Origin of the sequence: Actinoplanes sp. NPDC049599, from assembly GCF_044465625.1 — a bacterium.
In the GTDB taxonomy this organism is placed as follows: Bacteria; Actinomycetota; Actinomycetes; order Mycobacteriales; family Micromonosporaceae; genus Actinoplanes.
In genome coordinates this window covers 1-230,686 of record NZ_JBITLX010000006.1, presented here as the reverse complement: position 1 = coordinate 230,686, position 230,686 = coordinate 1, and the positions used below count along the sequence as shown (strand labels likewise).

Annotated in this window: 188 protein-coding genes, 7 tRNA genes and 2 pseudogenes (1 of these 197 cut by a window edge); 73 read left to right on the top strand and 124 right to left on the bottom strand. The window is 73.3% G+C overall.

Going from position 1 to position 230,686, the window contains the following annotated elements; all coding sequences use genetic code 11:
• From ACIBQZ_RS13880 to ACIBQZ_RS13865, 4 genes are all read left to right on the top strand, one after another.
• Window positions 1-721, top strand: partial view of a CBS domain-containing protein gene (locus ACIBQZ_RS13880; RefSeq protein WP_396089136.1) — the 3' portion only. The gene continues 26 nt to the left of window position 1, outside the view; the window shows 721 of its 747 coding nt (coding positions 27-747); its start codon lies beyond the left edge, outside the window; the stop codon is at window positions 719-721.
• A 168-nt stretch (window positions 722-889) separates the two neighbouring features.
• A complete protein-coding gene (locus ACIBQZ_RS13875; protein WP_396088940.1) occupies window positions 890-1,219 on the top strand; it encodes a TraR/DksA family transcriptional regulator in 330 nt (109 codons plus the stop codon).
• Window positions 1,220-1,320: 101 nt separating this feature from the next.
• Window positions 1,321-1,587, top strand: coding sequence for a hypothetical protein (locus ACIBQZ_RS13870; RefSeq protein WP_396088939.1), 267 nt, complete (start codon window positions 1,321-1,323; stop codon window positions 1,585-1,587).
• Window positions 1,588-1,671: 84 nt separating this feature from the next.
• Window positions 1,672-2,466 carry an SAM-dependent methyltransferase gene (locus ACIBQZ_RS13865; RefSeq protein ID WP_396088938.1) on the top strand — a complete coding sequence of 265 codons (795 nt, stop codon included), beginning with the start codon at window positions 1,672-1,674 and terminating at the stop codon, window positions 2,464-2,466.
• A gap of 4 nt (window positions 2,467-2,470) precedes the next feature.
• Here the strand turns inward: ACIBQZ_RS13865 and ACIBQZ_RS13860 are convergent, their stop codons facing one another.
• From ACIBQZ_RS13860 to ACIBQZ_RS13845, 4 genes are all read right to left on the bottom strand, one after another.
• Window positions 2,471-3,727: an EAL and HDOD domain-containing protein gene (locus tag ACIBQZ_RS13860; RefSeq protein ID WP_396088937.1), complete on the bottom strand. Its 1,257-nt coding sequence runs from the start codon at window positions 3,725-3,727 to the stop codon at window positions 2,471-2,473.
• 9 nt (window positions 3,728-3,736) lie between these two features.
• Window positions 3,737-4,369, bottom strand: coding sequence for a DUF1062 domain-containing protein (locus ACIBQZ_RS13855; protein WP_396088936.1), 633 nt, complete (start codon window positions 4,367-4,369; stop codon window positions 3,737-3,739).
• A 265-nt stretch (window positions 4,370-4,634) separates the two neighbouring features.
• Window positions 4,635-5,405, bottom strand: coding sequence for an alpha/beta fold hydrolase (locus ACIBQZ_RS13850; protein WP_396089135.1), 771 nt, complete (start codon window positions 5,403-5,405; stop codon window positions 4,635-4,637).
• 96 nt (window positions 5,406-5,501) lie between these two features.
• Window positions 5,502-5,891 (bottom strand): VOC family protein, encoded by a 390-nt coding sequence (locus tag ACIBQZ_RS13845; protein WP_396089134.1) that lies wholly within the window; start codon window positions 5,889-5,891, stop codon window positions 5,502-5,504.
• An 11-nt stretch (window positions 5,892-5,902) separates the two neighbouring features.
• Between ACIBQZ_RS13845 and ACIBQZ_RS13840 the strand changes: the two genes are divergently transcribed.
• Both ACIBQZ_RS13840 and ACIBQZ_RS13835 read left to right on the top strand, forming a co-directional pair.
• Window positions 5,903-6,475 carry a TetR/AcrR family transcriptional regulator gene (locus ACIBQZ_RS13840; protein ID WP_396089133.1) on the top strand — a complete coding sequence of 191 codons (573 nt, stop codon included), beginning with the start codon at window positions 5,903-5,905 and terminating at the stop codon, window positions 6,473-6,475.
• Between the two features lie 9 nt (window positions 6,476-6,484).
• On the top strand, window positions 6,485-6,901 hold the full coding sequence (locus ACIBQZ_RS13835; protein ID WP_396088935.1) for an MmcQ/YjbR family DNA-binding protein: 417 nt from the start codon (window positions 6,485-6,487) through the stop codon (window positions 6,899-6,901).
• Window positions 6,902-6,928: 27 nt separating this feature from the next.
• Here the strand turns inward: ACIBQZ_RS13835 and ACIBQZ_RS13830 are convergent.
• The 7 genes from ACIBQZ_RS13830 to ACIBQZ_RS13800 all read right to left on the bottom strand — a co-directional run bounded on the left by ACIBQZ_RS13830 (window position 6,929) and on the right by ACIBQZ_RS13800 (window position 7,608).
• Window positions 6,929-7,002 (bottom strand) — tRNA-His (locus ACIBQZ_RS13830).
• Window positions 7,003-7,022: 20 nt separating this feature from the next.
• Window positions 7,023-7,094: transfer RNA gene (locus tag ACIBQZ_RS13825), tRNA-Val, on the bottom strand.
• A gap of 49 nt (window positions 7,095-7,143) precedes the next feature.
• Window positions 7,144-7,216: transfer RNA gene (locus tag ACIBQZ_RS13820), tRNA-Ala, on the bottom strand.
• Between the two features lie 17 nt (window positions 7,217-7,233).
• A tRNA-Thr gene (locus ACIBQZ_RS13815) sits at window positions 7,234-7,306 on the bottom strand.
• Window positions 7,307-7,316: 10 nt separating this feature from the next.
• A tRNA-Leu gene (locus tag ACIBQZ_RS13810) sits at window positions 7,317-7,389 on the bottom strand.
• 42 nt (window positions 7,390-7,431) lie between these two features.
• Window positions 7,432-7,504, bottom strand: a tRNA-Gly gene (locus ACIBQZ_RS13805).
• A 31-nt stretch (window positions 7,505-7,535) separates the two neighbouring features.
• Window positions 7,536-7,608: transfer RNA gene (locus ACIBQZ_RS13800), tRNA-Trp, on the bottom strand.
• A 280-nt stretch (window positions 7,609-7,888) separates the two neighbouring features.
• Here ACIBQZ_RS13800 and ACIBQZ_RS13795 point away from each other — a divergent pair.
• Window positions 7,889-8,767 (top strand): aminoglycoside adenylyltransferase domain-containing protein, encoded by an 879-nt coding sequence (locus tag ACIBQZ_RS13795; RefSeq protein WP_396088934.1) that lies wholly within the window; start codon window positions 7,889-7,891, stop codon window positions 8,765-8,767.
• Here the strand turns inward: ACIBQZ_RS13795 and ACIBQZ_RS13790 are convergent.
• The 3 genes and pseudogenes from ACIBQZ_RS13790 to ACIBQZ_RS13780 all read right to left on the bottom strand — a co-directional run bounded on the left by ACIBQZ_RS13790 (window position 8,654) and on the right by ACIBQZ_RS13780 (window position 12,355).
• Window positions 8,654-8,962: a hypothetical protein gene (locus ACIBQZ_RS13790; protein ID WP_396089142.1), complete on the bottom strand. Its 309-nt coding sequence runs from the start codon at window positions 8,960-8,962 to the stop codon at window positions 8,654-8,656. The two genes, ACIBQZ_RS13795 and ACIBQZ_RS13790, sit on opposite strands and share 114 nt — an antisense overlap.
• 369 nt (window positions 8,963-9,331) lie before the next feature.
• Window positions 9,332-9,445, bottom strand: a pseudogene (locus ACIBQZ_RS13785) (ABC transporter ATP-binding protein); the annotation flags it as partial.
• 126 nt (window positions 9,446-9,571) lie between these two features.
• Window positions 9,572-12,355, bottom strand: coding sequence for an FAD-binding and (Fe-S)-binding domain-containing protein (locus ACIBQZ_RS13780; protein ID WP_396088933.1), 2,784 nt, complete (start codon window positions 12,353-12,355; stop codon window positions 9,572-9,574).
• A 16-nt stretch (window positions 12,356-12,371) separates the two neighbouring features.
• Here ACIBQZ_RS13780 and ACIBQZ_RS13775 point away from each other — a divergent pair, with 16 nt between their 5' ends.
• Window positions 12,372-13,244 carry a GntR family transcriptional regulator gene (locus ACIBQZ_RS13775; RefSeq protein ID WP_396088932.1) on the top strand — a complete coding sequence of 291 codons (873 nt, stop codon included), beginning with the start codon at window positions 12,372-12,374 and terminating at the stop codon, window positions 13,242-13,244.
• 665 nt (window positions 13,245-13,909) lie between these two features.
• On the opposite strand, the gene ACIBQZ_RS13770 is transcribed toward ACIBQZ_RS13775, so the two are convergent.
• Both ACIBQZ_RS13770 and ACIBQZ_RS13765 read right to left on the bottom strand, forming a co-directional pair.
• Entirely contained in the window at window positions 13,910-14,974 is a 1,065-nt protein-coding gene (locus ACIBQZ_RS13770) for a YncE family protein (protein WP_396088931.1), read from the bottom strand.
• A 93-nt stretch (window positions 14,975-15,067) separates the two neighbouring features.
• Window positions 15,068-15,310 (bottom strand): hypothetical protein, encoded by a 243-nt coding sequence (locus tag ACIBQZ_RS13765; RefSeq protein WP_396088930.1) that lies wholly within the window; start codon window positions 15,308-15,310, stop codon window positions 15,068-15,070.
• 1,788 nt (window positions 15,311-17,098) lie between these two features.
• Here ACIBQZ_RS13765 and ACIBQZ_RS13760 point away from each other — a divergent pair.
• Both ACIBQZ_RS13760 and ACIBQZ_RS13755 read left to right on the top strand, forming a co-directional pair.
• A complete protein-coding gene (locus ACIBQZ_RS13760) occupies window positions 17,099-17,494 on the top strand; it encodes a hypothetical protein (protein ID WP_396088929.1) in 396 nt (131 codons plus the stop codon).
• A complete protein-coding gene (locus ACIBQZ_RS13755) occupies window positions 17,491-17,691 on the top strand; it encodes a hypothetical protein (RefSeq protein ID WP_396088928.1) in 201 nt (66 codons plus the stop codon). Before ACIBQZ_RS13760 ends, ACIBQZ_RS13755 begins: the two co-directional genes overlap by 4 nt.
• 286 nt (window positions 17,692-17,977) lie before the next feature.
• Here ACIBQZ_RS13755 and ACIBQZ_RS13750 read toward each other — a convergent pair whose 3' ends face one another.
• A complete protein-coding gene (locus ACIBQZ_RS13750) occupies window positions 17,978-18,169 on the bottom strand; it encodes a hypothetical protein (RefSeq protein WP_396088927.1) in 192 nt (63 codons plus the stop codon).
• 114 nt (window positions 18,170-18,283) lie between these two features.
• Here ACIBQZ_RS13750 and ACIBQZ_RS13745 point away from each other — a divergent pair, with 114 nt between their 5' ends.
• Entirely contained in the window at window positions 18,284-19,099 is an 816-nt protein-coding gene (locus ACIBQZ_RS13745) for an SAM-dependent methyltransferase (RefSeq protein ID WP_396088926.1), read from the top strand.
• 4 nt (window positions 19,100-19,103) lie between these two features.
• Here the strand turns inward: ACIBQZ_RS13745 and ACIBQZ_RS13740 are convergent, their stop codons facing one another.
• The 18 genes from ACIBQZ_RS13740 to ACIBQZ_RS13655 all read right to left on the bottom strand — a co-directional run bounded on the left by ACIBQZ_RS13740 (window position 19,104) and on the right by ACIBQZ_RS13655 (window position 44,011).
• A complete protein-coding gene (locus ACIBQZ_RS13740; RefSeq protein WP_396088925.1) occupies window positions 19,104-20,147 on the bottom strand; it encodes a hypothetical protein in 1,044 nt (347 codons plus the stop codon).
• A gap of 58 nt (window positions 20,148-20,205) precedes the next feature.
• Window positions 20,206-21,333, bottom strand: coding sequence for a glycosyltransferase (locus ACIBQZ_RS13735; RefSeq protein ID WP_396088924.1), 1,128 nt, complete (start codon window positions 21,331-21,333; stop codon window positions 20,206-20,208).
• Window positions 21,334-21,347: 14 nt separating this feature from the next.
• On the bottom strand, window positions 21,348-21,545 hold the full coding sequence (locus tag ACIBQZ_RS13730; RefSeq protein ID WP_396088923.1) for a hypothetical protein: 198 nt from the start codon (window positions 21,543-21,545) through the stop codon (window positions 21,348-21,350).
• 69 nt (window positions 21,546-21,614) lie between these two features.
• Window positions 21,615-24,419: a BTAD domain-containing putative transcriptional regulator gene (locus tag ACIBQZ_RS13725; RefSeq protein WP_396088922.1), complete on the bottom strand. Its 2,805-nt coding sequence runs from the start codon at window positions 24,417-24,419 to the stop codon at window positions 21,615-21,617.
• Window positions 24,420-24,630: 211 nt separating this feature from the next.
• Window positions 24,631-25,653, bottom strand: coding sequence for a glycoside hydrolase family 11 protein (locus tag ACIBQZ_RS13720; RefSeq protein WP_396088921.1), 1,023 nt, complete (start codon window positions 25,651-25,653; stop codon window positions 24,631-24,633).
• Between the two features lie 521 nt (window positions 25,654-26,174).
• Complete coding sequence (locus ACIBQZ_RS13715; RefSeq protein WP_396088920.1) at window positions 26,175-28,202, bottom strand: amino acid transporter; 2,028 nt, start codon at window positions 28,200-28,202, stop codon at window positions 26,175-26,177.
• Between the two features lie 91 nt (window positions 28,203-28,293).
• A complete protein-coding gene (locus ACIBQZ_RS13710; protein ID WP_396088919.1) occupies window positions 28,294-30,828 on the bottom strand; it encodes a hypothetical protein in 2,535 nt (844 codons plus the stop codon).
• 119 nt (window positions 30,829-30,947) lie between these two features.
• The gene (locus ACIBQZ_RS13705; RefSeq protein ID WP_396088918.1) at window positions 30,948-32,204 is read right to left on the bottom strand and encodes a hypothetical protein; all 1,257 of its coding nucleotides are present in this window, start codon (window positions 32,202-32,204) and stop codon (window positions 30,948-30,950) included.
• Window positions 32,204-33,730, bottom strand: a complete 1,527-nt coding sequence (locus ACIBQZ_RS13700) for an alkaline phosphatase D family protein (RefSeq protein ID WP_396088917.1) — start codon at window positions 33,728-33,730, stop codon at window positions 32,204-32,206. The genes ACIBQZ_RS13705 and ACIBQZ_RS13700 overlap by 1 nt, the downstream gene beginning before the upstream one ends.
• Before the next feature lie 97 nt (window positions 33,731-33,827).
• Window positions 33,828-34,961: a tetratricopeptide repeat protein gene (locus ACIBQZ_RS13695; protein WP_396088916.1), complete on the bottom strand. Its 1,134-nt coding sequence runs from the start codon at window positions 34,959-34,961 to the stop codon at window positions 33,828-33,830.
• Entirely contained in the window at window positions 34,958-36,232 is a 1,275-nt protein-coding gene (locus ACIBQZ_RS13690; protein ID WP_396088915.1) for an AAA family ATPase, read from the bottom strand. Before ACIBQZ_RS13690 ends, ACIBQZ_RS13695 begins: the two co-directional genes overlap by 4 nt.
• Window positions 36,233-36,302: 70 nt before the next feature.
• Complete coding sequence (locus ACIBQZ_RS13685; RefSeq protein WP_396088914.1) at window positions 36,303-38,840, bottom strand: family 78 glycoside hydrolase catalytic domain; 2,538 nt, start codon at window positions 38,838-38,840, stop codon at window positions 36,303-36,305.
• Window positions 38,837-39,694 carry a flavodoxin family protein gene (locus tag ACIBQZ_RS13680; RefSeq protein ID WP_396088913.1) on the bottom strand — a complete coding sequence of 286 codons (858 nt, stop codon included), beginning with the start codon at window positions 39,692-39,694 and terminating at the stop codon, window positions 38,837-38,839. The genes ACIBQZ_RS13685 and ACIBQZ_RS13680 overlap by 4 nt, the downstream gene beginning before the upstream one ends.
• Complete coding sequence (locus ACIBQZ_RS13675) at window positions 39,691-40,113, bottom strand: VOC family protein (RefSeq protein ID WP_396088912.1); 423 nt, start codon at window positions 40,111-40,113, stop codon at window positions 39,691-39,693. The genes ACIBQZ_RS13680 and ACIBQZ_RS13675 overlap by 4 nt, the downstream gene beginning before the upstream one ends.
• Window positions 40,106-41,428 carry an FAD-binding protein gene (locus ACIBQZ_RS13670; protein ID WP_396088911.1) on the bottom strand — a complete coding sequence of 441 codons (1,323 nt, stop codon included), beginning with the start codon at window positions 41,426-41,428 and terminating at the stop codon, window positions 40,106-40,108. The genes ACIBQZ_RS13675 and ACIBQZ_RS13670 overlap by 8 nt, the downstream gene beginning before the upstream one ends.
• Window positions 41,425-42,195 carry an SDR family NAD(P)-dependent oxidoreductase gene (locus ACIBQZ_RS13665; protein ID WP_396088910.1) on the bottom strand — a complete coding sequence of 257 codons (771 nt, stop codon included), beginning with the start codon at window positions 42,193-42,195 and terminating at the stop codon, window positions 41,425-41,427. Before ACIBQZ_RS13665 ends, ACIBQZ_RS13670 begins: the two co-directional genes overlap by 4 nt.
• Entirely contained in the window at window positions 42,192-43,421 is a 1,230-nt protein-coding gene (locus tag ACIBQZ_RS13660; protein ID WP_396088909.1) for an FAD-dependent oxidoreductase, read from the bottom strand. The genes ACIBQZ_RS13665 and ACIBQZ_RS13660 overlap by 4 nt, the downstream gene beginning before the upstream one ends.
• Before the next feature lie 80 nt (window positions 43,422-43,501).
• Window positions 43,502-44,011, bottom strand: a complete 510-nt coding sequence (locus ACIBQZ_RS13655) for a VOC family protein (RefSeq protein WP_396088908.1) — start codon at window positions 44,009-44,011, stop codon at window positions 43,502-43,504.
• Between the two features lie 62 nt (window positions 44,012-44,073).
• On the opposite strand from ACIBQZ_RS13655, the gene ACIBQZ_RS13650 reads away from it, so the two are divergent.
• Window positions 44,074-44,700, top strand: a complete 627-nt coding sequence (locus tag ACIBQZ_RS13650) for an MBL fold metallo-hydrolase (RefSeq protein WP_396088907.1) — start codon at window positions 44,074-44,076, stop codon at window positions 44,698-44,700.
• Window positions 44,701-45,020: 320 nt separating this feature from the next.
• On the opposite strand, the gene ACIBQZ_RS13645 is transcribed toward ACIBQZ_RS13650, so the two are convergent.
• The 8 genes from ACIBQZ_RS13645 to ACIBQZ_RS13610 all read right to left on the bottom strand — a co-directional run bounded on the left by ACIBQZ_RS13645 (window position 45,021) and on the right by ACIBQZ_RS13610 (window position 52,716).
• Window positions 45,021-46,250 (bottom strand): glycoside hydrolase family 1 protein, encoded by a 1,230-nt coding sequence (locus tag ACIBQZ_RS13645; RefSeq protein WP_396088906.1) that lies wholly within the window; start codon window positions 46,248-46,250, stop codon window positions 45,021-45,023.
• Complete coding sequence (locus tag ACIBQZ_RS13640) at window positions 46,247-47,038, bottom strand: ATP-binding cassette domain-containing protein (protein WP_396088905.1); 792 nt, start codon at window positions 47,036-47,038, stop codon at window positions 46,247-46,249. The genes ACIBQZ_RS13645 and ACIBQZ_RS13640 overlap by 4 nt, the downstream gene beginning before the upstream one ends.
• Window positions 47,039-47,042: 4 nt before the next feature.
• A complete protein-coding gene (locus ACIBQZ_RS13635; RefSeq protein WP_396088904.1) occupies window positions 47,043-48,083 on the bottom strand; it encodes an ABC transporter permease in 1,041 nt (346 codons plus the stop codon).
• Between the two features lie 26 nt (window positions 48,084-48,109).
• Window positions 48,110-49,090, bottom strand: coding sequence for a sugar ABC transporter substrate-binding protein (locus ACIBQZ_RS13630; RefSeq protein WP_396088903.1), 981 nt, complete (start codon window positions 49,088-49,090; stop codon window positions 48,110-48,112).
• 143 nt (window positions 49,091-49,233) lie between these two features.
• Entirely contained in the window at window positions 49,234-50,151 is a 918-nt protein-coding gene (locus ACIBQZ_RS13625; protein ID WP_396088902.1) for a ketopantoate reductase family protein, read from the bottom strand.
• Window positions 50,148-51,095, bottom strand: coding sequence for a heme-binding protein (locus ACIBQZ_RS13620; protein WP_396088901.1), 948 nt, complete (start codon window positions 51,093-51,095; stop codon window positions 50,148-50,150). The genes ACIBQZ_RS13625 and ACIBQZ_RS13620 overlap by 4 nt, the downstream gene beginning before the upstream one ends.
• Complete coding sequence (locus ACIBQZ_RS13615; protein WP_396088900.1) at window positions 51,095-51,889, bottom strand: SDR family NAD(P)-dependent oxidoreductase; 795 nt, start codon at window positions 51,887-51,889, stop codon at window positions 51,095-51,097. The genes ACIBQZ_RS13620 and ACIBQZ_RS13615 overlap by 1 nt, the downstream gene beginning before the upstream one ends.
• Before the next feature lie 41 nt (window positions 51,890-51,930).
• Window positions 51,931-52,716, bottom strand: a complete 786-nt coding sequence (locus ACIBQZ_RS13610; RefSeq protein ID WP_396088899.1) for an SDR family NAD(P)-dependent oxidoreductase — start codon at window positions 52,714-52,716, stop codon at window positions 51,931-51,933.
• A 112-nt stretch (window positions 52,717-52,828) separates the two neighbouring features.
• Between ACIBQZ_RS13610 and ACIBQZ_RS13605 the strand changes: the two genes are divergently transcribed.
• The 4 genes from ACIBQZ_RS13605 (at window position 52,829) to ACIBQZ_RS13590 (ending at window position 56,494) form a co-directional block, all read left to right on the top strand.
• A complete protein-coding gene (locus tag ACIBQZ_RS13605; RefSeq protein ID WP_396088898.1) occupies window positions 52,829-53,680 on the top strand; it encodes an IclR family transcriptional regulator in 852 nt (283 codons plus the stop codon).
• A 409-nt stretch (window positions 53,681-54,089) separates the two neighbouring features.
• Window positions 54,090-54,686 carry a carboxymuconolactone decarboxylase family protein gene (locus ACIBQZ_RS13600; protein WP_396088897.1) on the top strand — a complete coding sequence of 199 codons (597 nt, stop codon included), beginning with the start codon at window positions 54,090-54,092 and terminating at the stop codon, window positions 54,684-54,686.
• Window positions 54,687-54,761: 75 nt separating this feature from the next.
• On the top strand, window positions 54,762-55,646 hold the full coding sequence (locus ACIBQZ_RS13595) for a fumarylacetoacetate hydrolase family protein (protein ID WP_396088896.1): 885 nt from the start codon (window positions 54,762-54,764) through the stop codon (window positions 55,644-55,646).
• A complete protein-coding gene (locus tag ACIBQZ_RS13590; protein WP_396088895.1) occupies window positions 55,646-56,494 on the top strand; it encodes a fumarylacetoacetate hydrolase family protein in 849 nt (282 codons plus the stop codon). Before ACIBQZ_RS13595 ends, ACIBQZ_RS13590 begins: the two co-directional genes overlap by 1 nt.
• Before the next feature lie 387 nt (window positions 56,495-56,881).
• On the opposite strand, the gene ACIBQZ_RS13585 is transcribed toward ACIBQZ_RS13590, so the two are convergent.
• The 5 genes from ACIBQZ_RS13585 to ACIBQZ_RS13565 all read right to left on the bottom strand — a co-directional run bounded on the left by ACIBQZ_RS13585 (window position 56,882) and on the right by ACIBQZ_RS13565 (window position 63,316).
• On the bottom strand, window positions 56,882-57,361 hold the full coding sequence (locus ACIBQZ_RS13585; protein ID WP_396088894.1) for a hypothetical protein: 480 nt from the start codon (window positions 57,359-57,361) through the stop codon (window positions 56,882-56,884).
• A 19-nt stretch (window positions 57,362-57,380) separates the two neighbouring features.
• Window positions 57,381-58,142, bottom strand: coding sequence for a hypothetical protein (locus tag ACIBQZ_RS13580; protein ID WP_396088893.1), 762 nt, complete (start codon window positions 58,140-58,142; stop codon window positions 57,381-57,383).
• A 2-nt stretch (window positions 58,143-58,144) separates the two neighbouring features.
• Window positions 58,145-59,554 (bottom strand): protein kinase, encoded by a 1,410-nt coding sequence (locus ACIBQZ_RS13575; protein ID WP_396088892.1) that lies wholly within the window; start codon window positions 59,552-59,554, stop codon window positions 58,145-58,147.
• A 265-nt stretch (window positions 59,555-59,819) separates the two neighbouring features.
• Window positions 59,820-62,870: a putative bifunctional diguanylate cyclase/phosphodiesterase gene (locus ACIBQZ_RS13570; RefSeq protein ID WP_396088891.1), complete on the bottom strand. Its 3,051-nt coding sequence runs from the start codon at window positions 62,868-62,870 to the stop codon at window positions 59,820-59,822.
• 143 nt (window positions 62,871-63,013) lie between these two features.
• On the bottom strand, window positions 63,014-63,316 hold the full coding sequence (locus tag ACIBQZ_RS13565; RefSeq protein WP_396088890.1) for a 2TM domain-containing protein: 303 nt from the start codon (window positions 63,314-63,316) through the stop codon (window positions 63,014-63,016).
• A gap of 176 nt (window positions 63,317-63,492) precedes the next feature.
• Between ACIBQZ_RS13565 and ACIBQZ_RS13560 the strand changes: the two genes are divergently transcribed.
• Window positions 63,493-64,005: a flavodoxin domain-containing protein gene (locus ACIBQZ_RS13560; protein ID WP_396088889.1), complete on the top strand. Its 513-nt coding sequence runs from the start codon at window positions 63,493-63,495 to the stop codon at window positions 64,003-64,005.
• 5 nt (window positions 64,006-64,010) lie between these two features.
• Here the strand turns inward: ACIBQZ_RS13560 and ACIBQZ_RS13555 are convergent, their stop codons facing one another.
• Both ACIBQZ_RS13555 and ACIBQZ_RS13550 read right to left on the bottom strand, forming a co-directional pair.
• Window positions 64,011-65,459, bottom strand: a complete 1,449-nt coding sequence (locus tag ACIBQZ_RS13555; protein WP_396088888.1) for an alpha-amylase family glycosyl hydrolase — start codon at window positions 65,457-65,459, stop codon at window positions 64,011-64,013.
• A gap of 26 nt (window positions 65,460-65,485) precedes the next feature.
• Complete coding sequence (locus ACIBQZ_RS13550; protein ID WP_396088887.1) at window positions 65,486-67,597, bottom strand: alpha-galactosidase; 2,112 nt, start codon at window positions 67,595-67,597, stop codon at window positions 65,486-65,488.
• Between the two features lie 104 nt (window positions 67,598-67,701).
• Between ACIBQZ_RS13550 and ACIBQZ_RS13545 the strand changes: the two genes are divergently transcribed.
• The 6 genes from ACIBQZ_RS13545 (at window position 67,702) to ACIBQZ_RS13520 (ending at window position 75,618) form a co-directional block, all read left to right on the top strand.
• Window positions 67,702-70,071, top strand: coding sequence for a glycoside hydrolase family 65 protein (locus ACIBQZ_RS13545; RefSeq protein ID WP_396089132.1), 2,370 nt, complete (start codon window positions 67,702-67,704; stop codon window positions 70,069-70,071).
• A 128-nt stretch (window positions 70,072-70,199) separates the two neighbouring features.
• Window positions 70,200-71,975 (top strand): acetate--CoA ligase, encoded by a 1,776-nt coding sequence (acsA, locus tag ACIBQZ_RS13540; RefSeq protein WP_396088886.1) that lies wholly within the window; start codon window positions 70,200-70,202, stop codon window positions 71,973-71,975.
• On the top strand, window positions 71,972-72,979 hold the full coding sequence (gene pdhA, locus ACIBQZ_RS13535; RefSeq protein WP_396088885.1) for a pyruvate dehydrogenase (acetyl-transferring) E1 component subunit alpha: 1,008 nt from the start codon (window positions 71,972-71,974) through the stop codon (window positions 72,977-72,979). The genes acsA and pdhA overlap by 4 nt, the downstream gene beginning before the upstream one ends.
• Window positions 72,976-73,956 (top strand): alpha-ketoacid dehydrogenase subunit beta, encoded by a 981-nt coding sequence (locus tag ACIBQZ_RS13530; protein WP_396088884.1) that lies wholly within the window; start codon window positions 72,976-72,978, stop codon window positions 73,954-73,956. The genes pdhA and ACIBQZ_RS13530 overlap by 4 nt, the downstream gene beginning before the upstream one ends.
• Complete coding sequence (locus ACIBQZ_RS13525; protein WP_396088883.1) at window positions 73,949-75,379, top strand: dihydrolipoamide acetyltransferase family protein; 1,431 nt, start codon at window positions 73,949-73,951, stop codon at window positions 75,377-75,379. Before ACIBQZ_RS13530 ends, ACIBQZ_RS13525 begins: the two co-directional genes overlap by 8 nt.
• A complete protein-coding gene (locus ACIBQZ_RS13520; protein WP_396088882.1) occupies window positions 75,376-75,618 on the top strand; it encodes an acyl carrier protein in 243 nt (80 codons plus the stop codon). Before ACIBQZ_RS13525 ends, ACIBQZ_RS13520 begins: the two co-directional genes overlap by 4 nt.
• 36 nt (window positions 75,619-75,654) lie before the next feature.
• Here ACIBQZ_RS13520 and ACIBQZ_RS13515 read toward each other — a convergent pair whose 3' ends face one another.
• The 3 genes from ACIBQZ_RS13515 to ACIBQZ_RS13505 all read right to left on the bottom strand — a co-directional run bounded on the left by ACIBQZ_RS13515 (window position 75,655) and on the right by ACIBQZ_RS13505 (window position 78,013).
• Window positions 75,655-77,091: a bifunctional DedA family/phosphatase PAP2 family protein gene (locus tag ACIBQZ_RS13515; RefSeq protein WP_396088881.1), complete on the bottom strand. Its 1,437-nt coding sequence runs from the start codon at window positions 77,089-77,091 to the stop codon at window positions 75,655-75,657.
• Between the two features lie 297 nt (window positions 77,092-77,388).
• Window positions 77,389-77,586, bottom strand: coding sequence for a hypothetical protein (locus tag ACIBQZ_RS13510; protein ID WP_396088880.1), 198 nt, complete (start codon window positions 77,584-77,586; stop codon window positions 77,389-77,391).
• Between the two features lie 40 nt (window positions 77,587-77,626).
• Window positions 77,627-78,013, bottom strand: coding sequence for a hypothetical protein (locus ACIBQZ_RS13505; protein WP_396088879.1), 387 nt, complete (start codon window positions 78,011-78,013; stop codon window positions 77,627-77,629).
• A gap of 143 nt (window positions 78,014-78,156) precedes the next feature.
• On the opposite strand from ACIBQZ_RS13505, the gene ACIBQZ_RS13500 reads away from it, so the two are divergent.
• Window positions 78,157-78,642: a methyltransferase family protein gene (locus ACIBQZ_RS13500; protein ID WP_396088878.1), complete on the top strand. Its 486-nt coding sequence runs from the start codon at window positions 78,157-78,159 to the stop codon at window positions 78,640-78,642.
• On the opposite strand, the gene ACIBQZ_RS13495 is transcribed toward ACIBQZ_RS13500, so the two are convergent.
• Entirely contained in the window at window positions 78,539-79,810 is a 1,272-nt protein-coding gene (locus tag ACIBQZ_RS13495; RefSeq protein WP_396088877.1) for an acyltransferase family protein, read from the bottom strand. The genes ACIBQZ_RS13500 and ACIBQZ_RS13495 overlap by 104 nt on opposite strands.
• Window positions 79,811-79,966: 156 nt before the next feature.
• Between ACIBQZ_RS13495 and ACIBQZ_RS13490 the strand changes: the two genes are divergently transcribed.
• Complete coding sequence (locus ACIBQZ_RS13490; RefSeq protein ID WP_396088876.1) at window positions 79,967-81,454, top strand: alpha/beta fold hydrolase; 1,488 nt, start codon at window positions 79,967-79,969, stop codon at window positions 81,452-81,454.
• 5 nt (window positions 81,455-81,459) lie between these two features.
• Here the strand turns inward: ACIBQZ_RS13490 and ACIBQZ_RS13485 are convergent, their stop codons facing one another.
• The gene (locus ACIBQZ_RS13485) at window positions 81,460-84,501 is read right to left on the bottom strand and encodes an AfsR/SARP family transcriptional regulator (RefSeq protein ID WP_396088875.1); all 3,042 of its coding nucleotides are present in this window, start codon (window positions 84,499-84,501) and stop codon (window positions 81,460-81,462) included.
• A gap of 177 nt (window positions 84,502-84,678) precedes the next feature.
• On the opposite strand from ACIBQZ_RS13485, the gene ACIBQZ_RS13480 reads away from it, so the two are divergent.
• Complete coding sequence (locus ACIBQZ_RS13480; protein WP_396088874.1) at window positions 84,679-85,077, top strand: cellulose binding domain-containing protein; 399 nt, start codon at window positions 84,679-84,681, stop codon at window positions 85,075-85,077.
• A gap of 10 nt (window positions 85,078-85,087) precedes the next feature.
• On the opposite strand, the gene ACIBQZ_RS13475 is transcribed toward ACIBQZ_RS13480, so the two are convergent.
• From ACIBQZ_RS13475 to ACIBQZ_RS13455, 5 genes are all read right to left on the bottom strand, one after another.
• A complete protein-coding gene (locus ACIBQZ_RS13475) occupies window positions 85,088-86,305 on the bottom strand; it encodes a cellulose binding domain-containing protein (RefSeq protein WP_396088873.1) in 1,218 nt (405 codons plus the stop codon).
• Window positions 86,302-87,732 carry a cellulose binding domain-containing protein gene (locus ACIBQZ_RS13470; RefSeq protein WP_396088872.1) on the bottom strand — a complete coding sequence of 477 codons (1,431 nt, stop codon included), beginning with the start codon at window positions 87,730-87,732 and terminating at the stop codon, window positions 86,302-86,304. The genes ACIBQZ_RS13475 and ACIBQZ_RS13470 overlap by 4 nt, the downstream gene beginning before the upstream one ends.
• Before the next feature lie 83 nt (window positions 87,733-87,815).
• Complete coding sequence (locus tag ACIBQZ_RS13465; RefSeq protein WP_396088871.1) at window positions 87,816-88,139, bottom strand: hypothetical protein; 324 nt, start codon at window positions 88,137-88,139, stop codon at window positions 87,816-87,818.
• Window positions 88,140-88,162: 23 nt separating this feature from the next.
• Window positions 88,163-89,770 carry an acyl-CoA synthetase gene (locus tag ACIBQZ_RS13460; protein WP_396088870.1) on the bottom strand — a complete coding sequence of 536 codons (1,608 nt, stop codon included), beginning with the start codon at window positions 89,768-89,770 and terminating at the stop codon, window positions 88,163-88,165.
• Complete coding sequence (locus ACIBQZ_RS13455) at window positions 89,767-91,959, bottom strand: SRPBCC family protein (protein WP_396088869.1); 2,193 nt, start codon at window positions 91,957-91,959, stop codon at window positions 89,767-89,769. Before ACIBQZ_RS13455 ends, ACIBQZ_RS13460 begins: the two co-directional genes overlap by 4 nt.
• A gap of 112 nt (window positions 91,960-92,071) precedes the next feature.
• On the opposite strand from ACIBQZ_RS13455, the gene ACIBQZ_RS13450 reads away from it, so the two are divergent.
• The 3 genes from ACIBQZ_RS13450 (at window position 92,072) to ACIBQZ_RS13440 (ending at window position 94,694) form a co-directional block, all read left to right on the top strand.
• Window positions 92,072-92,734, top strand: a complete 663-nt coding sequence (locus ACIBQZ_RS13450) for a TetR/AcrR family transcriptional regulator (RefSeq protein ID WP_396088868.1) — start codon at window positions 92,072-92,074, stop codon at window positions 92,732-92,734.
• A gap of 1 nt (window position 92,735) precedes the next feature.
• Complete coding sequence (locus ACIBQZ_RS13445; RefSeq protein ID WP_396088867.1) at window positions 92,736-93,887, top strand: acyl-CoA dehydrogenase family protein; 1,152 nt, start codon at window positions 92,736-92,738, stop codon at window positions 93,885-93,887.
• Window positions 93,888-94,022: 135 nt separating this feature from the next.
• Window positions 94,023-94,694, top strand: a complete 672-nt coding sequence (locus ACIBQZ_RS13440; RefSeq protein ID WP_396088866.1) for a lytic polysaccharide monooxygenase — start codon at window positions 94,023-94,025, stop codon at window positions 94,692-94,694.
• A gap of 70 nt (window positions 94,695-94,764) precedes the next feature.
• On the opposite strand, the gene ACIBQZ_RS13435 is transcribed toward ACIBQZ_RS13440, so the two are convergent.
• Window positions 94,765-95,721, bottom strand: a complete 957-nt coding sequence (locus tag ACIBQZ_RS13435; protein WP_396088865.1) for a nucleoside hydrolase — start codon at window positions 95,719-95,721, stop codon at window positions 94,765-94,767.
• Window positions 95,722-96,168: 447 nt separating this feature from the next.
• On the opposite strand from ACIBQZ_RS13435, the pseudogene ACIBQZ_RS13430 reads away from it, so the two are divergent.
• Window positions 96,169-96,273: pseudogene (locus ACIBQZ_RS13430) on the top strand (hypothetical protein); the annotation flags it as partial.
• 247 nt (window positions 96,274-96,520) lie between these two features.
• Here ACIBQZ_RS13430 and ACIBQZ_RS13425 read toward each other — a convergent pair.
• The 6 genes from ACIBQZ_RS13425 to ACIBQZ_RS13400 all read right to left on the bottom strand — a co-directional run bounded on the left by ACIBQZ_RS13425 (window position 96,521) and on the right by ACIBQZ_RS13400 (window position 101,816).
• The gene (locus ACIBQZ_RS13425) at window positions 96,521-97,126 is read right to left on the bottom strand and encodes a hypothetical protein (RefSeq protein WP_396088864.1); all 606 of its coding nucleotides are present in this window, start codon (window positions 97,124-97,126) and stop codon (window positions 96,521-96,523) included.
• Window positions 97,123-98,445, bottom strand: coding sequence for a hypothetical protein (locus ACIBQZ_RS13420; RefSeq protein ID WP_396088863.1), 1,323 nt, complete (start codon window positions 98,443-98,445; stop codon window positions 97,123-97,125). The genes ACIBQZ_RS13425 and ACIBQZ_RS13420 overlap by 4 nt, the downstream gene beginning before the upstream one ends.
• A complete protein-coding gene (locus ACIBQZ_RS13415) occupies window positions 98,442-99,242 on the bottom strand; it encodes an ABC transporter ATP-binding protein (RefSeq protein ID WP_396088862.1) in 801 nt (266 codons plus the stop codon). The genes ACIBQZ_RS13420 and ACIBQZ_RS13415 overlap by 4 nt, the downstream gene beginning before the upstream one ends.
• A gap of 11 nt (window positions 99,243-99,253) precedes the next feature.
• Window positions 99,254-100,054: a hypothetical protein gene (locus tag ACIBQZ_RS13410; RefSeq protein ID WP_396088861.1), complete on the bottom strand. Its 801-nt coding sequence runs from the start codon at window positions 100,052-100,054 to the stop codon at window positions 99,254-99,256.
• Window positions 100,051-100,602 carry an RNA polymerase sigma factor gene (locus tag ACIBQZ_RS13405; protein WP_396088860.1) on the bottom strand — a complete coding sequence of 184 codons (552 nt, stop codon included), beginning with the start codon at window positions 100,600-100,602 and terminating at the stop codon, window positions 100,051-100,053. The genes ACIBQZ_RS13410 and ACIBQZ_RS13405 overlap by 4 nt, the downstream gene beginning before the upstream one ends.
• A gap of 167 nt (window positions 100,603-100,769) precedes the next feature.
• Window positions 100,770-101,816: a LacI family DNA-binding transcriptional regulator gene (locus tag ACIBQZ_RS13400; RefSeq protein ID WP_396088859.1), complete on the bottom strand. Its 1,047-nt coding sequence runs from the start codon at window positions 101,814-101,816 to the stop codon at window positions 100,770-100,772.
• Window positions 101,817-101,959: 143 nt separating this feature from the next.
• Here ACIBQZ_RS13400 and ACIBQZ_RS13395 point away from each other — a divergent pair, with 143 nt between their 5' ends.
• The 3 genes from ACIBQZ_RS13395 to ACIBQZ_RS13385 are packed head-to-tail and all read left to right on the top strand — an operon-like array spanning window position 101,960 to window position 105,643.
• On the top strand, window positions 101,960-103,264 hold the full coding sequence (locus tag ACIBQZ_RS13395) for an extracellular solute-binding protein (protein WP_396088858.1): 1,305 nt from the start codon (window positions 101,960-101,962) through the stop codon (window positions 103,262-103,264).
• Window positions 103,261-104,793, top strand: a complete 1,533-nt coding sequence (locus tag ACIBQZ_RS13390) for an ABC transporter permease subunit (protein WP_396088857.1) — start codon at window positions 103,261-103,263, stop codon at window positions 104,791-104,793. Before ACIBQZ_RS13395 ends, ACIBQZ_RS13390 begins: the two co-directional genes overlap by 4 nt.
• A gap of 1 nt (window position 104,794) precedes the next feature.
• Window positions 104,795-105,643 (top strand): sugar ABC transporter permease, encoded by an 849-nt coding sequence (locus tag ACIBQZ_RS13385; RefSeq protein ID WP_396088856.1) that lies wholly within the window; start codon window positions 104,795-104,797, stop codon window positions 105,641-105,643.
• A 57-nt stretch (window positions 105,644-105,700) separates the two neighbouring features.
• Here ACIBQZ_RS13385 and ACIBQZ_RS13380 read toward each other — a convergent pair whose 3' ends face one another.
• Both ACIBQZ_RS13380 and ACIBQZ_RS13375 read right to left on the bottom strand, forming a co-directional pair.
• On the bottom strand, window positions 105,701-106,429 hold the full coding sequence (locus ACIBQZ_RS13380) for a CHAP domain-containing protein (RefSeq protein WP_396088855.1): 729 nt from the start codon (window positions 106,427-106,429) through the stop codon (window positions 105,701-105,703).
• 9 nt (window positions 106,430-106,438) lie between these two features.
• On the bottom strand, window positions 106,439-106,864 hold the full coding sequence (locus ACIBQZ_RS13375) for a hypothetical protein (protein WP_396088854.1): 426 nt from the start codon (window positions 106,862-106,864) through the stop codon (window positions 106,439-106,441).
• A 169-nt stretch (window positions 106,865-107,033) separates the two neighbouring features.
• On the opposite strand from ACIBQZ_RS13375, the gene ACIBQZ_RS13370 reads away from it, so the two are divergent.
• Window positions 107,034-108,143: a globin domain-containing protein gene (locus tag ACIBQZ_RS13370; RefSeq protein ID WP_396088853.1), complete on the top strand. Its 1,110-nt coding sequence runs from the start codon at window positions 107,034-107,036 to the stop codon at window positions 108,141-108,143.
• Window positions 108,144-108,153: 10 nt separating this feature from the next.
• On the opposite strand, the gene ACIBQZ_RS13365 is transcribed toward ACIBQZ_RS13370, so the two are convergent.
• The 3 genes from ACIBQZ_RS13365 to ACIBQZ_RS13355 all read right to left on the bottom strand — a co-directional run bounded on the left by ACIBQZ_RS13365 (window position 108,154) and on the right by ACIBQZ_RS13355 (window position 111,555).
• The gene (locus ACIBQZ_RS13365; RefSeq protein ID WP_396088852.1) at window positions 108,154-110,355 is read right to left on the bottom strand and encodes an ATP-binding protein; all 2,202 of its coding nucleotides are present in this window, start codon (window positions 110,353-110,355) and stop codon (window positions 108,154-108,156) included.
• Window positions 110,356-110,541: 186 nt separating this feature from the next.
• Entirely contained in the window at window positions 110,542-110,913 is a 372-nt protein-coding gene (locus tag ACIBQZ_RS13360) for an ANTAR domain-containing protein (RefSeq protein WP_396088851.1), read from the bottom strand.
• Window positions 110,914-111,156: 243 nt separating this feature from the next.
• Window positions 111,157-111,555 (bottom strand): STAS domain-containing protein, encoded by a 399-nt coding sequence (locus ACIBQZ_RS13355; RefSeq protein WP_396088850.1) that lies wholly within the window; start codon window positions 111,553-111,555, stop codon window positions 111,157-111,159.
• 240 nt (window positions 111,556-111,795) lie between these two features.
• On the opposite strand from ACIBQZ_RS13355, the gene ACIBQZ_RS13350 reads away from it, so the two are divergent.
• Window positions 111,796-112,614, top strand: a complete 819-nt coding sequence (locus ACIBQZ_RS13350; protein WP_396088849.1) for an ATP-binding protein — start codon at window positions 111,796-111,798, stop codon at window positions 112,612-112,614.
• Window positions 112,615-112,624: 10 nt separating this feature from the next.
• The gene (locus ACIBQZ_RS13345; RefSeq protein WP_396088848.1) at window positions 112,625-113,608 is read left to right on the top strand and encodes a DUF1152 domain-containing protein; all 984 of its coding nucleotides are present in this window, start codon (window positions 112,625-112,627) and stop codon (window positions 113,606-113,608) included.
• Window positions 113,609-113,619: 11 nt separating this feature from the next.
• On the opposite strand, the gene ACIBQZ_RS13340 is transcribed toward ACIBQZ_RS13345, so the two are convergent.
• The 3 genes from ACIBQZ_RS13340 to ACIBQZ_RS13330 are packed head-to-tail and all read right to left on the bottom strand — an operon-like array spanning window position 113,620 to window position 116,406.
• Window positions 113,620-114,348, bottom strand: coding sequence for a sulfite exporter TauE/SafE family protein (locus tag ACIBQZ_RS13340; protein WP_396088847.1), 729 nt, complete (start codon window positions 114,346-114,348; stop codon window positions 113,620-113,622).
• A 15-nt stretch (window positions 114,349-114,363) separates the two neighbouring features.
• Window positions 114,364-114,741 carry a VOC family protein gene (locus ACIBQZ_RS13335; RefSeq protein ID WP_396088846.1) on the bottom strand — a complete coding sequence of 126 codons (378 nt, stop codon included), beginning with the start codon at window positions 114,739-114,741 and terminating at the stop codon, window positions 114,364-114,366.
• A gap of 51 nt (window positions 114,742-114,792) precedes the next feature.
• Window positions 114,793-116,406: a sigma-70 family RNA polymerase sigma factor gene (locus ACIBQZ_RS13330; RefSeq protein WP_396088845.1), complete on the bottom strand. Its 1,614-nt coding sequence runs from the start codon at window positions 116,404-116,406 to the stop codon at window positions 114,793-114,795.
• A 263-nt stretch (window positions 116,407-116,669) separates the two neighbouring features.
• On the opposite strand from ACIBQZ_RS13330, the gene ACIBQZ_RS13325 reads away from it, so the two are divergent.
• From ACIBQZ_RS13325 to ACIBQZ_RS13315, 3 genes are all read left to right on the top strand, one after another.
• Window positions 116,670-118,103, top strand: a complete 1,434-nt coding sequence (locus ACIBQZ_RS13325; RefSeq protein ID WP_396088844.1) for a non-reducing end alpha-L-arabinofuranosidase family hydrolase — start codon at window positions 116,670-116,672, stop codon at window positions 118,101-118,103.
• 28 nt (window positions 118,104-118,131) lie between these two features.
• Window positions 118,132-119,505: an endo-1,4-beta-xylanase gene (locus ACIBQZ_RS13320; protein WP_396088843.1), complete on the top strand. Its 1,374-nt coding sequence runs from the start codon at window positions 118,132-118,134 to the stop codon at window positions 119,503-119,505.
• Window positions 119,506-119,662: 157 nt separating this feature from the next.
• Window positions 119,663-119,899, top strand: coding sequence for a three-helix bundle dimerization domain-containing protein (locus tag ACIBQZ_RS13315; protein WP_396088842.1), 237 nt, complete (start codon window positions 119,663-119,665; stop codon window positions 119,897-119,899).
• 113 nt (window positions 119,900-120,012) lie between these two features.
• Here ACIBQZ_RS13315 and ACIBQZ_RS13310 read toward each other — a convergent pair whose 3' ends face one another.
• Complete coding sequence (locus tag ACIBQZ_RS13310) at window positions 120,013-120,558, bottom strand: NUDIX hydrolase (protein ID WP_396088841.1); 546 nt, start codon at window positions 120,556-120,558, stop codon at window positions 120,013-120,015.
• A gap of 29 nt (window positions 120,559-120,587) precedes the next feature.
• A complete protein-coding gene (locus ACIBQZ_RS13305; RefSeq protein WP_396089140.1) occupies window positions 120,588-121,430 on the bottom strand; it encodes a hypothetical protein in 843 nt (280 codons plus the stop codon).
• Between the two features lie 139 nt (window positions 121,431-121,569).
• On the opposite strand from ACIBQZ_RS13305, the gene ACIBQZ_RS13300 reads away from it, so the two are divergent.
• Window positions 121,570-121,710 (top strand): hypothetical protein, encoded by a 141-nt coding sequence (locus ACIBQZ_RS13300; protein WP_396088840.1) that lies wholly within the window; start codon window positions 121,570-121,572, stop codon window positions 121,708-121,710.
• A gap of 114 nt (window positions 121,711-121,824) precedes the next feature.
• Here the strand turns inward: ACIBQZ_RS13300 and rph are convergent, their stop codons facing one another.
• Both rph and ACIBQZ_RS13290 read right to left on the bottom strand, forming a co-directional pair.
• Complete coding sequence (rph, locus tag ACIBQZ_RS13295) at window positions 121,825-124,422, bottom strand: rifamycin-inactivating phosphotransferase (RefSeq protein WP_396088839.1); 2,598 nt, start codon at window positions 124,420-124,422, stop codon at window positions 121,825-121,827.
• Window positions 124,423-124,625: 203 nt separating this feature from the next.
• Window positions 124,626-125,495, bottom strand: coding sequence for a helix-turn-helix transcriptional regulator (locus tag ACIBQZ_RS13290; RefSeq protein ID WP_396088838.1), 870 nt, complete (start codon window positions 125,493-125,495; stop codon window positions 124,626-124,628).
• A gap of 129 nt (window positions 125,496-125,624) precedes the next feature.
• Here ACIBQZ_RS13290 and ACIBQZ_RS13285 point away from each other — a divergent pair, with 129 nt between their 5' ends.
• Window positions 125,625-126,530, top strand: a complete 906-nt coding sequence (locus ACIBQZ_RS13285) for an oxidoreductase (RefSeq protein WP_396088837.1) — start codon at window positions 125,625-125,627, stop codon at window positions 126,528-126,530.
• Here ACIBQZ_RS13285 and ACIBQZ_RS13280 read toward each other — a convergent pair.
• The 6 genes from ACIBQZ_RS13280 to ACIBQZ_RS13255 form a co-directional block, all read right to left on the bottom strand.
• The gene (locus ACIBQZ_RS13280; RefSeq protein ID WP_396088836.1) at window positions 126,521-127,762 is read right to left on the bottom strand and encodes an alpha/beta fold hydrolase; all 1,242 of its coding nucleotides are present in this window, start codon (window positions 127,760-127,762) and stop codon (window positions 126,521-126,523) included. The genes ACIBQZ_RS13285 and ACIBQZ_RS13280 overlap by 10 nt on opposite strands.
• Window positions 127,763-127,813: 51 nt before the next feature.
• Window positions 127,814-128,257 carry a PspC domain-containing protein gene (locus ACIBQZ_RS13275; protein WP_396088835.1) on the bottom strand — a complete coding sequence of 148 codons (444 nt, stop codon included), beginning with the start codon at window positions 128,255-128,257 and terminating at the stop codon, window positions 127,814-127,816.
• A 111-nt stretch (window positions 128,258-128,368) separates the two neighbouring features.
• Window positions 128,369-128,806, bottom strand: coding sequence for an SRPBCC family protein (locus ACIBQZ_RS13270; RefSeq protein WP_396088834.1), 438 nt, complete (start codon window positions 128,804-128,806; stop codon window positions 128,369-128,371).
• Window positions 128,806-131,214 (bottom strand): FtsX-like permease family protein, encoded by a 2,409-nt coding sequence (locus tag ACIBQZ_RS13265; protein ID WP_396088833.1) that lies wholly within the window; start codon window positions 131,212-131,214, stop codon window positions 128,806-128,808. The genes ACIBQZ_RS13270 and ACIBQZ_RS13265 overlap by 1 nt, the downstream gene beginning before the upstream one ends.
• A gap of 31 nt (window positions 131,215-131,245) precedes the next feature.
• Window positions 131,246-132,004 carry an ABC transporter ATP-binding protein gene (locus ACIBQZ_RS13260; protein WP_396088832.1) on the bottom strand — a complete coding sequence of 253 codons (759 nt, stop codon included), beginning with the start codon at window positions 132,002-132,004 and terminating at the stop codon, window positions 131,246-131,248.
• A 31-nt stretch (window positions 132,005-132,035) separates the two neighbouring features.
• Window positions 132,036-132,968 (bottom strand): alpha/beta hydrolase, encoded by a 933-nt coding sequence (locus ACIBQZ_RS13255; protein WP_396088831.1) that lies wholly within the window; start codon window positions 132,966-132,968, stop codon window positions 132,036-132,038.
• A 329-nt stretch (window positions 132,969-133,297) separates the two neighbouring features.
• On the opposite strand from ACIBQZ_RS13255, the gene ACIBQZ_RS13250 reads away from it, so the two are divergent.
• From ACIBQZ_RS13250 to ACIBQZ_RS13225, 6 genes are all read left to right on the top strand, one after another.
• Window positions 133,298-133,924, top strand: coding sequence for a YesL family protein (locus ACIBQZ_RS13250; protein WP_396088830.1), 627 nt, complete (start codon window positions 133,298-133,300; stop codon window positions 133,922-133,924).
• Window positions 133,921-135,462 (top strand): extracellular solute-binding protein, encoded by a 1,542-nt coding sequence (locus tag ACIBQZ_RS13245; protein WP_396088829.1) that lies wholly within the window; start codon window positions 133,921-133,923, stop codon window positions 135,460-135,462. The genes ACIBQZ_RS13250 and ACIBQZ_RS13245 overlap by 4 nt, the downstream gene beginning before the upstream one ends.
• Before the next feature lie 2 nt (window positions 135,463-135,464).
• Window positions 135,465-136,457, top strand: coding sequence for an ABC transporter permease (locus ACIBQZ_RS13240; RefSeq protein WP_396088828.1), 993 nt, complete (start codon window positions 135,465-135,467; stop codon window positions 136,455-136,457).
• A gap of 10 nt (window positions 136,458-136,467) precedes the next feature.
• Window positions 136,468-137,367: a carbohydrate ABC transporter permease gene (locus ACIBQZ_RS13235; RefSeq protein WP_396088827.1), complete on the top strand. Its 900-nt coding sequence runs from the start codon at window positions 136,468-136,470 to the stop codon at window positions 137,365-137,367.
• Window positions 137,368-137,398: 31 nt separating this feature from the next.
• Window positions 137,399-140,113, top strand: a complete 2,715-nt coding sequence (locus tag ACIBQZ_RS13230) for a hypothetical protein (protein ID WP_396088826.1) — start codon at window positions 137,399-137,401, stop codon at window positions 140,111-140,113.
• A gap of 90 nt (window positions 140,114-140,203) precedes the next feature.
• A complete protein-coding gene (locus tag ACIBQZ_RS13225) occupies window positions 140,204-141,865 on the top strand; it encodes a diguanylate cyclase domain-containing protein (RefSeq protein ID WP_396088825.1) in 1,662 nt (553 codons plus the stop codon).
• A gap of 22 nt (window positions 141,866-141,887) precedes the next feature.
• Here the strand turns inward: ACIBQZ_RS13225 and ACIBQZ_RS13220 are convergent, their stop codons facing one another.
• A complete protein-coding gene (locus ACIBQZ_RS13220) occupies window positions 141,888-143,459 on the bottom strand; it encodes a methyl-accepting chemotaxis protein (RefSeq protein ID WP_396088824.1) in 1,572 nt (523 codons plus the stop codon).
• Window positions 143,460-143,519: 60 nt separating this feature from the next.
• Window positions 143,520-143,894 (bottom strand): response regulator transcription factor, encoded by a 375-nt coding sequence (locus ACIBQZ_RS13215; protein WP_396088823.1) that lies wholly within the window; start codon window positions 143,892-143,894, stop codon window positions 143,520-143,522.
• 3 nt (window positions 143,895-143,897) lie between these two features.
• Here ACIBQZ_RS13215 and ACIBQZ_RS13210 point away from each other — a divergent pair, with 3 nt between their 5' ends.
• Window positions 143,898-144,071: a hypothetical protein gene (locus ACIBQZ_RS13210; RefSeq protein WP_396088822.1), complete on the top strand. Its 174-nt coding sequence runs from the start codon at window positions 143,898-143,900 to the stop codon at window positions 144,069-144,071.
• Between the two features lie 195 nt (window positions 144,072-144,266).
• Entirely contained in the window at window positions 144,267-144,584 is a 318-nt protein-coding gene (locus ACIBQZ_RS13205; protein ID WP_396088821.1) for a hypothetical protein, read from the top strand.
• A gap of 10 nt (window positions 144,585-144,594) precedes the next feature.
• On the opposite strand, the gene ACIBQZ_RS13200 is transcribed toward ACIBQZ_RS13205, so the two are convergent.
• Window positions 144,595-147,960 carry a family 16 glycoside hydrolase gene (locus ACIBQZ_RS13200; protein WP_396088820.1) on the bottom strand — a complete coding sequence of 1,122 codons (3,366 nt, stop codon included), beginning with the start codon at window positions 147,958-147,960 and terminating at the stop codon, window positions 144,595-144,597.
• A 369-nt stretch (window positions 147,961-148,329) separates the two neighbouring features.
• Between ACIBQZ_RS13200 and ACIBQZ_RS13195 the strand changes: the two genes are divergently transcribed.
• Window positions 148,330-150,318, top strand: coding sequence for a hypothetical protein (locus tag ACIBQZ_RS13195; RefSeq protein ID WP_396089131.1), 1,989 nt, complete (start codon window positions 148,330-148,332; stop codon window positions 150,316-150,318).
• 153 nt (window positions 150,319-150,471) lie between these two features.
• Here ACIBQZ_RS13195 and ACIBQZ_RS13190 read toward each other — a convergent pair whose 3' ends face one another.
• The 16 genes from ACIBQZ_RS13190 to ACIBQZ_RS13115 all read right to left on the bottom strand — a co-directional run bounded on the left by ACIBQZ_RS13190 (window position 150,472) and on the right by ACIBQZ_RS13115 (window position 163,019).
• Window positions 150,472-151,686, bottom strand: a complete 1,215-nt coding sequence (locus ACIBQZ_RS13190) for an MFS transporter (RefSeq protein ID WP_396088819.1) — start codon at window positions 151,684-151,686, stop codon at window positions 150,472-150,474.
• Window positions 151,683-153,005, bottom strand: coding sequence for a GH1 family beta-glucosidase (locus ACIBQZ_RS13185; protein ID WP_396088818.1), 1,323 nt, complete (start codon window positions 153,003-153,005; stop codon window positions 151,683-151,685). The genes ACIBQZ_RS13190 and ACIBQZ_RS13185 overlap by 4 nt, the downstream gene beginning before the upstream one ends.
• Window positions 153,006-153,174: 169 nt before the next feature.
• Window positions 153,175-153,570 carry a DUF2750 domain-containing protein gene (locus ACIBQZ_RS13180; protein WP_396088817.1) on the bottom strand — a complete coding sequence of 132 codons (396 nt, stop codon included), beginning with the start codon at window positions 153,568-153,570 and terminating at the stop codon, window positions 153,175-153,177.
• Window positions 153,571-153,630: 60 nt separating this feature from the next.
• Window positions 153,631-154,458, bottom strand: a complete 828-nt coding sequence (locus tag ACIBQZ_RS13175; RefSeq protein WP_396088816.1) for a ThuA domain-containing protein — start codon at window positions 154,456-154,458, stop codon at window positions 153,631-153,633.
• A 107-nt stretch (window positions 154,459-154,565) separates the two neighbouring features.
• Complete coding sequence (locus ACIBQZ_RS13170; protein ID WP_396088815.1) at window positions 154,566-155,024, bottom strand: hypothetical protein; 459 nt, start codon at window positions 155,022-155,024, stop codon at window positions 154,566-154,568.
• Between the two features lie 27 nt (window positions 155,025-155,051).
• Complete coding sequence (locus ACIBQZ_RS13165) at window positions 155,052-155,537, bottom strand: hypothetical protein (RefSeq protein WP_396088814.1); 486 nt, start codon at window positions 155,535-155,537, stop codon at window positions 155,052-155,054.
• Between the two features lie 35 nt (window positions 155,538-155,572).
• Window positions 155,573-156,694 carry a hypothetical protein gene (locus ACIBQZ_RS13160; RefSeq protein WP_396088813.1) on the bottom strand — a complete coding sequence of 374 codons (1,122 nt, stop codon included), beginning with the start codon at window positions 156,692-156,694 and terminating at the stop codon, window positions 155,573-155,575.
• Complete coding sequence (locus tag ACIBQZ_RS13155; RefSeq protein WP_396088812.1) at window positions 156,694-157,347, bottom strand: DUF6789 family protein; 654 nt, start codon at window positions 157,345-157,347, stop codon at window positions 156,694-156,696. Before ACIBQZ_RS13155 ends, ACIBQZ_RS13160 begins: the two co-directional genes overlap by 1 nt.
• Before the next feature lie 226 nt (window positions 157,348-157,573).
• Window positions 157,574-157,762 (bottom strand): hypothetical protein, encoded by a 189-nt coding sequence (locus ACIBQZ_RS13150; protein WP_396088811.1) that lies wholly within the window; start codon window positions 157,760-157,762, stop codon window positions 157,574-157,576.
• A 16-nt stretch (window positions 157,763-157,778) separates the two neighbouring features.
• Window positions 157,779-158,066 carry an SHOCT domain-containing protein gene (locus ACIBQZ_RS13145; protein ID WP_396088810.1) on the bottom strand — a complete coding sequence of 96 codons (288 nt, stop codon included), beginning with the start codon at window positions 158,064-158,066 and terminating at the stop codon, window positions 157,779-157,781.
• A 191-nt stretch (window positions 158,067-158,257) separates the two neighbouring features.
• Complete coding sequence (locus tag ACIBQZ_RS13140; RefSeq protein WP_396088809.1) at window positions 158,258-158,881, bottom strand: DUF305 domain-containing protein; 624 nt, start codon at window positions 158,879-158,881, stop codon at window positions 158,258-158,260.
• A gap of 50 nt (window positions 158,882-158,931) precedes the next feature.
• The gene (locus tag ACIBQZ_RS13135) at window positions 158,932-159,342 is read right to left on the bottom strand and encodes a DUF6153 family protein (protein WP_396088808.1); all 411 of its coding nucleotides are present in this window, start codon (window positions 159,340-159,342) and stop codon (window positions 158,932-158,934) included.
• 94 nt (window positions 159,343-159,436) lie between these two features.
• Complete coding sequence (locus ACIBQZ_RS13130) at window positions 159,437-160,198, bottom strand: alpha/beta fold hydrolase (protein ID WP_396088807.1); 762 nt, start codon at window positions 160,196-160,198, stop codon at window positions 159,437-159,439.
• On the bottom strand, window positions 160,195-160,422 hold the full coding sequence (locus ACIBQZ_RS13125; protein ID WP_396088806.1) for a heavy-metal-associated domain-containing protein: 228 nt from the start codon (window positions 160,420-160,422) through the stop codon (window positions 160,195-160,197). The genes ACIBQZ_RS13130 and ACIBQZ_RS13125 overlap by 4 nt, the downstream gene beginning before the upstream one ends.
• 153 nt (window positions 160,423-160,575) lie before the next feature.
• Window positions 160,576-160,974, bottom strand: a complete 399-nt coding sequence (locus tag ACIBQZ_RS13120) for a hypothetical protein (RefSeq protein WP_396088805.1) — start codon at window positions 160,972-160,974, stop codon at window positions 160,576-160,578.
• Window positions 160,975-161,048: 74 nt separating this feature from the next.
• The gene (locus tag ACIBQZ_RS13115; protein ID WP_396088804.1) at window positions 161,049-163,019 is read right to left on the bottom strand and encodes a heavy metal translocating P-type ATPase; all 1,971 of its coding nucleotides are present in this window, start codon (window positions 163,017-163,019) and stop codon (window positions 161,049-161,051) included.
• An 18-nt stretch (window positions 163,020-163,037) separates the two neighbouring features.
• Here ACIBQZ_RS13115 and ACIBQZ_RS13110 point away from each other — a divergent pair, with 18 nt between their 5' ends.
• Complete coding sequence (locus ACIBQZ_RS13110; protein ID WP_396088803.1) at window positions 163,038-163,499, top strand: hypothetical protein; 462 nt, start codon at window positions 163,038-163,040, stop codon at window positions 163,497-163,499.
• Here the strand turns inward: ACIBQZ_RS13110 and ACIBQZ_RS13105 are convergent.
• On the bottom strand, window positions 163,492-164,217 hold the full coding sequence (locus tag ACIBQZ_RS13105; protein WP_396088802.1) for a hypothetical protein: 726 nt from the start codon (window positions 164,215-164,217) through the stop codon (window positions 163,492-163,494). The genes ACIBQZ_RS13110 and ACIBQZ_RS13105 overlap by 8 nt on opposite strands.
• Window positions 164,214-164,885 carry an ABC transporter ATP-binding protein gene (locus ACIBQZ_RS13100; RefSeq protein ID WP_396088801.1) on the bottom strand — a complete coding sequence of 224 codons (672 nt, stop codon included), beginning with the start codon at window positions 164,883-164,885 and terminating at the stop codon, window positions 164,214-164,216. The genes ACIBQZ_RS13105 and ACIBQZ_RS13100 overlap by 4 nt, the downstream gene beginning before the upstream one ends.
• A gap of 208 nt (window positions 164,886-165,093) precedes the next feature.
• Between ACIBQZ_RS13100 and ACIBQZ_RS13095 the strand changes: the two genes are divergently transcribed.
• A complete protein-coding gene (locus ACIBQZ_RS13095; RefSeq protein ID WP_396088800.1) occupies window positions 165,094-166,260 on the top strand; it encodes a sensor histidine kinase in 1,167 nt (388 codons plus the stop codon).
• Window positions 166,257-166,937 (top strand): response regulator, encoded by a 681-nt coding sequence (locus ACIBQZ_RS13090; RefSeq protein WP_396088799.1) that lies wholly within the window; start codon window positions 166,257-166,259, stop codon window positions 166,935-166,937. The genes ACIBQZ_RS13095 and ACIBQZ_RS13090 overlap by 4 nt, the downstream gene beginning before the upstream one ends.
• Before the next feature lie 20 nt (window positions 166,938-166,957).
• On the opposite strand, the gene ACIBQZ_RS13085 is transcribed toward ACIBQZ_RS13090, so the two are convergent.
• Entirely contained in the window at window positions 166,958-170,293 is a 3,336-nt protein-coding gene (locus tag ACIBQZ_RS13085; protein WP_396088798.1) for a TIR domain-containing protein, read from the bottom strand.
• A 220-nt stretch (window positions 170,294-170,513) separates the two neighbouring features.
• Complete coding sequence (locus tag ACIBQZ_RS13080; protein WP_396088797.1) at window positions 170,514-171,758, bottom strand: alpha/beta hydrolase family protein; 1,245 nt, start codon at window positions 171,756-171,758, stop codon at window positions 170,514-170,516.
• Between the two features lie 168 nt (window positions 171,759-171,926).
• On the opposite strand from ACIBQZ_RS13080, the gene ACIBQZ_RS13075 reads away from it, so the two are divergent.
• The 5 genes from ACIBQZ_RS13075 to ACIBQZ_RS13055 all read left to right on the top strand — a co-directional run bounded on the left by ACIBQZ_RS13075 (window position 171,927) and on the right by ACIBQZ_RS13055 (window position 177,296).
• Window positions 171,927-173,180, top strand: coding sequence for a sensor histidine kinase (locus ACIBQZ_RS13075; RefSeq protein ID WP_396088796.1), 1,254 nt, complete (start codon window positions 171,927-171,929; stop codon window positions 173,178-173,180).
• Window positions 173,168-173,809 carry a response regulator gene (locus tag ACIBQZ_RS13070; protein WP_396088795.1) on the top strand — a complete coding sequence of 214 codons (642 nt, stop codon included), beginning with the start codon at window positions 173,168-173,170 and terminating at the stop codon, window positions 173,807-173,809. Before ACIBQZ_RS13075 ends, ACIBQZ_RS13070 begins: the two co-directional genes overlap by 13 nt.
• Window positions 173,810-173,968: 159 nt before the next feature.
• Entirely contained in the window at window positions 173,969-174,196 is a 228-nt protein-coding gene (locus ACIBQZ_RS13065; RefSeq protein ID WP_396088794.1) for a hypothetical protein, read from the top strand.
• Window positions 174,197-174,285: 89 nt separating this feature from the next.
• Window positions 174,286-175,653, top strand: coding sequence for a glycoside hydrolase family 43 protein (locus ACIBQZ_RS13060; RefSeq protein ID WP_396088793.1), 1,368 nt, complete (start codon window positions 174,286-174,288; stop codon window positions 175,651-175,653).
• Between the two features lie 17 nt (window positions 175,654-175,670).
• Window positions 175,671-177,296 carry a glycoside hydrolase family 27 protein gene (locus ACIBQZ_RS13055; protein ID WP_396088792.1) on the top strand — a complete coding sequence of 542 codons (1,626 nt, stop codon included), beginning with the start codon at window positions 175,671-175,673 and terminating at the stop codon, window positions 177,294-177,296.
• A 25-nt stretch (window positions 177,297-177,321) separates the two neighbouring features.
• On the opposite strand, the gene ACIBQZ_RS13050 is transcribed toward ACIBQZ_RS13055, so the two are convergent.
• A complete protein-coding gene (locus tag ACIBQZ_RS13050; RefSeq protein WP_396088791.1) occupies window positions 177,322-178,269 on the bottom strand; it encodes a PaaX family transcriptional regulator C-terminal domain-containing protein in 948 nt (315 codons plus the stop codon).
• Window positions 178,270-178,547: 278 nt separating this feature from the next.
• Here ACIBQZ_RS13050 and ACIBQZ_RS13045 point away from each other — a divergent pair, with 278 nt between their 5' ends.
• Both ACIBQZ_RS13045 and ACIBQZ_RS13040 read left to right on the top strand, forming a co-directional pair.
• Entirely contained in the window at window positions 178,548-179,885 is a 1,338-nt protein-coding gene (locus ACIBQZ_RS13045) for a PHB depolymerase family esterase (protein ID WP_396088790.1), read from the top strand.
• A gap of 26 nt (window positions 179,886-179,911) precedes the next feature.
• Window positions 179,912-181,192, top strand: coding sequence for a cellulose binding domain-containing protein (locus tag ACIBQZ_RS13040; RefSeq protein WP_396088789.1), 1,281 nt, complete (start codon window positions 179,912-179,914; stop codon window positions 181,190-181,192).
• 79 nt (window positions 181,193-181,271) lie between these two features.
• Here the strand turns inward: ACIBQZ_RS13040 and ACIBQZ_RS13035 are convergent, their stop codons facing one another.
• The 6 genes from ACIBQZ_RS13035 to ACIBQZ_RS13010 form a co-directional block, all read right to left on the bottom strand.
• Entirely contained in the window at window positions 181,272-181,790 is a 519-nt protein-coding gene (locus ACIBQZ_RS13035) for a hypothetical protein (protein WP_396088788.1), read from the bottom strand.
• A gap of 6 nt (window positions 181,791-181,796) precedes the next feature.
• Complete coding sequence (locus tag ACIBQZ_RS13030; RefSeq protein WP_396088787.1) at window positions 181,797-182,807, bottom strand: LysR family transcriptional regulator; 1,011 nt, start codon at window positions 182,805-182,807, stop codon at window positions 181,797-181,799.
• 13 nt (window positions 182,808-182,820) lie between these two features.
• On the bottom strand, window positions 182,821-183,711 hold the full coding sequence (locus ACIBQZ_RS13025) for an AbfB domain-containing protein (RefSeq protein WP_396089130.1): 891 nt from the start codon (window positions 183,709-183,711) through the stop codon (window positions 182,821-182,823).
• 130 nt (window positions 183,712-183,841) lie between these two features.
• Window positions 183,842-184,942 (bottom strand): ricin-type beta-trefoil lectin domain protein, encoded by a 1,101-nt coding sequence (locus ACIBQZ_RS13020; RefSeq protein WP_396088786.1) that lies wholly within the window; start codon window positions 184,940-184,942, stop codon window positions 183,842-183,844.
• Between the two features lie 95 nt (window positions 184,943-185,037).
• A complete protein-coding gene (locus tag ACIBQZ_RS13015; protein ID WP_396088785.1) occupies window positions 185,038-186,495 on the bottom strand; it encodes a non-reducing end alpha-L-arabinofuranosidase family hydrolase in 1,458 nt (485 codons plus the stop codon).
• Window positions 186,496-186,814: 319 nt separating this feature from the next.
• Window positions 186,815-188,836, bottom strand: coding sequence for a family 43 glycosylhydrolase (locus ACIBQZ_RS13010; RefSeq protein ID WP_396088784.1), 2,022 nt, complete (start codon window positions 188,834-188,836; stop codon window positions 186,815-186,817).
• A 459-nt stretch (window positions 188,837-189,295) separates the two neighbouring features.
• On the opposite strand from ACIBQZ_RS13010, the gene ACIBQZ_RS13005 reads away from it, so the two are divergent.
• Entirely contained in the window at window positions 189,296-190,015 is a 720-nt protein-coding gene (locus tag ACIBQZ_RS13005; protein ID WP_396088783.1) for a lysophospholipid acyltransferase family protein, read from the top strand.
• Between the two features lie 40 nt (window positions 190,016-190,055).
• Here ACIBQZ_RS13005 and ACIBQZ_RS13000 read toward each other — a convergent pair whose 3' ends face one another.
• The gene (locus ACIBQZ_RS13000; protein WP_396088782.1) at window positions 190,056-190,721 is read right to left on the bottom strand and encodes a class I SAM-dependent methyltransferase; all 666 of its coding nucleotides are present in this window, start codon (window positions 190,719-190,721) and stop codon (window positions 190,056-190,058) included.
• Window positions 190,722-190,790: 69 nt separating this feature from the next.
• On the bottom strand, window positions 190,791-191,792 hold the full coding sequence (locus ACIBQZ_RS12995; protein ID WP_396088781.1) for an alpha/beta fold hydrolase: 1,002 nt from the start codon (window positions 191,790-191,792) through the stop codon (window positions 190,791-190,793).
• Between the two features lie 192 nt (window positions 191,793-191,984).
• Here ACIBQZ_RS12995 and ACIBQZ_RS12990 point away from each other — a divergent pair, with 192 nt between their 5' ends.
• From ACIBQZ_RS12990 to ACIBQZ_RS12940, 11 genes are all read left to right on the top strand, one after another.
• Window positions 191,985-193,619, top strand: coding sequence for an NAD(P)-binding protein (locus tag ACIBQZ_RS12990; RefSeq protein ID WP_396088780.1), 1,635 nt, complete (start codon window positions 191,985-191,987; stop codon window positions 193,617-193,619).
• Window positions 193,616-197,173 carry a pyruvate:ferredoxin (flavodoxin) oxidoreductase gene (nifJ, locus tag ACIBQZ_RS12985; protein WP_396088779.1) on the top strand — a complete coding sequence of 1,186 codons (3,558 nt, stop codon included), beginning with the start codon at window positions 193,616-193,618 and terminating at the stop codon, window positions 197,171-197,173. Before ACIBQZ_RS12990 ends, nifJ begins: the two co-directional genes overlap by 4 nt.
• A gap of 121 nt (window positions 197,174-197,294) precedes the next feature.
• Entirely contained in the window at window positions 197,295-198,455 is a 1,161-nt protein-coding gene (locus tag ACIBQZ_RS12980; protein ID WP_396088778.1) for an NAD(P) transhydrogenase subunit alpha, read from the top strand.
• Window positions 198,452-198,745, top strand: coding sequence for an NAD(P) transhydrogenase subunit alpha (locus ACIBQZ_RS12975; protein WP_396088777.1), 294 nt, complete (start codon window positions 198,452-198,454; stop codon window positions 198,743-198,745). Before ACIBQZ_RS12980 ends, ACIBQZ_RS12975 begins: the two co-directional genes overlap by 4 nt.
• Window positions 198,745-200,160: an NAD(P)(+) transhydrogenase (Re/Si-specific) subunit beta gene (locus tag ACIBQZ_RS12970; protein ID WP_396088776.1), complete on the top strand. Its 1,416-nt coding sequence runs from the start codon at window positions 198,745-198,747 to the stop codon at window positions 200,158-200,160. Before ACIBQZ_RS12975 ends, ACIBQZ_RS12970 begins: the two co-directional genes overlap by 1 nt.
• A 133-nt stretch (window positions 200,161-200,293) precedes the next feature.
• Window positions 200,294-202,189 (top strand): lysophospholipid acyltransferase, encoded by a 1,896-nt coding sequence (locus ACIBQZ_RS12965; protein WP_396088775.1) that lies wholly within the window; start codon window positions 200,294-200,296, stop codon window positions 202,187-202,189.
• A complete protein-coding gene (locus tag ACIBQZ_RS12960) occupies window positions 202,186-203,634 on the top strand; it encodes an HAD-IB family hydrolase (protein ID WP_396088774.1) in 1,449 nt (482 codons plus the stop codon). The genes ACIBQZ_RS12965 and ACIBQZ_RS12960 overlap by 4 nt, the downstream gene beginning before the upstream one ends.
• Window positions 203,631-204,647 (top strand): NAD(P)H-dependent glycerol-3-phosphate dehydrogenase, encoded by a 1,017-nt coding sequence (locus ACIBQZ_RS12955; RefSeq protein WP_396088773.1) that lies wholly within the window; start codon window positions 203,631-203,633, stop codon window positions 204,645-204,647. Before ACIBQZ_RS12960 ends, ACIBQZ_RS12955 begins: the two co-directional genes overlap by 4 nt.
• Window positions 204,644-206,116, top strand: coding sequence for a wax ester/triacylglycerol synthase domain-containing protein (locus ACIBQZ_RS12950; protein WP_396088772.1), 1,473 nt, complete (start codon window positions 204,644-204,646; stop codon window positions 206,114-206,116). Before ACIBQZ_RS12955 ends, ACIBQZ_RS12950 begins: the two co-directional genes overlap by 4 nt.
• A 29-nt stretch (window positions 206,117-206,145) precedes the next feature.
• Window positions 206,146-207,399 carry an esterase/lipase family protein gene (locus ACIBQZ_RS12945; protein ID WP_396088771.1) on the top strand — a complete coding sequence of 418 codons (1,254 nt, stop codon included), beginning with the start codon at window positions 206,146-206,148 and terminating at the stop codon, window positions 207,397-207,399.
• Window positions 207,396-208,136: a 4'-phosphopantetheinyl transferase family protein gene (locus tag ACIBQZ_RS12940; protein WP_396088770.1), complete on the top strand. Its 741-nt coding sequence runs from the start codon at window positions 207,396-207,398 to the stop codon at window positions 208,134-208,136. Before ACIBQZ_RS12945 ends, ACIBQZ_RS12940 begins: the two co-directional genes overlap by 4 nt.
• On the opposite strand, the gene ACIBQZ_RS12935 is transcribed toward ACIBQZ_RS12940, so the two are convergent.
• Genes ACIBQZ_RS12935 through ACIBQZ_RS12910 form a run of 6 tightly spaced genes read right to left on the bottom strand, consistent with a single transcriptional unit; the run spans window position 208,125 to window position 227,374 of the window.
• Complete coding sequence (locus ACIBQZ_RS12935) at window positions 208,125-213,662, bottom strand: carboxyl transferase domain-containing protein (RefSeq protein WP_396088769.1); 5,538 nt, start codon at window positions 213,660-213,662, stop codon at window positions 208,125-208,127. The two genes, ACIBQZ_RS12940 and ACIBQZ_RS12935, sit on opposite strands and share 12 nt — an antisense overlap.
• A gap of 15 nt (window positions 213,663-213,677) precedes the next feature.
• A complete protein-coding gene (locus ACIBQZ_RS12930; protein WP_396088768.1) occupies window positions 213,678-221,822 on the bottom strand; it encodes an SDR family NAD(P)-dependent oxidoreductase in 8,145 nt (2,714 codons plus the stop codon).
• A complete protein-coding gene (locus tag ACIBQZ_RS12925; RefSeq protein ID WP_396088767.1) occupies window positions 221,819-223,489 on the bottom strand; it encodes an acyl-CoA dehydrogenase family protein in 1,671 nt (556 codons plus the stop codon). The genes ACIBQZ_RS12930 and ACIBQZ_RS12925 overlap by 4 nt, the downstream gene beginning before the upstream one ends.
• Window positions 223,486-225,597 carry a (Fe-S)-binding protein gene (locus tag ACIBQZ_RS12920; protein ID WP_396088766.1) on the bottom strand — a complete coding sequence of 704 codons (2,112 nt, stop codon included), beginning with the start codon at window positions 225,595-225,597 and terminating at the stop codon, window positions 223,486-223,488. Before ACIBQZ_RS12920 ends, ACIBQZ_RS12925 begins: the two co-directional genes overlap by 4 nt.
• A gap of 5 nt (window positions 225,598-225,602) precedes the next feature.
• Window positions 225,603-226,571, bottom strand: coding sequence for an electron transfer flavoprotein subunit alpha/FixB family protein (locus ACIBQZ_RS12915; RefSeq protein ID WP_396088765.1), 969 nt, complete (start codon window positions 226,569-226,571; stop codon window positions 225,603-225,605).
• Window positions 226,572-226,594: 23 nt separating this feature from the next.
• On the bottom strand, window positions 226,595-227,374 hold the full coding sequence (locus tag ACIBQZ_RS12910; RefSeq protein ID WP_396088764.1) for an electron transfer flavoprotein subunit beta/FixA family protein: 780 nt from the start codon (window positions 227,372-227,374) through the stop codon (window positions 226,595-226,597).
• Between the two features lie 282 nt (window positions 227,375-227,656).
• Between ACIBQZ_RS12910 and ACIBQZ_RS12905 the strand changes: the two genes are divergently transcribed.
• Window positions 227,657-229,075 carry a nitronate monooxygenase gene (locus ACIBQZ_RS12905; protein ID WP_396088763.1) on the top strand — a complete coding sequence of 473 codons (1,419 nt, stop codon included), beginning with the start codon at window positions 227,657-227,659 and terminating at the stop codon, window positions 229,073-229,075.
• Here the strand turns inward: ACIBQZ_RS12905 and ACIBQZ_RS12900 are convergent.
• Window positions 229,042-230,514 (bottom strand): glycosyltransferase, encoded by a 1,473-nt coding sequence (locus ACIBQZ_RS12900; RefSeq protein ID WP_396088762.1) that lies wholly within the window; start codon window positions 230,512-230,514, stop codon window positions 229,042-229,044. The two genes, ACIBQZ_RS12905 and ACIBQZ_RS12900, sit on opposite strands and share 34 nt — an antisense overlap.
• Window positions 230,515-230,686: the final 172 nt, after the last annotated feature.

Genomic DNA, 230,686 nt, shown 5'->3' with positions numbered 1-230,686 from the left:
GACGCGAGAAGTGATCACCGTGGGTGCCGACACCCCGGTCGGTCAGGTCGCGAGCCTGCTCGACCGCGAGGGCATCAGCGCCGTACCGGTCACCGCCGAGGCCGGCCGGGTGCTGGGGGTCGTCTCCCAGGCCGATCTGCTCGACGACGTCGCGCACGGCGCGCGGCAGCCGCGCAGCGACCAGCGGGCCGCCCCGGCCGCCCGGGCCGGAGACGTGATGACCGCCCCCGCTCTGTGGATCAACCCCGACGCTTCGCTGTCGCAGGCCGCCCGCACCATGCAGGACCGCAACGTCCGCCGGCTGCTCGTCACCGGGCCGCACGGGCGCCTGCTGGGCGTGGTGTCCCGCGGCGACCTGCTGCGCCCGTACGCGCGGTACGACGCGGCGATCCGCCGCGAGGTCGAGGCAGTGCTGCGCCGCCGGCTGTGGATCCGCCCGGAACAGGTCGGTGTGCGGGTGCACAAGGGCACCGCGACGCTGACCGGCGCGGTGGGCCGGCGCTCCACCGCCGACATCGTCACCCGGCTGGCCCGGGCCGTGCCGGGGGTCTCCGAGGTCGACAACCGCATCCGCTACGACTTCGACGACGCCGACCTGGCCCGCTCCAAGGTCAGCCGCACCCACCCGTTCAGCGCGGAACCGTTCCGCCCGGACGCCCCGCAGCGGCGGCGCCTCCGGCTGGGCGGCAGCCAGCGGCACCGGCAGGCCCAGGGTGTCTGACCCGATGGCGCACTCTCGCCGGGCCGTGGCCTCCCGGGGCCCGGCGCGTCCGGCCGCGCCCGGTCGCGGTCCGCCGGCGGTCCGGTGTTCCTCCGACGACCGCCAGGGCGAAGCAGATCAGCTTCGGCCCTTTTTTGCTGCCCGGCTTCCCCGAATCACAGGTTGGACATGAGCCTCGACATGCACGTCACCGACCCGAACCGTTTCGCCGCCGTGCGGGCCTCGCTGAGTGAGGAGTTCGCGCTGCAGACGGCGCGGCTGAAGGAGTTCACCGAGATCAACGCCGACACCGGCGACCCCGGCGAGGCGCACAACCGGGCGGCGCTGCTGGCCGCCACCCGGCAGGCGCTGGAGCAGATCACCGGCGCGCTGCGCCGGATCGCCGAGGGCACGTACGGCCACTGCGAGAAGTGCGGCGCCGCGATCCCGGCCGAGCGGCTGGAGGCGTTGCCGCGCGCCCGGTTCTGCGTGCCGTGCCAGCAGAAGCACCACGGCTGAGACAGCCGCAGACGTGCCAAGAAGGAGCGTGGATCGTGCCCGGAAGGCGGCGCACCGCGGCACGGTCACCGGCTCCTGGGGTGACGCGGGCGGATCCGCCGGTGCGCCGGGGCCGCGTCGTCGACATCACCGGCTGCGTCGGCGGGCTCGCGCACCTGATCCGCCGGTACCGGCAGCCCGTGCCCGCCGGCGGTGTAGTGGTGGCCTGCCGGCCGCTGCCGTCCGCCGCAGCCGACCAGAAGGTGACCCGCCGGTGCTGTTCATCAACACCGTACGCGCCGCTGCCGTCGGCGCCGGCGCGGCTGCGGGCACCCTGCTGGTCGTCGACGGCACTCCGCATCCCGCGCTGGCGTGTCGGGGGCGCATAGGGCACAGCGCCTGGAGCATCCTAGGAACCTAGCTGCTTGGTGATGACCCTTGCGTGTCCGATGTGGTTTCTGTAAGACGTGAGCATGGCGCCCACGGATGACGAGATCTCCGCCCAGCTTCAGCCGGACATACCGCACGCGGCCCGCATCTGGAACTACTGGATGGGCGGCAAGGACAACTTCGCCGCCGACCGGGCCGCCGGTGACGCGGTCGCCCAGGTCTATCCCGAGATCGTGCTGATGGCACAGCACTCCCGCCGGTTCCTGATCCGGGTCGTGCACTACCTGGCCGCCGAGGCCGGCATCCGGCAGTTCCTCGACATCGGCACGGGTCTGCCGACGATGCAGAACACCCACGAGGTCGCCCAGGCGGTCGCGCCCGGGTCGCGGATCGTCTACGTGGACAACGACCCGCTGGTGCTGGTGCACGCCCGCGCCCTGCTGACGCAGTCCGGCGGCGAGGGCCGCACCACGCACGTGGCCGCCGACTACCACGACCCCGGCCTGATCCTGGCCGAGGCGGGCAAGGTGCTCGACTTCTCCGAGCCGATCGGCGTGATGTTCATGGGGGTCATGGGCTACGAGCCGGACCTGACGGTGGTGTCGTCCATCGTGAACCGGGTGATGGAGGCGACCCCGTCCGGCAGCTATCTGGTGCTGTGGGACGGCACGAACACCACTCCGGCCGTGGTGGAGGGTGCGGCGCGGCTGGCGCAGAGCGGCGGGGTGCCGTACATCCTGCGCAGCCCGGCGGAGATCGGCGGGCTGTTCGACGGGCTGGAGCTGGTGGAGCCGGGCCTGGTGCAGATCACCGGCTGGCGCCCGGAGGGCGAGCCGGAGTGGCTGGACGCGTACGGGGCGGTGGCGCGGAAACCCTGAGGTGTCAGGCGGAGGCCGGGGACGGGCGGGACTGGCCGACCGGGCCGGCGGTGCTCATGACCTCGTGGCACCACTTCATCGCGGTGAGGTAGGCGTTGACCGCGCCGTCGGAGTCGAGCAGCCCGGCAAGCCCGGCCGCGTCGCCGTTCTCGTAGTCCCGGACGGCCGTCAGGATGTGCCCCAGCCCGCCCGCCCGCTCGGCGAGGGCGGCGCTGGTCTCCTCCGACAGCGGCAGCTGCCGCACGACCTCCGCCGGGGACTGGCCGATCAGCTCGGCAACCCCGGAGAGCAGCCCCACGCTGAACGCCGCGTCGCCGGAGAGCCCGATCCGCTGGGCCACCGTCTGGCACATCCGGGCCCGGGTCAGCGTCACCGCCAGCTGGTTCTCGGCGCCCTCGGTCAGGCCGCCGAGCACCATGAGGGTGACCCACTGACGGATGGTCGGCAGCCCGAGCAGGACCGCGGCCTCGTGCACCGACGACACCCGGGTCCGCACGCCCGACGCCGCCGAGTTGGTGGCCTGCAGCAGCCGGTACGTCAGGGCGGGGTCGCTGGCGACGAGCGAGACGACCTCGTCGAAGTCGACCTCGGCGGCGGCGAGGGCGGCGACCAGCCGCACCCGTCCCAGCCGGGCCGGCGAGAGCTCGACCATGCTGACCACGTGCGGGCGGCCGAGCACGTGCCCCTGGAAGAGGTGGAAGCCGAGGTCGAACGCCCGGTGCAGCTGCTCCTCGGTCTCCAGCCGCTCGGCGATCAGCTGCACGTTGGGGAAGTCCTCCTGGCAGCGCCGCACGATGCCGTCGATGACGTCCGCCTCGGCCCGGAGCACGTCGACCTTCACGTACGTGGCCAGCGGCAGCAGCCGGTCGTGCGCCCCGGGCAGATAGTCGTCGAGCGCGATCGTGAAGCCCCGGCCCACCAGCTCCTTGACGCCCTCGACAACCGCATCGTCCACGTCGACCGTCTCGATGACCTCCAGCACGGTCTGGTCGGAGTCGAACGGGATCGGCAACTCCCCGACCAGGAACTCCCGCGTGACGTTGATGAAGCACGCCCGGCCGCCGACCAGCTCCTCGAGCCCGAAATCGGTGAACGCGGCGACGATGACCCGGCTGGTCGCGTCCGCGGAGCGCCGGGAGGCCTGGGTGGCCTCCACGGCGTCACGGAACAGCAACTCATAGGCGACGACATCGCCAGACCGGTCGTAGATCGGCTGCCGCCCCACGTGCACCAGGGGTAGCTCCGCATCGCCTCGTTCCACTCGATCAGGCTAGCCACGCCCCGTGCGAAGCGTGGCGAAACGGAAAAGGGCGGTGACGACGAAGAGGGTGAAATCGTCGCGGACCTTCGCGTCGACGGACACCGGCAGCCGGATCCGCCCGGCCTCGACCATCCCCCGTACGGCGGGACGGCTCAGCCCGAAACCGGCCGTGAGCAGCTTCGCGACCCGGATCGGCGCGGGCAGCTCGAAGCGGACGATCACCTCGAGCGGCGCCGGATCGTCACCGCCGAGATCGTAGAACGGCAGGTCGGTCTCCAGCTCCCAGGTGCCGGTCCAGTCGAGCCGGTGGGCGGACCGGCGGGCGAAGGCCGCGTCCATCGTCAGCCGGCGCACCAGCGCCGCGTCGTTGTTCTCGAACCTCCGCAGCTGCTCACCCGGCAGGGCCCGCACGTTCACGCGCTCGTGGACGGGAATCTTCGACGTGCGGCCGCACAGCTCGCAGCAGATCAGCATCCAGACGTCGAGCAGCTTGGCGTTCGCGTTCACCCGGAACTTGCCGGTGGGCCGGTGCCGGCTGGACCGGCACGACACGCAGGCCTTGACGACGGCGGGCAGCCCGAGCTCCCGGACCACCCACAGCGCCTTGCGGTCGACGTCCGGGCCGGCACCGGAAAAGGGCAAAGAGGTATGACGGTGACTACTCATGGTTCGGCGACTCCCAGTTCACGGAGGAGGCGCGGCGTCACACCCGACGCCGCGTGAAGGAAGCCCGCACGGCTGAGCCGGTGCGGGCTTCCAGCGACATGCCGAACCGAGGCGGGGAGTTCCTCGACCCGCCGTCAACCCGCGCATGCGCCACTGGTTACCGATCCATGGCTGCCATGGTGGGCGACCGGCGGGCGGCGAGCAACGGAGTTTCCGTGCGGGAGTGCCGGAGACCTGCTCGTCACCGCCGGCGAGCGGGACTCCGCTCTGCGGCTGTGGCAGCTCGGGTGAACTCCGCGACGAGCCTGCCGAGCTCCGCCGGGGCGGTGACGGGCATCAGGTGGCCGGCGTCGGCGACGGTGACGACCGTGGATTCCGGCAGCCGGCCGGCGAGGCGGGCGATCAGGCGGTGCACCGGCGGCGGGCTGTCGGCACCTTGGATCAGCAGCACCGGCCGGTCGACCGCCGGGTCGAAGCTCCACCCGGCGACCGCAGGGGTCTCGCTGGTGAAGAAGTCCCCGCTGTGCCTCGCCGCGTGGTCGACGAGTCCGGCGCCGAGCACGTCGTCCAGGACGCCGCGGTAGCCCGGTCCACACACGAGGGTCATGAAGGTGCCGAAGGCCGCCCCGTGGTCACCCCGGGCGATCGCCGCCGTCACCGACCCCATCGCCCGGCCGAAGGCCGCGTGCAGCTCGTCCGCGTCGGCGGGATCGATCAGGGCGTCCACCAGCGGTGGTTCACAGAGCGCGACCGTACGGACGGACGAGGGGTGATCGACCGCGAGCTGGAGGGCGATCGTGGAGCCCGACGAGTGCGCGACGACGTGGGCGGGAGCGGCGTCCAGCCGCCGCAGCAGGGTGGCGGCGTGGCGGGCGTGGTCGGCCACGGTCAGCCCGGCCGGCACGGGGTGTCCGGTGTAGCCGGCCCGGACCATCCGGATCACCCGGTGGTGCCGCAGCTCGGGCGTGGCGGCCAGCGGCGTGAGCCAGTCGGCGAGGCCGCCGCCGTGGATCAGCAGCAGCGGCTCGCCGGCGCCGCCGGAGTCGGTGTGGGCGACCTCGGCGCCGTCGATGCGCGACCATTAGGGCAGTGTGCAGGTCGGTCATGATCAGTCCTTCGGGGCCATGCGGCGTAGAGCCGGATCTCGATGCCGTCCGGGTCGTGCAGCCCGACCAGGACGGAGCCCACCCTGGTGCCCGGTGACGATGCCGCCGTGCGGCTGGCCCAGGTCGTCCAGCCGGCCCCGCCAGGCGTCGACGTCCTCGCGCCTGGGGACCTCGATGGCGACCGGGTCGAGGCCGGCCAGGGCGGCCGCCCGTACCGGATCGAGGCGCAGGGCCAGGCGCAGCCGGCCGCTCGCGTCCGCCAGCGCGAGGCCGTGCAGCTCCCCGTCCTCGACGAATTCGATCTCGACCCGCAGGCCGAGCACCGCGGTGTACCAGTCCCGGCTGCGGCCGAGGTCGGCCACCGGGAGCTTGACGTGGTGGAAGCCGGACAGGCCGCCGGCGCATCGTCGCGGCCGCCGCGGCGCAGTTCGTCGCGCACGGCTACGGGGCGACGCTGCTCGACCAGGTGGCCGAGCAGGCCGGCGTCGCGGTGCAGACGGTGTACTTCCACTTCGGCAACAAGCGCACGCTGCTCAAGGAGGCCCTGGACGTCGCGGCGGTCGGCGACGACGAGCCCGTGCCGCTGATGGAACGGCCGTGGGTGCGGCAGATCCAGCAGGAGCCCGATCCGGTGCGGATCATCACGCTGTGGCTGGCGACCGGCCGGACCATCCTCGACCGGATCGCCCCGCTCATGCGGGTCATGCGCGGCGCCACCGGCACCGACCCCGAAGTGGCCGCGCAGTGGGACACCAACCAGGCCCAGACGCGGGCGGCGCACGGCTTCCTGGCGGACCTGCTCGCCGCCCGCGGCGCCCTCAAGCCGGGAATGGGGGTCGAGCAGGCACGCGACATCGCCTTCGTGCTCGGCAACGTCGAGACCTACCTGCAGTTCAGCGACGTCTGCGGGTGGACCCCCGACGAGTGGCAGGAACGGGCCGCCGCCGTGCTCACCGCCGCGCTGCTGGCGGCCTAGGCTGGCAGGGTGACCGACCCGGCCGACCGCCCCGCGCGACTCGAGGACGTGCACGAGCTCGCCCTCGCCATGCCGCACGTCACCGTCTACGACCCCGAGGCCGACAACCCGGTCTACCAGGTGGGCGGCAAGTCCTTCGTGTTCTTCCGCACGCCCCGGCCGGACGCGGTGGACCCGGAGACCGGCGAGCGCTACCCCGACGTGATCGTCTTCTGGGTGGAGTCCGACGCGGACAAGCAGGCGCTGGTCCAGGACGAGTCCAACCCGTTCTTCACCACGCCGCACTTCGACGGCCACCGCTCGGTGCTGATCCGGGCGAGCCGGCTGGGCGAGATCACCCGCACCGAGCTGGCCGAGGTGGTCCAGGACGCGTGGCTGTCCCGGGCGTCGGCGCGCCGACGGGACGCGTGGCTCCACAGCGGATGACAGGACTCGAACCGGCGCATTGGTGAGGGTGGCCGGCCGGATTTGAACCGGCGGCCTCCGGGGCCACGACCCGGCGCTCTCGGCCGCTGAGCTACAGCCACCATCTCGGCCCGCAGGCCGGTGCCCGAACCAGGGATCGAACCTGGGACATCCGCCGTGTGAAGGCGGCGCTCTCCCGCTGAGCTATCCGGGCGTCACGCGGAGGAGGTGGGCTCAGGGCTCCTCCCCCGCGTTTCCTGCTGTGGACCCGGCCGGAGTCGAACCGGCCACCTCCCGCTTGCGACACGGGCGCTCTACCAGATGAGCTACGAGCCCTTGACCTTCCCTGCCAGAGCCAGCGGCGGGACTCGAACCCGCTACCTCCCGATTACGAAACGGGTGCACGACCTGTCATGCTCCACTGGCCGGAACTGCGTGCCCTCGGCGCGATTCGAACGCGCACCACCGACGTCCTCAACGTCGGGCCTCTGCCGTTGGGCTACGAGGGCGTTTGTTGCGGGCGGGCTGCCGGATCGCAACGGCCCGCACCGAGCGGCTACCGGGACTTGAACCCGGGACCTCGACGTTGGCAACGTCGCGCTCTACCCGCTGAGCTACAGCCGCATATTGTCATCCACTGTGGAGTTGTCAGGAGCACGGGCGGCAGGAGTCGAACCCGCAACACACGGCTTTGGAAACCGCTGCTCTACCGGTTGAGCTACACCCGTCTGTCCGGCTGCCGGGATACGAAAAGGCCGCCCGACCCGGCAGGGTGGGCGGCGGCTGTGCCGAGGTGCGCTGTCCGCGCCGCCTACCCGTTTCCCTCAAGAACCTCGCCGAGCCCGGTCAGGCTCAGCACAGCCGCGCCGACCGGCGTGAGCCGGAGCGCGGTGTTCGGGGCCTGCCACGACATCTCGTTCTCCTGACCGTCTCGGTGCGTTCGGTGTGATCACTACGGTACGGCCGCGCCGATCGGGCCGACAAGCCAATTACTGGTAGAACGGAGGGGTGGTCAGCGCCGGGGAACGCCGCGCCCGATCCACCGCCGAGCTGCTCGCCGGTTCCTGTGCCGAGATCACCGGCGGCGCGCTGCGGTCGGTGGTGCTGCACGGGTCGCTGGCGGCCGGCGGGTTCCGTCCCGGGCGCAGCGACATCGATGTGCTCGCCGTTGTCGCCGGTGGCCTCGCCGACGATCAGGCGGCCGCCCTGGAACGCGCGGTTCGTCAGGCGGACCTCGGCGGCGCGGCCGGCCTCGACGTGCACGTCGTGACCGCCGAGGTCGCCGGGGCGCCGACCCGGCAGCCCGCCCTGGAGCTCCACGTCGGCCGCTCCGCCGGGCCGGCCGCCGAGTGCGAGGTCGAGCGCCGGACACCTGCGGCTCCGGACCTGCTCACCGAGCTGTCCATGGCGCGGGCGCACGGGATCGCCCTCCGTGGCGCCGATTCCCGCGAGGTGATCGCGCCCGTCCCGGACGCGTGGGTCGTCGACCGGGGCAGGCACTGGCTGCTGACCTGGCGGTCGCTCACCGGCGACACCCGCCACGCCGCCTTCATGGTGCTCACCGCCTGCCGGATCTGGCGGTTCGCCGTCGAGCACGTGCACTGCGCCAAGGCGCAGGCCGCGGCCTGGGCCCTCGACCGGGACCCCTCGCTGTCGGCAGTCCGGCAGGCACTCCAGCAGTACGAGCACGAGCCGGCGAGCCCGATCGACGAGCGAGCCCTGGCCGACCTGCTCGACACCGTGCTCGACGCCACCACGCCGGCGACGCCGTCCTCACCTCGCGCCGGTGACGAGCCGTTCGCGATCCAAGAGCGCCGACGCCAGCGCCCAGCCGATCCGGTCGAGCAGCAGCAGGGCCGCGGCGGCGGCGACACCGGTCAGCAGTGACGTCACCGCGATCGACGGCAGGCTCGCCAGCACCGCGAACTGCTGGGCCACCCGCATGTCGGTCGCGCGCGTGGAGATCACCATGGCGATCCAGATCGACCAGCCGGTGAGCAGCGGCGTGAGGACCAGCTGCGCCAGCAGGTCCGGCGGGCGGATGAGCGCGGACGCCACGGCCCGGGCGGCGAACAGCTCCACGCAGGCCGTACACCAGGTAGGCGACCGCGAGCGAGGGCAGCAGCGCGCCCAGCGCCGTGCCCAGCAGCAGCTCCTCGCGGCGGATCGGCGTCGTGAGCACCGGTTCCGGCCGTCCCGGTGCCAGCCGGTGACGGCCGGCAGCCCGCCGAGGACCCCGGCCGGTCGTCGAGCGGGGCCAGGGTGCGGACCGTGAGCGTGCGGTCGAAAGGCGCGTCGCGCAGTTCGGCGGGCCGGCCGATCGTGCGCAGCGTCGTGTTCAGGACGGCCACCGGTCGCAGAGGCGCGCAGCCTCGGCCAGCCCGGTGGGTGGTGAGGAAGATCGTCACCCCGCCGCGGCTGAGCGTGGCGATCAGCTCGTGCACGTCCCGGGCCGGCGCCGTTCGGGCCGAGGAAGCCGAAGACCTCGCCGTAGCCGATCTCGAAGGAGACGTCGCGGAAGGCGATCCGGTCGCCGAACCGCTTGCTCAGCGCGGTGGTGGACACCGCCGGGCCGCCGGGCGGCGCGGCGGCGGCGGGCTCGACCGGCCGCCGGGGCCGGCCCTCACGGCCGAACAGCCCTACGCCGCCCACGATACGGCCCGGCGGATGCCGCCGCCTTGCCCGCCGCGGTCACCGCGCCGGGCGGTCCAGCAGCTGAGCCAGGTGCACGGCGGGGCGGTCGCGCAGGTCCGCCACCTGGGTACGGCAGGAGAACCCGTCGGCCAGCACCACGGCATCAGGGTCGGCGTCCAGGGCCGGCAGCAGGTTCTGCCCCGCGACGGCCACGGACACCTCGTAGTGGCCGATCTCGACGCCGAAGTTACCGGCCAGACCGCAGCAGCCGGCCAGCCGCCGCACCTGGGCGCCGCCGGCGGCGAGCAGGTCGGCGTCGGCCTGCCAGCCCAGCACGGCGTGGTGGTGGCAGTGTGGCTGGGCGATGACGTCCACGCCGGACAGGTCGGGTGGGTGCCAGCCCGGGGTGTCGGCCAGCAGCTCGGCCAGGGTGCGGACCGCGCCGGCCACCGCCCGGGCGTCGGCGTCGCCGGGGAGCAGCTCGTGCACGTCGGAGCGCAGCACGGCCGTGCAGGAGGGCTCGATGCCGACGATCGGTACGCCGGCGCGGGCGTCGGCGGCGAGCGCGGCGACCGTCCGGGTGAGGATCTTCTTCGCCGCGTCGAGCTGGCCGGTGGTGATCCAGGTCAGCCCGCAGCACACCGCACCGGACGGCAGCCGCGGCTCGTATCCGGCGGCGCGCAGCACCCGTACCGTGGCATCGGCCACCTCGGGTGAGAAGGCGTCGGAGAAGGAGTCGGCGAAGAGCACGACGGGTTTGCGGCCGTCGGCCGCCTGCGGCACGAACGTGCGCCGGAACGGGCGCCGGGCGAAGGCCGGCACCGACCGCCGTTTGTCCACACCGGCCAGCCACAGCAGGGCCGGGCCGAGCCCGGGCAGCCGCATCGCGCGGTTCGCCAGCCGCGGGGTCCAGCCGGCCAGGCGGCCCCAGAGCGGGAGCTTGCCCAGCGTGTAGTGCGAGCGGGGCCGCAGCCTGCCCCGGTAGGTCTGGTGCAGCACCTCGGACTTGTAGGTGGCCATGTCGATGCCGGTCGGGCAGTCGGAGGCGCAGCCCTTGCAGGACAGGCACAGGTCCATCGCGTCGTGCACCGCCGGGTCCGACCACGCGAGCTCGCCGCGGACGACCTCCTGGAGCACCCGGGCGCGCCCGCGGGTGGAGTCCTGCTCCTCGCGGGTGGCCAGATAGGACGGGCACATGACGCCGCCGGCCGCGGAGTTGTCGGCGCGGCACTTGCCGACGCCGGTGCAGCGGTGCACGGCCTGGCCCAGGTCGCCGTCGTCGTGCGGGTATGCCAGGGCCAGCTGCTTGAGCGGGAAGCGCCCCGCGGGCCGCAGGTCGGCGTCGATCGGGTCCGGGTCGACCAGCACGCCGGGGTTGAGCAGGTTGCCCGGGTCGAAGGCGTGCTTGATGCCGGCGAACAGGGCGATCGCGTCCGGGGAGTACATGTGCGGCAGCAGCTCCGAGCGGGCCCGGCCGTCACCGTGCTCGCCCGACAGCGAGCCGCCGAACTCGCCGACCAGCCGGGCCGCGTCGGTGAGGAACTCGCGCATGATCTTCGTGCCGCCGGGCTGGTCCAGCGGCAGGTCGAGCCGCACGTGCATGCACCCGTCGCCGAAGTGCCCGAACGGCGCGGAGGTCAGGTCGTACGAGGCGACCAGCTCGTCGAAGCGCGCGAGGTAGGCGCCGAGCTTCTCCGGCGGGACGGCGGCGTCCTCCCAGCCGGGCCAGGCGGGCTTGTCGGACGGCGCCCGGCCGGCCAGGCCCGCGCCGTCCTCCCGGATGCGCCACAGCCGGGCCTGGACGCGGGGATCGGTCACCACCAGGCTGTCGTCGGCGAGGCCGGCGCCGGCCAGCCGCCGGGCCCGCACAACCACCTCGCCGGCCTCGTCGCCGGCCAGCTCGACGAAGAGCCAGGCGCCGCCGCGCGGCAGGTCGGGGACGGCGTCCGGGCCGCGCCGGGCGCGCAGCACGTCGAGCAGCCGCGAGTCGAGCCCCTCGCAGGAGGTCGGGCCGTGCGCCACCACGGCCGGGGCCGCCTCGCCGGCCGCGACGATGTCGCGGAACCCGAGCACGACGACAACCCGGACCGGGGCGTCCACCACCAGCTTGACGGTCGCCCGGGTGATGACCGCGAGCGTGCCCTCCGAGCCGACCAGCGCCCGGGTCAGGTCGAAGCGCTCGGGCAGCAGGTGCTGCACGGCGTAGCCGGAGACCTGGCGGCCGAACCGGTCGAACTCGGTGCGGGCGGTGGCCAGGTGCCGGCCGACGACCGCGCGCAACTCGTCGAGGACCGACTCGGCGCCGTGCACGCCCGCCGGCCCGGTGCTGAGCGTCTCGCCCGCGGCGGTCAGCAGCTCCAGCGCGACCACGTTGTCGGAGGTGCGCCCGTAGGCCAGCGACCGCGAGCCGCAGGCGTTGTTGCCGATCATCCCGCCGATCGTGCAGCGCGGATGGGTCGACGGGTCCGGCCCGAAGCGGACCCCGTGCGGCAGCACGGCCCGCTGCAGGACGGCGTGCACGGTGCCGGGCTCCACCACCGCCGTGCGGGCCTGCGGGTCGACCTCCAGCACCCGGTTGAGGTGGCGGGAGAAGTCCAGCACGATGCCGCGCCCGACGGCGTTGCCCGCCACCGAGGTGCCCGCGCCCCGCGACGTCAGCGGCACCCCGGCCTGCCGGGCGACAGCCAGCGCGGCGGCCACCTCGTCGACGAGCCGGGGCCGCACCACGGCCAGCGGCGGGATCCGGTACAGCGAGGCGTCGGAGGCGTACATGCCGCGGGTGCCGGCGTCGGCCCGCACCTCAAGACCGGCCCGCTCCAGCGCCGCCACCACGTCATCCATAGGTAACATGTTACTCATGCCAGCGTTGAACCTTCCGCCGGAGGCGCCCTCCCTCGCCGACGCCGTCGTGCAGTCGGTCCGCGACGGCGTAGCCGCCGGTGAGCTCGTACCGGAGCAGACCTATTCGGTCTATCAGCTTGCCGATCTGCTCGGGGTGTCCCGCAGCCCGGTCCGCGAGGCGCTGCTGCGCCTCGCGGCGGCGGGCCTGGTGGAGATCATCCGCAACCGCGGCTTCCGGGTGCTGCCGCCGCGGGCGCACGACATCGAGGAGATCATCGGCATCCGCCTCGCCCTCGAACCGCCCGCCGCCCGGCTGGCGGCCGAGCAGGCCACCGACGCCCAGCACGCCACCCTCCGCTCGGCGCTGGAGACCATGGCCGCCGCGGCGGCCCGGGACGACGCCGCGGCCTTCTGGCCGGCCGACCGCGCCCTGCACGACCTGCTGCTGCGCGCCTCGGGCAAGACCCGGACGGCGGCCATCGTCGAGCAGCTGCGCACGACGACCGCCCTGCTCGGCCCGCCGACCACGGCCAGCGGCCGCACCCTGACCGAGATCCACGCCGAGCACAAGCCGGTGGTCATCGCGGTGCTGGCCCGCGACGGAGCCGCCGCCGAGGCCGCGATGCGCAGCCACCTGGAGGCCACCCGGAGCCTGCTGATGGCGAACCTGGCTCAGGTGCGGCCGCTCGCCAGCCGGCGGCTGCGCTCGCCCGAGCGGACGACCAGCGCCCAGCCGCTGGCCGTCGACACCAGCCGCAGCGAGTTGATCTTCGAGCCCGGCGCCGCGCCGGGCACCGGGCACGGCCGGCCGACGGCCGGCGCCACCGAGGTGCCCGAGATGCCGGAACGCGCGCCGGTGAGCCGGAAGCCGGTGACGCCGGCGCCGTAGCCGGTGACGCCGGCGCCGTAGCCGGTGACGCCGGCGCCGTAGCCGGTGGCGGAGCGCGGCCGGTCCCGGCGGATCACGGTGTCGGCCAGCTCGTAACGCCCGTAGACCCGGTGGTGCACGACGGGGTGCCGGCGCTTCCCGCAGCCGACCGAGTAGGTGTCGTCGGTCCAGAAGTCGTGGTCGAAGGTGATGCCGCCGGCCCGCGCGGCCAGCTTCGCGGCGGTCCAGCCGAAGGCGCGCCGGACGTCCGCCGCGCCGACGGAGCCGGTCTGCGTCGCGGGCTGGTAGGTCACCGCCGCGGATGCCGGGGCGGCGACCGCGATCCCGGTCCCGACAATCACAGCGGCGACGGCAAGCCGGGCGCAGCGCCCATCCATGTCTGGCTCCTGGTTCGTGGCGGCGGGACCGCGGACCTGCGGTCACCTGTCCCCGACCAACGATTATGCACGGCATATGTTGCGGTTTGCCCCGATCTCCGAACGGGACGTTTGGACCGCCCGGAACGGGGAATGCCCGACGTTCGCCCCGAGAGACGGGCAGCAGCGCCACACGTGGCTGCACTGGCTGACGGGCGCCCGGCACAGCACTGCCGGGGGTGCACGGGGGCACCCCCGGTGATCCCGCCGATCACCGGGGGTCGGCCGGGACCGCGACGCGTGGCCCCGTCAGGCGGCCGGCGCCGGGATGACGTGCAGTTCGGCCGTGGTGCTGGGCTCGTAGTCGCGATCGGTGCTGACCGCGTACGCCCTCCTGCCGTTCGGCGCCCAGGCGAGCGCGCCGTTCAGCAGGTGGTAGCCCTGTCCGACCTCGTACGTCGCCAGCGGGGCCGGGTTGCCGATCGTGTAGAAGTACACGTCCGGCTCGTAGATGCCGTTGATGCCGCCGGCCAGCTTGCCACCCTCCCGCGACACCTCGACCGCGACCGGGTACGGCTGCGCCTGGTAGTTGAGCCCGGGCGCGTTCAGGTCGCCGGCCGGGACCGACGGGAAGTGGTACGGCGCGCCACTGGCCGTGAAAGCCGTGCTGCCGGCCGGGTCCAGGGCCAGGTCACCGAGGTTGCTGCCGAGCTCGCGGGTGGAGCTCACCTCGGTCAGCCGGCCGCCGGCCACCGTGAAGCTGTGGATCTCGGCGGGGCTGCTGCCGGTCTCGCCGGCCAGCAGCACCCCCGGGTTGCGCAGCGCGGAGGCGACCGCCGGCGCGTCGTAGAAGTACGTCGCGCCGGCCAGGCCCAGCGTCGTCCGGGCCGGCTGGCGGCGCAGGTCGACGTGGCCGATGTCGCCGGTGCCGGGCGTGCAGCCGTACCCGAACCACAGGTAGCGGCCGGCCGGCGCGAGATGCGCCGGGCAGCCGCCCTCGGCGCCGGTGTCGTAGCGGGCCGTCTCCGCCAGCGAGCCGGTGTCGAAGGCGGCGATGGCGTTCGCGGCCGGCAGGGCCACGAACAGCGTCCGCCGATCGTTGCTCAGGGCCAGGTCGGTCGGGCCGGGCAGGCCGTCGATGGTGGCGACGATCGCGCCGGCCGCGTCGGCCACCGCGATCTGGCTGGTGCCGTAGCCGCCGCTGATGAACTCGCGGTCGCCGGCCGCGACCACGTCGGCGCCGACGGCCACCGGGATCGGCAGGCGGACGACGACCGCAGCGGCCGCGTGAGCCGCGCCGGGCGCCACCGCGACGGCCGGCAGTGAGGCGGCAAGAGCCGCGGTGAGCAGGGTGAACTTCCTCCGGATACGCATGACTCCCCCGAGGTCTCGTAGCGTTTCGGACGAGTTTTCTGTGTAGCACAGTGGACCCACTTTTTTCCGCCCCGGACATCGTCACCCGGCCGGTCACGCTCCGGGTGAGCGCCGACCGAGGTACGCGGCCAGCCGCGTCCCGGCATCGGCGCCGGCGGGCAGTGCGACCGGCGGCCCGAAGGCGTGACCGGCGCGCAGATCCGGCGGCACCAGCCGGCCCGCGATCGTCAGGGCGGCCGTGGCGAGCTCCTCATCGATCGGCGTCCGGTCCCCGAGCGCGGTGGCAAGATCCCCGGCGTGCGCGGCGAGCTCCAGCACCAGCCCGGACAGCGCCACCGGCGCGGGAACGAGGCCCCAGGGCCCGGCGGTGCTGCCGACCGCCTCCTCGGTACGGCCCCAGGCGGCGCGGGCCCGGGCGAGGGAGTCCGGGCGGCGCGGACCCGGGCGGCGCGGACCCGAGCGGCGCGGACCCGAGCGGCGCGGACCCGAGCGGCGCGGACCCGAGCGGCGCGGACCCGAGCGGCGCGGACCCGAGCGGCGCGGACCCGGGCGGCGGCGACCTCGAAGTCCCGGCGTACGGTGGCCGGCTCGGCCCGCCCGACCACGGTGAGGATGCGACCGAGCAGATCCTGGACATTCCACGACGGACAGGGCGTGGGCGCCGCGAACTGCCCGGGATGCATCATGTTGATCAGGCGGCTGTCAAGGCCCACCACGACGCTCGGCCACCATCGACACATTCCCGCCACGGCCGTCGCGGCCCGCTTGGTGGACCGGCCGACCAGCCGGCTTCACAGTGTCGGCGGCAATTGCAGCCACAGCGACGGCCACCATTCCGGCAGAGCCTGATTTTGGTCACTGTTCGGCGCACGGTTGCGGCAGCCCCGACGGGCCGGAATGGCATGTCGGAGCGCCTGCCGGAAATGACCGCCGGGACAATTGAGCGCTGCTTCCTCGTTTTCTTCCCGTCCTGTTCTCGTTTGTGGTGTGCCGCCTGCGGACCCTCCTGCCATCGCCCGCCGGAACAGCCCCGCCGTCGTGGGCAGCCAGCGAACCGCGGCGAGGATCGCCCGCGGCCACATGGGTCATTCATCCGAAACCAGACGCGTCACCGCCCGAACCCGACCGGAAAGCGGACGTCTCGCCGAGCCGATCCCGGCGCGGCTTGCCGCCCGGCAAGCATCGACCCGGCAAGCATCGACCCGGCAAGCATCGACCCGGCGAGGATCGGCCCCGATGTGGACCGGTCGCCGGCGGACCTCGCCGTCCACCCGGACCCGCGACCGGTGGGCGTCGGCCGAGGCCGCACGGGGGAATCGCGATTGCATGCGGCGGTCCCGGCGGACGGGGCCGTGGTGCGGGCGGGCCATCTCGCGCGGACTGCTGGCGGCAGGATGGCGGCGGATCCCGGTTGGCCCTTGATTCGCATTGAGGCGTCGGCGATGCCGCCCTCAGGGCACGGCGAGTCTGCCAATACCGGGAGTGCGGGGCCGGCCGAGGAGGCCGAGCACGCCGGGACCGAGGGTGCGGGCGGACCGGGCCCTCCAGCGCCGAGAATGCCCGGTCCACCGGGCCTGAGGATGGCGGCGGGACCGGGTCCTCCAGCGCCGAGAATGCCCGTTCCGCCGGGACCGAGGATGAGGGCGGGACCGGGACCGCCGGGATCAAGGGCGCCGGGCCCGCCGGGATCAAGGGCGCCGGGACCGCCGGGACCGCCGAGGCGGGCGGTTCCGGGTCCTCCAGGATTTGAGGGTGCCGGGCCCGCGGAGGCCGAGCATTCCGGCTTACCGAGACCGAGGATGCCGGTCCGACCGGGCCCGCCGGGACCGAGCTCGGTGACGGCACCGAGCCCGCCGGGACTGAGCGCGGTGACGGCACCGAGCCCGCCGGGACCGAGCGCCCTGACGGCACCGGACCCGGCGGGCCCGGGATTGACGGGCCCGGGATTGACGGGCCCGCCGAGGCCGAGGATGCCGGTCCGACCGGGGCCGCCGGGACCGGCGGTGGCAGGCATGCCGGGTGTGGCGCCCGCCTTGGCGGGGGTGGCAGGCACCTCCGGGACGATGGTGGAGGCGACGGCGGTTGTCCGTCGGGGCGCCCTGGCCGGGGCTCGCTGGGTCTGTCGTGGACGCGCCGCAGGCGTTCGGCGTGGCGGCGAGCCAGGCCCCAGTCGCGGTGCCGCTGATGAGTGCGCCGGAATTCCTCGCGCTCGGGCGAGTAATTGCGGGATCTGGTCCGGTCGCGCATCCCGGCCAGTTCCGCGGACGTGAACAACTGGAGCTGCCGCATGGACCAATCGTCCCGCGCCCCACCGACAATTTCCGGTCCTCACCGGCGCTCGATCATGCCGATGTTGTCGACGCCACAGATTCGCCGAACAGCCCCGCGAGAATGCATTCCTGGGTCCCGCCTCAGCACGATCAGAGATCCATCGGAGTGTCCGGGTCGGGGAAAAAACAGAGCATCCCGTTTCCTGAGCCGTCGGCACCGGACGGCTTGCCGTCCCCCACGACGACGTGAGCAGCGCCGCTGACCGCTCCGGCGTCGCCGCTCGCGCGGTCGAGCCGTTGGTGGCCATGCCCGTGTCCTGGCGTCGCATCCCTGGATCGCCTGCATCCTCAGCCGGCGAGCTGTTCTCCGTCACCGGGAAGCAGGCCGACGACGATTGGGTGACGGTTGAGGAAGCGCTGTGGACCCGCCGCGGCGTGGTGCGGTGAGCAGGGCAGCGTGCACCTGCGGGTGCAGCGCGCCGATGGTGGCCGGCGGTCACCCTGCGCAACCCGGCCGGCAACCCCGTCGCAGGCACATCACGGTGATGTCACCGCGCCGCACGCAGCCCGGCACGACCATCGGACCGGGCGAAGAACCGGGCCGAAGAACCGGGCCCCCTCCTCGGCTGTCTCGCCGCGTTTTCCCAGCTCCGGGCCCCGGGGGAGCACCGGGACGCCGGCCGCCCCGCCGAGCTGCTGCCGAGCGCATCCGCGACCTCCCCGGGGTGGCCGCTCAACCCCACTCGCGGCGCACCATCGGCTGACCCGGCTCCTCGTGCGCCACGTCCGCGTCCTCGGTCTCGACCAGGTCCTCCGGCCGCACCCGGGCGGGCAGGTGACCGAACCTCGTCTGCCGCTGGCGCTCCAGCTCCTCGTCGGTGCGGGAGTCGGGGTCGGGCTCGGCCCGCTCGCGATCGTCACTCATCGTCGACCTCCTCGTCGCGTCCGCCCGGACGGTGACTTCCATTGTCCGCCACCCGGGCCATCGCTTGTGGACCACCGGCGCGGGCACCGGACCCGGCGGCGATATTGTTCAGCTGTGGACGACACGAGCGCAGCCACCCCAGGCATCGACCCGACCAAGGCGCACCCCGCGCGGCGGTACAACTACTGGCTCGGCGGCAAGGACAACTTCGCCGCCGACCGGGCCTCCGGCGATGAGCTCGAACGGCTGTTCCCGAAGGTGCGCCTCGGCGCGCTGGCCAACCGGGCGCTGCTGCAGCGGGCCACCCGGTTCCTCGCCGCGGAGGCCGGGATCCGGCAGTTCCTCGACATCGGCACCGGCCTGCCGACCGCGGACAACACCCACGAGGTGGCCCAGCGGCACGCCCCGGAGAGCCGCATCGTCTACGTGGACAACGACCCGCTGGTCATGGTGCACGCCCGGGCCCTGCTCGACAGCAGCCCCGGCGGCCGGACGGCCTACCTGCAGGCCGACCTCAACGACCCGGAGTCGATCCTGGCCGACCCGGTGCTGCACGACACGCTCGACCTGAAGCAGCCGGTCGGCCTGATGCTGATCGCCGTCCTGCACTTCATCCACGGCCACGGCGCGGCCGAGCCGATCGTGCGCCGGCTGCTCGACGCGCTGCCGCCGGGCAGCTACCTGGTCGCCACGCACGCCACGTCCGACTTCGGCACCCCCGAGCAGCAGGCGCTCTATCAGCAGCTCATCGCGCAGGGCAAGTCCGACGTGTGGACCCGCGGCCGGGAGGAGTTCGCCGGCCTCTTCGCCGGACTGGAGCTGGTCGAGCCGGGCGTGGTGCCGGCCAGCGAGTGGCGCCCGGCGGCGCACGCGGAGATTCCCGCGCGCTCGGACATCAACATCTGGAGCGCGGTGGGCCGCAAGCCCTGAGGGGTCAGCTCGTCTGGGTGAGCACGTCGTTGATGGTCTTCTGGATGTCGGCCCTGGTGGCGGGCGGGGTGAAGGCCCCGACCCCGACCTGCCAGGTCTGCGTGCCGCCGTCGGCCCGGAAGAAGTGGCTCATGTCGAGGGTGTAGCGGCCCTTGGCGTCCTTGACCGTCTCGACGTACGAGGTGCTCTCGTCGTAGGTCTTCGCCTTGGCGCCGGGGTCGAACCACTCGGTGCTCAGGCGGGCCCGGTCGGCCGGCCCGCACGGCGCCGGGCAGGGCCGCAGCATGATCTGCAGCCGCTGGCCGCTGCCCGGGTTGCCCTCGTTGATGCACACCCAGGCCTTGGCGTCCGGCAGGTCGAGGCGGCCCGCCACGCAACCCCAGGTGCCGGGCGTCCGGAACGCGAACGGCCAGCCGGTGAAGCCCATCGTGTAGGTCTTGTCCCCGGCGGCGTACCCGGGCCCGACCAGGGTGCGGGCCGGCACCGGCCGCAGGGTGGGCTTGCTGCCGGACGGGACCGCCGCGGTGGGCTCCGTGGTGCGCGGCACGACCGGGTCCGGCCGCACCGCGGTGGGCGCCGCCACCGGGTCGGAGTTGTCGACCAGCGCGGCGATGCCCAGCCCGCCGCACACGCACAGCAGCAGGAGCAGCGGCACGACCACCAGCGCGATCGCCGCGGGCAGGCCACGGTACTTCTGCGGGGCCGGCCCGATCGCGCCGCCCAGCAGGGCGATCGCCGGGGCCCGGTACTCCAGCTCGACCACCTGGCCCGGGTGCACCCCGACGACCGTCTCGGCGGTGCCGATCCGGGACGGCAGCAGGTACGGCACATGCACGTGCACGTGGTACTGGCCGGGCGGCACCGGCACGACCGTACGTCCCCAGCCCGCCTGCACCGGCTGCCCGTTGAGCGCCAGGTACGGCTTGAACAGGCCGAGCATGAAGGTCAACCAGGAGTAGCGGGTGGTCACCGCCACGGCGGTCGTCCCCTGCGGCCCGTACCCGGGCGGGGGTGTCGGGCTCCACGGCGGCTGCTGTTGTTCGTACACGGGTGTCCTTTCCGAGCGGGCCGCGGAAGCATACGTGGCCCGCGGTCGCGGGCCGTCCTCAGCTGGACAGTTCCGCATTTCGGAGCCCGTCGGTCCGCATCATCGAAGCGAGGAAGAACGAGTCCGTCCACGGCGGCGTCGCCCGCCGGTAGCGGGCGGCACGGTCGCGGTCGCCCCGGGCCGCCAGCAGGAACGCGATCAGGGCGTCGAGATGCCGCCCGTCGGGACACAGCGTGCTCCTCGGGACGGCGGCCGCGTCCTGCCGCGCCTTGATCACCTCCCGCAGCAGGTGGTCGCTCGCCTCGCCCGTCACAACCCGCACCATCGTGCCCAGGTACGCGGCGTCCACGTCACCGGCCGGGCCCTCCTCCGCCAGCACCCGGGTCAGGTCGAGGGCGGCCGCCGGGTCCCCGACGATGATCAGGTGGGTGATCGCCTCGATCAGGCCGCGCCGGACGTAGTACGCCGCGGGGTACGGATCGGCGGGATCGTCCACGGCCGCCCGGAGCGCCCCGACCAGCCCGGCGAGGTCCCGCTCGCCGGGCTGGTCGAGGCCGTCCACCAGCGCGAAGTACCGGGCCCGGGCGGCGCCCCCGGTGCGGGCCAGCTCCTTGCCGATCAGCCCGGCGTTCCGGGTGACCTTGCGGGCCCGCGTCGCCGCGCCCAGGCTGTAGCCGTCGTGCCGGACGGTGAGGCCGAGCTTGCCGATCCGGGCCCGTCCGGTGCGCACGGCCGGGTATTCGTGCACCAGCCCGCGGAAGGAGACCGCACCGGCGTCGAGCACGATCCGGGTGACGCCGTGGCAGATCTCGCCGGTGCCGGCCTCCTGGATCAGCGGCGCGAGCGCGTCGTACCCGCCGAGGTCACGGACCCGGCAGACCTCCGGGACCAGGCGGGTCGCCTCCGCCGGGTCCAGCCACTCGTCGGCGTCCAGGAAGAACACCGTCGGGTTGCGGCTCGCGGCGAGCGCCTCGTTGCGCGCCTCGGCGAACGAGTCACGCCAGGTCGTCCGGAGGATGCGCAGCCGGTCGGCGGCGAGGCCGGCCGCCAACGGTACGGTCCGGTCGGCCGAGCCGGTGTCGAGCAGCACGACCTCGTCGACGCCCGACGCCAGCAGGCTCGTCAGGCACCGCCGGATGGACCGCTCCTCGTCCCGCGCGATGACGGCGGCGGTGATGCCTCCCATGACAGGTCAGCCGATCAGGCGTACGTGGTGGTCTCGAACTGGCCGGATGCGCAGGGCGCCTGGACGGTCACCAGCGACGTGCCTGCCAGGGCGACCGCGGTGCCGGCCATGGTCCGCAGCGGGCGACGGGGCGCCGCCTCCCCGATCTCACCCATGACCTCGGCGAGGATCTCGTCTCGCACGTCCACAGTGGTGCCTCCCGCGGGGTCCATCGCCGAATCGGAACGGCAGGACGCTAGCAACGCGGCCGTATCGCGCCCGCACATTGGGCGCACACCGGCTCAGTCGAGGCTGCTCAGCCGCTTCCGGGCCTGCTCGGCCGCGGGGTCGCCCAGGGCCTCGTAGATCCGCAACGCGCGGCGCCAGGCGTCGGCCGCGGCCCTCCCGTCGCCCGTCACCGCCCGGACGTCGCCCAGCCGGGTCAGCGTCTCGGCCTCGTGGTAGCGGTCGGCGGAGTCCCGGAACAGCGCGATCGATTGCTCGTACAGGTCGGCGGCCTTGCCGTGCTCGCCGAGCCGCTCGTGGGAGAAGCCGAGGCTGTCCAGCGTCGCCGCCTGGCCGTTCCGGTCGTCGATCCGCTGCTGGATGGTGAGGGCCTCGGTGCAGCTGGCGATCGCGCAGGGGTGGTCGCCGATGGTGGCCTGGATGTAGCCGATCGCGTTGAGCGTGCGCGCCTCACCGGCGGGCGTGCCGGCCAGCCGGTGCAGCCGCAGCGCCCGCCGGCCATACTCCAGCGCCTGCCGCGGGCGGCCGCGCTCGTAGGCGAGTTCGGTGTGGCTGTGCAGGGTCTGCGCCTGGCCGGTGAGGTCGCCGAGCCGCTCGTACAGGCGCAGGGCCGCGTCCAGCCGGCCGGCGGCGTCGTCGTGCCCGCCGAGCCGGAGCGCGGCGCGGGCCAGCAGCCGGTTGGCCATCGCCTGGCCGCCGCGGTCGCCGGCCCGTTCCGCCGCGGTGACCGCGATCTGCTGGACGGTGAGCTGGTCCTGCCACAGGCCCCGGGGCGCCAGGAACGCCGTGACGGCCCAGGCGAGCTGCCAGGCGTACGTCTCGAACCCGGTGTCGGCCGCCTGCCGGACGACCCGGATCAGCACCGCGCGCTCGGCGGTGAACCAGGCGAGCGCCGCGTCGCGGTCGGCGACCGGCACGGCGAAGCTGTCCGGCAGCTGCGGCGCCGGGGTGATCGCGGCCCACTGCGGCTGCAACAGGCGGGCCGCCGGGAAGGCGCTGTGCAGGTAGTAGTCGTAGAGCCGGTGCAGGGCCTCGCGCTGCGCGGCGGCCGGTTCGCCGGCGCGGACCAGCTCGGCCGCGTAGGTGCGGAGCAGGTCGTGCGGCACGTACCGGCCCGGCTGGTGCTCGCTCAGCAGGTGCAGCCGGGTCAGCTCGCGCAGCGACGAGCCGACGGCGGCCGGTTCCCGGCCGGTCAGCGCGGCCGCGGCCGGGGCGGTCAGATCCGGGCCGGGGTGCAGGCCGAGCAGGCGGAACAGGCGCGCGGCGGGTTCGCTCAGCGCCCGGTACGACCAGGAGAAGACCCGCCGTACGTCGCCGTCGGCCAGCGCGTCCAGCCGGGCCTCGCGCGGGCGCAGCTCGGCGGCGAACGCGGCGAGCGGGAACGCCGGCTTGGCCGCGATCCGGGCCGCGACGATGGACAGGGCCAGCGGGAGCCGGCCGGCCGCGTCGATGACGTCGGCGAACGCCTCGGGCTCCCGCGCGACCCGGTCGGCGCCGAGCCAGCCGCCGAGCAGGTCCCGGGACTCCGGGTCACTCAGCACGCCCAGCGTGAGCGGCCGGGCCCGTTCCGCCGCGACCAGGCCGCTGAGCTGGTCCCGGCTGGTGATCACCACGGTGCAGTGCCCGGCGCCCGGCAGCAGCGGGCGCACCTGGCCGGCGTCGCGCGCGTTGTCGAGCACGATCAACATCCGGCGGTCGGCCAGCAGGCTCCGGTACAGCCCGGCCCGGGCGTCGGTGGTGGCCGGTATCCGGCCGTCGGGCACGCCGAGCGCCTCGAGGAAGCTGCGCAGCGCCTCGGCCGGGCACACCGCCTCGACGTCGTCGTAGCCGCGCAGGTTCAGGTAGAGCTGGCCGTCGCGGAACCGGCCGGCCACCCGGTGCGCCCACTGCAGCGCCAGCGCCGTCTTGCCGACGCCGGCCATGCCGCTGATCGCCGAGATCACCACGGTGGTCGGCCCGCCCGCCGCCGCGGCCAGGTAGGTGTCGAGCCGGGTGAGCTCCGGCTCGCGCCCGACGAAGCCGCGGACGGCCAGCGGCAGTTGCGCGGGCCGGCTGCCCTGCTGCTGCTCCCGCCGCGGGTCGGCGCGGTGGTGCAGGATGTCGTCGTGCAGGCGGACCAGCTCCGGCCCCGGGTCCAGCCCGGTCTGCTCGGCCAGCGCCTGCCGGACCCGGTGGAACGCGTCCAGCGCGCCGGACACGTCGCCGGTGCGGTACAGGGCGGTCATCAGCTGGCCCCACGCCCGCTGCCGCAGCGGATGCTGCTCGACCAGGGCCCGGAGCCGCTGGATCACCTCGGCGTCCGCCGTGCCCGCGGCCAGCGCGGCCGCGGCGTGGTCCTCCTCGGCCAGCAACCGCCGCTCCTCCAGCCGCCGGACCCGGCTCTCCAGCAGCGCGCTCAGCGGCAGGTCGGCCAGCGCCGCCCCGCGCCACATGCCGACCGCCCGGGCCAGCTCGGCCGCCGCCCGCGCCGGCTCCCCGTCGGCGAGGGCGGCCCGGCCCCGGGCCACCGCGGCGTCGAACCGGTCCAGGTCCCGCTCGCCGGGCTCGACCCGCAGCAGGTAGCCGCCGGAGACCACGGGCATCCGCTCCGGTTCGCCCGCGCCGGCGCGCAGCGCCTGCCGCAGCCCCCGGACGTACGTGCGCAGGTTCGCCGCCGCGGACGCGGGCGGCTCGTCCGGCCACAGGATCGCCAGCAGCTCCCCGGCGCCGACCACCTCGTTGGGCCGCAGCAGCAGCCCGGCCAGCAGCAGCCGCTGCTTGACCGGCACGAGCGGGATCTCGACGCCGTGCCGCGCCACCCGCAACGGGCCGAGCAGCGCGAAGTCGAAGCCCAATGTGGATGGTTCGGGTGCGGCGGCCACCGGCGAAGCCTATCGACAGCTCGCCCGATGTACAGGCGATGTACGGACCTCGATGTAACGTCCGGCAGGTACCGATGCCACACCCGGTGAGCGGGTCGGACGGGGGTCCGCTGACCGGAACCGACGACGGGCGGGACAGCATTCCGCGCCTGCCGGGGTGCGGTGACCCCGGCAGGCGCGGAATCCGGCTGCGCCGGCCCCGGTGCCCGGGTCAGCCGGTACGGCAGGTGACCGTCGGCCAGGTCCAGTTGCCGTTGGCCATGATCGTCACCCCGAAGTTGTTGCCGTTGCCGTTCGGCCGGGCGGTGATCGACCCGCTGGTGCCGCTGACGGAGGCGTTCCAGCTGTTCTGCAGGCTCTGGCCGCCGTTCAGGTTGAGCGTGACCACCCAGTTGCTGGCGCCGCTGACCGCGACGTTGAGGTTGAACCGGTCGCCGTACTGCTGGCCGGCGGAGAGCACGGCGGTGCAGTTACCGCCTCCCGGGTTGGTCGGGCCGGTCGTCGGGGTGGTGGGGTTGCCGCCGCCGCCTTCCCGGACGGTGATGTCGGAGCTGCCGCTGCTCTGGTAACCCTCGGTGGCCATGATCTGGTAGGCGTGGTTGGTGCCGAGGTTCAGGCCGGCGCGCGCCCAGGCGTCGAAGTGGTTGGCGGTGGTGATGGTGCCGCTGCTGCGCTTCTGCTGGCGGACGCTCCAGAACTGGTAGAACGTGGCGGTGCCGTCGATCGACGGCTGGTTGACCCGCTGGCTGCGGTAGATGTCGTAGGTGCTGCCGTCGGTGGTGACGGAGCCCATCCGGGTGGCGCCGCTGCTGGGGTTGTAGGTGCCGAAGTTCTCCACCACGTAGTACTCGATGAGCGGGTTGCGCGTCCAGCCGTACAGGGCGAGGTAGCTGTTGCCGTTCGGGTTGTAGCTGCCCGAGTAGGTGACGGTCCGCCGGGTGCCGGTGGCCCAGCCCTTACCGCCGACCCAGTTGTTGGTGCTGTTGCTCCAGCTGCTGGAGTACCGGCCGTCGGCGCGCAGCGTCATGCTGGCGTTGCCGCTGTCCTTCCAGAACGAGAAGTAGTACCCGTTGTGGGTGCCGGTGGTGTTCTGGGAGACGGTGCGGTCGGCCTCGGCGTACGCGCTGGGCGCGGCGATCATCAGGCCGCCGGCGGCCAGCACGGCGGCGCACGCCGCGCCGAGGAGCAGCCGCACGCGGCCACGTCTCCTCGGCTTGGTGGGAGTGTCGGTCATGGGATTGCTTCCTCCTCGGGACGGCTGGCGGGAGGCCAGCAGCGCAACCCGGCCTGGCGGGCCGGCCGGGGCCGGGTGGACGGCCCGCGGACAACGGCGCCGGGTCACGCGGTGGGGATCCGGTCGTCCTGCACGACCGGGGGACGGGTCGCGGTTCCTGGCGGTGACGGTCATCGAGTGCCGTCGATGGCGACGGTAGGGTGCCGCGCGCCGCCTTGTCAAAAACTTTCGGAAATGTTCCGGAAATCTACGCGTGGGAAGGATTTGCCGCCGGGGCGCGGTTCACCCTGGCCAGTGGTCTGACCAGGAGATCCGCCATGTTGATCATGATTGGAGACGATCACGCCGAGGGCGCGTCGGGCGGCCGGATGATCACGCCGACGACTCCGAAAGATCCGGAGACCTTCCGGTCGGTGGGCCGGCGGGCCGGAACCACGAGCCGCTGCCCAGCGGGCCGGAACCGCGAGCCGGTGGCCCGGCGGCGGGCCGGAACCCGCGGGCCCGGTGGGGCGGGGTGGTGGTCAGGCGCCGACGTGGATGCCCGGGCGCAGCCGCGGGTCGGGTTCCTGCTCACGGATGATCTCGCGGGTCACCGGTGCGGTGTCTCCCCGGCCGAGCAGGAAGTACCGGACCATGTGCACCAGCGGGCTGCCCTCTGCCCAGGCGAAGTAGCAGTGCGGGCGGACCCCGGTGGAGTCCCGCAGGGCCAGCAGGATCGCCGCGATGGCGTTCGGGGCGGCGGGCGCCTCGGCGCGCAGCACCCGGTGGCCCTCGACCTCGACGCCGTGCACCGACAGCGTGTCGCTGAAGTCCGACGGGTCGACCACGTCGATCTCCAGGAAGATCACGTCGGCGCCGCCCGGCACCGGGTTGTCGCCGCGCTGTTCGCGTTCCTTGGCCGCGTACTCGCCGGCGTCGCCGGCCGTGCCGGTGCGGCGGCGCTTGGCGATGAGGTTGATCTCGCCGTCGAAGGCGAGGGAGTCGGTGATGAACCGGCGGGCGTTCTCGTCGAACTCGATGCGGTCCGCCCGCAGCTCGGTGGTGCGCGAGACCCGGGAGATCAGCGAGACGGCGACGATGCCGGCGATGAACAGCCCGGAGATGGCCAGGCCGTCCGGCTTGTCGATGACGTTCTCGGCCAGCGCGTAGGTCAGCACCGCGGTCAGCACGCCGAACCCGACCGCCGCCGGCCGGTTGCGCCGGCGGATCGTCGAGACGGTGACCGCGAACGCGCCGGAGACCATCATCGCCAGGATGCCCGTGGCGTAGGCGCCGGCCTGCGCGTCGACATCGGCGCCGAACGCGATCGTGAGGAGCACGCTGATCACGGTGTAGACCAGCACCACCGGCCGCACGGCGCGGCCCCACTCCGGCGCCATGCCGTAGCCGGGCAGGTAGCGCGGCACGATGTTGATCAGTCCGGCCATCGCGGACGCGCCGGCGAACCAGAGGATCAGCACGGTGCTGAGGTCGTACACGGTGCCGAACAACTCCCCCAGCTGGTCGTGGGCCAGCCAGGCCAGGGCGCGGCCGTTGGCCGCGCCGCCCTCGGCGAACTCCGCCGGCGGGATGAGCACGGTGGTGACGAAGCTGCTGGCCAGCAGGTAGACGCTCATGACGGCGGCGGCCGTGGTGAGCAGCTTGCGGGCGTTGCGGATGCGACTGGCCAGCCGCTGCTCGGCGTCCGCGCCGTCCGCGGCGATCAGGGGCATCATGCTCACCCCGGTCTCGAAGCCGGACAGGCCCAGCACCAGCAGCGGGAAGGCCAGGATGGCGGGCACCGCCAGATCGCCGAACCCGCCGCCGTCCGCGGTCAGCGCGGTGGTCCACGCCGAGAACGCCCCCGGCGAGGTGACGACCTCGACCAGGCCCACGACGATGACCACGGCGTTCAGCCCCAGGAACGCCACGACCAGCGGGATCGCCACGCTGACCGCCTCGCTGAAGCCGAGCAGGAACACCCCGCCCAGGATCAGCAGCAGGATCACCGTGACGATGACCGCGTGCCCGTCCAGGAAGCCGGGCGTGTGCGGGTTCTCCAGCAGGTGCAGGCTGGCGTCCGCCGCGGACAGGGTGATGGTGATGATCCACGAGGTGGCGACGAAGCCCAGCAGCACGAGCACGAACACCTTGCCCCGCCAGAACGGCAGCAGCTCCTCGAGCATGGCCACCGACCCGGCGCCGTGCGGGCTCTCCTTGGCGACCCGTCGGTACATCGGCAGCATCCCGAGCAGCGTCAGCGCCACGATCAGCAGGGTCGCCAGCGGCGAGACCGCACCGGCCGCGGTTGCCGCGATCGCCGGCACGTAGGCCAGGCTGGAGAAGTAGTCGACCCCGGTCAGGCTCATGACCTTCCACCAGGGGTGCTGCTCGGCATGCGCCTCGTCGGCCGCCGGGCCCACCGGATGCACCTGGTGCTTGAGCAGCCACCGGGACAGCCGGTGGGCGGGACGGTGCTGCTCGGCGGGCGTGTCGACCACCGCCGGGATCGCGTACGGGGTCTCCGGACGTTGCTCGCCGGGCGAATCCACGTCGTCGGTGGTTTCCATCTGTCTCGCTCCCCGTACCCGCACAGCGGTGCCCTACCGCCCCGGCCACGGTACGACCGTTCGCGCCGCCCTTCCACTCGGGGCCCCGCGATCAGCTCAGCGTCACCTCCAACGTGTGCCGGCCGCCCGTGCCCGCCGGGGTGAGCACCTCGTTGCCCCGGGCGGTGGTCCGCTGCCGGTACGCCGCGGGCCGCCCGTCCAGCCGTACCTGCGCCACAGCCGCGCCCGCCGGCAGCACCGCACCGAGGGTGAGCTGGGCTCGCACCCCCGCCCGCACCGAGACGGTGAGGGTGCGGGCGGACCGGGTCACCGTCACGTCGAGCGAGCCGCGGCCGAGCCGGATGTCGTGCCCGGCGATGCGGTCCTGGCCGGGCGGCAGGGCCGGCACCACGGCCAGCCGCCCGCGGCCGACTTCCGGGTCGACGCCGAGCTGCTGGTGCACCACCGGCCAGAGCACCCCGTAGGCGCCCCAGGCCTGCAGCACGCTGGACCGGCTGAGGAAGTCCCGCTCGATGTTGGCGACGAAGTCCGGCGACGGCGCCACCTCAGGCATCGCGCCGGGCATCTCCCAGACGGCCGGGTCGAGCTGGATGCGGGCGTTGCCGGTGGTGTAGCGGCGCTGCGGCCCGAGCCGGCCGTAGTTGCCCTCGGCGACGGCGGCCACCGCGGTGTTCAGCGAGAAGGTGGCCCGCTCGGCCGGCACGCCGGACACCACGCTGTCGCAGGACGGGCCGGTGTTGCCGGCCGGCGCGCCGGTCGGCCCGCTGCCGGTGTGGAACAGGCCGAACTCGCCGGTGTAGCAGTCCCGTTCCCGCTGGGCGAGCGCGACCTGCGCGTGGGCGGTGGTGGCGAGCGGCCCGCCGGGCAGCTCGGCCTCCATCGGGGTCAGGCCGGTCCAGTGCCGCTGGAACACCTTGACGTCGCCGGGGTCGCCCAGCGAGTCCGCGTACGCGTTCGCGTCGCCGCCGTACCACCAGGCCTGCTCGAAGGCGCGCTCGCGCCGCTGCGCCTGGGCGCTCGCCCAGCCGGCGGTGGCGCGGTCGCCGCGGGCGTCCGCCAGGTCGGCCAGGTCACGCAGCCCGCGGATGGTGTAGACCGCCACGTCGAGCTTCTCCCCGCCCATCCCGGGCCGCTCCACGTTGCCCAGCCCCTCGGGCCGGCCGTCGGCGTCGGCGTCGAGCGCGGTCACGTACCGCATGGCCCGCACCGCGGGTTGGTACATCTCGCCGAGGAACGCGTCGTCGCCGGTCCACCGCCAGATCAGCGCCACCGTGCTGGGGAACTTGGCGCTCTCGTCGGTGTTGCCCGGGTCCTCGTTCGCGCCGAAGTAGACCTGCCCGTCCGGGGTGACCTCGTGCACGATCTTGCCGGACCGGCCGTTGACGATCCCGCTGATGGCGCGCAGCGCCCGCAGGTGCGCCTTGATCGGCTCGAACTGCCCGGCCGCCACCGAGGCGAACGCGGTGTACTCGGCGTCGGTGGCGAAGATCCATGGATAGTCGGGCCAGCCCGCGCCGACCCACCGGGCGACCGGCACGGTGCCGGCCGGCGGCGGGAACCGGGTGCCCTCCCGGCTGGCGAAGACCCGCAGGTCACGGGCCTCCTGCACGGAGTCGGCCAGGTTCTGCTTGGACCACTCCACGCTGCGCTGCAGCAGCCGGTCACCGGGCAGGTCCACCCGGGTCCGCGCGGCCAGCGCCGCCCGGTCGGCCAGCTTGCCGAGCAGGGCCCGGTCCGGGGCGTGCAGGGCGCGCTGGGACTCAGCGGTGGCCGCCGCGACACCGTCGTCCGAGCCGGCCACCGCGAACCAGACCGTGCGCCCGCTGCGCGGCACGTCCAGCGTGTACGTGAGCCGGCCACCGGTCCCCCGGCCGTACGGGCCGTCGTCGCACCGTGGCGGCGCCGGATCGGCCACCGGGCACACCACGGCGGGGTCCTGCGGGCCGCGGTGGCCGGGGCCGAGCGCATGGCTGTCCGGGGTGAGGGCGCTGCCGACCACGGCGGCGTAGTCGTGCGGCCGCGCGCCGGTGGCGGTCTCCCGGAAGACCAGCCGGCGCCCGTCGAAGCCGCCGGTGTCGGGCAGGTTGACCGTCTCCTGGCTGGGCGTGGTCCAGCCCCACGGGTACGCGGAGAGCAGCTCGGAGTGCGCGTCCACGGCCAGCGTGATCCGCCGGGCGGGCCCGCCGAAGGTCAGCCCGACCAGCGCGGCCCGGGCGCCGTCCGGCAACACGTCGGTGCGCCGCACCGGCAGCCCGCCGGGCCCGGCCAGGTCGAGCTGGACGAACCCGGCGCCGCTGGTGAACCGCGTCGTGCTCAGCCACTGCCCGTCGACGGCGAACCACAGCCCGTCGAGCAGCTTGATCGGCGGGCTCCAGAAGCCGCCCATCTCGCCGCGGATGTGCCAGCCCGTCGCCGGGTAACGGCCGTCCGTGGCACCGACCTCGTAGGCCCGGTCGCCGCTCGCCACGAACCGCCGGTCGGCCAGCCGGCGCTCCTCGGCCAGCCCGCCGGGTGCGGCGGCCGCGGCCGCCGACGCCGGCGGCACGACGGCTCCGGCCGCCGCCACCAGGGCGACCAGCGGGACCAGGGCGAGTCCCGAGCGGGCATTCCATCGAAGTCGGCGCATGCGGGCCTCCCTGCGGATCGACAATGATCGCTGGTCCCACAGTCTCGCCGGCCATCCATGAGCGCAAGTGCAGGCGGCACGACACGCCTTTCGCCGGCACGAGCGAGGACGCCCGCCGGTTACGACCGCGCCTCCCGCAGGGCCGCCAGCCGGCGCAGCCAGTCACCGTCGTTGTTCGACGCCCCGACGCCGAGCAGCACCTGGTCGAAGGCGTTGCCGTCGCTGTCGTCGGTGTAGCAGACCGCCACCTCCGCCCACGGTGACACCGCGAGGGAGAACTGGTCCTGCCGGCCGGTGACGGTCTGGGTCAGCCGCTGGGCGCCGAGCCTGCCGTCGGTGGTGCCGTCGGGGTTCAGCCCGCGCAGCCAGCCGTCCAGGCCGCCGGTGGTCCAGCCGACCACCGCGAAGCCCTGGTCGTCGACCCCGACCGCCGGCGCCGTCCCGCCGGCCGCGACCTGGACCTCGGCGTGCCGCCCGGTTCCCGCCGGGGTGAACGAGCGGGCCCAGACGCCGGCGGTGCCGGAGTGGTCGGACTCCCAGGACACGGCGACGTCGCCGACCAGGTCCGTGGCGACCGCCGGGCGGCGCTGCTGCCCGGTGGCGGTCGCGTTCGCGAGCCGCGGCGCCAGCAGGACCGCCCCGGTCGCCCGGGCCAGCCGGGTGAGCCCGACATCCAGCGACCCGGTGCCGGCGGCATCCCGCTCCCAGACGATCGTGGCGTCGCCGCCGGCCGCCACGGCGACGTCCGGACGCTGGTTCCTGCCGGTGCTCCGGCTCGCCACCTTCTCGTACGCCTTGACGGCCGTACCGGTGAACCCGGCGGCCTTGACCGTGACGGCCGCGCCCTGGACGTCCTCCCAGACCACGGTGAACGCCACCGCGGCCGGGCTGCCCGGGACGCCGTCCGGGTCGGCCGCGACCCTGGGCCGGATCTGGTCGCCGGCCGCGCTCGCGTTGGCCTGCCCCGAGGCGAGCACCGCGCCGGCCGGCGAGACGACCCGGTACGGCACGTTGAACACGCCGTTGCCGTCGGGATCGTCGGCCCACACCACCACGGCGTTGCCCCGGTCGTCGAGCCCCACGTCCGGCGTGAGGTGCTTCCAGTTCTTCCCGCCGGCGCCGCCGGCGGAGAGCTTCCGCTCGTAGACCGGGGCGCCGTTGCGGAACAGCCGCAGAAAGACCTCGGAGTGGCTGTTGTCCGCGGGGTTGGTGGCGTCCCGGTCGTCCTCCCACACCACGGCGACCTCGCCGTTGCGGTTGGCGGCGACGGCCGGGCCGTCCTGGTCGCCGGCGGCGACGCTGTTGGCGGCGGAGAAGGTCACCGACGCGGCGGCGACGGCGACCGTGGTGGTGAGGGCGGCGAGAACGGTGGTCATCAGAGCTCCTGCAGTCCGGGCCGGCCGTCGAGCACGACGAACGACTTGAGGGTGGTGGCCGCGGCGCCGTGCTCGGTGACCACGGGCACCGCCCGGAAGTCGGCACGCAGCTCGGTACGCCCGATCGTGGTGAGCGTGTAGCCCCGGCGGTCCGAGAAGAACCGCAGGTGCGGGTTCGCCGCCTGGTACGGGACGGCGGTGTCGGCGGTGCCGTCGCCGCCGGAGGAGATGGAGGTGCAGACCAGTTCGGTGCCGACGACCGCCGACGAGGCGCCGGCGTAGTCGGCCTTGAGGTCGTTGGCCCACGCCGAATGGATGTCGCCGGTGAGCACCACCGGATTGCGGACGTTGCGGTCGCGCCAGCCCTGCTGGATCCGGCCCCGGGCGGCCCGGTAGCCGTCCCACGCGTCCATGTTCGCGGTGCCGCCGGTGCGCAGCTGCTGGGCGAAGAAGACCTGCTGGCCCAGGATGTCCCAGGTGGCGTCCTGCCGGGCGAGGCCGTCGAGCAGCCAGGTCTCCTGGGCGGTGCCGGTCATGGTCCGGCCGGCGGTGCCGGCGGCGGCGCAGACCTTCCAGCCGTCACCGCAGGCCTGGTCGTCGCGGAACTGGCGGGTGTCGAGCAGGTGGAAGGTGGCCAGGGTGCCCCACGGCACCCGCCGGTGCAGCGGGATGCCGGCGCCCACCGGCGCCTGGGCGGGGCGCAGCGGCATGTTCTCGTAGTAGGCGCGGTAGGCGGCGGTGCGGCGGGCCGTCCACTGGGCCGCGGTCAGCGCCGGGGTGCTGTCCGCGCGGACCAGGGTGGCGTAGTTGTTCTCGACCTCGTGGTCGTCCGGCACGACCAGCCAGGGCGCGACGGCGTGCGCGGCCTGCAGGTCGGGATCCGTCTTGTACTGGGCGTGCCGGCGCCGGTAGTCGGCCAGCGTGACGGTCTCGGCGCCGACGTGCCGGCGGACCAGGCCCGCCTTGGGGCCGTACTCGTAGAGGTAGTCGCCGAGGTGCAGGACGAGGTCCGGCCGGTCCTCGGCCATCCGCCGGTACGCGGTGAAGTAGCCCTGCTCGTAGTGGGCGCAGGAGGCGAACGCCATGGTGAGCTCCCGCCCCGGAGTGCCGGCCGCCGGCGCGGTGCGGGTACGCCCCACCGCCGAGAGCTGCCCCTGGGCGCGGAAGCGGTAGTAGTACTCCGCGTCCGGGGCGAGCCCACCGGCGACCACGTGCACCGAGTGCGCGTCGGCGTACCGGGCGGTGACCGTGCCGGAGGCGACCAGCGACCCGAACCGCTGGTCGGTGGCGACCTGCCAGTCCACCGCCACGTCGGCGTCGGGCATGCCGCCGTGCCCGTCGGCGTTCAGCGGGCTCGGCGCCAGCCGGGTCCACAGCACCACGCTGGTGGCTGCCGGCTCGCCGGAGGCCACCCCGAGCTTGAACGGGAACGGGGTCGCGGCCCCGGCGGCACGCCCGGTCAGCGCCAGCGCGCCGGCGCCGGCCACGCCGCCGAGGATGAACGTGCGTCGATGCAGCATCGTCATAGTCGCTCACCCTCGCGGCGGCGCGTGAACGACGAGGGCAGCGCCGGGGACGACCCGGTGTCCGGCGGCTCAATCCATCGACATCAGTGAGTGAACGCTACGGGCGGTCGGTGCGTACCGCGCGGGCCACGCCGAACCAGCCGCGCCGCACCAGCCAGCTGACCTCGCGGGCGAACCAGTTCCGGGCCCGCAGCACCAGCAGGATGAACGGCACCGACGTCGCCGGCATGGCGAACGCCTTGAGGCCGCCGGACCCGTCGGGATCCGGGTCGACGGCGAACAGCAGCGCGGCGACCGCCGTTGCGATCAGCCGCAGCACCGCCAGGGCGAAGGTGGGCCGGCGCAGGTGCTGCCGGATCAGCATCCGGGTCGCACCGGACAGCGCCCGCAGCCGCCACCGGAACAGCGCCGCGGCGCACCCGATGCCGACGGCCGCGATCACCAGGCCGGCCGCCACACCGGCGGGGCCGTCGACCCGCAACCGCAGCATGCTGGTGGCCACCGACGCGACCACCAGCAGCAGGCTCACCAGGTCGGTGACCAGCCAGAGCGCCCCGCGCGCGCTGCGGGTCGCGACCTGGACGACGGTGGTGTCGGCCGGCGCGGCGCTCAGGACCGCGCCCAGGGCCGGCGACGCGCGCACCGCCCGGCCCCGGCCGGCGTCCATCTCCGCCAGCGAGTACAGCGCGACGGGGTCGTCCGGGGCCAGCGCCAGGGCCCGCTCGTACGAGGCCCGGGCCGCGTCGAACCGGGCCATCCGGCGCAGGGCGTCACCCTCGGCCACGTACCCGGCGGGGTCGTCCGGGGCGAGGTCCCGGGCCCGCGCGGCGGCTTCCAGGGCCGCCACGATGTTGGCCGTGCCGCCGTCCTCCAGCAGGGTGTAGACCAGCATCAGCTCGCCGTGCGGGTCGTGCGGGTCGAGGTCCCGGGCGGTGCGCGCGGCCTGCACGGCCTCCCGGGTCTGCCCGGTCATCAGCAGCGTCGCCGCGGCCTGCCGGTGCGCGACGGCGAGGTCCGGCGCGAGGGCGAGGGCGCGGTTGGTGGCCGCCAGTGCCTCGTCGTAGCGGCCCGCGGCGCGCCGGCCGGCGGCGAGCAGCACCAGCGCGGCCACGTCGTCCGGGTCGTCCGCCAGCTGCCGTTCGACCAGCTCGGCCGCGTCGTCCGGCCGGCCCGCGGCCAGCAGGTGGTGGGCCCGGGCGTGCAGGTCGCCGGGCGGCGTGGCCGCGGTCACCGCAGCAGCTTCCGCTTCTTCAGGTACGCGACCAGGTCGTCGTAGGCGCCGCCCTCGTTGGCGAACATGGCCACGTTGCGGGCGGTGGCGAACCAGGGGCCGGTGGACGGCTTGACCTGGCTCAGCGCCCGGACGAAGTCGCGCTGCTCGATCATCCGGATCGTGCCGCTGCGGATCGAGTCGGCCATCGCGTACTCGGCCGCGGACTCGCACAGGTGGGCCAGGTCGGCGCCGGAGAAGTCCTCGGTCGCCGCGACGATCTTCGGCAGGTCGATCCCGGCGATCGGGCGGTTGCGCAGGTCCAGCTCGATGATCGCCTGGCGGGCCGGCGCGTCGGGCGGCAGCACCAGCACCATCCGGTCGAGCCGGCCCGGGCGGCGCAGCGCCGGGTCGACCTGCCAGGGCGTGTTCGTCGCGGCGAGCACGAACACCCCCTCGTTGTCGGTGTCCACGCCGTCCAGCTCGGCGAGCAGCTGGTTGGCGACGGTGCGCATCGAGGTGTTGTGCATGTTCGAGCGCTTCTGGCCGAGCGCGTCGATCTCGTCGAGGAACAGCACGCACGGGGCGTTGCGGCGGGCGGTCTCGAACAGCTCGTGCAGGTTGCGCTCGGAGTTGCCGAGCCACATGTCGAGCACGTCGACGATCGACAGGGACATGAACTTGGCGCCCAGCTCGCCGGCCACCGCCCGGGCCAGGTAGGTCTTGCCGCAGCCCGGGGGGCCGTAGAGCATGAGGCCGCCGCGCAGGCTCTTGCCGTACAGCTTGCGCAGCTCGGGGTTGCGCATCGGGCCCAGGAACGCCAGCTCGAGGCGCTCCTTGACCTCGGTCATGCCGCCGACGTCGGCCAGCCGGATGCCCGACGACTCGACGTCGAACTTGCGGTCGTCGTGGCCCCGGGCCGGCTCCGGCGGGCCGCCGGTCGGCAGCGGGTCGGCCGGGCCCTCGGACGCCAGGTAGCGGGGCGGCACGACCGGGGAGAGCTCCTGCTCGTACGCGGCCAGCGGATCACCCTCGTCCGCCGGACCCGGCTCTGCCTCAGTCGGGGCGGAGGACTCGGCGGGGGGCGCGGCCGCGGTGAGCGCCCGCTGCATCAGGGCCTGGGCGCCGGCGTTGCCCGGGTCCCGGGCCAGCACCTGCCCGGCCTGCGCGACCGCCTCGACCGCCCGGCCGGCGTCCACCAGCAGGCCGCCCAGGTGCAGGCGCAGCGTCAGATCGTCGGGCCGGGCCTCGATGGCGCCGGTGAGGCTGGTGATCAGAATGTCGTCGCTCATGGCAAGGGCAGGATAGAGGGCCGCCGCCGCCCCGGCCAAAGCCGTCCGCCCGGGCGGCTGCTCTGCGTGGTCAGGCCGGTGAGCTGCGGGTGTGCCGGCCCGGGCCGAGGCTGAGCGTGGTCCCGTCCGGCAGGATCGTCTCGGCGGTGCAGCCCGGCGGCACGGTCACGGTCAGGACGAACTCGGCGGCCAGCTCCCACCGCACCTCGATCCGGCCGTACGGCGACTCGTGGGTGGCCTCGGCCCGGGTGATGCCGCCGCCCGGGTGCGGGTGCACCCGGAAGCGGCGGTAGGCCGGGTCGATGCGGCGGAGCCCCGCGACGTAGCGGTGCAGGAACGAGACGACCGCGCCCTTGGCGTAGTGGTTCAGCGAGTCGTGGGCCACACCGTCGGCGTCGACGCCGTTCCAGTGTTCCCACATCGTGGTCGCGCCACGGTTGATCATCGTCAGCCAGGACGGCTCGGTGTCCTGGAACAGCAGCTCGAAGGCCACGTCGGCGTGCCCGTTGTCGGCCAGCACGGGCAGCAGACAGGGCGTCGCCAGCAAGCCGGTGGCCAGGTGGGTGCCGGCCGCGCGGATCAGCGCGACCAGGCGGTCCGCCACGGCCGGTCGCAGCGCCTCGGGCACCAGGCCGAAGGCCAGCGCCCGGACCAGGTTGGCCTGGTTGGCCGGGGTGACCCGGCCCGCCGGGTCGAGGAACTCGCGGCGCCACGCGTCGGCCGCCCGCTCGCTCAGCGTCGCGTACCGTCCGGGATCGCGGCCGAGCACCGTCGCGACGCGCGCCATCAGCCCCGCGGAGTGGGCGAGATAGGCGGTCGCCACGTCACTGCGGTCGGCGGTCAGGAAGGCGTCGAAGGGCAGCGGCTCCTCCCCCGGCACCAGCCACTCTCCCCAGTGGAATCCGCTGTCCCACAGGTACCGCTCGTGCGGCGCGGGCGTGGGCCGGGCCGCCGCACGGTCGGGATGCCGGTGCGTGCGCGCCATCCGCTCGGCCCGGTCCAGCCAGGCCACCATCGCGGGCCACATCTCGGCGAGGACGCGCTCGTCGGCGTACTGGCGGTAGAGCTCCCACGGCACGATGACCACCGCGTCGCCCCAGCCGGCCGAGCCGTGCAGCCGGGCCATCGGCGAGGCCGGGCCCTCGGCGGGCGGGCACGGGCTCATGTTCGCCACGGTCCCGTCGGCCCACTGGTCGGCGGCCACGTCCCGCAGCCACTTGGTGCTGAAGCCGGCCACGTCGTAGAGGAACGCCGCGGCCGGCACGAACACCTGCCAGTCGCCGGTCCAGCCCGCGCGTTCCCGCTGCGGGCAGTCGGTGGGGATGTCACAGACGTTGCCCCGTACGCCCCGGAGCGCCGCCTCGTGCAGCCGGTTGATCCGGGGGTCGCTGCACGAGAACCAGCCGGTGCGGCGCATGTCGGTGTGCACGACCACGCCCCGCACATCGTCGGTCGTCAGCGCCTCGGGATGCCCGTCCACCTGCACGTACCGGAAGCCGTGCGTGGTGTGCCGGGGCTCGAACGCCTCGCCCGCCCGGCCCGCCGACACCACCTCGTCGACCATGCCGGCCGGCAGCGGCGCGGGCAGGAACGGGAACGCCGGCCGCAGGTGCTCGGTGGACAGCTCGCCCGCGGCGGTCAGGTGCTCGCCGTGGGTCAGCGTGATCCGGGTGCCGGCCGGTCCCAGCCGGCCCAGCCTGATCCAGCCGTTGATGTTCTGCCCGAGGTCGACGAGCTGCCGTCCGGGGCCCGGCCGGGTCACCGCGACCGGCACGATCTCCTCGACCCGGCGCACCGGCGGCGCCGGCGAGTCCACCAGCGTGGCGTAGCCGTGGCCGGCCACCGCCGCGCCCTGCCAGCCCGTGTCGTCGAAGCCGGGCTCGGTCCAGCCCACCGGCAGTGCGCGCAGGTCAACGCGCTGACCGGCGATGAGGTCGGCGCTGATGAGGTGCCCGCGCGCGCACTTCCACGGCCCGGTCACGCCGTCGTCGAGCTGGGCCAGCACGGCGACCCGGGTCCCCCACTGCCCGGTCGAGCGCAGCGCACCGGTCTGCCCGCGCCACCAGCCGTCGGACAGCACGACGGCGAGCACGTTCTCGCCGTCGCGGACCAGCCCGCCGATGTCGTAGGTCTGCACCTGGAGCCGGGTCGTGTACTGGGTGAAGCCGGGCGTCAGCTCGGCGTCGCCGACCCGGACCCCGTTGACGAACGCCTCGTAGACGCCGTGCGCGGTGAGGTGGAGCCGGGTCGGGTGGCCGGTGAACGTGGTGCGCGCCAGCGGCAGCTCGGGCTCGATCCAGTCCGCCGTCCAGTCCGATGCGGACAGCAGCCCCATCTCGAACCAGCCCGGCGCCGACCAGTCGCCCTCCCCCCGTTCGGTCCACACCTTGACCTGCCAGGTGACACGCTCGGCGGAGCGCAGCGCCGGACCCTCGTACGGGATCAGCAGGCTCTGCTCGCCGGCGACCCGCCCGGTGTCCCAGCCGTTGTCCGTCCGGATCCGGTACGCCAGCTGCCGCGCGGGCAGCCGCCACGACAGGCGCGGTGCGCGGGTGTGGATCCCCAGTGGATGATCGAGGTGCTCGACCCGCAGCCCGTACGGGCTCACGGGCGCACCACGGCCGCGAAGGTGCCGAAGTCCGCGGCCCGCGCGTCGATCTCGGCGCGCGCCTCGGCGTGCGCGGCGGCGGTCTTCTGGATCTCGCGCGCGTGCGCCCGCTTCTCGGCCATCGAGATCACCGACGTCGTCAGGTCCGTCCACCGGATCGCGCCGCCCGCCGCCAGTTCCCCCGTGCTGCCGCAGGTCGCGCACGTGACGGCGGTGCCGGTCAGCTCCACGACGTTGAGGTGGCACATCGGGCACAGCCCCGGTTCGCCCAGGTAGCGCGACTCCTCGAACGCCATGCCGAGCTGCGACGCGACGTGGGCGCCGAGCCGGGCCGCGCGCTCCAGCGCCGCGTCGTCCAGCAGGATCGACCGCGGCGTGCCGGCGCCGCCGAAGACGGCCTGGTCGACCACGGCCATGTGCATGGAGAACGCGACGGTGTGCAGCAAGGGCAGGGCGAGTGTCTTCCACTGTGGGGTGAGCGAGCCGCCGACCGCGAGGAAGCCGGCCACCCGCGGCTTGAGCACCCGCTCGTCGACCCGGAACGGGACGGCCGGCTCGGTGCCGCCGCGGCGCACCGCGACGAGGTGCTCGACGATGGCCGCGTCGGCGTTCGGCCCGAGCAGGCGGTCGATCACCGCCTTGAGCGGGGCGGCGATGGTCCGGGTCATGATCGGTGTGCTGACGACCAGGCCGTCGCACTCGACCAGCCGTTCCCACAGCCACCACAGGTCGTCGTCGGTGCGCAGGTCGGTCAGCCGCACCAGCTGCGCGTCGCCGGCCGCGCGCAGCGCCGCGGTCAGCAGGATCTCGGCGCTGCCGCCGGGCTGACCACAGCCGAGGCCCAGGACTCTCATCGGCCCGCTCCCCGGCACAGCAGCTCGACCAGGTTGCCCTCGGGGTCGGCGACGAACGCCATCCGCACGCCCGCTTCCGGCGACGGCCGCGGCGTCAGCACCGGCCGGGCGCCCAGGCCGACCACCCGCGCGAAGGTCGCGTCGAGGTCGGCCACGTCGAAGGCCACGTGCCCGAACCCCTGCGACAGCGCGGCCGCGGCGGGGTCGGCGGCGCGCAGCCCGGGCGCGGAACCGGTGCGGTGCAACAGTTCCAGCCGGTCGCCGTGGCTCCGGTGGATCAGCATCACGATGTCCAGGTCGATCGGGTCGACCCGCAGGTCCAGCTCGCGGGTGTAGCCGAACGCGGCGCAGTACCAGTCCGCCGCGACGCCGAGATCCCGCACCGAGAGCCCGGCGTGGTCCAGCCGTGTGTCACTCATGGACGTTCAGCCCCTCCGGATCGGCGGTCAGGTACGAGGCGAAGACACCGGACGGGTCGCGCCGCGCCCGGATCTCCGCCAGCCGGCAGTAGTTCGCCGCGGACAGGAAACGGTCCTGCCGCCGGGTGAAGTCGGTGTCGCCGAGGTAGACGCCGGTGCCGTGCCGCGCGACGGCCGCGGTCCGCTCGTGCACCCAGTTCCGGTACTTCTCGTCGTCCGCGGCGTCGGGGTAGATCGCGTACGTGGCGATGTAGACGTTGCCCTGCACCGAGAACGCCATATCGGGCAGCTCGCGCTGCGGCGCCCAGCCGTACCAGATGGAGAACGAGTGCGGGGTGTCCAGCTCGCGCCACAGCCGGCTGAGCAACGGTTCGAGCACGTCGGCGGGCGCGTCGGTCCAGGTGCAGTCGACGGCGTACCGGTAGCCCTCCGGGTTCTGGGCGGCCTGCGCCACGCACTCCTCGGCCAGGCTCGTCGGCCCGGTGACGTGGCTGAGCTCCTTGCCGGCCAGCGGTCCGTCGGCGAAGACCCGCAACAGGTCCGGCGAGTCGGCCAGCACGGTCGTGTGCAGCAGCAGCACCAGCTCGCCGGACAGCCGGGTGGCGGCCACCACCGGCTCCAACCGCCGGTCCAGCGTCGGCAGCAGCTCGTGCAGCCAGCCCAGCAGGACGGCGGCGTCCCGCGGGCGGAACGACCAGGTGTCGTGCCACATCCCCGCGGGCGCCGGATAGGTCCGCAGGTGGAACGCGGTGACGATGCCCGGGAAGCCGGGGCCGGCGCCGCGGGCGGCCCAGTACAGGTCGCTGTGCTCGTCGGCGTCGGCGCGGACCAGCTCACCGTCGGCGGTGACCACGTCGACGGCCACCACGCTCTCGCAGGCCCAGCCCATCCGGCGGCCGTTCCAGCCCTGGCCACCCTGCAACAGGTAGCCGCCCAGGCCCACGCCGGGGCAGTGCCCGACCGGGAACGCCCGGCCGCGCTCGTCCAGGAACGGCACCAGATCCAGCCCGCCGCGCGCCGCCGGGCCGGCCGTGACCACCCCGGTCGCCGCGTCGTAGTCCAGACCGTTCAGGTTACCGAGATCGATCAGCAGGGCGTCGTCGCGCAGGCTCCAGGCGGCCCACGAGTGCCCGCCCGATCGGACGCACACCGTACGGTTCTCGGCGCGGGCCAGGCGCACCCCGGCCGCGACGTCGGCCGCGTCGTCGGCCAGCAGGACGGCGGCCGGGAAGCGGTCCGGGCGGCGGGCGTTGAAGATCCGGCCGACCCGGGCCTGCTCGTAGCCGGCCTCGCCCCGGCGCAGCAGCGTGCTCATCCGACGGCCGCCGCGCCGCCGTCGACCGGGATGTTGGCCCCGGTCACGTGGGAGGCCTCCGCGCTCGCCAGGAACAGGATGGCGTTGGCGACGTCCTCGGGCTGACCCCACTTGCGCAGCGGCACGGCCGACCGGATCGCCTCGGCCGGGCCGTGCGGGTCGGTCAGCGTCGGCAGGGTCTGCGGCGTCTCGGTCATCGCCGGGCTGACCGCGTTGACCCGGATGCCCCGCGGGCCACCCTCCACGGCGAGCTGGTAGGTCAGCGCGAGCACCCCGCCCTTGGCCGCGCCATGTGCGTTCTGCGGCATGAAGAACGCGCCGCGCGAGCCGGAGATCGAGCCGACGTTGACGATCGCGCCACCGCCGCGCCGGATCAGGTGCGGCCACGCGCACCGGGTGACCAGGAAGACGATGTCCAGCTCGTGGCGGATGGTGAAGGACCAGTCGGCGTACGACAGCTCGTCGATCGCGCCGAACCGGATCGCCGAGGCGTTGTTCACCAGCACGTCGATGCCGCCGGCCAGCTCGGCCGCGGTGTCGACGAAGTGCCGCGCGCCCTCCTCGGTGGCGAGGTCGACCGGCGCGACGGTGTCCGCCCGCCCGCCGTTCCCGCGGATCAGCTCGGCGGTCTCCGCGGCCGCGGGCCCGTTCAGGTCGCCGCCGATCACGTGGGCGCCCTCCCGCGCGCAGACCAGCGCGGTGGCCCGGCCGATGCCGCCGGCGGTCCCGGTGACCAGGACGGCCAGGCCGGCCAGCCGGCCGGTCATCCGGCGTCGGACGCCTTCGCGAGCGCGCCGCCCCCGAAGTTCTTGTCGTGGTCGAGCGTCATCGCGTGGAACGGGTATGCCACCTCGCGCATGTCCTGCTCGTAGGCGCCGATGGCGGCGACCAGGCCGGCCTCGCCGCGGCCGGCCCGGGCGAGCTGGCCGACCAGGTGCTCGGCGTCGCGCAGGGCCAGGTTGGCGCCCATGCCGATGGTCGGCAGCATGGCGTGCGCGGCGTCGCCGACCAGCGTGACCCGCGAGGGCGCCCAGGTCTCGGCCGGGATGAGGTAGCCGAACGGGATCATGAAGATCGACTCGAGGTCCATCCGGCGGACGATCTCGGCGGCGGCCGGGTGCCAGCCGGCGACCGCCCGGCCCATCGACTCCCGCAGCAGCGCCGGCGTCTCGGCGGTCCACTCGGCCGACGGCGGCACCTCGGTGCCGGGCGCGACACTGCAGGACACCATCATGTACGGCCCCACCGGGTCGAGCGTGACGTCCGGCGCGATCTCCCTCGGCGCCTCGTGCACCGGCTGCCGCGGGTCGAAGACGCCGACCAGCATCCGGCTGCCGGCCCGGTCCACGGCGATCACCACGCCGTCCATCAGGGCGGTGGGCACGATCTCCCGCAGCTCCGGGGTCAGCGGCACCCGGCCGTAGACGCCGATGCCGCGCACGCCGGTGGGGATGACCGGCACCTCCGGCAGCCGCTGGGCGCGCACCGCGGAGCGGATGCCGTCGGCGCCCACCAGCACGTCGCCGCGGGAGGTGCTGCCGTCGGCCAGCGTGACGGTCACGCCGTCGGCGTCCTCGGTGTAGCCGGTGACCGCGGCGCCGACCCGCAGGGCGTCGCCGAGCCGCGCGCTGAGGATCTGCCGCAGCGTCCGGCGGTGCACGCCGGTGTGCGGGACCTCGCCCCGGTTCGGCGGGCCGAGGTGCGGCTGCGAGCTGAGCTCACCGAAGTGGTCGTGCAGGACGATCGACTCCTGCCGGTCGTACGTGACGCGGGAGGTCGCCTGGTAGAGCGCGAACAGGTCGGCCGGCAGCACGCTGCGCAGGGCCTCGCCGCCGAACGCGTTCATGTGCAGGTAATAGCCCTGCTTGCGGTTGAGGTCGCGGTCCCGTTCGAAGACCTCGACGGTGTGCCCGTGGCGCACCAGCCCCTGAGCCACCGCGAGGCCGGACAGGCCGCCGCCGGCGATCAACACGTGCAGCGGTCGAGATTCCATCGCGGCGCCCACTCTCGTCTAGCGATAATGTGTTTCAGCTCCATGACGACTGTAATGAGAATCGCATCCCAGGTCCAGGGTCAGATCGGTCTGAGCAGGTCTTTGCCGTCCCAGTCGCGGGCCGCGGCGGCCAGCCGGCCGGGCATGCCCAGGATCGGCGGGCCGGCCAGGTGCAGCTCGATCGGGTGCGGGAACAGCGAGCCGCCGTCGTACCAGGCCACGTGCACGGCGCCGGTGACCGCCTCGTGGATGAACCGGCAGCCGGCGGCTGCCAGCCGGGCGCCCTCGGCCGCCAGGTCGTCGGTCACCCAGGAGACGTGCCCGACCCGGTCGAAGCCGATCCCGTACGCCGCGGCCAGGCCGTCGTCGATCGAGTGCACCTCGGCCAGCTCGAGCACGACCGGGCCCCAGGCGGCGAAGGCGGCGGTGTGGTCGAAGAACGCCGGATCGGTGATCTCGGTGCCGTCGGCCATCCGGAACGTGTCGAAGGCGACGTGCCGGTGCACCAGGAACGGCCCGATCCCCAGCGTGCGCGCGGCCCGCTCGGCGGCCGCGGCCAGGTCCGGCACCCAGTAACCGACGTGATGCATGCCGGTCATCCCCTTTCACTCCAGACAACCGATGTTCCGTAAGCGAGAGTAAGGTGGCGGCCATGAAGCTGACGCACCTCGGGCACGCGTGCCTGCTCGTGGAGACCGACGTCCGCCTGCTCGTGGATCCGGGCACCATGTCGGACTTCACCGGGCTCACCGACCTCGACGCCGTGCTGGTCACCCACCAGCACCCCGACCACGTCGACGCCGGGCGGGTGGCCGCGCTGCTGGCCGCCAACCCCGGCGCGCGCCTGGTGGTGGACCCGGACTCGGTGGACCCGCTCGAGGGCCTGCCGGGGCTCACGTTGGCCCGCCCGGGCGACCGGCTGACCTTCGGCGGCACGACGGTCGACGTGCACGGCGGCATCCACGCGGCGGTGTACGGCCCCGTGCCGGGCTGCGCCAACAACGCCTACCTGGTGGACGACGGCGCCTTCTTCCACCCCGGCGACTCGTTCACCCGGCCGCCCGGCGAGGTGGACGTGCTCGCGGTGGCCGTCGACGCCCCATGGCTGAAACTGGCCGAGGCGATCGACTACGTGCGCGCCGCCGGCCCCCGGGTGGCGGTGCCGATCCACGAGGGCGAGACGACCGACCCGGCCAAGTACGCGGGGATGCTGGACGCGTTCACCCCGGAGACCACCACGGTCCGGCGCCTGAGCCGCGGCGAGGCCACCGGCCTCTGAGCCCACCCCGGCCGCGCGACCGACGCGACCCGGACGGCCACGATCCCGGGCCGCGCGACCGCGGCGAGTCGAACGTCGGCGGCCGGGCTCCCCGATCACGCCACCACGACAAACCGGGCGCAGGCAGCCAGGCTCCCGGGTCACAAAGCCGCGACAGACCGGGCGCAGGCTGCCAGGCTCCCGGACCACGAGGCCGCGACAAACCGGGCGCAAGCAGCCGAGTTCCCCCGCCGCACCACCGCGGCGGACCGGGCGTGGGCAGCCGGGCTCCCGGGCCGCGCGACCGCAGCGAACCGGGTGCAAGCGGGCGGGCTTGCCGGTCACGGGGACGCGGCGGCCCGGACGATCCGGGCGTAGGCCGTCGCGCTCGGCTTCGGCTTGCGGGCGAAGGTTGTCCGGTCCACCTCGACCAGGCCCAGCCGCACGTCGTAGCCGAAGATCCACTCGAAGTTGTCGAGCAGGGTCCAGTGCAGGTAGCCGAGCACCGGCACGCCCTCCGCGATCGCGTCGCTCAGCTCGGACAGCGCCGGCTCCAGGAACGCCGCGCGCAGGGAGTCGTCGTCGGTGGCCATGCCGTGCTCGGTGACGAAGACCGGGACGCCGGTCTCGCCGTGCACGTAGCGGACCGCGTTCGCCAGCGAGGGCGGGTAGATGTCCGAGCCCATCTGGTTGAGCGGGGCGCCCACCGGCGGTGGCAGCGGCCCGGCGCCGTCGTAGCGGGCGCGTTCGTAGTTCTGCACCCCGACGAAGTCGTCGTCCCGGGCCAGGCGCAGCCAGCGCTCGTACACCTCGGCGCGCTTGCGGTCCCGGACCGTGGGGTCACCGACCGCCTGGTCGTCCACCACCGCCAGGCTGAGCCCCACCGGCAGATCCGGGCGCCGGGCCTTGATAACCGCTTTCGCCGCCACGTGCGCGGCGGCCCGGCCGTCCTCCATGGCGCCGAGGTCCTCGGCCAGCACCACGTTGTCGAGCCGGTAGCGATCCACGCCGGCCGCCTTGCCCGCCGCCGCCAGAGTGGCCCGCTCCAGGTCGTGCACGGCCTCGGGGATGGGGAGCCAGGACAGCAGGCGCGGCAGGTTCGGCTCGTTGAGCGTCACCGCGTACGCGATCGACCCCCCGATCCGGTCCATCAGCACCCCGCAGTAGCGGGCGAACACCCGCGCCGAGCCCGGATCGAGCCAGCCGCCGCGCATCGCGAACCAGTGCGGGTTGGTCATGTGGTTGAACGTCACCACCGGCGCCAGGCCCAGCTCGACGCACCGGTCCACGATCGCCGCGTAGTGGTCCAGCGCCGCCGCGGAGAACTCCCCCTCGACCGGCTCGACCCGCGCCCACTCCACCGAGAACCGGTACGCCGTCAGCCCCATCCCGGCCACCAGCGCCAGGTCCTCCCGCCACCGGTGCAGGCCGTCGCAGGCCGGCCCCGAGGGCTCCCGGAACACGGTCGGCGACACGTGCTCGGCGAACCAGGTGTCGCTGGCGGTGTTGCCGCCCTCGGTCTGGTGCCCCGAGGTCGCGACGCCCCAGCGGAAGCCGGCCGGGAACCTCATCGGGTCCCCGGCCCGAACATCGATTCCCGGGCCCCGGTGATCCAGCCGACCAGCTGGTCGTTGCCGGTCTCGGCCGCGGCCACGTCGGCGACCTTGCGGCCCCGGTTGAGCACCACGATCCGGTCGCACACGTCCGCGGCGAGCGGCAGGTTGTGGGTGACCAGCACGCACGCGACGCCCTGCTCGGCCATCCGCCGGATCAGCGCCTGCACCTGCCGGGTCTGCTCGTAGCCCAGCGCGGCGGTCGGCTCGTCGAGCAGCAGCACGCCGTTGCGGTCCCCGGTGACCCGGGTCGCCGCGCGGGCCAGCGCGACCACCTGCCGCTGCCCGCCGGAGAGCATCTCCACCGGCCGGGTCACCGCCGCGGTCCGGACGCCCAGCCGGTCCAGCTCGGCGGTGGCCCGCTTGCGCTGCGCCTTGTGGTCGACGAAGCCGAGCCAGCCGAGCGGGCCCCGGCGCAGGATCTCGCGGCCGATGTTCAGGTTGGTCGCGATGTCCTGCGCGTCGACCAGCGCCAGGTCCTGGTAGACCATCTGGACGCCGGCCGCGGTGGACCGGCTCGGCGAGTGGAAGACGGTGGGCTCGCCGTGCACCAGGATCGTGCCGCTGGTCGGCTGGTGCGCGCCGGACATCACCTTGAGCAGGCTCGACTTGCCGGCGCCGTTGTCGCCCAGCAGCCCCACCACCTCGCCCTGCTGCACCGCGATGTCGATGCTGTCCAGCGCGCGGACGTAGCCGTAGTGCATGTCGATGCCGCGCAGTTCCAGCACCGGCGGGTTGTCGGTCATGAGGTCACCTCGTCCCGGTGTGCGCGGAGGCCTGGGCGGTGGCGACCAGCCGCCGGGAGACCGTGGTGGAAACCCACTTCTCCAGGCCGAGCGAGGCCAGCAGCAGCACGCCGGTCACCGCCGTCGCCCAGTACGGCTGAATGCCCTTGATGGTCAGCCCGTTCGAGATGGTGCCGAGGATGAGCGCGCCGACCAGCACCCGGGGCAGCGACCCGCGGCCGCCGCTGAGCGAGACGCCGGCCAGCGCCACCGCGGTCAGCGCGTTGAAGATGATGCCGGGGTTGGCGGCCGGGTTCGCCTCGGTCACCAGGCCGGCCGTCACCAGCCCGCCCAGCGCCGCGCAGAACCCGCTCACCACGAAGCCCAGCACCTTGTAGCGGTCGGCGTGGATGCCGGAGCGCCGGACGGCCTCGGCGTTGCCGCCCACCGCCATCAGGCGGATGCCGTCCCGGGTCCGGGTGAGGAAGACGGTGCCGACCAGGAACAGCACGGCCACCACCCACACCGGCGCCGGGATCCCGGCGAAGCGGTCGGTGCCCAGGAACATCAGCCCGGTCAGGCCCGGGATGGTGTAGCCGCCGGCCAGCGCGGCGGCCAGCCCGGACAGCACCGACAGCGAGCCGATCGTGACGATGATGGGGTTGAAGCCGCGCAGCGCGATCAGCCCGTTCACCACCCCGACCAGCACGCCGACGGCGAGCCCGGCGAGGATGCCGAGCCACACCGGGATCCCGTGGGTCATCAGCCAGCCGCAGGCGCACCCGGCCATCGCGGCGGTACCCGGGATGGAGAGGTCCAGCGCGCCGCAGATGATGCCGACCGCGATGCCGGCCGCGAAGATGGCGGTCAGCGCCGCCGCGTTGGCGATCAGCAGCGCGTTGTCCAGGCTGGCGAAGTACGGGCTGGCCCACAGGCTGAAGCAGAGCAGCAGCAGGATCCAGAGGACGAAGATGCCACGGTCGCGGGCGAAGATGAGCCAGCGGACGCCCGCCGGGTCACTCTCGTGCCCGGCGGACGCGACCTCGGTGCCGGTTGCGGCGGTCACTGTCATTCCTCAGCGCTCTCTGTCCATCAGCCTTTGGCCGTGACGACCTTCTGCGGCACGACCAGGACCTGACCGTTCGCCTTGGGGTCGGCCTGCATCGCCACCAGGGTGTCGAAGGACTGGGTCATGTCGGCCTGGAACTGCAGCGCGACCGAGGCGTAGATCTTGCCGTCCGCGACGCTCTTGAGCACCTCGTCGTTGCCGCCGAAGTCGGTGACGCACTGCGCCGTCCGGCCGGCCGCGGCGAAGGCGCCGATCGCGCCGAGCGCGCCCTCGTCGTTGGACGCCAGCACGGCGGCCAGGCCGGGCTTGCCCTGCAGGACGTTGCCGATGTCGGTCTGCGCGCCGGCCCGGTCCTTGGCGACCACGGTCTGCACGATGGTCGCGCCGGGCGCGGCGGCCTTGAGCGCGGCCGCGGCGGCCTGCTCGAACTCCTTCTTGCCGGCCTGGCCCTCGGCGCTCTGCGCGGCGAGCACCTCGGCCTTGCCGCCCATCTTCTCGGTGATGCAGGCGCCGAGCTGCTCGCCGAGGGCCTTGCCGCCGGCCGCGTAGTCGATGTAGTCGAAGGTGATGCCCGGCTGCGGGCCGGTGAAGCCGTACTCGTCCGGGCGGCCGTTGACCAGCAGCGGGATGCCCTTCGCCTGGGCCGTCTTGATGATCGGCACCAGCGACGGCGGCGCCACCGCGATGATCCACGCGGCCCCGGCGCGGCCGGCGCTGAGCACCTCGTTGAGCTGCTGGGTCTGCTTGCTGGGGTCGAAGTTGGGGTCCTGGACGATGACCTCCCAGCCCTTGCTGCCCGCGTAGCCCTTCACGCCCTCGGACAGACCCTTCAACGCGGGCGGTGCGAGCGAGAGCGGGGAGAAGACCAGGGTCTTGGGCAGGGCCGCGGCGGCGCCGGCGGTGGAGCCGCCGGAATCCGAGGCGTGACTGCAGGACGCCAGCATCAGCAGCGCGGCGCCGAAAGCGACTATGGCGCGCTGCGGGCGCGCGTGGTGAGAACTCACGGCCGAACTCCTCGCTGAGACTTGGCTATGTCCTGACTTTCATCTGATGAAAACTACTTTCGATATTGCCTGGGTGAAACGTAAACGACGCCCGGAAAGATGTCCATGGCTTCTCCGGACCATTTCCGGCCGGTGACCGGGCCCTACCGCCAGGAGGTCTCCAGGCCGTGTACCAGCGCGACCATCGCGTCGTGCCCGGGCGTGGCGACGCCGACCCGCCGACCCTCCGCCGCGATGCCGCCGTTGAGCACGTCGATCTCGGTGGGCCGCCGCGCCAGCACGTCCTGCAGCATCGACGGCCTGTGCCCGAACGCCTCCCGGATCGCCTCCTCGACCGCCTCGGCAGGGTCGCGGGTCAGCTCGATGCCGGCCGCCACACAGACCGCCCGCGCCTCGGCGATCAGGATCCCCACCTGGGTACGCAGGCCGGGGTCCGTGCACACCTGCCCGACCGTGAGCCCGGTGAGCGCGGCCAGCGGGCTGGTCGCCGCGTTGAAGACCACTTTTGTCCACTGTGGACCGCGGGCGTCCGCGACCGCGTGGGTCTTCAGGCCGCCCTCGTTGAGCAGCCCGGCCAGCAGCTCGATCTCGGCGGTGGACGCGGGCCTCGGCTCGAACGGCCCGAGCCACGAGTCGCCGGGCGCGTCGTAGCGGACGGTGCCGGGTGCGGTGACCGCGCCGGCCGTGACGATGGTGCCGCGGATGACCCGGGGCAGGAACTCGGCGATCAGCTCCTCGTTGCCGACGCCGTTCTGCACGCTGACCACCGCCGCGTCGGCGAGCACGTCCCGCGCGGCCGCCACGGCGTCGCCGGTGTGCGACGACTTGGTGGCCACGATGCCGAACCGGCAGGGCGGCAGCTCCCCCGCGCTCGTCCGGGCGTGCACCGGCGCGGTGAAGGCGGCCTGGCCGGTCACCGTCAGGCCGCCCGCCTCGATGGCCTCGACGTGCTCGCGCCACGGGTCGACGGCCCAGACCTCCACCCCGGGCACGCGGGCGAGGTGGGCGGCGTAGAGGCTGCCGATGGCCCCGCAGCCCAGCACGGCGATCCGGGTGCTCACAGCGCCTTCAGCAGGGCCGCGCACTGCGCCGGGTCCGCGCCGCCGACGCCGATGCCCGCCACCACCCGCCCGCCGTCCAGCAGGGGCGTCCCGCCCGGTACGCCGAGGACGGTCACCGGGTTCAGGTGGGTGACCGCGTCGCCGTACCACGGGGTGAGCTGCTCGCTGGGGACGCCGAAGCGGGCTGCCGCGGCCGCGGTGCCGAGCGCCACGTCGACGCCGCCGGTCACCGCGTCGTCCATCCGGTCCTGCTGGATCGGGTCGCCGCCGGGATCCACCACCGCGACGCTGATCCTGAGATTCTGCCTGCCCGCCTCCGCACGGACGCGCTCGCACAACTCCCGCGCCCAGGCCAGCTCACGCTGCCCGGCCGCGCGCGGCGCGGGCTTCATGCCGAGGCTGTCCGCCGGGGAGACCACCAGGTCGCCGAAGCGCTGCTTCCAGCGGGCCGCGTCGTCCCCGTGCTGCCCCACGTACGGGACGCCGAGCGCGTACGCGATCAGCAGGTCCTCCGGGTTGGCGGGCTGCCCCTCCGCGCTGACCACCTCGGGCGCCACCCCCTCGGGCAGGAACGGGCTGACCGTGGCACCGGAGGCCGCGATGCCGGCGACCACCACGCCGTTGCTGTCCCGTACCGGGATCCCGCCCGCGCCCGGGAACATCGACTCCGGGCTGACCCGCACGAAGCCGGCCGAGATCGGGGCCGGCAGCGTGGTCATCCGGTGCAGGTGCTCGGTGCTGGTGATCTGCTGGGTGGCGGCGATCCAGGCCTTCGACCGGGCCCGCGCCATGCCGCCGGGCCCGCCGTGGTCCAGCCGCGACGCGGTGATCAGGGCGCCGCTCGCGCCCACCACCGCGATCCCGCCGCGCAGCCCGAGCTGCTCGGCCTTGTCGACGGCCCGCTGCACCAGCGCCCGGGCGGCGCGCAACGACAGGTCGGCCATCAGGCGCCGACCATGTTGTAGCCGCCGTCGGCCACCAGGTAGCCGCCGGTCATGTGGCTCGCGTCGTCGGTGGCCAGGAACAGCGCCGTGCCGGCCAGCTCGGCCGGGCCCGGGATGCGGCCCATCGGCGTCAGCTTGCGCAGCTGGTCGCCGCGGCCCGACTTCCAGTCCTCGCGGCCCAGCGTCGCCTCGGTCTCGATGAAGCCGGGCGCGAAGATGTTGACCCGCACCGTCGGCGCGAACGCGTGCGCGTACGACTTGGTGGCGCCGAGCAGGCCGTACTTCGCGGCGGCGTACTGCGGGGCGCGGGCGCTGCCGCGCACGATGACGGTGGAACCGATGTTCACGATGGCGCCGTGGCCCTGGTCGAGCATCCGCTTGCCGAACTCGTGGATGCACGCCATCGTGCCCTTGATGTCGACCGCGAGCACGTGGTCGATCGACTCCTCGGTGATGTCCCGCCAGGACATCTGCTCGCGCGCCACGTCGCCGACGTTGTTGACCAGCACGTCGACGCCGCCGAGCCGGGTGAACGCGGCGTCGGCCAGCGCCGCCACCTGCGCCCACTCGACGATGTCGGCCTGCAGCAGCACCGGCTCGGCGCCGGCCTCGCGGACCCGTTCGGCGGTGGCCTCGGCACCGGCCTTCGAGGAGCGGTAGTGCACGCCGACGGCCCGGGCGCCCTCCTGCGCGGCGCGGACCGCGAGCTCCGCGCCGAAGCCGGTGCCGGCGCCGGTGACGACCACGGACCGGCCGGCGAACCGGCGGGGAATGGGCAGGGGTGTGAGTGGCACGGGAGACCCTCCGTCGTATCCAATTTGTCGGTTTTACTCTTTCAGACCAGGACCCGGCCGCCGTCGACATAAAGAACCTGGCCGGTGATGAAGCGGGCCCGGTCCGAGGACAGGAAGGTGACCGCGTCGGCGACCTCCTCCGGTACGCCGAGCCGGCGGGCGGGCACCATGCTCGCCAGCGCCTCCCGGTTGCCGTCCTTGTCGAGGTGGTCCCGGGTCAGGCCGGTCTCGATGTAGCCCGGCGCCACCGCGTTGACGGTCACGCCGTGGATCGCCCACTCCCGGGCCATCACCCGGATGAGCTGGTTGAGGCCGCCCTTGGTGGCGGCGTACGGGGCGTGGTCGGCGTGCGCCAGCAGCCCCGAGACCGAGGACACGAAGGTCATCCGCCCGTACCCGGCACCGACCATCAGCCCGCCCACCGCCTGCCCCAGCCAGTACGCCGTGGACAGGTTGAGCTCGACGATCCGCGCCCAGTCCTCGTCGCCCAGCTCGAGCACCGGGCGCCGGACGTTGCGCCCGACCGCGTGCACGAAGACCTGCGGCACGCCCACCAGACCGGCCGCCTCGGCCACCACCTCCCGGCAGCGGTCCGCCGAGCGCAGGTCGGCGACGATGGTCCGCACGCTGCCGCCGGCCTCCTTGGCCGTCCGGGCCACCGCCTCGAGCCGCTCGGCGTCCACGTCGACGAGCACGACCGAGGCCCCCTGGGCGGCGAGGCCCACCGCGCTGGCGCCTCCCAGGCCACCGGCGCCGGCCACGAGCGCCGGCCGGTCGGAGAGCGTCAACCAGTCCATGGGCACCTCACGCTTGTATTCTCGGTCCATGAAAGTCACTATCCGATAAGCTAGACCAGCCGCCGGGGAGTGTCCAGGCGGGCCGCCGCCCGACCCCTAAGCTGGGCGTCTTCGATGAACGCCGCTTTCGAGAAGGTGATCCATGGCCGCCAGTCGGCGTAATCCGGTGTCCCTCACCGCGGGCAAGGTCGGCGCGCACGCGGGGGGCGACAAGCCCGAATACCGCGTGGAGGCGCTCGCCAAGGGCCTGCGGCTGCTCAGCCTCTTCGACGAGCAGCGGCCGACCTGGCGGGTGAGCGACCTGGCCGCCGCGTCCGGGCTGCCGATGCCGACGGTCTACCGCGTGGTGATGACGCTGACCGCCGAGGGCTACCTCGATCACCTGCCGGGCGGCGAGTACCGGCCCGGCGTGCGGACCCTGACGCTCGGCGGGGCGGCGCTGCGCAGCCTCGACCTGGTGGCGCTGGCCACGCCCAAGCTGCAGCGGCTCGGCGAGGCCACCGGCGAGACGGTCAACCTGGCGGTGCTCACCGGCGACCGGGTGCTCTACCTGGTCCGGCTGCGCAACTCCGACCTGGTCACGGCCAACATCCAGGTCGGCTCGACGCTGCCCGCGGTGCACACCTCGATCGGCAAGCTGATGCTGGCGGACCTGGACGAGGAGGAGCTGGAGCAGCGGATCACCGAAAGCTCGTTCCCGGGCCAGCACGGCCCGAACGCCAAGCTGTCGCTGGACGAGCTCCGCCAGGAGCTGGCCCAGATCCAGGAGCAGGGCTGGGCGCTGCAGGACGAGGAACTGGCACACGGGCTGCGCTCGGTGGCCGGGCCGATCACCGGCGCCGACGGGCGGGTGGTCGCCGGGGTGAACCTCGCGGTCCAGGCCCGGGACTGGTCGACGCAACGGATCGTCCGGGAACTCAAGCCCAAGCTGATGGCGACATGCGCGGAGATCTCCCAGCTCGCCTCGGCCGGCAGCGCAGGCACCCGCAAATGACCAACCCCGCCGAACAGCGCCACGCGCGCACACGAACAACCGCCCACGCCGAACAGCACAGCGCGTGCACACGGACGACCGCTCACGCCGAGCAGCACAGCGAGCACACGCGGACGACCAACCACGCCGAACAGCACAGCGCGTTCGCGCGGACGATCGCTCACACCGGACAGCACCGCGAGCGCGCGTGGAAGATCGACCACGCCGAACGGTGCCGCCGGGCCGGGCGCCGGTCACCTCAGTGGCTGGCGTCGCGCGTGGCGGGACACTCGGACCCCCTCCTTCTCGCCGCTGCTCCCCTCCTGCCGCACCCGGCACTACCAGCGATTTTCCGGCCGGAAGCCGGGGAAGAGCGGCACTTCGGGCAGGCTCCGCGACCGCGTTCCGGCGGTCGGCGACGACGGCATGCGTGCCTCCGGACATCCGGCCGGGCGACGGCATGACGGGCGAGCCCCGGCTCCGGAGGCTCTCCCCCACCGAGCTGGACGACGGTCAGCGCGCGGTCTACGACGCCGTCGCCGGTGGGCGCCGCGCCCGGGGGCCACAGGTGTTCCCGCTGGTCGACGACGACGGCGGGCTGGTGGGGCCGTTCAACGCCTTTCTGCTCCAGCCCCGGCTCGGCTTCGCGCTCCAGGCGCTCGGCGCGGCGGTGCGCTACGAGACCGCGCTGACCGATCGGGCCCGCGAGATCGCCATCCTGGTCACCGCCGTGGCCGCGGACGCCGCCTTCGAGTGGTACGCCCACGAGGCGCTGGGCCGGCACGTCGGGCTGACCGCCGACGAGCTGACGGCCCTGCGCACCGGCAGCTTCGACGCTCTCGCCGACGAGACCGAGCGGGTGGTCGCGGCGACGGTGCACGCGCTCTGCGTCCGGGGTGACCTGGACGACGACGAGTACCGGCGGGCGACCGGCGCGCTCGGTGAGCCGGGGGTCTTCGAGCTGCTCACGCTTGCCGGCTACTACCTCACGCTCGCCCTGCAGCTCCGGGTGTTCCGGGTTTCTTGACAGGCCGGACGGCTCGGGGCAGGCTTCCGTTTGACGTAACCCACTTTCACAATACGAGAGTTGCAGGTGGTGGCGATGAAGCTGGTCACGTTCGACGCCGGCCGGGTCGGCCGCCTGGACGGCGACACGGTCGTCGTGCTGGCCTGCGCCTCGACGCGGGAGTTCTTCGAGCGCGGCGGCCAGGTGGCCGAGACCGGCGAGCGGCTGGAGCTGTCCGCGGTGCGGCTGCGCGCCCCGATCGTGCCGAAGAAGTTCTTCCACACGGCCGGCAACTTCACCGAGCACCACACCGAGCTCCAGGCCGTGAACTGGTCGCACCCCGTACACAAGGGCATCGTGTTCTTCCAGAACGTGGACGCGATCATCGGGCCGGAGGACGCGATCGTCTATCCGGAGGGGCTCACCAAGGAGCTGGACTACGAGCTGGAGCTCGGGATCGTCATCGGCCGCAGCGGAAAGTTCTTCTCGCCCGAGGAGGCCGAGGACTACATCGCGGGGTATCTGATCTTCAACGACATCACCGCCCGCGACATCCAGCGGCGCGAGATGCAGTCCGGGGTGTTCTCGTTCTCCAAGGGCATCGACACGTTCTGCCCGATCGGGCCGTGGATCGTCACCAAGGACGAGCTGCCGGACCCGCAGCAGCTGGCGATGCAGCTGCGGGTCAACGGCGAGGTGCGCCAGCAGGGCAACACGGCGCAGATGGTCATCTCGATCCCGCACCTCGTCGCGCACCATTCGGCGCAGGGGTACAGCGCCGGCGACATCATCACCACCGGCACCATCTCCGGGGTCGCCGCGGTGCAGCCCGACCCGTTCGCGTTCTACCTGCGGCCGGGCGACGTGGTCGAGGCCGAGATCGAGGGCATCGGCGTGCTGCGCAACCGGGTGGTGCCGTGGAGCGCGGCGCACGACACGCCGCCGTACACGACGGACCTGTACTCGGAGACGGCCGGCTGATGCGGTTCGGCACGCTGAAAGGCCGTTTCGTCCTGGTGGCCGACGGCCGCGCGCTCGACGTGGCGGCGGCCTCGGGCGGCGCGCTGCCCGCGGACGCCCGGGCCGCGCTGGCCCGGTGGGACGACGTGCTGACGTGGTCGGCAACCGCCGACTGGGCCTCGGCGGTGGCGGTCGCCGACGCCGACCTGGGCCCGCCGGTGCCGGACCCGCGCCAGGTCTTCGCGGTGGCGCTCAACTACCGTCCGCACGCGGCGGAGGCCGGGTTCACCGCGCCGGACGCGCCGCTGGTGTTCACGAAGTTCCCGAGCTGCATCACCGGCCCGGTCACCACCGTCACCCTGCCACCGGGCAACGTGGACTGGGAGATCGAGGTGGTGGCGGTGATCGGCGCCGGCGGCTACCGCATCCCCCGCCCGGCGGCATGGGCCGCGGTGGCCGGCCTGACCTGCGGGCAGGACCTCTCCGAGCGGCTGACCCAGACGCAGGGCAAGCCTGCGCAGTTCTCGCTGGGCAAGTCGTTCCCCGGCTTCGGCCCGACCGGGCCGGTGGCGGTCACCCCGGACTCGTTCCCGGACCGCGACGACATCGGGTTCGCGTCCACCCTGCTGACCGGGTCGGGCGACGAGCCGCTGCAGTCCGGCCGTACCGGAGAAATGATCTTCCCGATCGACGACCTGGTGGCCCGCCTCTCGGCGATCTGCCCGCTGCTGCCCGGCGATCTGATCTTCACCGGCACCCCGGGCGGCGTGGGGAACAGGCGCACCCCGCCGCGCTTCCTGCGGCCGGGCGAGACCCTGATCAGCCGCCTCGACGGGGTGGGCGAGCTCCGCCAGACCTTCGCCGGCTGATCCGAACGGCACCCCGAACGGCCCGGTGGGTGCCCGGGCGGAGTCGCGAGGTGGCCCGGGCGGAACCGCAAAGACCGCCCACGCGAGTGCAGGCAGAACCCCACAAACGCCGCCCGCACAAACGCCAGGCGAAACCACAAAGGCCGCCCGGACGAAACCACAACGCGAGCCGGGCGGTACCGCAAACGCCACCCACACGAACGCCCGGACACATCCACAAGGTTGCCCGGGCAGACCCGCAAGGCAGGCCGGAACACTCGCACGGGCGGAACCGCAAAAGACCCGCCCGCGCGAGCGCCCGGACGGCACCGCAACGCCGCCCGCGCGAGTGCCCGGACGGCACCGCAACGCGGCCCGGGCGGGTGCCCGGGCCGCGTCAGCGCAGGATCAGCAGGGGTAGGCCCACACCGCGTACGAGGTGGTGGCGCCGATCAGGTGCACACCCGGCCCCAGGTCGTCCTGCGACCGCCAGGTCACCCCGTGGTCGTCCGAGCGCAACTGGGCCGAGCAGTAGCCCGGGCCGTTGTACCAGCCACCCGTCGTGTTCCAGCCGAACCGGCTGTACGACATCATGTCCACCGGCAGCACGTAGTCGTACTTGCCCGGCACGTTGTACACGCCGTCCTTCTTGCCGATCACGCCGATGCCGATGTCGCTGACGTTGAACACCGTGTTCGTGACGTAGGACGGGAGGTTGATGTCGATGACCTCCGCGGCCAGCGCGGCCTGGGCCGCCGCACGAACACTCGGCGCCGGCGCCGCCTGAGCGGGCGCCGACGCGACGGACAGGCCGAGGGCCAGGGGCACGGCCATCAGGGTGAGACGCTTGAGCAGGGTCACGAGAACCTCCGTTGTCGCGGTTTCCATGCCCAGCAGCCTGCGTGCCTCAGCGGGCCGCGTCTGCCTGTGACCGCACAGGGTGCCGTGCCGGCAGCAGCCGCAGATGCTGATCGGTGACCAGGTTGAAGCGCAGCGCCACGCTCACCACCGCTTCGCGGCGCGAGTCGCGGAGAGTGCCGCGGCGGCGGATGCGCAGTTTGTGATCGGCGAGGTAGTCGATGTGGAAGTTGACCGCGGTGCGCGTCAGATCCGCGCAGTCCGGGTGCCCGGCCAGCCGTTCGATGATCTCGGGCACCGACGGGATCGCCACCGACGTGCTGTCCCGCAGCCGGGGCTCGCAGAGCGCGAGCAGCACGAGGAAGTACTTGGCGGCCTCGTCCAGCGCGAACGCCGCCGCGGTGGCGTCGCCGCCCGGTTCCCCGCCGGCGCCCGGGTCGGCGTACGCGTGCTCGGGCGCGAAGACCAGCAAGCTCACCGTGCCGTCGTCGACCGGGATGACCACGCGGGCGAACTCGAAGGGCACCGGCGCGCCGAGCCGGCGTGGTGCGATCTTGAGGTGCTCGCCGCCGCCCTCCGGGTTGTCGATCACGTACGTCCGGTCCGCGCTCAGGTTGTCGATCAGCCAGTGGTCGGCGGTCGCGGTGATCCGCCCGGCCAGCCGGGAGACGCCCGGGTGCGGCAGCTCCACGTCGACCGGCAGCCCCGGGCGGCCCCGGCCGAACGTGACGCTCTGCCCCGGCCCCAGCCTGATCAGCGGCGGGGCGTCCGGGCCGGTCCCGGCCGGCAGCTGCACGAGAACGCTGGACACGGTCAGTACCCGTACTCGGCGAGCTTCTGCCGGACCACGGCCAGGTAGCCGGCGATCTCGGGCGGGACGCCGTTCGCGGCCCGTACCCGCTTGCCGCCGACCCGGTAGCCGGCGGCGGCCAGCAGCCGCGGATCGCCCGGCAGATAGCCGACGGTGTGCGCCAGGTGGCAGAGCAGCGCGCCCATCGCGGTGATCGCGTCGTCCGGGTCGAACACCGACGCCACCCGGTCCGGGTGTTTCGGCGCCCAGCCGACGAACACGCTGGGCGTCCACATCGCTATGCCGTACTCGTCGGTCTGCGGCGACCGCTTCGCCGGGTCGAAGCCGCTCTCCGCGTAGAGCATCGCGGCGATCAGCGCCGGCGTCACCGCCGTCTCCCCGCACCGGTGGGCGGTGGCGGTGATCGCGGCCCGGAACCGGGCCGGCACGGCGGCGTCCGGTCGCAGCTCACCCGGCGCCGGGGCCGGCGCGGCGGGCGTGCCGCCGCGCTGGCTGCCCGCGGCCGCCGAGCCGCCCAGCACCAGCAGCATCAGGACGGCGCCGACGGTCAGGATGCTCCGCCGGCTCCGGCGCGGGGAGGCCGCCGGGTGGGGCAGCCGGGCGGTCAGGTCCCGGGTGGCGGTCATCCGTTCCGGGTACGGCACGGTCAGGCAGTCCTGGATGATCGACTGCCATTCGGGGCTGATGCCGGGCGCCAGCCGCAGCCGGCCGGGGTGCGCGGCGTACTCCCGGACGGCGGCCGCCCGGGCCTGCGCGGCCGCACCCGGGAACGGGTGCAGCCCGCCGGTGAGCACCTCGTGGGCGATCACCCCGAACGCCCAGATGTCGGTCGCCGGGCGGGTCAGCACGCCCCGGCTGTCCAGGCCCTGGTCCCACCATTCCGGCGGCAGGTAGTCCTGGGTGCCGATCGCGTCGGTGTACGCGTGCGTGCCCTCCAGCTCGGCCGCCACCCCGAAGTCGGCGACGCGGACCGACCCGTCGTCGGCCAGCAGCACGTTCGCCGGCTTCAGATCGCCGTGCACCCAGCCCCGGTCGTGCATGTGCCGCAGGGCCTCCCACAGCTGCCCGAGGATCAGCTCGGCGGCGGGCAGCGGCTGCCCGGGCCGGGCGTCCAGGCGTTCCCGGACGCTGCTGCGGGCCCGCTCCATGACCAGCACCACCGTGCCGTCCGGCCGGGTCAGCACCTCGTATGTCCGGACCAGCCGCGGGTGCCGGGCCTCCCGGCTGAACGCCCGCTCCCGGGCGGCGACCGCACCCCGGGCGGCCGGCAGGAACTTCAGCGCGACCCGGCTGGGCACTCCGGCGGGCGCGTCCCGGCGCGGCCGGCCGGCGTAGACGCTGCCCCAGTGCCCGGAACCCAGATGCTCGCCGACCTCGTAGTCGCCGACCACAGTGCCCGGTGCCACCTCCATCGGCCGTCCCGCCACCGTAATCCTCCGAAGCTCGACCGCCGTCCCCTCGGGCCCGATGCTAGCAATCGGGATAGCCGGTCATCATTGCGTCGGCGGCCCGGCGGGCTCAGCCGCCGGTCGGCTCACAGCCGTGGCAGAACCGCCGGCGCCAGCCGGTCGCCGCCGGTTCCAGCAGGCCGGAGATCCGGTATCCGAAGTGGACACGTCAGCCGGCCTCGCGACGAGATATGACTTCCTTTCGGGTGGTGCCTCGGGGTGCGGCTCCTCAGACGACGACGGTGTCGGCGAGCAGGTCGAACAGGTCGGCGGGCTCCAGCGGCTTGCCGAACAGGTAGCCCTGGCCGTACGGGCAGCCCAGGCGGTGCAGCAGGTCGTGCTGCTGCTGGTACTCGATGCCCTCGGCGACGACCGCGAGCTTCAGCGTGCGGGCGAGGCTGACGATCGCCTCGACCAGCGCGAGCTGCTCCTCGCTGTGCATGGTGTCGTCGATGAACGACTTGTCGATCTTCAGGATGTCGACCGGCATCTGGCGCAGGTAGCTCAGCGAGCTGTAGCCGGTGCCGAAGTCGTCGATCGCGATCCGCACCCCCCAGGAGCGCAGCTCCCGCAGATCCGCCCAGACCTTGTCGGCGTCGCGCAGCACGAGGCTCTCGGTGATCTCCAGCACCAGCCACTCGGGGCGGGCGCCGGACTCGGCCAGCGCGTCGCGGACCTGGTCGACGAAGCCGGGGGTGCGGAACTGACGGGCGGACACGTTGACGCTGACGTACCGCAGCGATTGCCCGGCCGGGGTGGTGCGCCAGCCGGCGAAGGTGCGCAGGGCCTCCCGCAGCACCAAGTTGCCGATGGCCACGATGGCGCCGTTCTCCTCGGCGAGGTCGATGAACTGGTCCGGGCTGAGCAGGCCCCGGACCGGGTGCTGCCACCGGACCAGCGCCTCCGCGCCCACCAGCTCCGCGCCGGCCAGCTCGACCATCGGCTGGTAGCGCACCACGAACTGGCCCGCGGCCACGGCGTCGTGCAGCGCCGCGCGCAGTTCCAGCCGCTCGACCACCCCCGAGTGCAGGGCATTGCGGTAGCGGCGCCAGGCGTTCTTGCCGTCGCCCTTGGCCACGTACATGGCCAGATCCGCCTGGCGCTGCAGCTCGCCGGCGCCGGCCGCCTCCGCGCTGGTCGCGACGCCGACGCTGACCGTGGCGCTGACCATATGGCTGCCGCCGGTGCCGTCGCCGACCTCGATCGGCACGCTCAGGGCCGCCACGATGCGAGCGGCCACGTCGTCCACCTCGGACGGGGTGTCCGCCTGCTCGACCAGGACGGCGAACTCGTCGCCACCGGTGCGCGCCACGGTGTACATCGGGCCCAGCGTCCGGGTGATGTGCTGCCCCGCAGCGATCAGCAGCTGGTCGCCGACGGCGTGCCCCAGCGTGTCGTTCACCTCTTTGAAGTCGTCCAGGTCGATGAAGAGCACACCGATGACAGAGCCGTCGTTCTCGGCACGCATCGCGGCGTGCTCCAGCCGGTTCTGGAACAGCACCCGGTTGGCGAGCCCGGTCAGGCCGTCGTGGAAGGCCTGGTGGGTCAGGTCGTTCTCGAGCTTGCGGCGCTCGGTGACGTCGCGCAGGGTCAGCACGAGCCCGTTGACGGTCGGGTCGTCGCGCAGGTCGCGACAGCCGCACTCGACCTGCAGCAGCCGGCCGTCCGCGCGTACGGCGGTCAGGTCGACGCCGTCGTGCCGGCCCCGGCCCTGCCCCGCGCGGGTCAGCAGGTCCTGCAGCTCGGCGTGCTCGGTGCCGGCGAACAGGCCGGTCAGCGGCGTACCGACCGGCGGCGCCGCGCCGAAGACGTGCTCGGCCGACGGGCTGAAGTAACGGATCCGCTGCTCGTCGTCGACGATCAGGATCACGTCCGAGGCGCTCTGCACGAGCGTACGGAAATAGTCCTCGCTGCTGCGCCGGCTGATCTGGTCGGTCAGGTCCATCCGGCCGACCGCCAGGGCGCCCTGCGCCATGAGCGCGTCGAACGACGGCCGCAACGTGTGCAGGCATTCCGGCGAAGCCGCCAGGTACGCGTGCTTGCCGATGGCCGGACCGGCCGGGTCCTTGCCGGCGCCGAGCACCACGGCGTGCAGGGCGCACTCGAAGCCGGCCAGCTCGGCGGCGACACCGGCCGGCAGGTCCGCGACCCGGACCAATTCGGCGAGGTGTCCGGGGGCGGTGTCACCGGTGAACGTCTCACCGACGAAGTACAGGTGGTGCGGCTCGCCCTGCGGCACGAGGTCGGCGACGGCCCGGCTCAAGGCGTCGGCCGCGTCCCGCTCGCTGGCGGCGGCGACCAGCGTCGAGCCCGCCTCGCGCAGCGCCCGCTCGCGGGCACCGGCCTCGCGCTGGGCCCGCAGCAGGTCGACGACCCGGCCGATGACCAGCAGGAACATCGTGGCGCAGGCGACGGCGATCACCGTGCCGTCGTGCAGCCGATCGCTGACGTCCTCGATGACCAGCAGCACCGGGGCGATCAGCGCGGCGACCGACATCAGCAGGATCCGCCGCCCGCCGACCTGCGGCTGCAGGTCGGACTGCCGATCGACGGTCAGCTGGGTCATCGACGGGTGCAGGGCGCAGACGCCGATGGCGGTGTAGAAGAAGACCCAGCCCGCGTCGGTCGGGCCACCGGTGGCCCAGGTGCCGGCGAGCTGGCGCAGCCCGTACAGGACGTCGGTGACGAGCAGCCCGGTGACACCCACGCCGAGGATGATGACGGCGCGGGGCCGGCGGCCCGGCACGATGAACAGCCGCAGCAGCATGGCGAGCGCGAGCACGTCGCCCAGCGGGTAGGCCACCGAGATGAGCTTCTCCAGCACGCTGAGGTCGGCGTCCCGGATGTACGGCGCGATCAGGAAGACCCAGGACAGCAGGCCGAGGCCGAGAGTGGGCAGCAGCGCGTCGAGCAGCGCCGCCCGGTTGCCGCTGCCGGACCGGGCCCGGATGAAGATCAGCAGGGCGGCCGCCAGCATCGGGTAGACGGCCAGGTAGGGCACGTCCGCCAGGGACGGGAACGGGTTGTCCCGGTGCAGGTGGTCGACCAGCACGTTGTAGGTGCTGTCCCCGGCGGTGAAGCTGACCAGCACCCCGGCCAGCAGCCACCACGGCAGCCGGCGGGAAGGCCGGTGCAGCCGGATGCCGATCAGCACCGCGGCCGCCGCGGAGAGCCCGATCGCCGCCCAGATATACGTGCTGAACTGGGGAAACGCGTAGAATGCCGTAGCGAGCACCAGCATCCAGACGAGGAAGCGGCCAGGCGCCGTGCGTGCCAGCATGTCGCTCCGATCGGTCGGGCGGCAGGTGTCTGCCGTGCCCCATCAATCGGCGTGCCGCGGTCCGGCATGAAGGATCTGTGTCCGATACAACCAAGCGGAGCGCGGGCGCCGCACCGGACGTCCGCGCCGCACCGCCGGATCGATCAACGCTGACGCAGCCGGTCCACCTCCCGCGCGATCTTGTCCTCCGCCGGCGTCTCCGGCGAGTACACGTCCCAGATGTGGAACGCGACGCCGATACCCCAGCCGAACAGCGGGAAGACCGGCCAGTAGAACCCGCCCGGGTTCGTCACCAGCCAGATGCCGTTGAGAAAGAGGTTCACCATCACGTACGCCAGGACGTGCGCCTGCAGGTCGCGCTTCTTGCGCAGTCCGGTGATCGCCTGTTCCCGGAGATCCGTCGGGCCGGCCACGCCGGTGACGTCCGGGACCTCGCGCAGGGTCATCGTCGTCTCCCTTCTCCCGGGCCCAGTGTCGGTCGCCGCGGTCCAGCCCCACCACGGCCGGAGGTCACCGCGGGCCGGACTTCCGGCACGCACCCGGGCCGCTCCCGCGCACCTGCCGATCGGCCCTTGTCCACCGAGCCGGTACGCCCGAGGCTGGCGGGAAAGGAGGTGCAGCCATGACTGTGCTGGTCGCTTACGGAACTACCGGCGGATCCACCGCCGAGATCGCCGGCTGGATCGCCGAGGAGCTCACCGCCGCCGGGCTCGGCGTGCGGCTGCTGCCGGCCGCCGAGGTGGACGACGTGGCCGGTTACGAGGCCCTCGTGCTGGGCGCCGCGATGTACGCGGCCGGCTGGCACGCCGACGCCCGCCACTTCGCCAAGCGGTTCGCCGGCCGGTTCGCCGACCGGCCGGCCTGGCTGTTCAGCAGCGGTCCGCTCGACCACACGGCCGACGACACCGACCTGCCGCCGAACCACCAGGCCGAGGTGGCGATGGGGTTGCTGCCGGCCCGCGCGCACGTGACGTTCGGCGGCCGGCTGACCGCCGAGGCGCACGGCTGGCTCGGCTTCGTGGCCCGCCGGATGGAGCACGAGGGCCACGCCGGCGACTTCCGCAACCCGGAACGGATCCGGGCCTGGGCGCGCGGCGTCGCCACCGACATCGTCGCGGCCCGCCAGCAGGCCTGACCGCGTCACGCCTCGGTGCGGACCTCGGTGCCGCCGGCGCCGGTCAGGGTCAGCCGGTGGGCGGCGGTGCCGAAGTTGACCCACAGGTCGGCGTGCGCACCCTCGGCCTGCCACGCCATGCGCAGCTCGCCGGTCGGGGCGGCACCCAGCCGGAAGGCGCCGCCGAACGCCGGGTGCGTGGTGCGGAGCCGGATCAGCCGGATCAGGGCCCGGACGACCGGCCGGCGCAGTTCCTCGATCACCTCGGCCTCGGTGTAGGACCGCCGGTTGAGCTCGCGGGGGTCCCCGGCCCGGGCGGCCCCGGCGACGTTGCGGCCGGCCAGCAGGCCGACGTAGTACACCTGCGGTATGCCGGGCAGGAACAGCTGCACCAGACGGGCCAGCAGGTACCGCCGGTCGTCACCGCCGAGCGCGTCGTAGGCGGTGCAGCTGACCTGGTACGGCCCGCCGCCCGGCCCGGCACTGGCCCGGCTCGCGCCCGCGCTGTTCCGGTCGATCGTGCGGACCAGCTCCGCCACCTGCGGCGCCGACAGCAGCCCCGGTTCCGCGTCGCCCGGTCCGGGGCCGGCATCGATCAGGCTGATGCCGTCGTGGGTGTCGATCACCGTGACGCAGTTGCCGGGCCGCCGGACCAGCCAATCACGCAGCGGGCCGCTGTCGCCGGTGAACAGCGCGTGCAGCAGCAGCGGGGCCGACACGAAGTCGTAGACATGATCCACCCGGCGCGCGGTCGCCAGCGCGAAGCGGCGGTGGGCGTGCACCTCGGCCAGCACCTCGAGGCCCAGGCGGCGGGCCTGACCGGTGAGGTCGTCGATGAAGGCCATGGTCCCGGGGGTCAGGAAGCAGGAGGAACCGGCCGTCTTGACCGCGTACCCGACCGCGTCCAGCCGGACCATCGCGACGCCGTTGCCGGCCAGCCGCCGCAGGACCTCGCCGAGGTAGCGCCGGGCGGCGGGCTGCCCGACGTCCAGGTCGACCTGATGGCTGGTGAACGTGGTCCACACCAGCCGGCGGCGCCCGCCGAGCACCATCGGGGTGAACGGCAGCCCGGGCCGGGGCCGGGTGATGCGGACCAGCTCCTCCTCGGTCGCCCCGCCGGGGAACACCCGGTCGTAGGTCAGGAACATCGGGGCGTACGGGGACCGGTCACCCCGCTCGACCACGTCCCGGAACGGGCGGGCCCGGTCGGACACGTGGTTGACGATGAGGTCGGCCACCACGTCCCGCCCCCGGCCGAGGCGCCGCACGTCCGCCCAGTCCCCCAGCCGCGGGTCCACCGCCAGATGGTCGACGGGGTCGAACCCGGCGTCCGCCCCGTCGTACGGGTCGAAGAACGGCAGCACGTGCACGCCGCCGAACAAGCCGGCGAGCGGCCCGTCCAGCAGGCGGCCGAGCGCCGGCAGCGAACCACCGAGGCGATCGGCGTACGCGATCAGCTGCACCTGCCGGCGCACCCGTCCCTCCCTCCCGCCGGAGCGGATCAGCGGGCCGTGACCCGGCGCAGGTGCCACAGCACGCTGGCCTGGTCGCCGGCGGGCAGCGCGAGGTTCAGCCCGGCGTGCGTCAGGACCGCACCGTCGAAGAGCTCGCCCCGTTCCACGTCGCGGTACCGCGCCGACGGGTCGAGCCCGCGCAGGCGGACGAGCGGGACGTCGATCTCACGGGGACGGGTGATCGCCCGCCACGCCAGCACGACGGTCTCCGCGGCGTCCGCCGACACGTACTGCACCACCGTCGCGCGGTCCAGCGCGGCCGGGCGCAGCCGGTACAGGTCGCCGTGCTGGACGACGGGGCGGATCCGGCGGTACGCGGCCACCAGGGCGGCCGCCTCGCGCCGCTCGGATTCCGGCCACTGACGCAGGTCGCCGCTGAGGCCCAGGGCGCCGGCCATCGCCACGTGCAGCCGGAAACGCAGCGGGGCGGCCCGGCCGGTGACCGCGTTCGGGCTGTCACCGGCCCCGGCGCCCATGGTCACGGCCGGATAGAGCTGCCCGTACCCCTCCTGGATGGCGATGCGGTCGACCGGGTCGGTGTTGTCGGACGGCCAGGTCAGCTCCGCGTGACCGAGCATGCCCAGGTCGACACGTCCGCCGCCGCTCGCGCACGCCTCGATCCGCAGTCCCGGATGGCCGGCGCGGAGCCGGTCGATGATCGCGTACAGGTTGCGGGTGTGCTCGGTGAACAGCCGGCCGGGATCGGCCGCTCCCGGCCACCCGGCCTCGGTGAAGGCCCGGTTCGAGTCCCACTTGAGGTGGTCGATCGGGTTGTCGGTGAGCAGCCGGTCCAGCCAGGCGTACGTCCACTCGGCCACGTCCGGGCGGGCGAGGTTCAGGACCAGCTGGTGCCGGATCTCGGTGCGGCGGCGGTGCGCCATGTGCAGCACCCAGTCGGGATGCCGGCGGTACAGCTCGCTGTCCGGGTTGACCATCTCCGGTTCCACCCACAGCCCGAACCGCATGCCGAGCCGGTGCACCTCGGCGATCAGCGGGCCGAGCCCGTCCGGGAACCGGGCCGGGGCCGGCCACCAGTCGCCCAGCCCGGCCCGGTCGTCGGTCCGGGCGCCGAACCAGCCGTCGTCCAGCACGTACAGCTCCACGCCGAGCCGGGCGGCGAGGCCGGCCAGCGCGCGCTGGCCCGCCTCGTCGACGTCGAAGCCGCAGGCCTCCCAGGAGTTGTAGAACACCGGCCGGTCCTCGCCGGCCGCGGGCAGCACGTGCCGCCGGACGTACGCGTGCCACTGCCGGCTGGCGGCGCCGAACCCGCCGTCGCTGACCAGGCCCGCGAAGACCGGGGTCTGCCAGGTCTCGCCGGGCCGCAGCAGCCAGGCCGGGCCGCCGTGGCCGGGGCCGCCGCTGATCGTCACCTGACCCGCCAGCGTCCGGCGGGTGGTGATCCGCCAGCTGCCGCTCCACGCCAGCGCGACCGACCAGACCCGGCCGTGCTCCTCGGTGGCGTCGCCGTGATCCACCATCAGCCACGGGTTGACCTCGTGCCGGGTGACCCCGCGCCGGCTGGTCAGGGTGAACTCGCCGGTCCGCAGGGTGGTGCGGCACAGCTGGAACTCCACCTTTGTCTCGCCGCCGACGTGGCTGAGCCGATGGTGGTGGTGGGCCGGCAGCGTCCAGCTCGCGGAGTCCAGAGTGGTCACCGCGACCGGGGCCGCGGCGCCGGTGTGCCGCACCCGCGTCCAGCGCTCGATCACGTCCGTGTCCGGGCGCACCCGGTAGTGCAGCTCCAGCCGCAGCGGGTAGTGGCGGTCGGCCAGGGCCACGCAGAGGTGACCGCCGTCGATGTGATGGCCGGCGGGCACCCACTCGACGGCCCGGGTGCCGTCGGCGAAGGCCACCTGCACCGACGGCGGGCCGAACCGTTCCCCGCCCTCGCCGGGCAGCTCCTCGCCGAGCACGTCGTCGTGGTCGCGCGGCGGGAGCGGCAGCGCCGCCACCTGACCCGGGGTCAGCGCCGGGCCCCACCAGACGTGCCAGACGCTGCCGGCGGCCAGGCGCAGGCCGTACGCCGTGCTGTGGCCGTACAGGACCCAGGTGCCCGTGCCGGCGTCGTGCCGGACGGTCCCCGGCCGGGTGCCCGTCATGAGGTGATCGTAGGCGGAGGCCGGTCGGGAGTCGTGCTCCTGCCCGGCCGGGTGCAGGATGGGTGGATGAGGCTGAGGCTGTCGTCCGGGTGCGGTGGGCAGTGGTGAGCCGGCGGCCGGTGTACCCCGTCGAGCCCTGGCAGGTGCGGGAGACCGCCCTCGACGCCGAGCTGCTGGCCCGGTCGGAGTCGATCTTCGCACTGTCCAACGGGCACCTCGGGCTGCGCGGCAACCTCGACGAGGGCGATCCGCACGCCCAGCCGGGCACCTACCTCAACTCGTTCTACGAGCTGCGGCCGCTGCCGTACGCCGAGGCCGGGTACGGCTATCCCGAGTCCGGTCAGACGATCGTCAACGTCACCGACGGCAAGGTGATCCGCCTGCTGGTGGACGACGAGCCGTTCGACGTGCGGGACGGCCGGCTGCTCCGGCACGAGCGGGTGCTCGACCTGCGGGACGGGGTGCTGCGCCGCGAGCTGGAGTGGCGGTCGGGCGCCGGGCGGGTGGTGCGGGTGCGCTCGACGCGCCTGGTCTCGTTCACCCAGCGTTCGATCGTGGCGATCCGGTACGAGGTGGAGCCCCTCTACGAGCCGGTCCGGGTGATCGTCCAGTCCGAGCTGGTGGCGAACGAGGCGCTGCCGGGCCCGCTCAAGGATCCCCGGGTGTCGGCGGTGCTGCGGGCGCCGCTCGTGGCCGAGGCGAGCCACGCGGGCGGCACCGGTGGGTTGCTGGTGCACGTCACCCGGGAGAGCGGTCTGCGGCTGGGCGCCGCGATGGAGCATCTCGTGGCGGGGCCGCCGGGGCTGCGGTGCACCAGCGACGCCGACACCGACCTGGCCCGCACCACCATCGCCTGCCACCTGTCGCCCGGCCAGCGGCTGAGCGTGGTCAAGCTGGTGGCGTACGGCTGGTCCAGCCGGCGGTCCCTGCCGGCGATCCGCGACCAGGTCGCCGCCGCGATCGAGGGCGCCCGGCTCGAGGGCTGGGCCGGCCTGTGCCGCGCGCAGCGAGCCTACCTGGACACCTTCTGGGACGGCGCCGACGTCGAGCTGGACGGCGACGCGGAGGTGCAGCAGGCGGTCCGGTTCGCCATGTTCCACGTGCTGCAGGCGGGGGCTCGGGCCGAGAAGCGGCCCATCGCGGCCAAGGGGCTGACCGGCCCCGGCTACGACGGGCACGTGTTCTGGGACACCGAACGTTTTGTGCTGCCGGTGCTGACCTACATCCAGCCGGCCGCGGCGGCCGAGGCGCTGCGCTGGCGGCACGCCACGCTCGACCTGGCCCGGGAGCGGGCGGCCACGCTGGGCTGGGCCGGCGCGGCGTTCCCGTGGCGGACGATCCGCGGGCACGAGTGTTCCGGCTACTGGCCGGCCGGCACCGCGGCGGTGCACATCGCGGCGGACATCGCCGACGCGGTGGTCCGGTACGTGAACGCGACCGGTGACCGGGCCTTCGAGCGCGACATCGGTGTCGAGCTGCTGGTGCAGACCGCCCGGCTGTGGGTCTCGTTCGGCCACCACGACCGGCACGGTGACTTCCACCTCGACGGCGTGACGGGCCCGGACGAGTACACCGCCGTCGCCGACGACAACGTCTACACCAACCTGATGGCCCGGCGGAACCTGGTGGCGGCCGCCGACGCCGTGGCGCGCCACCCCGACCGGGGCCGCGCGCTCGCCGTCGGCGACCAGGAGATCGCGGCCTGGCGCGCCGCGGCGGCGGCCATGAGCATCCCGTACGACGATGAGCTGGGCGTGCATCCGCAGGTCCGCCGGTTCACCCTCATGAAGGAGTGGGACTTCGAGGCCACCGGTCCGGAGGACTACCCGCTGCTGCTGCACTTCCCGTACCTGGATCTGTACCGCACCCAGGTGGTCAAGCAGGCGGATCTCGTGCTCGCGATGCACTGGTGCGGCGACGCGTTCAGCGCCGAGGACAAGGCCCGCAACTTCGCCTACTACGAGCCGCGCACCGTCCGGGACTCCTCGCTGTCCGCCTGCTCGCAGGCGATCATCGCCGCCGAGGTGGGACACCTGGAACTGGCGCACGACTACATCGGCGAGGCGGTGCTGATGGACCTGTACGACATGCACCGCAACACCCGCGACGGGGTCCACATCGCCTCCCTGGCCGGCGCCTGGCTGTCCCTGGTCGCCGGGCTGGGCGGGATGCGCGACCACGACGGCCGGCTGTCGTTCGCGCCCCGCCTGCCCCGGCGCATCGGGAAGCTCACCTTCTCGCTGCTCTGGCGCGGGTTGCGGCTGCAGGTGACCATCCGCCCGGAAGCGGCCGTCTACTCACTGCGCGACGGCGACGGCGACGGCGAGCTGACGCTGTGGCACCACGGCGAGCCGCTGGTCCTGACCACCGCCGCCCCGGTCACCCGCCCGATCCCGGCCGCGGTCCCGCTGACCGAAGAGCCCCGCCAGCCGCCGGGCCGCCGGCCGGTGCGCCGCCGGGACCTCGTCGACTGATCCCCGGGGGCGGACGGCCCCCGCGGCGTGGACCTGTTCCTCTACCGGGCACGACGCCGCGGTGACATGGTCCGGACAGGACGTCCGGGCGTCGCGCCCGTCCGGGCGTTGACGAAGGGACAGCGATCATGTCCGGCTGGGATCCCATTCGCAAGACCGCCGCGGAACGTGCCGCGGCCAACCTCTCCGACTACCGGCGGACCCGGGAGACGTTCTCGTGGGACCGGGCCCGCGTCGCAGACCTGCGCGGGCTCCCCGGCGGCGGGCTCAACATCGCCTACGAGGCGGTGGACCGGCACCTGGACGGCCCGCGGCGGGACAAGGTCGCGCTGCGCTGCCTCGATCGCCACGGCGAGGTGACGGACCTGACCTACGCCGCCTTCAGCCGCCGGACGAACCGCTTCGCCAACCTGCTCGGTGAGCTCGGCGTCACCCGCGGCGACCGGGTCTTCGTGCTGCTCAACCGGGGCCTCGACCTGTACGTCGCGGCACTGGGCACGCTCAAGTCCGGCGCGGTGCTCTCCCCGCTCTTCCCGGCGTTCGGCCCGGAGCCGGTCCGCGAACGACTGGACCGCGGCGACGGCGTCGTCCTGGTGACCAGCCCGCAGCTGTACGAGCGCCGGGTCGCCCCGGTCCGCGACCGGCTCCCGAACCTGCGCCACGTGCTGGTGACCGGCGACGACCCGCCCCCGCCCGGCACCCGGAGCCTGGCCGCCGGCCTCGCCCGGGCCCCGGAGAGCTTCACCCCGGCCGCCACCGCCCCGGACGACCTCGCCCTGCTGCACTTCACCAGCGGCACGACCGGCCGGCCCAAGGGCGCCATGCACGTGCACGGCGCCGTCCTCGCCCACTACGTCACCGCCGGGTACGCGCTCGACCTGCGACCCGACGACGTGTTCTGGTGCACCGCCGACCCGGGCTGGGTGACCGGCACCTCGTACGGGATCATCGCCCCGCTGGTGCACGGCCTCACCGTCGTGGTCGACGCCGGCGATTTCGACGCCAAGCGCTGGTACCGCACGCTGGAGCAGCAGCGGGTGTCGGTCTGGTACACCGCGCCCACCGCCCTGCGCATGCTGATGCGCCACGGCAGCGAGCTCGCCCGCGGTTACGACCTGTCCGCGTTGCGCTTCGTCGCCTCGGTCGGTGAGCCGCTGAACCCGGAGGTCGTGGTCTGGGGGCGGGACGCCCTCGGCCACCCGGTGCACGACAACTGGTGGCAGACCGAGACCGGCGCCATCATGATCGCCAATTTCGCCGGTACCGACATCAAGCCGGGATCGATGGGACTGCCCATGCCCGGCGTCGACGTGGGCCTGCTCGAACGCGGCGAGGACGGGCGCGCCCGGGTCACCGACGGCCGGGTCCGCACCGTCGAGGGGTCCGACGTCGTCGGTGAGCTCGCGCTGCGGCCCGGCTGGCCGTCGATGTTCCGCGGTTACCTGCACGAGCCGGAACGGTCCGCCCGGTGCTTCGCCGGCGGCTGGTACCTCTCCGGCGACCTGGCCCGGCGCGATGCCGACGGCTACCTCTGGTTCGTCGGCCGGGCCGACGACGTGATCAAGTCGGCGGGCCACCTGATCGGGCCGTTCGAGGTGGAGAGCGCCCTGATGGAGCATCCGGCGGTGGCCGAGGCCGGCGTCATCGGCATGCCGGACCCGGTGGCCGGCGAGGTGGTCAAGGCCTTCGTGACGCTGCGGCCCGGCATCGCCGAGACCGATGAGCTGCGCCTGGAGCTGCTCGGGTTCGGCCGCCGGCGGCTCGGCGCGGTCGCCCCCAAGGAGATCGCCTTCGACCAGCAGCTGCCACACACCCGCAGCGGCAAGGTGATGCGCCGCCTGCTCAAGGCCCGCGAGCTGGGGCTGCCCGAGGGTGACCTGTCGACCCTGGAGGAATCCCGATGACCAGAACGCGGGTCGCGCCCGCACCCACCGCCGCCGCCGCCCGCCGGCGTGCCGATCTGCTGCGCACGATGGTGCTCGTCCGCCGCTTCGAGGAGCGTTGTGTCGAGCTCTACAGCGCCGCGAAGATCCGCGGCTTCATGCACCTCTACATCGGCGAGGAGGCGATCGCCGCCGGCGTCATGCCGGCGCTGACCCCGGCCGACGCCGTGGTGTCGACCTACCGGGAACACGGGCACGCGCTGGCCCGCGGGGTCCCGGCCGACACGATCATGGCCGAGATGTTCGGGCGGGTCACCGGCTGCAGCCGCGGCCGCGGCGGTTCCATGCACCTGTTCGACGCGGCCACGCGGTTCTACGGCGGCAACGCCATCGTGGGCGGCGGGCTGCCGATCGCGGTCGGCCTGGCCCTCGCCGACGCCATGCGGCACCGGCCGGTGGTGACCGCGTGCTTCTTCGGCGACGGCGCCGTCGCCGAGGGCGAGTTCCACGAATGCCTCAACCTCGCCGCGCTGTGGCGGCTGCCGGTGCTGTTCTGCTGCGAGAACAACCGGTACGCGATGGGCACGGCACTGGAACGCAGCCACGCCGCCACCGACCTGGCGAAGCGGGCCGCCTCGTACGGGATGACCGCCGACGCGGTGGACGGCATGGACGTCGAGGCGGTGGCCCGGGCCGCGCACACGGCCGTGCACGCCGTCCGGTCCGGCGCCGGGCCGCGCTTCCTGGAGCTGCGCACGTACCGCTTCCGGGCGCACTCGATGTACGACTCCGACCGCTACCGGGACAAGGCCGAGGTCGCCGAGTGGCGCAAGCGCGATCCGATCGAGCTGCTGGTGGCCCGGATGCGGGAGGCCGGGCAGCTCGACGACGACGGGCTGGCGACGGTGGAACGGGAGGTGGCCGGCACGGTCGACGCCGCCGTGGCGTTCGCCGAGGCGGGCGCGCAGGAGCCGGTCGAGGAGCTGACCCGGTTCGTCCACGCGGAGGGGAGCGTCCAGCCATGACCACCATGACCTACCGGGAGGCGATGCGCGAGGCCATCCGTACCGCCATGCGCACCGACGAGCGGGTCTTCCTCATGGGCGAGGACGTCGGCCGCTACGGCGGCTGCTTCGGCGTCAGCCTGGGCCTGCTGGAGGAGTTCGGGCCGGACCGCGTCCGCGACACCCCGCTGTCGGAGGCCGCCTTCGTCGGCGCGGGCATCGGGGCGGCGCTCGGCGGGCTGCGGCCGATCGTGGAGATCATGACGGTGAACTTCAGCCTGCTCGCGCTCGATCAGATCCTCAACAACGCGGCGACGCTGCGGCACATGTCGGGCGGGCAGTTCGGGGTGCCCCTGGTGGTGCGCATGACCACCGGCGGCGGCCGCCAGCTCGCCGCGCAGCACTCCCACAGCCTGGAGGGCTGGTACGCGCACATACCCGGCCTGCGGGTGCTGGCCCCGGCGACGGTGGCCGACGCGCGCGGAATGCTCGCGGTCGCCCTGGCCGACCCCGACCCGGTGCTGATCTTCGAACACGGCGGGCTCTACGGCACCTCCGGCGAGGTGCCGGACGAGCCGTCGACCGACATCGGGCACGCTGCGATCCGCCGGTCCGGCGACGACGTGACGCTGATCGGGTACGGGGGCACGGTGGGCACCGCGCTGACCGCCGCGGACCTGCTCGCCGCCGACGGGGTGCACGCCGAGGTGCTGGACCTGCGCAGCCTGCGGCCGCTGGACGACGCCACGATCATGGCATCGGTGGCCCGTACCCACCGGGTCGTGATCGTGGACGAGGGCTGGCGCTCGGGCAGTCTCGCCGCCGAGGTCAGCGCCCGCGTCGTCGAGCAGGCGTTCTACGAACTGGACGCCCCGGTCGCGCGGGTCTGCTCGGCCGAGGTGCCGATGCCGTACGCCGCCCAGCTGGAGCAGGCCGCTCTGCCGCAGCCGGCCGACGTCCGGGCGGCGGTCCGTGAGCTGGTGAGCGCCGATGGCTGAGTTCCGGATGCCGTCGCTGGGCGCCGACATGACCGACGGCGTGCTCCTCGAATGGCTGGTGCGGCCCGGCGCCGAGGTCGGCAAGGGCGACATCGTCGCGGTGGTGGACACCGACAAGGCCGCCATCGAGGTCGAGTGCTTCGACAGCGGCACGGTGCAGCAGTTGCTGGTGGAGCCCGGCACCCGGGTCCCGGTCGGCACGCCGCTCGCGATCATCGCCACCGGGCCACCCGCGGAGTCCGCGCCGTCGCCCGTGCTCTCCCCGCTCGTCCGCCGGGAGGCGCACGAGCGGCACGTCGACCTGCAGCACGTGCACGGCAGCGGACCCGGTGGGCGGATCACCCGCCGCGACGTCGAGCGCGCCGCCGAGGTCACCCCCGCGTCCCCGGCACCCGCGCCCGCCCCGGCGCCCGCGGTGCGGCTGCGCGTCTCGCCGCGTGCCCAGCGGCTGGCGCGGGACACCGACGTGGATCTGTCGGCGGTGACCGGCACCGGTCCGGGCGGCGCCATCCGCGCCGCGGACGTGCGGCTGGCGGCCGACCGGCACCGGACGGAGCCGGCTTCACCCGCCGCGCGGGCCGCGGAACCGGGCAGCACGGCGCAGTCCGCCACAACCGGCGCGGAGCCGGCTTCACCCGCCGCGCGGGCCGCGGAACCGGGCAGCACGGCGCAGTCCGCCACAACCCGCGCGGAGCCGGCCGCCCCGCCGGTCACCGAGCCCGGCGCCGCGGCCAGTGCCGGGGAGCAGGCGGCCCGGCGCGCGGCCGCCATGCGGGCGACCATTGCCGCGCTCATGGCCCGGTCCAAGCGCGAGATACCGCACTACTACCTGACCGAGACCATCGACCTCAGCGCCGCTCTCGCCTGGCTGCGGGACCGCAACCAGGCACTGCCGGTGCCACAGCGGATCGTGCCGGCGGCGCTGCTGCTCAAGGCGGCGGCCCGGGCGGCGCGCGAGGTCCCGGAGCTGAACGGGTTCTGGCTGGACGACCGCTTCCTGCCGGCGCCGGCGGTGCACCTGGGCGTGGCGGTGTCCCTGCGCGGCGGCGGGCTGGTCGCGCCGGCGATCATGGACGCCGACACCCTGCCGGTGGAGGAGTTGATGAGCCGGCTCAAGGACCTGGTGGCGCGTACCCGGTCGGGACGGTTGCGGGGCGCCGAGTTGTCGAGCCCCACGCTCACCGTCTCGAACCTCGGCGAGCAGGGCGTCGAGTCCATCATCGGGGTGATCTATCCGCCGCAGGTGGCGCTCGTCGGATTCGGCACGGTGGTCGAGCGGCCGTGGGCGGTGGACGGCCTGCTCGGCATCCGCCGGCTGGTGACCGCCAGCCTCGCCGCCGACCATCGCGCCACCGACGGCGCCACCGGAGCCCGCTACCTGCGAACCCTGTCCCGACTGCTGCACCGACCGGAGGAGCTGTGAAACCCACCGACCCCCTCGCCGTCGTCAGGGCGACGCTGCACGAGGTCGCACCGGAAGCCGACCTCGACCGGCTCGCCCCCACCACCGACATCCGGGAGGCCCTGGAGCTGGACTCGCTGGACTTCCTGCGCTTCGTGGAGCTGCTGAGCGAACGCACCGGCCGCCGCATCGACGAGGACGACTATCCGCGGCTGGCGACGATGGCCGAGGCGGGCGCGTTCCTGACCGCGGTGGCCTGACGTCGCGGTGGCGGCCGGTGGCCGCACGGACCGGCGTCACCGCCGGGGCCGCGCTTCCTCCGTCGGCGTCGTGACCGCCTCGGACGGCTCCGGCGCCGGTGCACCCGGGCGGGGCAGGTTGCCGCGCACCAGCACCCCGAAGGTGGTCACGACCAGGGCGGTCCACACCGCGGCCAGGGCGTAGCCACCGAGGACGTCGGTGAGCCAGTGCGCGCCCAGGTACAGCCGGGAGAACCCGACGAGCAGCATGAGCAGGACCGCCCCCGCCCACCCGCCGACCCGGTGCTCCCAGCGCCGGAGCCGGCCGGCGAGCAGATAGGCGACGAGCCCGTAGGTGGCCGCGGCCTGCGCGCTGTGCCCGGACGGGAAGGCGTACCCCGGCGCCGCCGTCAGCAGATCCGCGATGTCCGGGCGGGTCCTGGTGATCAGCAGTTTGATCGCGTCCACCAGCACGTTCGTGCCGGCCGCCACGGTGAGGACCATGGCGGCGGTGGACCAGCGGTACTCGTCGCGGGCCAGCACGAACCAGGCGAGCAGGAGCACGACGACCGTGATGCGGCTGCTGCCCATCATCGTGACGACCCGCATGACGGCGGTCAGCCAGCCGGTGCGGTGGCCGACCAGCCAGGCCGCGACCGGGCTGTCCTGGGTGGCCAGCTCGTCCTTGCCCACGACGCCGGCCAGGATGTCGCCGAAGGCCCAGCCGGCCAGCCCGATGACGATCAGGCCCAGGGTCAGCCACAGGCCCAGCGCCCCGCGCGGGGTGAACCGCCGGGCGACGAACGCCAGCTCCCGGCGGTAGCGCCGGCGCAGCGTGAGCACCCGGGGCCGGTCGAGCACCCGGCCGGCCGCGGACCGCAGCCGCTCCGGATGCCGGGCGATCCACCGGGCCGCCGCCGTCACGCCGCCGATCAGCACCAGCAGGACCACCAGCACCACCCCGGCGGGGCCGGTGACCGCGACGATCTGCTGATAGGAACCGCCGGCGAAATAGCCCAGCAGCACCGAACCCGGCCCCCAGATCAGGCCACCGACCGTGGCGTAGATGGCGAAGGTCCGCAGGCGCATCCGCGCCATCCCGGCCGCCATCGGCATCACGGCCCGCAGCACCCCGACCAGGCGGCCGAACAGGATCGCCCGCGCTCCCCGCTCGACCAGCGACTTCTCCACCGCCGCCCAGCGGGCCGGGCCGATCCGGCGCCCCAGCCGGCTGGTCCGCAACGCCGGCCCGTACCGCCGGCCGATCGCGTACGCGAGCAGGTAACCGCCGACCGACCCCAGCGCGGCCAGCACCAGCATCACGGTGAGGCTGGCCCGGCCGTGGTACGCGAGCAGCCCACCCAGCACCAGCACCAGCTCGCCGGGGAGCACCAGCCCGAGGAACAGCGACTCCGCCGTGGCCAGAACCCCGACCACGACGTACGCCAGCAGCGGCGGCACCGCCGCCATGGCATCGCTCAGCCAGCGTCCCATCACCGCCTCCACGTTCATCGTCCGGCCGCCCCGGCCGGGTGCCAGGGCCGGGCGGCGAGGTGAGCCGAACGGCCCTACCAGCCGGCCGCCGGACCCAGCAGGCTCGCCATGAGGACGGGTTCCCGGCCGTGAGGAGCAACTGATGCGATCCGAGTCGGCGTGTGTGGTTGACCCGTCGCGCCCGTGCGGGGCCTGCAGCGCGCCGGGCCCGAGCCAGTGCCCCTACCTCTACCTGCTCGACCCGGACGAGCTCGCCGCGACCCGGGCCTCGATCGCCGCCGGCCGGGCCGCGCCGGGTCAGCCGGCCAGGTGCCCCAGCAGGTCGTAGACGACGAAGGCGGGCCAGACGATCGCCTTGAGCACCCCGATCACCCCGGCGCCGAAGTTGTCGGCCTCCCGCAGGTAGTAGACGAGCGCACCGATCAGGCCGAGCCCGTACACGGCGTTGCCGCCGTGATTGACTGTCCGGCCCGAGCGGCGTTCCTTGTCAATCACGTCCCGCTCCTCCCCGCCGCATCGCTGCGGCCGTTGGTCCTCATCGCGACCCGCCCGCCGGGCCGAGGGCGGACTCGTCCTGCCACGGCCAGCGGGTCCCGCCGATCCGGGCGCAGCCGAGCACGATCTTCGCGTCCGGCTCCAGCCGCGAGCCGGGCTTCGCCGACTGCGTCCGCACGGTCCAGTTCTGCGGCAGCACGACGGCCCGCCGCCCGTCGACCGTGCCCAGGTCGACATCGGTGAAGCCGATCTTGTCGAGGCGGTCGAGCGCCACCGCGGCGTTGTCACCGACGACGTCCGGCACGGTCAGCAGGGTCGCGGCGCTGCTCGTCGGCGCCGGCGTGACCGGCGCGGCGGGCTGCCCGCCCGCGCATCCCGAGGCACTCAGCACCAGCACCAGACCCAGAAGGGCGATCACGCGACGCATCCGGACCACCTTCTTCGCCGCTGCGGCAGGAAGTCGTCCCTTCAGTCTTCCCCGTGCCGCCCACGATCGACAGGGACGGAAGGCCCGTCGCGGGATGCACGCCGGACCGGGTGGCGCCGCCGGCCGCTTCGTATGATCGGGGCATGCGGAACCGGAGTGAGCGACTGCTGGGGTACGCCTTCGTGGCCGCCCAGTCGGCGTTGTTCGTGGTGATCTTCGCGCCGCGCCGGCGGCGGCCGGGGGTGCAGCCGCCGGCCCGCCGGTCGGTGGCCCTCCGGGCGACGGCCGGGCTGGCCATCGGCACCGGCGCCGTGGTGGCCGTCGCCGGCGCCCGCGAGCTCGGCGCCGACCTCACCCCGATGCCGCTGCCCCGGGAGGGCAGCCGGTTGCGCACCGGCGGCGCGTACGCGGTGGTGCGGCACCCCGTCTACACCGGCGCGATGGCCGCCTCGGCCGTGCGCGGACTGACGGCCGGCGGCCGGGTCCGGCCGGCCGCGGCCGCCGCGCTCTGCGCCCTGCTGGTCGTCAAGGCAGGCTGGGAGGAGCGGCAGCTGCGGGCCCGGTTCCCGGACTATCCGGCGTACGCGCGACGCACGCCGAGGTTTGTCCCGAGGCTCCGCGCCCGGTGACGGCGGTGCCGAGCAGGCGGCGGACGCCCGGTACCCGGCGCGAGAGGTGGGCGGCGCCGAACGAGAGCGCGACCCCCAGCACGGCGACGATGCCGAACTTCACGAACGGCGAGAGAGCCGGGCCGGTGAGCGCGTACTGGATCGGCACCACGAGGTAGACGTGCAGGATGTAGGCCGCGTAGCTGGTGACCGCCAGGGCGGAGACCAGCCGCAGCGGCCGGCGCACCAGATCCCGGACGACCACCGGCACGCCGACCGCCAGCCCGACGCCGATGAACCCCTCCAGCGTGCTGCGCACCGATGACTGCCAGCCGGCGCCACCGTCCGCCAGCTCGTTGTACCGCCAGCCGGCGGGCGCGAGCGTCTGCACCGCGACCATGCCCGCCGCGGCGGCCAGGCCCACACCCAGCCACCATCGGCCGGTGCCGCTCGGCAGCGTGCGCAGCCAGTCGCCCCGGTAGGCCACCGCCCCGACGGCGAACAGGCCCAGGTACTGCGGGAGGCGGGCCGGCTCGACGGGGACGATCCACAGCAGCGGCACCCATTCGTCCACGGAGTACCACCAGCGGATCACCCAGGTGACCACGATCAGCCCGACGGCGAACGCCAGGATGGTCCGGTGCCCCGGCGCCGGCCAGGAGCGCGGCGGCCGGCCGGCGAGCCGCCGCCATGCCACGTAGAGGAGCGAGTACAGCAGCAGGTGACCCACGAACCACAGATGCAGATAGAGCGGTGACCACGCCTCGCGGTACAGGAAGCCCACGAACTCCCCGGCCGACCGCGGCTGCTCGCCGGCCAGCACCAGCGGCAGGTTCGCGACAAGAGCAAACACCACCAGGGGTACGCCCAGCCGGCTCCACCGCTCCCGGAGGAACCGCCGCGACCCCTTGCGATCGTGCGACGGCCCGCAGAGATACCCGGCGAGCAGGAACAACAACCCGAGCCCGACCGCGGCGTTCACCGAGTAGAACGGCCGGAACCAGTCGCTGCGCGCGGTGTCGGTCACCGGCCACTCGCCACCGGTCGGCCCGTACGGCTGCGCCGCGTGATGCACGATCACCATGACCACCACGGCAACCCGGATCACGTCGAGGGCGACCAGCCGCGCCGACCCCGGCCGTACGGCGGGCACACCACCGCCGGGCGCCGGAGCTTCGGGCACCGCCATGGCCCCAGCACCGCACACCGGGCTCCCCCGCGCCAGAGGCGAACGGCCCGGAGCCGCACGACCCGGCACGGCGCCCGCGCCGGGTCGTTGTCCTCTGCCGGGCGTCCGGGCCGCGGGCGGACGCTGAGGCGAGACGCTGGAAAAGGGTGATCACTCATGGCCACCACGCCGGTCCTGCCCGCCGCGTTCCCGGATACGCCCCCGTCACCCGCCGGCGGACGGTCCCGGTGGGTCCCGGCCGCGGTGGCCTCGCTGGTCGTGTTGTCCGGTGTGGTGTCGGCCGCGCTGATCCCGCGGGGTCCGGTGACCGGCACCCAGGTGGTCGTGCTGCTGATCGTGGCCACGCTTGTCGGCGGGCTGGCCGGGTGGGGCGTCCGCACCCGCTGGATGGTCGTCGCGGCGCCGGTGCTGCACCTGGCGGGGTGGGAGCTCGCCCGCGCCACGGTGTTCGGTCTGGACGGTCCCACGTTCGGCCGGCCGCGCTTCGACGTGACGCTGGGCGTCCTGGTGTTCCTCGCCGTCCACGTGATGTACGTCGTGGTGGCGTGCCTGCCCATGCTGCTCGGGGTGGTCGGCGGCCGGGTCTGGCGGCGCCGTCCGGCGCGCCGGGCCGGCATCTGGTCGGCCGTCGTGCTGCTCGTGGTGGGAACTCTCGGGCTGCTGCTGGTCCGGCCGGGCACAGCCGAGCCCGCGCCGGGCGGTGTCGCCACGATGACCAAGGTCCGGCTGGGCGGCGCCGACCAGTGGGTGTCGATCCGCGGGGACAGCGCCGGCAATCCGGTGCTGCTGCACCTGTCCGGTGGCCCCGGCAGCTCCGACGTCGGCTGGGTGCGCACCTTCAACCAGCCGCTCGAGGAGCACTTCACCGTGGTCGTCTGGGAGCAGCGCGGCGCCGGCAAGTCGTACCCGGCGGTGGATCCGACCGCCGCGCTGACCCTCGATCGGCTGGTGTCCGACGGCCTGGAGCTGACCGCGTGGCTGTCCCGCCGCTTCGCCGAGCCGAAGATCTACCTGACCGGCAACTCCTGGGGCAGCACGCTCGGGGTGCTGATGGCGCAGCGCCGGCCGGATCTCTTCCACGCCTTCGTCGGCACCGGCCAGATGGTCAGCCAGCGGGAGACGGACCTGCGGCTGTACCGGCAGCTGACCGCGTACGCGGACCGCACCGGGGACCGGGGGCTGCGGCAGCGGCTGGCGGCGCTCGGCGCGCCGCCGTACCGCGACGTGCTGGGGTACGCGCTGGTGATGGAGTACTACGACGCCGTCGAGCCCTACGAGCCGGTCCCGGCGTTCGCCGCGGCGCGGGGCCTGAGCGGCTTCTTCCCGGACGAGTACAGCGTGCTCGACACCTGGAACGAGCTGCGCGGCTTCGCGGACATGGGCGGGCTGCTCTACCCGCGGATCCAGGGCGTCGACTTCCGCCGGGACGTGCCGCGGCTCGACGTGCCGGTCTACTTCATGCAGGGCCGGCACGAGCTGACCGCCCGCAGCGCTCTGGCCGACGAGTGGATCGCGCAGCTGCGGGCGCCGGTCAAGCGGGTGTACGAGTTCGCGGACTCCGGGCACAACCCCGACGCCGAGGAGCCGGGCCGCTACAACGACCTGCTCGTCTCGACCGTGCTGGCCGAGACGTACCGCCGGTAACGACGTCAGCGGCGTGGCGTGCCGGACGCCTGCCGCCGGTCGATGATCAAGCGGATGTCCTCGGCCTCCGGCGCGCCGATCTCGGCGTACCGGCTCAGCGCCTGCGCCCAGTGCCGGCCGGCCGAGTCCGGGTCGCCGAGCATCTCGGCCACCCGGGCCAGGCCGGCGTGCGCCCGGCCGCCCTCGTATCGGTCGCCGATCTCGATCGCCAGGGTGAGCGCCGCCAGATGCTCCTCGCGGCCGTGCCCGGGCCGCCCGGTCGTGGTGAGGACCTCGCCGAGGCTGTTGGTGGCCCGGGTCTCGCCGGCCCGCTCGCCCAGCTGCTGGAAGATCTCCAGGGCCTCACGCAGGAACACGGTGTCGTGGGTGACCGCGCCGAGGCCGTCGAGCGCCAGCGCGGTGCCGGCCCGTTCGTTGGTGCGCCGGAAGATCTCCAGCGCCTCGCGGTGGCAGCGGGCCGCGCGCCGGGTGTCGCGCTGCCGTGCCGCCACGTCGCCGAGGCTGACCAGGGCGTACCCCTCGCCGACCGGATCGCCGATGCGGCGGCAGATCCGGACCGCCTCGCTCAGGTAGGCCGCCGCCTGCCCGTCGCGGCCCTGACGCCGGTACACCTGGCCGAGGTTGCCGAGCGCCCGCGCCTCCGCCGCCCGGTCGCCGGTGAGCCGGCACAGCGCCAGGGCCTCCTGGAGCCGTTCGGCGGCCTCGTCGTAGCGGCCCTGCCACTGGTCGACGTGGCCGAGGTTGCCCAGCGCCCGCGCCTCCGCCGCGTGGTCGCCGCACCCGCGGGCCAGCTCGACCGCCCGCCGCAGCAGCCCGTCGGCCTGCTCGTAGTGTCCTTGCTGGACGTCCATGACGGCCACATTGGTCAGCAGCTGCGCCTCGGCGGAGGCGTCGCGGGCGTGCCGGGCGGCGCGGATCGCGTGCTCGTGCATGGCGACGGCCTCCGGGTAGTGGCCGCCGCTCTCCAGGTAGCGCAGCAGCGTCAGGGTGAGCCGGACGGCGTGCGCGGGCCGGCCGTGGGTGGCCGCGTGCCCCACCAGGGCCACCAGGTTGGCGCGTTCGCGGTCCAGCCAGGCCTGGGCCGCCGCGCCGTCACCGACCGGTGGCACCGGCGACGCCGGCCGCTCCACCCGGGGCCGGCGGTGCTGCTCCGCCGGGTAGAGGGTGTCCATCGCCGCGGTCGCGGTGTACAGCGTCGCGTCGAAGAGCCGGTCCAGGGCGGCGGTTCCCTCGCCGTCGCCGATCTCCGCGGCCAGCCTGATCGCGTACGCCCGCAGCAGGTCGTGCAGCGTGCACCGGCCGGCGCCCGGCTGCTGGATCAGGTGGGCGCGGGCCAGCACCGCCAGCAGCTCGCCGGCCTCGGTGACGCCGGTGCCCAGCAGCGCCGCGGCCGCGTACCCCGACACGTCCGGACCGGGGGTCAGGCCGAGCAGCCGGAAGGCGCGCGCCGCCGCCGGCGGGAGCTGCCGGTAGGACCAGGAGAACACGGCGCGGACCCCGGTCTGCGGGTCGCCGCCGGCGTCGAGCAGCTCCAGCCGGCGGCCCTCGTCGGCCAGCTCGGCCACCAGCTCCCGCAACGGCGCCTCGGGTCGGCCGGCGGCCAGCTCGGCGGCGACCCGCAGGGCCAGCGGCAGCCGGGCGCAGCGGGTGATCAGGTCGGCGGCGGCCGCGGGCTCGGCACGCACCCGCTCGCCGATCAGCCGGGTGATCAGGACCAGCGCCTCCTCCCGGGACAGCAGCGGGACCACGAGCCGGCCCGCGCCGTGCCGGGCGACCAGGCCGGCCAGGGTGTCCCGGCTGGTGACGACCACCGCGCAGGTCGCCGTGCCGGGCAGCAGCGGCCGGATCTGCTCGACCGACGCGGCGTTGTCCAGCACGATCAGCAGCCGGCGGCCGTCCAGCAGGCTCCGGTATGCGGCGGCCCGTTCGTCCCGGGCGGCCGGGATGTCACCGCCGGCCATCCCCAGCGCCCGGAGGAAGCCGGCGAGCGCGTCCTCGGGGGTCATCGGCTGTTCGGTGTCGTAGCCGCGCAGGTTCACGTAGAGCTGGCCGTCGGGGAACCGGGCGCGGGCCCGATGCGCCCAGCGCACCGCCAGCGCCGTCTTGCCGACCCCCGCCATGCCCGACACGGCCGAGATGACCACGGCGGTGAGCTGGTCGTCATGGTCGGTGACGAGCAGGTCGAGGGCGGCCAGCTCCTCCTCGCGGCCGGTGAAGCCCGGCACGTCAGCCGGGAGCTGCGCGGGCGGCGGGCGTACCGGGGCCGGTGGCGGCGGCGCCGGGGCCGCGACGGGCTCGCCGGGGTCGCGCAGCACGGCCTCGTGCGCGGCGGACAGCGCCGGGCCGGGATCCACGCCCAGCTCGTCGGCGAGCCGGCGGCGGGCGTCGTGGAACGTCGCGAACGCCTTCGCCCGGCGGCCGGCAACGGCGTAGGCGCGGATCAGCCGGGCCTGCCCGGCCTCGTCCAGCGGCTGGGCCGCCGCGGCCTCCTCCAGGGCCGGCAGCGCCTCGGACACCTCCCCGAGCGTGATCATGAGTTCGCCGTAGCGGCCCAGGGCGGCGTGCCGCTCCTCGGCCACGGCGACGACCTTGGGATGCCCGGCCAGCAGCGGCACGTCCATCAGCGGCTCGCCCTGCCACAGCGCGAGCGCCGCGGCGTACAGCTCGGCCGCGCCCCGCGGGTCCCCGCCCTGCTGGGCCGTGGCCGCCTCGGCGAGCAGCCGCCGGAACCGCAGGAGGTCCAGGTTGCCGGGTGAGACCCGCAGGGCGTATCCGGCGCCGACCCGGGGCAGGCGGGCGCTGAGCGAGCGGGCCGGGCGTCCGGGCTCCAGCAGCCGGCGCAGATGCTTGACGTGGGTCTGGATGACGTTGGCCGCGCTCGGCGGCGGCCGCTCGCCCCAGAGCGCGTCGACCAGCTCGGCCTGGCTCAGCGGCTGCCCGCCGGCGAGGGCGAGCAGGCCGAGCACGGCGCGCCGGCCGGCCGAGGTCAGTTCCACCGGTTCGTCGCCGAGCCAGGCGCGGACGGGTCCGAGCACCTGAATCCGCACGCTCTCACCCCCGGGCCGTGCTGCTGCCGGCGCCTGGTCCGCCGGACGGCGCGCGGCGGGCGGCCGAGCGGCGCCGTCCAGTCACCGTCCAGTCAGGATCCAGTGCGGCGACGCACCCTGCTTCCGGAACCATAAATCGACCCGATCCGATATCACAAGCACGGGAGCACTCCAGCGATGCATCGATACTCAGCGATTGTCGCCGGCCTGGCGACGGCCCTGCTCACACCCGCTGTGCCGGCCGCGGCCGCCGACCCGGCGATCTGTCATGTCGACTATCGGACCTACGGCGACGCCTGGTCGTTCAACGGCCAGATCACCATCACCAACACCGGGACGGCCACCCTCTACGGCTGGACGCTGAAGTTCTCGCTGCCGGCCGGGCAGTTGCTCCGCACCGGCTGGGAGGCGGACTTCAAGGTGGACGGCCAGGACGTGACGGCGTACAGCCTCAGGTACAACGGCGAGGTCGACCCGAAGGAGTCGGTGTCGGTGGGCTTCCACGCCACCGGCGACGTCAAGGGGCCCCGGCCCGCCGAGTTCCGGGTCAACGACCACCTCTGCACGAGCGCCTGACCCCCGGCCCTCAGCGCAGATACGCGGCCAGCCCGATGCCCTGTTCGCGCAGCGCGGTGGCGACCAGCCCGGCGATCTGGCGCGCGCCGGCGGCCTCGAAGTGGGTGTGGTCGTTGCAGAAGAACGCGCCGACCGCGCCCGCGGTGTAGTCGCCGTTGTTCGGGCACAGCTTCAGCGAGTTGTACAGCGCCAGGCTGCGCTGGTGCAGGTCGATCACCGGCACGCCGTTGGCGGTGGCGGCGTTCCTGGTCTCGGTGAGGAAGCCGCGGTTGCCGACGGCGGTGCTGCCGCTGCAGGTGACGGCGGCGACCGGGGTCACCAGGATCGGCTTGGCGCCGCGGGCCTTGGCGGCCTGCGCCATGACGCCGAGCAGCTCCTGGTAGCGGGCCGCGCCGACGTGCCGGGGGCAGGCCGAGTCGCCGTCGTTGATGCCGAACTGGATGACCAGGTAGTCGCCGGCCCTCATCCCGGTGGTGGCGTCCAGCATGGCGGTCCACCGCGCGTGGTACGTGGCCGGGCTGACGACACACTCGCCGGCCGAGTTCCTGGTGCCGGTGACGTTGCCCTCGTACAGCCAGGTCTGCACGCTGCGGCCGCCGACGGCGCTGTTCTGCACGGTGACGTCGGTGGTGAGGTAGCCGGCGAACTGGCTGCCCCAGCCGATCGGGCAGGCGGCGGCGTTCATCATCGTGGAGTCGCCGGCCATCCACACCTTGACCTTCGGCGGCGCGGCCGTCGGCGACGGGGTGACCGGCGGCGTGCTCGGGCCGGTGCAGGGCGTCGGCGACGGGGCCGGCGGGCTCGTGGTGGCGGCCGGGCCGGTGCAGGTGGTGCCGTTGAACACGAACGTCGCCGGCACCGGGTTGGCGCCGGTGTGGCTGCCGGTGAAGCCGAAGCTGACGCTGCCGCCGGCGGGCACCGAGCTGTTGTAGCTCGCCGCGGTGGCGGTCACGGCCGAGCCGGCCACGGTGACGGTGGCGTTCCAGGCCTGGGTGATGCCCTGGCCGGCGGCCAGGGTCCAGCCCAGGGTCCAGCCGTTCACCGGGTCGCCGAGGTTGGTGACGGTGACGTCGGCGCCGAAGCCGGTGTTCCACTGGCTGGTGACCGTGTAGGTGACGCGGCACGCGGGCGCGGTCGCCGCCTCGGCGGTGGCGATGCCGAACCCGCCGGCCAGCACGACCAGGGCCGGGCCGGCCAGCAGCGCGAGGCGCCGTCGGGAGGTCTTCATGCGGCCGCTCCTCCGCTGCAGGCGGCGCCGTTGAGGGCGAACCCGGTCGCCCCGGTCAGGGTGCTGTCGGTGATGAACCCGAAGCCGACGGAGCCGCCCGCGGGGAGGCCGGCGTTCCAGCCGACGTTGACCGCCCTGGCCTGGGCGCCGGACTGGCTGGCGGTCGCGTTCCAGGACTGGGTGATCCGCTGGGTGCCGGGCAGGGTCCAGGTCAGCGCCCAGCCGTTGACGGCCGCCGCCGAGGTGTTGCGGACCGTGACGTCGAACTGCGCGCCGGTGCCCCACTCGCTGGTCCGGGTGTACGTGACCGCGCACCCGGAGCCGCCGGGCGCCGGGGACGTCACCGACGGCGCGGGCGAGGCCGGCGGGGTGGTCGGCGGGGTGGTGCCGGCCGGGCCGAGCTTCTCGGTGATGATCGGGGCGAGCCGGGTGGCGATCGCCGCGTGCCCGGTGTCGTTGGGGTGCACGCTGTCGCTCAGCCCGTCGGCGGGCAGCCAGCCGTCGGTGGCGACGAAGAACGTGTTGCGGTCGCCGGCGGCGGTGACGGTCTGCACCGCGGCCTGGGTCTGCGCGGCGTACCGCCTGGTGAAGGTCTGCAGCGCCAGGATCGCGGCCCGCGGATACTTGCTGCGGATGTCGCGCAGGAGCTGGGTGTAGACGGTCTGGAACGTGGTGCTGCTGACCCCGTGCCCGACGTCGTTGGTGCCGAGGTTGATGACCACGGCGTCGGCCTGGTAGCGGGAGAAGTCCCACAGCGGCGAGCCCGCGGCGGTGCTGGTGCGCAGGAACCGGTCCGCCATCCCGGTGCAGCCGTCGGCGGCGCTGACCAGGCAGGCCCCGCCCTCGGCGATTTGGGTGTGCGCGGCGCCGAGCCGTTCGCCGGTGAGCCACCCGTACGCGGTCAGCGCGTTCTTGCTGGAGGTGGTGCCGACGGTGATCGAGTCGCCGATGAACTCGAGCAGCCGGGCCGGCCGGGCCGCGGCGAACGTGGTGGCGCCGGCGTCGAGGGTGAGCCCCCGGAAGACGGCGTCGCCGTGGTACGAACCGGCGACCACCCGGTAGGACACCCGCAGGGTGTGGTTGCCGGCACGCAACGCGGTCGGCGTGAGGCTGACCGTGCCGCTCACGTTCTGCAGGTAGGCGTCGGCGCCGCCGTCGATGCTGTAGAAGAGGTCGATGGTGGACCGCTGCTTGAGCGCCACCCGGGTGCCGGTGAAGCCGGTGACGAAGTACGCGCCGGCGAACCGGGGCACGAGCGCCGCGGGGTCGGCGTTGTCCCACCGGCCGTAGAAGGCGATGTTGGGGTCACTCGGGGACCCGTCGCCGGTCGCGGCCCCGGCGGTGGGCGCGAGCAGCCAGCCCGTGAGCCCGAGCAGCAGCGCGGTGGCGACGACGATGAAGGCTCTCGGGCGCCGCCGCACAGGCATCTCCTCAGCAGTTGGGAGCGCTCCCAACGAACGCCCATGCATTGTTGTTCATCGATTTATTACCTGTCAACAAGGACGCCCGTCTACCCGGCGACCAGGCGCAGGTCCAGCCGGTGGAACTCGTCGGCGGGCACCCCGGCCGCCGCGGCGCGGATCGCCGCCACGTCGACAGCACCGGTGACGGTGACGCGCGCCGTCATGCCGAGGTCGATGAACGACAGGTCCCCGTGGCGCCAGATGCCGGAGATGACCAGCCCTGCCGCGATCGGCTCGTCCGCGGCCGGCGAGAGCAACCGCACCGGCGCACCGACCCGGATCACGCCGCCCAGGCATCGCACCGTGCAGGTCAGCGACCCGTACGACAGATGCGTGAACTCGTGGATCTGCAGCTGCGCTTCCTCAGCCATGCCCGGCCTCCGGTGGGCCGCGCTCACGTGCCGTCGGGCAGCGGGCCGGCGGGCAGCAGCCGGCGGACCAGCTTGCCGGTGGCGTTGCGCGGCAGTTCGTCGACGAACACCACGTCGCGGGGCACCTTGTAGCGGGCCAGGTTCGCGCGGACGAAGTCCCGGATCTCCCGCGGGTCCCGGGCCGCCCCGTCGGTGAGCACCACGAACGCGCGCAGCCGGGTGCCGTACTCCGCGTCGTCGACGCCGATGACCGCGGCCTCGACCACGTCGTCGCGCTTCGCGAGCAGGTGCTCCACCTCGAGCGGGTAGACGTTCTCGCCGCCCGAGATGATCATGTCGTCGTCCCGGCCGTCGATGAAGAGCAGGCCCTCGGCGTCGAAGTGGCCGCGGTCGCCGGTGGCCATGAACCCGTCGATGACCTGCTTGCGCTGGCCGTCGGTGTAGCCCTCGAACGGGATGCCGGTGCGCACGAACACCCGCCCGATCTCGCCCGGTGCGGTGACGCGCCGGCCGGCGGTGTCGAAGAGCGCGACATGGACGGTGACCGGGGGCCGCCCGACGGTGCCGGGCGCGCGCCGCGACTCGGCCGGCTGGGCCACCGTGGCGACGGCGACCTCGGTGGAGCCGTACACGTTGTGCACGACGTCGCCGAAGATGTCCTGGAACCGGGTGGTCAGCTCGGGCGCCAGCGGCGATCCGGCGACGAAGACGGTCCGCAGCGAGGTGGTGTCGTACCTGGCGATCACGTCCGGGCCCAGCGACAGGATGCGGGTGAGCATGGTGGGCACCGCGACCAGCATCTCGGCGCGGTGCCCGGCGATGGCCGCCAGCACGCTCTCGGCGTCGAAACGGCGCATCAGCACGGCGTGGTTGGCCAGCGACAGCCCGACGGTCCAGGCGCCGAACCCGGTGCTGTGGAACAGCGGCGAGGCGATCACCACGGCGCCCTGGCGGGGGAACGGGATCCGGTCCGCGATCAGCGCGCTGGCCAGCGGCGACACCTTGGTCCGCGGCGCACCCTTGGGCAGTCCCGTGGTGCCGCTGGTGAGGATGATGAACCCGCCCGGCTGCTTGGGCAGGGGCAGCGGCGTGGTGGGCCGCCCGGCGATCAGCTCGTCGATCGACGTGCCGGGGGAACCCCAGGTCAGGTAGCGGGTGACGGCGGCCGGCAGCCCGTCGACGACATCGGCGAACTCGCTGTCGTGCAGCACCACCCGGACCTGCTCCCGGGCGGCCACCTCGATCAGCTGCTGCTTGGCGAGCCCGGTGTTCATCAGCGCCAGCCGCAGCCGGGCCCGGGCGGTGGCGCTGATCGCGAGCAGCAGGCCGCGGTGGTCGCGGGCCAGCACCCCGACCACCGAGCGGTCCGGCAGGCCGAGCCCGTGCAGGGCGTGGGCGAGGGCGTTGGACTGCTCGTCGAGCTGCCGGTAGGTCAGGGTGCCGCGTTCGTCGGTGACCGCGGGGGCGTCGGGGTGCTCGGCGGCGGCCTTCATGATCAGGGCAGCCTGGGGGCCGAGCCGGGCGTTGTGGACGGCGGCGCGCAGCAGCGGGGCGGGGCGCAGCAGGTTGACGATGCCGATCTGGTGCATCCGGCGGACGGCCTGCAGGTGTTCGAGCGTGCTCCTGATCATGATCGGGACCTTCGTTCGGAGGGCGGGCCGGCGACGGTGAAACCGTCCGCCGTGACGGTGACGGGCCGGCCGAGCGGGTCCTCGGTGAGCAGCCGGTCGATCAACGCGCGATCGCGGGTACGGCGGATCACCCGCTCGCCCTCCGGGGTCAGGGCGGTGACGATGCCGGCCTCGGGCTCGCCGTCGCGGCCGTACGTGACGGTGCAGGCCTCGAGGACGGCAGTGCCGGTGCGGGCCGCGCTGACCTTGCGGGCGTCCGGGCGCGACAGCAGCAGGTCAGCGTTGATGTCGCGGTACCCGCGCCCCGGCGGACGGGCGGAGAACACGCCGATCGCGTGCTTGGTGAGGTACCACCCGACGGCGGTGGCCAGGCCGTAGGCGTCCGGGTCGGCGCGCAACAGGGGTACGAGGTTCGCCACGGCGTGGCCGGCGTAGTTGTTGCCGGGCCCGCCGGCGAAGGTGAGTCCCCCGGTGACGGTGAGCGGACGGGCCGGGTCGTCGATTGGCAGCCCGAGCTCGGCGGCGGCGATCTGCACCGCCGACGGGAAGCAGGCGTACAGGTCCACGTGGCGGATGTCGGTGATGGACAGTCCGGTGTGGTCGAGCACGGCCCGGCCGGCGGCGTGGATCGCGGGCGAGGCGGCCAGGTCGGCGCGTTCGGTGACGTACCACTCGTCGGTGGCGTGCGCTCCGGCGTGCGCGAACACCCACCGGTCCTGGGCGATGCCGGCCCGCCGCGCGGCCTCGGCGCTGCACACGATGATGCCGGTGGCCTGGTTGACCTGGAGGTGGGCGGTGAGCAGCTTCGGGTACGGCGCCGCGATCGGCCGGTTGCTGTGGTCCGGTGTGGCCAGTTCGGCCGCGGTGCGCCGGCCGGGCAGCCAGGCGTACGGATTGGCCGCGGCCACCTCGGAGAACCGGGACCAGAGCGCGGTGATCCGGGCGCGGTGCTGATCCGGCGACAGCCCGAGGCGGCCGCGGATCGCGGACTCGATGAGCGCGTACAGGTGGACGGGCGCGACCAGCCCGGCGGCGGTCTCGGCGTCGCTGTTCGGCGCGGTGTCGACGCCGACGGTGCGGGCCGGCGCCGTACCGTCCGGTTGGCCGGGCCAGGCCGGCTCGCGGCCCGCGCGTTCGGCGGCGGCCGCGGTGGCGGCGGCCTCGGCGCCGCCGAGCAGGGCGACCGAGACGTGCCCGGCGGCGATCGCGGCGGCCGCGTCGTTGAGCAGCCGCAGCGAGCCGTCGCCGCCGAAGATGCCGGTCTGCACGGTCTCCGCCGGCCGGGCGCCGACCGCCTCGGCGATCAGCGCGGCGCCGTCCGGGTACTGCCAGGAGACGCTGGCCACGTAGCCGACCGAGTCGGCGGTGGTGAGCAGGTCCTCCCCCGCGCCGGCGTCCGCGGCGGCCAGGCGCAGCGCGCGCACGGCCAGCGACACCGGGTCGCCGTCGCGTGGTTCGGTGCAGCGTTCGGACACCTGGCCGGCGCCGACGACGACCGGGGTCCACGGGTCGAGGTCCCGGCCGGTGCGCTCGTGGCGGATCGGGGCGGGTTTGGTGCGTGGCGGTCGCGGCGCGGCGGCAGGCCGGGCGGCGGGGCGCTGCGCCGGCGGCGGCTGCCCGGCGACCGTGGCGGCCAGCTTCGCCAGGGACTTCCGCAGGGCGTCGGCGAGGTTGCGGGCCAGCATCGCGCCGAGCGGCCCGTCGGCCGTGCCGCCCTCGACGCCGCCGTCGCAGCGCACCACCGTGCCGCCCGCGGTGGGCGTGAGGGACAGGTAGAAGCCCACGGCGATGCCCATCGGGGCGGTGCCGTCCAGCCAGAGCGTCTGCGCCGGCTCCCGGCCGGTGACCGTCCAGCGCACCTCGCTGGGCATGCCCATCAGCTTGACGCGCTGCGTCAGCCGGGTGCCGGGGAGCAGTTCCGCCGGCGGCGGCGCCGGCCAGCCGGCGTGCAGCACCAGCCAGTCGCCCATCCGGGCGGGGTCGGCGAGGACCGCGAAGACCCGGTCCGGGTCGGCGGCGAGCTCGGCCGTGGCGACACAGGGGTACGCGAAGACGCGCGGCGGAGCCACCGGGGGCGGCACGTCGGGCCCCGCCGCCCGCCGGACCAGCCGGGCCAGCGTGGTGGCGGCCACCGCCCGGCCCACGGCGAGGCCGGCACGGAACCGCGCGAACCGGCGCGAAGCTGGCATCGACCACTCCCTAACAGTCTGGCGTGACGGTATGTGAGTGACCTGGCTCACGGCAACCCCGGACAGATGCCGTCGGGGACAAAACTAACCGTCAAGGCGTACGGTAAGTGCCGTGACAGCGGAACCCACCCGGCGGACCCAGGCGCAGCGCAGCGGGACCACCCGGTCGAAGATCCTGGACGCCACCGTGCAGTCCCTGGTCGAACGCGGCTATGCGGAGACCACCACCGCCGAGGTGCTGGCCCTGGCCGACGTGCCCCGCGGCACCCTGCTGCACCACTTCCCCACCAAGGTCGACCTGCTCGTCGCGGCGGTGCAGCACCTCGCCCGGCGCCGGCTCGACGTGCTCTCCGCCGAGATCACCACCGTGCGGGCCACCGCACCCGAGGGCGCGGGCGACATCGACGCGCTGATCGACATCATGTGGCGGCACTTCTCCTCGCCGCTGTTCTGGGCCGCGCTGGAGCTGTGGACCGCCGCCCGCACCGACGCCGAGCTGCGCGCGGCGCTGATGCCGGTGGAGCAGGAGGTGTTCGGGGTGCTGCACGAGCGCGCCCGGCACCTGCTCGAGGAGTCCACGCCCGGCGACCCGCGGCTGGCCACCGTGGTGCAGTTCAGCTTCGAGGTGCTGACCGGCCTGGCGATGACCGGCATCGTCAGCGGCGACCTGGCCCACCGCGAGGTGCTCATCCGGCGCTGGAAGCGCGCCGCCGCCATCCTGCTCGGCCGGCGCGACCCGGAGACCCTGGTCGAACGCGGCGCAAAGGAGATCTGACATGGACCACGACCCCTTCGAGACCACCGAGCGGGCGGCGCTGCGCGAGGCGACCGCCCGGTTCGTCGCGCGCGAGATCACCCCGCACCTCGCCGACTGGGAACGGGCCGGCGAGATCCCCCGCGACCTGCACCGCCGCGCCGCCAAGGCCGGCCTGTACGGCATCGGCTTCGCCGAGGAGCACGGCGGCGACGGCGGCGACGCGGTCGACATGGTGGTCAGCACCGAGGCGTTCCTGGAGGCGGGTGGCTCGTCCGGCTGCCACGCCGCGCTGTTCACCCACGGCATCGCCCTGCCGCACATGATCGCCACCGGTGACCCCGCGCTGATCGACCGGTTCGTCCGGCCCGCCCTGGCCGGCGAGCTGGTGTGCGCGCTGGGCGTCACCGAGCCGGAGGCCGGGTCGGACGTCGGCGCGCTGCGCACCACCGCGGTCCGCGACGGCGACGACTACGTGGTCAACGGCGCCAAGATGTTCATCACCTCGGGCACCCGCGCGGACTTCGTCACCACCGCGGTACGCACCGGCGGCCCCGGCGCGTCCGGGATCAGCCTGCTGGTCATCGAGAAGGGCACGCCCGGCTTCACGGTCTCCCGCAGGCTCGACAAGATGGGCTGGCTCTGCTCGGACACCGCGGAGCTGTCGTTCGCCGGCTGCCGGGTGCCGGTCGGCAACCTGATCGGCGCCGAGAACGGCGGCTTCATGCTGATCGCCCAGGTGTTCGTGCCGGAACGGATCATCGCGGCGGTGCACGCCTACTCGGTGGCGCAGCGCTGCCTGGACCTCACCCTGGCGCACGCCCGCGCCCGCGAGACGTTCGGCAAGCCGCTGGTCGCCCGGCAGGTGGTGCGGCACAAGCTGGTCCAGATGCGGCAGCGCATCGAGCTGGCCCGCACCTACACCCGGCGGGTGGCGGCCCGGCACGCGGCCGGCGAGCTGGTCGCCGGCGAGGCCTGCCTGGCCAAGAACGCCGCGGTGGAGGCCTGCAAGCACGTGGTCGACGAGGCGGTCCAGCTGCACGGCGGGATGGGCTACATGCGCGAGACCGAGGTGGAGCGGCACTACCGCGACACCCGGATCCTCGGCATCGGCGGCGGCGCCAGCGAGGTGATGACCGACCTGGCCGCGAAGATCTTCGGGTACGACCGCTGAAACCCCGGTGAACTGCGGCAACTCAGCAATAACCAGGACCAAATCAGACTATTGTTGATATTTATGTTGGTCGATGCTTTACTCGTGGAAGCGCTCCCATACCGATCTACGACGCCGCAGAACGGAGGATGCTCCATGCGTTCCGACCAGTCCGGCCCCCCGTCCCGGTCAGCCTTCCACCGGCCCCTTCGCGCGCTCGTCCTGGTGCTCGCCCTGGTGATCGGGCTGCTGCCCGGCGCCGGCGCGGCCCAGGCCCACGGCACCATCGTCGGCCCCGCGTCCCGCGCCTACCACTGCTGGCAGGCCTGGGGCAACAACCACACCAACCCGGCCATGCAGCAGCAGGACCCGATGTGCTGGCAGGCCTTCCAGGCCAACGCCGACACCATGTGGAACTGGATGAGCGCGCTGCGCGACGGCCTCGGCGGCAACTACCAGGCGGCGACGCCCGACGGGCAGCTGTGCAGCAACGGCCTCGCCAGGAACAACAGCCTGAACCAGCCCGGCGCGTGGAAGACCACCACCGTCGGCAACAACTTCTCCGTCCACCTCTACGACCAGGCCAGCCACGGCGCCGACTTCCTGCGGGTCTACGTCAGCAAGAACGGGTACAACCCCGCGACCCAGCGCCTGGGCTGGGGCAACCTCGACTTCATCACGCAGACCGGCCGGTACGCCCCGGCGCAGAACATCACGTTCAACGTCTCGACCTCCGGCTACACCGGGCACCACATCGTCTTCGTCATCTGGCAGGCCTCGCACCTCGACCAGGCCTACATGTGGTGCAGCGACGTGACCTTCGCCTGATCGGCACGACCGGCGCCCACGGCGCCGCTCCGGCCCGGGACAGTGCGGTCCCGGGCCGGAGTTCCACCGGTCAGCGGGCCGCGCCGCCCGCCGTGCGGACCGCGGCCATGAGCAGCCGCCAGAAGGCGTCCACCTCCAGCCCCACCGCGACGTCCACGGCCGCCTCCCGCCCGGTGCGGCCGTGCAGGTCCACCACGGTCGCCCCACGGGTGTACGTCCCGGCCAGCTCGACGGCGACCGGGGCCGCGACGGTGCGGACCAGGGCCGGGTCGATGACCGCGGCGACCGCGATCGGATCGTGCACCGGCGGATGTGCGAAGCCGAACACCCGCCGATAGGTGCCCGCGAAGTACGTCATCAGCTCCGCGCAGACGGCGCCCAGCGGGGTGCCCAGCCCGCGGAACTCCGCGATGATCTCCGTGGTGGCCAGGGCCCGGTGCGTGACGTTCAGCCCGATCATCGTGGTCGGCAGCCCCGACCGCAGCACGATGTCGGCCGCCTCCGGATCGGTGACGATGTTGAACTCGCCGTACGGCGTCGTGTTGCCCCGATCGGTCGAGCCACCCATGAAGACGACGCGGCGCACGCCCGGCACCACCTCGGGATGACGGCGCAGGAGCAGTCCGACGTTGGTCAGCGGCCCGGTGGCGATCAGCGTGACCGGCTCGGCCGCGCCCACGATCAGCCGCCGCATCAGCTCGACCCCGTGCACGTCCGCGACCTCGGCGACCGGCACGTCGAGGTCGGGCCCGTCGAGCCCGGACGCGCCGTGGATGTCCGCGGCCACGGTCAACTCCCCGACCAGCGGCCGGTCGCAACCGGCCGCCACCGGGACGTCGGTGACGCCGGCCAGCGCGAGGATCCGCAGCGCGTTCCTGGTCGTCTTGTCCAGCGTCTGATTGCCGGCGACGGTGCTGACCCCGAGCAGCCGCACCCCGGGGTCACCGGCGGCCAGCACCAGCGCCAGCGCGTCGTCGTGCCCGGGATCGCAGTCGATGATCACCGGCCGAGCAGCGGATCGCCTCATCAGCACGACGATATGGCAGAGCGCGGTCTCCCCTTTCCGCGGGCCGCGGAGGACACTGTGGAGGGTAGGGAGCCGGCCACCCCGGCCGAGCTGGCCGGGCGGTGCGGCATCCCGGACGCAGCGCGCGGGCGATGGCCGACCTGCTGGCCGACGCCGGCCTGCTGGAACGCGAGGGGGCCGCCTTCCGCACCGCGCCGGACGCCGAGGCGTTCCTGAACGGGCGGGGGCCGGCCGATCTGCGGCCGCTGGCCCGGTACTGGGCCACGGTGAGCTATCCGGCCTGGGGCAACGCCGTCGAGGCGTTCCGCACCCGGCGCGGCGTCCGGCCGGTGCTCGACAAGGGCGCAGACCGAGGCGTACGAGTCGACGGTCGCGCTCGTCACCGCCGAGACCGCGGCCGACCTGGCCCGCACCTACGACTTCGGCCGGCACCGGCGGCTGCTGGACGTGGGCGGCGGCTACGGCACCTTCGCCCGGCCGATCCTGGCCGCGTACGAGCAGCTGACCGCCACCCTGATCGACCTGCCCGAGGCGGCCGCGACGGTGGCCGGGCAGGCCGTCCCCCGGCTCACCGCGGTCGGCGCCGACGTGTTCGAGGCGCCGTTGCCGACCGGGCGCCGCACCCGTCGGCGCGGTTCGGCGCCGGCGCGTTCCTCATCATCAGCGGCGGCGACCTGTACCAGGTGGACGAGGTGGCCGGCTGGCCGGCCGGGACCGGCTGGCGCTTCGCCGGCCTGACCCCGCTGCCGCCGCCGTCCGGCGTGATCGAGGCCACGCCGGCCTGACCACCCCGCCCGGGTCACTGCTGGGCGGCCTCGGCGGGTGCGCGCCGGGCCGGACCCGCCATCGCGTACGCGAGGAGCCCGCCCAGCGCGAGCAACCCGGCCGTCACCGTCGCGGCGGTGCTGGACGGCGGTTGCGCCTGCCAGGTCAGGATCTGCCCGGCGACCGGTTCCGAGCGCGGGAACAGGATCGCGCCCAGCGTCCAGCCCAGCGGCAGGAACCAGGCCCGGGGGGTGCCGATCGTCGCCGCGCTCAGGGCGGTCAGCCCCAGCAGCCCGCCCGCGTCGCGCACCACCATCCAGGCCGGGCCGAAGCGGGCCCCGGTCGCCAGCGTGACCAGCAGCAGCACCACGACGACCAGGAACGCCGCCAGCAGGTGCGCGACCCGGCGTCGCGGCCAGCGCAGCCCGGCCGTGCCCTCCAGGGCGTCGTCGGGGCCGCCGAGGGTGGCCGTCAGGGAGGCGACCAGCAGCAGGACCGTCAGCACGACCATCTGCATGCCCACCGCGCGGGTGTCGGAGAACACCGACCACAGGGACCACATCAGCGTCGCACAGCTGCCGGCCGCCAGCAGCGCCGTCGGGGCACGCCGGGAGCGCAGGTAGAGCGTCAGCCACCTCACGGCGTGCTCCGCGACAACGGGGCGTCGCCGACCGCGCAGTCCGCGGCTGCCCGGCGCAGCGCCACCACGCGGGCCTGGGCCTCGTCGCCGGGCAGCTGCCGCAGGCTCTGCCACACCTGCTCCGCCGAGGTGACCAGCTCCGGGTCGTAGATCCGGCCGGGTGCCGGCGCCCGGCCGGTCAGCCAGGACGCGGCCGCGAGGCTCTCCACCACGCCGACGGACCTCTCGCAGCCGGGCGGGCTGGCGAACGCCCCGGACACCACCTCGGTCAGCACGGCGGACTTCTCCTCGAGGTGGCCGTCCTGGCCGGCCTCGACCCGCAGCAGCACGACGTCCTCGCGCCACGCGGGATAGCGGTCGGGGAAGTAGGTGGTGGTGTCCTCGTGCACCTCCGCCGGCGCGCCCGGCAGCTTCGCCAGGACCGCCAGGCCCTCCCGGGCCCGCGGGGTCACCTCGCCGAGCAGTCCGGAGTGGACCCGGCTGACGCACACCCGGGGCAGGTCGTCGGTGCACACCAGCTGCTGCGCCACGGGGTCGACCGCATCGGTGACGTACCGCTGCTGATGGGGCATGACCGCGATCGCCAGCGCGGCGCCCGCCACCACCGGCAGCAGCGACGCGACCCGCAGCCGCCAGCCGCCGGAAACGGCCAGCAGCACGGCGGTGCCGGCCAGGGCGGCCAGCCAGATCGCCTGGGCGGCGCTGGCCCGGCCGGGCACGGTCGCGTAGGCGCCCGGCATGTTCATCTCGTAGATCGGCGAGAACACCAGCGCCAGCCAGCCGCGGGGACGCGTCGCACCGGGCAGGACCAGCAGCAGCCCGAGGCCCGCCACCCCCAACGCCGGGGCGGTCAGCCGCGACGGCACCAGCCGGCCGATCGCCAGGCCGAGCCAGGCCCCCGCGATCAGCGCCAGCAGGCCGACGGCCGTGACGGCGAGGACCGGCACCGGCAGGTACTCGGCGGTGTCGACGATCCACGCCCCGCCCGCCAGGCCCATCGCCAGGTATCCGGACACCACCGCGAGAGCCATCGCCGCGAGCGTCGGCGCCGCCCGTTGCGCCCTCGGGCGGGGCGTGCTGGCGAACAGCTCCGACACGTTCGACCGGTGCTCGCGGCGGGCCTGCCAGGCGCCGGCGGCCAGCGCCAGCGGCCACAGCACGGCCAGGTAGAGCCGCTGCGCCATGGCCAGCTGCATCCATCCGTCGGCGAACTCGATGCCCTCGGCGAAGTAGAGCACCACCACGCCGATCACCAGCAGCAGCAGGGCGGTCCCGAGCGCCGCGGAACGGCGCAGCTCGATGCCGAACACGCGGCTCATCGGGCGGCCTCCGCCCGGTGCCGGCGCAGCAGCGCGGAGTAGCCCCGCTCGGCCGGGCTGTCGCCGGCGTCGCCCGGCCCGCCCTGGGTGACCAGGTCGTCCGGGGTGCCCTGGTAGACCAGCCGGCCCTCGTTCATGATGACCACGTCGGTGCACGCGGCCACCACGTCCTCGACCAGGTGGGTGGAGACCAGCACGCAACTGTCCACGCCGAGGTCGCGCAGCAGCTCGCGGAAGTCGAGGCGCTGCTCGGGGTCGAGCCCGACGGTGGGCTCGTCGAGCAGCAGCACCGCCGGGTCGTTGACGATCGCCTGGGCGATCCCGGCCCGGCGCAGCATGCCGCCGGACAGCGTCTTCATCCGGGCGTCGGCCTTGGCCGTGAGCCCGACCCGGTCGACGGCGCGCTGCACCGCGGCCGGCACCATCGTCTTCGGCATCTCCTTGAGCCACGCCATGTACTCGACGAACTCCCGGACCGTGAACCGCGGGTAGAAACCGAACTGCTGCGGCAGGTAGCCCAGTCCCCGGCGGACCCGGCGCAGGTCGGCGCGGCCGTCGACGGGCTCCCCCAGCAGGGTCAGCCGGCCGTCGGCCGGCTGCACGACCGTGGCCAGCCCGCGCATCAGCGTGGTCTTGCCGGCGCCGTTCGGGCCCAGCAGGCCGTGCACGCCGGTGCCGAGGGCGAGGTCGAGCCCGTCGACGGCCAGGTGTCGGCCGGCGCGCACCCGCAGCCCCTCGGCGTGGACCGCCCAGGGATAGGTGGTGGGGGCCGTCTCGGCCGCGCTCACCGTTCGCATCGTGGTTCCTCTCAGTTGTGGCTGGACAGCCGGCGGAAGCTGGCGGCCCGGGAAGCGGCGAGTCCGGACAGGGCCAGGGTGAGCAGCACCCATCCGGGGAAACTGCCCGGTTGCAGCACCGCGGGCAGGTCGGCGGAGACGACGCCCGGCACGACCACGGCCAGCGACCAGGCGGCGCCGAGCCCGAGGGCGGCCCGGCGGACGCCGACGAAGGCGCCCAGCGCGATGGTGGCGACCGTGAAGGCCAGGCACGGCAGCAGCGTCAGGGCCAGCGACCCCCCGGTACGGGCACTCGCCAGCGCCAGCGCCGGGACGATCACGGCCAGCACCGCGGCCGTGCGCCGCACCAGCATCGCCAGCCCGGCCGCCGGCGTGCCGGCGATGAGTTCCCAGGCCGGATCGTGGCGCCGGCTCCAGGCGATCGCCACCCCGGGCAGCGGCGCCACCGGAGCCAGCAGCGCCACCAGCGACGGCATCCCGGGCGTCAGCGCCTGCAGCAGGACCGCGCAGCCCAGCACCGCCACCGTCATGACGAGCCACGGCACCAGGTGCCAGACGGCCCAGCGGTGCAGCGGCGCCGACCAGCGCCGGCGGCGGACCGGCGCCGGGCCGCCGGCGATGCCGTGGGCCACGTCGGCGGCGACCCGGTCGAGCAGGTCCCGGACGTCGTCCGGCGCGCCGCCGGCCACCAGCGCCCGGCAGTCCGCGCAGGCCTCCAGATGCACCTCGACCGACCACATCGTGGCCTCGTCGAGCACCGCCTCCCGGTCGGCGTAGCGGGCGATCACCGCGGGACTCGGATGCGGGGTCATGACAGCGCCTCCCGAAGAGCGATCCGGGCCCGCCGGGCCCGGGACTTGACCGTGCTTTCCGGCACACCGAGCAGCAGCGACGTCTCCCGCACCGAGAGCCCGTCGAGCACCATCGCGCGCAGCACCTGCCGCGCCTCCGGCGGCAGGTCGAGCAGGGCCTGTTCCAGTTCGTGCCCGACCCGCCCGGCCATGACCTCGTCCTCGGCGGCGGGCGCGAGCGTCTCGGCGAAGGCCACCGCCGGCACCTGGCTGTGCCGGGCCCGCCGCCGGAACGCGTCGACGAGGCGGTGCGCGGCGATGGTCCACAACCAGCCGACCGCGCTGCCCGACGTGGCCGGCCCGGCGAAGCTGCCCGCGGCCCGCCAGACGGCCAGGTAGGTCTCCTGCATCACGTCGGCGACCACGTCGTCGTCGGCACACCGCCGGCGCAACCGGGCGAGCAGCCACGGCGACGTCCGCCGGTACAGCTCATCAAAGGCGCGCCGGTCACCGGTCGCGGTGCGGCGTACGAGCTCGTCCTCGTCGGCCGCCTGCAGGCTTCGTCTCACAACCACCAAGACGACGGCCCGGCCGCCCACGGTTCGCCACCGGCAGTGACATAGGTCACTAGTTACCGGCGGCGGCGCAGCGTGGGGGGCGGAGACGCGCAGCGCTTCTCCCTCACCGGCCGGCTGCGGGCCACGGCCCGGGACCACCTGGCGGCCCGCTGACCGCGTCAGCGTCCGGGGCGCCGGACGGACGGCTCCGGCGGCGGTCCGGTGGTGCCGCGGGCGACGACGTGGGTCGGCAGCGTGACGTGCGGTGACGTGAGGTCGCCCTGGTGCAGGATGCGGTCGACCAGCTGACCGGCCACCAGCCCCTGCCGCGTCACGGGCTGGTGCACCGTGGTCAGGTCGAACATGTCGGCCAGATGGTGGTCGTCGATGCCCACCACGGAGATCGCGTACGGCACCGGCACCCCGGCGCGGCGCAGCGTGCGCAGCGCGCCGAAGGCGACCTCGTCGGAGAACGCCACCACCGCGGTCGGCGGCTCGGGGAGGCTGAGCAGCTCGTTCATGCCCTCGACGCCGCCGTGGCTGCCCCAGCGGCGGTGCACGACCAGGTCGGGGCGCACCTCGATGCCGGCGTCCTCCAGCGCGCCGGTGAACCCGCGCAGCCGCGCGCCGGGCGCGGCGTACTCCAGGCTCCAGGTGCCCGTGGAGTTGATCATCGCGATCCGCTCGTGGCCGGCCCGGATCAGCTGGGCGGTGGCCTGCCGCCCGGCCGCCACGTCGTCGATGCGGACGTGCGGGTGGTCGCCGAGCGTGCCGCCGGCCATGACCACGGTGACGCCCATCAGGTCCAGGCGCCGCCGCTCGTCGTCGCTGATCGGCAGGGCGACCAGGACCAGCGCGTCCACCTGCCGGCGGGCGGGCAGCTCCGCGAAGAAGCGCCGGCGCTCCCGCTCCTCCTTGACCTCGTAGAGCAGCACGTCGAGGTCGGTGCCGTGCAGGCCGGTCACGATGCCGTCGAGCATGGCGGCGTAGAACCAGTGCGCCACGTCGGGCGTGACCACCGCGACCCGCCCGGTGGCCCCACGCGCCAGCCGGGCCGCGTCCGGGGACACCGCGTAGGACAGGTCGGCGGCCAGCTCCTTGATCCGCCGCCGGGTCTCCTCGGAGACGCCGGGGGCGCCGCTCAGTGCCCGGGAGACGGTCGCGATGGAGACGCCGGCGCGCTCGGCGAGGTCAGCCATGTTCAAGGTCACCGCTCGCTTGGGCACGGTGCCACCGTATATGCGTAAGCGGTTACGGGAAAGAGCAACTCGCGTTGAACAGCAAATATAGGACGAGGTCAGTAAAACATTGACAGTAATGGTGGGCTGTATCACTGTGACTTCGTAAACGCTTACGGACGGGAGTCACCATGAAGCCGACGCGCAGAGCACTCACCCCGTACCGGATCCTCGCCGTGGTGGCGGCCGCCGCCCTGGTCTGCGCCGGAGGGTGCTCCGGGGACTCACCGTCCCCGGCGCCCGGGGGCGCCGCCTCGACGGCGGCCGCGGCGAGCGGCGCGCCGGCCCGCGGCGATGCCGACCTGGTCATCTGGACCTCGGACGTGGCCGGCCGGGCCGTGACGCCGATCGCCCAGGAATTCGGCCGGCGGAACGGGATCAAGGTCGCGGTCCAGGTGATCGCCGCCGACACGGCCGCCACCGCGATCACCGCCAACGCCGCCGGCAACGGACCGGACATCCTGACGCTGCCCAACGACTTCCTCGGCGGTGCGCTGCAGAACGGGGCGATCAAGCCGTTGTCGCTCACCGCCGGCGACCTGTCCGCGTACGAGAAATCCGCCGTGGCCTCGGTCAGCCGGAACGGGCAGGTCTGGGCGCTGCCGTACGCGATGGAGAACCTGGTCCTCTACCGCAACACCGACGCCGCCCCGGCCGCGCCGGCCACCGTGGAGGAGCTGGTCTCGACCGGGCAGGCGGCGGTCAAGAAGGGCACCGTCGATCGGGCGCTCGCCCTGCCGGTCGGGCAGGAGGGCGACGCCTACCACATGCACCCGTTCTTCACCTCCGCCGGCGGCTGGCTGTTCGCCACCGACGCGCAGGGCCAGTACGACACCGGCAAGGTCGGCATCGGCACCCCCGAGTCGATCGCGGCCGCCCGGAAGATCGCGGCGCTGGGCAAGGCGGGATCCGGCGTGCTGTCCCAGTCGGTCGACGGGACCAACGCGATCGCCCAGTTCACCGCGGGCAACGCCGCGTACCTGGTCTCCGGGCCGTGGGCGCTGGCGGACATCCGCAAGTCCGGCGTGCCGTACGACATCACCCCGATCCCGCCCTTCAAGGGCGGCCGGCCGGCGGCGCCGTTCCTGGGCGTCCAGGCGTTCTGGATCATGTCGAACGCCAAGAACCAGGGTTTCGCGGAGGAGTTCGTCAGCAGGACCATGAACACCCCGGCGGCGATGACCTCCATGTACGAGCAGGACCCGCGGCCGCCGGTGCGGGCGGACGTGCTGACGGCGGTGTCGGCCAAGGACGCCGACATGGCCAAGCTCGCCGCCGGCGCGAAGAACGCGACCCTGCTGCCGGACTTCCCGTTCATGGCCGGCGTCTGGCCGCCGCTCGGCCAGGCGTACGCGACGATCGTCGGCGGCGCCGACCCCGCGGCGACGATGCGCAAGACCGGCAGGACCATCCAGAGCGTCGTAGCGGCCCGATGACCGCTGCCGTCGTGGTCAGGGTGCTCTGCCTGGGCACCCTGACCGGCACCGCCGCGGCGCTGACCCCGGCCCTGGTCGCCGAGCGGCGCTACGTGTTCCTGGGTGTCGCCTGGGCCGCCATCGCGGTGCTGCTGGCGACCTACGCCACCCGCCGCGCGGTGCCGGCCAAGTACCTCGTGCCGGGCACGCTGCTGCTGGTGCTGTTCATCGTCACCCCGGTCCTGGCCACCCTGCAGCTGTCCACGACCAACTACGGCGACGGCACCCGGACCAGCAAGGAGCAGACCATCGCCCGGATCCTCGGCAACGCGGTCGTGCGGACCGAGAGCTCGCCGCGGTTCAACCTGTCGGTGGCCAGCACCGGCCCGCCGGCGACCGGGCCGTTCACGTTCTTCCTGGTGGACCAGGCGAGCGGCGCGGCGTACGCCGGCACCGAGGACGGCCTGCGACCGCTGGAGCCCGGCGCGGTGACGCGCACCGACGGCTTCGTCACCGCGGCGCCGGGATACACCTTCCTCACCCCCCGGCAGGTCAACGACGCGACGCCGCTGCTGCGCGAGTTCACCGTGCCCACCGCCGGCGGCGCGATCCGCCAGCAGGGGGTGCGCGAGGCCTTCGAGGGCCGGGCCTTCCTCCGGTACGACGACGTCGGCGACACGATCACCGACACCCGCACCGGGGTACGGTTCACCCCCCAGCGGCAGGGCGACCGGGAGTACTTCGTGGACCCGGCCGGCAACCGGCTGGCGGACCAGTCCTGGCGCGCCGGCGTCGGCCTGGACAACTATCGGCGCGCCTTCACCGACACCCGGATCCTGGGCGGCTTCCTGCGCATCTTCGCCTGGACCCTGGCCTTCGCCACCGGCTCGGTCGTGCTGACCTTCGCCCTCGGGCTCGGCCTGGCGGTGATGCTGAACGACCCACGCGTGCGCGGGCAGAAGCTGTACCGCTCGCTGCTGCTGGTGCCGTACGCCGTGCCGGGATTCATCAGCATCCTGGTCTGGTCCGGCTTCTACAACCAGGAGTACGGCCTGATCAACGCCTCCACCGGGCTGACCGTCAACTGGCTCGGCGATCCACTGTGGGCCAAGGTGGCGCTGCTGCTGACGAACCTGTGGCTCGGGTTCCCGTACATGTTCCTGGTCGCCACCGGGGCGCTGCAGGCCGTGCCGGCCGAGCTGAAGGAGGCCGCGACCATCGACGGGGCCGGCGGGTTCACCGGCTTCCGCCGGATCACCTTCCCGCTGCTGCTGGTCGCCGTGGCGCCGATCCTGGTGGCGACGTTCGCCTTCAACTTCAACAACTACAACGTCATCGAGCTGCTCACCCACGGCGGGCCGTTCACCCCGGACAACCCGGACGCCGGGGCGACGGACATCCTGATCAGCTACACCGTCCGGCTCGCCTTCGGCGCCGGCGGGGCGCAGTTCGGCTTCGCGTCCGCGATCGCCACCCTGCTGTTCGTCATCACCGGCGTGCTGGCGGCCGCGCAGTTCCGCACCACCCGCCGCCTCGAGGAGGTGGGCTGAGGTGCGCCGCTGGTGGCGGGAGGTCGGCTGGCGCCACGCCGGTGGCGTGGTGGCGGTCGCCTTCGCCGTGATCCCGGTGCTCTACGTCGTGTCGGCGTCGGTCAACCCGCTGGGCACGGTGGTCTCGACCGGCGTGATCCCCACCAGCTTCAGCCTCGTGCACTTCCAGTCGCTGTTCGGCGAGCCGTCGCGGCCGTTCCCCCGGTGGCTGCTCAACACCACGGTGGTGTGCGTCGTGGTGACCGCCGGGCAGGTGTTCTGCAGCGCGCTCGCCGCGTACGCGTTCTCCCGCTTGAAGTTCCGCGGCCGCCGCGGCGGGCTGCTGAGCCTGCTGCTGATCCAGATGTTCCCGCAGTTCCTCGCGGTCGTGGCGCTGTTCACCATGTTCACCGAGATCGGCGAGGTGGCGCCGGCGCTCGGGCTGAACACGCTGCTGGGCTACAGCCTGGTGCTGATGGGCGGGGCGCTGGGCCAGGTGTGGCTGATCAAGGGCTTCTTCGACACCATCCCCCGGCAGCTCGACGAGGCGGCGATGATGGACGGCGCGGGCCACGCGACCATCTACTTCCGGATCGTGCTGCCGCTGGCCCGGCCGATCCTCGCGGTCACCGGACTGCTGGCGTTCGTCAGCGTGATCGGCGAGTTTCTGATGGCCTCCATCTTCCTCACCGACACCCAGGTCAAGACCCTCGCCGTCGGCCTCTACGGCATCATCGAGTCGGACCGGTCCAACAATCTGGGCGTGTTCGCGGCGGGGGCCCTGATGACGGCCCTGCCGGTGGTGCTGCTGTTCCAGTACCTGCAGCGCTACATCGTCGGCGGGCTCACCGCCGGCTCGGTGAAAGACTGACCGCGCGCGGCGGGCCACCCGTTCCCGGGTGACCCGCCGTGCCGTTCGCCGGGCGGGTCAGGCCACCGGAGTGGTGAAGCCGTAGACGTACGCGCCGTTGTTGTCCTGGTTGGTCAGGTGGACGAGCTTGCCGTTTCCGCCGCCCCGGTTGCCCTCGACCGAGCCGTACGTGCCGTCGGTGTTGTCCGCGTACCAGGACGTGATGATCCCGACGTGGTCGATGTCGCCGTCGAGGTCCCAGTCGTACATCACCGCGTCGCCCCGGCGCGGGATGTAGGAGCCCGCGCGGTGCCAGGTGCCCATCGCCGTGCCGTAGGTCTTGAAGCTGGCCGCCAGGCCGTTCAGGTGCTCGGTGTTCGCGCCGCCCCAGTGGAAGGCGAACTTCGCGAAGTCGGCGCACCAGTTGCGGCCCACCCAGTCGATCGAGGTCCAGACCTGCGCCGAGTTGTGCATCACGTATCCCGACGTCGCGTGGTCACAGGCGCTCGCCGAGGTGTTGTAGCCGCCGGCGGTGCTCCGCCAGTCGTTGGTGCTGTCGAACCAGAAACCGGTGTAGTAGTTGCACAGCCCGGACCGGGCCACCCGCCGGGCGACCACGCTCGCACTGTCCGAGGTGACGCCCTGCTCGTACGCGAGCTTGCCGACCGCGGCGCCCATGCCGGTGTCGACCACCGCGCTGGCCGGGTTCGTGAAGACGGCACCGGAGGTGACCGTCATCGCCAGGCTCAGGCCGAGCGCGACGAGCACCCGCCGGGCCCGCGAGCCGGGGAGGTTTCTGGATGTCATGCGTCGCTCCTACTTGCAGGTGATGCTGCCGGAGTACGCGATCGCGCCCCAGCTGCCGTTGTTCTCCTTGACGCGGATCGCCGCCCGGACGCCCTTGCCCTTGGTGCAGCCGAACGCCCAGTTCTCGTAGCTGGCGTTGCCGGTGTTGATGGGCACGGTCCGGGCGGAACCCCAGTCGACCGAGCCACCGGCGATCGACGGTCCGACCTGGTAGGTGATCGAGACCCGGCTGCCGTGGTTGTTCTGGAAGTGATAGGTCACGTCCATGGCGTCCTGGGCCGAGCCGGTGGCGCACGCCCAGTAGTAGATGCTGACCCGGGCGTTCTTGTGGGCGCCGCAGGACTCAGCGGCCGCGGCGGGGCCGGCGACGCCGAGCACTCCGGCCGACGCGAGTAGCGCTCCTGCCACGATGCCGCGGGAAACGGTGCCGATCATGTCACCTCATTGGGGTAGGGGTGCCGGAAGCATGTCCGCCACCCCTTGGCAGAAGGTTGCCAAAACCTTGCCCACCGCCGCGCCCACGTCGCACCGGGAGTGCGACGGCCGCCGGTGAGCTCGGCGACGCTGGTCCTACCGTCGGAGGAGCACGAGTCGGAGGAGCACGATGACCAGCCTGTCGAGCATCCTCAAGGAGAGCTGGGCCCTGGTCGAGGAGCGTCAGGACCGGGTCGCCTCGCACTTCTACGCCCGGATGTTCCTGTCGGATCCGCAGCTGCGCGACCTGTTCCCGGTCCAGATGGACGTCCAGCGCGGCCGGCTGCTCGGCGCCATCGTCTCGGCCATCCAGACCTTCGACAGCCCCGAGGAGAGCGACAGCTATCTGCGCGCCCTCGGCCGGGACCACCGCAAGTTCCACGTCACGCCGGAGCACTACACCCAGGTCAAGGCCGCGCTGCTGGACGCGATCCGGACCTACGCCGGCGAGCACTGGAACGCGCTGTACGAGCAGGCCTGGAACGACGTCTACGACCACATCGCCGCGAAGATGATCGCCGGCGCCGCCGCGGACACGAACCCGCCGTACTGGCACGCCGAGGTCGTCAACCACGAGCGGCGCGGCGCCGACATCGCGGTGTTCACCTGCCGGCCGCTGCAGCCGCTGACGTTCCGCGCCGGCCAGTACGTCAGCATCGAGTGCGGCTACCAGCCCCGGTTGTGGCGCACGTACTCCATCGCCAACGCTCCCCGCGCGGACGGCACCCTGGAGTTCCACGTCCGCGCCGCCGGCGGTGGCTGGGTGTCCAGCGCGCTGGTGCGCCGGCTCCGGGTGGGTGACATGCTGCGCATCGCCGCCCCGATGGGCTCGATGACGCTGGACCCGCAGTCGCGCCGCGACATCGTCTTCGTCACCGGCGGCACCGGCCTCGCCCCGATCAAGGCGCTGCTGGACGAGCTCACCCGCTACAACCGCACCCGGTGGATCCACCTGTTCCGCGGCGAGCGGCAACGCGACGACTTCTACGACCGCCACCACCTCGACGAGATCGCCGAGAAGTTCCCGTGGCTCACCATCGTCCGCTCGGTCAGCGACGAGCAGGGCTACGGCGGCCAGTGCGGCGCCATCCCGGACGTGGTCTCCCGGCACGGGCCGTGGCGCGACCACGACTTCTACGTCGCCGGGTCCGCGAGCATGGTCAACGCCACCCTGCGCCGGCTCACCGAGATGCAGATCCCGTCCACCCGGATCAAGTACGACGCCTTCACCGACGCCTGAGCAGCCCGGCTCAGCCGATCGCCACCGGACCGGAGTGCGGGTCGTCGGGGGTATGGCAGCAGGGCAGGCGCACGACGATCCGGGTGCCGGGTTGGTGCTCCGGGTCCAGGGCCACGGTGCCGCCGAGGGCGTGCACCAGCGTCTGGACCAGGACCAGGCCCAGCCCGGTGCCGGCCACTGTGGAGTGCCGGGCGTTGCTGGCCCGGAAGAAGCGGGTGAACAGCGCGGGCCGTTCGGCGACCGGCACGCCGATGCCGCGGTCGGCGACCACGATCTCGACGACGCCCTCCTCGGGGATCCGCACGCCCAGGTCCACCTCGGCGCGGTCCGCGCTGTACTTGATCGCGTTGGAGATCAGCTCGTCGAAGATCTGGCGGAGCCGCAGCGGATCGGCGTCGACCATCACCCTGGCCGGCAGCTCGGTGCGGACCGGGACGGCGGCCCGGCTCCGGGCGGCGGCGACGGCCGCGGTGGCGACCTCGCACAGGTCGACGGGGCGCCGGTCGACGGGCAGATGACCCGACTCCAGGCCGGCCAGCTCCAGCAGGTCCCCGATGATCAGTTGCATGGTCTCGGCGTTGCGGTTGATGGCGGTGACCATCTGGCGTACGTCGTCGGTGAGCGGCTCCTCGGCCAGCAGGGTGCCGTAGCTGACGATCGAGGTCAGCGGCGTGCGCATCTCGTGGCCGACCAGGCCGAGGAAGTCGTCCTTGGCCCGGTCCAGCTGGAGCCCGAGCTCGACGGTGCTGAGCCGGTCCAGGAAGTGCCCGAGCTGCCCGGTGACGCCGGTCAGCAGCCCCAGCACCGGCGCCAGGTCCGGTGCGCCGTCGGCGGACAGGCAGACCAGGACGCCGCGCACCGCATCGGCGGTGTGCACCGGTACGGCGAGCAACCCGCGCACCGGAACCTCGCCGTACCCCGTCGAGGTGCCGAGCTGCCACACGGGCTCGCCGCCCTGCCAGGCCCGGGTGACCGGGTTGTGGTCGTCGTCGCCGATCGGCCGGCGGAACCGGTCGGCGGCCGGCGCGCCGGCGGCGTTCCAGGTCGCGGTCGGACGCAGCAGGTCGGCCACGTCGTCGTGCAGCCACAGCGTCACCTGGATCCAGCCCAGGGTCTCCCCCACCCGCTGGACCACGTCGGGTGCGGCCTGGTCGATGGTGGTGCAGGCGTTGAGCCGGCGTGCCACGGCGAGCTCGCAGTCGCGGAACTGCTCGGCGCGGCGCCGTTCGGTGACGTCCAGGACGGTGGAGACCGCACCCAGCTGGCCGCCGTCGGCGCCGCGGATCGGCTGGCCGTTGGTGAGCAGCCAGCGGTTCGGCAGCCTGGGGTCGTACAGCACACCCTCGGCGTCGCGGACGGTCTCGCCGCGCAGCGCCCGCGCCACCACCAGCTCGTCGGGGCGCACCGGGGTGCCGTCGACGTGGTGCAGCTGGCGGCAGGCGTCGGCGAAGGCCTGGGCGATGGGGGTGTCGTCCGGCAACCCGTACAGCCGGCGCAGCGTCCGGTTGAACAGCACCAGCCGCCGGTCGTTGTCGAACGCGACCACGCCGACCTGGAGGCTGTCCAGCAGGGCGGTGATGAAGCCCCGCCGCACCTCCGCCTCCGCGGCCGGGCTGATCGGGACGACCGGCCCGCCGCCGGCGACCGTGAGCGCGGCGGCGGTGCTGCCGTCGCGTCCGGGGGCCAGCGCGGCCACGACCGCTTCCCGCGCGTCCTCCTCCACCGGTATCCGGTCGAGCATCTCGGCGATGTGGCCCAGCGCCGCGTGGGCCGCCGGGGTCCAGGACCGCGGCTCGACGTCGAAGACCGTCACCGCGGCGACGAGCTGGTTCGCGGCGTCGCGCAGCGGCACGCCGGCGAACGCGCGGATGCCGTACTCCACTGCGGCCGGGTGGTTCCACAGGTCGTCGTCGGCGAGCATGTCACCGACCGCCACCGGCTCGTCGGCGCTGACCACGTACGCGCACAGCGAGTACTCCAGCGGCACGCTCCGCATCGTGGCGAAGGGCTCGGGCATCCCGTACATGCCGAGGAACTGGTCCTCGTCCCAGCCGACCAGCGTCACGGCCGCCATCGGCGTGCCGAGCAGCTTGGCCGCCATCCGGGCGATCGCGTCCAGCCGCAGCGGCGTCACCGGCAGCACTTTCCGGGCCTGGTCCACCGCCCGCAGCCGGATCTCCGAGCCGAGCGTCTCCAGGTCGAGCGTCAGCATGACCGGCTCCGTTCCGCGTGCCACTCCCGGGCACTGCCAACTCTGGTCTCCCGCATCTTCCCCAGCCCCCATACACCACGCGAGCACCTACGGAACCGCCACGCGCGCGAGGTCTGGGCAACGCGAGAACCGGCCCGATTTTACGGCATTTGGTCCGTTTTGTATATATGCGGGGGACCCGGCGCGTCAGGCCGTGAGTCCGGGTAGCTCGGACGGCTTGGTCACCACGAGCGCGGCCACGTCGCCGAGCCGGCGGTTGGTCTGCCGGGCGTAGGCGCGCATCAGCCCGAAGGCTTCGTCGACGCCGACGCCGCGGACCTGCGCGAGCGCACCCTTGGCCTGCTCGATGATCACGCGGCTGGTCAACGCGCACTGCAGCTGCGCGGTCACGGTGTCGCCGTGCCGGATCATCCGTTCCTGCAGCAGGGCGATGGCGGCGACGTCGCCCAGCGCCTGCACGATCTGCACGTCCGAGGTCTCCAGATCACCGATCGTGGTGCCGAGCACGCCCAGCGCGCCGATCACCTGGTCGCGCAGCCGCAGCGGGAAGGCGTGCACGGAGGCGAACCCGGCGGTGGTCGCCCGGGGTGCGAACCGCGGCCAGCGCGCGCCCGCCGTCCGCAGGTCCGGGTCTCCCGGCGACCAGGCCCGCGACCCGATCGGCCAGCATCTGCATGAACTCGATGAGATCGAACTCGGCGACCAACGTGTCGGCCACCTCGACGAACATCGTGGCGAGGCGTCCGGCGGAAACGGTCGGCATCGTTGACTCCCAGGCGTTGAGGTGGTGGCAGGCCCCGCTCACACCGTCGCCGCGCAGACCACGGCGCCCGTTGCCGGGGAATCACCGCGTACCGTGGCGACCTTTCGGAGATCCGTCAGCCGCAGCACCGCGTCGATCGGCGGCGCGGCCCGGCCCAGGACCACGTCCGCGTCCCGGGGCAGCCGCCCGCGGAGCCGGACGACGAAGTCGGCCAGCTCCGACGTGGCGAACCCGAGACCTTCGAGATCGATCACGACCCGGGCCGGGGCCGACGCGGCCACCCGGGTGATGATCTCGGCCAGCGGCGGCCGGGCGGCGTAGTCGATCTCCCCGACCAGTCGCAGCCGGGCGCGTGGTGGACAGCCCGCACCGGCACATGCCCGGATCGTCAGATCAGCACGGAACACGGTGGACGCCCAGATGGAACGCGAGTACATCGTCTTTTCCTCGACATGGTTCGATCCACGCCGGGGTCCGGGGCAGCAGCCCTTGACGAACCGCACGCCGAGTTTAGGCCGCCGCCCGGCTTTCGCTCACCAGCCACACGGACAACCACAGACGGGTGATAGCCGGGCGTGGCGACCCGGGCTAACGTGAGGCCCGGGTTCTTGATGACCCCTGCTGCTCAAACAGTCGGGTGGCGCACCTTTCTTTGGGCTGCACCGCCGGGAGTAGTTGTGCACGGAGAAATCAAGCCGCCGTACCTCATCGACCGCGTCCCCGCCGGGGCCGGCAGCTCCGTCGTGGTCACCGCCGACGTGAGCGCCGGGATCATCGAGGTCGCGGTCCACGGCCGCTGGAGTCCCGGGCTGCGCATGCAGGCCTGGGCCGCCGTGACGAAGTGCTTCGCCGAGTATCCCGAGACGGTCCTCGTCGACCTGCACGACCTGGCCGACCCGCTGGCCGCCAGCGCCCCCGCCTGGTGGACGATGGGCATGACCGGGGCACGGATGAGCCCGCCCATCGTGGTGGTGGTGTCCCTGCCCCCCGCCACCCCGCTGGCCGCCCGTCTCAACCGGCTGGGCGCCAAGCGCTACCTGCCGGTGTACGCGACGACGCCCGAGGCCCGGGCGGCGGCGATGAACCGGCCACCCCTGACCGAGCGCATCCAGCTGACCCTGTCGCCGCACCCGGGCGCGCCGAAGCTGGCCTGCGAGCTGATCGCCGGCGCCTGTCAGGCCTGGCGCCTGCCCCGGCTGCTGCACCCCGCCGGTCTGATCATCGCGGAGCTGGTCGGCAACGCGGTCAAGCACGCCAACACCGAGATCGTGGTGACCGTCTCGCGCCGCGGCACGGGCATCCACCTGACCGTCACCGACGGCGACCCGCGGCTGCCCGTGCCGACGGACCCGCCGGACCACCGCCGGGGGCTGCGCCGCGTCCACGACACCGCCACCATCTGGGGCGCCCTGCCCACGGAGACCGGCAAGGTCGTCTGGGCCCTGGTCCGCCCGGGGCAAGGCACCTCGGTTCGGGACTCCCCCGGCGATAGCTGATCATTGAGCGGTGCCCAGCCCTGCCGACACACCCGCCGAGCCCGGCCTGACCACCCCACCGCTGTTCGCCGCTCTCGCGCCGGCCCGCAACGTCCTGATCGCCGGCGCGGGCGGCGGGTTCGACGTGTACGCCGGCCTGCCGCTGGCCCTGGCGCTGTGGCGCGGCGGCGTCCAGGTGCACCTGGCCAACCTGTCCTTCTCCGAGCTGGTGCTGCTGGACCAGCAGAGCTGGGTGGCGGAGAACGTCGCGGCGGTGACCCCCGACTCGACCAGCACGGACTGGTACTTCCCCGAGCGCACGCTCGCCCGGTGGCTGGCGGCGCAGGACCTGCCGTCCACCGTGTACGCCTTCCCGCCGCTCGGTGTCGAGCGGCTGCGGGCCGCGTACCGGCACCTGCTGGACCGCCTGGACATCGACGCGGTGGTGCTGGTCGACGGCGGCACCGACATCCTGCTGCGCGGCGACGAGAGCAACCTCGGCACGCCGGTCGAGGACATCACCAGCCTCGCCGCCGTGGCCGGGCTGGACGTGGCGGTCAAGCTGGTGACCTGCCTCGGCTTCGGCATCGACGCCCACGACGGCGTCAACCACGTGCAGGTGCTGGAGAACCTGGCCGCGCTCGACCGCGAGGGCGGCTACCTCGGCGCGCTGTCCATACCCGGCGCCAGCCGTGAGGCGCGGCTGTACCGCGACGCCGTCGCCGCCGCGGCAGCGGCCACACCGGAGCGGCCGAGCATCGTGCACGGCCAGATCGCCGCCGCCACCAGCGGCGCGTTCGGCGACGTCCAGTTCACCCGGCGCACCAGCGGCAGCACGCTGTTCGTCAACCCGCTGATGGCGATGTACTTCACCGTCGACCTCGACAAGCTCGCCGCCCGCTGCCTGTACCTCGACCGGATCGAGAACACCTGGGGCCGGCGGCAGGTGATCGGCCGCATCGCCGCGTTCCGCGATGAGATCTCCACCCGCATCCCGCAGGCCTATCCGCACTGAGCCCCGGCGGCTCAGGCGAGGCCGGCGAGGAAGAGCACGCCGGCGGCGACCAGGCCGGCTTCGACCAGGATGACGAAGAGGCGGTCGCCGACCCGGCCGACGATCTTCTTGCCCACCCAGGCGCCGGCCAGCGCCGCCGGGGTCAGGGCGGCGCCGTAGAGCAGCACGCGCCTGCTGAGCAGATCACCGGCGCCGTAGGCCGCGACCTTGGTCAGGTGCATGGTGAGCGCGGCAGCCGCCTCGGTGCCGATGTAGGCGGCGCGCGTCAGGCCGTACGCGAGGAAGAAGGGAGCGGTCAGCGGGCCGACCGAGCCCAGCAGCGCGGACCCGAAGCCCGAGGCCGCGCCGACGCCGGCGAAGGCCCGGTCGCGGGGCCGGCCGACCCGGGGGCGCAGCCGGCGCCACACCACCACCCCGATCAGGAACCCGCCGAGGACGCGTTTGAGCGGGCTCAGCGGGGCGTGCGCCACCAGCAGTCCACCGGCGACAGCCAGCGGGACGGCGCCGGCCGCGAACCAGCCCACCAGCGGCCAGCGCACTTCGCCGCGGTTGAGCCACGTCCGGCTGCCGTTGCTCGCCAGCTGGGTGAGGGTCAGCATCGGCACGGCGAAGCGCAGCCCGAACAGCGCGGTGAACACCGGCAGCAGCAGCACCCCACCGCCGAAGCCGGCGACCGCGGACACCACCGCCAGCAGGAACGTGGCCGCCGCCGCGAGCAGCAGCTGGCCCGTCGTCCCCACCGCCACGCTCGCCGGTCAGCCGTTGGGCCGGCGGTCGATGGCTTGCAGCGCCCACTTGTTGCCGTCCGGGTCCTGGAAGTGGACGAAGGTGCCCCACGGCTGCTCGTCGACCTCGCCGGCCTCGACGCCGGCGGTCAGCAGCTGCTCCCGGGCGGCCTTGGCGTCCGCGACCACCACCTGGATCTCCTGGGTGCCGGGCGCCATGGCGGTGATGCCGTCACCGACCATGATGGAGCACGCCGAGCCGGGCGGGGTGAGCTGCACGAACCGCGGGCCGCCCGGCACCCGGTGGTCATGGTCGGCGGTGAAGCCGAGCTGCTGGTAGAACGCCTTGGCCCGGTCGACGTCCGTCACCGGCACCGGTACGAGTTCGATCTTCCACGAAGCTGTCATGCCCCATCCTCCCCACCATTGCGGTCAGTTCCCGACCGTTGTGCCGGGCGATCAGCGGCTCAGCGGCGGCCGCACCCGGAAGGACCCGTCGGCCAGGAACGCCGCGCCGCCGTCGGACTGGTCGACCCACAGCTCGTCGCCGCGGTGCCGCAGGAACCAGCCAGGGTAGTTCGACGACTCCAGCGCCACCGACCCGGCCGCCACCCCGGTACGCGCACAGAACGTCGCGTCGCCACGGAACAGCGCGGTGCCCTCGTTGGGGCTCAGCCGCAGCCGCCACGAGGAGTGGCGCAGGAACCGGCCGTCGGCATAGCGGAACGAGTAGCAGCGGCTGTCGGCCAGCCCTTCGACCGCGGTGAACGTCGCCCGGCCCCGGGTGGCGGCATCGGCTCCCGCGGCGGCCGGGACCAGCACGCCGAGGCCGTTCGCGCTCGCGACGTACCGGCCGGCCGCGTTCTGCGACTCCAGCGACAGCGGGCCGAGGGCGACCGCGCCGGTGCCGGTCCCGGTCCCGGTGCCGGTCCCGGTGGCCCGCGGCGTCGCCGATGCCGGCGCGGCCGGCGCGGGCGCGGCGGCGCTCGGGGTGGTGGGACGCGCGCCCGGCACGGCGGTGGTGCGGGTCGGTGCCGCGATCACTCGCGCCGGGGGCGGCGGCGGGGTCGCCAGCTGTACGGTCGTGACGCCGGCGCCGGCCACCAGCGCCCCGGTCGCTACCGTGGACAGCACCGGGTGCAGCGCCGCGGCCTGGACGAGCTGGCCGAGCAGCCCCGCCTTGGCCCCCGCGCCGGCCGTGGACGCGGCGCCCGTTCCGGCGGAGCCCAGCAGGGCGGCCGGCACCGCGGCGCCGGCTGCCGCGCCGTCGAGCGTGAGCTTGCCCAGCAGCGCCAATCCCAGCCCCATCGGCACCGGCAGCAGCGCGAAGGTCGGGAACAGCCGCTCTGCGGCCACCAGGTCGCCGGAAGCCCGGCCGCAGTGCGGGCACGACCGGACGTGCCGGGTCAGGCGCTTGCGCCACAGCGGGCTCGGCGTGCCGTCCCAGGACCCGGCCACCGCCGCCAGCCCGGGGCACCGGGGCCGCTGGTCCAGGGCCGCCACCAGCGCCCGGCTCGCCTCGAGCTGGGTACGCATCCGTTGCAGGCGGACCCCCGCATGGGCGGTGCTCAGCCCAGCCGCGGCGGCGAGGTCGGCCCGGGACAGATGCTCGGCGACCTCCAGCCACCACAGCGACAGCAGCGCCCGGTCGTCGGGGTCGAGCCAGCGGCTCGCCCGGTCCACCTGCCGGCGCTGGCGGGACAGGTCGACCCGCAGCGCGGTGAGATCCTCGGTCGGGCCCCCGACGTCGGGCAGGCCGGCGGCCTCCTCGATCTCCGTGGTCCGCCCGGCGGCGCGGTCCCGGCGGCGCAGGTGCGTGCCGACCTGCCGGACCGCGATGGCCGCGAGCCAGGGGCGGAAGGTGGCCGGCGTGCGCAGCCTCGGCAGCTTGCGCAGCGCCCGGAGCATCACGTCCTGCACGACGTCGTCGACGTCCGGGTGCGCGCCGAGCCCGCGACGCACGATCGAGTAGACCAGCGGCAGGTAGGACTCGGCGAGTTCCTCCAGGGCGCGGCGGTTGCCGGCCTGCGCCGCGGCGACAACGGCGGCGTCATTCGTCCGTGTGGTTCGCATCTCCCCGTCACTGTCGTCGAGGTTCTGCGCATAGTAAGCCGAATCCCTTTCGGAAAGTCCAGCCCGGCGAGACCCGCACCCATTTTCAAAGAGTTACTGAAAAAGCGTTATGACGACGGGAGTGTCGGAGTCGCACTTTCCCGGACCGGGGTGACGGAACCACGCCCTTGAATACCCCGAAACATTCTGGATATATTACGGATCCTCGATGGGAGCGCTCCCATCAATAGTGAATGTCAGCGCTCAGAAACGGAAGTTTCCCCATGGAAAGAACCGGAGGAACCAGGGCCGCGGCGCTCGCGGTCGCAGCCGGGCTGCTCTTGACGGTGGCGGCGGTGACCCTGCCCGCCCAGGCAGCCGCATCCGGTTGCGCGGTGAACTACGCCGTGTCGTCACAGTGGCAGGGCGGCTTCGGCGCCGCCGTCACCGTCACCAACCTCGGCGACCCGGTCACCGGCTGGACGCTGACCTGGTCGTACACCGCGGGTCAGCAGATCACCCAGGCCTGGAACGCGACCGTCACGCAGAACGGCGCCCAGGTCACCGCCCGCAACGTCAGCTACAACGGCTCGGTCGCCACCAACGGCACCGTGTCGTTCGGCTTCAACGGCTCCTCGGGCGCCACCAACCCGGCGCCGACCGGTTTCGCGCTCAACGGTGTCGCCTGCACCGGCGGCACGACGCCGACCACCGGCCCGACGACACCGCCCACCAGCCCGCCCACCAGCCCGCCGACCGGCAGCCTGCCGAGCAGCTTCCGGTGGAGCTCGAGCGACATCCTGATGCAGCCCAAGCCGGACGGCAGCCACCCCGAGGTGGCCATCAAGGACCCGTCCGTCGTCTACTACGGCGGCAGATACCACGTGTTCGCCACCCAGGCGACCGGCACCGGCTGGGGACTGGAGTACCGCTCGTTCACGGACTGGTCCCAGGCCGCCGCGGCGACCCCGTACTTCCTCGACCGGACCCCGATCGGCGGCGGTTACCGCGCCGCGCCGATGGTCTTCTACTTCGCGCCGCAGCGGCTCTGGTATCTGATCTTCCAGAACGGCAACGCCGCGTATTCCACCAATCCCGACATCGCCAACCCGGCCGGGTGGAGCGCACCGCGGAACTTCTTCTCCGCCGTGCCGCCGATCGTCGAGGCGAACAAGGGCAACGGCTCCTGGCTCGATTTCACCATGGCCTGCGACGCGGCGAACTGTTACCTGTACTCCGCCGACGACAACGGCCACATCTACCGCTCACAGACCAGCATGGCGAACTTCCCGAACGGCATGGGCAACACCGTGATCATGCTGTCGGACGCCAATCCGTACGCGCTGTTCGAGGCCCCGCAGGTCTACAAGATCGCCGGGCGGAGCCAGTACCTGCTCATCGTCGAGGCCATCGGCGGCAGCGGCCGCTACTTCCGGTCCTGGACCGCCACCAGCCTCAACGGATCCTGGACCCCGCTGGCCGCCTCGGAGAGCAACTCCTTCGCCGGCAACAGCAACGTCACCTTCCCCAGCTCGGCGAAGTGGAGCCAGGGCGTCAGCCACGGCGAGCTCATCCGCACCGGCTACGACCAGAACCTCGAACTCAGCCCCTGCAACCTGCGGTTCCTCTACCAGGGCCTGGCCCCCGGCGCCGGCGGTGACTACGGCCGGCTGCCGTACAAGCTCGGCCTGCTCACCCAGACCAACTCCACCTGCTGACCCGCCGGCACAGAAAGGCACACCCCTCATGATTCCCCGATCCCTCCCTCGGCAGCGCCGCACGCTGCTGCTCTCGGCCGCGGCCGCCGGTGTTGTGCTCGCCGCCAGCGTCGCCGTTGTCGGCACCGCCGAGGCCGCCAGCGCCCTGGGCGCCTCCGCGGCGCAGACCGGCCGCTACTTCGGTGCGGCGATCGCGGCCGGCAAGCTCGGCGACGCGACCTACACCAGGATCCTGACCACCGAGTTCAACTCCGTGACCCCCGAGAACGAGATGAAGTGGGACGCCACCGAGCCCTCCCAGGGCCGGTTCACCTACACCAACGGCGACCGCATCCTCAACCAGGGCAGCTCCATGGGCGCCAAGGTCCGCGGCCACGCCCTGCTCTGGCACGCCCAGCAACCCGGCTGGGCCCAGGCGCTGTCCGGCACCGCCCTGCGCAACGCCGCCATCAACCACGTCACCCAGGTCGCCACCCACTACAAAGGCAAGATCTACGCCTGGGACGTGGTCAACGAGGCCTTCGCCGACGGCGGCTCCGGCGGCCGGCGTGACTCCAACCTGCAACGCACCGGCAACGACTGGATCGAGGCCGCGTTCCGCGCCGCCCGCGCCGCCGACCCGGCCGCGAAACTCTGCTACAACGACTACAACACCGACGGCATCAACGCGAAATCAACCGGCATCTACAACATGGTCCGCGACTTCAAGTCCCGCGGGGTGCCGATCGACTGCGTCGGCCTGCAATCACACCTGGGCACCACCATCGACTCCACCTACCAGGCCAACATCCAGCGCTTCGCCGACCTCGGCGTCGATGTCCAGATCACCGAGCTCGACATCGAACAGGGCGGCAACCAGGCGAACATCTACAGCACCGTCACCAAGGCCTGCATGGCCGTGTCCCGCTGCACCGGCATCACCGTCTGGGGCATCCGCGACACCGACTCCTGGCGCACCGGCGCCAACCCCCTGCTGTTCGACGGCTCCGGCAACAAGAAAGCCGCCTACACCTCGGTGCTCAACGCCCTCAACGCCGGCGGCACCACCAACCCGCCCACCACACCGCCGGTGACCCCGCCGGCCAGCTCGTCGACCCCGCCGCCGACCGGCTCCGGCTGCACCGCCGCCGTCTCGCTGAACAGCTGGACCGGCGGCTACGTCGCCACGGTGAAGGTCACGGCCGGATCGTCCGCGGTCAACGGCTGGACCGTCAGCGTGACACTGCCGTCCGGCAGCGCCATCACCGGCGCCTGGAGTGCGACCAACACCGGCACCACCGGCGCGGTCAGCTTCCGCAACGTCGGCTACAACGGCCAGATCGCCGCCGGGGCCAGCACCGAGTTCGGCTTCCAGGGCACCGGGACCGGCCCCACCGCCACCACCGGCTGCCGCGTCGGCTGAGCTGACGCCCGTACCGGAACCGCCGGCCCGGATGATCCGGGCCGGCGGTTCACCGTGGGGTTCACCGACCTGCGCCCGCGCCGGCCGGGTCTTTGGTCCGGGACGGACGAGCACCTTGCTCGATGCGCGGCGCGGTGATCGGGGCGAGCCTGGCGGTATGAGCGATCACGGCAGGACCGCGGCCACTCCCGACGACGCCAGGGCGCTGGCACAGCTGACGCGGTCGGTGCGGGCACGGTGCCCCGGCGTTCCCGACGAGGCGATCACCGAACGGGCGCACCACGTCTACCAGCGATACGCCCGGGCGAAGGTCAGGGAGTTCGTGCCGCTGCTGGTGGAGCGGGAACTGGTCGCCGAGTTCCGGGCCGCGCGAATCCCCCGGATCGCGCCGTAAGAACCGCTCTCATGACGCCGATCATCGACAAAGACGGGCCGCATCCGCGGCCACCGCCAGCAGCGCAAATCCCAATGGCGGGGGCGCCATCAGCGGCAGCGGGGCCCTCTGTGTCAGCGTACGAGCCGGTTGTGGAGAACCAGGAGGGCCGCGACTGCGTTCGCCGACCTGATTTCGCCAGCCGTCACCATGTCGGGAATCCGAGCAAGCGGAATCCACTCGCGTTTCTCTGATTCGAAGTAGTCCTCGGGCTCGCCCACCCACTGGGCGCCTCGCGACCAGTAAACATGGTGTTGCGCATCGGAAAGTCCGTTGGTCGGCTCCACGGTAATGAGGTGTTCCAGCTGGTTGGGGCGCCAACCGGTCTCCTCAACCATCTCACGGGCGGCAGCCTGTGCAACCGTCTCGTCGGCTTCAACGACGCCAGCTGGCAGCTCCCAACCCCAGGTGTCGGTGATGAACCGGTGCCGCCACAGCAGCAAGACTTCGTTGTGCGGGTTCACGGCGGCACACAGCGCGACAGGCCGCTGACGTATGAGGAAGTGGTCGAGATGCTTGCCGTTGGGCAGCTCCACGTCGGCAAGGTTCACCGTCAACCATCTGTTCTCGTAGACGGTGTGCTCTGTAAGGTTCTTCCACCGCATGTGCTGTTCAACCACCTGGATCTGCCGGTTCGGTCGTGGACAGGCTACAGCGGGATGGACAACATCTGGTCGATCCGGACTGCCGCTTCAATCGCGACCGCGTTGCCGGTGCGCAACAGACGATTCCGTAGGTTCTCAAATCGGTCACGAAGACGATGCGATTCCATGCCGGTGGCGAGGTCGACCATACGCATGGCCGTCGTCGCCGCCTGTTCGGCCTCTCCCCGATTGAGATCTACAGTTGTCAGTGTCGCCATCCGATGGATTCTGCCGCGGGCGTGGGCAGGCGTCCGCACGGCCTCCGCCGCATACTCCCTGGCCGGCGCGAGTTCACCCAGGCTGTTGAGGGCTTCCGCAAGTTGCGCTTGAACAAGGCCTGGCTGCATGTAGCCAGTTTCTGGTGGTTCATTTTCGCGACGAATGTCACTCGCAGCTTGTTCGGCCAGCACGATGCACCGGCGAGCGTCCGAGGTTGCCGCCATCCCGGCGTAGGCGTTGGCCCGCATTACGAACAGATCGGCCCTCAGCGCAGGAGAAATATGCGGTCCGGCCGTTCGCAGACCCGCTTCAGCGAACGCTATTGCTTGGCGGTGATGGTCTAGGAATATGGCCTGATTCACCAACAGCGCAATGACGTAACCACCAAAGCCGTGATCCCCGGATGCCTTCGCCATTCGGAGTGCCTGGTGAAAATACCTCTGCGCCAAGCCTTGCGCGTCGGAGTCGTAGGCGCAGATGCCTGCCACCGCCGCGAGTCCACCAGTGGCGCGGAAGAGGCTGCGGCCTACCTGGTCGCTGTATGAGCCGCGGAATAGCGGGGTGGTGTGCTCGTTGAGAAAGCCAACCACACGGGCCCAGGTGGCAACTCCGCCCACCTGACGGTACATCGCCTCGTACCGGGTTCGCTCAGGCCACGGCCGACAGCCGACGACGGTGGAACAGCCGGTGCACCGGCACCGCCACGCCGAGGAGCCATCCGGCTCGCACCGGCAGACAGAAAAGGCGCGGATCCCGGGTAGGCGTGCCATGACGTCGGCCGTCGACGGCACGTTCGGCAACGGCGGCAAGGCGACCGGCACCTTCACCCCGAAGCGGTTCGCCGCCCGGAACGGCGCGATCGTCGCCATCGGCACGCTGCACAGCGTGCTGACCGACGCGGCGGCCTGAACGCGCCGCTCGCGCAGATCGTCCTGCTGCTGAACGCCATCCTGGCGCTGCTGAGCGTGTGACCCCTACCGGCCGGCCGGTCCCTCGCTCGGGCGAGGGGCCGGCCGCCAGGGGTCAGGGCAGGATCTCGACGTACCCGTCGGTGCCGTGCACCCGGATGCGCTGCCCGTCCCGGATCAGCCGGGTCGCCTGCTCCACGCCCACCACCGCGGGCAACCCGTACTCCCGGGCGATCACCGCGCCGTGGGTCATCAGGCCGCCCACCTCGGTCACCAGGCCGGCGATTGCCACGAACAGCGGCGACCAGCTCGGATCGGTGAACGCCGTGACCAGGATGTCGCCCGCCGCCAGGTCGGCCCCCGCCAGGTCCAGGATCACCCGGGCCCGCCCCTCGACGGTCCCGGCGGAGACCGGCAGCCCGACCAGCGCGCCGGCCGGCACGTCGTCGCGCCGGTACGCCCCGTTGACAGCCTCGCCGTCCGAGGTGAGCACCCGGGGCGGGGTGAGCGCCTGGTACGACCTGAACTCGTCCTTGCGCCGCCGGATGAGCCGCTCGTCCGCCCGGTGCGTGCGCACGACCTCGTGGAGCTCCGGGAAGGTGAGGTAGAAGATGTCCTCCCGTTCGGCGAGCACACCGGCCCGCACCAGGCGCTCGGCCTCAGCCAGCATGGCCTGCTTGTAGACGAAGTAGCGGCTGACGATGTTGTACTTCGGGTACTCCCGGTACCCGATGAAGGTGCGGACCCGGTTGATCATCCGCTTGGCCTCGTCGGCCTTCGGCTGCCCGTCCGGCAGCGCACGCAGGCGGGACAGCACCTCCTGTTCCTTGCTCAGCGCCCGCTGCCGCCCCTGCTCGAAGCGCTGCGCGGCGGCGCCCGGCGCGAAGTTGCGGACGTTGTCGAGGATCACGGGTACGAGCGTGGTGGGGCGCTCACGCCAGCGGGGCCTCGTGATGTCGATCTCGCCGACGCAGCGCATGCCGTACCGGTCGAGGTAGGTCTCGATCGCCTCGCGCGCCTCGGCCCCGCCCGGGAGCTTCGGCAGGTCGTCCAGGAAGGTCTCGTCCTGGACGCCGCGCAGGAACGCCACCACCTCCGGATGCGGACGGATCACGTCGGCGACGTCGAGCAGCGCCAGCCCCATCTCCGACGTCACGTTGCCGGGGGCGGAGAGCGTGAGCGTGTCGGCCGCGTTCTTCTCGCCCAGCCACTCCCCCAGCTTGTCGTTGAGCCACCAGGTGGCCTCCATCCCCGCCATGATCACCGGCAGGTTCGCCGGGTCCCGCAGGACTCGCTTGTGCTCCTCGAAGGCCGCCAGCAGGAAGTCGAACAGCGCCGGTCCGGTCCGGGTCCGGATGTCGCGCTCCAGGGCGGCGAGGGACGCCCGGCTGCGCTCGATCAGCCCGGCGACGATGGCCGGATCGGTCTCGATCGGCGCGGGCGGCCCACCCGCCGGCGGACCGGCCGGGCCCGGGTCCGGCAGCGACGGGACAAAATCGCCGCGGTCGAGCACGGTCTGCAGCGCGTCCCTGAACAGCGGATCGCCGCGGCCCACCATCTCCAGGAAGCCGGCCCGGCTCGCGGGCGCGGCCAGAGCCCGGATCGCGTCGACGAACAGCCTGCCGCCGGCCGGGTGCATCGGCGCCATGGCCGTCAGCTGCCAGACGGAGATCCCCAGCGGCTTCATGGCGTCGGTCATCATCTGCTGATGGCCGACCGAGAGGTAAACGTGGTTCTCCCGGTCGCCGCTCTCCGGGACCGGGAACAGCGTGGTGATCGGCCGGCTCTGCACGATCTGGAAGCCGTCCTCGTCCAGGCACCACTCGATGTCCTGCGGCCGGCCGAAGTGCGCCTCGATCCGCCGCCCGAGCTCCACGAGCCGCAGCACCTCCGGATCCGTGAGGGCCGGCTGCCCCTGCCGCCGCGGTTCGACCGCCGCTTCCCGCGTGCCGCCGTCCGGGCGGGCCTGCACGGCCCGCCGCTTGACGGCGATCGTCCTGCCGACGATCTCGCCGTGCCGCACCCGGAAGACGTCCGGGTTCACCAGCCCGGAGACCAGGGCCTCGCCGAGGCCGAACCCCGCGTCCACTGTGGCCACCGTCCGGTTGCCCGTGACCGGGTCGGCGGTGAACAGCACGCCGGCCGCCCGCGGCAGGACCATCCGCTGCACCACGACGGCCATCCGCACCGTACGGTGATCGATGCCGTTACGCCGCCGGTAGATCACCGCCCGCTCGGTGAACAGCGAGGCCCAGCACCGGCTGACGTGCTCGATGATCGCCGCCGGCCCCACCACGTTCAGATAGCTGTCCTGCTGGCCGGCGAAGGAAGCCGTCGGCAGATCCTCGGCCGTCGCGCTGGACCGCACGGCGCAGGCACTGCCCGCGCCGAGCATCGCGACCGCCCGGGTGATCGAGGCCGCGAGATCGTCCGGCACGGCGACCCCCTCCACGGTACGGCGAACCGCCGCGCTGAGCGTGCGGATCCCCTCCCGGTCGTCCAACCCCTGACGAGCCAGCTGATCAAGCTGATCGTCGAGCGACGGCACCGCCGCCAGCACCCGCCGGAAGGCATCGGTCGTCACACAGAAGCCGGCCGGCACCCGCACGCCGTCGATCCGCATGAGCGCACCCAGCTGCGCACCCTTACCACCGACGAGCGCACCCTGCGTCCCATCGACCTGCCGAAGATCCACCACCTCCCGGCCGCTCACCGCGTCATCCCCGAGCCGGCCCTGATCCGGCGCTCTGCCCGCACGTCGTGCCCCCATATCCGCAGGTTATGGCCTCGGCCGACGATTCTGCGCCACCCACCGGGTCTTGCCGCAAGCCCCCCGGTGCGTTATACGTTAAGAGTGGCAGGGAGCTGACTCCTTGCCCTTCTTTGTCGGCGCCTTTTCGCTCTGTCGGCGGCGAGCTACCCGGTGGGCTTCGTGCGGGTGGCGTGCAGGGATGCCAGGAGTTGCAGCCGGTCCGCGTCGGTGGTTCCCGGTTCGGCCGTGAAGACCAGCAGCACCGGGCCCGGGTTGCCCGGCAGCGGGTACGTGTCCCAGTCCAGGACGATGTCGCCGACCTCGGGGATGCGGAAGGTCTTGGTGCCGCTGACCGATTCGCGGACGTCGTGGCGGGCCCACAGCCGGCGGAACTCGGCGCTGCGGATGGTCAGTTCGCCGACGATCGCGGTGGCGCGGGGGTGGGTGGGGTCGGTGGCAACCGCGGCGCGCATCATGCCGATGTAGTCCAGGGCCTGCCGCTCCCAGTCGGGGCAGCTGCGTTCGCCGGTCAGGGTGTCGTCGAACATCAGCAGGAGCATGTTGAGCCGGTCGGGCGGGTGGGCGCCCGGGTCGCCGAGCAGCGCCTCCGCCATCGGGTTCCAGTCGAGCAGGTCGAGGTGGCGGCCCAGGACGACCGCCGGGGTGTCCATCACCCGCAGCAGCCGCCGGGTGCTGTCCGGCGTCCGTTCCGGGTCGCGGTGCACCCGGGCGGGCATCGGCCGGCGGGCGGCGTGGGCCAGCGTGAACAGGTGGCGGCGTTCCTCGTCGTCGAGGCCGAGGGCGCCGGCGAGCGCGTCCAGGACGTCGTCGGACGGGCGCACCTCGCGGCCCTGCTCCATGCGCTGGTAGTAGTCGGTGCTCAGCCCGGCCAGCAGGGCCAGCTCCTCGCGGCGCAGCCCGGTGACCTTGCGGCGGCCACCCGGTTCCAGGCCCACGTCGTGCGGACGCAGCCGGTTGCGCCGGGCGCGCAGGAAATCGCCGAGCTCACGGGCGTACGGATGAGGGCTGCTCATGGCGCAAGTGTGCCGCGGCCCGGACCACCCCGGGTAGGTCTGCCGGACCTAGGCAACCGGGAACGACCGAGCCGGCCCGGATCGCGCCTAGCGTCAGCGGTCCACGCACCGACACCTCAGGAGCAGCAGATGACCGGATGGACCGCCGACCGCATCCCCGACCAGCGTGGCCGGGTGGCCGTCGTGACCGGCGCGAACTCGGGCCTCGGCCTGGTCACCGCCACCGAGCTGGCCCGCCACGGCGCCCACGTCGTGCTCGCCGTCCGCAACCCCGCCGCGGGCGCGGAGGCCGCCCACCGGATCGGCGGCGACGTCGAGGTGCGCGAGCTCGACCTGGCCTCGCTCGGCTCCGTGCGGGCCTTCGCGGCGAAGCTGGCCGCCGACCACCCGGCGCTCGACCTGCTGGTCAACAACGCCGGGGTGGTGCTGCTCGGCCCGCGCCGCACCTCCGCCGACGGTCACGAGCTGCAGCTCGCCACGAACCTGCTGGGCCACTTCGCGCTGACCGGGCTGCTGCTCGGCGCCCTCGCCGCGGCGCCCGCGGCCCGGGTGGTCAGCCTCAGCTCGATCACCCACAAGAACGCGCACCTGGACTTCGACGACCTGATGTTCGAACGTGACTACCGGGCGCCCGCCGCGTACGGCCGGTCCAAACTCGCCACCACGGTCTTCGGCGTCGAGCTGGACCGCCGCCTGCGCGCCGCCGGGTCGCCGGTCGTCAGCACGCTGGCCCACCCCGGCCTCACCCGCACCAACCTGACCCCGCGGGCCTGGGAGCACCGGGGCCGGGCCGGGCGGCTGATCGCCCGGCTGGGCCTGCTGGCCACCCAGCCGGTGGAGCAGGGCACGCTGCCGCAGTTGCGCGCCGCGACCGACCCCGGGGTGCGGGGCGGCCAGTTCTTCGGCCCGGCCGGGCTCTGGGAGACCCGGGGCCCGGTGACCGAGGCCCGGCTGAGCCGGGAGGCCACCGACCCGGCGGTGGGGCGGCGGCTGTGGTCGGCGGCCCAGGAACTGACCGGCGTCAGCTACCTCTGAGGCGTGGCCACCGCGTGGACCTGGAGGTAGTGCCTGATGCCCAGGCGCTGCCACACCCGGCGGCGGCTGCGGCGCACCAGCGGCAGCGCGTACCCGGCGTCGACCACCCGTGGGTCGTCGAGTGTGTACCGCCGGCCGTGGACCTCGATCGACGCCCGGCCGGCCGCGCGGATGTTGCGCAGCCAGTCCACGTCGTCGCCGTACGGCAGCGGGATCACGAAGCCGCCGCCGACCGGCTCCGCGACCACCGGTGTCGTGTACGGGCGGCCGGAGCGGCGCCCGACGTGGTGCAGGGCGGCGGCGTACCAGTACCGGCGCCCGGCCACCAGCAGCATCACCGGGTTGAGAAACCTCTTGTTGAAGCGCCGCACCGCGTCCCGGCGTTGCGGGACTTCTCGCCCCGGCTCGATGAAGTCCCGCACCGCCGTCATCACCGCGGCGGTCTGTTCGTCGTGCGGGTTGTGTCCCGCGTGCTCGATGATCTCGAGCCGGGCGCCGGGGATGCCGCTCGCGAGCTGGGCCTGGTGCTCGGGCGGGAACACGAAGTCGTCGCGCCCGGCCATGACCAGGGTCGGCACCGTGATCTCCTTGAGCCGGTCCATCACGGTCCAGTCCTTGGTGAGCCGCCGGAAGCCGAAGATGTGCGCCTGCGGGCGGGCCTTGAACCGGCGCTCCGCGAACGCCGTGCGCAGGGCCGCGAACCCGTTCGTGTGCGGGTCGTAGGCGCTGCCGAGCCGGATCAGGGTCGGGAAGAACTCCCACGGTGCGGTGCGCCCGCTGAACCAGCGCCGGGCCAGCTCGACCTTGCCGGCCGGGAACCCGCGCCGGGCCAGCAGCCGCGGCGCGTTCTCCCGCTCCCACCAACTGTCGCCGCCGGTGTCGAGCAGGATGAGGTGGGAGACGCTGTCCGGGTAGCGCAGCGCGTACTCCAGCGCCACCTTGCCCCCGAACGAGTGGCCGAGCACCGCCCACCGGGAGAACCCGAGCCGGGTCCGCAGCGCTTCGGCGTCGGCCGTCAGGTTGTCCCAGGTCATCGAGGTCACCGGAACGTCCGCCGACCGGCCGTTGCAGCGATGGTCGTAGAAGACCACGGTGAAGCTGTCGGACAACTGGCGGAACGGCAGCAGGGTCCAGTGATCCGCCCCGGGGCCGCCGTGCATCAGCAGGAGCGGATAACCGTCCCCGACGACCTCGACGAACAGCTCAACGTCCCGTACCGCGATTGTTGTCATCTCGGTGCCTCCTCTGCTGACCCGGGACGGCGTCCGGCGCGGGAACGGTGATCACCGCCGCCGGTCACGGGTGGCGGGAACCAGCACCAGGACCCCGGCCAGGATGATGACCAGCGGCCAGATCAGGGTCGCGTCGAACCACGGCACCAGCAGGCGCAGCAACAGCACGCCGCCGAGCGCGATCAGCAGCAGACCGAGGTACCAGGACAGCGGATCCGTCGCGGACCGGGGCGGCGCCGGCTCCGGCTCGCCGGTGCCGTCCGGGATCACGATCCAGGCGATCACGTACGCCAGCACGCCGGCCCCGCTCGCCAGCACGAGTGCGATCGCGGCGATCCGCAGCAGCACCGGGTCGACGTCGAAGTACCGGCCCAGCCCGCCGCAGACGCCACCGAGCACGCGGTCGCCGCGGCTGCGGCGCAGCCGTCGCACCGGGTGGTCCGGCGACGCCGGGTCCGTGGGCGGGTTCTGACCGGTGATGGATGGCGTTGACATGACAGACACCTCCCACCGTCAACGCTGCCCATCCACGGCGCGGCGGGCCAGGGTCCGAAGCCCTGGCCGTTGCGGGCCACCGGCCCGGTGTCACCGCGCAGCCCGCCGCCGCTATTCCTCCAGGATCATCTTCAGGTCGGCGAGGCGCCGGACCAGCCGCGGTCGCATTCCCCGAGCGAGGACAGGGCTCAGCCACCGCGCGAACAAGCGTGGCCGCACGGTCTCGCGGTGGTGCAGGACGCTGCCGTCCGCCGCCGCCTCGATGTCATACGTCAGGTGCCCGGTGAACCACCGGCTGCGGAAGTCCATCCCGAGCCGGTACGGCTCGTTCACCTCGGACACGACGCTCTCGACGTACAGCCGGCAATGCGGCGCGACCGCGACCCACTCGTGCCAGCGCGTGCCGACCGCCGTCGGCCCGAGCGGCTCCTTGACCATCCGAACCGTGGCGTTCCGCGGAATCGGCTCGCTGTCCTGGATGTCGGCGAGCACCGCGAACACCGCCGCCGGTGGGCGCCGAATCGACACCGACAGATCGAAGGTCGCCATCACTCCACGACCCGCAGGGTGGAGGGGATGTCCATCCGACGGGTGCGGCGCAGGGTGAACAGGGGCGCGATGGTGACAGTGAGGACACCGAGGGCGAGCGCTTCCAGCACGGTCCGCGCGGACAACGTCGCGCTGACGCCGATCTCCGGCAGCACCGACGGGATGGTGGTGGCGGTCATCCAGCGCAGGATCAGGTATCCGCCGAGCACGCCGATCGCGGTGCCGACCCCGCCGACCAGCACGGTCTCGACGGTTGTCATGCCGAGCACGGTGCGCGGCGGCAGCCCGAACGCGAGCATGGTCGCGTGCTCGCGGGCCCGTTCGTCCACGCTGATCGTGGCCGTGTTGAAGGCGATCAGCAGGGCCAGCAGCAGGGTGACCGCGGCGGCGACCTGGAGGATGCCGACGAACTCGTCGAGGCTGGCCTGCATGCCCTCGGTGGCGGCCCGGGCCGTCTGGGCGGAGGCGACGTGCGGCACGGCCAGCAGCGCCCGCCGTACCGTGGTCGGGTCGGTCCCGGCCGCGGGCGTGACGGTCAGCAGGTTGGTCGTGCCGGCGAGGCCGATGCCGGCCGCGGTGTCCTGGTCGAGGTACGCGAGCATCCGCAGCGGATTGGCGTGGATGCCGGCGACCCGCATCGGGGTCCGGACGGTACGCAGGCCGGTGCCGGCCGCCACGGGGTGCTCGACGGTGATGGTGTCACCGACCGTGACGCCGAGGTCCCGCGCGGCCTTGTCGGCCAGCATGATCCCGCCGGCGCCCGTGCCGTCGGTGAGCGTGGGCGTCCAGCGGGCCCGGCCGGCGAGGACCTCGACCAGGAGGTCGACGTGGCGCTGACCGGCGCGGGCCGCGCCGGTGGTGAGGAGTCCCGGGTCGACGGACGCCACCTGCGGCAGGCTCGCGACCCGGCGCAGGACGTCGCCGTCGAGCGGCTGGAAGGTGTCCAGGGTGACCGCGACCCGGTCCGGCGCGGCGTGCCCGAGTTCCCGTTCGGCCCGGTCGAGGGTGCCGCGGAAGGTGTCGAGGAAGCCGAACACGGTGACCAGCGTGGTGATCGCCGCGGCGATCCCGAACGCGGTCAGCATGCTGCGGCGCGGGGTCCGCAGCACGTTGCGCAGCGGGATCTGGTGGTAGCCCGGCCCCGGCAACCGCACCCGGCGCAGCAGCGGCACCGGGCCGCCACCGCGAGCGGCGAGATGGCCGACCCGGATCGCCGCCACGGGCTGGACCCGCAGGGCCCGCCAGATCGGCCAGGTCACCGCCACGAAGGGCAGGGCGAAGCCGAGCGCCGCCGCCTGGGCGAACACGTCCAGCTGCAGCGGGGTCCGCCAGATCGGCAGCGGGATCATGTCGGTGAACAGCGACCGCAGCGGGATGCCGATCGCCCAGCCGACGAGCACGCCCAGCCCCGCGCCCAGCAGCGCCACCTGGGCGCCGAACAGCAGCGGCCGGACCGCCAGCAGCCGCGACGGCACGCCGAGGGCCATGCCGATGCCGATCTCCCGCCGCTGGGCCTCCACGATCCGGGTGGTGAGGTTCAGCGCGGCCAGCGCGGCACCGAGCAGGACGAGCAGGGCGATCACCCGCCACAGCTTGGCGTCGCCGTTGATGTCCTCGTAGAGGATGCGATAGGAGTCGATGTCCTCGCGGGTGGTGACGGTGGCAGCGAGCGGGGGCCGCGCCGAGTCCAGGGCCTGACGCAGCTCGGCGGCGAGGGCGTCGCGGTCGGCGCCGGGTCGCAGCGTCAGCACCATGTCGTTGACCTGGCCCGGCGCGCCGGTCGCCCGCTGGACGGTGGGCAGGGAGGCGAACAGCACGCCGTACGACTTCTGGCTCAGGAAGGGGGTGCCGCCGCCCTGGGCCCCGGTGATCAGGAAGTACTCCGGGGACTGCCCCTGCCCCACCACGGTCAGCCGGGCGCCGCCGGAGACGGTCACCTCGGTCGGGAGCGGAAGGCGGTTCTTGCGGGCGAAGGCCGTCTCGGCCACGACCTGCGGCTCGCCGTCGTCGGCCGGGCCGAGGGCGCGACCCGCGGTGATCCACACGCCGTCCACCTCAGGCCCCGGCCGGAGGTCCGTGCCGACGAGCTCACCGGTCACCAGCAGGCCGGCCGGGCCGGCGATCTGGGTGGGGACCATGAGACGTTCCCGCACCGCCGCGACGTCGCCGGCCTGGTCGAGGCCACGCACCAGCGCGGCGAGCCGGCCCTGCCCGGTCCGGCTGCCCTGCGGCAGGGCCACGCGCAGGTCGTGAGTGTGCAGCACGGCGAAGCTGGCGTCGTTGGACTGGGTGCGCCACGCCGAGGTGCCCAGGAGCCCGCCGTACGTGCCGGTGCCCAGCGCGATGACGAGCGCGATCGCGGCGACCAGCGGCCAGCGGCGGCGCAGGTCCCGCCAGGACCACCGCATCCAAAACCTGAACCGGCCCACGGCACCCCACCTACCAGTGCAGCTCGGCCAGGGCGGCCCGGCCGCCCACCGGCGGCCCGTCCGCGACGATGTGCCCGCTGGACAGCTCGATCACCCGGTCGGCGACCCGGGAGATCTCCCGGTTGTGCGTCACCACCACGACGGTCCGGCCGGCTTCGGCCTGGGCCCGCAGCAACTCGAGAATCTGCACGCCGGTGCGGAAGTCCAGCTCGCCGGTCGGCTCGTCGGCCAGCAGGATGGGATTGCCGGTGGCCAGCGCCCGGGCGATCGCCACCCGCTGCTGCTCCCCACCGGACAGCTGGTGCGGGAAATGCCGGGCTCGTCCGCCGAGGCCGACCTGCTCCAGCACCTCCGCCGCCACCCGCTCGGGCCGTGCGCGCCCGGCCACGTCCGCGCCGAACTGGACGTTCTCCAGGGCGGTCAACCCGGGGAACAGGTTGAAGCTCTGGAACACGAAGCTGACCGTACGGCGGCGGATCCGGGCCCGCTCCGCGCGTGTGGACGCCGTGAGGTCGGTCCCGGCCAGGCGGATCGTTCCCGACGTCGGAGCGTCCAGCGCGCCGACGAGGTTCAGCAGCGTGGTCTTGCCCGACCCGGACGGCCCGAGCACGACCAGGAACGCCGCCTCGTCGACGTGCAGGTTCACCTCATCGAGCGCCCGCACCACGCCGCCGCCCACGGAGAAGTGCCGGCACACGTCATCGAGGTCGATCCGTCTTCCCTCGGCACCGGCACGCGCGTCCACGACAGGCCCGGACTGCTTCGGCATCGCGTTCATCGTCGGCATCCCCCAGCCGGTCCTATGTGGTCACTGTCGCCGGCGTGGCGGTCAGCAGGTGAGCGCGCAGGAAGGCCAGCTGCTCGTCGCTGATCCGGTCGAAGGCCGGCGGCAGGTAGACGTCGAAATGGCCGAGCGGGTAGTGCCGGATGTCAGCCGACGGCGCCCGGGCCGCCACCCGGGCAGCGAAGACACTGGACGCCTGCAGGTCGCGGTCGGCCAGGCACATCAGCAACGGCATCGTCAGCCGCTCGGCGGTGCCCGGGACGTACCTGGGCAGGGCGAAGACGAACCGCGGCGCGAGCGCGTTGCGCCAGCCGGTCGCCTCACCACCGAGCGCCTCGAACGTCGCCAGCGCGTCCGGCTCGGTGAAGACGGCCACCCGCCCGGGCGGGCCGACGACCGGGACCAGATACGGCGCCTCGCCACGCCGGGCCCGCCGGACGTCGCGCAGCGCCGCCGCAGTGAACTGCAGCGTTCGTGCGGTGACCTCGCGGTTCAGCCGTTGGCGCAGCGTCCGCCCGCGGTGCATCCCGTCGACCAGGGGCACCTGGGACACCACCGCGGCGATCGCCGGGTCGGCCGCACCGACCGCCAGCACGTGGCCGCCGCTCAACGACGTGCCCCACAGGGCGACTCGTCGCGGGTCCATCTCCGCGAGGCCGCGGACGTGGCGGATCGCGGCGTGGTAGTCGTCGCGTTGCGCCGCCACGTCGATGACCTGCCGGGGCTCGCCTTCGCTGCCGCCGAAACCGCGGTAGTCGAAGACCAGTGCGGCGATCCCACCCGCGGCGAACTTCTCGGCGTATCGCGGCAGGCCCAGCCGCTTCGTGCCGCTGCCGCCGTGACCCATCACCACGCACGGCGCCGGCCCGGTCCGCCCGGCGGGCAGGTAGAGGTCGGCGGCACAGCGCACCCCACCGGATGCGAAGAACGTCTCCCGCGAGGTGATCATGACCAGCTCCTTCGGCGCCTCGCCCGGGCCGCACGACGACGGCAGCCGACCGGCTCGCGCATCCGTCGCGGCCCCGATGCCCGCATCGTGCTGCCGTCACGAGGTGCTGGGCAAGGGGCGAAAGCCCTTACTCCGCCGGACCCGGCGGATGGATCCCCGCGGCGCCGGCACTTCTCGCCGACCAGCGGGAAAGCCTTTTCCTGTCATTGACTTTGAGACGATTCAAAGTTAGCTTCGTCAATGTCTTAACCGCATCGTCATGGGGCAGGTACTCCGGTGCAACGACCCGTTGATCCGCGCGCCACCGCCCCGCCGCACCCGGGCCGGCGATGACCGCACCGGCCTGGTCGAGCAGGGTGTACGAGGCGGCCGACGAGGTGTTCCGGGCGGCCGAGCTCACTCTGCTCTGGACGGTGTTCACCCTGGCGGGCGGTGTGCTCGCCGGGATCGGCCCGGCCACCCTCGCGGCGTACACCGTCGCCCGGCGGCACGCCTCCGGTGAGGCGTTCCGGGTCTGGCCCGCGTTCCTGGCCGCCTACCGGCGGGAGTTCGGCCGCGGCTCCGTGCTCGTCCTCCCGCTCACCGGGGCGGCAGTCCTGCTGGTCACCAACTACTTCTTCTTCGCCGCCATGGGATCGGCGGGCACGGTCCCCCGGTTGACCACCCTCGCCGCCCTGGCCGCGCTGGCCCTGATCGCGATCTATCTGCTGCCCATGGCGGTGCACTACGACCTGCGGAACCGTGCCTACCTTCCGAAGGCCTCGCTGTTCGCGCTGACCCGCCCGGCTCCGTCCGTCCTGCTGCTGTTCGTCCTGGCCGCGACCGCGTTCACCGTCGCGGCCTACCCCTTCCTGGCGGTGGCTGCCGTCGGCGGGTGGATCCAGCTCAACACGTGGCTCTGTCTGCGCCTGTTCGCCGAGAACGAGGCGCGTCTCCGAGCGAAAGGACTCCGATGAGGACACCGACCCGGCGCCGCCGGTTGCTGGCCGCCGTACTCGCTCTGACCACCGCCGTGACCGTCTCCGCCTGCGGTGACGACGCGGAGGAGGGCGCCCTCGACAAGATCAGGGTGATGTCGCGCCTGTTCGGCACCGCGCCGGACGCCAACGGCGAACTGCAGCAGGCCATCGAGAAGCTGATCGGCAAGAAGCTCGACATCAGCTGGGTGCCGAACGCGGACTACAACGACAAGCTCAACGTCACGCTCGCGTCGAACACCATCCCGGACGTCATGGTGGTGGACGAGAAGAGCCCGTCGTTCGTCCGGGCCGCCGAGGCCGGCGCCTTCTGGGACCTGACCGGCAAGCTGGACCAGTACCCGAACCTCAAGCCGCTCGACGAGCGGACCGCCCGCAACTCGTCGGTCAACGGCAAGACGTACGGCATCTACCGGATCCGGCCGACGCTGCGGTCGGCCGTGCTGATCCGCAAGGACTGGCTGGCAAAGGTCGGCCTGCCCCTGCCGGAATCGGTCGACGACCTGTACCGGATCGGCAAGGCGTTCGCCGATCAGGACCCCGACGGCAACGGCAAGAAGGACACGTACGGCCTGGTCATCCCGAAATGGCCCGGCAACTACGCCAGCTCCAGCCCGTACGACGCGGTCGAGACGTGGTTCGGCGCGCCCAACGGCTGGGGTGACCGCGACGGCAAGCTCGTGCCCGGCTTCGCCACCGAGGAGTTCTACCAGGCCAACCGGTGGCTCCGGCAGTGGGTCGACCAGGGCCTGGTGAACCGGGACTTCACCACGCTGGACAGCGCCAACTGGAACGACCCCTTCGTCCAGGGCAAGGGCGGCATCATCATCGACGTCAACGTCCGCGGCACCGAGCTGGCCGGCCGGTTCAAGCAGGCCGATCCGAAGGACTTCGACAAGGTGGCCATGGTCGGCAACCTCAAGCGCTCCGACGGCCGGAAGTTCTCCCTGCCGTTCACCGGATACAACAACGTGCTGGCCATCTCCAAGCAGCGCATCCGCACCGAGGAGCAACTGGCCGACGTCCTGCGGACCCTGGACAAGCTCCAGTCGCCGGAGGGCTCGGCGCTGCTGACCAACGGCGTCGCGGGCCGCAACTACCGGCTGGAGAACGGGTTCGCCGTCCTGATCAACCAGGACGACCCGGCGGTCAAGGTGCTGCAGAACGACGTGGACAAGGCGTTCATCCAGCTCGGCACCCGGGCCAGCATCGGCCTGGGCCAGTACCCGACGAAGTTCCCGGACCCGGTGCAGCAGAAGCTGTTCGACCAGCGGGAGCCGCTGATGCAGGAGGACCTCAAGACCGCGGTGTTCAACCCGGCGCTGCCGGTGATCGCGCCGACCGCCGTGGAGAAGGGCCAGACGCTCGACCTGATCATCCCGGACGCGCGGATCAAGTTCCTGTCCGGCCAGCTCACCGAGCAGCAGCTGCGCGCCGAGGTCAAACGCTGGTACGACAGCGGCGGCACCCAGGTGGCCCAGGAGGTCAACGACCTGGTCGCCAAGGTCGGCAAGTAACGGTGGCGACCGAGCTGGCGCCCGGCGTGGCACCGGACACTCCGAAGCCCACCCCGCCCCCGGCGCCCCGCCCCGCCCGGGGGCGTCCGGCCCGCCGCCTCGCACTGCTGCTGCGGCACCGCTGGCTGTACCTGATGCTGCTGCCGGGCCTGGTCTACTTCCTGGTCTTCCGCTACTGGCCGATGTACGGCCTGAGCATCGCCTTCCAGGACTACGTGCCGTTCCTCGGCTACTCCGGCAGCCCGTGGGTCGGGCTCAAGCACTTCGAGGCGCTGGTCACCGGCCCCGACCTCGGCCGGCTGCTGGCGAACACGCTGATCCTGGCGCTGCTCACCGTGGTGTTCGTCTTCCCGGCGCCGATCGTGGTGGCGTTGCTGCTCAACGAGCTGCGCGTCCGGGTGCTCCGGCGCTCGATCCAGTCGCTGATCTACATCCCGCACTTCCTGTCCTGGACGATCGTGGCGTCGCTGACCTACCTGCTGTTCTCGGCGGACTTCGGCGTGCTCGCCAACGCCCTGCACGCCATCGTCGGCGGGCAGCGCGCGGACTACGTGGCGCAGGAGCAGTGGTTCCGGCCGATCATCATTCTGCAGCTGCTGTGGAAGCAGACCGGCTGGGGCACGATCATCTACCTGGCCGCACTGGCCAGCGTGGACACCCAGCTGTACGAGGCGGCCCGGGTCGACGGCGCCGGGCGGGCGCGCCAGCTCTGGCACATCACGCTGCCGGCAATCCGGCCGGCCATCGTGGTGATGGCCATCCTGACCTCGGGCAACCTGCTGGATTCCGGGTTCGAGCAGATCTGGCTGATGACGACCTCGCTCAACCGCCCGGTGGCGGAGGTCTTCGACACGTACGTGTACTACATCGGCATCACCCAGGGTGCCTTCAGCTACTCCACCGCGCTCGGCCTGTTCAAGGGCGTGATCGGGGTGGTGCTGATCGTCGGCTCGAACTGGCTGGCCAAGCGCCTCGGCCAGCGCGGCCTGTACTGAGGGGACGGGGATGGCACTCCTGAGGACCCGCGCGGTGCGGCACTACGACTCGTTCGGCAGCCGGGTCTTCGACGTGCTGAACGTCGTGCTGTTGCTGGCGCTCGCGGCCGTGACCATCCTGCCGCTGCTCTACATCCTGGCGGGGTCGTTCGCCACCGAGTCCGAGATCGACACCCGGCCGTTCTTCCTCTGGCCGGAGCAGGTCGCCACCGACGCGTACGAGTTCATGTTCGCGACCGACACCTTCGTCCGCGCGCTGCTCACCACCGTGGGCGTGACCCTGGTCGGCACGCTGGTCCAGGTGGGGCTCACCCTCACCATGGCGTACCCGCTGGCGAAGCGGCAGCTGCCCGGCCGGGTGCTGATCCTCAACCTGATCATCTTCACGCTGGTGTTCAGCGGCGGCATGATCCCGACGTACCTGGTGGTGCGCAGCCTCGGCCTGCTGGACAGCTACTGGGCGCTGATCCTGCCGCTGGCCGTCAACCCGTTCTACCTGCTCATCGTCAAGAGCTTCTTCCAGGAGCTGCCGGAGGCGCTGGAGGAGGCGGCCCGGATCGACGGCTGCAACGAGCTGGGCGTGTTCCGGCGGATCGTGCTGCCGCTGTCGAAGCCGGTCATCGCGACGTTCTCGCTGTTCTACGCGGTCGGCATCTGGAACGACTACATGTCGCCGCTGCTCTACATCAACGACGAACGCAAGTGGACGCTGCAGGTGCTGGTCCGCCAGCTCACCGCGCCGAACGCCGACTCGGCGAACATGCTCGGCCAGCAGTCCACGGTGTTCTTCCCCGAGCAGGGCCTGAAGTTCGCGGTCATCGTGCTCGCGACGTTGCCGATCCTGCTGGTCTACCCCTTCCTGCAGAAACACTTCGCGAAGGGCGTGCTGATCGGATCGGTGAAGGAATGACCGTCTGCCGACTCCTTGGAGGTCACCGACCGTGGAACCGATAGCCCGACGCCGGGTGCTGGCCGGCCTCGCCGCCGCCCCGCTGTCCTCGCTCGTCCCGAACCTGGTCTCCCCGGCCGCCGCGGCCGCCGGGCGCCGTGCCGCGGTTCCCGAGGTGCGGCTGACCTGGCTGGAGGGCCGGCCCGGCGCGGCGGCCACGTCGACGTTGGGCACGCCGTGGCCGCAGGGCGCCGTACCGGGCGATCAGTCGTTCCAGCTCACCGCGGCGGACGGCAGCGCGGTGCCGGTGCAGAGCCGGCCGCTGGCGTACTGGCCCGACGGGACTCTCAAGTGGAGCGGACACGCCGTCGCCGCGGAGGAGCCCGCGGACTCGTACACGCTCACGGCCGGCGCTCCCGCCGTGCCGGCGAATCCGGTCGTGGTCACCGACCGGCAACGCCATATCGACATCAGCACCGGCGTTATCCGGGTCCGGATCCGCAAGAGCGGCCGGGAGCTGATCAGCCACATCTGGCGCGGGGACGTGGAGATCGCCCGGAACGGCGTGCTGGTCAATCTCCGGCAGGAACGCATCGAGGAGGACGAGGAGCGGTCCGCCCCGCGCGAGCGGTTCTCCAGCGACATCCGCAAGGTCACGATCGAGCAGACCGGACCGGTACGCGCCACCGTGCGGATCGAGGGCGCGCACACGAACCGGCACGGCAGGTCCTGGTTGCCGTTCACCGTCCGGCTCTCGTTCTTCGCCGGCGCCGAGAGCATCCGGATGACGCACACGTTCGTCCACGACCGCGACGGCACCCGGGACTACATCGCCGGCCTGGGGGTGCGGTTCCGGGTGCCGATGCGGGACGCGACCTACGACCGGCACATCCGGTTCGTCGGCGAGGGCGCCGGCATCCTCGGCGAAGCGGTCAAGGGCATCACGGGGCTCCGCCGGGACCCGGGTGCGGCCGTCCGCGCCGCCCAGGTGGCGGGCACGAAGCTGCCCGATCCGGCGACCTGGGACCAGCGGGTCACCACCCGGCTGCAATACCTCCCCGAGTGGGGCGACTACACCCTCAGCCAGTTGTCGTCCGAGGGTTTCACCCTCAAGAAGCGGACGAAGCGGGGCTACGGCTGGGTCCCGGTGGACCAGGGGCGCCGCGCCTGCGGCCTCGCCTACGTCGGCGGGGTCAGCGGCGGGCTCGCCCTGGGCCTGCGCGACTTCTGGCAGCGGCACCCGACCCAGCTCGACATCCGCCACGCCGGCACCGACGAGGCCGAGGTCACGCTCTGGCTGTGGGCGCCGGAGGCCGGGGCGATGGACACCCGCTTCTACCACGACGGCATGGGCCAGGACACGTACCCCGAACAGCTCGAGGGGCTCAACATCACCTACGAGGACTACGAGCCCGGCTTCGGCACCCCGTACGGGATCGCCCGCACCAGCGAGCTCACCCTCTGGGCGCTGCCGGCGACGCCGTCGGCGGCCCGGCTCGGGTCGCTGGCGGACCAGGTCCGCACGCCGCCGCAGCTGATCAACCCGGTCCCGCACCTGGTCGCCTGCCGCGTCTTCGGCGGGCTGTTCGCGCCCGTCGACCGCTCCCACCCGGTCAAGGCCGTGATCGAGGACCACCTGGACTTCCTGTTCGGGTTCTACCAGCGCCAGGTGGAGCAGCGGCACTGGTACGGGTTCTGGGACCACGGCGACATCATGCACACCTTCGACGAGGACCGCCGCGTCTGGCGGTACGACGTGGGCGGCTACGCCTGGGACAACTCGGAGCTCTCGCCGGACCTGTGGCTCTGGTACGCGTTCCTGCGCTCGGGCCGCGCCGACATCTTCCGCTTCGCCGAGACGATGACCCGGCACACCGGCGAGGTGGACGTCTACCACCTGGGCAAATGGGCCGGGCTCGGCACCCGGCACGGCGTGCAGCACTGGGCCGACAGCGCCAAGCAGCAACGCATCAGCACGGCTGCCTACCGGCGGATCTACTACTACCTGACCGGCGACGAACGGACCGGCGACCTGCTGTCGGAACTCGTCGACTCGGACCGTACCTTCCTGGTGCTGGACCCGATCCGCAAGATCCGCACCGAGCCGTACACCCCGGACCCGCACGCGCTGTCGATCGGCCTCGGCACCGACTGGAGCGGTCTGGCCGCCGCCTGGCTCAGCGAATGGGAACGGCGCGGGCCCAAGGCGGACCTGGCGCGGGCCAAGCTGATCGGCACGATGGAGACCATCGCCGCCATGCCGAACGGCTTCGTCACCGGCAGCGGCCGGTACGACCTGGACACCGGCCGGTTCGCGCCGGTCACCGGGAAGAAGGTCGAGGTGTCCCACCTCAGCGCGATGTTCGGCCTCGTCGAGATCTGCGCCGAGGTCATCGACCTGGTCGACCTGCCCGCGTTCGAGAGCGCCTGGCTGCAGTACTGCCGCCTGTTCAACGCCACCCGGGAGGAACAGACGGCCGAGTGCGGCGCGTCCTTCGGCAACCTGATCCTGCGGCAGGGCCACGCGCGGCTCACCGCGTACGCCGCCGCCCGGCTGCACCGCGACGACCTCGCCACGCGGGCATGGCGCGAGTTCTACACCGGCGACGGCTACGGCCCGGCCCTGCCCTGGCGCAGCGAACGGGTGACCTCGACGCTCAACCCGACCGAGGCCGCGACCTGGGTGTCCACCAACACGACGGCGCTGTACGGCCTGGCGGCCATCCAGAGCCTGGCGCTGATCGGCGACCGGATAACCGCCCCGTAGCGCCAGGCTCGTTCCACCGGCGGCGGAGTTGATCCGGATTAAGCTGTTCTGGTAGGTCAGGACGGGATGAACTTGGTCGATGATGGCGGGGTGACCGAGGGCCGGACCGACGCGAGCACCCGCGAGACCGCGATCAGCACCTGGCTGCGCCGGGCGCCCGACGCCGTGGCCATCGCGCTCGACCGGGCCAGCCTCCGGGTGCCGTTGCCCGCGGCGGAGTGCTTCCGGGGGGTGGCCACCCTGCCGGGCGCCGAGGCGACCTTCGTGGACAGTGTGGTGGCCGCCGACCGGATGAACGTGGTCGAGACCTGGGAGCACGCGCAGCGCAGGGGCATGGCCGAGGCCACGGTCCGGATGCTCAGCGAGCCGGGGCGGGCGAGGCGGCTGCGGTTCGTCGACGCGCGGGAGTTCTTCGGCGTCTGGATCGGGCTGCTCGCCGACCAGGGACCGTGGCAGGAGGACACGCCGGCCGTCCCGCCGGCCCCGGCGATGCTGGCGCCGCGCCGCCCGCGGACCGGCACGCTGCGCAAGAACCTCTATGCGGTGATCACCGAGGTGGACGACCGGTTCACCCAGATGCTGGGCTGGCCGGCCGCCGAGATGCTCGGGCGCCGTTCGCTGGAGTTCATGCACCCCGACGACCACGAGCGGGCCATCGCGCAGTGGCTGGAGGTGCGCAGCAGCCGGTCGACGCAGCGGGTCCGGGTGCGGCACCGGCACCGGGACGGCCGCTGGGTCTGGGTCGAGGTGGAGAACGTGTTCATCAGCCTGGACGACCCCGACGCCACCATGGTGAACACGCTGGTCACCGACATCTCCGACGAGATGGCCGCGCACGAGGCGGTCCGGCAGCAGAGCCGGCTGCTGCGCCGGGTGGCCGACTCGCTCCCGCTCGGGCTGATCGTCCTGAACCAGGACCGCACCACGGTCTTCGCCAACGCGGGCCTGCCGGCCGTGCTCGGCGCCGACGGCACGCCCGACCTCGCCACCGTCATGGGGCTCGTGCACGCCGACGACCGGCCCCGCCTGGCGGAGGCCGTGGCGGCCACCCTGGACCAGCGGGCCGACCGCGCCGTCGAGGTCGCCCTGGCGTCGGTCGCCGGCGAGACCCGGCGCTGCCTGTTCACGCTGGCCGCGCTCACCGACGACGAGGGCGTCCGCGGGGCCGTCGTCTCGATCACGGACGTCACCGCCAGCAGCCGGCTGCGCGAGGACCTGACCGTGCGGGCCACCCGCGACCCGCTGACCGGCTGCCGCAACCGGGCCTCGCTCCGAGCCGACCTGGAGCACGCGCTCAGCTCGGAGCAGGTGGGACAGACCGCCGTGCTGTTCATCGACCTGGACCGGTTCAAGGAGATCAACGACACGCACGGCCATCACGCCGGGGACCAGCTGCTGGTCGCGGTGACCACCCTGTTGCGGGACGCGCTGCGCGCGGACGACGTGCTCGGCCGCTGGGGCGGCGACGAGTTCCTCGTCATCTGCCGGCAGGTGCACACCCCACAGGAGGCGCTCGCCGTCGCCCGCCGGCTGGCCGCGACGCTCGCGGAGCCGATCCGGATCGCCGGTACGACGATGGAGGCGACCGGGAGCATCGGCGTGGCCATCGCCACCCCGGGCATCGCGGCCGACGAGCTCATCGCCCAGGCCGACGCCGCCATGTACGCCGCGAAGCAGTCGGCCCGGCACCGCATCGCCGTGCACCGCGGTCCCGCCGCCGCGTGCGGTGAGCCTACGGTGCGTAGCTCCTGACCGTCGCCGACCCGACCCGGGCTCAGCGGGCGGGCGCGGTGAGCTGGAACTGGTTGATCACCGAACGCAGGCTGGCCGCGGTCGCGGACAGGTCCTGGGCGGCCTGCTGGGTCTGTGAGGCGGACTCGGTGGCCTGCTGCGAGGTCCGGGTCACCGCGGTCACCCGGTCGGCGATGTCGCCGGTGCGGCCCGCGGCCCGGCTCACCCGGTGGCCGATCTCCTGGGTGGAGGCCGACTGCTGCTCCACCGCCGCGGCGATGCCCTGCTGGATGTCGGCGATCTCGTTGATGGTCGAGGAGATGCCGTTGATGGCGGCCGCCGCGTCGGTGCTGTCCGCCTGCAGGGCCGCGATCTGCCGGGCGATGTCCTCGGTGGCCTTCGCCGTCTCGCTGGCCAGGTCCTTGACCTCGCCCGCCACGACCGCGAACCCCTTGCCGAGTTCGCCGGCCCGGGCGGCCTCGATGGTGGCGTTCAGCGCCAGCAGGTTGGTCTGTTCGGCGATCGAGGCGATGACCTTGGCGACCTGACCGATCTGGGCGCTGGAACCGGACAGCTTCACCACGGTCTGGTTGGCGCCCTCGGCGGCGAGGACGGCGTTGGCGACGATGGTGGTCGCCGAGGTGGCGTTGCCGGCGATCTCGGAGATCGAGGCCCGCATCTCGTCCGTGCCGGTCGCGATGGCCTGCACGTCCTCGCTGACCTGGGTGGCGCTCTCCGCGGCGCCGGCGGCCTCGACCGACGCGCGCTCGGCGCCGGCGGAGACCTGCCGGCTCACGTCCGTCAGCGCCTGCGCCGAGTCGGCCAGGGTGGTGGCGTTCCGGGAGATGTCCACGATGGCCTCGCCGACCCGGTCGACGGTGCGGTTCAGCGCCGTACCCATCTCACCGAGATCGTCCTGGCTGCGTACGGCCAGCCGATGCCGGAAGTCGCCGGCGGCCACCCGCTCGAGCAGCGCCTTGGTCGCCGCGATCGGCGCCGAGATCAGCCGCGCGACGAACCAGACGGCGAGCCCGACCAGCAGCGCGGACACCACCGTCACGATGACCAGCACCAGCTTGGTCCGGGTGTCACCCGCCTCGGCCGCCGCCACGTCCGCGACCGCGGTGTCGATCAGGAGCGTCTTGAGGGCGTCGCTGCTCTCGTCGAGGGCGTCCCAGTTCTCCTGGACGGCGTCGAAGTCGGCCTGCGCGAGCACACCGGTGGTCTGCGCGAGCCGCGCCGCGTCGGCCAGCACGGGTGGGATGGTCGGCAGGTAGGCCGTCATCGCCGCCGAGAACTCGCCGCCCAGCTGCGACTCCTGCAGCATCGCCTGCTGCTCGGCAAGCTCACCGGCGTGCTCGGCCATCTGGTCGATGACCTCCGCGCGCCGGTCCGCCGGGACGTCCTGGGTCAGGATGGCCGCGTCGGCCAGCACGACGGAGGCGGTGTGCTGGGAGTCGATCGTCTTGGCGAGCGCATCCGCGACGCTGAAGGCCCGCTGGGCGCGGTCGCTGGCGGCATCGGCCTCCACGTAGCCGATCGTGCCGACAGCCAGCGACACGGCGATCGCCAGCATCCCGATCGCGGCCAGCCGTCGCCTCACGGTCCATCTCACGTCGTGGTTCCTTCGTCTCTCACCGAACGCGCGAGTCGTACGGCGCGCCGGGCGCCACGTTCACGATGGCACGGCACGGCCGCTGATCTTGGCGGAACGGCAAAGACCGCGGTCAGCCGTCGGGGCGCCGGCCCGGATCAGGCCGCACTCGTACGCGTGGACGACCGCCTGCACCCGGTCACGCAGGCCCAGTCTGGTCGGCACCCGGCTGACATGGGTCTTGACGGTGCCCTCCGCCAGGTGGCGGCGACCGGCTGTCCCGCCGTTGGACAGGCCCCGGGAGATCGGGCCCAGCACCTCGCGCGGACGACGTCCAGGTCCGCCGCCCTCCGACCTGCTGGTGGCCCGGATCGCGGCCAAGGGCGCGTTTGCCGGGCTGTTCCTCGGCCTGGGGAGCGTGGCCCCTGCTGATCGGCGGCGTCGGGGATCGCCCACATCATGGTGATCTCGGTGCTGGAACGGCGCGGGGAGATCGGCCTGACCCGGATCCTGCCCGACCGTACGCTCGACCGGATCATCGCCGCACCGTGCGCTGCCGGCACCCGAAGGCAGCAACGGCGTGACCCACCCGGGAAGCCGGCCCGGGGCGGCCAGGAGGCCGGTGGGAGATGATGGTCGGATGCCGCGGATCCGGGGAGCCAGCATCGAGGATGCACCACGAGATGGTGTGGGCCGAGCTGGCCGAGGCGACGCGGCAGCTGCTGCGCGAGCGCGACTACGACTCGATCACCATGGGCCACCTCGCCGCCCGGGCCGGGCTCGCCCGCAACACGCCCGGCTGCGGACCGGCTGCGGGAGATCATCGAGGTGGTCCTGGCGGCGTTCACCGACCAGGTCCTGCAGCTGATCTTCCGGCCCGGCTCCGGCCTGCCGTTCGCCGAGGTGCCGAAGGGCCCGGACAGCCCGTTCCACGCGATCGTGGTCGAGGTGGAGAGCGTCGTCCGGGCCGGCATCAGCCGCGGGGAGTTCCGCGACGTCGGCGACGTGCGGCTCGCGGTGGAGCTGCTGTCCGGGGTCATGCGCGCGGGCGCCGAGCGGATCGGCCGCGACCCGGCCGCCCTGGCGGACACGGTGCGAGCGGCGCGAGGGATCATCCTCGCGTCGCTCGCCCGCCATCCCGGCTAACCGGCGTCTCTCAGGCCGGTTCGATCCAGAGGTTGCGGTAGCGCACGTTCGCGCCCGGGTCGCCGTGGTCCTGCAGCCGCACCGGCAGGAACCCCGGGCCCTCGGGGGCGCCGTTGCCGGTGGGGCCGTCGATCGCGACGTTGTTGTGCACGGTCGTGCCGTTCCAGACCACCGTGACGCGCGCGTCCTCGGTCTTCGTGGTGCCGCTGTAGCGCGCCGCCCGGAACGTGATGTCGTAGGTCTGCCACGTCTCCGGCGCTGTGCCCGCGTTCGCGGACGGCGCCCGCTTCAGGTAGACGGCGGCGCTGTCGTTGTCGGCCAGGGTCGGCTTGCCGTACGAGTCGAGGACCTGGATCTCGTAGCGGTCCTGCAGATAGATGCCGCTGTTGGCCCGTGCCTGGCCGGTCACGTCGGCCGGCAGGTTCGGCAGCCAGAACTCGGCGTGCAGCCGGAAGTCGCCGAAGGTCTGCTTGGTGCGCAGGTCGCCGCCGAGCACCTCGGCCGAGCCGCCGGAGATCGGCCACGTCGGCGCGGTGCCGTCGGCGTTCTGGAAGGCCTGCAGGTTGCCGCCGTCGAACAGGGTGACCCGGCTGGTGCCGTTGTGGGTCCACTTCTGCTGGGCCACGTCCGCCCACTGCCAGATCTGCACCTGCGTGCCGTCGGCGGTCGCCCCGCCCGCGACGTCGAGCACCTTGCCCGACTGCGGGTTGAGCAGCGATCCGTTGGCCTGTGCCCGCCACACCTGGGCGGCGCTGTTGTTGCACGTGTAGAGCTGGACCTTGGTGCCGTCGGCGGTGCCCGCGTTGTCGATGTCCAGGCACTTGCCGAGCGCCCGGAGCGTGTCGCCGTCGCGGGTCCAGCTCTGCGCGGACGAGTTGTTGCAGGTGTGCAGCTGGATCTTGGTGCGATCGGCGGTGCCGGCGTTGTCCACGTCCAGGCACTTGCCGCCGATGCCGGTGATGGTGCCGGTCCGCGGGGCCGCGGCGGCGCCGGTGCCGGCACCGACCGTCAGGCTGTCCAGGTTGACGTGCCCGACGTCGCCGGTGTCCACCTTGTACGCGATGGTGTTGCCGCCGGCCGCGAGGGTCACGGTGTCGGCCTTGGTCGCCCAGGTGTCCCAGTTGCCGGTGTCGGCCAGGCTGATCTGCCGCACCTTGCTGCCGTTGACGTACAGGCTCACCGTCTTGGCGCCCGCCGACGGGTTCGGGCCGTTGCTGAAGCGCAGCGAGACCGGGTACGACCCGGCCGACGGCACGTCGACGCTGAACGTGGTCGCCGCACCCACCGCGCCGTAGCCGGCGACGAAGCCCGACCCGGTGTAGCCGGCGTGGTCGGAAGCCACCCCGGCGCTCCCGCTGAGCCCGGCGTTCTCCGCCTCCACGCGGTCGGTGCCCAGCGTGGTGCCGTCGGTGAGGCTGTTCAGCGTGTACCACGCCTCGGTGCTCCACAGCGAGGCGCCGGAGGTCGAGGTGAAGGGGCGCGGCGAGCGGACGTGCACGACCCGGCCCGGCTTGAGCCCGGTCAGCTTGAGCGTCACCTTGAGGCGGTCCGCCGACAGGGTCGCCGACGCCACCGGCAGCGACTCCTCGTCGACCTTCGGCCCGCCGTACGCCGGGGTCGGGACGTAGCGCCACTGCTCGGCCCGGTAGCGCGCGGCCAGCTGCGCGGCGGTCGTCTCCGACACGGGCTGGGTGTACTCGAGCTCGAAGCCACCCGCGACCGCGCGCATCGCCTTGATGTCGAAGACATTGGTGCCGTTGGGCGTCAGCTTCTGCAGCCCGTACGTGAGCTTGCCCTCCTGACCCCAGTTGCCCCCGGCGCCGAGCCCACCGGCGTACAGGGCGCCGTCCGGGCCCTGGCTCAGGCGCAGCACGCCGGCCTCGAGCCCCTGCGTCAGGCGGAAGACCGCGCCCTGGTACTGGCCGTTGATCTTCTCCAGGAAGGCACGCTGGATGCCGCCGTACGTGACGTCGCCGAAGAGCATCTGCCCCGCGTACGTCCCGGAGCTGAGCAGCAACGGGGTGCTGGGCGAGTTGGCGATCTCGTTCTGCGGCAGCCACAGCACGGGCTGGGTGACCGGCCGGCCGTCGAACGGGCCGTCGGGGTTGGTGTAGTGGTTGAAGAAGCGGTCCTGCTTGATCTGCAGCAGCTTCGAGGCGGGCAGGTAGCCGCCCTGGTTGTCCGTGACGAAGATGTCGCCGTCCGGGCCCCACCCGATGCCGTCCGGGGTGCGCAGCCCGCCGGCGAGGTACTCCACCGCGCCGGTGGTCCGGTTGATCTTCAGGGTGGTGCCGCGGTTCGCCGAGCCCTGGGGCACCGTGGTCGCGCCGCCGAGGTCGATGGAGACGCTCAGGTTCAGGTAGAAGAAGCCGTCCCGGTAGAGCAGGCCGAAGGCGAACTCGTGGAAGTTGCCGTCGAACGGCCAGGTGGCGACCCGGCGGTACTGGTCGATGACGCCGTCGCCGGTGGTGTCGGTGAGCTCGGTCAGCTCGTGCTTCTGCGACACGTAGATCTTGCCGTCGACGATCTTCAGCCCCATCGGCTCGCGGAGCCCGGTGGCGATCCGCTGGTACGTGACCTGACTCGGCGACGTGCTGCCGCTGACTCCACTGAGGACGTACACCTCACCGGCCACGGTGTCGCTGCCGCCCCAGGTGGCGATCGCCAGGCGCCCGTCCGGATACCAGTCCATCGCGCTCACCTGCGGCTGGAAGCCGGTCGGCCGCAGGTTGGTGAGCGTGTAGCCGGGATGCACCGCGGTGAGCGGCAGGCCGTCGCCGGGGCTGTCCCCCGACGCCTCGCACTCCTTGCGCCCGGGCGCGGTCACCCGGACCACGCCGGCGTCGGTGCTCAGCACCGAGTTCGGCACGACCACGAACGCGCTCGCGCCCGGCGGCCGCCATTCCAGGGTCAGCTGCTGGCCGCCGTCGCGCTCGAAGTAGTCGATGCGCAGGGCGTGGTAGCCGGTCGTGAGGGTGACGCTGCCCTCCTTCGCGGTCGCCCCGTGCGCCCCGTCGTGGTTGATGACGGTCGCGCCGTCGAGCTGCAGCCGGGAGCCGTCGTCGCTGGTGAGCCGGAACGCGTACGAGCCCGCGGTGGGGACGTTGACGTTGCCGGTCACCTCCGACTGGAAGCGGTCCTCGAAGCCGAAGTCCGCGGCGGCGGTCCAGTTGACCGTCGGCAGCAGCTTGTCGACGTTCGGGGTCTGGCCGGGCTTGAGCGTGCAGATCGTGTCGCGCGATACCTGCAGGTCGTAGGTGCGCAGCGTGACGCCGGGCTGCTGCGGCGGGACGGCCGCCGAGGCGGGGAAGGCGGGAAACAGGCTGGCGAGCAGGGCGGCGCCCATCAGCAGGGAGACGCGGGGCAGGTTCCTCATCGGACGCTCCACAGAGTCGACCATCAATGTCTGGGAACGCTAGGCGTCTTCTGCCAGCAAGTCCACAACTTTGGTTAACCTCGTCGAAACTTTTGCCTTCCACAGCAGAAGTCGACAGCCGGCGGCGGGCCCGGCGGCGGACGGATCCGCATTTCCGCATGCCTGGCGTCATCGGACCAAAGTGAATGATTTTCGCACTCACCTTGACAGACATCGACGTCGAGCACAGTCTTTGGTCACCTTCGCGCCTGCTGGATCGAGTCCAGCGTGAGTCAAGCGGGTGTCGCCATGCCTTTGTCCTCGCTCCACCGTCCTCCCCGTCGCACGCGGCGGCCGAGTCGTTCCCTCGCGCTGGCCCTCGCCGTGCTGATGCCGGCGGCGGCCGTCTCCTTCTCCCCCGGACCGGCCGCTGCCGCCCCGGTCACCGCCGCCGCCGATGCCCTCGACGGCGTGTGCGCGGCACTGCAGGCGTACGACGGCACCCGGTCCATCGGTTACGTGGTACGCAGTTCGGCCGGTTACGGCTTCACGAGTTCCGCCGCGGCCGCCACGCCGTTCCGGCTGGAGGCCACCCAGCTCTCCCGCTACCAGCTCTTCGACGCCGGCGGTGCGCCGGCCTACCAGAGCGTCGCGGGCTTCATCCTGGCCGGCGACAAGTACGGCGACCGCGCCGACTACATTGTGACCGTGAGCGGCGACCGGTACCGCTTCACCAACACCGCCACCGGGCAGATCATGGGCCAGTTCCTGTGGGGACTCGGCGCCGGCGGCACCTCGAACACGGTGGCGCTGACCGCGGCCTCGGGCTGCTACACCCCGCCGGACATCGACCCCGGTGTATCCGGCACCGCCTCGCCCGGGGTGGACGGCAGCGGCAAGCTCGTCGGCACCATCGACCCGCACGCCCACATCACCGCCGGCGCCGCGTTCGGCGGGCGGCTGCACTGCGGCGAGGCATGGGCCCCCGGCGGCGTACGGGACGCACTCGCGGGGTGCTCCTCGCACGCCAGCCTCAACGTGGGCGCGCTGTTCGAGGGCATCATCGGCGGCACCGACGTGGTGGACTCGCGTGAGGACGGATGGCCCACCTTCGGGGACTGGCCCCAGGCCAACTCGCTGCTGCACGAGCAGTCGTACTACCGCAGCATCGAGCGCACGTGGCGGTCCGGCGAGCGGGTGCTGAACGCGCTGCTGGTGGCGAACCGGGTGATCTGCGAGCTCTTCCCGTACCGCGACACGTCGTGTGACGAGATGGAGCAGCTCCGGGTCCAGGCCACCTATCTGTACTCCATGCAGGACTACATCGACGCCCAGCACGGCGGCAAGGGCAAGGGCTGGTTCCGCATCGCCACCACGCCGGCCCAGGTCCGCAGCATCGCGGCGCAGGGCAAGCTGGCCGTCCTCGTCGGCGTGGAGAACTCCGAGGTGTTCGGCTGCCGCGAGATCAAGGACGTCGCCCAGTGCACCCGGGCCGACATCGACGCGGGCCTCGACGAGCTGCAGGCGCTCGGCGTCTCCGGGCTGTATCCGGTGCACAAGTTCGACAACGCGTTCGGCGGCACCCGGTTCGACTCCGGGGTCACCGGTGCGGCGATCAACGTGGCGAACCTGCTGTCGACCGGCCACTGGTGGACGGCCACCAGCTGCACCGGCCCGTCCGACAACGAGCAGCCGCTGGTCAGCGACGACTTCGCCGAGCTGCTGAAGCTCGGGCCGCTCAACCTGCCCGCGGGGGCGATGCTGCCCGTGTACCCCAGCGGCAAGATCTGCAACACCCGGGGCCTGACCGCGCTGGGCACGTACCTGATCCAGCAGCTGATCAGCCGCGGCATGATCATCCACATTGACCACATGGGGGTGCGGACCGCGCAGGCGGTGCTCGACCTGGCCGACGCGGCCCGCTATCCCGGCGTGGCCTCCGTGCACTCGTGGTCGGACCCGGCGCTGGTCGACCGGATCCTCGCCCGCGGCGGATTCGTGGCCTCCTACGCCTTCGCCGCCGGCGACTTCCTCACCGAGTGGCGCGCCCACCGGGCCCTGCCGCACGGCGGCTCGATCACCGGCTACGGCTTCGGCAGCGACGTCAACGGCCTGGGCCAGCAGGCGCCGCCGCGCGGCACCGACCCGCTGACGTACCCGTTCACCGCGACCAACGGCACCACGGTGAGCAAGCAGGTGTACGGCACGCGCACCTTCGACCTCAACACCGACGGCGTCGCCCAGTACGGCCTGTACGCGGACTGGACCACCGACCTCATCCGGCAGGCCGGCAGCGACGGGCCCGTGCTGCGGCAGCAGCTGACGAACGGCGCCGAGGCCTACACCCGGATGTGGGAGCAGGCGCTCAACCGGCCTTGACGACCTCGTTGCCGGCGAGACTGCCCGGTGCGCTGCATCCGGTGATGGCCACCGGATGCAGCGCACCAGCTCCAGCACCTACTGGGAACCAGCTCCGCGCCAGCTCGAAGAGCCGCGGGACCGGAGGGAGACCGCCGGTGCACCCCCGGTGGATCAGGCGACCGACCGGATCCGGGTCACCAGCACCGACCCGAGCACGGTGACCGCCGCGACCACCAGGTACAGCGCCGGGTACCCGCCCAGGTAGGCCACGATCGGGAAGGCCAGGGCGGGGCCGAGCACCTGCGGCGCCGAGTTGGCGATGTTGATGATGCCGAGGTCCTTCGCCCGGTCCTCCGCCGTCGGCAGCACCTGGGTGATCAGCGCCTGGTCGACCGACAGGTAGACGCCGAAGCCGAGCCCCAGCACGGCGGCGGCGATCAGCGCGCCGGGCCACGTCGGCCAGAACGCGAGCAGCCCGGCCGCCGCGGCCATCACGTAGCCGGACAGGATCACCGAGGGCTTGCGCCGGCCGCTCCGGTCCGAGATGACCCCGCCGACCACCACGGTCAGCACCGTCGTGCCGGTGTAGATCAGGATGAGCAGCAGCAACCCGTCCTCCGGGCTGGGGTGGCGCACCCGGTCGCGCAGGAAGTAGAGCAGGTACAGCGTGGCCATCGCGTTGCCGAGCTGGACCAGGAAGCGGGTGGCCCAGGCCCAGGCGAAGTCGGGGTTCGCCCGCGGGCTGAAGCGGAAGACGGCCGCCAGGCCACCCAGGGTGAAGCGCGGGGCGGCATCGGCCGGGACCGGGGGGTCGGGTGTGGCCAGCACGAACGGCAGCGCGGTCAGCACCACCAGCAGACCGATCAGGAAGTAGCCGCCGGCCACCACCGTGACCAGCAGGACCCCGACGACCACCCCGATCGACTGGGTCAGGCCCACCCAGCCGGAGACCAGGCCCCGCTGCCGCACCGGGGTCCGGTCCGGGACGATCGCGGAGAGCCCGGCCTGCAGGGTGTTCAGCCCGGCCTGCGCGACGCACCAGCCCAGGGTGAGCCCGATCAGGGTGCGCTGCCCGGAGAGCAGGGCCAGCCCCGCACAGCCGAGCAGGGCGCCGGCCGCGATCCAGGTGTGCCGCCGCCCGGTGCGGGCCGTCGTCGCGTCCGACAGCGCACCGGCGATCGGGCCGACCAGGACGGCGACCAGCGCGCCCGCGCCGGTGATGATGCCGAGCGCGGTCGTCTTGTCCACACCGGACAGATCCTCGGCCTGGTTGGGCAGCAACACCTGCAGCGGACCGAAGTACCCCATCCACAGCCCGAGGTTGGCCAGCGACAGCAGGCCGATCCAGCGCGCACCCACCCGCGCCGGCTGCGCCGTCGTGGTCATCTCTGGTCTCGGAGGGCGGCGCGCAGCCAGGAGTAGGAGTCCTTCGGGGTGCGGCGCTGCGTGTCGTAGTCGACCCGGACGAGCCCGAACCGCTGCTGGTAACCCTCGGCCCACTCGAAGTTGTCCAGCAGCGACCAGACGAAATAGCCGCGCACGTCGACGCCCGCATCGATCGCCTCGTGCAGCGCGCGCAAGTGCCCGTCGAGGTAGTCGATGCGGGCGGTGTCGTGGATCCGCCCGTCCCCGGTGACCTCGTCCACGGTGGAGCAGCCGCTCTCGGTGATGTAGACGGGCGGGAGGTTGCCGGCGTACCGGTCGCGCAGCCCGACCAGCAGATCCCGCAGCCCGCCGGGAACCACCGGCCAGCCGAACGCGGTGGTCGGCACGCCCTCGATCGCGACGATCTCGAACGGCAGCGGCGACCCGTCCGGCGCCGCGGCGACCCGGGTCGGGTTGTAGTAGTTGATGCCCAGCGCGTCCAGCGGCGTCGCGATGATCTCCCGGTCGCCGTCCCGGACGCAGGGAGCATCGTCCAGCAGCGGATTTTCACCCAGCAGCACCGGATCGAGGAAGAGCCGGTTGTGGAAGCCGTCGTAGACCGCCGCGGCGGCGAGATCCTCCGCCGACTCGCTGGCCGGCACCACCGGCGTGCAGTTGTTGGTGATCATCACCTCGGCCGCGCCGCCCGCCCGCAGCGCCCGCACCGCCAGGCCGTGCCCGAGCAACTGGTGATGCGCCACCGGCAGGGCGTCGAACATCAGCTCCCGCCCGGGCGCGTGCGTGCCGAAGGCGTAACCCTCGGCCATGTGCACGATCGGCTCGTTCAGCGTGATCCACCGGCTGACCCGGTCGCCGAGGCGGTCCACGACCACGGCGGCGTACTCGGCGAACCGGTAGCTGGTCTCCCGGCTCAGCCAGCCGCCGGCATCCTCCAGCGCCTGCGGCAGATCCCAGTGGAACAGCGTGGGCACCGCGGTGATGCCGCGGGCGCCGAGCTCGTCAACCAGCCGGTCGTAAAAATCCAGACCCCGGGGATTGACCGCCCCGGCACCGTGCGGCTGGATGCGGGGCCAGGCGATCGAGAAACGGTACGCGTCAACGCCCAGCTCCGCGAGCAGCGCGACGTCCTCGGGATACCGGTGGTAGTGGTCGCAGGCGACGTCACCGGTGTCGCCGTCCCGGACCCGGCCGGGGGTGTGCGCGAAGGTGTCCCAGATCGACCGGCCCCGCCCGTCCTCCGTGACGGCGCCCTCGATCTGGTACGCCGCGGTGGAGACGCCCCACAGGAAGTTCGGCGGAAAACTGGGCAATGCGGCCATGGGCACAACTCCTCGGAAGTGAGTGCGGCTCATATTAGTGTCGCGACCGCCCGGTGACCAGGCATGCGGCAGCCATCCGTCCTTCGGCAATGGACTCTCCCGGCGCGCCGCCGAGATGACAACGGCCGGCCAGGGTTTCCCTTGGCCGGCCGTTGCGTGATCGGCGATGCTAGTTCAGCCGGAGCGCGGCCGTCATCCTCGCGCGGAACTCCGCGCGGGTGAGGACCGCCGCGTGCTGGTCCTCGACCGGGAAGATCGCGATGTCCGCGTCGTCCTCCTCCAGCTGCGGCAGCCACTCCTTCAGGAACACGTCTGCCGCGATCCTGATGGCGCGTTCGCCGTCGACCTCGCCCTCGTTCTCCAGCCGGGCCACCGTCGCGTGCGGCCAGATCGGCAGCAGGGTCCGGCGCGCCGCGTCCTCGGTGAAGAGGATCTCGTCCTCGTCGCCCCAGACCCACAGCGCGCCCCGGTCGGCGATGACCTCGAACGTCCGGGTCACCCGGGCCTCCTCGGCCAAGCGGCGAAGCTTGTCCGCCTCGCCGCGCGAGATGTCATCCGGTGCCACGTGACCTCCGAGTATCCGATCGCTTGCATTCCGCAGCGATGGTAGCGGTGCCGGCCCGGCTCAGTCCTCGTGGCCGCAGTTGAAGCGGGTCACGCCGGCCGCCATCCGGATGCCGCCGAGCAGGTGGGCGAGCAGCAGCGGCTCGGCGTAGTACTCGGCCTTGTGCCCCAGCGCGGTGTAGAAGACCCGGCCCCCGTCGAACGGCTGGCACCAGGAGACCGGGTGGTGCCGCCCCATCCCGGGTGAGCCGCCGGGGACGCTGTAGCCGCGCGGGTCGTAGGTGCGTTCGTCCACCTCCGCGAGCACGCGTACGGTGTCCCGCGGGTTGGTGCGGAAGTTGTACCACTCCTCCTCGCGTTCCCAGCGGCGCGGCAACGGCCGGGTGGCGGCGGTGTCGTGGCCGAGCACCTTCACCGTGGCGACCTGGAACTGGGCGTTGACCGAGCCCGGGTGGTCCCGGAAGTACGCCCCGACCAGCCCGCCGTACCAGGCCCAGTCGTACTCGGTGTCGGAGGCGGCGTGGATGCCCGCGTACCCGCCGCCGGCCCGGATGTAGCGCTCGAAGGCGGCCTGCTGCGCGTCGTTCAGCACGTCACCGGTGGTGCTCAGCCACACCACGACGTCGTACCGGGCCAGGTTCGCGTCGGTGAACGCGCCGGCGTCCTCGGTCGCGTCGACGGTGAAGTGGTGCCGGGCGCCGAGCTGCCGGATCGCGGCCACCCCGGCCGGGATCGAGTCGTGCCGGAACGCCGCGGTCCTCGAGAAGACCAGCGCGCTGAAACGGGCATGCCCGGACGAGGCCGGGCCGGCCACGGCAGCCGACCCCACCGGGACGGCGAGCCCCACCGCCGCCACTACCGCAACCGCGAACCGCATCAAGCGCTTCATGACCCCTCCTCAGCGTCGACCGGGCAATCGATCGAAGCGTATGACTTCCTGCCGAACCCGGGAAGGGTGTCCGACCGGCGGAGAAGTGGTCGCTGATCTTGAGCCGGTCAGCGTGAGAAGGTCACCGTTGATCCGGGGCCGGCGGTGAGCACGTGCTCGTCGGGAAGGTAGAAGAGCCAGTGGTCGTACTCGGCGCTGAAGATGGAGAAGGTCCGCAGCACCAGCCCGCCGTCGAAGTGAAAGGTCGCGGACAGCGAGGGCCACTGCACCTCGGCGTTGTGCAACGTATGCCCGTCGAGGACCTTGACGGCCGGCTCGAGCTTCTCGCGGGCGTCCTCGGAACTCGCGATGATCTGCTGTGTCGTCTCGATGCGCCACGCGGAGCAGTAGACCCACAGGTGGAAGGTGCCGTGGGGGCGTCCGGTGGGCTCCCGGGCGGGACGCTGGGCGCCGAGTTCAAGGGTGAGGAAGCTGCCGACTCCGAGGGTGGTTCCCCAGACCTTCTCCCCGTACGCGGAAGCGAGCGCCGCCGCGACGGCACCCTGGTCGTTCGCTTGCGGGTTCATCTCGCTCCAGCCTTCTCGCCGCACATCTCAGCCACCACCGAACATGTCGATGATGACCTGGACGATCTCATGGAAGCCCAGGTTCTGGCCGGTGATCTCGTCGTGGATCCGCCGGACCTCGCCCTTGTCCAGCTTGCGGTTCAGGTCGCGCTCGGCTTTCCGGACCGCGTCGTTGAACTGTTTGTTCTGCGCCTGGTTGTTGCCCGGTGTGCCGTTGGACGACATCTGCACGACCGTGCCCGCGGCGGCTGCCGCAGCCGCTGCCGCGGCGGCCGCAGCGGCCGCATTGGCCAACGCGGTGGCCACCGCAGCCTCGGACAGCAGCCCGCCCGCCCCGGCGAAGACGAACAAGCCGGTGCCGCCCGATCCGATCAGGAAGGCCAGCAACAGAGCCAGCAGCGCGGCGATCAACAGGCCTGCGGCGAGAGTGAAGAAGCAGTCGGACAGGCCGCTGCAGTTGTCGGCCAGCGCAGGATCACCGACGAGCACCATCGGCGCCGCGGTGGCGGCCACGACGCCCAGCCTGGTCACCCCGCGAACGGCCGCGGTCATGATCGGCCCGTCCGGCGTGGCAGCGGCAGGGTCTCCTGCTCACGTCCCGGCGGCGGAAGAGTGAGCAGTGTGATGACGGCGATCGCGGCGCAGGCACTGGCGAGGACCGGCAGGAAGGTCTGCGTGCTGTACCAGTAGTGCGAGATCACCACCTTGCCGATCAGGTAGGCGAGCACCAGCCCGGCAGCCAGGCGCGCCGGCAGCGGTATGCGTGCGAGCAGAGCGACGAAGCGCGGGTTGCTGAGGATCAGATAGTGACGCAACGCGAGCAGGCCCGCGAAGAACGCCAGCACCAGCACGCCCTGGACCCAGCTGTCGATCACGCCGGCCATCAGCAGGGTCGCCCCGACGGCGCCGAGCAGGGTCAGCAACCATCCGGCGGCGCCCCGCCGCGGTCCTCGGCCGATCTCCGCGCCGAGCCCGGCCCAGAGGATGTGCGAGAACGTCGCTGTCTTGCCGCGTACGGCGTAACGGTCGAGGAACACCCGGCCCACCGCGGCCGCACCCAACGTCGTGGCGATCACCCATCGGCCGTTCTGCAGGGGTGCGATGGCGGCGGTGTCAGGAGAATCCTGCGCCCAGGTGAAGACCGGACGGATCAGCAGCGGGGTGGTCTGTGCCCAGATGTAGCCGCCGAGGACACCGACCACGCCGGCCGCCACCGGTTCAGCGATCCGCTTCACCGCCTCGGACAGGGCGCGCAACGACCGTACGACGCCGCGGGTTCCGATCGCGGTCAGCGGAATCATGACCGTCAGCAGGCCGAGCACCGCGTAGCTCAACAGACTCGGCAGGACATGTCGCACGATGGTCGTGTCATACGCGACCGCCTCGTGCAGCACGAGGTCACCGAAGGCGTAGCCGATCGTCGCCCACAGACCGAACGCCGCGCCGAGCTGACCGATGACTCCGAGGACCAGCAACAACAGCAGACTGTAGGTGAAGGTCCGGCCCTGATGCATCGCTCCCAGGGCGACGCCGATCGCCAGGCACGGCACCGCAGCCAGCAGTGCCAGTGGTGGCCAGCGGGTGAGGTAGTGACCGTCGGAGAGCGCTATGCCCGCACCCGGCCACACCCGCGCGAGCCGAAGTGGCAGGCGCAGCCAGAGGAGCTGCATCAAGCTGTCCACTGCGGCACCGCCTGCGGATCCTGGCGGCTGAGCCGCCGGCTCAGCCAGCCGAGGACCGTGCCGTAGGCCACGTGACCGAGGATCGTGATGCTGACGAACTCCTGCAGCGCGGCCAATCCCAGCCACCCGGGATAAAAGGTCACCATCGCGGTCTCCAGCACCATCGCCCAGATGATCCCGGCGAGTACGCCGCGCTCGCCGAGAACGACCGCGAACGCCATGGCGAAACCCAGACCATTCAGCACGTGATAGCCGGCACCGACCACGAAGGCCGGTACGCCGGTGTGGGGCCCCGCACCCAGCAGCTCGCCGAACATCGGCCAGGCTCCGAACGGCTTGACGGACGAACCCGTCGCCCGCACCAACACGTAACGGCTCACGTCGTACGCGATGATCGACGGGACTCCGGCGATCAGACCGATCCGGCATCGACGCAGGATCAGGATGCGGGACGGCACGGCAAGGCGTGGCCAGAGCACCACCCACGCACCGACCGCAAGCCCGGCGACCGCGCCGAGCCCGGCCCAGAGTGGAATGCCGGTCAGAAAGAAGAGCAGTAAACCCCCGCCGGTCGCCGCGCAGCTGGCGCCCAGAAGAATCCGGGGCAGCAGCTGACGCCTGGTATCAAGCGATGTGGGCATCGCGCCACCTCGGATCAGCGGTAACTACCCGTAAGCGAGTCAAACCGGACTGTACACATGCTTCTGTGCAGCAGGGCGTCGGGTGCACGACACTTCCCCGAAAGGGGTCCGAGGGTTGCCCAGGCATGTGCGTGCCGGTCGAGCCGGGCCGTGGCCAGGTCCGCCCGTTCGATGAGCGCAGCCGGTCAGGCCACGACGGCGATGTGCACCGCGCCGGCCTGCTCGGCTACGGCGCCGGGCCGGGCGTCGCCGTGGTCGTCGTGCCGGGTCTCGCGATCGCCGGGCTCCAGCTCTTCGCGTTCTCGATGGTCCCGGGCGCCGGTGCGGCGGCCGAGGCGCGCGGCAGCGCCGGCGCCGGCGCCGGTGGCTTCGTCTCGACGGCCGAGGGGCAGGCCGGGCTCCCGGACGTGCTCATGACGTGGCAGTGGCGGTCAGGTTCCGCTGGATCCCCGGCCGGGCCCGGAGGCCGGTGGCGCCTCGTTGAGGACGCGCAGGCGCCGGGTGTACTCCTCTTCGTCGATGTCGCCGCGGGCGAACCGGTCGGCGAGCACCTGCTGCGGGGTGAGACCGGGGACCACCGGCTCGGCGCGCCGCCCGGCGCCACTGGTGTACCGGACGGCGGCGATGACGGCCGCCACGACCAGGCCCCAGAACAGCAGGCCGCTGAGGCTCATCAGCACCCAGCCCCAACCGTTCATGCCGGTGCCGTAGTACATCATGATGATCGACCTCCTCGGTCGCCGTCGCGGTGGACGACGCGGCCCGATCACGGGTCGTTGCCCCCACACCTTCACGGTGCGCGCGGCCGGCCCCGGCCGGCACCGGCGGACGGCACCTCGACGGAGCCGAAGGTCCCGTGCCGGCGGCGGCCGGACGCCTCGAGGGGAGGCGCCCGGCCGGCACGACGTTCCTACAGCCGGTCGAGGAGGGTCTTCATCGTCGCGATCTCCGCCTGCTGGTCGGCGGCGATCTTCTGGGCGAGGGCCTTGGCGTCGGTGCTCGCGCCGTCCCGGGCCTGGTCCTGGGCCATCGTGATCGCGCCCTCGTGATGGATGATCATCATGGTGAGGAACTGCCGGTCGAACGCGGCACCCCGCGCCGCCCGCAGCTTCTCCAGGTCGGCCGGCGCCATGTCACCCGGCATCGCGCCGTGGTCCATGCTCGGCAGGGACGTGCCCGGCATCGGCTGGCCCCAGGCGCCGAGCCAGCCGGTCATGGTGGTGATCTCCGGCTGCTGGGCCGCCTCGATCTTGGCGGCCAGGGCCTTCACCTCCGGGTCGGCGGCGCGGGTCGCGGCCAGCCCGGCCATCTCGACGGCCTCGCGGTGGTGCGGGACCATCATCTGGGCGAACATGACGTCGGCGTCGTTGAACGCCGCCGCGCCGGCCGAGGCGGTCGCGCTCGGGTTCACGGCCGAACCGTGATCCATGCCGGAGCCCGGCACGTCGTCGCCGCAGGCGGCCAACGCCAGCAGCGCGGTCGCGGTCGCGCCCGCGAGCAGGACACGGCGCGGCAGTACGGAATGCTTCAACACAACAAAGGCCTTTCGGGATCGGTGAAGGGGCATCGGGACACAGCGGTGTCCTAGATGCGCAGCACCGACCCGGCGGCCAGGGCGAGCCCCACCCGCCTGACCGGGGGACCACGGGACCCGGCATCCCCGCGGCTGATCCGCCACGCGAACGGCCCACGTCTGCGTGACCGGACGAGCACCAGCGCGAGCAGGAAGATCACCAGCACCGCGCCGAGCACGGCGACGCAGACGGCCCAGCCGGCCATGCCACCGGGCGGCGACGATCCCGGCGCGTGCGCGCACCCTCCGTCGCAGTCACCGTGAGCGGCCGAAACGGCCGAAACGGCCGTGACCGCCGTGACCGCCGTGATCGCCTCGACCGCCTCGACCGCGTGATGGTCGGCGGTGGGCATACGCATGCCGGCGTGGCCCAGGGTGTGCATGGTCGCCAGGCCGAAGAGCGTGCAGGCGAGCAGGACCAATCGGGCGATTCGCCCGGTTGGTCCCCTTCCGTCGCGCAGCACCCGTCCACGCTAGCGCGCGTCCTCCGGCGCCGGGAGAGTGCCGTGGCCGGCGTCAGGACTGCCGGCTGCGAGGAGAGTACGCGGGCAGCAGCACCGACCGCAGGTCCGCCACGAAGCGCGGCACGTCAGCGAGGTGCGCGAACCGGCCCGGCACCTGGTAGACGACCCGGCGCCACGGAGCGACGGCGGCCAGTTCCTCCGCTCCCGGCCGTTGGCTGCGGATCTCCAGCCGCTGACACGTCGCTTGTGGCTCCCCCGGGCCCGGGCGCCCGGCGGTGACGCAGTCGAGGTATCCGGCCAGCAACGCCGGATCCGCCGCGGCGGTGACCAGACCGCGGTAGGACGGCGGCAGCGAATCGGCGGACATCGCGGCCAGATACCGCCACACCTGATCCACACCGACCGGCGCGGCGAACCCCGACGACGCCACGGCATCAACCGTGACCAGGGCATGGGCAGCGAACCGGACGGCGAACAGCTCGGCCAGGCCGGCGGCGCCGCCGTGGCCGACCACGACCGGCGCCCGGGTCGTGCCCAGCCCGTGCAGCAGGTGCGCCAGGTCCGCCACCAGCGCTTCCGGGTCGTAGCGGCCCCGGCCCGGCGAGGTGCCGTGTCCCGGCAGGTCCACGGCGATCATCGTGGCCTCGGTACGCAGGTCCGCGGCGATCGGCCACCACATGGCCCGGTCGAACAGCACGGAGTGGAGCAGGATCACCGGGCGCCCGTGCGCGCCCCAGGTGTCGTAGCTCCACATGCCTCCCGGAGCGGGCCAGCAGCGGGTCGAGCGCACCGGGGCCAGCCGGCCGGCGCTCATGACGCCTGCACCTTCGCCGTGAAGCCGAGCGAGGCCAGGACCGCGACCAGCACGTCGAGGTCGGCGCCGGACGGGTCCGTGTCGACGACGGTGCGGCCGGCCGTGACGGAGGTCTGTGCCCGGTGCACCCCCGGCAGGTCCTCGAGAGCACGGTCGATGCGCCGGGCACAGGAGGCGGAACGCATGCCGGTGACGGTGAAGGTGTGCGTGCTGTTGTTGCTCATGCCGGCCTCCGGGCAACCGTCGAGCGGCCGGCGTGTACGGCGTACAGGTCCATGGAAGATGTCCCTTTGGGTGGCGCGGGCAGAAGGAGCCGCGTCGCCGTCGTCTCGACGGCGAGCAGTGGGCTGGCGGCGGGCCCCGGAGGGCGGCTTCTGCTACGTGCGCGAGACGCCGAGCGCGTCGAGGGCGACGGGCGGCATGGATCGTCCCGACGGCAGCACGAGGCGCTGGGCGGCGACGACCGCGACGGCCCGCATCGACGGTTCTGTGCGCAGCGCGGCGACGGTGGGCGCCGCGGGGCCGGTCAGCGGCAGCAGGTGGCAGCTGTCGGACACCGCGGGGCCGCCACCATGGTCGTCATGGTCGTCATGGTCGTCATGGTCGCGATCGGCCGCCGCGGCGGTGATCGCCGCGGCGGTGGACCCGGGGTGCTGAGCCGCCGGCGATGCGTCACAGTGGCCGCACCGCAGCAGCCCGAGCCCGGCGAGGACGAGCGCGACCGTCAACCACCGCACCAGCCCGGGCCAGGCGGTCGGCGGTCGGAGGCGGTCCACGGTCGCAGATTACCCAACGGCGACGGCTGCCGGACCGGCCGTCACCCGGTCGGGCCGGCAGCACCCGCCGGGTGTCACTGCGCGGTGAGCCGCACGGTACGCAGCAGCTGCGCGTTGAGGGCGACGACGATGGTGGACGCGGACATGAGGATCGCGCCGACCGCCGGGCTGAGCGTGAACCCGGTCCAGGCCAGGACCCCGGCGGCGAGCGGGATCGCGACGATGTTGTAGCCGGCCGCCCAGCCGAGATTCTGGATCATCTTGCGGTACGACGCCCGCGACAGCCGGATCACGCCGAGCACCCCGCGCGGGTCGGACGAGGCCAGCACCACCCCGGCCGACTCGATCGCCACATCCGTGCCGGCGCCGATCGCGATGCCGACGTCCGCGCGGGCCAGCGCCGGCGCGTCGTTGACGCCGTCGCCGACCATCGCCACCCGCAGCCCGCGCGCCTGCAGCTCCGCGACGGCGCGGTCCTTGTCGGCCGGCAGCACCTCGGCGAAGACCTCGTCGACCCCGGGGCGGAAGCCCAGGTCGGCGGCGACCGCCTCGGCCACCGGGCGAGCATCCCCGGTGATCATCACGATCTTCCGGATGCCCTGCTCGCGCAGCTGGGTGATGGCCTGGCGCGCCTCGGGCCGCACCTCGTCCTCGAGCGCGAAGGCCCCCACCACCTGCGGCGCGCCACCCTCGGGCAGCCGCAGGAGATGCAGGACGGCGGCGCCGCGCCGCGACCACTGCCCGGCGGTGTGCCGCAGGTCGGCCGGCACCTCGGCGTGCAGCTCGCGCAGCAGCGACGGCCCGCCGACGGCGTACGCAACGTCATCCACGACGGCCCGGACCCCGCGGCCGGTCAGCGACCGGAAGTCCCGCGCCGAGGCGCGCAGGCCGCGCCGATCGGCGACGGCGACGATCGCCCGGGCCAGGGGATGCTCGCTGTCCGCCTCGACCGCCGCGGCCAGGCGGAGCACGTCGTCCTCGGTCTCACCCGGAACGGCGGCGATGCCGGTGACCGTGTGCGCGCCCTTGGTCAAGGTGCCCGTCTTGTCGAACAGGACGGCATCGACGGTCCGCATCCGCTCCAGCGCCAGCCGGTCCTTGACCAGGATCCCGGCCCGGGCGGCCACCGCGGTGGACAGCGCGATCACCAGCGGAATGGCCAGGCCGAGCGCGTGCGGGCACGCGATGACCAGGACTGTCACGGTACGCACGACCGCGCCGCTCAGGTCGCCGAGCAACCACCACACGCCGAACGTCACTGCCGCCACCGCGGTCGCGACATAGAACAGCATCGCCGCGAAGCGGTCCGCCAGCACCTGCGCCCGGCCGCCGGCCTGCTGCGCCTGCGCGACCAGCCGCCCGATGCCGGCCAGCGCCGTGTCGTCACCGACCGCGTCGACCCGTACGCGCAGCGCCGAGTCGGTGGCGACCGTGCCGGCCACGACCCGGTCACCGACGCCCCGGGCCACCGGGCGCGACTCCCCGGTGATCATCGACTCGTCGAGCTCGGCCACCCCGTCGACGATGCGCCCGTCGGCGGGAACGCGGCCGCCGGAGCGCACCAGCACCGTGTCACCCACCCGCAGCTCCGCGACGGGGACCCGCTCGACGTCCCCGCCGGCGGCGACCCGGTCGGCCTGATCGGGCAGCAGCGCCGCCAGCGCGGCGAGGGCGCCCTGGGCCTGGCCGATGGCCTTCATCTCCTGCCAGTGCCCCAGCAGCATGACGGTCACCAGCGCGGCCAGCTCCCACCAGAAGTCGAGGTCGAACCCCCCGAGGCTGGTGGCCAGCGAGGCCGCGTAGGCGACGGTGATCGCCATGGAGATCAGCAGCATCATGCCGGGCGCCCGGTCGCGGATCTCCGAGACGGCGCCGGCCAGGAACGGCCATCCGCCGTAGCCGAAGACGATCGTGCCGAGCACCGGGCCGATCAGGCTCAGGCCGGGGAAGTCGAGCGAGTAGCCGAACCAGTCCATCACCATGTGGCTGGTCACCACGATCGGCACGGTCAGCGCCAGACTCAGCCAGAACTTCCGCCGGAACATCTCCGGATCATGGCCCGCGTGCTTGTCATGACCGCCATGTTCGGCATGTCCGGCGGCACCGTCGTGACCGGCATGTCCGGCGGCACCGTCGTGACCGGCATGTCCGGCGGCACCGTCGTGACCGGCATGTCCGGCGGCACCGTCGTGACCGACGTGACCGGCGGCACCGTCGTGACCGACGTGACCGACGTGGCCAGCGTGGCCAGCGGGACCGCCCGGGTCCGCATGACCGGCGTGCCGGTCGGGACCACCCGGGCCGGCATGACCGGCGTGCTGGCCATGCCCGCTAGCCGCGGCGGCAGCGGCGGGCGGCGGCGGCACGCCCTCGTCCCGTGCCTGGGCCCGGTCGCTCGTCCGCATGCCGCCGCCGCCGCGCGGCGCTCCGTGCTGGTCGTGGTCTGCAGAGCTCATCTCCATCGCCTCCGCCGCCCACGATATACCCCCCAGGGGTATCACGCCAGGGGGAATGTGGTCAGGTGATGTCGCGGCGGACCGTGGTCACCACCGCGGCGCCCGCGAAAGCCGCGGCGTAGCCGGCCAGCGCCAGCCCGGCCTGCCACTGCGGCGGGCCGTCCACCAGGCCCGGCAGCCCGTCGAGAGCCGACCCCAGCGCGAACGGCAGCCACCGGCCCGCGTCGCCGATGAGCTGACCGACGATGCCCTCGACCAGGGCGAGCCAGGCCAGCGCGGCGGCCACCGCGGCGATCAGGTTGGTGACCAGCGCCCCGACGCCGACCCCGATCGCGGCGAAGGCGGCGTTCCAGCCGATGCCGCCGAGCACCGTGCGCCACAGGTCCCCCGACGAGATGTCGAGCGACGAGCCCTTGGCGCTGAGCCAGACGGCGGTGGCCGCCAGGGCCGTACCGGCGGCGATCACGCCGAACAGGGCGCCGGCGGCGGTGTAGACGCCGAGCTTGGCGAGCACCACCCGGTAGCGGCGGGGCGTGCTGAGGTAGGCGTCGCTGATCGTGCGGTGCCGGTACTCCCCCGCGACGGCCATGATGCCCAGCACCAGGGTGAAGAGCGAGACCAGGCCGATGTGCGCCACCGCCTCCCGCTGCGCGGCCGGTGAGGTGACGTCGTCGCGGCTGATCATCAGGCCGCTGACGCCGGCGACGATGACGGCCTGCGCGGCGGCCAGCAGCAGCCAGCCGCTGCGGACGGTGCGCAGTTTGCGGACTTCCGCGGCGAGGATCACCGGGCGCTCCCTTCCAGTTCGGCGGTCAGGCGCAGGAAGGCAGCCTCCAGGCTGTCCCCGGCGCCGGAGAGCTCGGCGAGCGGGCCGGCGAACCGCAGCACCCCGCCGTTGACGATGACCACCCGGTCGACGGTCTGGGCGACCTCGGCCAGCACGTGGCTGGACACCACGATCGTGCGGCCCTGCCCGGCGAGATCCCGCAGCAGCGACCGCAGCCACGCCATCCCGGCCGGGTCCAGGCCGTTGCCCGGCTCGTCCAGGATCAGCACGGCGGGATCACCGAGCAGCGCCGAGGCGAGGCCGAGCCGCTGGCGCATGCCCAGCGAGTAGCCGCCGACCCGGCGCCCGGCGTCCGCGCCGAGACCCACCTCGTCCAGCACCGTGTCCACCCGGGCGGCGGGCAGGCCGGCCAGCTGCGCCTGGATCAGCAGATGCTGCCGCGCGGTGCGGCCGGGATGGAAGCCGGACGCCTCGAGCAGCGCGCCGACGACCCGGCGCGGATGGGCCAGCTCGGCGTAGGGACGGCCGTCCACGGTCGCCGTACCGGAGGTCGGCCGGACCAGGCCGAGCAGCATGCGCAGCGTGGTGGTCTTGCCGGCCCCGTTGGGGCCGAGGAAGCCGGTCACCCCGGGACCGACCGCAAAGCTCAGATCCTGTACGGCGGTCACGGCGCCGAACCGTTTGGTAAGTCCTCGGACGGACAAGTCGGTCATCGCAGTCCCTTCCCGGTAAACGCAACGACCCTGACTCTCGCGTCCGGGCAGCCCTGTTCTCATCGCCCGGCCGCGGCATCTTCGCCGTACCGCGGGCGCGGTATGCCACGGATGCCCCGGCCGGAGGAGGCGCCGGCCACCTGCCCGGCCGTACCGTGTGGACATGCTCGTCATCGCCCACCTGCAGCGGACGGCGCACCGCCGCCCGCACGTCGCCGACGCGGCGATCGCCGCGCTGGTGTGGGTGGCGGCGCTGCTGACCACCACCGGCCCGCACCACCTCCGCGAGCTGGCCCCGCTGGTGCTGGCGACCGTCGCGTGCGCGGCGCTGGTGCTGCGCCGGCGCTGGCCGTACCCGGTCCTGCTGGTCACCACGGTGGCCGCCGAGCTCTACCTGGCCCGCCAGCCCGGCACCGGCGACACCCTGATCCTGGCCGCGCCGCTGGTCGCCCTCTACACGGTCGCCGAGCACACCGACCGCCGGCGGTCGCTGCTCGTCGCCGGGCTGCTGGTGCTGGTGCTGGGCGCGTTCCACACCTTCGGCGCGCCGGCGCGCTGGCTCGGCCCGGAGAACGTCGCGCTGGCCGCGCTCGGCGGGCTGGCCGTCGCCGCCGGCGAGGCGTCCCGGCACCGGCGCGCCTATCTGGCCGAGGTGCTGCTGCGCGCCGAGGACGCCGAACGCGACCGCGAGGCCGAGACCCGGCGCCGGGTCACCGAGGAGCGGCTGCGCATCGCCCGCGACCTGCACGACAGCGTCGGGCACCACCTGGCGCTGATCAACGTGCAGGCGGGCGTCGCCCGGCACGTCCTGACCGACCAGCCGGCCCCGGTCCGCGAGACGTTCGACCAGATCCGGCACGGCAGCCGCGCCGCCCTCGACGAGCTCCGGGACACCGTCGGGCTGCTGCGCCGGCCGGAGGACGCCGACGCGCCCGTCGAGCCGACCGTGGGCCTGGCCGCGCTGGACGACCTGCTGGCCTCGTTCACCCGGTCCGGCCTGCGCGTCGTCCGCCGGCAGGACGGCGACACCACCACGCTGCCCTGGGCGGTGGACGTCACCGCGTACCGGATCGTCCAGGAGGCGTTGACGAACGTGTGCAAGCACGCCGGCCCGGTGGAGGTCCGGCTCACCCTGCGCCGCGACCCGCAGTCGCTGACCGTGACCGTCGACAACGACGGCCCGCCGGTCGCGCCGCCGGCCCGGGAGGCGCACGGCATCGTCGGCATGCGGGAACGGGTGGCCGCGCTCGGCGGCACCGTGCTGGCCGGGCCCCGGCCCACCGGCGGCTTCCGGATCACCGCGATGCTGCCGGCCGGGCGTGCCGCGTGACCGGCGAACCGGCCATCCGGGTGCTGCTGGCCGACGACCAGCCGCTGCTGCTGGCCAGCTTCGCCACGCTCATCGGGGCCACCGCGGGCATGTGCGTGGCCGGCACCGCCCGTACCGGGGTCGAGGCGGTCGCCCGGGCCCGCGAGTCCCGGGCCGACGTGGTGCTGATGGACATCCGGATGCCGGGCCTCGACGGGCTGGCCGCCACCCGGGCGATCACCGCCGACGAGGACCTGGCCGGGGTCCGGGTGCTGATCCTGACCACCTTCGAGATCGACGAGTACGTCTTCGAGGCCCTGCGCAGCGGGGCGAGCGGCTTCCTGGGCAAGAGCGCGGAGCCGGCGGAACTGCTCCAGGCGATCCGCGTGGTGCACCGCGGCGACGCCCTGCTCACCCCGGCCGCGACCCGCAGCCTGATCGCCCGCTATCTCGCCCGCCCGGAACGCAGCCACCAGCTGCCGGCGACCGGGCTCGCCGACCTGACCGAACGGGAACGCGAGGTGCTCGCGCTGGTGGCGGGCGGGCTGTCCAACGACGACATCGCCCGGCACCTGACGCTGAGCCCGCACACGGTCAAGACCCACATCAACCGCACGATGATGAAGCTGGACGCCCACGACCGGGCGCAACTGGTCGTGGTCGCGTACGAGAGCGGTCTGGTCCGGCCCGGCGGCTGAGGACGGCCGGGACCGGGCCGTCAGCAGGTCGCCCGGTAGGGCAGCTCGGGAACGTAGCGGCTCCATTCGTCGGTGTTGAGGCCGCGGCCGCTGATCGTGCAGGCGGGCCGGACGGGGTCGGCGGCGAGGTCCGCCGGGACGGTGGTGTCCCAGAGCGTGAGGGTCTGGTTCGGGTCGCCGATCTTGCCGCCGGCCGCCAGCAGGCGCCCGTCCGGGCTCAGCGCCCCGTGATAGCTCTGCAGCTCGGGGGTCTTCATGGTGGCGAACCGGACCGGGGTGGTGGCATCGGCGACGTCCCAGAGCAGCACCGCGTTGTCCAGGCTGACGGTGGCCAGCGTGTGCCCGTCCGGGGTGAAGCCGATGAACATCATCTCGTTGCTGTGGCCGGTCAGGGTGGCCAGTTGGCTGGGCTGGGCGGGATCGGCGACGTCCCACAGCAGGGCCGTCCCGTCGTTGTCGGTCGCGGCCGCCAGGGTGCGCCCGTCCGGGCTGAACGCGAACATGGAGACGTTGAACCCGGTGAAGTCCTTCAGCACGATCGAGGTGAGGCGCTCCGGCGCGGCGAGGTTCGCCAGGTCCCACAACGACACGTTGTAGCCCTCACCGACGGCCAGCGTGCGCCCGTCCGGGCTGAACGCGGCGGTGGTCAGCAGCGACCGGAGGGGCAGCGTGGTGAGTGGCTGGGGCTGCTGCCGATCGGTCACGTTCCACAGCGACAGCCTGCCGTCGATGTGGCCGATGGCCAGGGTGTGCCCGTCCGGGCTGAAGGTGATCGAGGAGAGGGCGCCGCCGCCGTCCTTGATGGTGGACAGCAGCGCGGGAGCGCCCGGGCGGGTCAGGTCGAGCAGCGTCACCACCTTGTCCGCGCCCGCGGCGGCCAGGGTGCGGCCGTCGCGGCTGAGGGTGATCGAGTCGGTCCGGCCGCTCTGCATCGGCAGGAGGTCACGCCGGGCCGGTACGGCCGGATCGGCCAGGTCCCACGGCACGGCCGTGCCCTCCCGCCCGCCGGCGATCAGCGAACGGCCGTCCGGCGTGAACTCCAGGCCCACGATCCGGCCGGGGTACGGCCCGGGCAGCCCGGCCACCGGGCCCCGGGCGTACCAGCCCCGGGGGTGCCAGATCGTCGCCGTGCGACGGTAGCCGGCGGTGGTCAGGGTCCGCCCGTCGCGGCTGAACGCCATCGACCGCACGGGGCCGCCGCGGCTGGTCAGGACGGCCAGGTTGGTCGGCATCCAGGCCAGCCCGTCGAGCTCGACGGCCCACACCGTCGCGGTGCCGTCCGAGTCGCCCAGCACCAGCGACTGCCCGTCCGGGCTGAACGTCATCGAGCTGAAGTCGGTCCTGCCGTTCCCCACCGGCTGTGACCACCCCTGGAGCGGCGCGGCCGGGTCGGTCAGGTCCCAGAGCCAGACGTACCCGTCGACTCCCTCGACGGCCACCATGGGCAGCGTCGGGTTGTACTCGACGGCGGCGTCGACCTTGTTGTCGCCGAAACCGAGCTTGAGCACGGCGCCCCGCACCGGATGGGCCGGATCGGTCAGGTCCCAGACGTAGGTCCCGTCGCCGCTGCCCACCCCGGTGCGCCCGTCCGGACTGAACGTGAAGCGGTATGCCGGCAGCGTGGCGATCACCACCGGGGCCGCGCCGGTCACATCCCAGAGAATGGTGTTCCTGTCGCGGTTGCTGGTGGCGACGGTGTGCCCGTCCCGGCTGAACGCCACCGCCACGATGGCGGCGGCGTCGGGCAGCAGCGCCTTCCGCACCGGATGGGCCGGATCGGTCATGTCCCACAGCACCGCGGCCGCGCCCCCGTCGAGGACGGCCAGGGTCCGCCCGTCCGGGCCGGCGGCCAGCGTCTTCTCCGCCGTCCCGCCGACCGGCAGCGGCGCGAGCCGGACCGGTTTCGCCGGGTCCGCCGTGTTCCACAGCGCCACCGTCCCGTCGGCGCCGGCGGCGGCGACCACCTGCCCGGCGACGGACGCGACCGAGATCGCGTCGCCGAACGCGCCGGCGTAGGTCGTCGCCATGACGAGGTGGCTGAGCTGGTCGCGGCCCTGCGCGTCGGCGTGCAGACGCTGCGCGGCCGCGCCGAGCATGAGGGCCATCCGCGGGTCGTCCGTGATCATCGCGCGGGCCCGGGACATCAGCCGCCGGCCGGCCACGATGCGCTGCTGCCGCTCCATCTCGGCGCGCTGCTGACGGGCGTCCTCGGCCGCCTCCCGGGCCAGCTGCTCCTGCTTCCGCCGCTCCTGGTCGGCCTTGCGGGCCTGCTCGCTGTACTGCTTGGCGAGCTTCTCCTGCGCCTTGGCCCGCGCGGTCGCCTCGTTCGCCAGCTGCTGCTGCCGCCGGGCGTTCGCCAGCTGCTGCTCGGCGTTGGCCTTCTGCCGCGCGGCCTCCTCCGACGCGCCCTTCGCCGCCGCCTGCTGGCGTTCGGCGTTGGCCTTCTGCCGGTCGGCGGCGGCCTGGTAGCGCTGCGCGTTCGCCTGCTCCCGCCGCGCCTCCGCGGCGGCGTCCTCGGCCAGCGCCTGCTGTTCCCGGGCGAGCTCCGCCTGCCGCTGGGTCTCGGCCTTGGCGTCCTCCGCCCGGGCCTCCTGCGCCCGGGCGTTCTCCTGCTGCCGCTGCGACTCCTCGGTGGCCCGTTCGGCGGTGCCGCGCTGCTCCGAGGCCATCCGCTGCTGCAACCGGGCCTCCGCCGCCGCGGTGTTGGCCCGGGCGGCGTTGCGCGTGGCGACGACGCCGGTCAGCGAGGCGACCAGGGTCAGCAGCACCAGCGTCGCCACCGCGACGGCCGACAACCGCCGGGCCCGCCGGTGGTGGCGGATGTCCTCACCCTCCAGTTCGTCCTTGCTCACCCCGTGCATCGGCGCGGCGAGCTGCGCGACGGCGTCGCGGAACCGGGCGTGCTGCAGGCTCAGGTGCAGATCCTTGCGGGCCCAGCGCAGGTCCAGGAACAGCGGTTCCTCGGCGAACACCCCGCGCAGCGCGGCCGGCACCGCGGTGGACTCGGCGGTGAAGTCCTGGGCTTCGGGATCCCACCGCCACTCGCCGTCGGTCACCACCGGAAGGATGCGGTCCGGTGACTTCGTCGCCACCCAGTGCTCGATCTCCCGGTTCACCCACTGTGAGCTCGCCGCCTCGGGAGACGCGAGCAGCACGAAGAACTTCGAGCCGTCCAGCGCCTCCTGAATGGACCGCCAGAGCGCGGGCGTCACGGCCAGCCCGGTCTGGTCCCGGAAGATCCACAGCGCGCGGCGCCGGTGCCACGGCTTCGCCAACCGGTGCAGACCACGCTGGACAGCGGGTGCGAGCCGCCCGTCGGCGGCATGGCTGTACGAGATGAACCCATCGAACGGCATGACTGTCCCCGTAAGTCGGCGTAAGCGGCGGGGCCCGATTCTCCACGTCCCTGGCCTGCCGGTAAAGCGGCTTGCGCGGCCCGGCCGCGACGGGGCCTGCGGTGCGCCGCGGGCCCCGGCGGAGGCCGCGTGGCGGCACCGCACCGCCATGTGCTTTCATCTATACGGGCCGGGCATCTTCCCCCGTGGATGCCCGGCCCGCACCATGCCGAGGCCGCCGCTACCGGACGAACGTGATCTCCGGATACCGCGGATGCGGGGCGCGGAGCAGCCGGCCGTCCCGGTGCCGCAGGTGCTGGTCGAGGAAGGCCCGCAGGTAGGTGCGCTGGATCGCCAGGGACCGTTGCGGGTCGAGGGTGCCGATCTGCTCGGCCACCTGCTCGGGGCTGAGACCGAGCGCCGCGGCGGCCTGCGGGTAGAACACCACACTGTCGTTGTACGACGCATGGGTCGAGCCGCGCAGGCTCAGCTCGCGTTTCCAGCCCCGCTGATTCGCCCAGAACGCGTCCCAGCTGGGGTCCTCGGGGTCCGCGCCGTGGTCGCTGCTCAGCAGCAGGAACGGCCGGTCGGAGCCCGCGACGGCGCCCGCGCCGACGAGCGTGCCGTCCAGATTCACGCCGGCCTTGATCCGCGGGTCGTCGTGCATCACGGCGGCGGCGGTGCTGCCACCCAGCGAGTGACCGACCATGCCGATCCGGCTCAGGTCGAGGGCACCGCGCAGACCGTCGGGGAGCCGGCGGCTCCCGGCATCGGGGTTGCGGCCGGCGTTGAGGGCGGCCAGCTGGTCGAGGACGAACCGGGTGTCGGCCGCGCGGACCGCGACGGCCTGGGCGATGACCTGCTCGTCGAGGTCGGGCGGGATGGTGGCGACCTCGACCCGCCCGCCGGGGAACTCGACCTCGGAGGCGTCGTGGGTGTGGTCGATGGTGACGACGACGGAGCCGTGGCTGGCCAGTTCCTCGACGAGCGCGGTGCCGGTGCCGCGGTCACCACCGAGGCCGGGCGAGTAGAGCACCACCGGGTGGCCGCCCTGCTTGCGCGCCACCGGGGCGCCCACCCGGCCGTGCGTGGTCGTGGCGCGCACCATCTCGGCGGGGAAACCGAGAGCCTCCGCGAAGTGCGGCACCGCGCCCGGCGACAGCCACGGCGCCGCCGGGTAGCCGCCGGTGTGCCGCGCCGGGTACCAGATCTGGACCATGATCTCGCGGACCGGGTGGGACGGCACCCACGGATCGGTGCGCCCGGTGTCGACGAGATGGAGCGAGACGGTGCCGAGGCGCTCGGGGCCGGTCGGTGCGGGCAGGACGATCCCCCCGGCGGCCGGTCGGCCGTGCGGATGGGTGGACTGGGCGGAGGAGGGCGCGGCGGCGGCGACCAGTCCGAGGCCGGCGGTCAGGAGGGCGGCCGTGAGCAGCAATCGGCGAGGTCGTCGGGGCCGCGCGGCGGCCGGATGGCGCTGGGACATGGTGCGTTCCTCCGAGGTGCAGGCGGGTGAATCGATGGTGACCACGGTGCCGGGAGCCGGCCGCGCTGTCGGTAGGGACGGCAGCCGGTCCGGGGTGGGGTTTTCCTCACCCCCGGGGGAGGGACTGCCTCATGGCGCGGCCGGGCGGGCGGTGGCTACGGTGATCTTGTGAAATCGGCAGAAGCGATGCTCCGCACGGTGCTGGGCGCCTGGTGGTCGGCGCGCAGCTGGCGTGCCACAGCCCACGCGCTCGTGGGGCTGCCGATCGGCGTGCTGACCTTCGCGCTCGCCTGCGGCCTGCCGGTCGGCATCGGCTACTCCGCGGCCTGGAGCCTGCTCTACGCACCCCACGACCGCTGGGTGCTGACCACCGCGCTGGTGGCGCTCGCCGTGGTGGTCCCGTTACCGCTGCTGCTGACCGTGCCGAGGCTCACCGCGCTGCAACGCCGGCGCTTCCGGGCGCTGCTCGGCGTGGAGATTCCACCGCCGAGCCACGACGACCGGCGGCTCGCTCCGGCGGGCACGGGGCGGCAGCTGGCCTACCACATGCTGGCGTTGTTCATCGGCGCGGTCGGGGCCGCCCTGGTGGCAGCTTGCTGGTCGGCCGTACCCGGGTTGATGTGGGCTGCCGGAGGGCGGCCGGTCGTCACCCTGGCGGCGCCGGCCGCGCTGCTGGCGGCTCCGTGGGTGGCCCGGGGCGTGGCCCGCGTCGACACGGCCGTGGCCCGTGCTCTGCTCGGTCCCAGCCACCGCGAGCGGCTGTCCGCGCAAGTGGAGTCGCTGTCCCGCAGCCGGGCCGACATCATCGCCGCCACCGACGCCGAACGCCGCCGCATCGAGCGTGACCTGCACGACGGCGCCCAGCAGCGGCTGGTCTCGCTCGCGATGAACCTCGGCATGGCCCGCGCCGGCCTCACCGACACACCCGCACCCGCCCGGCAGGCCATCGAGGCCGCCCACGACGAGGCCACCCAGGCCCTCGCCGAGCTGCGCGAGTTCGTCCGCGGGCTGCACCCGGCCGTGCTCAACGACCGGGGCCTGGACGCGGCCCTGTCCGGCATCACCGCCCGCGCGCCACTGCCGGTCCGGCTCCGCGTCACCGTGGCGTCGCGCTGCGCGCCGGTCGTCGAGGCCATCGCCTACTTCGTCGTCTCCGAGGCCCTCACCAACGTGGCCCGGCACGCCCGGGCCGGCCATGCCGAGGTCACCGTCGACCGCGTCGCCGACCGGCTCCGCGTCGTCGTCACCGACGACGGCTGCGGCGGCGCCACCCTGGGCTCCCCCACCGGCGCGGCGGCCGGCGCCGGCAGCGGATTGCGGGGGCTCGCCCAGCGCGCCGCCTCGGTCGACGGCACGTTCACCCTGCACAGCCCGGCCGGCGGGCCGACGACGATCACCGTGGAGCTGCCGTGCGGGTCGTGATCGCCGAGGACTCGGTGCTGCTCCGGGCGGGCCTGACCAAGCTGCTCGCCGACGGCGGCTTCGAGGTCGTCGCGGCCGTGGCCGACGCCGAGCAGCTGCTCCGCTCGGTCGCCGAGCACCGCCCCGACCTGGCCCTGGTCGACGTGCGGATGCCGCCCACCCACACCGACGAGGGCATCCGCGCCGCGCTGGTCATCCGCCACCAGCATCCGGAGGTCGCCGTCCTGGTGCTGTCCCAGTACGTCGAGGAGCGCTACGCCACCGATCTGCTGTCCGTGCACACCAGCGGGGTCGGCTACCTGCTCAAGGACCGCGTCGCCCACGTCACCGACTTCCTCGACGCGCTGCGCCGGGTGGCCGCCGGTGGCACCGCCCTCGACCCTGAGGTCGTCGCCCAGCTGCTGGTCCGCCGGCGCGACGACCCCCTGGACCGCCTCACCCCGCGCGAGTCGGAGGTGCTGCGGCTCATGGCCGAGGGCCGCTCCAACAGCGGCATCGGCGACGCCCTGAAGGTCAGCTACAGCGCGGTCGAGAAGTACGTGAGCAGCATCCTCGGCAAGCTCGACCTGCCACCCGCCGACACCGACCACCGCCGGGTCCTCGCCGTGCTGAAGTTCCTCGGCACCTGACGGACGACCCCGCCGGGCGGGTCGGACGCCGAGCGAGGCGCGGGTCGCGGCGATGGCGTCGAGCAGCTTCTCCTGGCACTCGAAGCCCCGAGGTCGACCCCGCAGGCGCGCTGCCGGGCCCGCGGCAGCGGCTGGTCCGGCTGGTCGATCCGCAGCCGGATGGAGGCCTGGTTCTCCTCCGGCACGGTCATGTCGGAGCAGCTGCCCACGGTCGGCGGCGGCTCCGCGGCCGCCACGGCCGGCGGGCAGGCCAGCACGCCGAGGCATCGCTTGATCGGCGGGACCGCAATTCCCATTCCGCTCCGGAAAGGAAAGGTGGTCGACTTCGCGATGGCTTTCCGCATAACACTTTTTCCCGCGGCGCGGCCCGAAAAAGGAATGTATTGAGGACTCCGAAATAATCTGGCAACATTGCCGATGGTCGATGGAAAGGCATACCTGTCAGCTCATTGTTAACGCTAACAGCGGAGGTTCGAATGGCGCGGACGCGACGCGTGATCGCCGGGGCGGCCGCCCTCATCCTGGCCGTGCTGCTGCTGCCGAGCGCCGGCGCGGCGCGGGCGGACAACCCGATCGTGCAGCACATCTACACCGCCGACCCGGCGCCCCTGGTGCACAACGGCCGGGTCTACCTCTACACCGGACACGACGAGGACGGCTCGACCTACTTCACCATGCGGGACTGGCGGGTCTTCTCGTCGGCCGACATGGTCAACTGGACCGACCACGGCAGCCCGCTGAGCCTCGCGACCTTCGCCTGGGCGGACGCGAACGCCTGGGCCGGGCAGGTGGTCGCCCGCAACAACCGCTTCTACTGGTACGTGCCGGTCCGACAGCGCTCGAACGGGCAGATGGTCATCGGCGTCGCCGTCGCCGACTCGCCCACCGGGCCGTTCCGCGACGCGCTGGGCCGGCCGCTGGTCGGCAACAACGAGATCGACCCGACCGTGTTCATCGACGACGACGGCCAGGCCTACCTGTACTGGGGCAACCCCAACCTCTCGTACGTGCGGCTCAACGCCGACATGACGTCGTACTCCGGCGGCGTCACGCGGATTCCGCTGACCACCGCGGGGTTCGGCACCCGTACGGGCAACGCGAGCCGCCCGACCCTCTACGAGGAGGGTCCGTGGGTCTACAAGCGCAACGGGCTGTACTACAACGTGTTCGCCGCCGAGTGCTGTTCGGAGTTCATCGGCTACTCCACCGCGCCGGGACCGACCGGCCCGTGGACCTACCGCGGCACGGTCATGCCCCGCCAGGGCACGAGCTTCACCAACCACCCCGGCGTCATCGACTTCAACGGCGGCTCGTACTTCTTCTACCACAACGGGGCGCTGCCGGGCGGCGGCGGTTACACCCGGTCCGTCGCGGTGGAGAAGTTCACCTACCGCGCCGACGGCACCATCCCGGCGCTGTCGATGTCCACTGTGGGCGCACCGCAGATCGGCTCGCTCGACCCGTACGTGCGGCAGGAGGCCGAGACGATCGCCTTCTCCTCCGGCGTCGAGACCGAGCCCGCGAGCGAGGGCGGCCGCAACGTCGGTTATCTCGAGAACGGCGACTGGATCAAGGTCAAGGGGGTCGCCTTCGGCGCCGGCGCGACGGCCTTCACCGCCCGGGTCGCCTCGGCCACCGCCGGCGGCACCGTCGAGCTGCGGCTCGGCAGCCCGACCGGCACCCGGGTGGGCGGGTGCACCGTGCCGGGCACCGGCGGCTGGCAGAACTGGCAGACCGTCTCCTGCCCGGTCACCGGCGCGACCGGCACCCAGGACCTCTACCTGCGCGTCGCCGGCGGCAGCGGATACCTGTTCAACCTCAACTGGTGGCAGTTCCAACGATGATCAAGAAGGAGCACCCGATGAGACTCCGCCGCTGGGCCGCCGCCCTGCTGCTCGCCGCCACCGCCCTGGTGGTGGTGCAACCGCCCGCCGCGCTCGCGCTGGACAACGGCGTGGCCCGCACGCCCCCGATGGGGTGGAACAGCTGGAACACCTTCGGGTGCAGCATCAACGAGACGCTGATCCGGCAGATGGCCGACGCGATGGTCAGCAGCGGCATGCGCGACGCCGGCTACCAGTACGTGGTCGTCGACGACTGCTGGATGAACCCCAACCGCGACTCCGCCGGCAACCTGCAGGGTGACCCCGGCCGCTTCCCGAGCGGCATGAAGGCCCTCGGCGACTACCTGCACGGCCGCGGGCTCAAGTTCGGCATCTACCAGGCGCCCCTGGACCGGACGTGTGCGCAGTACTTCGGCTCCTACCCGGGTGCGACCGGCAGCCAGGGCCACGAGACCCAGGACGCCCGGCAGTTCGCCGCCTGGGGCGTCGACTTCCTCAAGTACGACTGGTGCTCGCCGACCGGCACGATCAACGACCAGGTCACGACCTTCGCCCGGATGCGGGACGCGCTGGCCGCCACCGGCCGGCCGATCGTCTACAGCATCAACTCCAACAGCATCCACGACAAGACCGGGCCGCGCCGCAACTGGGGCGACGTGGCCAACATGTGGCGCACCACGGAGGACATCACCAACGCGTGGAACACCGGGCAGGCCAACGGCTACCCGATGGGCATCCAGAACATCGTCGACGTGACCGTGCCGCTGGCGGCGTACGCCCGGCCCGGCGGTTTCAACGACCCGGACATGATGGAGGTCGGCCGGGGCGGGATGACCGACACCGAGATGCGCTCGCACTTCGCGATGTGGGCCGTGCTGGCCTCGCCGCTGATCGCCGGCAACGACCTCCGCGCGATGGCGTCGGCGACCTCGACGATCCTGCTCAACCCGCGGCTCATCGCGATCAACCAGGATGCCCTGGGCCTGCAGGCGCAGCAGGTGTCCGGGGACGCGAGCCGGCGGGTGCTGGCCAAGCGGCTGGCCAACGGCGACGTGGCGGTCGCGCTGTTCAACCAGGCCGGCACCACCGCCACCATCGCCACCACGGCCGCCGCGATCGGCAAGACCGGCAGCTCCTTCACGCTCGTCGACGCGTGGACCGGCGGCACGTCCAGCACCACCGGCGCGATCTCGGCCAGTGTCCCGGCGCACGGCACGGCCGTGTTCCGGGTGAGCGGCGGCGGCACGACCGACCCGCCGCAGCCGACCGGCGGCGCCCTGGTCAGCGCCTCCTCCGGCCGCTGCCTGGACGTGCCGCAGAGCAGCACCAGCAACGGCACCCAGCCGGTGATCTGGGACTGCAACGGCGCCGCCAATCAGCAGTGGACCGCCTCCGGCCAGACCCTGCAGGCGCTCGGCAAGTGCCTCGACGCCCCGCTGAACGCCACCGCCGGGGCGAAGGCGCAGATCTGGGACTGCAACGGTGGCACCAACCAGCAGTGGACCCTCGAAGCCGGCGGCACGGTCGTCAGCCGTTCCTCCGGGCTGTGCCTGGACGTCAACAACAACGGCACCGCCAACGGCACCACCGTCCTGCTCTGGACCTGCACCGGAGCGGCGAACCAGCGGTGGACCCGGCGATGACCCCGGACGGCTCCGCGCGCCCGCGCTACGGCACCGGCAGGCCCGCGGCCAGCTCGGCGACGGTGTGCGCCCCGATCCCGGGCGGCGGGTCGTCGGTGCAGGCGGCCGCGACGGCGCGTACGTGCTCCTGGGCGCTCGTGGCGAGCCCGTCGTAGATGGCGGTGAACAGGTCACGAGCGGGCTCACGCAACCACCCGGCCGGCAGCAGCCGGCGGGGCAACCCCGGGTCGAGGATGGGCAGGCGCCGATAGGTGTCCATCACCTCGGTCCGGGCGCGGACGGCCTCGGGACCGGTGATCTCCCCGGCGTGGACACGGGGAGGCACCGGTCCCCAGGTCACCATGAAAGCCTCGTACCGGCGGGCGATGGCCGCGGTGTCCCAGGCGTCCAGGGGCGACCGGCCGGCACCGGGGCCGACGTGCCGGCTGCGGAAGACGGTCATGGTGGCGCCGAACGGGACGAGCTGCTCCCGGGCTTTCTCGGTGACGTCGCGCGGGGAGACCCAGAGACCGTCGTACAGCGGGGCGAAGCCCATCCAGCGCAGCTGCGCGCGGAGCCCGCGCCGCTGCGCCGCCCGGTCGCGCGGCACCGAGAAGGCGATCACCGTCCAGTGCTCGTCCCACGGCTCGGCCTCGACGGGCGAGACGATCGCGCTGCCGCCGAGGGAGAGGAACCCGGCGGCGGCCGGGGTGAGCCGGTAGGAGCTCCGCCGCCCCTGCCGGCGGCCCTCCAGCACGCCGCGACGGGCGAGCCGGCTGATCGCGGTCCGGGCCCCGGCCGGGCTCACCCCGGCCTCGGTGAGCAGGGCGACGACGGCCGCCGACGGGAGCCAGGCCCGGGTGCGCAGGGTGTAGTCGGCCAGCAGGGTCACCGCCAGGCCCTGCGGGGAGTTCCCCGCCTGCCGGCGGGGCAGCCGCACCGCTTCCGGGGCGTCGTCCGGGAAGATCTCCTCGATGTCGTACGGGCTCGTCACGCGGTGCTCCAGCGGGTTCTCCGGGGTGCGGTCAGAGCCGACTGTAGCGGCGGGCCACGATGCGCTTTGATCGATATTTGTCGATTGACAGTTTCGATTCCCAGGTGCACGCTAAGTGTTATACGACCGACGCCGGATGCGGGACCAAGGGCAGCCCCGCATCCGTCCCGGCGCCGTGGTGCGCCGGGTGACCTGTGGGAAGCCGGGCCGCCATCCCCCGCCGTCGCATCGTGGGCCGCGCCCGCGCGCCGGTTCCCCCTTCCCCAGGAGTGACAAGCATGAAGATCAGAAATACTCTGCTGCTGGCCGTGGCCGTCTCGCTGAGCCTGGTCGGTCTCGCCCTGCCGGCGGCCCGGCCCGCCTTCGCGGCCGCGCTGACCGAGGTGACGAACTTCGGCAGCAACCCGGGCGGGATGCGCATGCACATCTACGTCCCCGACGCGCGCCCGGCCGCTCCGCCGATCGTGGTGGCCATGCACGGCTGCGGGGGTTCCGGCCCCGGCTTCTACTCGGGCAGCGAGTTCGCCGCGCTGGCCGACCGGTACGGGTTCATCGTGATCTACCCGTCCGCGATGCAGGAGGCCGGCTTCGGCCGGTGCTTCGACACCTGGTCGGCGGCGGCCAAGCAGCGCAACGGCGGCAGCGACCCGGTCTCGATCGCCTCGATGGTGGCCTACGCCGGCCGCCAGTACGGCGGCGACCAGAACCGGGTGTACGCCACGGGCAGCTCGTCCGGCGGCATGATGACCCAGCACATGCTCGCCCTCTACCCCGACCTGTTCAAGGCCGGCGCCGCCTTCATGGGTGTGCCGTTCAACTGCTTCGCCAACGCGGCGGACTACCCGCCCGGCGGCCAGTGCACCGGCGGCAGCATGAACCGCACGCCGCAGCAGTGGGGCGACGCGGTCCGCCAGGCTTCGCCGGGCTACACCGGCGCTCGTCCCCGGGTGCAGCTGTGGCACGGCACCAACGACACGCTCGTGCCGTACTCGCTGCTGCAGGAGTCGATCGAGCAGTGGACCAACGTGTTCGGGCTGAGCCAGTCGCCCTCGTCCAGCGACACCCCGCAGGCGAACTGGAACCGCCGCCGCTACGCCGACGCGACGGGCACCGTCCAGGTCGAGGCGTACAGCATCCAGGGCGCCGGGCACAGCCTGCCCGGCAGCGGAATGGCGGCCTCCGCCATCGCGTTCTTCGGCCTCACCGCCGCACCTCCGTCCACCCCGCCGACCACACCACCGTCGACCCCGCCCTCGACCCCGCCGTCGACGCCGCCGTCGAGCCCGCCCGCGGGCGGGACGTGCCGGGTCGCCGCCACGATCAACGCCTGGAACACCGGCCTGACCGCGGCCATCACCATCACCAACACCGGTGCCACCGCCGTCAACGGCTGGTCGCTGACCTTCACGCTGGCCGGCGGCCAGACCATCACCTCCGGCTGGAACGCCACCTACTCCCCCGCCGCAGGCCAGGTGACAGCGCGCAACGTCGGCTACAACGCCGTCATCGCCCCCAACGCCTCGGTCAGCGTCGGCTTCCAGGCCACGCACACCGGCAACGCCGCCGGGCCGGCCTCGTTCAGCCTCAACGGCACGCCCTGCACGGTCCCAGCCTGAACCGACGTACAAGGAGAAGATCTTCGATGGCGAGAAAAACCTGGCTACGCCGGCGCCTGGCGGCGGCCGTCGCCGCCGCGGCGATGACGATCGTCGCGGGAGCGGTCGGCCTGACCGGCGGCACCGCGTCGGCCGAGCCGGCCACCGCCCTGGCCGCGACCGCAGGCTGCGGCAAAACACCGACCCTGCGCGACGGCACCTACACCATCCAGAGTGGCGGGCAGTCCCGCTCCTACATCCTGCGGCTGCCCGGCAACTACACCAGCAGCCGGTCCTACCGGCTCGTCGTCGGGCTGCACTGGCTCAACGGCAGCGCCAACGACGTGGTCGGCAACGGCTTCTACGGCCTGCAGCAGCGCGCCGCCGACAGCGCCATCTTCGTGGCGCCCCAGGGCCTCGACGCGGGCTGGGCCAACACCGGCGGCCGCGACGTCACCCTGGTCGACGACATCCTGCGGGTGGTGGAGAACGACCTCTGCGTCGACACCTCGCAGCGCTTCGCGCTGGGCTTCAGCTACGGCGGCGCGATGAGCTACGCCCTGGCCTGCGCCCGGCCCACCGTGTTCCGGGCGGTCGCCCCGATCGCCGGGGCGAACCTCAGCGGCTGCTCCCCGGGCACCCAGCCGGTCGCCTACTTCGGGATCCACGGCATCCGCGACAGCGTCCTGAACATCTCGGCGGGCCGGTCCATCCGGGACACCTTCGTCCGCGCCAACGGCTGCACGGCGCAGAACCCACCGGAGCCGGCGCAGGGCAGCGGCACCCACATCACCACGGCGTACGCGGGATGCCGGGCCGGATATCCGGTCCAGTGGGCCGCGCACGACGGTGACCACGTCCCGCTGCCGACCGACCGCAACGCCTCGACGTCCTGGGTCTCCGCCGAGGTGTGGCAGTTCTTCACCCAGTTCGGCAGCACCACGCCGCCGTCGACCCCGACACCCGGCCCGACGACTCCCGCACCGAGCACCCCGCCGCCGGGCGGTTCGGCGACCTGCCGCGCCACCGCGGCCGTCAACGCCTGGAACACCGGCCTGACCGCGAACATCACCGTCACGAACACCGGCAGCGCCGGCCTGAACGGCTGGACGCTCGCCTTCACCCTGCCCTCGGGCCAGACCATCACCGGCGGCTGGAACGCCACCTACGCCCCGGCATCGGGACGGGTCACGGCGACCAACGTCAGCTACAACGCGAGCCTGGCGCCCGGCGCGTCGGTCAGCTTCGGCTTCCAGGCCACCCACACCGGCAACAGCGGACCCCCGACCGGGTACGCCCTCAACGGCTCCACCTGCACCACCGCCTGACCGGCACGCTCGCGGTACCTACCGGGGTGGACGGCGGCGCCACGGCGCGCCGTCCACCTCGGCCGCGAAAGATGCGCACTCAGTTGTGCGGCAAATGGGGTATCGACCATTGCACCGGGGGCCACCCGGGCACCGTGAGCCGGGACCCGAGCGCCGCGATGGTTACGTCGCCCCACCAGTGCCGCACCAGGAAGCGGTACACCGCAGGCGGCCCCGCACCGTGCCCGGGCCGTACGGGTCGTGCGGTGAGGGTGACCATTTCCATGTCGCTGCCGACCACGACCGCAGCCGCCGGGTCGGCTCCCCGGGCCAGCGGCAGGTAGGTCTTGCGCCAGGCCTGACACTGCCGGTGCAGCATCGCCGGAAAGTCGGCATCGGCCGGCTCCACCGCGGCCAGCCGCGCGGCGCGCGCGTCGTCGTTGCCGCTGCGCACCGACACGAGGTAGAGCTGGGACACGGCGAGCCGCAGCTCGGGAGTCAGCGCACCCCACACCGCGCCGTCCGCTGTGCCGCGGTGCAGCAGGCGGATCCAGCTGAGGACGGTGTCCGGCCCGTTTCCCGGCCGGGCGACGGCGTCGCCGGCGGCGTGCCTGGGCATGCCGCCTCAGCAGCCCTGGTTGCGACGCTTGCCCGGGGTCAGCGTCCGCGCCGGCGGCCGGGCGGTGCAGGACTGGGCGGCAGGGGCGGCGGCGGTCAGCGCGGGTGCGCCGGTCAGGCCGTGGGCGACGGTCGCCACGAGGTCACGGAACCACCGGTGGGACGGATCGCGGGTGTGCGCGGGGTGCCACCACAGGGTCTCGGCCACCGGCGGCAGATCGAGCGGCACCTCCAGGACGCGCAGACCCGGCCCGGCGACCCGCTTCGCCAGCCGTTCCTGGATCAGGCAGACGTGGTCGCTGTCCCGGACCAGCTCCGGCAACAGGTGGTAGCTGCCGGCGGAGAACCGCGCCTCGGGTTCCAGACCGCGCGCCCGCAGATGCGCCAGCACCGGATGGTGAGTCCGCATGTCCTGGTGCACCACCCAGGAGACGGTGGCGAGCTTCTCCACGGTCAGCCCGCCGCCGACGGCCGGGTTGTCCGTTGCCGCCAGGCACACCCACCGGTCGTCGAAGAGGGTCGTCGCCGACATTCCGGCCGGCGCGACGCTGCGCGGCAGGACAAGCCCGTCGAACGAGCAGGTAGGACTCCACGCGGTCACCGCCGCGCAGTCCGCGGGCAGCCGGTCCAGGCGCAGGCCGGCGAGCGGCGCCGCCTGCCTGACCGCCCGGATCAGGAGCGGGCCCAGCACCGCGGCCGCATAATCGGACACGAGCAGCACGAACTCGCGCTCACAGGCCGCCGGGTCGAAGCCCGGCGCGGCGGTGAAGGTCTGCTCGACCAGGGCCATGGCCGCGGCGGAGGCCGACCGCAGGGCCGCACCCAACGGGGTCAGCTCGTAGCTGTTGCCGACCCGGACCAGGAGCTGATCGTCGAAGTGCCGGCGGAGCCGGGCGAGGGCGTCACTCATCGCGGGCTGGCTCAGGCCGAGCCGCCGCCCGGCCCGGGTGACGTTGCGCTCGGCCAGCAGGGCGTCGAGGGCGGCCAGCAGGTTCAGATCGATGCCCGGGCTTCTCATGCGGATCCCGGGTTCAGAGCCCGGGCCCGGCGCGGAAACTCTGCGCCGTTGCCGGGGGACGCCTGCCGAGCAGCAGACGCGACCCGTCAGCGGTGACATAGCGGTCGGGAAGGTTGCCGGCCCGCAGCAGGAAATCCGCGCCCGAGCCGACCCGCTGCGGGCAGAAGGTCGCGTCGGCCGCGAACTGCCGCGACGATTCCCGGGGCTGCAGCACCAACTCGAACTGCTGGTGGCGGACGAACCACCCCGGGAAGTTCACCGCCTCCAGCGACGCGCACTGGCGATCCGCCAGGCCACGGTGGAGCACGAAGGTGGCGTCGGCCGGCGCGGGAGCCGGACTGCGCGGGCCGATCGGGTCGAGCCTCATCCGGAAGTTCTGGTGCCGGAGCCGAACGTTCGGCGAACCGGTGACCACGAGGCTCAGGCGGCTGCCCGGCGCCGGCAGCAGCCGGACGGCCGTGCGGCTCGGCGTGCCGCTGGGTGAGGAATGCCGAGCCACCGGCAGCGGGCTGCCGGCGGCCTTGACGGTCGGCAGGGGGGAAAGGGACGGCAGGGCGGACGGTGGTGCGGACTGCACGGGGATGGGAACCGGCCATTGCTGGACCGTCGGCGGGGCTATCCATGCCCGCGCCGAATGGTCCTGGCCGGTTCCGTCCGACCGGCGATCGATCACAATCACCAGCGCCATCGCCACCATCGCGAGCGCGGCCCCGGCGGCGATGACGGTCGGGCCGCTCGGCGGCCCGGGTGACCAGCCGGGCCTGGAGCTGCTGCGACGCGGGGAACCCGGCTGTTGATAGGACATGAAGTGTCTGTCTCCCGGATGCCGGCCGTCATCACGGCCACGCCAGAAAAGCAATGCCCGGCCATATTCCGGGAAAAAGCGCCGGAAAGCAAGAGACATGATCACTTGTGAGCGGTATCAGCCGAGTCGATCCGATCCATCGACGAAACCGATACCCGGGGTGTTCACCACTGGGCGCGGTGGTGAAGAATGGAATCGGTTGCCGTTGCAGAATGCGGCACCGGAACGCTCACCTTTGCGTCCAGCGTTGATTCGCGCCGCCGGTGCAGGTCCACAGGATGACGGCGCTGCCGTTGGCGGTGGCGTTGCCGTTGACGTCCAGGCACAGCCCGGACTGGACATTGCGGATCGTCCCGTCGGTGTTGAGATTCCACCCCTGGTTGGCGCCGCCGGAGCAGTCCCACAGCTGCGCCTTGGCGCCGGCGGTGGCGTTGGTGGGCGAGTCGAGACACTTGCCGACGGACTGCAGTGTCTGGCCGGTGCGGGTCCAGCGCTGGTTGGCGGCGCCGCTGCAGTCCCAGATGATCGGCTGGACGCCGTTGGTGGTGCTGCCGTTCGGCACGTCGAGGCAGCGCCCGGAGGCGACGCCGACCAGTGCCCCGCTCGTGCCGGTGCCGCCGGGATCCCCGATGGTGCCCGGGACCGAGCGCAGGGCTCCGTACCAGGCGGCGGCCATCTTGTCGTAGCCGCCGGCGGTGGGGTGGATGCCGTCGATCAGGTCGGCGGCGGTCAGGGCGGCATGCATGTCCACGAGGTGCACCCGCTTGCCGGCGGCCACCTTGTTCTGCACGATGCCGGGCAGGGCGGCGTTGAAGGACCGGACCGCCGTCTCCTGGCTCGGCGCGGACAACGGGATCAGCGTCGCCACGAACACGTCGGCCGAGGGCGCGGCGGCGGTGATGTGGTCGATCAGCGCGGACAGCCGGCTCGGCGCCCCGGCGACGTTGTAGTTCTGCAGGATGTCATTGGTGCCGATGTGCAGCAGGACGGTCCGCGGGGTGGTGGCGCGCACCCAGCCGGTGACGCTGCCGTCGATCTGATCGATCCGCCAGCCCGGGTGGCCCTCGTGATCGTGGTCGCCGAGCGCGCCCGGCCCGTTGAACTGCGAGCCGACAAGGTCGACGCGGTAACCGGCGGCCGCCATGCGCTGCCACAGGCCGATCCGGTATCCGCCGGGAACCTGGGTGCCCTCGGTGATCGAGTCGCCGAGCGGCATGACCCGGACGCCGCCGTTCGACTCGGCCGCGGCGGCACCGGCCTGGACCACGGTGCCGGCCGCGGCGAGCGCGGCGGTCAGCAGCGCCGCCATCATCCATCGTCTTCTGGTCATGAACGTGTGCCTTCTTTCAGCGGGTGGGACATCTTCCCGGCCGGCGGGCCCGGCTCGCGCCGAGCCCGCCGGTGGAACGGACCTGCGTCAGGTCACTATCGCTGCCGGGTGAGCAGGCCCGGCCGGTACGGCAGGAGCCCGTAGTCGCCGCCGGAACTCGGTGACCGGCCCTGGTAGAGCAGTTGCAGGTTGCACGGGTCGATGGTCATGGTCTGATCGGCGCTGGTGCGGATCAGCTCGCCGTGGCTGATGTCGTTGGTCCAGGTCGCGCCGCTGTTGGCTTTGCCGGCGAAGGGGTTGCTCTCGGTCGCCGCCTGCGGGGTCCACGAGCCGTTCAGGCTGCTGGCCGTGAACGAGCGGAAGTAGCGGCCGTTCGCACCGATCGCTTCGACGATCATGAGGTACTGGTTCTGGCCCTGGACCTTGTAGACCTGGGGCGCCTCGAACAGGTTGTTCGTGCTGTCACTCATGATCGTGGTGTACGACGAGCCGAAGTTGCCGGGGAAGTTCCCGATCGGCATGCTCGCCCGGTAGATCTTGCCGTTGTCGCCGGCGAAGAACAGGTACATGTTCGTGCCGTCACCGATGACGGTCTGGTCGATGGGTCCGGTGCCGGAACCGGTGATGCTCCCGGTGAACAGCGGCTGGGCGGCCGACCACCCGTTGGCGTTGGTGGGGTCGCTGGAGGTGCGGTAGGAGAACGCGGTCGGGCCCCACTGGTAGGTGAGGACCCAGATGTTCTTCGGGGCGAAGTAGAACAGCGACGGCGCGACGGTGGCCGACGACATCGCGTTCTGGCTGGCCGAGCCGAGCTCGGAGAAGCTGTTGACCAGGCCGAAGTTCATCGACCCCCAGGTGCTCCCGGTGTCATGGGTGGTGGCGTAGACCAGCTGCTTGCCGTTGTACGGGGCGGTGGTGAAATCCTTGAGCGACACCCAGCCCGACCGCGGGTTGGCCAGCGACCCGGTCGAGGTCCAGCGGTACGACGACGGCAGCGTGCAGGAGCCGGACGGCGGTGGCGTGGTCGGCGTCGTGGGAGTGGTTCCGCCGACCCGGACCAGTTGCCACTGCTGGTTGGTGCCGTTCCAGTCGGCGTACTGCACGATGTTGCCGCCGTCGGCGGTGGAGGCGCCCTGCACTTCCAGGGCCTTGCCGCTGTTACGGTTGATCAGCTGCACGTAGCCGTCGATGTCCTGCAGGCTGAACTGCTGGTTGGCGGCGTTGTTGTCGGTCCACTGCACGACCGCGGCGCCGTCGGCGGTGGACCAGTTGTAGACGTCCAGGACCTTGCCCGACAACCGCGACTTGAGCCGGTAGAAACCACCACCGGAGTCGACGAACTGCCACTGCTGCTGGCTGCCGTCGTTGCGGGTCCACTGGGTGATCCGGGCACCGTCGGTCGTGGCCAGGTTGTACACGTCCAGCGCCTTGCCGCTGTTGCGGTTGACCAGGATGTATGAGGCTGCGGTGTCGATGGTCGCGGCCGAGGCGGCCGGGGCGTTCACGATCGTGAGCAGGCCGGCGGTCAGCGCGGTCAATGCTGCGGTGGTCACCGCCAGCCATCTGCGGCGTCGGGTCGGGTGTTTTTGCACGGATTTCCTCCGGGGTGGTGGGCTGGTGGTTGCGCTGGGACGGCGAGCTCGCTACCGGCTGAGGGATGGGTCGCCGGCCTTCTGATTGCAGCTTTTGGCTGGGGGGTCACCTTCTGGTGCGGGGTCTGGCTTCCGCGCTGTGGTTGAGCCGGGCGGTTTTGTCGGGCAGGCCAGGCTTTGGTGGTGGTCAAGCGAACATTCCGCGCCGGTTGCGGTCAGCAGGCTGCGGGTGGGTGGTGGGTGGTGGGTGGCGCGGGGCCGGGCGGGCGGGCGGTTGGGGTCACGGGGTTGTCAGGTCGAAGCGGGGGACGGTGACTGAGCCGCCCAGGGCTTGGGTGGCGTAGTTGAAGATGCCGAAGCGGTAGCCCATGAAGAACTGCCAGTTGTTGTTGAGCGTGAAGGCCGGGCCCAGCGTGGTGAACGTGCTGCCGTTGGTGCTGTAGGAGAACGTCGCTGTGCGGCCGGCGCCGGGTTGGATGTTCGCGGTCGCCCGCAGCCAGATCGTGCCGCCCGAGACGGCCGCGCCGGCGGCCTCGGCGCCGGTGCCGGTGGTGGTCCAGCCGCTGGTCGACATCGTCAGCCCGTTGGTCATCGAGACGCGGGTGGTGCCGTTGTCCTTGCGGATGCCGATCCAGGCCGAGGAGTCACGCAGCAGGGCCAGCCCGGCCCGGTCGCCGTTGGCCATCGCCGAGTAGTTCAGCTCGATCGTGGACGTGGAGGTGGGGCCCTGGATCCGGTGCGTCAGCGTGTTGCGGGCGTTGTAGAGGTCGTTCGTGACGGTCGCGGTGGACAGCCGCAGCCCGTTGCCGACGCTGAACCGCGCGGTGTCCGGGTTGTGGTTCCACTCCCAGCGGGGCGCCAGGGTGCTGCCGGTGAAGGTGTCCGGGCCGGTCATCGGCTGCACGGTCCTGGTCGTGCTGATGGCGGGCTTCGGGTAGCTGGCGCCCCAGCGGCCGTTGACGGTCTGCAGCACCGGCCAGCCGTCGCCGCTCCAGGTGATCGGGGCCAGCGTGGGCATCCGGCCGCCGGGGTAGGCGTCGGTGAACGCCATGTACCACCAGTCGCCGTTCTGGGTCTGCACCAGGCCGCCCTGGTGCGGGACCCCGCCGCCGGAGATCGGACCGGGCAGGTCCAGCAGGACCTGACGCTGCTCGTACGGGCCCCACGGGCTGGTCGACCGCAGCACGTACTGGCCGTTGGCCGGGCGGGTCAGCCAGATGTAGTAGTAGGCGCCCCGCTTGTACATGCGGGAGCCCTCCAGGGTGCCGATGCTCGACGGGGTCTGGTAGACCGTCTGCGACCGCACCTCCGAGGTCAGATCGGCGGAGAGCTGGGCGACGCTGATCGTGCCGTTGCCGTACGCCACGTACGGGGTGTCGTTGTCGAACAACAGCCCGGCGTCGTAGTAGCACTTGTTGATCCGGGCCTTCTTGCTCCAGCCGGCCCCGACCGAGGTGGCGGTGTAGACGTAGGTGCGGTTGAACTCGGTGCAGCCCAGCCAGTAGTAGGTGCTGTTGCTGGGCCGGTAGTTGAACGCCGAGGCCCAGATGCCCTTGACGTAGGCCCGGCCGCCGGAGAGGTCGTAGGCGCCGGAGTCGAAGTCCAGCCGCGGCACCGAGTGCCCGGCGTACTCCCAGTTGACCAGGTCGTAGGAGCGCAGGATCGGCGCGCCGGGCGAGTAGTGCATCGTCGACGCCGAGTAGTAGTAGGCGTCGCCGACCCGGATGATGTCGCCGTCGGCGAAGTCCTGCCAGACCACCGGGTTGGTGAAGGTCCCGGTCGCCGGCGGCGTGGTCGGTCCGGTGGTGGGCGTTCCGGAGCCGACCCGGACCAGTTGCCATTGCTGGTTGGTGCCGTTCCAGTCGGCGTACTGCACGATGTTGCCGCCGTCGGCGGTGGAAGCGCCCTGCACTTCCAGGGCCTTGCCGCTGTTACGGTTGATCAGCTGGATGTAGCCGTCGATGTCCTGGATGCTGAACTGCTGGTTGGCGGCGTTGTTGTCGGTCCACTGCACGACCGCGGCACCGTCGGCGGTGGACGCGTTGGAGACGTCCAGGACCTTGCCGGAGAGCCGCGACTTGAGCCGGTAGAAACCGCCGCCGGAGTCGATGAACTGCCACTGCTGCTGATTGCCGTCGTTGCGGGTCCACTGGGTGATCCGGGCACCGTCGTTGGTGGCGAGGTTGTACACGTCCAGCGCCTTGCCGCTGTTGCGGTTGACCAGCACGTACCAGGCGGCCGGGTCCACCGTGGCGGCCGACGCGGCCGGGGCCGCGAGGACCGTGACCGCCACGCCCGTCATGAGCGCGAGAATGGCGGCAATCGCCCAATATCCGCGCCGCCACCGCGTTGTCCGGAATGTGTCGCGTGCAGTCACTTGCCGCTCCTCGCCGTGAGTTCGCCGAGATAGTTAACGTTCACATTTTTGCCGTTACCGCGTGGTCCGAGGTTCGGGCATTCAAGGTTGCCAATGTTGCCAGAGTGTTTCCGCCGGCTCAAGAGAAAGGGCTGCCCGAAATGCGGTGACCATCCGGGCAGGCCCGTCGTAACACTTTTCCCTACCTCGAACTCCACCTGTATGAGAACGATTCCGTCCCGGGAAAGTGTTACGGAACATCGATTCCCGGAGTCGTCGGATCGCCGCCGAAAGGAGCACAGATCGAGCGTCCCGCCGATCTCCGATCCGTTCGACCGGCGTCGGTGGCGAGCACACCGAAGGCCGGCAGCGGAGCCCTCATCGGTCCGCGCCTACGATGGCGGCATGCTGAGGGTGTTCTCGGTGGCGTACTGGGCGTTCATCGGGGTCACCTGCCCGGTGTTCTTCGCCGGTGCGGTGCTGGTGTGGCTGGTCACGGCGCCGTTCGACCGGCGCCGGGTGGCGTTGCACCTCTACTCGTCGGCGTGGGCGGGGTTCTACGTCTACGTCAACCCGCTGTGGCGGCTGCGGGTGCGCGGCCGCGACCGGCTGCCCTGGCACGGCGCCGCGGTGCTGGTCGCCAACCACGCCTCGCTGATCGACATCCTGGTGCTGTTCACGCTGTTCCGGCCGTTCAAGTGGGTCTCCAAGCAGGAGATCTTCCGGGTGCCGGTGATCGGCTGGAACATGCGCCTCAACGGCTACGTGCCGGTGGTGCGCGGCAGCGGGCCGTCGGTGCGCCGGATGATGGAGTCCTGCCACCGGCTGCTCGACGCCGGCTCGCCGCTGATGATGTTCCCCGAGGGCCGGCGCACCGCCGACGGCACCCTGCAGCCGTTCAAGGACGGCGCGTTCGATCTGGCGGTGCGCCACGGCGTGCCGGTCTTCCCGATCGCGGTGCACGGCACCGGGCGGGCGCTGCCGCGCGAGGGGCTCGTGCTGCGGGAGCAGATCAGCGCGCGGGTCGAGGTGCTGCCGCCGCTCGCGCCGGCGGATTTTCCCGACGCGTACGCCCTGCGGGACGCGGCCCGCGCGGCGATCGCGAGCGCGCTCACCGGGCCGTGAGGATCGCGCACTTTTCTGACCGGTGCGGTGACCCGCCGGATCAGGCGTGGGCGACGCCGGCGATCTGGGTGTTGAACGGGACGAACGGCGTGTGCAGCCGGTACGGCTCGAGGTCGACCCGGGCGAACCCGGCGGCGCGCAGCACGCCGGCCAGGTCCCGTTCGCACGAGCACCCCTCGAAGGTCCACGCCCACGGCCGGCGCAGTGCTCGCTGGAGATGGCGGGTGGGCGTACCGGATCGGGCCGCGACGTGTTCCACGAAGCGGAAGGTGCCGCCCGGGCGCAGGATGCGACGGACCTCGGCCAGGACGCCGGCCGGGTCGGCCACCGTGCAGAGCACGAGCGAGGAGATCACGCTGTCCACGCTGCGGTCCGGGACGCCGGTGCGCTCGGCGGTGCGGTCGCGCAGGTCGAGGCGGACGCCGCGGCGCTCGGCGGCGGCCCGCAGCCGCCGGTGCATGGGCAGGTTGGGTTCGATGGCGACGAGCGTCGAGCCCGGTCGCAGGTAGCGCAGGTTGGCGCCCACCCCGGAGCCGAGCTCGACGACCGTCGGCGGCAGATCGGCGAACACGCGCCGCTTGTGCCGCCGCAGGTGCACCTCGAGGTAGGGGCCCAGCACGCTGAAGAACGCGGCGTTGAACGGTCCACGCCCGCGGTGCACCTCGAAGCCGGTCGCCGGCGCCGCGGTCAGATTGTTGTCGGTCACAGGAGTCCTCGCCTCGCTGGTCGGTACCCAGCACTCTGCGCCGAACCCGGCGGCCTGTCAGGCGGGGAACTACCTCATTCCGCGGGCGCTGTACCACGCGGCGATCTGGGCCCGGGAGCGGAAGCCCAGGCGCAGGCGGATGCGTTCGACGTGTCCCTCGGCCGAGCGCTCGTTGATGCCCAGGCGGGTCGCGATCTCGCGGTTCGTGCACCCCTGGCTCACCAGGTCGGCCACCTCGTGCTGGCGGGCGGTCAGCCCGTCGGTGCGGCGCCGCGGGACGGGCAGGCCGAGGAACCGGCGGACCACACGCACCAGTTCGTCCCGGTCGCCCGCGTACGGGAGGTGCGATCGGCCGGGCAGCAGCACCAGCCGGGCGTCGCCGATGCCGGCGGCCAGGGCCTCGGCCTGCGCGACCGGTGCCGCACGGTCGCCGGTGCGGTGCACCACCAAGGTGGGCGCCCGCACCTGAGCGAGGCGGTCGCCGACGTCGAGTTCGTAGCTCAGCGCCAGCAGCGCGCGGGCGGTCGCGGCGGTCGAGCACGCGCGCTGGTAGCGGGCTAGCTCGGCACGGGTCGGGCGGTCGGCGTCGGGGGCGAAGATGTCGGTCAGCACGTCCGAGCCCAGGCCCCAGTGCGCCTCGACCAGGCCCAGGACGTGATCGCGGACGGCCGGCGGGGACAGGTCGCCGCCGCGCACCCAGCCGCCGTAGAGCACCAGCCGCCGTACGGTCCCGGGGTGGGCCGCGGCCACCGGGGCGCCCATCGACGTGCCCATCAGGTCGAACGGCTCGTCCAGCGTCGCGGCGACCGCGGCCAGCTGCTCGAGTTCGGACTCCAGCGACGGCGGGCGGGCCACGGGCGCCGACAGCCCGGTCCCGGCGCGGTCGTAGCGGACGAGCCGGCAGCCCTGCGCCAGCGCCTCGTAGAGCGCCCGTTCGGCCGGCAGCTCCCAGCTCAGCCGGAGGTGGGTGAGCCAGCCCATCACGTACACCAGCGGCCGGCCGGCACCGACCGTGGCGTACGCCACGGTGGCGCCGCCGGCGGACACCACCTGAGCGAGCCGCTGGCGCACCGGGCGATTGTCGCGCACGAGCGCTACGCGGTCGCGGTCCGCCGCCGGATCTGGGACGGCGCCGAGGCACGTCTGAGGAACGCGCGTCCCGGCCGGGAGGGACCACCGGCCCGCCAGCTGGCGACCACCGGCCCTCCAGCCGGCGCTCTCGGGCGGTAATGCTGAACTCACCCTCGGCCGAGGAGGAGAGTCATGACCGCCGAGCGACACGACATGACACCGCTGCCGGACCTGGCGCACGACCTCGCCCGCGGCGGGCCGGTCCGGACCCGCCGCCCGGTCTACCTCGACCTGCTCCCGCCCTGCAACGCCGGCTGTCCGGCCGGCGAGAACATCCAGGCCTGGCTCGGCCTGGCCCAGGCCGGCGAGCACGAGCGCGCCTGGCGGGTGCTGGTCGCCGACAACCCGATGCCGGCGATCCACGGCCGGGTCTGCTACCACCCGTGCGAGACCGTCTGCAACCGCGCCGAGCTGGACAGCCCGGTGTCGGTGCACGCGGTGGAGCGGTTCCTCGGCGACCTCGCGATCGAGCGGGGCTGGTCCTTCGAGGTGCCGCCGCCCACCGGCAAGCGGGTGCTGGTGATCGGCGCCGGGCCCAGCGGGCTGTCGGCGGCCTACCACCTCGCCCGGCTGGGCCACCAGGTCGAGATCCACGACGCCGGGCCGGAGCCGGGCGGCATGATGCGGTACGGGATCCCCGCCTACCGCCTGCCGCGTGACGTGCTCGCCGCCGAGATCAACCGGATCCGCGCGCTGGGCGTCCGGATCGTCGGTGACCATCCGGTGCACGACCTGGCCGCCGAGCGCCGGGACGGCCGGTTCGACGCGGTCTTCGTCGCGGTCGGCGCGCACCTGTCCCAGCGGGTCGACATCCCGGCCCGCGAGGCCGGCCGGATCGTCGACGCGGTCGGCTTCCTGCGCAGCGTGGCGTCCGGCGACCGGCCCGCGATCGGCCGGCGGGTGGCGGTGTACGGCGGCGGCAACACCGCCATGGACGCGGCCCGGGTGGCCAAGCGGCTCGGCGCCGAGGAGGCGCTGATCATCTACCGGCGTACCCGCGGGCAGATGCCGGCGCACGCGGAGGAGGCCGACGAGGCCGAACGCGAGGGCGTGCGGATCAACTGGCTGCGCACCATCCAGGCGTTCGACGGGCCCGCGCTCACCGTCGAGGTGATGGAGCTCGACGACGCCGGGCGGCCGGTGCCCACCGGCCGGACCGAGACGCTCAGCGCCGACACCGTCATCCTAGCGGTCGGCCAGCGCGCCGACACCGCGTTCCTGCGTGGCCTGCCCGGGGTGGAGTTCACCGCCGAGGGCACCGTGGTGGTGTCGGCGTCGTTCATGACCGGCTGCCCGGGCGTGTTCGCCGGCGGCGACATGGTCCCCGCGGAGCGGACGGTCACCGTCGGCGTCGGACACGGCCGCACGGCGGCCCGGCACATCGACGCCTACCTGCGCTCCGGCGTCTTCCTGACGCCGGAGGCGCGCACGCCGGTGAGCTTCGAGCAGCTGCACCCGTGGTACTTCGGCGACACCGGCCGGCGGCACCAGCCGCACCACGACCCCGCGGCCCGCGACGGCGACTTCACCGAGATCGTCGGTGGTCTCGACGCGACCGCCGCCCGCTACGAGGCGGGCCGGTGCCTGTCCTGCGGCACGTGCTTCGAGTGCGACGGCTGCCTCGGCGCGTGCCCCGAGGATGCGGTGATCAAGCTGGGACCGGGCAACCGCTACCGGTTCGACTACGACCGGTGCACCGGCTGCGCCACCTGCTTCGAGCAGTGCCCGGTGCACGCCATCGAGATGGTGCCGGAGGCGACGTCATGACCAGGGCGATGGTGGACGGCAACGAGGCCGCGGTGTCGGTCGCGTACCGGCTCAACGAGGTCTGCTGCATCTATCCGATCACGCCGTCCTCGCCGATGGCCGAGCTGGCCGACGAGTGGGCCACCGCCGGCCGGGCGAACCTCTTCGGCTCGGTGCCGACGGTGGTGGAGATGCAGAGCGAGGGCGGCGCCGCCGGTGCGCTGCACGGCGCGCTGCAGAGCGGCGCGCTGACGACCACCTTCACCGCCTCCCAGGGCCTGCTGCTGATGATCCCGAACATGTACAAGATCGCCGGCGAGCTGACCCCCGCGGTCCTGCACGTGGCAGCCCGGTCGCTGGCCGCGCAGGGCCTGTCAATCTTCGGTGACCACTCCGACGTCATGGCGGTACGCGCCACCGGCTTCGCCCTGCTCGCCTCGGCCTCGGTCCAGGAGGCGCACGACCTGGCGCTGGTCGCGCAGGCGGCGTCGTTGCGGACCCGGGTGCCGTTCGTCCACTTCTTCGACGGCTTCCGGACCTCGCACGAGCTGTCCACGATCGAGCTGCTGGACGACGACGACCTGCGTGCCCTCGTACCGGCCGAGCTGGTCCGGGCGCACCGGGCCCGGTCGCTGTCGCCCGAGCGGCCGGTCATCCGGGGCACCGCGCAGAACCCGGACGTCTACTTCCAGGGCCGGGAGACGGTCAACAGGTTCTACGAGCGGGTGCCCGGCGCGGTGCAGGACGCGATGGACGACCTGGCCCGGCGCACCGGCCGCCCGTACCGGCTGGCCGAGTACCACGGCGACCCGCGGGCCGAACGGGTGATCGTGGTCATGGGATCGGGGGCGCAGACCGTCCAGGAGACGGTGGACCACCTGGTCGCCTCGGGTGAGCGCGTCGGCGTGCTGCAGGTGCGGCTGTTCCGCCCGTTCCCCGCTGCCGCCCTGGCCGCCGCCGTGCCGGCCACCGCCCGGCGGATCGCGGTGCTGGACCGGACGAAGGAGCCGGGGTCGCTGGGCGAGCCGCTCTTCCTCGACGTGCTCGCGGCGCTCGCGGAGAGCGGCCGCGCGAGCATGCCGACGGTGATCGGCGCCCGCTACGGCCTGGGCTCCAAGGAGTTCACCCCCGGCATGGCCGCCGGGGTGTTCGCCGAGCTCGGCCGGGACAAGCCGCGGGCCCGCTGCACGGTCGGCATCGTCGACGACGTGACCGGCACCAGCCTGCCGTACGACGACACGCTCGACATCGAGCCCGCCGGCACCGTGCGAGCGGTGTTCTACGGCCTCGGTTCGGACGGCACGGTCGGCGCCAACAAGAACACCATCAAGATCCTCGCCGCCGACCCGGCCGTGCACGCGCAGGGCTACTTCGTCTACGACTCGAAGAAGTCGGGCTCGATGACCGTGTCGCACCTGCGCTTCGGGCCGGCGCCGATCCGGGCGCCGTACCTGGTGCGCCGGGCCGAGTTCGTCGGCTGCCACCACCTGAGCCTGCTGGACCGGGTGGACGTGCTGGGCCGGGCCGCGGACGGCGCGACCGTGCTGCTCAACACCGCCACCCCGGCGGCCGCGGTGTGGGACAGCCTGTCCCGCCCGGTGCAGGAGCAGATCCTGGAGCGGAAGCTGAACGTGCACGCCGTCGACGCCGACCGGGTGGCGGCGGAGGCCGGGCTGGCCGGACGGGCCAACACGGTGCTGCAGACGTGCTTCTTCGCGCTCTCCGGCGTGCTGCCCAAGGACACCGCGATCGAGAAGATCAAGGCGAGCATCAGCAAGACGTACCGCCGCCGCGGCGCCGACGTGGTGGCGCGCAACCACGCGGCGGTGGACCGGGCGCTCGCCGCGCTGCACCGGGTGCCGGTGCCGGCCGCGGTCACCGCGACCCGTGACCTGCCGCCGGTCGTGCCCGACACGGCGCCGGCGTTCGTCCGGGAGGTCACCGCCACCATGATGGCGGGACGGGGCGACACGCTGCCGGTCAGCGCGCTGCCCGTCGACGGCACCTACCCCGGCGGCACCACCGCGTACGAGAAGCGCAACATCTCCGAGCTCGTCGCCGCATGGGACCCGCAGCTGTGCATCCAGTGCGGCACCTGCAGCGTCGTCTGCCCGCACAGCGTCATCCGGGCCAAGTTCTACGACCTCAAGGAGCTCGCCGGGGCGCCGGACGGGTTCCCCGCCGTGCCGTTGACCAACCGCGGCGTGCCGGACTCGCGGTTCACCCTGCAGGTCTACCCGGAGGACTGCACCGGGTGCGGCCTGTGCGTCGAGGCCTGCCCGGTCACGGCGCCGGGCGAGCCGGACCGCAAGGCGATCAACCTGGCGCCGCAGCAGCCGGACCTGACCGCCGCCCGGGCCCGGGTCGCGTTCTTCGAGTCGCTGCCGGTGGTGGACCGGGCCCGGGTGGACTTCGGCACCGTCCGCGGCGCCCAGTTCCTCCAGCCGCTGTTCGAGTTCTCGCTGGCCTGCGCCGGGTGCGGCGAGACGCCGTACCTGAAGATGCTGTCCCAGCTCTTCGGCGACCGGCTCATGGTGGCCAACGCGACCGGCTGCTCCTCCATCTACGGCGGCAACCTGCCGACGACGCCGTGGACCCACAACGCCGAGGGGCGCGGGCCGGCCTGGTCCAACTCGCTGTTCGAGGACAACGCCGAGTTCGGGCTCGGCTTCCGGCTCGCCGCCGACCTGCACCGCAAGCTGGCCACCGACCGGCTCGTCAGCCTGCGGGACCGGCTGGGCGCCGAGTTCGTCGACGCGGTGCTGACCGCGCCGCAGCGGCGTGAGTCCGAGTTCGCGGCGCAGCGGGCCCGGCTGGCCGACCTGAGCGCGCGCCTGGACACGCTGCCCGCCGGCGACCCGGCCGTCGCCGACCTCCGCAGCGTGCTGGACCACCTGGTCCGGCGCAGCGTGTGGATCGTCGGCGGCGACGGCTGGGCGTACGACATCGGCTCCGGCGGGCTGGATCACGTGCTGGCCAGCGGCCGCGACGTCAACGTGCTGGTGCTCGACACCGAGGTGTACTCCAACACCGGCGGGCAGATGTCCAAGGCCACCCCGCTGTCGGCGGTCGCCCGGTTCGCGGCCGGCGGCAAGCGCTCGCCCAAGAAGGACCTGGCCCTGCAGGCGATCGCCTACGGCAACGTGTACGTCGCCCGGGTCGCCCTGGGCGCCGATCCGCAGCAGACGTTGCGGGCCATGCGGGAGGCGGAGGCGTACGACGGGCCGTCGCTCATCATCGCCTACAGCCACTGCATCGCCCACGGCATCGACATGCGCGACGGCATGAACCAGCAGCACCGCGCCGTCGCCAGCGGGTACTGGCCGCTGGTCCGGTACGACCCGGTGCTGCGCGCCGCCGGCGGCAACCCGTTCCTGCTCGACTGCCCGAGGCCGCGCCTGGCCCTGACCGACTACACCGAACGGGAGTTGCGGTTCCGGCAGCTGCGCGACACCGACCCGGAGGAGGCGGCGCGGCTGGCCGTACTCGCCCAGGAGGCCGTCGACCAGCGCTGGCAGGTGTATGAAGAGATGGCTACCCGCGGCGCCGAGCACTTCCCGGCGGACGCCCGGTAGACCCGGTCCTGAAGGGACCTTCGGCCCGGGCGCGGCGACCGCGGGCGGAGCAAGGTCAGAGCTGTCGAACTCGACGAGAAGGGCCGGGGCGCCCGCGCGCCCGCGGTCTCACGGAGGGACCATGACCACGACGGTCGGAGTGGTACGCGAGACGGCCGCCGGCGAGCGCCGGGTGGCACTCACCCCGGACGGTGTCCAGCGCCTGCGGGCGCTGGGCCTGGAGGTGCGGGTGGAGGCGGGCGCCGGCGAAGGGGCGTTCCTGCCCGACGCCGACTACGCCGCGGCGGGCGCCGTCCTGGACACCCGGGCCAAGGTGTACGCCGACAGCGACGTGCTGGTGTGCGTGCACCCGCCCGGTGACGTCGAGGCGCTGCGCCCGGGCCGGACGCTGGTGGGCCTGCTCTTCCCGGTCACCGATCCGGGCCTGACCCGGCGCCTGGCCGAGGCCAAGATCACCGCCGTCAGCCTCGATCTGCTGCCCCGGACGCTGAGCCGGGCGCAGGCGATGGACGCCCTGACGTCGCAGGCCGCCGTCGCCGGTTACAAGGCCGCGCTCGTGGCCGCCGCGGCGTACGCCGGCTACTTCCCGATGCTGATGACCGCCGCCGGCACCACCCGGCCCGCCCAGGTGCTGGTGCTCGGCGCCGGCGTGGCCGGGCTCCAGGCCATCGCGACGTCCCGCCGGCTGGGTGCGGTGGTCACCGGCTACGACATCCGCCCGGCCGCCCACGCCGACATCGCCTCGACCGGCGCCACGGTGCTCGAACTGCCCGACCCGGGCGGCACGGGCGAGGGCGGCGCCGGCGAGGGCGGTTATGCCCGCCGGCTCACCGACGCCGAGGCGCTGGCCCAGCGGCAGGCCCTCGACGCCGCGATCGCCCGGTTCGACATCGTCATCACCACCGCGCAGGTGCCCGGCCGGCCGCCGCCGCTGCTGGTGTCGGCCGACGCGCTGGAGGCGATGCGGCCGGGATCGGTCGTCGTCGACCTGGCCGCCGGCGCCCTCGGCGGCAACGTCGCCGGGTCGGAGCCGGGCGGCACCGTGGTCACCGGCCGCGGGGTCACCCTGATCGGTGCCGCCGACCTGGCCGCCACCGTGCCGGCCGCGGCGTCCACCGCGTACGCCCGCAACCTCTGCGCGCTGCTGCCCGGCCTGCTGCGCGACGGCGTGGTGACGGTCGACCTCGACGACGAGATCCAGGCGGCCGTGGTCGTCACCCACGACGGCGACATCGTCAACCCGCGGGCACGCGCCGCCGCCGAGGAGGAGTCCGGATCATGAGCACGCTGCTGCTGGCCGACATCACCGTCTTCGTGCTCGGCCTGCTCGTCGGCTTCGAGGTGATCAGCAAGGTGCCGGCCACCCTGCACACGCCGCTGATGTCCGGCGCCAACGCCATCCACGGCGTGGTGCTCGTCGGCGTGATGCTGCTCGCCGCCACCACCACGACGGTCACCGGCTACCTGCTGGTGTTCGTCGCCGCCGCCTTCGCCGCCATGAACGTCGCCGGCGGGTACCTGGTCACCGACCGGATGCTGGCCATGTTCCGCACCCACCGGAGGGACCCCTGATGGGCACCGTCGACACGATCGTCCACCTGGTCTACCTGGCCTGCGCGACCTGCTTCGTGATCGGCCTGCACCTGATGAACACGCCCGCCACCGCGCGCCGCGGCAACCAGGTCTCCGCCGCCGGGATGGCCGCGGCGGTGCTGGCCACCGCCGTGCTGCTGGTCCGCGACCAGGCGGTCACCGTCGGCGCCCTGGTGGCGCTGACCGCGGGCACGGCGGTGGGCACCGCGGCCGGGCTGATCACCGCGCGGCGGGTCCGGATGATCGCGATGCCGCAGCTGGTCAGCCTCTTCAACGCGGTCGGCGGCGGCGCGGCCGCGCTGATCGCGGTGGCCGAGGCGATCGAGCACGCCGACCGGCTCGCCGCGCTGCCGCTGCAGACCACCCTGACCGTGGTGCTGGACGTGGCGATCGGCGGCGTCACGTTCACCGGGTCGCTGATCGCCTCCGGCAAGCTGGCCGGCACGGTGCCGGGCCGGCCGATCGCGGTGCCCGCCCGGCGCGTGATCATGACCGTGCTGACGGCGGGGTCCGCGGTGCTCGCGGTGCTGTTCCTGACCGGCCGCGGCGGGGTCGCGGCGCTGGCCGGCATCACCGCCGCCGCGCTGGTCGGCGGGGTGCTGGCCACCCTGCCGATCGGCGGCGCCGACATGCCGGTGGTCATCTCGCTGCTGAACGCCTGCACCGGCACCGCGGTGGCGATGGCCGGCTTCGTGCTCGGCAGCACCCCGCTGATCATCGCGGGCGCGCTGGTCGGCGCGGCCGGCGCCATCCTGACCAAGCTCATGGCCGACGCGATGAACCGGCCGGTCCGGGCCATCCTGGCCGGCGGCTACGGCACCGGCGACGAGCACCCCACCGGCCCGGCCGGCGGCGCCGGCCCGGTCCGCGAGATCGCCGTCGACGACGCCGCGCTGCAGCTGGCGTACGCCGGCAAGGTCGTGATCGTGCCCGGCTACGGGCTGGCCGCGGCGCAGGCCCAGCACGAGGTCGTCGCGCTGGCCCGGGCGCTCACCGACCGCGGGGTCGAGGTCAGCTACGGCATCCATCCGGTGGCCGGCCGGATGCCGGGGCACATGAACGTGCTGCTGGCCGAGGCCGACGCGCCGTACCCGGAGCTGAAGGACCTGGAGGAGATCAACCCCCAGTTCGGCCGGACGGACGTGGTGCTGGTGGTCGGCGCCAACGACGTCACCAACCCGGCGGCCCGGCGCCCCGGCAACGCGGTCTCCGGCATGCCGATCCTCGACGTGGACAAGGCCCGCAGCGTCATCGTGATCAAACGCTCGCTGGGCCACGGCTACGCCGGCATCGACAACGAGCTGTACACCGACCCGAAGACCGCGATGCTCTTCGCCGACGCCAAGGCCGGGCTCACCGCACTGATCGCCGGCGTGCACGCGTACGCCGCGTAGCCCGCCCGACCGGGCCGAACGGCCCGGTCGGGCGGTGCCGGAGGTCGCGCCCATCGATGCCCTTCGGCGGTTGAGCCACCGGCCGGGTCGCCGAAGAGTGAAGGTATCCGAAGCCCTCACCTTGGAGGTGGCGATGAACCCGCCGATCATCGACCATCCCGCGCTCGTGAACTCGCTGAACCGGGTCGGCGCCCGCCGGGTGCTGCAGCGGGTCGGCGTGCTCGACGAGCCGGCCGGCCCGCTGCCGACCGACACCCCGGAGGTCGCCCAGCTGCTGGCCGACCAGGGCCTCGCGGCGCGGCTGGCCGAGCTCGCCCGTTCGCTCGGCCGCGACCCCCACGAGGTGCGCGCCGAGGCCGCCGGCTATCTGCGCGAGATCGGCGCCACCCACACCGGCCGGGCCCCGCACGACTGGGCGAGGTTCAGCCGGTGGCTGTCGCGGGCCCATGACCTGGTCGTGGACCCCGAGCAGACGCGGCAGCTGCGCGCGCTGGACCGCAAGCACTCGCTGCTGTTCCCGTTCTCGCACCGGTCCTACCTGGACGGCGTGACGGTGCCCGCCGCGGTGTCCCAGAACGGCATCTCGCCGGCGTTCGTGCTGGCCGGGGCCAACCTCGACGTGTTCCCGTTCAACCACCTGCTGCGCCGGTCCGGGTACGTCTACGTGCGGCGCTCGACGGCCGACATCCCGGTGTACCGGCTGGTGCTGCGGGCGTACGTCGCGCAGATGATCCGCAACCGGCGCAACCTCTGCTGGTCCATCGAGGGCGGCCGGACCCGCACCGGCAAGCTCCGCCCGCCGACCTACGGGGTCCTGCGCTACATGATCGACGCGCTCGACACCGAGGCCACCGCGCGGGCGCTGATCGTGCCGGTCTCGATCGTGTACGAGCAGCTGCACGAGGTGCCGATGATGACCGACGAGGCGCGCGGCAGCAGCAAACGCCCGGAGGACCTGCGCTGGCTGTGGCAGTTCGGGCGCTCGCAGCGCGAACGGTTCGGCCGGGTCTACCTGGAGTTCGGCGAGCCGTTGCCGCTGCGGGAACGGCTGGCCGAGCTGCGGGCCGGCGACCCGGCCGGGACGCGCGTGGTGGAGCGGATCGCCCTGGAAACCTGCCACCGGATCAACCGCGCCACCCCGGTGACCACCACGGCCGTGGTGTGCCTGGCGCTGCTCGCCGCCGACCGCGCGCTGAGCCTGGACGAGGTGCTGGCCACCGTCGCCCCGCTGGCGCGCTACATCCGGCAACGCGGGCGGCCGGTGGCCGGCGCGGCCGACCTGACCGACCGGGCCACCATCAGCCACACCCTCGGTGATCTCGTCCGGTCCGGCGTGCTGACCAGCTACGACGGCGGCACCGAGACGATCTGGTGGATCGGCGCCGGCCGGCACCTGGTCGCCGCCTTCTACCGGAACACGGCCGTGCACATGCTGGTGGACCGGGCGATCGGCGAGCTGGGGCTGGTGGCGGCGATGGAGGGCGGGGAGAACGGGCTGCAGACCGCGAACCGGGAGACCCTGCGCCTGCGCGAGCTGCTCAAGTTCGACTTCTTCTTCCCGCCGCGCCGGGAGTTCGCCGACGAGATGGCCGCCGAGCTGGCGATCGCCGACCCCGGCCAGGCCGGTGGGCTGCACGAGTTCTCCCCCGCCGACGCCCGGCGGTGGCTGGCGAACACCGAGCCGCTGGTCGCCCACCTGGTGCTGCGGCCGTTCCTGGACGCCTATCACGTGGTGGCCGACCGGCTGGCCGCCTGGCAGGACGACGACGAGCCGTTCGACGAGCCGCGCTTGCTCGACGAGTGCCTGCGGGTCGGCCGGCAGTGGGCGTTGCAGAAACGCCTGGCCAGCGAGGAGTCGGTGTCGCTGGAGCTGTTCAAGCCGGCGCTGCGGATGGCGGAGCACCGGGGCCTGGTCTCGGCCGACGCGCCCGGCACGGCCAAGCGCCGCGGCGAGTTCCTCGAGGAGATGCGCGAGACGCTGCGCCGGGTGACCGTGATCGCCGAGCTGGCCCGCCGGGACCGGTCATGACCACCACCGCCGCCGAGGCCGTCGAGGCGATCCGGACCGGGCCCGCGGGCCCGGAGATCGGGGCGTTCTTCGACTTCGACGGGACGCTGGTGCAGGGCTACACCGCGAACGCCGTCTACCGGGAGCGGATCCGCCAGGGGCAGATCGGCGCGCTGGAGCTGGCCCGCACGATCGTCGCCGCGGTCGACGGCACCGTGCTGGGCGGCAACCCGCACAGCATCGGTGAGATCAGCTTCGCCGCGCTGCGCGGCCGGACCGTGGACTCGGTGGTGGAGATCGGCGAGCGGCTGTTCGTCCAGCGGATCGCCGGGACGATCCGGCCCGAGGCCCGCGACGTCGTGCGCGCCCACCTGCGCCGGGGGCACACCGTCGTGGTGGCGTCCTCCGCCACCCGGATGCAGATCGAGCCGGTGGCCCGGGATCTCGGCATCCCGCACCTGGTCTGCACCGAACTCGCGGCGGAGGACGGCATCCTGACCGGGCACAGCAGCACCGGCATGCTGTGGGGCGAGCGGAAGGCCGGCTCGGTGCGCGCCTTCGCCCGCGGGCACGGCATCGATCTGAAGCACAGCTACGGCTATGCCAACGGCTCGGAGGACATCGCGTTCCTCGGCTCCGTGGGCCGGCCGTACGCGCTCAACCCGCACCCGGTGCTGCGGCGCGCCGCCGAGGAGTACGGGTGGCCGGTGCTGATGCTGCGGGAGCCGAAGTCGCCGGGGCTGCGGGCGTACCTCGGCACCGTCGCCGCGGTGGCGGGCACGAACACCGGGCTGGCCGCCGGGGTGGCGTACGGGTGGCTGCGCGGTGACCGCCGGCAGGGCCGCAACGCCGGCATCGAGCTGGCCGCCCGGACCGGGCTCACGCTCGCCGGGGTGAAGCTCAACGTGGTCGGCGCGGAGAACCTCGAGAAGTGCCGTCCCGCGGTGTTCGTCGCCAACCACCAGAGCACCCTGGACGTGCTGGTGCTCGGCGCGCTGCTGCGGCGCGACTTCACCGCCGTGGCCAAGAAGGAGGCCCGGCTCGACCCCCGGATGCTGGTCATCGGCGCGCTGCTCGACCCGGCCTGGATCGACCGCGGCGACCTGACGAAGGCCAAGCAGTCCCTGGACGGGGTCGTCGAGAAGCTGCGGGCGGGCGTCTCGATCCTCATCCTGCCCGAGGGCACCCGGATGCCGACACCGAGCCTGGGCCGGTTCAAGAAGGGCGCCTTCCACATCGCCCGGCAGGCCGGCGTGCCGATCGTGCCGATCGTGCTGCGCAACACCGGCGAGCTGGCCTGGCGGCGCTCGCTGATCGTCAACCCCGGCACGGTCGACGTCGCGGTGCTCGAGCCCGTCGACACCAGCGGCTGGACGGCCGAGGACGTGGACCAGCGGGTCGCCGAGGTGCGGCAGCGGGTCCGCGACACCCTGGCGGACTGGCCGCGGGAGGTGGGCGCGCGATGAGCCTCCGCAAGCCCAGGGTCACCGTGCTCGGCGGCGGCACGTGGGGCACGACCGTGGCCTCCATCGTGGCCCGCAAGACCCCGGCGCTGTTGTGGGTGCGGGACCCGGACGTCGCGAAGGCGATCAACGAGACCCACCGCAACCCCCGCTATCTGGCCGGTTTCGACCTCGCTCCCGGCCTGCGCGCGACCGCGGATCTGGCCGAGGCGGTCGAGGACGCCGACGTCCTGGTCGCCGGGGTGCCGTCGCAGTACCTGCGCGGCGTGCTGGCCCGGGCCGCCGACCACGTCCGCCCGTTCGTCCCGGTGGTGAGCCTGGTCAAGGGGCTGGAGCAGGGCTCACGCAAGCGGATGACCGAGGTGATCGGCGAGGTGCTGCCCGGGCACCCGGCCGGGGTGCTGTCCGGCCCCAACATCGCCCGGGAGGTGGTGCAGGGCTATTCCGCGGCGGCGACGCTGGCGATGCCCGACCACCGCACCGCGCAGACCCTGCAGGGCCTGGTGCACACCTCGCGTTACCGGGTCTACACCAGCGAGGATGTGATCGGGGTGGAGATCGCCGGGGCGTTGAAGAACGTGTTCGCGATCGCCGTGGGGTTCGGCGACGGGCTCGGCGCCGGCGACAACACCCGGGCGATGGTGATCACCCGGTCGTTGCACGAGCTGTCCCGGCTCGGGGTGGCGATGGGCGGGCGCGCGGAGACGCTCTCCGGCCTGGCCGGCATGGGTGACCTGCTCGTCACCTGCATCAGCCCGCACAGCCGCAACCGGCACGTGGGCTTCGAGCTGGGCCGCGGCAAGCCGCTCGAGGAGATCCTGGCCGCGATGAACCAGGTGGCCGAGGGCGTGCGGACCACGGCGGTGGTGATGCGGCTGGCCGCCGAGCGCGGCATCGAGATGCCGATCGTCCGGGAGGTCGACGCGGTGCTCAACCACCGCCAGCCGGTCGAGGAGACCTACCGCGGGCTGCTCCGCGTCACCCCCGGCCACGAGGTACGCGGGGAGGCGTGGTGACCACCGAGCGGACGGAACCGGCCGAGACCAACGAGCAGGCATGGGCGCTGGCCGGCGCGTGGGGCGCCGAGGACCGGATGAACGAGATCGAGACGCTGATGTGGCGCAGCGAGCGGCATCCGCAGCGGTCGTCGACGATCTCGGTGCTGATGATGCTGGACACGGTGCCGGACTGGGACCGGCTGCACGCCGCCCACGAGTGGGCGACCCGGCTGGTGCCGCGCGCCCGCAAACGCGTGCTGGAGCCGGTCGTGCCGCTGGGGCCGCCGGCCTGGGTGCTCGATCCGACCTTCGACCTGGACTACCACCTGCGCCGGGTGAGCCTGCCGGCGCCGGGCGGGATGGCCGAGGTGCTGGCGTTCGCCCAGGGTGCCGCGATGGCGCCGTTCGACCGGACCCGGCCGCTGTGGGAGGGCACGCTGATCGAGGGGCTGCCGGACGGCAAGGCGGCGTACTTCCTCAAGATGCACCACTCGCTGACCGACGGCCTGGGCGGCGTCCCGCTGGTGTCGCTGACCCAGAGCCGGCGCCGGGAGCACACCGACCACAAGCCGGTCGCGCCGCCACGCCCGCCCGAGCCCCGGCCGGACGCGGGCCTGCTGACCGTGGAGGAGCTCGCCGAGCAGCTGCTGGCGCTGCCCGCGGCGGCCGGGCGGCTGGTCGCGGCCGGCACGCGGGCGCTGGTCCATCCGGAGTCCGCGGTCGCCGGCGCGCTGCGGTTCGTCGGCTCGCTCCGGCGCACCGCGGCGCCGTGGTCCGTGCCGGGCTCGCCGCTGTTCCGCGGCCGCACCGGGAAGTCCTGGCGGTTCGGCGTGCTGGAGTGCCCGCTGGCCGACCTGCGGGCGGCGGCGGAGGCCGCCGGCGGGTCGGCGAACGACGCCTACCTCGCCGCGCTGCTCGGCGGGATGCGCCGCTACCACGAGCGGCACGGCGTGGAGCTGGCCGAGATGGCGATGACCACGCCGGTCAGCCTGCACAAGTCCGACGACCCGATCGGCGGCAGCGAGTGGGCCGGCACGAGCTTCGCCGCGCCGGTCGGGATCGCCGACCCGCAGGAGCGGATCGCCACGATCCACGGCATCGTGCTGTCGCTGCGGGTGGAACCGGCCCTGGACGGGCTGTCGGTGCTGGTGCCGGTGCTGAACCGGGTGCCGGCGGCGGTGCGCGCCGCGGTCGGCCGGCTGCCGGTGGCCGCCGACGTGTCCGCGTCGAACGTGCCGGGCGCGCCCTACGAGACCTTCCTGGCCGGGGCGAAGGTCGAGCGGACCTACCCGTTCGGTCCGCTGCCCGGTGCCGCCCTGATGGCGGCGATGGTGTCGCACGCCGGCACCTGCTGCCTGGGGATGACCATGGACGGCTCGGTCGTGCCCGACCCGGAGGTGCTCATGGAGTGCCTGCGCGAGGGCCTGTCGGAAGTGCTCGCATCGGCGGACGGCCCTTGCCTGGCGGGCCCGGGGGCCGCAGGCTGACAGGGACCCCCAGCGGGACGGAGCTGACCATGGGCAGCGAGGCGGAGATCCGGGCGGCCGGGCGGGTGGTCGGTGACGCGCTGGCCGGCGTGGTGGGGGTGGTCCGGGACACCCATCACGCGATCGCCGACCGGGTGTTCACCGCGGTAGGACCGGTCGCGTGGCCGGTCCGCGCCGCGCACGGTGTCATCGCGGGCGGGGTGTACGCGACGGTCCACGGCGCCCACGCCGTGCTGCCCCGGCTGATCGGCTTCGCCGTCGGCCACGGGTGGCGGCCCGCCCGGGCCCCGCTGTCCGGGAACCCGGCCGGCCGTTTCTCCCTCGCGGTGCTCAACGGGCTGTGGGGTGACACGCTCGACGGCCGGCACCCGGAGCTGGCGACCCCGATGGCGGTCCGGTCGGGCGGCGCGGATGTCCCGCTCACCACCGAGGCGCTGCGGGCGGCCTTCCCGGCGGCTGGCCCGCGGATCGTGGTGTTCGTGCACGGCCTGTGCGAGACCGAGGACTACTGGTCCCTGGCCGCCGACCGGCACGCGACCGAGCACCCGACGCTGGGTTCGCGGCTGGAGCGCGAGCTCGGCCGCACCGCCGTGCAGCTGCGGTACAACACCGGCCTGCACGTGTCCGACAACGGGCTGCGGCTGTCCGTGCTGCTCGACGAGCTGGTCGCCGCCTGGCCGGTCCCGGTGGAGCAGATCTCGCTGATCGGCCATTCCATGGGCGGGCTGGTGATCCGCAGCGCCGGGCGGCAGGGCGCGGCCGCCGGTCACCGGTGGGTGCCGGCGGTGCGGCACGTGGTGTTCCTGGGTACGCCCCACCTCGGCGCTCCCCTGGCCCGTGGCGTGCACACCACGGCGTGGCTGCTGGCCCGCCTGCCGGAGAGCCGGCCCGTCGCCCGGTTGCTGAGCGGGCGCAGCGCCGGGGTCCACGACCTCAACTACGGCGCGCTGGTGGAGGAGGACTGGCGCGACGTCGACCCGGACGCGCTGCCCCGTGACAACTGCACCGACGTGCCGTTCCTGCCGGAGGCGGAGCACTACTTCATCGGTGCCACCCTCACCCGGGAGCACGACAGCCCGCTGGCCACTGTGCTGGGTGATCTGTTCGTGCCGTACCGCAGCGCCTCCGGGGCCGGCGACCGGCGCCGGCTGCCGTTCGCCGACGGCAACGGCCGCCATCTCGGCGGCCTGCACCACTTCGACCTGCTCAACCACCCGGCGGTGCACGACCAGCTGTGCGCCTGGCTCGCCGAGCCGGATCCCCCGGCCGCGGAGCAGCGGTGACGGACCCGCGGTGGCTGGCCCGGGGCGAGGCCACGCTGCCGGACGGCACGCGGTGGCTGGCCCCCGCCGAGGCGGCCCGCGCCGCCGCGCTCGCCTACCCGAAGCGGCGCACCGAGTACCTGCTGCGCCGCTGGGCGGTCAAGCACGCGGTGGCCGCGATCACCGGCCGGTCGGCCGAGCCGGCGTCGCTGGCCGGCGTCGAGGTGCCCAACACGCCGGACGGGGCGCCGTACGTGCTGGTCGACGGCGCCCCGCTCGGGATCGACGTGTCGGTCACCGACCGGGCCGGGTGGGCCGTCTGCGTGGCCGGCCGGCGGGTCGGCTGCGACCTGGAGCTGGTCGAGCCGCGCAGCCCGGCGTTCGTGCGGGACTTCCTGACCGCCGCCGAGCAGCGCTTCGTCGCCGCGCGCCCGGCCGGCGACGACCGCGACGCCGCCGCCAACCTGATCTGGTCGGCGAAGGAGAGCGCCCTCAAGGTGCTGCGGACCGGGCTGCGGCGCGACACCCGCAGCGTGGCGGTGAGCGTCGGGTCGCCCGGCGAGGACGGCTGGGGGACACTGTCCGTCCGCGGCGCCGAGGACACACCGATGACGGGCTGGTGGCGCCGCGAGGGCGCGTTTGTGCTCACCGTCGCCACCACCGAGCCGGGCCCCCGGCCGGTCCCCCTCGACCGGCCGGGCAGCCTGGCCACCGCGACGCCCCGCCACTCCTGGCTCGCCCGGCCGTCACCCCGCTGAGCCGGCGATCCCCCGTTCCAGCGCGGCCACCAGGTCCGGCCGCAACCGGTCGGCGCCGATGATCCGGTCCACCGAGCCCACCGCCATCGCCCGCTGCACCGTGTGGATCCGGTCGAACTCGGCGGCCACCTCGCCGAGCTTGGCCGACCGGACCGTCGCGGTGAGCTCGGCCAGCCGGGCCCGCAGCGGCCCGGCGGCCGGGTCCGCGGCGGCGCGCAGCCGCTCGGCCGCCTCGCGGACCCGGGGATCGCCTTCGGTACGGGCCGTGACCTCCCGGGCGAACACCGTGGCCGCGGCCGGCGCACCCCCGATCACCGAGGCGAACGAGCCCTCGACGGCGACCATCTCCAGCCGCTCGTTGAGCGCCTTGGAGAACACCACGAACGCCCCGCCGTGGTAGCGGGAGACCACCACGAAGACGATCGGGCCGCGGAAGTTGGTCATCGCCCGGCCGATCTCCGCGCCGTACTCCAGCTGCCAGCGGCGCATCGACTCCGGCGAGCCGTCGAAGCCGGACAGGTTGGCCAGCACCACCAGCGGCCGGTTGCCGCTGGCGGCGTTCACCGCCCGGGCCAGCTTGCGCGACGCCTGCGGGAACAGCGTGCCGGAGGTCCACGCCGACGGGCCGCCGGCCGGCACGAAGCCGTGCCGGGTCACCGTGTGCGACTCGACCCCGAGCAGGCAGACCGGGATGCCGCCGATCCGGGCGTCCCAGACGATCGCGATCTCCGCGCCGCGCCAGTACGCCCAGCGCTCCAGCGGCACGGCGTCGGTGTCGGTGACGGCCCGCATCACCGAGCGCATGTCGAACGGCTTCTTGCGGTCGGCGTTGCGCTCGGCGGAGAACACGTCACCGACCGACGTCAGGTCGGTGCCCGGCACGGCGGCGTGCGGCGCGGTCCGGACGTCCCGGTCGACCGGGTCGGCGGTGGGATGCCGGCGCGGGTACGCCTCGCCGGGCACCACGTACGTGTGCTCGTAGTGGCGCAGCAGGATGTCGCAGGCGTCGCCGAGGGTGGCGGCCCAGTACTGCGCCTGGCCGTTCGGGCCCATGATGCGGTCGAACCCGCCGATGCCGAAGTTGTCCTCGGCCGAGACCCCGCCGGAGAAGTCCAGGGCCTGCTTGCCGGTCAGCACCATGGTGCTCGCCGGGGTCATCACCAGGATCCCGCGGGTGTGCATGAGCATCGTCGCCTCGGCGTTCCAGTACGGCTGCGCGCCCACGTTGATGCCGGTGACGACGACGTTCACCTCCCCGCCGGCCTGGGTGAACTCGATGATCCGGCGCAGCACCGCGGCGATCCAGTCCATGTTCTCCGTGCCGCTGTCCATCGCGATCCGGGCGCCGGACGACAGTGCGAACCACTCCACCGGCAGGTGGAGCCGCTCGGCCAGGTCGAGCGCGGCGATCACCCGGCGGCATTCCGGCTCGGCGAGGTTGCCCAGCCCGCGGGTCGGGTCGCCGAGCAGCGCGACCCGGGACATCCCCTCGGGCACCGCCACCGTGTCGTTGCTGAGCACACCGACCACGATGTTCGCGGTGTTCAGGCCGTACGGCCGGGACACCTCGGCCAGCTCGCCGCGGGCGTCCAGGTCGTACTCGGTGAACCGGCCGATCGGGAACCGGGCGACGGCGCCGGGCGGCGGGGTGAGCATCCGCACGATCTCGTACGGATAGGGCGCCCCGAACCGCCGCGCCCGCAGCAGCTTCTGCCGGTACGGCGTCAGCGGCCGGATCGGCTCCTGACCCGGCGGCCGCTCCCGCACGGTGACCCCGGTCCCCCAGCCCTCCACGTGCAGCACGGTGTCCCGGCCGTCCGGCCGGCGCACCCGCAGCACCACCTTCTCCAGGCCGGCGCCGGCCGCCAGCGGCGCCAGCGAGCCGGCCAGCTCGGCCCACGCGTCCGGGGTCAGGTCCCACGGCGGCCGGACGTAGAGCACGATCCGGTTGGCCGCGGGCTGGTCCGCCGCCGGGAAGCCGGTCAGCGCCTCCCGGATGCCGGCCAGCGCCCGCAGTCCCATCAGCTCCAGGCTCGGATACCGCAGGGTGCCGCCGGCGTCCCGGGTGGGACGCAGGTCGCGCACCTCGGCGAGGGCGAACAGCCGGTGGTCCTTCGGGTTGTCGTGGGCGACCCCGTGGAACAGGTACACGTCCTCGGCGGACCGCAGCCGTTCCAGCCGGAAGTTGCCCAGCCGCCACAGATCGAGCCGCTTGGCGAGCATCGGGTGCAGGTTGCGGTAGAGCCGGTCCTCGACCAGCTCGCCGTCGCGCCGGCGGTAGGTGACGTGATGGGTCCGGAACCGCTCCGGCGCCGGGCCGTCGACCGTGGTCACGGTGATGTCGAGGCGCCGCAGCGGGCGGCCGAAGTCGCAGTCGGGCAGCAGCTTGCCGAGCTCCACCAGCACGGCGTCCACGTCGACCGGCTGCCCGTGCCGCCAGGCGGCCACATCCACCACCACGTCGCGTCCGGCGCCGGCCGTGCCCAGGTGGGTGGCGACCGCGCGGGCCAGCCGGGGCAGCTCGGTCAGCGGCGCGTACGCCGTGACCAGGTGCACCTTGTCGTCGGCCAGGTCGTAGTCCGCGCCGCACAGCAGCCAGCCGTCGATCTCGGTGACCCGCGGCCCGAGCAGCGTACGGATGCGGTAGAACCGGCGGGTGTAGACCTCGAGCAGGATCCGGTGCACGGCCGGATCGGCGGTGCCGCGCCACCGGCGCAGCAGCATGCCGCGCAGCGGCTGGGGGCAGCCGACGAGCCGGTCGATCAGCTCGGCCCGCTCGGGCGACGGACCGGCGCTCAGCCGGTCGAGGGCCTCCTCCGCCCAGGCGTACTCCTCGGCCACCGCGGCGTCCAGCAGCGGCTCGTCCAGATAGTGGTAGCGGACGTCGCGGGCGAGGTCGGCGATGACCGGATCGTGCGCCTGCGCGGCGGCGGCGAGCCGGTCGAAGCGCTCGCGTGTGTCGGCGTCGGCCAGCGGGGCCAGCTCGCCGTGGTGCCGCAGCCGCCGTTCCAGGATGTTCACGATCACCGGGGTCAGCTGGCCGGCCCGGCGGAACGAGCGGAACATCCACAGGACCGCCTCCTCCAGCTCGGGGGTGCGCTCGAGGCCGGACACCCCGTAACGGCGCAGCGCCCGGGCCAGGCGGCGCCGGTACTCGTCGGGCAGCCCGGCCCGGTCGGCGTCCAGCCACTGCAGGTACGACAGCAGGTACTCCTGGGCGCTGCCGTCGGCGACCGCGTCGTCCGGGTCCACCGGGCCCCGCGGCCGGTACAGCGAGCCGACGTCGGCGTACAGGTCGAGCAGGCTGTTCTCGCAGCGCAGCAGGCCCGGGTCGGCGGGCGGCGCGGTCTCGCCGAGGCGGCGCTGCCGGGTGATCATCGCCCGGACCGAGGCCGGGTCGAGGTCGTAGCCGAGCAGGTAGCCGCGCAACGCCGCGTACACCCGCTCGCACCGCGGGGCGCCCGGCGGCGGGGCGGCGACCAGCCCGGTGAAGGCCAGCCGCGTCCCGGCGGCGGTCTGCTGCGTCCCGGCCGGCCGGACGCGCACCACCGGCGCTCCGGCGTCCACCTGCACGTTCTCGGCGGTCTCGACCGACACGACCGTGCCGTCCAGCGGGGCGGTGAGCGTCGACTCCATCTTCATGCTCTCCAGCACCGCGAGCGGCTGCCCCACGGTCACCGGGTCGCCCGGCGCCACCAGCACCGACACCACGAACGCCGGGCCGGCGCTGCGCACCACGCCGCCGTCGTCGCGGGAGACCACATGGGACCGGCCGTCGACGTCCACCCGGATGGTGGCGCCCTCCACGACCGTGACGACGCGGTAGGACCGGTCGCCGACGCGGACCCGGCGCTGGTAGCCGTCGCGCCGTTCCACGGTCAGGTCGGCGTCCCCGGTCGCGGCGGAGGTGACCCGGTAGGTACACCCGTCGGTGCGGTACACGCGCAGGTCGTACTGCTGGCCCCGGTAGTGCAGCCGGCAGCGCTGCCCCACCTCGGTGCCCGACTCGGCACCGCCGCGCCGCGCCCGCGCGTGGAACGCGGCCTGCTCCGCCGCCTGGTCGAGCTCGTACGACGTCACGGCGGCCACCAGCAGGGCCACCGGGTCCGGGGCGGGCAGGTGGTCCCCCTCGGCGGTCAACCGGTCCAGCCAGTGGTTGTCGAAGCGGCCGGCGGTCACCTCCGGACGCCCCAGCAGGCCGAGCAGGAAGGACCGGTTGGTCGTGCCGCCGTCGATCACCACCGTGGTGTCGTCGAGGGCCCGCCGCAGCCGGGACAGCGCCTCGGTGCGGTCCTGTCCCCAGGCCACGATCTTCGCGATCATCGAGTCGAAGTCCGGCGGGATCCGGTCGCCCTCGCAGAAGCCGGAGTCGACCCGGATGCCGGCGCCGGTGGGCAGGCTGAGCCGGGCCAGCCGGCCGGGCGCGGGGGCGAAGCCGTTCTGCGCGTCCTCCGCGCAGAGCCGGGCCTCGACCGCGTGGCCCCGCACCGGCGGCGGCGCACCGGTCAGCCGGCCGCCGGCGGCCACGTGCAGCTGCAGCTTCACCAGGTCCAGCCCGGTCGTCGCCTCGGTCACCGGATGCTCCACCTGCAGCCGGGTGTTGACCTCCAGGAACAGGAACCGCCCGGTGTCCGGGTCGACCAGGAACTCGACCGTGCCGGCGTTGCGGTAGCCGGCCGCGACGACCACCCGGACCGCCGCGTCGCGGATCGCCCGCTCGCCCGCGGCGTCCAGCACCGTCGAGGCGGACTCCTCGATCACCTTCTGGTGCCGGCGTTGCAGCGTGCAGTCGCGGACCCCGACCGCCCAGGTCGTGCCGGCGCCGTCGGCGATCACCTGGACCTCGACGTGCCGGGCGCTCGGCACCAGCTTCTCCAGGAACAGCGTCGGGTCGCCGAAGGCGAACCGCGCCTCCTCGCGGGCCGAGTCGAACGCCGCGGCGAGGTCCGCCGCCGCGTGCACGAGCCGGATGCCCCGCCCGCCACCGCCGGCCGCCGCCTTGAGCATCAGCGAGTACCCGATGCGCTCGGCGTGCGCGCCGGCCAGGCCGAGATCGTCGACCGCTTCCTCGCTCCACGGCACCACCGGCACGCCCGCCTGCTGGGCCAGCCGCTTGGCGGCCACCTTGTCCCCCAGCCGCCGGATCGTGGCGCTGTCCGGGCCGACGAACACGATCCCGGCCTCCTCGCACCGCCGCGCGAAGGAGGCACGCTCGGCGAGGAAGCCCCAGCCGACCCAGACCGCGTCCACGCCGGCGCGCAGCAGCGCGTCGATCACCGCCGGCTCGTCGAGATAGCGGGACCGGCGGTCGCCGGACACCGGGTCGACGAAGGTGGCCGGGCCGAGCGACACCGCCTCGTCGGCCTCGCGCACGAACCACGCGTCGGCGTCCGGCTCGGTGTACAGCACGACCGTGGTGATCGGCGGCCGGTCGCCGGCCCGGTTGAGCTCGCGTACGGCGGTCAGCGCACGGATCGCCGGCTCACCGCGGTTGGCGATCGCCAACCGGTGAATGGTGCGCAGCATGCTGTTCGTCCCCTCTCAACCTGCCATGGCGGTGCGGAACGGCGCGCAGATCTCGTCCGGAAGCGGGTCGGGCAGCCGCACCGTGCGGTACCCGTCGACCCGGAGCACCACGGCCCCGGCGCCGTCGCCCACCACGCAGTCGAAGCCGCCGGAGCCGTCCGGCCGCACGGTGGCCGACAGCCCGGCACGCTCGGCGAGGTCGGCGCCGAGCCGGACCGCGTCGACGTGCGCCGGCAGCGCCAGCCGCCCCTGCCGGCCGGCCTCCCACAGCCCGGCGGTCTGGAAGCACAGCTCCACCAGGCGGGGTCCGGTCACGGTGGGAGCGTCGGCCTGGTCCGGCAGGCCGTCGGCGAGGCGGGCGGCCACGCCGTCGCCCTGCCGCCAGGCGGAGCCGACGACCTGGTACGCGGGCCCGTGGAAGTACAGCCGGTAGACCTCCTCCGGGGTCAGCTCGGGCGGCTGCGGGTGCACCTCGCCGTCGTCCTGCGAGGGCAGGTGCGGCTGCTGGGCGGCGAGGCGTACCGAGCCGGTGAAGTGGGTGGTGCGTTGCGGCTGGTCGCTGCCGGGCAGGGTGCGTTCGGTGGACAACCGGCACTCGGCGAGCAGTTCCGCGCCGTCCGGGCGCAGCAGCGCCGTGACCCGCAGCGTGCGGGGCTCGTCCCGGTAGAACTTCACCGGCGCGGAGAAGTCCACGTTCTCCACGGCCACCACGGACCAGTCCGGCACCAGCAGGCGGGCGGCCTCGGCGAAGGCCTCGATGCCCATCACGCCGGGCAGCACCGGGGTGCCGTCGATGCGGTGGTCGTTCAGGAACGGTGTGGTCGCCGGGTCCAGCGTCGTGTGCACCACGAGTCCGTCGTGGACGCTGAGGCCGGCCGGTTCCGTCGCGACCGGTCCGCCGCCCGGCAGGCTCGCCGGGTCGAGACCGCCCGTCTCGTGGTACTCGGCGGCCATCGCGCCCAGCGCGCCGGCGACGACCACCTCGCCGTCGGCGGTGCCGCAGGTCAGCTCGCGGCGGATCCACGCCACGCCGGCGGCGGCCGGGAGCATCTCGACCCCGGCGCGCTCCATGAGCTTGGGGATCGAGCCGCGGGTGGCCATCCCGATGTCGCCCCACGCGGTCCAGTCGATCGCGAGGGTACGCACCCCGGGCCGGCTGCGCCGCAGGCTGCTCAGCACCTTGCACTGCAGGTCGTTCGCGGCGCTGTAGTCGGTCTGCCCCACGTTGCCGAACCGGCCCGCGACCGAGCTGAACGCGATGACCGTGCCCAGCGGCAGGTCGCGTGCGGCGTGCAGCACGGTGAACAGCCCGTCGCCCTTGACCCCGAGCACGAGGTCGAACTCGGCCGGCTCCTTGTCCGGCAGGGCGTGGCTGATCTCCACGCCGGCCGCGTGCAGCAGCACGTCGATCCGGCCGCTGGTCGCCCGCACCTCGGCCATGGCCCGCGCCACGGCGTCGGCGTCGGTCAGGTCGACGCTGTGGTAGTGGGCCGACCCGCCGGCCTGCTCGACCGCCTGCACGGCGGCCAGGGCCGCCTGGAGCCGTTCGAAGCGGGCCAGTTCGCGGTCGATCAGCACCGGGGTGGGCCGTTCGCCGCGGTCGCGGAGCCGGGTGGCCAGCTCGGCCTTGAAGCCCTCCCGGTCCTCGGCGTACCGGCGCAGGTCGGGATCCGCCGGGTCGGGCTCCGGGGTCAGGTCGAGCAGGTGGAAGGTGCCGCGCGAGGCGGCGGCCAGGTCGGCCGTGATCGCCGAGACGATGCTGCCGGCCGCGCCGGTGACCAGGAAGACCTGGTCCGGGCCGAGCTCGGCGTTCGCGGCGGGGAACGGGCGCTCGGCCAGGCCGACGCCCCAGCGCCGGCCGTCGGCGTACCCGACCTCCACGCAGCCCGGATCCCGCAGCGTCTCGTCCACCAGCCGGTCCGCCGGCGCCGCGGTCTTCCGGCCGACCGCGAAGTCGACCGCCTTGACCAGCGCCTCCGGCCGCTCCCGGCGGTACGCCTTGGCGAAGCCGGTGACCGCACCGCCCAGCGGGCACGTCGCGCCGCCCTCGTCGTAGCCGTGGTAGCCGCCCAGCCGGCTCGCGGTCACCAGGAACGGGCTGCCGTCGTAGAGCCGCCGCATGGTCGTGTAGAGCGCGCGGACCCGCCGGCGCAGCGCCGCCCGCCAGCCGTCGAGGTCGAGCCCGTCGAGCTGGCCCTCGTCGTCGAGCGCCGGCAGCCAGTACACGCCGTGCACCGGGCCGTCGGCCAGGGCCGCGTCCAGTCCCGGGCCGGGGTCGTCGGGGTCGACCGTCAGCACCTGGACCCCCAGCCGGGTCAGCCGGGTCACCAGCGCCTCGCCGACGCCACCCTGATCGGGCGCCACCACGACCCGGGTGCCGCCGTCCAGGGTGATCCCGGTGGGGACGCAGGCGGCCGGCTCCGGCCGCAGCACCGGTACGGGCACCCGCCGGGTGATCCGGTCGGTGGCCTCGAGGTCACCCGCGACCGTGGTGATGACCCGCGGGGCTTCCGTGGTCTGCTCCGCCGGGCCGGCCGCCGGTGCCGGTTGGCCGGCGCGGTCCCGCACCCAGGCGATGACGTGGGTCAGCGTCGGGAAGTCCCGCAGCCGCAGGTTGTCGTCACGGGCGACACCGAAGCGCTCCCGCACCGCCGCGAACACCTCCGCCTGCTTGACCGTGTCCACCCCCAGATCCGCCTCCAGATCCAGATCCACATCCAGCAGATCCGGCGGATAACCCGTCAGCCCGGAGACGATGCCCACCACCGCGTCGGCAATCTCATCGCCGGCCGGCGGGGTGACCGCCTCGGTGGCCACGGGCTCGGCGGCAGGCGTGCCGGTCTGCTCGCGGATCCAGCCGATGACGTGGGTCAGCGTCGGGAAGTCCCGCAACCGCAGGTTGTCGTCACGGGCGACACCGAAGCGCTCCCGCACCGCCGCGAACACCTCCGCCTGCTTCACCGTGTCGACACCCAGATCCGCTTCCAGGTCGAGGTCGACGTCCAGCAGGTCCGGCGGATAACCGGTCAGGCCCGAGACGATGCCCACCACCGCTTCGGTGATCTCATCGTCGGCCGGCGGTGCCACCGTCTCGGTGACGACGGCCTCCGCAACCGGGGCGACGGCCTCCGCAACCGGGGTGCCCGTCTGCTCGCGGATCCAGCCGATGACGTGGGTCAGCGTCGGGAAGTCCCGCAACCGCAGGTTGTCGTCACGAGCCACGCCGAAGCGCTCCCGCACCGCCGCGAACACCTCCGCCTGCTTGACCGTGTCCACCCCCAGATCCGCCTCCAGATCCAGATCCACATCCAGCAGATCCGGCGGATAACCCGTCAGCCCGGAGACGATCCCCACCACCGCATCGGTGATCTCGTCACCGGCCGGCGGTGCCGGGGTGGCGGCGATCGGCGCGACCGGCGCTGGGCTGACGGGCGTTTCGATGACCACGGGCGGTGCGGCCGGTGCGGGCGGGGCCTCCGGCAGCGCGCCGTTGTCGGCGAGCCGCAGCCGGCGCTGCACGACCTCCAGCCGGGCGTCCGGGCCGCCCGCCTCGGTCAGCCAGCGGTGCCAGGCCGCCTGGTCGACGATGCGGTACGCGTACCCCAGCTCGTCCGGCGCGCGGTGCCGGTTGTCCGCGAGCGGCGTCCAGCGCAGCAGCGACATCGCGATCTGCGAGCCGAAGCCGGCCGCCAGCCGCAGCGCGTACCGCACCGGGTAGGCGCCGCCGGCGGACAGGTTGAGCTGCCCCAGCTCGGGATCCGGTTCCTTGAAGTTGGGCACCGGCGGGACCAGCCCGGTCTCCAGGGCCTTGATCGCCACCACGTCCTCGATGCCGGCGCCCATCGCGTGCCCGGTGAAGCCCTTGGTGTTGGTGATGACCACGGCGTCGGCGTCGGCGCCGAACACCCGGCGCAGCGCGTTGATCTCGGCGGACGCGCTGCCGCCGCGGGCCGGGGTGTAGGTCTCGTGGGAGACGAAGACGGTCGCCGGCGCGATCGCGTGCCGGCGCACGCCGCGCGCCTCCGCCTGCGTGAACAGCTGCTCCATCACCTGGCCGATGTGCTCGACGTCCAGCCGGGTGCCGTGGAAGGCGCTGTTCGCGGTGACCGCGCCGAGCACCTCACAGATCGGCTGCAGGCCCCGCTCGCGCGCGGCGTCGGCGGCCTCGACGACAAACGCCGCGGCGCCCATCCCGACGATCATGCCGTGCCGGCGCCGGTCGAACGGCGTCGCGGCCTCCTCGACGATGTCGTCGGTGGCGGCCGCCCCGGAGGCCAGGAACCCGGACGCCAGCCAGGGCAGCAGCACGTCGGAGGTGGCGTCGTCGGCGGACACCACCACGACCCGCCGGCACCGGCCCGCCCGGATCCAGTCCTCGGCCAGGGTGGTCGCCTGCGTGGTGCTCGCGCAGGCGGCGTTGATCTGGGTGTTGGGCCCGCGGGCGCCGATGAGCTCGGCGAACTGCGAGTGCCCCATCGACAGGCACCGGAACAGGAAGCGCCGGTCGAAGACGTACGGGTCGGCGGCCAGCGCGTGGCGCAGCTCGCCGATGCGCCGGTCCACCTCGGCGGTGGCCGGTCCGTCGGCGCCCAGCCGGGCCCGGACCGCCTCGAGCGCGAGCAGCTGCTCGCGGCGGCCCCGGTCGGTGAGGTACCGCTCGATGTCCCGGGCGAAGTTGTCGTAGCCGGGGAACGCCGAGGCGAAGATCACCCCGGTGTCGTCGCGCATCGCCGTGGGCAGGCCCCACCGGTCGGGCAGCCGGGTGCCGAGCGTGGTGGTCTTGTACTGCATGACCAGCGGGATGCCGGCGTCGCGCAACGCGTCCAGGCCGGCGCCGATGGCCAGCCGGGTGGCGACGTCCAGAGCCGCGTCGCGGTCGGCGTCGACCCCGAACTGGTTGACGACGTCCAGCGGCGCGGCCCGGCCGGCCAGCTTGATGACGTCGGCCTCGTTGGTGATGGTCTCGAAGGTGGCGTCGCCGGCCTCCCGCTTGACCAGCCGGGTGATCCGCCGGTCGACCATCGCGCGCCGCAGCCGGTGCGGGACGGTGTCGATGAACTGCTGGCCGGCCAGGATCCGGCCCACGTTGTCGTCGTCGAAGACCTGGTCCACGCCGGGCAGGCCGAGCGCGGCACCGGTGATCACCACCGGCTCGGGGGCCGCGGTCGGCGGCCCGCCCGGGGCGGTGCCCGCGTAGACGTGCATGCCGCGCTCGAGGACGTCGGCGAACAGGTGGCCCAGTTCGGCGTACCGGTCGGTGGTCATGGGGGTCCTCCCCGCCGTGGTCGCAACGGTGTCGGCGGTCTGCGGCGCGGCCGGCCGGGCGGCGGCCACCGGTGCTGCGACGGCCGGGCCGGGGAAGCCCAGACCGGCGGCGTACAGCCCGCAGAGCGCCTGGTTGAACGAGGCCACGTCGCCGGCCTTCGGGTGGTTGGTGAACAGCGCCAGCACGTCGTCACCGAGCACGTCCTCGACGAAGCCGTGCAGCGCCTTCTTGGGGCCGACCTCGACGAAGATCCGGGCGCCGGCGGCGTACAGCGTGCGCAGTCCCTTGACGAACTGCACGGGCGCCGCGACCTGCCGGCCGAGCAGGTCGAGCATGGTCTCGACGCCGGCGTCGGCCGGGTAGAACTCGCCGGTCACGTTCGAGACGATCGGCAGCACCGGCGGGCGCACGTCGAGCCGGCGCAGGGCCACCTTGAGCGGCTCGCTGGCCGGCGCCACGATCGAGGTGTGGAAGGCGTGGCTGACCGGGATCGGGGTGGCGGTCAGGCCGGCCTGCTCGAACGCCGTGATCGCCCGCCGCACCGCCTCGGTGGCGCCGCCGACGACCGCCTGCTTGCCGCTGTTGATGTTCGCGACGACGACGTATCCCTCGGTCGCCGCGACGATCCGCTCGATCTCCGCGAGCGGGCCGAAGACCGCCGCCATCGCCCCGTTGTCCGCCATGGTGAGGCTGGCCATCTCCCGGCCGCGGGCGCTGACCGCCTCCAGCGCGGCGTCGAACGACAGCGCGCCGGCGGCGACCAGGGCGCCGTACTCGCCCAGGCTGTGCCCCATCACCATGTCGGGGCGCAGGCCGTAGGACTCCAGCAGCCGGGTCAGCGCCAGGTCCGTGGCCAGCACCGCCGGCTGGGTGATCTCGGTCTGCATCAGCTGCTGCTCCAGGCGCCGGCGGGTGGCCTCGTCCGTGCCCTCGTCGAAGATGTACGCCGTCAGCGGCCGCCCCAGCAACGGCGTCATCACCCGGTCCGCCTCCGCGAAGGCGCCGGCCACCAGCGGTTCCCGGGCGCGCAGGTCGTGCAGCATGTTCACGTACTGCGAGCCCTGTCCGGTGTAGAGGAACGCCACCCGTCCCGGGGCGCCACGCCCCACGTGCACGCCCTGGGCCCGCAGCATCCGCCAGCGCGCCGGGTCGCCGGCGCGCAGCGCCTCGACCGCCTTGCCGGCCTTGGCCGCGAGGTCGGCGGCGTCGGCGTAGTCGATGGCGACCCGCACGGCCGCGCCGGCGAGCGCGGGATCGGGCGCCGCCGGCGCGGGAGCCCGGCCGGCCGCCGCGTCGGCGGCCAGCCGGGTCAGCTGCCCGGCGACGTCGGCGTCGTCGCGGCCGCCGACCACCGCCGCACCGCGCAGCGGGGGCCGGGCCGGGCCGGCAGCGGCAGGTGCGGCCGTTGGCCGGGCGAGGTCCACCCCGGCGTAGGAGCGGGCGGTCCGCTCCGGATCGCGGTGCCGGCCGGGGACGTACTCCTCGACGACCGCGTGGAAGTTGGTGCCGCCGAAGCCGAAGGCGCTGACCCCCGCGCACCGCACCCCGTGCGCGGGCGCCGGCCACTCGCGCAGCTCGGTGTTGACCCGGAACGGGATCGTGTCCCAGTCCACGTTCGGGTTGGGCTCGTCGAAGTGCAGGCTCGGGGCGAGCACCTTGTCGTGCAGGGCCAGCACCGTCTTGAAGAGCCCGGCCGCGCCCGCCGCGGCCTTGAGGTGGCCGATGTTGGACTTGACCGAGCCGAGCGCGATCGACCCGGTCGCCGCGCCGGCCTTGGCGAACACCTCGCTGAGGCTGCCGAGCTCGGTGGCGTCGCCGACCCGCGTCGAGGTGCCGTGCGCCTCCACGCAGGTGGCCAGCGCCGGGTCCAGCCCGGCGGTCTGCCAGGCGCGCTCCACCGCGAGCCGCTGCCCCACCGGGTTCGGGGCGGTGATGCCCTTGCCGCGGCCGTCGCTGGAGCCGCCCAGGCCGAGCAGCACCGCGTAGATGTGGTCGCCGTCGCGCTCCGCGTCGGCGAGACGCTTGAGGACGAACAGCGCCGCGCCCTCGCCCATCACGAACCCGTCGGCGCCGGCGTCGAACGGCCGGGTGCCGGTGGCCGACAGCGCACCGATCTTGCAGAACTTCACGAAGGCGGCCGCGTTCATGTTGCGGTCGACCCCGCCGGTGACCGCGGCGTCGAAGTCACCGGCCTGCAGCCCGCGGACCGCCGCGGACATCGCGGCCAGCCCGGAGGCGCACGCCGCGTCGGTGGTGAAGTTGGGGCCGCGGAAGTTGAACAGGTTGGCGACCCGGCCCGCGATCACGTTCGCCAGCTCGCCGGGCATGGTGTCCTCGGTGATCTCCGGCAGCCCGGCCAGGAACGACTCCCGGGCCTCGGCCAGCACCGCGGCCCGCACCGTGTCCGGCAGCGCCGCGAACGACGGCGCGGCACGCAGCCGGTGCGCCACCTCGGCGAACTCCACCCGCAGCACGGTGCGGTACTGCTTGTCACCGCCGATGGCGTTGCCGATGATGACCGCCACCCGCTCCGGGTCCACCGTCCAGTCCGGCCAGCCGGCGTCGAGCAGGGCCGCCCGGGCCGCGGTCACCGACCACTTCTGGCCCTCCTCCATCTGCGCGGAGACCGTCGGCGGCACGGGCAGCCGCCAGGCGAGCGGATCCCAGCCGAAGTCGCGGACCCAGCCGCCGATCCGGGAGTACGTCTTGTCGGGCGCGTGCGGGTCCGGGTCGTAGTAGAGCTCGGGATCCCAGCGCTCCGGCGGCACGTCGCTGATCGAGTAGCGGCCGTTCTTGATGTTCGTCCAGAACGCGGCGGCGTCCGGGGCGTCGGGCATGATGGCGCCGACCCCGACGACGGCGACGGGAGCGAGCGCGACGGTAGCGGCGGTCATGATGACGCGGCCTCCTGTGATGTCCGGTCGTACAGTGCGTCGGCGATGGCGTCCAGGTCGGCGAGCAGGCCCGCCTGTGCGGTGCGCACCCGGTCCAGCGGGAGCCCGGCGGTCAGGTCCGGGCCGGTGCCCGCCCCGACGATCCAGCGCAGGCCCTCCTCGGCGACCTTGAGCGCGGCGTCGCGGGCGAAGACGCGGCTGATCGCCGCCAGCGTGGCCGGCGGGAACCGCCGGTCCGCCTTCTCCGGCAGCGTGCCCGCGGCGGCCGCGGCGGCCCGGCGGGCGAGCGCGCCGGCGGTCTCGGCATAGGCGATCAGCTCGCCGAGGCGCAGCAGGACGTGCTGGTTGCGGGTGAGCCGGCCGGCCCGGCAGGCGTCCAGCACCGCGGCGAGGCAGTCCAGCGCCAGGGCCGCGGTCGGGCCGCCGGTCGTCGCGGGCAGTCCGGCGAGCTCTTGCGCCCTGTCGCGGTGGTAGCGCCCGGCGGACTTGAGGTGCTGCTGCCATCGGTCCCGGGCGATCGTCATCTCGAGGATCTCCGAGGTGCCCTCGTAGATGGTGGTGATCCGGACGTCCCGCTTGATCTTCTCGACCAGGTACGGCCGGGTGTAGCCGTACCCGCCGTGTGCCTGGATCGCCGCCTCGGCCGCGGCGTTGCCCGCCTCGGTGGCCAGGTACTTGGCGATGGCGCCCGCGGTGTTCAGCGCACCGTCGGCGCCCTCGCCGGCGTCGAGCCGCCCGCAGGTCTCCTCCAGGAAGGCGCGGGCGGCTTCGAGCCGGACCACGTGCGGCACGATGAGCTTGTGGGTGTAACCCTGCTTCTCGGCCAGCGGCGCGCCGCCCTGGATCCGGTTGACGGAGTATCCGATGGCCCGGTCGAGGGCCGCCCAGCCGCCGCCCAGCCCGAACGCCGCGACCATCACCCGGGTGTAGCCGAAGACCAGCTGCGCCTGGCCCAGCCCGCGGCCCTCGACCCGCCCGACCAGGTTCTCCACCGGCACCAGCACGTCGTCGAGGAACAGCGCCGCGGTGTTGGACAGCCGGATCCCGTGCTTGTCCTCGGGCGGGGCGGCGGAGAAGCCCGGGGTGCCACGCGCGACGACGAACCAGGAGGGCCCGCCCGGTGCGAGCGCCAGGATCGTGCTGAAGTCCGCGATGGAGCCGTTGCTGATCCACTGCTTGCGCCCGGTGATCCGGTACCCGGTGATCCGCCCGTCGGTCTCGACCGGCGTGGCGGTGGTGGTCAGCGCGCCCAGGTCGCTGCCGGCCTCCGGCTCGGTGGCGCCGTAGGCGAACAGCACGCCCTGCTCGGCGATCCGGCCGAGCCACTCCTTGCGCTGCTCCGGGGTCGCGCCGACGAGGATCGGATCGCTGCCCAGGAAGGTGGCGAAGACCCCGGTGGCCACGCCGATGTCGGCCCGCGCCATCCGCTCGCAGATCCGGTACGCGTCGAAGGCGCCGCCGCCCAGGCCGCCGTACTCCTCGGGCACGAAGACCAGGTGGACGCCGAGGTCGTCGCCGCACATGGCGCGGATGGTCTGCTCGGGGCAGGTGTCGTCGCGGTCCAGCTCCAGCAGGCGGCTCTCCGGCAGTTCCTGGGCCAGGAAGTCGTCCAGCGAGGACAGCATCATGTCGAGGGTGTCCCGGTCGAGGCCGGTGGTCGTGGTCATGGCAAAGCCCTTCGGGGGTCGTCGGCGGGTTGGCGGACGGAGCGCAACAGGACCTCCGCCACGTCGGTCACGGTGACGTGGTCGCCGGCCCGGTCCTGTTGCCGGCGCAGCGCCACCCCGTCGGCGAGCATGTCGACGCAGTAGGGGCAGGCCGCCGCGACGACGTCCGGTCCGGTCGCGAGCATCTCGTCGGTGCGGTTCTCGTTGATCCGGGTGCCGAGTGTCTCGTCCATCCACATCCGCGCGCCGCCGGCGCCGCAGCAGAAGGACCACTCCCGGTTGCGCTGTGGTTCCGCGAGCCGGACGCCGGGCAGGCTGCCGAGAATCTCCCGGGGCGGCGTGAAGACCCGGTTGTGCCGGCCGAGGTAACACGGGTCGTGGTAGGTGATGGTGGCGTCGACCGGCGTGACCGGGACGAGCCGGCCGTCGGCGACCAGCCGGGCCAGCAGCTGCGTGTGGTGCAGCACCTCGTAGCTCCCGCCCAGCTGGGGATACTCGTTGGCCAGGGTGTTGAAGCAGTGCGCGCAGGTCGCCACGATCCGGCGGACGCCCGCGCCGTTGAGCGTCTCGACGTTCTGGGCGGCGAGCTGCTGGAACAGCACCTCGTGGCCGATCCGCCGGGCCGGGTCGCCGGTGCAGGTCTCGCCGCTGCCGAGCACGGCGAACTCCACGCCGGCGGTGTGCAGCAGTTCGGCCACCGCCCGGCTGGTGCCCTGCGCGCGGTCGTCGAAGGCGCCGGCGCAGCCGACCCAGAACAGATACTCGACGTCGTCGGGAATACGGCCGCCGTCCAGCGTGCGCACTCCGAAATCCAGCCCCTCGGTCCATTCGGTACGCGCGCCGGCCCCCCTGCCCCACGGATCGCCGGCGTGTTCGAGGTTGCGCAGCAGCACCCCGGCCTCGGGCGGGAAGCTGGACTCCATCAGCACCTGGTAGCGGCGCATGTCGACGATGTGGTCGACGTGCTCGATGTCGACCGGGCACTGCTCCACGCAGGCGCCGCAGGTGGTGCACGACCAGAGCACGTCCGGGTGGACGACGCCGTCGGTGCCGACCAGCGGGGTCTGCGCGGCCGCCGCCGCCAGCGCGTCCACCTGGGACTTGTCGGCGGCCAGCAGGTACGGCGCCGCGGCCAGCGCGTGGTCCCGCAGCCCCATGATCAGCGTCTTGGGCGACAGCGGCTTGCCGGTGTTCCAGGCCGGGCACTGCGACTGGCACCGCCCGCACTCGGTGCAGGTGGCGAAGTCGAGCATGCCCTTCCAGGTGAAGTCGGTGATCGCGGCGCGGCCGATGGTGTCGTCCTCGCCGGGGTCCTCGAAGTCGACCGGCTTTCCGGCGGAGTACACCGGCAGCAGCGCGCCCAGCGCCCGCGGCCGGCGGCCGAACGCCACGTTGCCGGCGGCGGTGAAGATGTGCAGGTGCTTGGAGTGCACCACCAGCACCAGGAACAGCAGGACGATGCCGAGCGCGACGAGCAGCCCGGCGGTCTCGATCACGTCGTTGGCGCCCGCGCCGAGCGGCCGGATCAACCGGGCCACCGCCTCGGAGGCGAAGGCGCCGCGGGGGAACGGGAAGTTGCCGGTGTTGATCTGCGCGCCCCGGTAGAGCAGCAGGCTCCACACCACGTTGAAGATCATGAACAGGACCAGCCACGCGGCGTCCAGGTGCGAGCCGAAGAAGCGCGAGCGACGGCCCTCGCGGGCCGGCGAGTGCCGGATCCGGATCGCCGCGAAGATCAGCACCGAGACCAGCGTCGCGACGACGAACAGGTCCTCCAGGAAGCCGAGCCAGGGCTGGGTGCCGATCAGCGGCAGGTGGAAGTCGCGCTGGAACAGCGCGCCGTACCCCTCGACGATCGTCAGCCCGAGCACCAGGAAGCCCCAGAACGCGAGCACGTGCGCCAGCCCGGGCACCGTCCAGGTCAGCAGCTTGCGCTGGCCGAGCACCTCGGTGACTTCGGCGCGCAGCCGGCCGGCCGCGCCACGCGTACGGCCGGGCTCGACCGGTTGCGCGGCCCGGCCGAGCCGGTAGAGCAGGGCCAGCCGGCGGCCGGACACGGCGAACGCCAGCACGGTCATCAGCAGCCCGAGGACGAGGCGAAGAACCATCACACTCAGCCTCTGCGCTGGGAGATCTCGTCGATCAGGGCCGGCAGGACCGTGTGCAGGTCGCCCACCACCCCGAAGTCGGCGATCTGGAAGATCGGCGCCTTCGGGTCCTTGTTGATCGCCACGATGGTCCGGGACCCCTGCATGCCGGCCCGGTGCTGGATCGCCCCGGAGATGCCGCCGGCCAGGTAGAGCTGCGGGGCGACGGTCTTGCCGGTCTGCCCGATCTGCAGCTCGTGCGGGCACCAGGTGAGGTCGGTCGCGGCCCGGGACGCGCCGACGGCGCCGCCCAGCGTGTCCGCCAGCCGCTCGATCAGCGCGAAGCCCTCGGCGGAACCCACGCCGCGGCCGCCGGCGACGACGACGGTCGCCTCGGTCAGGTCGGGCCGTCCGGTGGCGGCCTTCGCCCGGCTCGCCACCACCCGCGGGCTCGCGTCCGGCACCGGCTCGGCGAGCGCGATGCGTTCCACGGCCGGGCTGACCGGCGCGGGCGCCGGCTCCGGCGTGACGGCGTTCGGCCGTACGGTGATGACGGGCGTGCCGCGGCGCACCCGCCCCTCCACGAGCCACGTGCCCGCGAACACCGACTGGGTGGCCACCGGGCCGTCGGGCCCCGCGGTCACCTGCACCGCGTCGGTGATGATGCCGGCGTCGAGCTTGACCGCGACGCGGGCCGCGACCTCCGTACCGCTCGGGCCGGAGCTGATCAGCACCGCGACCGGCGCGGTCCGGGTGGCCAGGTCGGCCAGCGCCAGGGCCTCGACCGCCGGCCGGTACGCCGGCGGCTCGGGCGGCGCTATCGCGTACACGGTCGTGGCGCCGTGCCGGCCGAGCGTGTCGATCAGCGCGTCGCCCGGCTCGCCGTGCACGACGGCCGCGGGCTCGCCGAGCCTGCGCGCCAGCGTCAGCAGTTCCAGGCTCGGCTTTCGGATGACCCCGTCGTCGTGATGGACGAGGACCAGAACTGTGCTCACCGCAGCCTCCCAGGGCTCGTGGTCTACAGCAGCTTGTTGGCGGCGAGGAAGTCGGCCAGCCGCGCGGCGGCGTCGCCCTCGTCGGTGATGACCGTGCCCGCCTCGCGGGGTGGCCGGGGCCGGACCGCCAGCACCTCGGTGGCCGCGCCACCGGTGCCGACCAGCGCGGCCGGGATCTCCAGGTCGGCCAGCGACCAGGTGGTCACCGGCTTCTTCTTGGCGGCCACGATGCCCTTGAAGGAGGGGTACCGGGCCTCGCCGGAACGGTCGGTGACCGACACCAGCGCGGGCAGCGGCGCGACCACCTCCTCGGTGGCGTCGTCGGTGTCGCGCTCGACGATGACGGTGCCGTCCTCGACCCGCAGCGTGGCGGCGTTCACCACCGCCGGCAGCCCCAGCCGGTCGGCCACCATGACCGGCAGCACCGCCATCTCGGCGTCGGTGGAGGCCATGCCGCAGATGACCAGGTCGGCCGCCATCCGCCGGAGCGCGGCGGCGAGGACCAGCGAGGTGCTGACGGCGTCCGAACCGTGCAGCGCGTCGTCGAGCACGTGCACCGCCCGGTCGCCGCCCATGGCGAGCGCCTTGCGCACCGCGTCGGCGGCCCGGGCCGGGCCCATGGTCAGATAGCCGATCTCGGTGGCCGCGCCCGCCTCGGCGAGCCGGATCGCCTGTTCGACGGCGTACTCGTCCAGTTCGGAGAGCCGGCCCTCGACGCCGTCGCGGTCGAGCGCCCGATCCTCGGCGAAGCGCCAGGTGGCGGTCGCCTCCGGCACGTACTTGATCAAGACTGCGATCTTCATGAAGAACCGCCCTGAGGTCGTGGTGTCCTGACTACGCAGCGTAGAGACCAGCGTCGATCAACTTCAGCCCCTACGGGCCCTCATGACAGAGGCTTTGGCCCTCTTGACTTCCGGGCCCGGCCCCGGCGGCCGGCAACCGGGGGCCGAACGGCACTGTCGAAGGCCGGCGCGGCGGCGGGAGGCTCGGTCGGACCTGGCAATGCCACGCGCACACATCTGGCCCGGCGATGGGGAGAGATGATGATGACCTCGGCTCTCGGTCCACGAATCATCCAGGGCGGCATGGGCGTCGCGATCTCCGGCTGGCGGCTCGCCCGCGCGGTGTCGCTCACCGGCCAGCTCGGGGTGGTGTCCGGCACGGCGCTGGAGGTGGTCTGCGCCCGCCGGCTGCAGGAGGGCGACCTGGGCGGCGACGTGCGCCGGGCGCTGGCCCACTTCCCGGTGCCGGGTGTCGCCGAACGGATCCTGCGCACCTACTACGTGGCCGGCGGCAAGCCGGCCGCGGCGCCGTACCGGCCCGTGCTGCGGTTCAGCCTGCAGCCGTCCCGGGCGCTCGCCGAGCTCACCATCGCCGCCAACTTCGTCGAGGTGTTCCTCGCCAAGGAGGGTCACGACGGCCCGATCGGCATCAACTACCTGCGGAAGATCGAGCTGCCGATCCCGTTCGCCTGCTACGGCGCGATGCTCGCCGGCGTCGACCACGTGCTGATGGGCGCCGGGAACCCGGCCGACCTGCCCGCGCTGCTGGACGCGCTGGCCCGCCACGAGCCGGTCGAGCTGCCGATCCGGGTCCAGGGTGCCACCTCTGCGGACGGCGAGCACGCCATCCGGTTCGAACCCCGCGCGTACGGCACACCCGGTCCGCGACCGCTGCGCCGGCCGCACTTCCACGCGATCGTGGCCTCCGTCGACCTGGCCGAGGCGCTCGCCGCGAACCCCGTCACCCGGCCCGACGGCTTCATCGTGGAGGGCTTCGAGGCGGGCGGCCACAACGCGCCGCCGCGTGGCCCGCGCCGCCTGGACGCGTCCGGCGCGCTCATCTACGACGAACGCGACGTGGTCGACCCCCGGCTGATGGCCGGGGTGGGCCTGCCGTACTGGATGGCCGGCTCGTACGGCACCCCGGACGGGCTGGCCCGGGCGGTGGCCGCGGGCGCGGTCGGCGTGCAGGTGGGCACCGCGTTCGCGTACTGCCAGGAGTCCGGGATGGCGCCGGAGTGGAAGCGCCGGGTCCTGGACCTGGCGGCCCGCGGCGACGTGCCGGTGCTGACCGACGGGCGGGCGTCGCCGACCGGGTTCCCGTTCAAGGTGGTGCGGCTGCCCGGCTCGCTGGCCGACGAGGAGGTCTACGCCGCCCGGGACCGGCTGTGCGACCTGGGCGTGCTGCGGACCCCGTACCGCAAGCCCGACGGCACGGTCGGCTACCGCTGCCCGGCGGAACCCGTGGCCATGTACCAGGGCCACGGCGGGGGCCGGGAGGCCAACACGGTCGGCCGGCGGTGCCTGTGCAACGGGCTGATGGCGGCCGCCGGTTTCGCCCAGCGGCGGGCCCACGGCTACACCGAGCCGCCGGTGATCACCGCCGGCACGGACTTCACCGGCGTACGGGAGCTGCTGCGGCGGCTGCCCGCCGGCCGGCAGTCCTACACCGCCGCCGACGTGGTGGCCTACCTGCTCGGCCCGGCGAGGGAACCGGCCTGACCCGGCCGGCCGCCGTCGCGGGCCTGGGCCAGCAGGGTCGAGAAGACCTCGGCGTACCGGAGCAGGTGCAGGTCGCCGACGAAGTTGTCGCGGACGTAGGCGTGCGCCGCGGACCCCATCCGCGTGCGTTCGCCGTGGTCGGCCAGCAGGTCGCGGATCGCGGCGCCCAGCGCCGGCAGGTCCGTCGGGTCGGCCAGCAGGACGCCCGTGCCGGGGGCGATCTGGTCGTTGATGCCGCCGATGGCCGACCCGATCACCGGGCGGCCCTTCCACATCGCCTCCGCGACCGTCAGCCCGAAACCCTCGGCGAGGCTCTTCTGGACCACGATGCCGGCGTGCCGCTGCAGCGCGTTCACCATCGCGGCGTTCTCGTCGGTGTCGTCGAGCGGCAGCGTCACCAGCAGCGTCCGCGAGCGCACCGCCGCCGGCAGCGACCGCCAGTGAGCCAGGCAGTCGCGGTAGACCGCGGCTCCCTCGGGGTCGTCCGCCACGCCCGCCACGGACGGCCCCACCAACGCCAGGTATCCGGTGCGGTCGGGCGCGACATGGCGGGCGAACCCGTGCAGCACGCCGCCCATGTCCTTGAGCCGGTCCCACCGGGACACCTGGATGACCAGGTCGTCGCCGGCGCCCGGCAGGGAGTCCGCCACCACGGCGGCGGTCCGGGCCACCTCGCCGACACTGCCGTCCGGCCGGAGGAACCGCCCGGGGGCCGCGGCGGCGCCGTCGAGCACGCCGATCGTGGCGAGGATCGCCCGGACGGTGCCCGGGTCCAGGTCCTGGTTCTTGGCCGAGAACGGATCGATCGACGGCGGGATGATCCACAGGTTGTCGCCGGTCAGCCACCGCGGCACGTACCCCCGCCGGGAGAAGACCCACCCGTGCGCCGCGATCACATAGGGGCGCAGGAACTCCCACGCCGCCTCGGTGGTCTCGTTCTGGTCGTCCACCCCGATGTGCGAACGCCACACCACCACCGCGCCCGCCTCGACGAGCGGCGCCGCCAGCCCGGCGGTCTGCGGATCGTGCAGCAGCACGACGTCCCCGGGGTGCACCAGCTCCAGCAGGGCCTCCGCGTTGGCGGCCAGGATCCGGCGGTAATGGTCGCTCTCCGCCGGACCCAGCGCGCTGCCGTCGGATTGGCCGTGCACGGCGTTGTGCAGGCGCTTGGTGATGTGGAAGAAATCCGCGTCCCCGTGGATCACCAGCCATCGGATCGCTACGTCGAGATCCTCCACGTAGCCGACGAGCGCCTGCAGGATTTCGGCGACCCCGCCTCCGACGGCTGTGGAGTTCACGTTCCAGACGGTCCGGCCGGTGAAGCCGGCCCGGAACTCCGCTGCTGTGGACCGTAATCTGGCATACCGTTCCGCTCCGATGACGGTGGCGAGGCGTTCCACCGGCCGGCGGTGGGACGGCACCGCGTGTAACAGACCCATGCCTCCCTGTCTACCGAACATCGACGTCGCCGGGCACCCCCGAACGGGTCCTCGCGCACATTGGAGCGGGCTTTGTGGTTTCGGGGTTTGGTGGTTGCGCTGGGACGGCGGGGGCCGGGGGGGGGCCCCCCCCGGGGGGGGGGGGGGGGGGTGGGGGGGGGGGGGCCCCCCC

Coding starts and splice junctions, on each gene's coding strand:
- ACIBQZ_RS13875 (WP_396088940.1), top strand. CDS start 890: ATGAGCCTCGACATGCACGTCACCGACCCGAACCGTTTCGCCGCCGTG.
- ACIBQZ_RS13865 (WP_396088938.1), top strand. CDS start 1,672: ATGGCGCCCACGGATGACGAGATCTCCGCCCAGCTTCAGCCGGACATA.
- ACIBQZ_RS13780 (WP_396088933.1), bottom strand. CDS start 12,355: ATGGATGACGTGGTGGCGGCGCTGGAGCGGGCCGGTCTTGAGGTGCGG.
- ACIBQZ_RS13775 (WP_396088932.1), top strand. CDS start 12,372: ATGCCAGCGTTGAACCTTCCGCCGGAGGCGCCCTCCCTCGCCGACGCC.
- ACIBQZ_RS13770 (WP_396088931.1), bottom strand. CDS start 14,974: ATGCGTATCCGGAGGAAGTTCACCCTGCTCACCGCGGCTCTTGCCGCC.
- ACIBQZ_RS13750 (WP_396088927.1), bottom strand. CDS start 18,169: ATGAGTGACGATCGCGAGCGGGCCGAGCCCGACCCCGACTCCCGCACC.
- ACIBQZ_RS13735 (WP_396088924.1), bottom strand. CDS start 21,333: ATGGGAGGCATCACCGCCGCCGTCATCGCGCGGGACGAGGAGCGGTCC.
- ACIBQZ_RS13730 (WP_396088923.1), bottom strand. CDS start 21,545: ATGGACCCCGCGGGAGGCACCACTGTGGACGTGCGAGACGAGATCCTC.
- ACIBQZ_RS13720 (WP_396088921.1), bottom strand. CDS start 25,653: ATGACCGACACTCCCACCAAGCCGAGGAGACGTGGCCGCGTGCGGCTG.
- ACIBQZ_RS13715 (WP_396088920.1), bottom strand. CDS start 28,202: ATGGAAACCACCGACGACGTGGATTCGCCCGGCGAGCAACGTCCGGAG.
- ACIBQZ_RS13710 (WP_396088919.1), bottom strand. CDS start 30,828: ATGCGCCGACTTCGATGGAATGCCCGCTCGGGACTCGCCCTGGTCCCG.
- ACIBQZ_RS13705 (WP_396088918.1), bottom strand. CDS start 32,204: ATGACCACCGTTCTCGCCGCCCTCACCACCACGGTCGCCGTCGCCGCC.
- ACIBQZ_RS13700 (WP_396088917.1), bottom strand. CDS start 33,730: ATGACGATGCTGCATCGACGCACGTTCATCCTCGGCGGCGTGGCCGGC.
- ACIBQZ_RS13690 (WP_396088915.1), bottom strand. CDS start 36,232: ATGAGCGACGACATTCTGATCACCAGCCTCACCGGCGCCATCGAGGCC.
- ACIBQZ_RS13680 (WP_396088913.1), bottom strand. CDS start 39,694: ATGAGAGTCCTGGGCCTCGGCTGTGGTCAGCCCGGCGGCAGCGCCGAG.
- ACIBQZ_RS13675 (WP_396088912.1), bottom strand. CDS start 40,113: ATGAGTGACACACGGCTGGACCACGCCGGGCTCTCGGTGCGGGATCTC.
- ACIBQZ_RS13670 (WP_396088911.1), bottom strand. CDS start 41,428: ATGAGCACGCTGCTGCGCCGGGGCGAGGCCGGCTACGAGCAGGCCCGG.
- ACIBQZ_RS13665 (WP_396088910.1), bottom strand. CDS start 42,195: ATGACCGGCCGGCTGGCCGGCCTGGCCGTCCTGGTCACCGGGACCGCC.
- ACIBQZ_RS13660 (WP_396088909.1), bottom strand. CDS start 43,421: ATGGAATCTCGACCGCTGCACGTGTTGATCGCCGGCGGCGGCCTGTCC.
- ACIBQZ_RS13655 (WP_396088908.1), bottom strand. CDS start 44,011: ATGCATCACGTCGGTTACTGGGTGCCGGACCTGGCCGCGGCCGCCGAG.
- ACIBQZ_RS13650 (WP_396088907.1), top strand. CDS start 44,074: ATGAAGCTGACGCACCTCGGGCACGCGTGCCTGCTCGTGGAGACCGAC.
- ACIBQZ_RS13645 (WP_396088906.1), bottom strand. CDS start 46,250: ATGAGGTTCCCGGCCGGCTTCCGCTGGGGCGTCGCGACCTCGGGGCAC.
- ACIBQZ_RS13640 (WP_396088905.1), bottom strand. CDS start 47,038: ATGACCGACAACCCGCCGGTGCTGGAACTGCGCGGCATCGACATGCAC.
- ACIBQZ_RS13620 (WP_396088901.1), bottom strand. CDS start 51,095: ATGGCCGACCTGTCGTTGCGCGCCGCCCGGGCGCTGGTGCAGCGGGCC.
- ACIBQZ_RS13610 (WP_396088899.1), bottom strand. CDS start 52,716: ATGGACCGAGAATACAAGCGTGAGGTGCCCATGGACTGGTTGACGCTC.
- ACIBQZ_RS13605 (WP_396088898.1), top strand. CDS start 52,829: ATGGCCGCCAGTCGGCGTAATCCGGTGTCCCTCACCGCGGGCAAGGTC.
- ACIBQZ_RS13595 (WP_396088896.1), top strand. CDS start 54,762: ATGAAGCTGGTCACGTTCGACGCCGGCCGGGTCGGCCGCCTGGACGGC.
- ACIBQZ_RS13590 (WP_396088895.1), top strand. CDS start 55,646: ATGCGGTTCGGCACGCTGAAAGGCCGTTTCGTCCTGGTGGCCGACGGC.
- ACIBQZ_RS13585 (WP_396088894.1), bottom strand. CDS start 57,361: ATGGAAACCGCGACAACGGAGGTTCTCGTGACCCTGCTCAAGCGTCTC.
- ACIBQZ_RS13575 (WP_396088892.1), bottom strand. CDS start 59,554: ATGGAGGTGGCACCGGGCACTGTGGTCGGCGACTACGAGGTCGGCGAG.
- ACIBQZ_RS13570 (WP_396088891.1), bottom strand. CDS start 62,870: ATGCTGGCACGCACGGCGCCTGGCCGCTTCCTCGTCTGGATGCTGGTG.
- ACIBQZ_RS13565 (WP_396088890.1), bottom strand. CDS start 63,316: ATGACCCTGCGCGAGGTCCCGGACGTCACCGGCGTGGCCGGCCCGACG.
- ACIBQZ_RS13560 (WP_396088889.1), top strand. CDS start 63,493: ATGACTGTGCTGGTCGCTTACGGAACTACCGGCGGATCCACCGCCGAG.
- ACIBQZ_RS13550 (WP_396088887.1), bottom strand. CDS start 67,597: ATGACGGGCACCCGGCCGGGGACCGTCCGGCACGACGCCGGCACGGGC.
- acsA (WP_396088886.1), top strand. CDS start 70,200: ATGTCCGGCTGGGATCCCATTCGCAAGACCGCCGCGGAACGTGCCGCG.
- pdhA (WP_396088885.1), top strand. CDS start 71,972: ATGACCAGAACGCGGGTCGCGCCCGCACCCACCGCCGCCGCCGCCCGC.
- ACIBQZ_RS13530 (WP_396088884.1), top strand. CDS start 72,976: ATGACCACCATGACCTACCGGGAGGCGATGCGCGAGGCCATCCGTACC.
- ACIBQZ_RS13525 (WP_396088883.1), top strand. CDS start 73,949: ATGGCTGAGTTCCGGATGCCGTCGCTGGGCGCCGACATGACCGACGGC.
- ACIBQZ_RS13515 (WP_396088881.1), bottom strand. CDS start 77,091: ATGGGACGCTGGCTGAGCGATGCCATGGCGGCGGTGCCGCCGCTGCTG.
- ACIBQZ_RS13505 (WP_396088879.1), bottom strand. CDS start 78,013: ATGCGTCGCGTGATCGCCCTTCTGGGTCTGGTGCTGGTGCTGAGTGCC.
- ACIBQZ_RS13500 (WP_396088878.1), top strand. CDS start 78,157: ATGCGGAACCGGAGTGAGCGACTGCTGGGGTACGCCTTCGTGGCCGCC.
- ACIBQZ_RS13495 (WP_396088877.1), bottom strand. CDS start 79,810: ATGGCGGTGCCCGAAGCTCCGGCGCCCGGCGGTGGTGTGCCCGCCGTA.
- ACIBQZ_RS13490 (WP_396088876.1), top strand. CDS start 79,967: ATGGCCACCACGCCGGTCCTGCCCGCCGCGTTCCCGGATACGCCCCCG.
- ACIBQZ_RS13480 (WP_396088874.1), top strand. CDS start 84,679: ATGCATCGATACTCAGCGATTGTCGCCGGCCTGGCGACGGCCCTGCTC.
- ACIBQZ_RS13475 (WP_396088873.1), bottom strand. CDS start 86,305: ATGAAGACCTCCCGACGGCGCCTCGCGCTGCTGGCCGGCCCGGCCCTG.
- ACIBQZ_RS13470 (WP_396088872.1), bottom strand. CDS start 87,732: ATGCCTGTGCGGCGGCGCCCGAGAGCCTTCATCGTCGTCGCCACCGCG.
- ACIBQZ_RS13465 (WP_396088871.1), bottom strand. CDS start 88,139: ATGGCTGAGGAAGCGCAGCTGCAGATCCACGAGTTCACGCATCTGTCG.
- ACIBQZ_RS13460 (WP_396088870.1), bottom strand. CDS start 89,770: ATGATCAGGAGCACGCTCGAACACCTGCAGGCCGTCCGCCGGATGCAC.
- ACIBQZ_RS13455 (WP_396088869.1), bottom strand. CDS start 91,959: ATGCCAGCTTCGCGCCGGTTCGCGCGGTTCCGTGCCGGCCTCGCCGTG.
- ACIBQZ_RS13445 (WP_396088867.1), top strand. CDS start 92,736: ATGGACCACGACCCCTTCGAGACCACCGAGCGGGCGGCGCTGCGCGAG.
- ACIBQZ_RS13440 (WP_396088866.1), top strand. CDS start 94,023: ATGCGTTCCGACCAGTCCGGCCCCCCGTCCCGGTCAGCCTTCCACCGG.
- ACIBQZ_RS13435 (WP_396088865.1), bottom strand. CDS start 95,721: ATGAGGCGATCCGCTGCTCGGCCGGTGATCATCGACTGCGATCCCGGG.
- ACIBQZ_RS13420 (WP_396088863.1), bottom strand. CDS start 98,445: ATGAGCCGCGTGTTCGGCATCGAGCTGCGCCGTTCCGCGGCGCTCGGG.
- ACIBQZ_RS13415 (WP_396088862.1), bottom strand. CDS start 99,242: ATGCGAACGGTGAGCGCGGCCGAGACGGCCCCCACCACCTATCCCTGG.
- ACIBQZ_RS13410 (WP_396088861.1), bottom strand. CDS start 100,054: ATGACCCCGCATCCGAGTCCCGCGGTGATCGCCCGCTACGCCGACCGG.
- ACIBQZ_RS13395 (WP_396088858.1), top strand. CDS start 101,960: ATGAAGCCGACGCGCAGAGCACTCACCCCGTACCGGATCCTCGCCGTG.
- ACIBQZ_RS13390 (WP_396088857.1), top strand. CDS start 103,261: ATGACCGCTGCCGTCGTGGTCAGGGTGCTCTGCCTGGGCACCCTGACC.
- ACIBQZ_RS13380 (WP_396088855.1), bottom strand. CDS start 106,429: ATGACATCCAGAAACCTCCCCGGCTCGCGGGCCCGGCGGGTGCTCGTC.
- ACIBQZ_RS13375 (WP_396088854.1), bottom strand. CDS start 106,864: ATGATCGGCACCGTTTCCCGCGGCATCGTGGCAGGAGCGCTACTCGCG.
- ACIBQZ_RS13370 (WP_396088853.1), top strand. CDS start 107,034: ATGACCAGCCTGTCGAGCATCCTCAAGGAGAGCTGGGCCCTGGTCGAG.
- ACIBQZ_RS13365 (WP_396088852.1), bottom strand. CDS start 110,355: ATGCTGACGCTCGACCTGGAGACGCTCGGCTCGGAGATCCGGCTGCGG.
- ACIBQZ_RS13355 (WP_396088850.1), bottom strand. CDS start 111,555: ATGTACTCGCGTTCCATCTGGGCGTCCACCGTGTTCCGTGCTGATCTG.
- ACIBQZ_RS13335 (WP_396088846.1), bottom strand. CDS start 114,741: ATGACAGCTTCGTGGAAGATCGAACTCGTACCGGTGCCGGTGACGGAC.
- ACIBQZ_RS13330 (WP_396088845.1), bottom strand. CDS start 116,406: ATGCGAACCACACGGACGAATGACGCCGCCGTTGTCGCCGCGGCGCAG.
- ACIBQZ_RS13325 (WP_396088844.1), top strand. CDS start 116,670: ATGGAAAGAACCGGAGGAACCAGGGCCGCGGCGCTCGCGGTCGCAGCC.
- ACIBQZ_RS13320 (WP_396088843.1), top strand. CDS start 118,132: ATGATTCCCCGATCCCTCCCTCGGCAGCGCCGCACGCTGCTGCTCTCG.
- ACIBQZ_RS13315 (WP_396088842.1), top strand. CDS start 119,663: ATGAGCGATCACGGCAGGACCGCGGCCACTCCCGACGACGCCAGGGCG.
- ACIBQZ_RS13305 (WP_396089140.1), bottom strand. CDS start 121,430: ATGTACCGTCAGGTGGGCGGAGTTGCCACCTGGGCCCGTGTGGTTGGC.
- ACIBQZ_RS13300 (WP_396088840.1), top strand. CDS start 121,570: ATGACGTCGGCCGTCGACGGCACGTTCGGCAACGGCGGCAAGGCGACC.
- ACIBQZ_RS13290 (WP_396088838.1), bottom strand. CDS start 125,495: ATGAGCAGCCCTCATCCGTACGCCCGTGAGCTCGGCGATTTCCTGCGC.
- ACIBQZ_RS13285 (WP_396088837.1), top strand. CDS start 125,625: ATGACCGGATGGACCGCCGACCGCATCCCCGACCAGCGTGGCCGGGTG.
- ACIBQZ_RS13280 (WP_396088836.1), bottom strand. CDS start 127,762: ATGACAACAATCGCGGTACGGGACGTTGAGCTGTTCGTCGAGGTCGTC.
- ACIBQZ_RS13275 (WP_396088835.1), bottom strand. CDS start 128,257: ATGTCAACGCCATCCATCACCGGTCAGAACCCGCCCACGGACCCGGCG.
- ACIBQZ_RS13270 (WP_396088834.1), bottom strand. CDS start 128,806: ATGGCGACCTTCGATCTGTCGGTGTCGATTCGGCGCCCACCGGCGGCG.
- ACIBQZ_RS13265 (WP_396088833.1), bottom strand. CDS start 131,214: ATGCGGTGGTCCTGGCGGGACCTGCGCCGCCGCTGGCCGCTGGTCGCC.
- ACIBQZ_RS13260 (WP_396088832.1), bottom strand. CDS start 132,004: ATGCCGAAGCAGTCCGGGCCTGTCGTGGACGCGCGTGCCGGTGCCGAG.
- ACIBQZ_RS13255 (WP_396088831.1), bottom strand. CDS start 132,968: ATGATCACCTCGCGGGAGACGTTCTTCGCATCCGGTGGGGTGCGCTGT.
- ACIBQZ_RS13250 (WP_396088830.1), top strand. CDS start 133,298: ATGACCGCACCGGCCTGGTCGAGCAGGGTGTACGAGGCGGCCGACGAG.
- ACIBQZ_RS13245 (WP_396088829.1), top strand. CDS start 133,921: ATGAGGACACCGACCCGGCGCCGCCGGTTGCTGGCCGCCGTACTCGCT.
- ACIBQZ_RS13235 (WP_396088827.1), top strand. CDS start 136,468: ATGGCACTCCTGAGGACCCGCGCGGTGCGGCACTACGACTCGTTCGGC.
- ACIBQZ_RS13210 (WP_396088822.1), top strand. CDS start 143,898: ATGGTGATCTCGGTGCTGGAACGGCGCGGGGAGATCGGCCTGACCCGG.
- ACIBQZ_RS13200 (WP_396088820.1), bottom strand. CDS start 147,960: ATGAGGAACCTGCCCCGCGTCTCCCTGCTGATGGGCGCCGCCCTGCTC.
- ACIBQZ_RS13195 (WP_396089131.1), top strand. CDS start 148,330: ATGCCGGCGGCGGCCGTCTCCTTCTCCCCCGGACCGGCCGCTGCCGCC.
- ACIBQZ_RS13190 (WP_396088819.1), bottom strand. CDS start 151,686: ATGACCACGACGGCGCAGCCGGCGCGGGTGGGTGCGCGCTGGATCGGC.
- ACIBQZ_RS13185 (WP_396088818.1), bottom strand. CDS start 153,005: ATGGCCGCATTGCCCAGTTTTCCGCCGAACTTCCTGTGGGGCGTCTCC.
- ACIBQZ_RS13175 (WP_396088816.1), bottom strand. CDS start 154,458: ATGAAGCGCTTGATGCGGTTCGCGGTTGCGGTAGTGGCGGCGGTGGGG.
- ACIBQZ_RS13170 (WP_396088815.1), bottom strand. CDS start 155,024: ATGAACCCGCAAGCGAACGACCAGGGTGCCGTCGCGGCGGCGCTCGCT.
- ACIBQZ_RS13160 (WP_396088813.1), bottom strand. CDS start 156,694: ATGCAGCTCCTCTGGCTGCGCCTGCCACTTCGGCTCGCGCGGGTGTGG.
- ACIBQZ_RS13155 (WP_396088812.1), bottom strand. CDS start 157,347: ATGCCCACATCGCTTGATACCAGGCGTCAGCTGCTGCCCCGGATTCTT.
- ACIBQZ_RS13150 (WP_396088811.1), bottom strand. CDS start 157,762: ATGAGCACGTCCGGGAGCCCGGCCTGCCCCTCGGCCGTCGAGACGAAG.
- ACIBQZ_RS13145 (WP_396088810.1), bottom strand. CDS start 158,066: ATGATGTACTACGGCACCGGCATGAACGGTTGGGGCTGGGTGCTGATG.
- ACIBQZ_RS13130 (WP_396088807.1), bottom strand. CDS start 160,198: ATGAGCGCCGGCCGGCTGGCCCCGGTGCGCTCGACCCGCTGCTGGCCC.
- ACIBQZ_RS13125 (WP_396088806.1), bottom strand. CDS start 160,422: ATGAGCAACAACAGCACGCACACCTTCACCGTCACCGGCATGCGTTCC.
- ACIBQZ_RS13115 (WP_396088804.1), bottom strand. CDS start 163,019: ATGTTCCGGCGGAAGTTCTGGCTGAGTCTGGCGCTGACCGTGCCGATC.
- ACIBQZ_RS13095 (WP_396088800.1), top strand. CDS start 165,094: ATGCTCGTCATCGCCCACCTGCAGCGGACGGCGCACCGCCGCCCGCAC.
- ACIBQZ_RS13085 (WP_396088798.1), bottom strand. CDS start 170,293: ATGCCGTTCGATGGGTTCATCTCGTACAGCCATGCCGCCGACGGGCGG.
- ACIBQZ_RS13080 (WP_396088797.1), bottom strand. CDS start 171,758: ATGTCCCAGCGCCATCCGGCCGCCGCGCGGCCCCGACGACCTCGCCGA.
- ACIBQZ_RS13065 (WP_396088794.1), top strand. CDS start 173,969: ATGGAGGCCTGGTTCTCCTCCGGCACGGTCATGTCGGAGCAGCTGCCC.
- ACIBQZ_RS13060 (WP_396088793.1), top strand. CDS start 174,286: ATGGCGCGGACGCGACGCGTGATCGCCGGGGCGGCCGCCCTCATCCTG.
- ACIBQZ_RS13055 (WP_396088792.1), top strand. CDS start 175,671: ATGAGACTCCGCCGCTGGGCCGCCGCCCTGCTGCTCGCCGCCACCGCC.
- ACIBQZ_RS13045 (WP_396088790.1), top strand. CDS start 178,548: ATGAAGATCAGAAATACTCTGCTGCTGGCCGTGGCCGTCTCGCTGAGC.
- ACIBQZ_RS13040 (WP_396088789.1), top strand. CDS start 179,912: ATGGCGAGAAAAACCTGGCTACGCCGGCGCCTGGCGGCGGCCGTCGCC.
- ACIBQZ_RS13035 (WP_396088788.1), bottom strand. CDS start 181,790: ATGCCCAGGCACGCCGCCGGCGACGCCGTCGCCCGGCCGGGAAACGGG.
- ACIBQZ_RS13030 (WP_396088787.1), bottom strand. CDS start 182,807: ATGAGAAGCCCGGGCATCGATCTGAACCTGCTGGCCGCCCTCGACGCC.
- ACIBQZ_RS13025 (WP_396089130.1), bottom strand. CDS start 183,711: ATGTCTCTTGCTTTCCGGCGCTTTTTCCCGGAATATGGCCGGGCATTG.
- ACIBQZ_RS13020 (WP_396088786.1), bottom strand. CDS start 184,942: ATGACCAGAAGACGATGGATGATGGCGGCGCTGCTGACCGCCGCGCTC.
- ACIBQZ_RS13010 (WP_396088784.1), bottom strand. CDS start 188,836: ATGACGGGCGTGGCGGTCACGGTCCTCGCGGCCCCGGCCGCGTCGGCC.
- ACIBQZ_RS13005 (WP_396088783.1), top strand. CDS start 189,296: ATGCTGAGGGTGTTCTCGGTGGCGTACTGGGCGTTCATCGGGGTCACC.
- ACIBQZ_RS12990 (WP_396088780.1), top strand. CDS start 191,985: ATGACCGCCGAGCGACACGACATGACACCGCTGCCGGACCTGGCGCAC.
- nifJ (WP_396088779.1), top strand. CDS start 193,616: ATGACCAGGGCGATGGTGGACGGCAACGAGGCCGCGGTGTCGGTCGCG.
- ACIBQZ_RS12980 (WP_396088778.1), top strand. CDS start 197,295: ATGACCACGACGGTCGGAGTGGTACGCGAGACGGCCGCCGGCGAGCGC.
- ACIBQZ_RS12975 (WP_396088777.1), top strand. CDS start 198,452: ATGAGCACGCTGCTGCTGGCCGACATCACCGTCTTCGTGCTCGGCCTG.
- ACIBQZ_RS12970 (WP_396088776.1), top strand. CDS start 198,745: ATGGGCACCGTCGACACGATCGTCCACCTGGTCTACCTGGCCTGCGCG.
- ACIBQZ_RS12965 (WP_396088775.1), top strand. CDS start 200,294: ATGAACCCGCCGATCATCGACCATCCCGCGCTCGTGAACTCGCTGAAC.
- ACIBQZ_RS12960 (WP_396088774.1), top strand. CDS start 202,186: ATGACCACCACCGCCGCCGAGGCCGTCGAGGCGATCCGGACCGGGCCC.
- ACIBQZ_RS12955 (WP_396088773.1), top strand. CDS start 203,631: ATGAGCCTCCGCAAGCCCAGGGTCACCGTGCTCGGCGGCGGCACGTGG.
- ACIBQZ_RS12945 (WP_396088771.1), top strand. CDS start 206,146: ATGGGCAGCGAGGCGGAGATCCGGGCGGCCGGGCGGGTGGTCGGTGAC.
- ACIBQZ_RS12935 (WP_396088769.1), bottom strand. CDS start 213,662: ATGCTGCGCACCATTCACCGGTTGGCGATCGCCAACCGCGGTGAGCCG.
- ACIBQZ_RS12930 (WP_396088768.1), bottom strand. CDS start 221,822: ATGACCGCCGCTACCGTCGCGCTCGCTCCCGTCGCCGTCGTCGGGGTC.
- ACIBQZ_RS12925 (WP_396088767.1), bottom strand. CDS start 223,489: ATGACCACGACCACCGGCCTCGACCGGGACACCCTCGACATGATGCTG.
- ACIBQZ_RS12920 (WP_396088766.1), bottom strand. CDS start 225,597: ATGGTTCTTCGCCTCGTCCTCGGGCTGCTGATGACCGTGCTGGCGTTC.
- ACIBQZ_RS12910 (WP_396088764.1), bottom strand. CDS start 227,374: ATGAAGATCGCAGTCTTGATCAAGTACGTGCCGGAGGCGACCGCCACC.
- ACIBQZ_RS12905 (WP_396088763.1), top strand. CDS start 227,657: ATGGGCGTCGCGATCTCCGGCTGGCGGCTCGCCCGCGCGGTGTCGCTC.
- ACIBQZ_RS12900 (WP_396088762.1), bottom strand. CDS start 230,514: ATGGGTCTGTTACACGCGGTGCCGTCCCACCGCCGGCCGGTGGAACGC.